Consider the following 165,542-nt stretch of genomic DNA (forward strand, 5'->3'; position numbering starts at 1 on the left):
GAACCGCCGGCTTTTTTGGAGGGAAAAAGCGAAATGTCGATTCTTTTAGGAGTAATCGCATGCGGACTGCTCTCGGTGATTTACGCCGTATGGACAACCCGGTCGGTGCTCGCTGCCGATCAGGGCAATGCCCGCATGCAGGAGATTGCCGGGTATATTCGTGAAGGAGCGCAAGCCTATCTGGCGCGCCAATATAGAACCATCGCCATCGTCGGGATCATCGTATTCATCGCGGCCTGGCTCCTCTTGTCGGCCGAAGCCGCTTTCGGCTTCCTGATCGGCGCAATCCTCTCAGGCGCCGCAGGTTTCATCGGCATGCATGTCTCCGTGCGCGCCAATGTCCGCACCGCGCAAGCCTCGTCGCAGAGCCTGTCCGCAGGCCTCGATATCGCCTTCAAGTCGGGTGCCATCACCGGCATGCTGGTTGCGGGTCTCGCCTTGCTCGGCGTCTCCATCTACTTCTACGTCCTGACCGGTATCCTCGGTCATGAAGCCGGTTCGCGTGACGTGATCGATGCGCTCGTCGCCCTTGGTTTCGGCGCCTCGCTGATCTCGATCTTCGCCCGTCTCGGCGGCGGCATCTTCACTAAGGGTGCCGATGTCGGCGGCGACCTCGTCGGCAAGGTCGAGGCCGGCATTCCCGAAGACGATCCGCGCAATCCCGCGACCATCGCCGACAATGTCGGCGACAATGTCGGCGATTGCGCCGGCATGGCGGCCGACCTGTTTGAAACCTACGCTGTGTCCGTTGTCGCTACCATGGTCCTGGCCGCGATCTTCTTCGCCGGCACGCCGATCCTCGGTTCTGCCATGATCTATCCGCTGGCGATCTGCGGCGCCTGCATCATCACCTCGATCATCGGCACCTTCTTCGTGAAACTCGGTGTCAATGGTTCGATCATGGGCGCTCTCTACAAGGGCCTGATCGCCACGGGCGTGCTGTCGATCATCGGTCTCGGTGCAGCCACTTCGCTGACCATCGGCTGGGGTTCGGTCGGCACCGTCGCCGGCTTCGATGTCACCGGCGGGAAGCTGTTCGCCTGCGGCATCGTTGGTCTCATCGTCACGGCGCTGATCGTCGTCATTACCGAATACTATACCGGCACGAACAAGCGGCCGGTCAATTCCATCGCTCAGGCGTCCGTCACCGGTCACGGCACCAATGTCATCCAAGGTCTTGCCGTCTCGCTGGAATCGACGGCGCTGCCGGCGATCGTCATCGTTGGCGGCATCATCGCCACCTACCAACTCGGCGGCCTGTTCGGCACGGGTATTGCGGTCACCGCCATGCTCGGCCTTGCCGGCATGATCGTCGCTCTCGATGCTTTCGGTCCCGTCACGGACAATGCCGGCGGCATTGCGGAAATGTCGCATCTTCCGCCGGAGGTGCGCAAATCCACCGACGCACTGGACGCGGTCGGCAATACCACCAAGGCCGTCACGAAGGGTTACGCCATCGGCTCGGCCGGCCTCGGTGCGCTCGTGCTGTTCGCGGCCTATTCGAACGACCTGCAATATTTCGCGGCTCACGGTGACAAATACCCGTACTTCGCCAATATCGGCACGATCTCGTTCGAGCTTTCGAACCCTTACGTCGTTGCCGGTCTGCTGTTCGGCGGCCTCATTCCCTATCTCTTCGGCGGTATCGCCATGACCGCCGTCGGTCGTGCCGCAGGGGCGATCGTGGAGGAGGTTCGCAAGCAGTTTCGCGAAAAGCCCGGCATCATGCAGGGCACCGAGCGTCCCGATTACGGCCGCGCCGTCGATTTGCTGACCAAGGCCGCCATACGCGAGATGATCATCCCGTCGCTGCTGCCGGTTCTGGCGCCGGTCGTCGTCTATTTCGGTGTCCTGCTGCTGTCCGGCTCGAAGGCCTCAGCTTTTGCTGCGCTTGGCGCTTCCTTGCTCGGCGTGATCATCAACGGCCTCTTCGTCGCCATTTCGATGACGTCGGGCGGCGGTGCTTGGGACAATGCCAAGAAGAGCTTCGAGGACGGTTTCGTCGACAAGGACGGCACGCGTCATATGAAGGGCTCGGAAGCCCACAAGGCTTCAGTCACGGGTGACACCGTCGGCGATCCCTACAAGGACACGGCAGGCCCGGCAGTCAATCCGGCGATCAAGATCACGAATATCGTGGCCCTGCTTCTGCTTGCTATTCTCGCCGGCTAGAGCCGTTTCGCTTTTCTTCGAATCGCGAAAATGCTCTATCTCTCTGTTTTTACGCAATTCCGGACGGAAAACCGCTACGCACTTTTCCTGGAATTGCTCTAAGCAAACGGAATGCAAAAGAAAACCCGCGAGACGCCATGCCTCGCGGGTTTTTCGTTGAAACGGTATCCCGGCTTATTGGCCTGGGTTGAGGTTGTTGAGGAAGTTCCTTGCCCCGTTGACGCCGCTGCCGCTGCCCTGGAGGATCTGCTGCAGGAAGGTGATGTCGCGGCCGCCGGTCGGGGTCGTGCGGCTGATCATGTCGAAGACCCTGCCGTCCTTAAGCGTATAGTTGGCTTCCTGCTTCACCACGCCGTCCTTGTCGAAATAGATCGCCAGAATGTTCTGGTCGACCAGCTTCGGCTTCATGAAGGCGGCGGCACGCGTGCGCTTCTGGGAGATATAATAGAAGACTTCGCCGTCAAAGGTCGCTGTGGTCGAGGGCGTACCGAGCGAAAGCAGAACCTGCTCGCGGCTCGAACCGACCGGCGCAAGCGCCAGCGACTGCGGATCGAAGATGTAGCCGTTGTTCATGACCTCGCTGGTCTTGCAACCGGAAAGGCCCATGGTCGCAATCACCAGGGCGATGGCGGCAGTGCTGCTGAAAGTAATGTCAGACTTGAAATACCGTCTGGTCAACGACATCTCATCTCCCCTAATGAATCAATCCGATGGCCGGACGGCCGGTATGACCTTGCTGTACACATCATTGTGTCCTTTCCGCGATGGCAAAAGGCACAATCATGTTGTTCGGCACTCTTCGTCACCGATCATGCACAACGTGACGACGGTAAGGGCTGGAGCCTCGAAGCGGGCACAAACGGCATTGCAATTCGCGCCTGCTTCGGTAAACCAGCTTTTGCGTGGATGCAACAAGGCCAAGCAAAAACGGGGCGCTCCGAGGGAGCCAATTCCGGGAATTTTCATGATTTTTGGGCTCTTCCGCAAAAGAAATCACAATCAGATCATCGTCGTCAGGCAGTATGAAATCTTGACCTCCATGGCGCGGCAGCCGGTTTTCTATACCGAATACGACGTGCCAGATACGGTGATGGGGCGTTTCGAGTTACTGTCTGTCATGATGATCCTGTTCTTCCGCCGCACGCGGTCTTCGGCAACAAGCGGTCAGGAACTGGCGCAGGAAATTGTGGATGCTTTCTTCGAGGATATCGATTATTCGATCCGCGAGCTTGGTATAGGCGACAATAGCGTGCCAAAGCGCATGAAGAAGCTGGCCGGCATGTTCTATGGACGCCTCGAAAGCTATGCGAGCGCGATGGATGTCGATGATGGCGCCGCGCTCGCCGTGGCGTTACAGCGCAACATCTATCCCAAGGCGAATGAGGCCACGGCTTCCATGAGTGCATTGGCCGATTGGATGATGATCGCGGAAGCGCATCTGGCGACCGTCACGGAAGATCAGATCGCCACGGGCTCGGCGACGCTGCCGGTGCCAGACAAAGTCGGTCAACAGGCCGGTTAGGAGATAAAAATGAAAAGACACGACTCCGATGAAACGCCGTTTTCCTATCCCGTGAAGGTAGGGCATATCTCGGCCAATCCGGTGGATGTGCACATCGAGGCTGATGACCGCGAACTGGTTGGGCTCGCGGCCCTTTGGAATGTTCTCTCGGTCAGCAAGCTCGAAGCCGATCTCAAGATTTCGCGCTGGAAGCGTGACGGCGTGCGGATCAAGGGCAACGTGAAGGCAAAGATCGTTCAGGCTTGCGTTGTCACACTCGAGCCGGTCGAATCTGATATCGATGAGGACTTCGAGCACATTTTCGTGCCCGAGGATTCCAAACTGGCGCGCGCGCCTTCTGGGGATGCCGGAGAAATGATACTTGATCCCGATGGTCCGGATCTTCCAGAGACCTTCACCGGCGATACGATAGACGCTGGTGCGGCCGTTGCGGAATTTGCCGCCCTGGCCATCGACCCCTATCCGCGCAAGCCTGGCGTTGAGTTCGAAGCGCATATTGAAGATACCGGTGAAGACGACAGAAAGCCTTCGCCCTTTGCCGTTCTGAAAGATTGGAAAAAGGAATAGGCCCCGGTGCCGTTCGAGCACAATTCAGTTGTCACCGGGGGAGAAAACGGTATTTTGACGCCAAATTCGCCCGTCGCGGCGGAGAAAAAGGACTAGGGACGCGTGATCAGAATTTCTCTTGACCTAATGGGTGGCGACTTCGGCCCTGAGGTTGTTGTTCCCGGCGCGGCCAAGGCGCTGGATAGGCATCCCGATATCACGTTCGTGATGTACGGACAGAAGGAACGCTGCGAGGCGGTCCTCGCCAAATATCCCAAGCTTCGCGAGAAATCGGTCTTTCACGAATGCGAAGTTGCCATCAGTATGGATGAGAAGCCGAGCCAAGCGCTTCGCCGCGGCCGCTACGTTTCCAGCATGTGGCGCTCGATCGAGGCAGTGAAGACGGGCGGCGCCGATGTCGTCGTATCCGCCGGCAACACCGGCGCGCTGATGGCGATGGCGAAATTCTGCCTCCGCACCATGGCCAATATTGAACGCCCGGCAATTGCGGCGATCTGGCCGACGCTGCGCGGCGAAAGCATCGTGCTCGATGTCGGCGCCACGATCGGCGCCGACGCCCAGCAATTGCTCGATTTCGCCCTGATGGGCGGCGCCATGGCACGCGCGCTCTTTGAGATTGAACGGCCGACGGTTGGCCTGCTGAATGTCGGCGTCGAGGAAATCAAGGGTCAGGAAGAGGTCAAGGATGCCGGGCGCCTGATCCGCGAGGCCAATCTCGAATCGCTTGAATATTACGGTTTCGTCGAAGGCGACGATATCGGCAAAGGCACCGTCGATGTCGTCGTCACGGAAGGGTTTTCCGGCAATATCGCGCTGAAGGCGGCCGAAGGCACGGCAAAGCAGATCGGCGCCTATCTGCGCGCCGCGATGTCGCGCACGCTGCTTGCACGTATCGGCTATGTATTAGCCAAGGGCGCCTTCGACCTGCTGCGCGAGAAGCTCGATCCCAGCAAGGTCAATGGCGGCGTATTCCTCGGCCTCAACGGTATCGTCATCAAGAGCCATGGCGGAGCCAATGCAGAAGCCTTCGCAGCCGCCATTGATGTCGGCTATGATATGGCCAAGAATGGGCTCACGCAGAAAATCGAAAACGATTTGAAGAGATATCATGCCAAACGGCTGCCCCCTATCGGGCCGGAAGCGGCATGAGAGACGGGGTACAAGCAGAATGATCCGTTCAGTTGTTCGCGGTTTTGGGGCAGCGCTCCCCAAACGCGTCATGACCAATGCCGAGATGGAGCAGGTCGTCGATACCAGCGACGACTGGATCGTCCAGCGCTCGGGCATCCGTCAGCGCTATATCGCCGGCGAAGGTGAAACCACGGCTTCGCTCGGCGAGCAGGCGGCGCGTGCTGCCCTTGCCAATGCCGGCATGACGCCGGATGATCTCGATCTGATCATCGTTGCCACCTCGACGCCGGATAATACTTTTCCCGCGACGGCGGTGAATATCCAGAACCGGCTCGGCATGCATCATGGCTTTGCCTTCGATGTCCAGGCCGTCTGCACCGGCTTCGTCTATGCCGTAACCACGGCCGACGCCTATATTCGCGGCGGGCTTGCCAAGCGCGTGCTCGTCATCGGCGCCGAGACATTTTCGCGCATTCTCAATTGGACCGACCGCACGACCTGCGTTCTCTTCGGCGACGGTGCCGGTGCGCTGATCCTGGAAGCCGGCGAGGGGACTGGCGCCAATACCGATCGCGGCGTGCTGACGGCAAGCCTGCGCTCCGACGGTTCGCACAAGGACAAGCTCTATGTCGATGGCGGCCCGTCGACAACGGGAACGGTCGGCGTTCTCCATATGGCGGGTCGCGAAGTCTTTAAGCACGCCGTCGGCATGATCACCGACGTTATCCAGGCTGCATTCGATGCAACGGGCACCACGTCCGACGATCTCGATTGGCTCGTGCCGCATCAGGCCAATCGCCGCATCATCGATGGTTCCGCCAAGAAGCTCGGAATTGCTCCCGAGAAGGTTGTGGTCACCGTAGACCTTCACGGCAACACGTCGGCTGCATCCATCCCGCTTGCCCTTGCCGTGGCCGCTGGTGACGGACGGATCAAGAAAGGCGATCTGGTGATGCTGGAGGCCATGGGCGGCGGCTTCACCTGGGGCGCGGTCCTGCTGCGCTGGTAGCGCCGCATCTCTAAAAGCCGTTCCGAACAAGAGCTTGACCGTTCGGCGCAACGGCAATAGTCTCGCAAAACTTGAAGAAGATTACGCAGCAAAATGGGCGGGGAGCTATGACGGGCAAGACAGTGACGCGCGCAGACCTGGCGGAGTCGGTATTCCGGAAAGTCGGTCTCTCCAGAACGGAGTCGGCGGAACTCGTCGAGACTGTGATCGATGAAATTTGCAACGCCATCGTGCGTGGAGAAACGGTAAAGCTCTCCTCGTTCGCGACATTCCAGGTGCGCGACAAGAATGAGCGCATCGGCCGCAATCCGAAGACCGGCGAAGAAGTGCCGATTTCCCCGCGGCGTGTCATGACCTTCAAGGCGTCGAACGTTCTGAAGACCCGTATCCTGAAGGCCCATACGAGCCGCAAGGCAAAGACCAAGCCGGCAAATCCCGCCTCCTGATCCATCCTCGCGATTTCGATTTCGGCCGGCCACATGCCTTGTGACGCCGTCGTTTTAGGCCGATCTGCTTGCCGATTTGTCGCAAGCTTGTGTAGCGGCTGAATATCTGACTTGAATTTCCTCCGCCAAACCGTTGAAATATGGTGAGTCGTATCATCGAGCGATACGAATGCCGAAATCCGCTTATGTGTGATCCGGCTAAACGGCACCGCATGTGCAGTGTGGGAGTATGATGATGGACAAGAGCCCGGATGCGTTCCGCACGATCAGCGAAGTCGCGGAAGACCTTGATCTGCCGCAGCATGTCCTACGGTTCTGGGAAACTCGGTTTCCGCAGATAAAGCCGATGAAGCGGGGCGGCGGCAGGCGCTATTATCGCCCCGAGGATGTCGACCTTCTGAATGGCATCCGCCATCTGCTCTACGATCACGGCTATACGATCAAGGGCGTGCAGAAGCTCCTGAAGACCAATGGCAACAAGTTCGTCATCGCCGTCGGGCATGGCGATCTCGCCAGCGTGGAAGCGCTCGCCGCTGCGCAGGAGCCCGCCGTCGTCGAGCCCCGCGTTGCCTCTGCCAATTCCGAGGAAGATCAGATCGTCGGCCGCGCCAAGGCGCCGATCAGCCGCCGCTTCTTCAATTTCGTCAGCGGGGACGACGGCGTGCCGGATGTTTCCATCGGAAAATCGAGCGTCGGCAAGGAAGATCGCGCTTTGCTTCAGGAGACGCTTTACGATCTTCTGGAATGCAAGCGCCTTCTTGACCAGGTGCGATGAGGCTGGCAGCGGCGTTGGATTGCGACCAAAGCATAAGTACCTCGCAAACAACAGCCGAAAACTGTCGAGATAGCGTTGGTGCGCGTATTGGATGTACGCAAGCCGGACGTTTCGTTATTGCGACGGCTGAGTGACATTATTGTCACATGGTCCACGCTTCTGCGTTGTGAAAATTAGTTCGGCAGCCTTATTAACTTGATGAGTGGAAATCACAGGTCCAGTTTGACGGCGAAGCTTATGGCTTCGCCCTGTTTTGAGGGAACAGTCAGGCTATGGAGAGGCACGTTTTGTCTGCCGGGAGACTCCATCTCTGACGAATAGTCGAATGGAGATATCATGAACATCAAGAGCCTTCTTCTTGGCTCCGCCGCTGCTGTCGCCGCAGCAGGCGCTGGCCATGCCGCAGACGCCATTGTCGCCGCTCAACCCGAACCGCTTGAATATGTTCGCATCTGCGATGGATACGGCACAGGCTATTTCTATATTCCCGGCACGGAAACCTGCCTGAAGATCGGCGGCAAGGTTCGCACCGAGGGCGAGTGGTATGACGCCTATAATCCGCGCAGCAGGGTCGGCACCCTCTGGCACGAGCGTGTCGAGCTCAATGTCGATACCGCGACCGACACTGAATACGGTCCGCTGAAGACCAACACCATTTTCCGCTGGGAGTGGAACGATGGAGGCGCAACCAACTCCAAGTTGCTGTTCGCCAATATCAGCCTCGGCGGCTTCACCGTCGGTAAGCTCGACTCTCAATACAATCTTTACGCGGGCTATGCCGGCGACGTCATCAATGACGACGTGATCTATGACGGCCCGTACGAGCTCAATCAGTTGACCTATAAATACGAGCCAGACAATGGCTTCTCGGCTGTGATCTCTCTGGAAGATTCCAATTCCACCTCCGACGGTGAGGCCTCTTACGGTGCCGGCTGGTGGACGGATGACAAATCCAACCACTATGCTCCCGACGTCGTTGCCGGCCTTGGCTACAAGACGGGCAACTGGGGCATCAAGGTTGTCGGCGGCTATGACTCGATCGTCGAGGAAGGTGCCATCAAGGCTCGTCTTGACGCCAAATTCGGTGGCGTAGAAGCCTTCCTGATGGGGGGCTGGAATACGGACGGCGACAAGCTGAACAAATATGCCGGCACCAACCAGGATATCTCGGCCTGCACGAAATCGAACGGCACCGTCAATGCCGCCAAATGTGGCTGGGGTGACTGGGCAGTCTGGGGCGGCGTCGGCGTCCCGGTCAACGACAAGCTGAAGTGGAACCTGCAGCTTGCCTATACTGAGTCCAAGATGTTCGAGGCGACCACGAACCTCAAGATCTATCCGGTGAAGGATTTCCTGGTCGAGCCGGAACTCACCTATGTGCATTACGACTACATCAAGGATGACACGGTCGCCGGCATCCTTCGTTTCGAGCGGAACTTCTGATCGAAAACGTTCCCCGGCCTGGATAGTCTGCGGGCCTACTAATCGGATATGGGCCTCGTCATTCAGCGAGGCCTTTTCATTTTGTGCTAACCCGCTATCCCGCTGTTAAGCACGATACGATCTCTGCGTGCAGTTTTACCATCATTCGGCGGATTTTCATCTTATGCTTGGGAGGGTTGGCTTGCTAAAGCTTACCTTTGGCTGTATTTCCCTTTCCCTAGGGTTGTATCTAAAATTGCCGGAGGGAACATGCGCGTACGTGCCACAATGGCGGCGAGCCTCGTCGCTATATCAACCATTCTATCGAGCTGTCAGACACCGCAGGAATCGGCGATGAATGCGGAAATGACCTGCCAGTCGCAAGGGTTCCGTCCGGGGACGCAGCGTTACAATCGCTGTGTCGGCGCGACCTATCAATCCAATCGCGCCCAGGCGCAACAGGCTGAAAACCAGGCCGCCGCTCTGGCTGCCGCCGGCATCATCGGCGGCGTTCTCGTCGGCGCCGCCGTCAGCGACAATCACCACCATCGCGGCTATTACGGCCGTCCCTATTATCGCCGCTGCTATCGCTGCTGGTAAGTGTGATCTTTATCCGCGCCATTTCATGCTCCGTCAGCTCGCGCTGACGGAGTTTTCACGTCCGGGACACAGCGAGCCGTTAGAGCAGTTCCAGCAAAAGTGCGAAGCGATTTTGCGTCCGGAGCTGCGTAAAAACAAGAAGATAGAGCGTTTTCGCGATTCGAAGAAAGGCGGAAATGCCCTAGTCTGGCGGGCTCATTTCCTGGCGATTGACGAGCTTCACGCTTCGGTCCGGCTGGACGATGTAGGTTTCGAGCACATCCTGGCCCCACTGGTTGGTGAAATGGTGCTGGAATTGCGAGCCGGGGGGCGAAAGTGTCAGCTTTATATGCGGTTGGCCGCCGTAGGTGATGCTGCCTGGAATGGGCTGCACTGTTTCCGTTGTGTTGCACGCGGCAAGCAGCGGTGCGCATATGATGAGAGCTAAGAGGGGCTTCATTGCCTTGACTTTCCGCGCACCTCCCACCTTGCGCAATCTGTCGCGCAACAAAGGCGGAAGGGCATCTATGAGTGTGGCTTCAAATCACTATATAGACATAATGACGGCGTGCTCGGCAGCAAGGTTTGCATGCAGATTTACTTCGCAGCGCCGCCGAATTTCGAAGGAGTCGCATATGTTTACGATTGCCAGATCGATAACTGCCGCTGGCTTTGGTCTTTTACTGGCGGCCGGCGTCGTCATGCCGGCGAATGCCATCACCATGCCGGCCCTGACCGTTCCTGCAACCGAACAGCCTGAGATCATCCAGATTCGCGATCATGGCCACGGTCATGGGCATCACCATCACCATAATCGTTGGCGCAGCGGCCACCGGCTGCACGGCTCGGACAGCTATTATGACGACGATTCGGACAGCGGCGTGCTTTTCAAATCTTTCGTGACAGGCACTCTGTTCAACAGCCAGGGCTCGCAGAGCTATTACGGAAGCCATGCGCGTGGCTGCGCAAGCCGCTACCGCTCCTATCGCGCCTCGGATAACACTTATCAGCCGAGCCATGGGCCGAGGCAGCTGTGCCGCTGAACGGCAACTTTTTCTGAGCAGGCTGCTACTTTTCGCTTGCGTCGGCAAACGCTAAACTCTAAACGAAACAAGCCGTTTCGGCAGGTCGGGGCGTAGCGCAGCCCGGTAGCGCACTTGACTGGGGGTCAAGGGGTCGCTGGTTCGAGTCCAGTCGCCCCGACCATTTATCTCCTTGAACTCCCAATCGAATTTTTGAAGATCAGCTACACCAGGATGTCGCCTGGCCGGTCCAGCGGCGTGCGAGGCCTTCCGACACCATCTGGTCCCCGAGCGAGCGCCCCGCGCGCATGGCAATGCGCAGCTTGCCGCCATTCGGGTCGTCGCGGCGGTTGCTGCCAGAAAGCACGAAGTTTCCATCGTTGAGAATGGCCTGCAGGCGAAGCTTTGCGGCCACGCCTCGCTGCTTTTCGCTGGGGCAGCGCGCGGTACCGGCATCCGGGACGTCGATATCGGCTAGCTGGATTCTGATGCCGTCCTGCCAGAAAGTATTGCCGTCAACGACGCAATTGGTCCCGGAGCCGGCGCCGCAAAGCACGAAGCGGCCGCCGGACTGGGCTCGCAAGCTGGGTATGGGCCGTTCGACCGGTATCTTGTTGACCGGCATCGCCACCGGAATGGCGGCGGGCGGCACTGGCAGGGAAGATTCGGCTCGAGGCTCGGGTGTGATCGCCGCCGTCTTTATCTGCGGCTTCGCAGCCGGCACCGGCGCGTCCCTAGCCATATGAGGCATGCCGGCAACTGCTCCGGCATGCGCCAGCATCGACGGCATATCCTTGCGATGCTGATAGGCGTAGAGGCCGGCTACCGTTGCCAGGCCGACAACGCCCCATAGCCACATCGAATTGCCCGCTTTGGACTGCGGCTTGCGCCGCGTGCGTCGTTTCGCTTTCGCCATGGTATCGTCCCTCAATTGCGAGGGGGATTATCGCCGCCATTTCTTACCGATCCGTTGGCTTCCGCGGAGATCATGAACTGTGATGGGCAAGGCTACTTCGCTGCCGCCGTTGGCGCCTTCAGTTTCACCGACATCGTCACCTGTCCAGTGACGGAAAGTCTCGTGCCGCGATTGTCGAGATTGTTGACCGCGCTATTGCTCGACAGAGCACTGATCTCGCAGGCATCCGCAATGGTGTCGAGCAGCGTGGCGCAGCTACCGGCGGCAATCTTGTAGAAGGATTTCAAGGCCTTCTCCTGCTGCTCCTCGCTGTCTCCATCCGCCACTGGATAGGAAATCGATATCCCGGATTGAACGGAAATATATCCTTCGGGCGGCTGGCGAGGATTGCGTAGCGGAAGGTTCGAGAAGTTCTGTGCGACGGCGGGCAGGGCCATCGTTGCCAGCGTCAAGCCGAGAGCGGTCTGAATCAGAAATTTGGTCATCATTGTGCCTCCGTTTTTTCCGCTTGTCGCATAGGCAGATAAAGGCTCGGTGATGCCATAACTTAAAATTGTACCTTCGCTCGATTTTCCGTAAAATTTGCGAATCAGAAATACTTCGCGCCAAAATGCTTCCTTGCCAACCCAATATGCAAGGCGCATAGTCCAGCCTTATCGTCGGAAATAAAACGGGTGCCGGCGAAGTACTGCGTGCTTCTGCCCGAACGGACAACGAGACACGCAAATGCTGGACACACCTATACATCCACGAGATCTGCCGCTGTTTTCAGACGATCTGGACCGTCTCGAGAAGATACTGGAAACCGTCTGCAAGGACCGTGGCATGAACCCTCGCAGCCTTGAGGCAGAGCGCCTCGGCGCTCTGATCATCCAGCTCTATCGCCAGGGCGTGAAGGATGACGCAAAGCTGCTCTCCCTAGCGCGGGCTTATTTCTGACACAGCTGCGGTTTTTGTGGCCGAAAATCTAATCGATTTAAGCTGATTTCACATAGCTGCAATGATGCATTGTGCCTGTTCTAAGCGGACAAGGTTCCTTATATTTGTTGCATTGCACAAAGAGATTCGATTTCTCGATATCACTGATTCTCGAAAGGAACAGTGCGCGCCAGCCGGTAGCGGGATAATACCGATCGCGGCTGACGTGGATGGAAAGGTCCATGATGAATTTTAAAGTTCCGAGCCGGCTTCGCCGCTTGCTTGTCGATTCCGCTGAGCTGCCGCGGCTCCAGTTTCCGATGACGCAGCCGCAATCTCAGCCGGCACGCCGTCGTGTTTCCACGCGTCCTTCCGCCCAGCGGCTGACCGAAGTTTTGTGGTTCGGCCGCAATCCCGGCAATCTGCGCATGCTCGAATATGTGCCGCCTGGTGTGAAGGGACCGATGCCGCTCGTTGTTGTTCTGCACGGCTGCCATCAGAATGCAGAGGATTTCGATCGCGCGAGCGGCTGGACGGCACTTGCCCGTCAGCATGGGTTTGCGGTGCTTTTTGCGGAGCAAAAGGCTTCGAACAATCCCAATCTCTGTTTCAACTGGTTTCGCCCGAGCTTGGTCACGCGCGATCGCGGTGAACTCGGCTCTATCAAAGAAATGATCGATTTCAGCCGCCGTCTGCATGCGATCGACGACAGCAGGGTTTTCGTCATGGGCCTCTCGGCTGGGGGCGCTATGGCCGCCGCATTGCTCGCGACCTATCCGGAGCTGTTTGCCGCGGGCGCCATCATCGGCGGTCTGCCTTTCGGCGCTGCCCGGGACGCCATGTCGGCGCTCGACGTCATGAAGCGCGGCTCAAGCCGCCCGGCCGAAAAATGGGCCGAGCTTGTGCGCGAAGTGTCGCCCGATGCCGCTCGCTTTCCGGTCGTTTCCATCTGGCATGGCGACGCCGACGAGGTGGTAGCCTTCGCAAATGCGGAGGCATCCGTTGCGCAATGGCTTGCCGCACGCGAGCGTCCGCGCACCAAGGGTCGGCTGCGTCTCTTCGAGGGCGGTGAACGGCGCGAGTGGCGCGACGACTACGGTCATCTGATTTTGGAACTGGTGACGCTGACCGATTTCGGGCATGGCCTGCCCGTCGGCTCGATCGTCGAAGGTTGGGAACCGGCCAACGATACTGAACGTTACATCTTGCCGGCTGTGCTGTCGGCGCCTGAAGAGTTTGTCAAAAGCTGGAAGCTTGGAGCCTGAGGCAGATAAGCGAAATCGTGCAGCTGTCTTAGGTCCGGAGTTGCTAGAAACAAAGAGATGAAGCGGTTCGGAGCCTGCATGAAAAGCTGATCCGCTCTGAGGTGGCAACCCTGCCTCAGCCCTCAATCGTCATTGGTGGCATTCAGGTTCTCAGGCCGAATGCCATCATCGTCGGACCAGTGCTTGAAGCGAATGCCGGGACCGCCCGGGCCGTCGCTGCCACCAGCGAGAAAAATCACGCCATGGTTCTCGAGAACGGAGCGGATTGCCGCAAGCGCTCTCATGTCCGCCGAACTGCCCTCTGTTTCCAAGGCTTCGATCGTCGAAGCCGGCAGTTTGCTCTCGCTGGCAAGCGTCTCCACCGTCAGTCCGAGCATGGCGCGCGCGCCGCGCAATTGTGCTGAAGTAATCATGAGTTAAGTCTATCGCATCGGCTCGAAAAGCGGAACCGATTTCACACGAAAATCCGATGCGAGTTTAGAGGGCCGACGCGCTTTTCTTCCGGCCTTTGATTGCATCGCTGAAGTGGGAACTTGCCAGTTCCAGCGGGGCGGGGAAGGGTTGGCCGAGCAGGTCGTAATAGATCTTCTCGGTCGCATGGGCCATGCCGGCAAGTGTATAGCCATCCTTGCGGCGACGAGCTTCAGCGGTGAAACTTGCAAGCCGTGCCGGGTCAGCAAGCCTCGCCATCGCGGCCGCCAATGCTTCAGGATCATCGCTGTTTGGCACGATATAACCGTTTCTGCCATGTTCCAGCACCGTGCGTGCGCCCCCGACATCGGCGAGCAGCAGCGGCTTGCCTGCTGCAGCCGCTTCCAGCATCACATAGGACATAGCTTCGTAGCGGCTGGGCATGACGACGACATCGACGGCGTCTATGGCGGTCACGCCACGCACGCTGCCATCGATGCGGGCGCGATCTTCAAGCCCGGCTGCCCTGATCATTTCTCTTGTTGTATCGGCGAGCTCGCCGATCCCGATCATCAGCAGATGTGCTTGCGGTAAGTGGGGTGCTATCCGCGCAAAAGCTTCGACCAGGCGCTCCGGCGCCTTCTGTCGTGTCATCCGTCCGACAAAGCCGAAGAGCAGGGCGTCCTGTGGAATGCCATAGCGTCTGCGGATGGCCGTCCGCTGGCCGATGGGCCGCGCGTTTACGCCGTTGACGACGACGCGCAGTCGTTTTTCCGGGATGCCGAGCGACAGGGCATGATCATATTCATCCTGGGAAACGCAGATCAGCCGGTCCGTCAAAAAAGCCCCGAGAAGACGCTCGATGCCGCCATAGATCAGGCGGCCTTTCGAACCCAGCGTGGGGTCCATGGTACGAAAGGCATGCGGTGTGTAAAGAACAGGCACATGCTGCCCCGGCAGCCGCAAGCGCGTGAGAGCGCCGGCCTTCGAGCTGTGACCGTGGATCAGATCGAACGGCCCGTGAATGGTGGCGAGCTTGCGGAGCTGCCACCATGCCGTCAGGTCCCAGGGGCCTGGAGCGCGCCGCATGGCAAGCGGAATGACATTGTCCAGGCCCATATTTTCCAGCTCAGCGACGAAGGCGGGCTCGGCGCGCACCGGGGAATAGATGGCGGTCACGAAATGGCCGCGATGCTGCATGGCCCGGCACAGATCGAGAAAATGTCGCCCGGAGCCGCCGCCGCTCGGTTCGAGAACCTGCAACAACGACAGGCGTTTGACGTTGGTGCGAATGTTCACCGCGCAGCTTCCCTTCTGCTCAAGTCACGCTGATATTTCTGCTCCAGGGCGCCGCAGCCCCAGACGATGCCGATCAGCATGTAAAGATGGCGCCAATGATCGGTATCGATGACGTTGCCGATGCCGACATGGCCGAGAATGACGATCCAGCCGATCATCAGGTAGGGCTGCCAGGGACGCTCCCTCAGCAGGTTGCGGAAGCCGATATAGATGGTCCAGCAGATCATGCTGATCCAGGTCACGAAACCGAGCCAGCCATAGGTGGTCAGTGTTTTCAGCCAAGTATTGTGCTCGTCTTCGCGGAAGATCTGGCCGAAGACCAGCGGACCGATGCCGAAAGGCCGTTCCATGGACATTTGGAAGCCGATGCTGTGGCGCTCGAAACGGCCGAGGTGCCCGCCGTCATAGCTCTGCACCAGCTGCAGGCGCGTCGAAAACAGGTCGCTGACCTGCGGAAATTGCAGCGCGACGACGAGCAGCACAATCATTAGGATTATGGCCGCCAGCGACATCACCAGAATGCGCAGCCGGAAGGTATTGCTGCGGTGCTTCAGCAACATGCAGAAGATCAGCATCACCGAGGTGAAAGCGAAAAGGGCCCAAGCTGCGCGCGAGAAGGACAGGAAAATGCCGAAGGCGAGGACGAACAGGCAGATGCCCTTGATCGGCGCCTTTTTCAGGTCGCCGATCAGCAGGCCGTGCATGAGATAGAGGCTCGGCGCCACAAGATAGGGGCCGAAGACGTTCGGATCCTGGAATGCACCCATGGCGCGGTCGTAGCGCGTGAAGATGTCGAAGCCCGGCACGGCATGGAAGTAGCCGAGGATGCCGAGACTTGCGGTGATCAGCGCTGCCACGACCCAGGTATTGAAGATCAGCTTCAGCCGCTTTTGGTTGTCTTCGGCAATGGCGGCATAGAAGACGGCGCTCAGCGCCAGAAAGGTCGAGACCGCGATATAGATCGGGCCATCGAGATGGTTGCCGGCGGCGAGGTCATGCATCTGCGTGATCGAGAGCATCCCGCCGACATTGAATGTCAGGAACAGGGCCAGAAGCGGCGCGACGCTGCGCGAGATTTTCAGCCCGAGAATGAACCATGTGCCGATCAAAAAGGCGAGCCACAGCTCGTAGGGTGCGGGCTCCGCGATAACGAAACCCGACAGGAATACGCCCACGGCAACGCTCGCCGTACCGACCAGCCGCAATGCGGCAAGCTGCGGCTGCGCGACGCGGGGTGATGGCAGATCGATCGCGCTCAATATGCATTTTCCGTATTGAGCAGACGGAATGGCGTCAGGAACAGGATTTTCAGATCGAACAGCAGCGACCAGTTCTCGATATAATAGAGATCGTAGGCCGTACGGAACTTGATCTTGTCGTCGCTGTCGATCTCGCCACGCCAGCCGTTGATCTGCGCCCAGCCGGTCACGCCCGGCTTTACGCGATGGCGCGCGAAGTAACCTTCGACGACGTCGGCATAGGTGCGGTTATGGCTGGCGGCAAGCACGGCATGCGGCCGCGGGCCGACGAGCGAGAGGCTTCCGAGCAGCACGTTGAAGAGCTGCGGCAACTCGTCGATCGACGTCTTGCGGATGAAGCGGCCGACGGGGGTCACGCGCGGGTCGTTCTTGGTTACGGCATTGCGAGCCGACGGATCGCTCATATGCGTGTACATCGAGCGAAACTTGAACACGTTGATGATCTCGTTGTTGAACCCGTGGCGCTTCTGCATGAAGAACACCGGCCCCCTCGAGGTCGCCTTCACGGCAATCGCAGCCCCCAACATGATCGGCCAGAGAAGGGCAAGCGCGACCACGCTGAAGAAGATGTCGAAGATGCGCTTGGCAACGCCATCCCAGTCCCGGATCGGCTTGTTGAAGATGTCGAGCATCGGCACGGCGCCGACATGCGAATAGGCGCGGGGGCGGAAGCGCAGCTTGTTGGCATGCGCCGCCAGTCTGATGTCGACGGGCAGTACCCAAAGCATTTTCAGCAATTGCAGAATGCGGTCTTCGGCGCTGATTGGCAACGCGATGATTAGCATGTCGATGCGCACGAGCCGCGCAAACTCGACCAATTCCGCCACCGTGCCGAGTTTCGGATAGCCGGCCACCATGATGGGAGAACGCTTTTCGCCACGATCGTCGAAGATGCCGCAGATACGGATATCGTTGTCTGGCTGATGTTCGAGGGCGCGAATGAGTTCCTTTGCCGGTTCGCCGCCGCCGACGATGACGGCGCGCCGTTCCATGACGCCGTTGCGGGCCCAGTGGCGAATGCCATAGGCGAAAAGCAGGCGTGCCACGAGAAGGAAGCCGGCGCCGGCTGCGAACCACAGACCGAGGAGGGGGAGAGAATAGATATTATTGATGTCGAACGGGAGCAGGGCGATGACCATGACCGCGAAGGCCGCCGCCCAAGCTCCGAGAATCCTGTGCAGGTAATGGTGAGGCGAGCGCAGAACCGGGATCTGATAGGCGTCTGCAATCTGCAGGAAGGCAATGGCGAGGCCGCAGAGCGCGAGCGTCACCACGCCCTTTGATACGAAGGGATGATCGTCCGATGTGCCGAAAAGGAGAATTGCAAGCCCGAATGCGAGCAGCGATAGAAATTCGAACAACCGGTATTGTCCGACGATGATGGACGGAGACTGGTTGGTTTCGCGAAACTGTTCGGCGATCTGCCGCGCATAGATATTCATTCCGCCGGGACGATCGCCCGGCGTCTCGCCGGCACCGCGCGTGCGGATTTCCGAAACCTGCTTGCGAAGATTGTCCAAGCTGAGCTGCTCGGATTTTTCGGTAGTGTTCATGACAGCTTATCCGATCGTTATCGGACAAGGCCTACCAGATATCAGCTAAGAAACACTTACAACACTTGGCTGTATTCTAACCGTCGCTATCCAGGCCAAGTATATTTTGATACAGGTGCAAAGTATCCCGTGCCATGGCTGATGCGGAAAAAATCGATCGGATCGTCCCGATATCGGGCATGTTGCGAGCGCCCCATAGCGGTTCTGTGATCGCTTCAGCCATGATGCGCGAGAGGTCGTCGGCATCTTCCGGTTTGGCGAGTGCGGGATTGTTATCGCCAAGCGCTTCCGCAACGCCGCCAACCCGCGAAGCAATCACGGCCTTCCCGGCGGCGAGTGCTTCCAGAACGATATAAGGCATGGCTTCCGCGCGCGAGGGAACCACGACATTCTGGGACACCGCAAAGGCTTCCTGCACGCGCATGGCCGGCAACATTCCAATCCGGTGACCAAGCCCCCGCTCGACCATCATCCGGTGATATTTGTCTCTGTCCGGCCCGTCGCCGATCATCAGAGCGGAAAGCGGCCTGCCGATCCGCCGTTCCGTTTTCGCAAAGGCGTCAACGAATAGATCGGGACCTTTGAGGTCCCGCAGCATGCCGATATAGACGAAGTGCACGGAGTCCGATCGTGTCGGTATGATGCGGAAATCTCTTTCGCTGATGCCGTTATAGATCATAACCGAGCGGGTGCGCGGTTTGCCGATCTTTGCTTCATAGGTGCGGCGTTCGAAATCGCAAATGAAGATCAGCCCATCGGTCAAAAATTCCAGCATCCGTTCCAGACTATGGACAAGTATTCCCTGGAAGGAGTGACGGGGAAAATGCAGGCTTCCGCCATGCGCGGTGTAAAGGCGGGCTACGCGATACCTGTTGACCCGCAGGACCGAGCCGAGAACGCGCGCAAGCAGGCCGCCCTTGGCGCCGTGCCCGTGCAGCACATCCGGCCGCAAACTCTTGATTTCCTTGTAGCTGCTCCAAAGTGTCGCAGCATCCGTGAGGGTAATTTGCCGCCGGATCGGCAGGCGAATGATGCCGAGAGCGAGGAAGGGTGCTATGTCGTCGAACAGGCGATCCTCATGCTCGCCGCCCGTCAAGCTGTCGCAAAGTATGCCGACCTCGTGCCCCGCCTTGCTCTGTTCCTCAGCCAGATCTCGGACATGGCGGAAGACCCCGCCGACCGGCGACCTAAAGCAATGAAGGATTCGAAGTGGCCGGGTCATGAGCGGTCGCGGTTAGAACAACCGCTCTCTGACATAGATGGTGTCGCCCGCCAGCACCGGATCGGAAATGCCGACCCGTCCAGTCATGACATGACCGTTGATCTTGCGGGTGACATCCGCGTTGGATTGGTTGGCCCGGCTGGTGAACCCGCCTGCGACCGCGATGGCATTCTGGATGGTCATACCCGGAACGTAAGAATATTGGCCCGGCTGGCCGACTTCACCCATGATGTAGACGGAGCGATAGCGGTCGATGTCGATGGTGACGTCGGGATCGCGAATATACCCCTGGCGAAGCTTCTGAGCGATCTGGCCGGAGAGCTGTTGCAAGGTCCGGCCGCGGGCAGCGACCTGGCCGATCAGCGGGAAGGCGATATAGCCGGCTTGGTCGACAGTATAGGTGTTGGTCAGGCCGGCTTGGTCGAACACGGTAACCCGCAGCCGATCGCCGCTGTCAAGCGCATAGGGCTGGATCGTGGCCTCATTGAAGGCCTTGGGAGCCGGTTGATAGGTGTTGCAGCCGGTGAGCGCGGCGCTCACGGCAGCCATGCCGAGTGCAAGGACAATCTTTGGCTTTGCGAAGGGCATTTCGCGCTCATTAGAAAGGGAAGGACACTGTCGTCGTTATCGATCCGTTAGGGTTAACGGTCGGTAAAGAGCAAATGAAAATCCGGGAAAAAATTAGCGGCATCAAAAATAATGACGGCGAAATACTATTAACGCTTGGGTTACTATAGTCGTTTACGATTAATTCCGGCTTTCTATTACGGAGTTTTGCATATGTCCGGTGTCAACAGCACCCAGCAGGATGTGGACATCGATCTCGCTCAGCTCTTTCGCGCTGTGTGGCAGCGGCGGGTGCGTGTCATCGCCATCACGCTGGCTGGTGCGTGCGCGGCATTTGCGATTGCCAAGGTCATGGCGCCGGAATACCGCAGCGAAGCCCGCATCCTCATCGAGCAGCGTGCGCCGGCCTTCGCAACGACGACGTCTGGCAATGATGCCGGTGCCGGACCTTTGCTGGACGAGCTGAACATTGCCAGCCAGGTGCAGATCCTGCAGTCGGCAGATCTAGTGAAGCAGGTCATTACCAATCTGAAGCTCTACGATCGTCCCGAATTCGCCGCAGGCAACAATAGCTCCGCGATCTCGGATATCCTGATAAAGCTGCATCTGAGACAACCGGCGGCAGATAAGGCACCGGAAGAGCGGATGCTGGACGCCTTCAACAGCCGCCTGCAGGTCTATCAGATCAACAGCTCGCGCGTGATCGGCATCAGCTTCACGTCCCGAAATCCGGATCTTGCCGCCAGCGTGCCGAATGCCATGGCCCAGGTCTATCTGTCGATGCAGAGCGGAGCCAAGCTCGATTCCAACAGCGAGGCAACGCGCTGGCTGGAGCCGGAGATCGCCAAACTGCGCGACAAGGTCAGCGAGGCCGAAAAGAAGGTTGCCGATTATCGTTCCGCCAACGGTCTTCTCCAGACCAGTCAGAATAGCAATTTCGCCACGCAGCAGCTCGCGGATATTTCGACGCAGCTGGCACAGGTGCGTGGCGATAAGGCCAATGCCGAGGCGCGAGCGCAAGCGGTGCGCAGCGCGCTGTCCAGCGGCCGCTCCACCGACACGCTTGCCGATGTCGCGGGATCGCAGACAATTCAGCGGCTGAAGGCGACCCAGTCGAACCTGGAGTCGCAGATCTCCGATCTCTCCACGACGCTGATGGATGGACATCCACGGCTGAAGAGCCTGCGGGCGCAGCTCGCCGATATCCGTCAGCAGATCGAGCGCGAGACGCAGAGGATTCTGGCAAGCATCGAGAATGAAGCGAAGGTGGCGCAACTGCGCGAGCAGCAGCTCCTCGCCCAATCCAACACGCTGAAGGCCGACAGTGCCCGGGCAGGGGAGGACGAAGTCGGCCTCAACGCCCTGGAACGCGAAGCTACGGCCGAACGGCAATTGCTCGAGACCTATCTCGCCCGTTATCGCGAGGCGGCCTCTCGCGTCGACAAGAATTCCAGCCCTGCCGATGCGCGCATCGTTTCCACGGCGGTTGAGCCGGTCGATCCGTCTTTCCCGAAGGTCGGCCCGATCGTCGTCGTCGCAACTCTTGCCACCTTTCTCCTGACGGCCATCGTCATCATGCTTTCGGAGCTGTTCAGCGGCCGCGCGTTGCGGCCTGTCGGTTCTGCCCGCAAAGAAGATGCCGCCGTGCTGGAGATAGCGAAGCGTGCTCAAACCGTCCCCGCGCCGGCTCCGGTTCGGCCAGTCACGCGAGCAAGCAGTGTCGAGGCGCCCACAAGCATGCTCTCGGTCCCAGCAGAAGAGATCCCGGTTCAGGTTGCGAACACCGCAGTTGCTCCGGAGGCGGCAATTGCCTTGGGTACCGCAATCGCTCTGGATCACGAGCCGAAGCAGGCTGTCCAGGCTGCGGATGAAGAGGAAGATTTCTCCATTCAATCCGTCGCCGACTATCTGATCGACAGCGGCTCGCGACTTGCCATCGCGATATCACCGACCGGTGATAATGGTTCGACAGCGACCGTGATGCTGGCGCGGACCATCGCCGATGCGGGTTGCCGCATCGTGCTGGTCGACATGACCGGCACAGGATGCCCCTCGAAGCTGATGGCCGAGCACGACGAACTTCCCGGTGTAACCGATCTGCTATGCAGCGAAGCGGCCTTTGGCGATACGATCCATCCGGATCGCCTGTCGGACGCCCATATCGTGCCCCAGGGCATGAGCGATCTTGCGCGCGCCATGCGGGGTGCCGACCGCCTGTCACTGATCCTCGATGCCCTGAACTCGGCCTATGACATCGTTCTGGTGGAGTGCGGGGCGGCCGAGGTCTCCGGCGTCGCGCGGCTGACGCGCAGCAAGGAGACGGAAATCGTCCTCTCTATGCCGGAGCCGGATGAAAGCCAGTTCATCGCAGCCATGACGGAATTCCAAAAGGCCGGCTACGAACACATCATCCTGATGTCCGGCTGGCGCGAAGAGCATGATCCGGATACGCGCCGGGACGCCGCCTGATCAATCTGCGTCGCCGCCATCATCCGCTGGCGCGCCAGCTGCATGTCTCGCCCGCAGCCGCTGGATAAGGGAATAGAGCTTTCTATTGGACTTGATCGCCACTTTCGTGCGCGTCATGCTCCGGCTCGCCATTGCCGTGAGGCGTCCCACGCCTGAAATCGGCAGGAAAAGATCATGCTGCACAGTTTCCATTGGGCACCAGGAGCGCTTGTAGGTCTGGTTGCCGATGCCGAAATCGAAGAGTGCAACGCCCTCGCGATGCAGTCGCTCGATCATCAACCAGAATAGCAATTCGCCGGGGCTTGCGTCAGCAACCACAGCCTCGTCGATGGAAGCAAACTGGCAGATGACGTGGTCTCCCTTGCGGGAGAGGGCGGCGACGGCTGGAATATGGCCCTCGTGCTCGCCTTTCAGCCGGAGCGCATGCATCTGAAGTGTCGCACCGATGCCATCGTCGTTGCGTCGGTGTAACATGGCGTGCAGCGCAGCCTTGATCCGGGCGTCCTTGAAAGCGTCAGGCAAGCCGGCATCCTTGAAGCGGGTCGCCTTCTGTTGGAAGAAAAGATCGAGAAGCGCATCTTGCTGGTCGGGACTGGCAATCAGATATTCGTAACCGCCCTTGGCGTCGAGAAGCCGGCTCTGATGCTTGAACTTCTTGCGCCGGCGCTTGGCGTTCACCTGCTTCAGGCTTGCTTCGAAACTGCCGAGGAAGGGCAGCTGAAAAGCTCGGTTCTGGTTTTCGATCGCCGTCAGCGAGGCGAGGGGGCTTGGGCGCCCCCGCCATTCCAGCGGGATATTGCGCAGGATAGCGACGTCTACCTTACCCCCCAGAGCCGCGGATATGGCGTTCACTTGAACGGGGGTCAGTGGACCGTTCATCAGGAACTTAGTCGAAAACAGGCCGGTATTGATATTGTTGTGGTGGCCTCCGATGAACTCGGCTCGTCTTATCCCGTGACTGCGGATAATCTCGAGCGGCAGGATGAAGGCGACGTGATTTCGGATGGAGCCCCTGACGATGGCGAGAGGGCGCTTGAGGTTCTCCGCCCATGCTGCACACCAGTCATAGCTCTGATGCAGCGAGTTGAGGTCGTCCTGTTCCAGCGCGCGCCATTCGGCTTCAAGCTGTGCCATACTGTCGAAGATGTCGACCTGCAGATGAACGGTGGGCGCAGGCTCCATCTCGATCGACGCAATCTGCTCACCGGCACCGGCAGCGGCGGCGATGCTGGCAATATCTCGCGTCTGGGTCTGCATCCGATCTTCTCCGCTCCGGCGGTATTCGGACGCAGTCTGGCGGCCAACGGCTTATTTTTGGCTTAATATGGGATATTCGCGCGGGATAAGGCACGGATCAAGGTTAGCCTAATGTAAATCGCGTCGGGGCGAGCGCTATTGCGGGCGTGGCCCGGCCATCCACTTGATGATGCCCATTGCCGGCAGCACCCAGATGATGCCGCTGAGAAAGAAATACAGGAAATGTACCCAGCCGGGTTGATCTGCAAGCGTTCGCACTGCAACGATCATGGCGACGATCGCATAGATTGCAACCAGCAGCACGAGCAGGATCATGCCAATGAATTTGCGCAGGCGAAGGGGCACGGGGTTTTCTCCTCATTATGACAGCATGCCGCGACGGCATGCCGCAAACTCCCGGGACTTGTTTTGCACGCCCCTATCGGGCAAATCAACAGCCTGATCGAAGGGAGAAGCCATGGCTGCCACTAATTTCACGACCGAACAGGCAATTTTGAAGGAAGTGGCCCGTCAGGACCGTAATCGCCGCGCCATCCGCATCTGGCTCGCCTGCGTGCTTCTGGTTCTCTTCGCTCTCGTGCTGGTGGGTGGTGCGACGCGCCTCACCAATTCCGGCCTGTCGATCACGCAATGGCAGCCAATCCACGGTGTCATCCCGCCGCTGAATGCGCAGGAATGGCAGGAGGAATTCGATCTCTACAAGCGCATCCCGCAATTCCAGATCCTGAACAAGGATATGACGGTCGAGGAGTTCAAGAGCATCTTTTGGTGGGAGTGGGCGCATCGCCTGCTGGCGCGCACCATCGGCGTCATTTTCGGCCTGCCGCTGCTGTTCTTCGTCCTGACCGGCCGCGTCGAGCGCAAGCTCTGGCTGCCGCTTGCCGGCATTTTCGTGCTGGGCGGCCTTCAAGGTGCGATTGGCTGGTGGATGGTCTCCTCGGGGCTGGAAGCACGCACCGACGTCAGCCAGTACCGGCTCGCTACCCATCTCGTCACCGCCTGTCTGATCTTTGCCGCCTGCATGTGGTTCATGCGCGCCCTGTCGCCGCATTCGAACGAGCCGCCGCCAACTCGCCATTCGGCAAAGCTCGCCGGTTTGATCGCCTTCATGGCCTTGTTTCAGATCTATCTTGGCGCGCTCGTCGCCGGTCTCGATGCAGGCCTCAGCTACAATACCTGGCCGCTGATGGATGGGGCCGTCGTGCCCGGCGATCTCTTCATACAGTCACCGGGCTGGATCAATTTCTTCGAGAACCCGAAGATGGTCCAGTTCGTTCACCGTCTCGGTGCCTATGCGCTCTTCGTGGTGGTCGCCATCAATATGATCATCTCGCTGCGCGCGGCGCCGCAAACGACGCATGCGCGCCGGTCCGTCGTTCTCTTCGTGCTTGTGCTGATCCAGGCGATCCTCGGCATTTCGACGCTGCTGCTGCATGTGCCGCTGCATTTGGCCCTGGCGCATCAGGCCGGCGCCCTGATCGTCTTCGGCTTCGCGATTGCCAACTGGCGCGGTTTCTATGGTGAACTGCCGCGCCAGACCTCGATCGTCGTGAGAGATTGAGGCGCTTTGCGCCTCAAATCCCTTTAGCGTGCGGAAGCGACACTTGCCGCCGAAGACATCCGCGAGACGACTTTCAGCCGCTTGATTTCGCCACGCCGGAAGGCGGCGAGGAAGCGATTGTAATCCTTGAAGACCACGCAGCCGTTCGATTCGGCACGGCCGCCTCTGAGCATGTATGTGTGAGCCAGCAGGCCGTCGCGGCCGTAAACGCGAGCGCCGCCTGAGGGTGTCAGGCGCAGTGCCTGCACGCCGTGAAACAGGCTTTCCCGGTAGGTAAGGTTATAAGTTTCCGGCGGCGTCGGGCCGGTGTTTTTGCGATCGACATAGCGAGGATTGTCACGCATGTGGCCGAGGCCGGAATGGGCTTCGAGGCGCTCGCCGCTCGGCAGGTAAACTGTCTTCGCCTCGATATCGTAGATCGCCGTGCCTGGTCCGGGGCTGATGGCGGCAAACGGATTAATGAACGGCTTCGTCTTGCGAACCGAGCTGTCATCCGGATCGGCATAAGCCATCATGCGCGATGGCGGCTGTGCGGTCGTTTCGTTGTCCGTTGCCCTGGCGATGGCGCTTGTGGCGCTGGCGCGTTGCACGGGTGTTTCGCGGGCAGGGCGCGTCATGGGAATGACGTTCAGCACGGCTTCCGCCACCGCAATGTCGGCGTCTTTCGCAGGCACCGGCTTTGCTTCCGCTATGGCGGGCAGGCTGACCTCAGGAGCGGCGGAAGCAACCGCCGCCGGCTCCTCCGTGGTTTTCAGCGGGCCTGCGGCCGGCATCAAGGCGGCTGCATATTTTGCCTGACTCAGCGATTGCACTGCGGTTGCGAAATTGATCGCGATCACCTTGCGCAGATGGTCAATCGTCTCAGGCGAAGCCGCGGCTACTTCGAGACGGCCGCTCTTGATGCTTGCGGCCGCAATCTGAGCCTGCTTCATATCCGACGTCTGCTGTGCGAGTGCGTATGCGAGTTGCGCACGAACCGCATCCGTCCCGCCAGCTTTCGTTTGAAACTCTGTAGCCGCGACGTTGCCGAAGCGGCTTTGCCCATGCAGCGAAGTGGTTTGGCTCGCATAGCGGGCAGGGTGGGCCACGTGGCTTTGCGGAACGATGAAGGCCGATGCTCGCGGCGCCAAGAAGCTGTCGGTCGATGCCGCCGCACCGGGAAGCGACAGCACCATCGATTGCGTCGTCATCAGCGTCGCAGTGACCCAGGCGAACGCCGCGACTGCGACGCCGGTGGCCAGGGTGCCGGGACGGATGCTGAGGGATTTTTTCGATCGCGAGGCGTAGCCGGAGCGCGAATTGAAGTTACCGAACGTTTCGGTCACAAACGCCATGATACTCGTTATCCAAACTACACAGACACTGAACCGGCTCAAGAACGCACACGTGCCCTAACGCGAAAATCGCGTTCGGTCGCCAACTTGCCGGCTGTCTGGAAGCATGCCGAATTATGGTAACCAATTCCTTTACGATGGCTCATTCTTGGATATTCATTGAAAAAAGGGATAGTTTTTACGTCCCGCCTATTCGGGCAAGCAAAGCCGTTAAAGAGCAAATCTGGCCGACAATTGGTCGCAAGCCCAACGGTTGTTCACTTTTCCGTGTAGGTTCCGCTAATTTAGGGCAACGGCAAAAATAAGGCCGAGTACGGCAGCGGAGCCTAAATTGCGCAAAACTGCTTTTGACGTGAAAAGGCCCGGCCTGAATAAACAGGCCGGGCCTATCGAATTTCAATCCGCGTTGGACTGAGCTACGCGCTCAGCATCAGATCCATGTTCTGTACGGCTGCACCCGATGCGCCCTTGCCGAGATTGTCGAGCAGGGCAACGAGATTGACCTGCGCTCCACCCGGCGTGCCGAAGACGAAGAGCTTCATCGTGTCCTTGCCGGCGAGCTCGACGGCGTTGATGCGGGGCAGGGCGCGGCTCTCATCGAGCGAAACGACCTGAACGATATCCTGACCGGCGTAATGCTCGACGAGTGCGGCATGAATGCTTTCCAGCGTCGCGCCTTCCGCAAGATCGCCGAGATGCAGCGGCACCTGCACGATCATGCCCTGAGGGAAGCGGCCGACGGAGGGCGAGAAGATCGGCGCTCGCTCCAGCAGGCCGTGGGTCGTCATCTCGGGCACATGCTTGTGGGTCAGCGGCAGGCCGTAGAGGAAATGCGGCGCGGTGATCGCATCCGGATGATCGGAATTTTCCATCTGGGCGATCATCTGCTTGCCTCCGCCGGTGTAGCCGGACACTGCATTCACCGTCACGGGATAGTCCGTCGGAAGAATGCCGGCGGCGCGTAGCGGCCGGATGACGCCGATCGCACCCGTCGGATAGCAGCCGGGATTGGCGACGAAACGCGCCGCTTTGATCCGGTTGCCCTGATTGCCGTCCATTTCGGCAAAGCCGTAGGCCCAGTCGGGGTGGATGCGGAAAGCCGTCGAGGTGTCGATGACGCGGACATTGTTGTTGCCCGCCACCATCTTCACCGCTTCCTTCGACGCATCGTCGGGCAGGCAGAGGATGGCAATATCGGCGCTATTCAGCATGTCCTCGCGCATGGCGGCATTGCGGCGTTCGGCTTCGGGAATGGACAGCAGCTCGACATCGCGGCGGTCGGCCATGCGCGTGCGGATCTGCAAGCCCGTGGTTCCGTGTTCGCCATCGATGAAGATCTTCGGTGCCATCTTATTCCTGCTCTTTCAATAGGTTGAGAGTGTTTCCGGACTCAGTTTGCCATACAGTTGATTCAATTTCATAACGGTCGTTGCCGAAGCGACAGGGTGATTTTCGAAAACCGTCGCCCCTACCTGAAATCATGTCTCAGCGACCGCTTGCACGTCGTTCGGCGTGGAGACCGAGCATATACATCGCCACGGTCGCTCCCGCAATGGCGGTGATGTCGGCGTGGTCGTAGGCAGGCGACACTTCGACGACATCGGCACCCCTGATATCGAGTTGATGCAGGCGCTGCAGCACCGACAGGATCTTGGCGCTGGAAGGGCCTCCGGCGACCGGCGTTCCCGTGCCCGGAGCAAACGCCGGATCGAGGCAATCTATATCGAAGGTCAGGTAAGTCGGCGCGCCTTTGGTATGCGAGATGATCGTCGAAGCGATGTCGCCGGCGCTCATGTCCTCAACCTGATGGCCATAGAGGATCTGGATACCAAAATCGTCAGGCGCATGCGTGCGGATGCCGATCTGGATGGAGCGGTCGGGGTCGATCAGCCCGTCGCGCACCGCTCGTGCGACGAAGGATCCGTGGTCGATACGCCTGCCGTCGTCGTACCAGGTATCCTGATGAGCATCGAACTGCACCAGTGCAAGCGGCCCGTGCTTGGCGGCATGCGCCTTCAACAGCGGCCATGTGACGAAATGATCGCCGCCGAGCGTCAGCAGGAAGGCACCGCTGTCGAGGATCGTCGCCGCCTGTCTTTCGATTGCAGCGGGCGTATCCTGATGATTGCCGTAATCGAGCAGACAGTCGCCATAATCGATGACGGCCATCTCGGCGAAGAGATCGCGGTTGAATGGATATTGCGGATCGTTGTCGAAGATCGCCGAGGCACGCCTGATCGCCTGCGGCCCGAAGCGCGTTCCCGGCCGGTTCGAGGTGGCGGCATCGAAGGGGATGCCCCAGACCACGGCATCGGCGCCTGCAAGCGATTTGGTGAAGCGGCGGCGCATGAAGGAGAGCGCGCCGGCAAAGGTCGGATCGCTGGCAGCCGAGGTCAGACTTGCCGCGGTGAAGGCATGGTCAATCGACGTGCTCGGCAAGGGCCTCTCCTTTATTTGCATGAAAGTCGTAGGCCCGTTCTATCCTGCCTATGCGTACCTTGTATTCTTCGTACCAGCGCTCGCGACCGAGTTTCTGTGCGGCCAGATGCGACACGACGTTCTTCCACGCGAGGATGCTTTCCTCGTCACGCCAGAAGGAGTTGGTGATGCCGAAGCCGCCAGGCTCCCTGACGCTCTCAATCCCAAGAAAGCCATCCTGTGCCCTTGCCAGTTCTTCCATGCGGTCGCCCATAGAACCATAGCCGTTATCGCCTTCGGTGCGGAGCGACGCGAATGTGACGATATAATAGGGCGGCTCGGGAGTGGCCGCGAAACGCGATGAAGTACTCTTGCTCATGGTGTTTCTCCGGAGAGCGGTCAAATCTCGAAATTCGGGCTGGAATCGTAAACTAAGATCCGACGACTATTTGCCCGATCGAGCGGTGCATTGATACGCCTTTTTTACGCAGGCGATCTGCGGCGTCGAGCAATTGGCCTGCCCATCGGTCACGACGCAATAGGAGCAGCTGTCGTTGAACTCGCGACAGTCCGCGTTTGCCTGGAGAAAATCCTTCATGCTTTGCATCTCCGCGGCCTTGTCGGCTGGGGGAATTGGCTGGGCGTCGTCGCACAGAGCCGATGATGCCATGCCGATCAAGAATGGAAGCGAAAAGATGAGGCTGCGCATTAAACTCCCCCGATGCTTGCAAGAGGACTTTGCCATAAAAAGCATTCCCTGCCTCGGCAAATCTGCATCATTTCAATGCTGCAAAGAAAAAGGCCGGGGAAACCCCGGCCTTTCCAATAATCCGATCTCGGATAAGCGATTAACGCTTGGAGAACTGGAAGGAACGACGTGCCTTTGCACGGCCGTACTTCTTGCGTTCGACGACGCGGCTGTCGCGGGTCAGGAAGCCACCCTTCTTCAGCACCGAGCGCAGGCCCGGTTCGAAGTAGGTGATCGCCTTGGACAGGCCATGACGAACGGCACCGGCCTGGCCGGAGAGGCCGCCGCCGGCAACGGTTGCGATGATGTCGAACTGGCCATCACGGGCAGCAGCGACGATCGGCTGACGCAGGATCATCTGCAGAACCGGGCGGGCAAAGTAAGCCGTGTAGTCCTTGCCGTTGACGATGATCTTGCCGGAGCCGGCCTTGACCCAAACGCGGGCGACGGCGTCCTTGCGCTTGCCGGTCGCGTAGGAGCGGCCGAGCGAGTCAACCTTGCGGACGTGAACCGGAGCAGCAGCTGCTTCCGAAGTCGTGCCGAGGTCCTTCAGGGAGGAGAGGTCAGCCATTATCAGGCGCTCCTTACGTTCTTCTTGTTCAGCTTGGCGACGTCGAGGACGACCGGCTGCTGAGCTTCGTGGGGATGGTTGGAGCCGGCGTAGACGCGCAGGTTCTTCATCTGGCGACGGCCGAGCGGGCCGCGGGGAACCATGCGCTCGACGGCCTTCTCAACGACGCGCTCCGGGAAGCGACCTTCGATGATCTGGCGAGCCGTACGCTCCTTGATGCCGCCGGCATAACCGGTGTGCCAGTAGTAAACCTTATCTTCGTACTTCTTGCCGGTGAAGACGACCTTGTCGGCATTGATAACGATGACGTTGTCGCCGTCGTCGACGTGCGGCGTGAAGGTAGCCTTATGCTTGCCGCGCAGACGCATTGCGATGATAGAAGCGAGACGGCCAACGACAAGCCCTTCGGCGTCGATGAGAACCCACTTCTTCTCCACCTCTGCAGGCTTCTGGGAGAAGGTTGCCATGTTGCATACTCTCTTTTAGGACCCTTGGCCCGAAGGCGTCTGGGCGTTTCTTGTTGCTTGATTTGGCTCGCATGGAGGCGCGCCAAAAAGAAAGCAGCCCGGAAAGGCTGCGATCTGAGGCGGCTTATAGATCGATTAAGAGCCAGGGTCAATATCGCATGATTGGCGGGCTGTAAAAATTATAAAGTAAAATCAATATGCTGCTTGTGTGGTAAAATAAAACCACATAATTTATGGTCAGCCCAGCCGTAAAACCAGCACTCCGCCAGCAATAATGGCGCCGGCAATATAGCGCCAGATGCTGGACCGTTCCTTCAAAATGACAACGGATATCACCAAAGCGAAGAGGATCGAAGTCTCGCGCAAGGCGGCGACCATGGCGACCGGCGCCTTGGTCATCGCCCACAACGCCAACCCGTAGGAAGCGATCGAGCCGCCTCCGCCAATAAGCCCGCGCCACCAATTATAGCGGACATGGGCGGCGACGGCATTGAGGCCGCGTTGCGATATTGCCCAGGCGAATAGGAGGATGGGCGGCAAGAGCGCCATCCATAGGGTATAGGATACCGAATTGCCCGACGCCCGCGCACCGATGCCGTCGACATAGGTGTAGGTCGCGATAACAACGGCATTGGCAAGGGCCAGGACGATCGCCCGACGGCTGCCCTTTCGGGCCTCGAAGGCAAGCGTCAATATGCCGGCGCAGATGGTCATGGTTCCGATCAATGCGCCGCCCGAAAGAGTTTCCTTCAGGATGAAACTGCTTGTCGAGGCGATGATGAGGGGTGCTACACCGCGCATCAGCGGATAGACAAGCCCGATGTCGCCGGCACGATAGGCTGCCGCCACAAGCTGGAAATAGGCAAATTGCAGGATGGCCGAAGCGCCGATGAAAGGCCAGGCGGCGGAGGCCGGCAAAGGCAGAAATGGCAACAGAGGAAGGGCCGCAGCCGCGCCGCCTGCCGAGACCAGTGCCGCATCGAGCGATTTATCGGTTCCCGCCTTGATGATCGCGTTCCACGTCGCATGCAGCAGGGCGCCGAAGAGGACGAGCGCGATAACGTCGAGAGACACGGAAAACCTCGCGATTTGGCAGGTGCATGGCAGCGCTTGGCATTTTGTGGGAATGCGGCCCCCATATGATCCGCAATACATCGAAAAGCAACGAAATATCGGCAACTTTGAAGGCTTGTTCCACCTGTGGTGATCGATAGCCGGCATCGAGAGTCGCGTTCTCGTTGCGTTCTTTATTGTTCGCGTTGGTATTATAAATAACTAATTTATTAGAGTATGAAGCGCGAACAAATATCGCATGTCCTGTGAACGCGGGAGTAGCATTAGACACTTCTTACTTAAAAACGACAGAGCGCGTCGGACGGTCGCACCGCTACTTATCGTCAGGAATAATGGTGTTCGCCATAAACTTGTTGTTTTGGCGCTAGTGCAACCGTAAATGCTGCATGGGGAAGGGTGGATAATTCTACAGCAGTTGAAAAATATTACAGTTCACAGCTGCCGCCGCCTATCAGAGGCGATAAAAATCGTCTATATCCAAGTATAGGATCGAGAAGCGGACAATTTTTTACATATCTCATTGCGAGAGTTCGACAATTATTCTGTCGAGAACTTATGAAGTAGGTAGATGTTCCATGTTCGCAATCGGTTCTCATGTGAATTCATTATTCATGCGTATTTTCTAAATTACATGTGAATAAATAGAGAACAAAGATTGCATTTCATGAGAACGCAACTTTCCGGGCGCACAAAAGTGACTAAAAGCGCTTTGAAGAATGACCTCCGGACAGCCTCACGGAAAATACAAGGATGCCAATAGTGCCGAAGGTGCACAGTGCCGATTGCAATCATAGATTGTGATCGGTGGTCATCGCGACGAGCGCATGAATCGTCCACCACATCCTGTTCGGGCGTACTTCGATCAGCGCCGGAAAATCAAATCGTCGTCATCCAGATCGGTCGTCGGCCGGCATATATAAACCGGGCACGAGGCTCGATCTTTGGTGGGCAGATAGTCCTGATAGGCATAAAAGCCCTGGTCGCACGCTCCGCTGTCGGCGACATAGCGATCATAGAGCGTCATTTTCTGCGTTCTCTTTGCAGGATAGCGCATAATGACCGCGCGCTCCCGGTTGATGACAGCCCTCGCTTCGGCGCAGGTCATGGACATGGAATTGTAGCGCGAGATAGCCAGGGCCGGCGTTGCGACCGATGTAATGAGCAGGCCGAGCAGGATGATTTTTTTCATCTGAGTAATCCTCCCTGAAGTTGCTATAATATACTATACACGGAGACCGCCATTGCGGTTTCCGTATTTATGGCAAAACGCAAGTGTGATCGGAGCGGGAGGCTTCGTGATGAACCACGACAGTTATGACGATTCCTATATAGCCGATATCCTCTTGTCCGTGAGGACCATCGCGCTCGTCGGCGCTTCGCCCAATCCCGCGCGCCCGAGCAACGGCGTGATGGCCTATCTTTTGAACAGGGGCTATCGCGTCATCCCCGTCAATCCTGGGCAGTCCGGCAAGGAAATTCTGGGGCAGTGGGTCTATGCGCGTCTGGCCGATATCCCCGAGCCCGTGGATATGGTCGATGTTTTTCGGGCGCCCGAATATCTCCGATCGGTGGTCGAGGAGACGATCATGATCGAGCCGCGGCCGCCGGTCATCTGGGGGCAGCTCGGCGTGCGTGACGACGCCGCCGCGGCACGAGCGGAGGCGGCGGGTGTAAGGGTCGTGATGGATCGTTGCCCGGCCATCGAATATCCGCGCCTGGTCGCCTGATCGAGATCATAGGGATCGACGGCATCCGGCCGTTTATCGCGCGATCTCACCGAAAGATGGCAAGTTTTTTCCGCGAGCCGAAAAGCACGGCAAAGTTCGCGGTTAACTTTCATATGTCAGGCGTTATGCTTTTCCCGTTACGAACAAAATCCGGCGGGAGGAAACATATGCCAGCAAACAACCCAGGTTTCGACACGCTTGCAATCCATGCCGGCGCGCAGCCGGATCCGGCGACAGGCGCGCGAGCGACGCCGATCTACCAGACGACATCCTTCGTTTTTCAGGATGCGGATCATGCGGCCGCTCTCTTCGGATTGCAGCAGTTCGGCAATATCTATACCCGCATCATGAACCCGACCCAGGCCGTGCTGGAAGAGCGGGTGGCTGCCCTCGAAGGTGGCACTGCGGCTCTCGCCGTCGCCTCCGGTCATGCAGCGCAGCTCCTCATCTTCCATGCCATCATGCAGCCGGGCGACAATTTCGTCGCGGCCAAACGGCTTTATGGTGGTTCGGTCAATCAGTTCGGGCAATCCTTCAAGAATTTCGACTGGCGGGTCCGCTGGGCCGATTCCGCCGATCCTGCGACCTTCGAAGCGCAGATCGACAGCCGTACGCGCGCCATCTTCATCGAAAGCCTCGCCAATCCGGGCGGTACCTTCGTTGATATCGCGGCCATCGCGGCCATCGCGCACAAGCATGGCCTGCCGCTGATCGTCGACAATACTCTCGCAAGCCCCTATCTCATCCGGCCGCTGGAGCATGGCGCCGATATCGTCGTGCATTCGCTGACGAAGTTCCTCGGTGGCCATGGCAATTCCATGGGTGGCATTATCGTCGATGGCGGCACTTTCGACTGGTCCGCCTCGGGTAATTATCCAATGCTGTCTTCACCGCGGCCGGAATATAACGGCATCGTGCTGCACGCGACCTTCGGCAATTTCGCTTTCGCCATTGCCTGCCGCGTGCTGGGCCTGCGCGATCTCGGACCGGCCATCTCGCCATTCAATGCCTTTCTGATCCTGACGGGCATCGAGACGCTGCCGCTGCGGATGCAGCGCCATTCCGACAATGCGGCTGCCGTTGCGCGTTGGCTGAAGGGGCAGGAAAAGGTGGCATGGGTCAATTATGCCGGCCTTGAGGACGATCCCAACCACGCGCTGCAGCAGCGTTATTCGCCGAAGGGCGCAGGCTCCGTCTTCACCTTTGGTCTGAAGGGGGGATATGAAGCCGGCAAGGGGCTGGTCGAGGGCCTGCAGCTATTCTCGCATCTTGCCAATATCGGCGACACGCGCTCGCTCGTCATCCACCCTGCTTCGACGACGCACAAGCAGCTGAGCGACGAACAGAAGGTCGCAGCCGGCGCCGGCCCGGATGTGGTGCGCCTCTCCATCGGCATCGAGGACGTCAAGGATATCATCGCCGATCTGGAGCAGGCGCTGGCGAAAGTCTGATGCGGTTCCTCCCATACCTTTGACAATTTTTTATCAGGTTGCATTGAATCGACCGCCGAAAACCTGAAAATAGGACGCTCGCAGATATGGCCTCGACAGTTCTTACGGGCCTCTGCAAATTTGACCCTATAGGATGCCGGTTACGAAGCGATTCAGCCGGGTTTCAGGACGATAGAGCGTCTTGACCAAGATCGCCGCGAAAACGGCGGTAAGCACCCCGCCGATGACGTCACTGATATAATGCGTGCCGACGTAGACACGGGAGAAGGATACGAGGATTGCGCCGATTAGGAAGAAGAGACTCCGCCCTGGCATGCGTTGAAGCGTAAATGCGGCAAAGATTGCGAACGCGGCCGTCGCGTGGTCAGAGGGAAAGGACGGGTCATTGCTGCGATCTACAAGTAGCTTGGTGACCCCGGCATCATACGGGCGAACACGGCTGACAAAAAGCAGGATGACCTGGTTGATACCGAGACCGACGACGAAGGTCAGGCCCGCAGCAACGAGTGCGTGTCGGGTTTCCGATCGACGTTCTCTGGCCCACCATTGGATAGCGACAAGAGCGATCAACAAGGGAACGCCGTATGCCGAAATTAGGATCATCAGGCGGTCGACCGTCGGGTTTCCGGCCATGCCATTGATCCACGCTGTTATAACGGCATCTAGTTCATACATGCTGGCTCCTTCTGGACCGTGATTACGATTTGGCACGATTGAGATGGTCGAGCCAGATTAACGAAGCGCACTAGGGCATTGTTTTCTGACGTTTCCCTGAAAGATGGGGCCTTGATATCGGGCGGCAGGTCAGGATGATGTGCGTTTCGGGTTCGCATGTCCTTGAGCTCGCGGAGAGCCATACGAGGCAATCAACAGGAGGCATTCGTGACGACCTATCTGGCAGTGGACATCGCCGGCGTCGAACCGGAAACGGGCGCGCCCGCAGCCGATCGCCTCATTTCGGGAGCCCCGACCTTCCGAACCTGGAGCCTGGATGAGCCTGATGGCGGCCTTTATGCCGGTATCTGGGAAGCAACCCCAGGCAAATGGAGGATCGCCTATGACGAATGGGAATATTTCCATATCCTCTCCGGCTATTCCATTGTGACGAGTGAGGATGGCGAGACCTTCCATCTGCGCGCAGGCGACCGCCTTATCTTGAGGCCGGGCTTCAAGGGGACCTGGGAAGTTATTGAAACGACTCGCAAGGATTACGTGATCCGTCTCTGACGATGTTCTTGAATCAGAACATGAAGTTCGCGTTCATGCGCCCTTTGGCACAGCTCGTTTGACGCCGTTCCGCAATGGCGGCGATGATTGCCGGAGGTTGTGTCACTACCGCTTCATTAAACTGTCATCAAACTGAAACAATGCGTCTTTAGAGCCAAGTCTGTCGCCGGGAGACTTTAGGCGGGGAGGTTCGTTTACCATGGGCAACCTCACGCCGATCTTCTGCTCGCCATCCTTTCATTCACTTGAGGAAGTGAGTCTACTATGCTTAACCTGAAACTCCGTTCGCTTTGCCTGACTGCAGGCCTCATCGCGGCTATGTCCGCTTCGGCCTCCGCTGCCGACATCACGGGCGCTGGCTCGAGCTTCATTGCACCGGTTCTGTCCAAGTGGGCCGAAGGCTACAAGGCTGCGACGAACAACGTCGTCAACTACCAGTCGGTCGGTTCGGGCGCCGGCATCAAGCAGCTCCTCGACAAGACCATCGTATTCGGCGCTTCGGACAAGCCGATGAGCGACGCCGACCTCGAGAAGAATGGCATTGCCCAGTTCCCGATGATCTCCGGCGGCATCGTCGTTTCCTATAACGTCGAAGGCGTAAAGCCAGGCGAACTCGTTCTTGACGGCAAGACGCTGGCCGACATCTTCCTCGGCAAGATTGCCAAGTGGGACGATGCAGCCATCAAGGCTCTCAACCCGGACGTGAAGCTGCCTTCCACGGCGATCTCGGTCGTTTACCGCGCCGACAGCTCGGGCACGACCTTCAACTTCACCGACTACCTGGCGAAGGTTTCGCCGGAGTGGAAGGAAAAGGTTGGTTCGAACACGGCTGTTGAATGGCCGGTCGGCTTCGGCGCCAAGGGCTCGGAAGGCGTTTCCACCACCGTCAATCAGACGGCTGGCTCGATCTCTTACGTTGAATATTCCTACGTCGTCGCCAACCACATCGGCTTCGCGAAGATGAAGAATGCTGCCGGCAAGGTTATCGAGCCGAGCCTGGAAACCTTCAAGGCTGCCGCTTCCAACGCCGATTGGGCCAAGGCCAAGAACTTCAACCTGATCATCACCAATCAGCCGGGCGAAAAGAGCTGGCCGATTGCCGCTTCGACCTGGGTTCTGCTCTACAAGAAGCCGGCTGATGCTGCTAAGAACGAAGAAGCACTGAAGTTCTTCAAGTGGTCCTATGAGCATGGCCAGAAGGACGCGACCGCGCTGTCTTATCTTGCGGTTCCGGACAATGTTGTCGAGATCGTCGAGAAGGCTTGGAAGACGGACTTCGGCACGAAGTAATTTGTGCTAGGCGAAAAAGTTGCGGCGGACAGGGTATTTCCCTGTCCGCCTTTCGTGACAGGACAAGGGGAAATCGATGGCTGACGCGACTCAGATGGCTGGCTTCCAGGCTGTGAATACCTCCGCCGCGACCAGAAAATTCCGGATACAGGATCGGATTTTCTATTTGATGACGCTTGGCTCGGCTATTCTTGTCGTGCTTCTGCTGCTGGCAATCCTCGTGGTTCTTGTCATCGATGCCTTACCCACATTTCAGACCTTTGGCTTGTCGTTCCTTTGGGGCACCAAGTGGAGCGCGCCGGCCGATATTTATGGCGCCGTCCCTGCCGTGGTCGGCACACTCGTAAGTTCGTTCATCGCCATGTTGATTGCCGTTCCCCTGGGCATCGGCATCGCCATCTTCCTCACGGAACTTTGCCCCGGCAGCCTGCGCCGTCCCATCAGCACGGCCATCGAGCTTCTGGCGGGCGTTCCCTCCATCATCTATGGCATCGTCGGCCTGTTCATTCTCGTGCCGCTGATGCAGAACAATATCCTGCCTTTCCTTATGGCGACTGTCGGCCAGGTGCCGGTGATCGGCCTGCTGTTCCAGCCGCCGGCGCCAGGCGTCGGCCTACTGACGGCAAGCCTCGTACTGGCCGTCATGATCCTGCCGTTCATCACCGCGATCTCCCGCGACGTGTTCAGCACCGTGCCGCCGATGCTGCGCGAATCCGCCTACGGCATGGGGATGACCACATGGGAAGTGGCTCGCCACATCCTGATTCCCTATACACGCCGCGGCCTCGTCGGCGGCATCATGCTCGGCCTCGGCCGCGCGCTCGGCGAAACCATGGCCGTTACCTTCGTTATCGGCTCGGTGAGCCGTCTGCAATCGTCGATTATCTCGCCGTCCACCACCATTTCCGCCCAGATCGCGAACAATTTCGGCGATGCCGACGGTCTGCAATTGTCGAGCCTGATTGCGCTCGGCCTGCTCCTGTTCGTCCTTTCCTTCTGCGTACTTGCGCTGGCGAGATGGATGATCGGCCGCGGCGACTCGCACTGAGGAAAAAACCCATGGACAATGCAATTCGTCAGAACCTCGTGTCGAGGCGTTATGGGAAGAACCGGGTGATGATGGTCTTGTGCCTCATCGCGGCCGTCCTCGGCATCTTCTTTCTCAGCGTGATCCTTGCGACCCTGCTTTATCGCGGCATATCGGCGCTCAGCCTCGACGTGTTCACCATGTCGATCCCAGCCCAGGGCTCGCGCGGCGGTCTGATCAACGCGATCTACGGCACCGTGCTGGTCACGGGTCTCGCGATCGTGATCGCCGCGCCGATCGGCATTCTTGCCGCCACCTATCTTGTGGAATATGCCAACGGCAGCAAACTTGCCGAGGCTGCCAAGTTCCTCAACGACATCTTGCTGTCCGCGCCCTCGATCATCATCGGCGTGTTCGTCTACGGCGCGGTGGTCGTGCCTATGCATGGCAACTCCGCTATCGCGGGCATCCTTGCGCTGGCGCTGATCGCGCTTCCGGTCGTCAACCGCACGACACAGGACATGCTGTTGCTGGTGCCAAACGCGCTTCGTGAGGCGACTGCAGCGCTCGGCGCTCCGCGCTGGAAATCCATGATGATGGTGGTTTACCGTTCCGCCTGGACCGGAATCCTCACCGGCATCCTGCTGGCCATCGCCCGTATCAGCGGCGAAACCGCGCCATTGCTCTTTACGGCCGGTTACAGCAAATTCATGAATACAGACCTGACCGGTCCGATCGCCACGTTGCCGGTTGCGATCAATACGCTCGCCGCCGATGCCGGTGAGGATCTCAAACAACTGGCCTGGGCCGGCGCGCTGATTATCACCGTTGCCATCCTTGCGCTTAACATCCTTGCCCGTGTCTTGAGTGGGCGCCGCCAGTGACGCAGCCGCTGAACGATAGGAATGAGACCATGAACATGAGCGACAGCAATTTCCAGAGCGTCAACGCACAGCCGGGGAAGGATGCTGCTTCCCATTCGGATCTCGGCCTGGCGAAGCTTGAGGTGAAGAACCTCGATTTCACCTATCAGAACGGCCATCGCGTTCTGAAGAGCGTGAATATGAACATCCGCAAGAATGCGGTCACCGCCTTTATCGGCCCTTCGGGCTGCGGCAAGTCCACGTTGCTGCGCACCTTCAACCGCATGTACGATCTCTATCCCGGGCAAACGGTTGCGGGCGAGATTCTGCTGGATGGCCGCAATATCCTCACCAAGGACGTCGATCTGAACGATCTGCGCGCCAAGGTCGGCATGGTGTTCCAGAAGCCGACGCCGTTCCCCATGTCGATCTATGAGAACGTCGCTTTCGGCATCCGCCTCTATGAGAAGGTCTCCAAGTCGGAAATGGACGCCCGCGTCGAAGCGGCGCTGACGGAAACGGCGCTGTGGAGCGAAGTCAAGGACAAGCTGCACCAGAGCGGACTTGGCCTTTCCGGCGGGCAGCAGCAGCGCCTCTGCATCGCCCGCGCCATCGCCATTCGTCCCGAAGTCCTGCTGCTCGATGAACCGACCTCGGCTCTGGACCCGATCTCGACCGCTAAGGTCGAAGAACTCGTGTCGCAGCTGAAGGGCGACTTCACCATCGTTATCGTCACGCACAACATGCAGCAGGCAAGCCGTATCTCCGACAGCACTGCCTTCATGTATCTTGGTGAGTTGATCGAATACGGCCAGACCGAGCAGATCTTCCAGGCGCCGAAGGTCAAGCGCACGGAAGATTACATCACCGGTCGCTACGGCTGATACAGCTGGACATTGCTGCCAAATTTGCGAAAGCGCGCTATTCAGGCGCGCTTTTTGCGTTGGGGAATGGCCGTCGTGTTGGGCGGCCATGGGGTCAAACCAAAGCCGATAGAATGGGATGCGCCGAACAAGCGGTCACATCCTCGCGAGTGTACCCATGCGCCGCAAGGCGTGGATCTGGTCGTCGAGGGTCGGCACGAGTTCGCCTTCGTACGCCGCAAATGCGGCTTCGGGCTCCCTGGCAGTCTCAGTTTCGTTGAAGACGATGGTGCAGTTGCGGCCTGCGCGCTTGGCGGCGTAAAGCGCATGGTCTGCGAAAGAGACTAGCCGGTCCCAGCTGACGGTGTCGCGCGGCATGATCGCGACGCCGATGCTGACTGTTGCCGGCACCAGCGTGCGGCCGGCAAGCAACGGCACGCGGCAGAAATCGGCGCGGATGGCTTCCGCCAACGCTTCGGCCTGCGATTGCTCGTCTATCGGAACGAAGGCGACGAATTCCTCCCCGCCCATTCTGCCGAATGCGCCGGTGCGAGGCACGAACTGACGGGCAATGCGGGCAAATTCGACGAGCACCGCATCGCCCGCCTGATGGCCATGGCGATCGTTGATCTTCTTGAAATGATCGAGATCGAACAGCAGGGCGGCAAGTTTTTGCGGTTGTTGCTGGCCTTTGCCAACGAGAATCTCGTAACTTTCCTGAAGCCCGCGCCGGTTCAGAACTCCCGTTAGAGTATCGGTGATGGATATCGCCCGCCAGCGGCGCTCGGCGCGTTCCATGAGAAGCTTGCCGTTGAGAACGATGGCGATGATGACGAGCAGCCCGTAGCCAAGCGCCATGTAGCCGCGATAGATCATGGCCTCTTCCAGTGAAGGGGCAGCAAGCACCATCCACAGAGCCGAACCGAAACAGAAGCAGGCGAGCGCCACGAAGACGATGCCGAGTTGCCCGCGCGCCGGCTCCCGTCGGCCCTCGCCTGGATGCACGGCAAAAGCTAGCAAGGTCGCGCCGACTGCGCCCGCGAGATCATAGACGATGACGCGATTGGCGAAATCGCCGGTGACCCAGGGAAGGCTGACGCCGATCAGCCAGATGGCCGGCGGCAGGAATGCGGACCATTCCAGCCGGCGCCTGTCCAAGACGCGGAATCCGACGATCCAGGCGCTCTCACCGAGCAGGGCCACGGCATTGCCGATCTGGATCGACCATATATCGGGGATGAGACCTCGAGCAGCCACCAACGCGAATCCTATGGCGCTGACGGTGAAACCCAGTGCCCAGATCAAATAGGCTGGGGATTTACGATCATGCCGCCAGGCGAGAAGGAGAACGGTCGCCAGCGTTATGGCTTCCGAGCACCAGATGGTCAGGCCTGTGGTCATATTCAGCACGATCGGACGTCTCCGCTGTTTTGGGGCCGTCGGCGCAAGCAGCACGACGATTTCCGCGATCGTTTCATCCTTGCCCAATAAGATGGCAAGTTCCTTAAGTGCCTTGGTAAATTTTGCCTGTGCTGAAGATATGCGTCGGTGCGATCCGGGCCTTCATGCTTCCTTCACCTTGCGATCTGGAAATATGGTGAGTAGCAGCCTGCGTGTCGCTGCAGCACCTTGGCATTCGAGGAGCCGCGGTTAGAAATGCTTTGTGAACGCTTCGCGGGTCATTAGAGCTTTTTGACGTTATGCTTTCGGGCGTCTTGAAGTGAAGGGCAGGGACACTCTATGTAGGAGTAAAGGATTTTTACTCCGATTCCCGGCGTTTCCGTCGCCGGGACAAGTTTGATAAAGGACGCACATGAGAAATCCAGTCGATACAGCTATGGCTCTGGTGCCGATGGTTGTCGAGCAGACCAACCGCGGGGAACGGTCTTATGACATTTATTCCCGCCTGCTGAAGGAACGCATCATTTTCCTGACCGGACCGGTCGAAGACCATATGGCGACGCTGGTGTGCGCACAGCTTCTCTTCCTTGAGGCCGAAAACCCGAAGAAAGAAATCGCCCTTTATATCAATTCGCCGGGCGGCGTCGTCACTGCCGGCATGGCAATCTACGATACGATGCAGTTCATCAAGCCGGCCGTTTCGACGCTCTGCATCGGCCAGGCTGCCTCGATGGGATCGCTGCTTCTGGCCGCCGGTGACAAGGACATGCGTTTCGCAACGCCGAATTCCCGGATCATGGTTCACCAGCCTTCGGGCGGTTTCCAGGGCCAGGCTTCGGACATCGAACGCCACGCACGCGACATCATCAAGATGAAGCGCCGTCTCAATGAGGTTTACGTCAAGCATTGCGGCCGGACCTACGAAGAGGTCGAGCAGACGCTCGATCGCGACCATTTCATGTCCTCTGACGAGGCCAAGGAATGGGGTCTGATCGACAAGGTGCTGACGTCGCGTACCGAAATAGAAGGTGAAACCGCCTCGTGATTATCCACTAGGCGGTGACTTCTACGCCACAGTTCTATCCCATTTGTGATCGAATAGGGGTTTAATGTGGAGCAGAACGCGGTAATAGTACGCATTAATGCTATGTAGCGTTTTTATGACATAGCATTCGGCATTCGAAGGGGGATCGTTGCCACGCAGTTCCGGTTTGGTTGCCTGGCCTGCGTTCAGTACCCTGAAGGGCGCCGCGATCTGCAAACGAGGGGCAGGTCCGGCGGGCGCATAGAGTGGACCGCGATTTCAAGCTGGAAATTTGCGGCGTGCTGGAAGGAAAGTGATATGAGCAAAGTCAGCGGCAGCAACGGCGGCGACTCAAAGAACACGCTTTATTGTTCGTTCTGCGGTAAGAGCCAGCATGAAGTCCGGAAGTTGATTGCCGGACCGACCGTATTCATCTGCGACGAGTGCGTCGAGCTATGCATGGACATCATCCGCGAGGAAAACAAATCCTCGATGGTGAAGTCTCGTGATGGTGTTCCGACCCCGCAGGACATCATCAAGGTTCTTGACGAATACGTCATCGGCCAGCGGCAGGCGAAGAAGATCCTCTCCGTAGCCGTTCACAACCATTACAAGCGGCTCGCTCACGCATCGAAGAACGGTGACGTCGAGCTGGCGAAGTCGAACATCATGCTCGTCGGCCCGACCGGCTGCGGCAAGACCTATCTTGCCCAGACGCTCGCCCGCATCATCGACGTGCCCTTCACCATGGCCGATGCGACGACGCTGACCGAAGCAGGCTATGTCGGCGAAGACGTCGAAAACATCATCCTGAAGCTGCTGCAGGCTGCCGACTACAACGTCGAGCGCGCACAGCGCGGTATCGTCTACATCGACGAAGTCGACAAGATTTCCCGCAAGTCGGACAATCCGTCGATCACGCGCGACGTCTCGGGCGAGGGCGTGCAGCAGGCGCTTCTGAAGATTATGGAAGGCACGGTGGCTTCGGTTCCCCCGCAGGGCGGCCGCAAGCATCCGCAGCAGGAATTCCTGCAGGTGGACACGACCAACATCCTCTTCATCTGCGGCGGTGCGTTTGCCGGCCTCGACAAGATCATCTCCGCCCGCGGCGAGAAGACCTCGATCGGCTTCGGCGCGACCGTCAAGGCACCGGATGACCGCCGCGTCGGCGAAGTGCTGCGCGAGCTGGAGCCGGAAGATCTGGTGAAGTTCGGTCTCATCCCGGAATTCATCGGCCGTCTGCCCGTTCTGGCGACGCTGGAAGATCTGGACGCGGATGCGCTGATCCAGATCCTGTCCGAGCCGAAGAACGCGCTGGTGAAGCAGTATCAGCGCCTGTTCGAGATGGAAGATGTCGAGCTGACCTTCCACGAGGACGCGCTGCGCGAAATCGCCCGCAGGGCGATCGTCCGCAAGACGGGTGCCCGTGGTCTGCGTTCCATCATGGAGAAGATCCTCCTCGATACCATGTTCGAGCTACCGGCGCTGGAAGGCGTGCGCGAAGTGGTCATTTCCGAGGAAGTGGTTCGCGGCTCGGCCCGCCCGCTCTACATCTATGCCGACCGGCAGGAGGAGAAGGCCAACGCAACGGCCTGATCCATCATCCGTGATCACGAATCGGGGGCTCGTCATTGACGGGCCCCTTTCTGTTTGAAAAATCGCACGGTTTGCTGATAAAGTCTTGGATAAGCTTAAGGGAATGCCGTCGGAACCGGTTGTGAAGAGCCCCTGCTGCAGCCATGATGGCATGATTCTGGAGCACGAGGCGGACAGGGCGTAGGCCCGGCGTTTTTCTTCGGATCTTAACGTCGCCGGCAGCGTTCGAGTTGTCGGGCTTTGGTGTTTTGTTGTTGCGTTCCTCCTTGCGGATATGCGGGATCGTTGCCTTCTGGCGGGCGTTTCCTGTGACTTGAAATAGGCAGTGTGAAGCTCCACTTGTTTACCAAGTGAGAGAGCCGGCTAACTCCCCCAAGCCGGCAGAGAGCCCGGGAACGGGACGACGGAAAGGAAATGACATGAGTAAGAAAACGTCTGCGGCACACGACAGCATTGCCTATCCGGTATTGCCGTTGCGCGACATCGTGGTCTTCCCCCACATGATCGTGCCTCTGTTCGTCGGACGGGAGAAATCCATTCGCGCGCTGGAAGAGGTCATGGGTTCGGACAAGCAGATCATGCTCGTCACCCAGATCAATGCCAGCGATGACGATCCCGCGCCGGACGCCATCCACAAGGTCGGTACCGTTGCAAATGTCCTGCAGCTGCTGAAACTGCCCGACGGCACCGTCAAGGTGCTGGTGGAAGGCCGTGCGCGCGCAGAAATCGACGAATATACCGGCCGTGAAGACTTCTACGAAGCCCTTGGCCATGTCCTGCATGAGCCGGAAGAAGACCAGGTCGAGCTCGAAGCTTTGAGCCGCTCCGTCGTTTCCGAATTCGAGAGCTATGTGAAGCTCAACAAGAAGATTTCGCCGGAAGTGGTCGGTGCAGCCAGCCAGATCGATGATTATTCGAAGCTGGCGGACACCGTTGCATCGCATCTTTCGATCAAGATCACCGAAAAGCAGGAAATGCTGGAAACCACCAGCGTCAAGGCTCGCCTGGAAAAGGCGCTCGGCTTCATGGAAGGCGAGATTTCGGTTCTGCAGGTCGAGAAGCGCATCCGCTCGCGCGTCAAGCGCCAGATGGAGAAGACGCAGCGCGAATACTATCTGAACGAGCAGATGAAGGCGATCCAGAAGGAGCTCGGCGACGGCGAAGAAGGCCGTGACGAGATGGCCGAACTGGAAGAGCGCATCTCCAAGACCAAGCTGTCGAAGGAAGCCAAGGAAAAGGCCGATGCCGAGCTGAAGAAGCTCAGGCAGATGAGCCCGATGTCGGCTGAAGCGACTGTTGTGCGCAACTATCTCGACTGGCTGCTGGGCATCCCCTGGCACAAGAAGTCGAAGATCAAGACCGACCTGAACAATGCCGAGAAGATCCTCGAAGCGGATCATTTCGGCCTGGAAAAGGTCAAGGAACGCATCGTCGAATATCTGGCCGTCCAGGCTCGCGCGACGAAGATCAAAGGCCCGATCCTGTGCCTCGTCGGCCCTCCGGGCGTCGGCAAGACCTCGCTCGCCCAGTCGATCGCCAAGGCGACCGGCCGTGAGTATGTCCGCATGGCGCTTGGCGGCGTTCGCGACGAAGCCGAGATCCGCGGTCACCGCCGCACCTATATCGGCTCGATGCCCGGCAAGGTCATCCAGTCGATGAAGAAGGCGAAGAAGTCCAACCCGCTGTTCCTGCTCGACGAGATCGACAAGCTCGGCCAGGACTATCGCGGCGATCCGTCTTCGGCTCTGCTTGAAGTGCTGGATCCGGCGCAGAACTCGACCTTCATGGATCACTACCTGGAAGTCGAATATGACCTGTCGGATGTGATGTTCATCACGACGGCGAATACGCTGAATATCCCTGCGCCCTTGATGGACCGCATGGAAGTCATCCGTATCGCCGGCTATACCGAAGATGAAAAGCGCGAGATCGCCAAGCGGCACCTGCTGCCGAAGGCCATCAAGGAACATGCGTTGCAGCCGGAGGAATTCTCGGTCACCGACGGTGCCCTGATGGCGATTAGCCAGCAGTACACCCGCGAAGCCGGTGTTCGTAACTTCGAGCGCGAATTGATGAAGCTTGCCCGCAAGGCGGTCACCGAGATCATCAAGGGCAAGGTGAAGTCGGTTGCCGTTACGGCGGAGAATATTTCCGACTATCTCGGCGTGCCGCGCTTCCGCCATGGCGAAGCCGAGCGCGACGATCAGGTCGGTGTTGTCACCGGTCTTGCCTGGACTGAAGTCGGCGGCGAGCTGCTGACGATCGAAGGCGTGATGATGCCGGGCAAGGGCCGCATGACGGTCACCGGCAACCTGAAGGAAGTCATGAAGGAATCGATCTCGGCGGCGGCCTCCTACGTCCGCTCGCGCGCTGTCGATTTCGGCATCGAGCCGCCTCGCTTCGATAAGAGCGACATCCACGTGCACGTGCCGGAAGGTGCGACGCCGAAGGATGGTCCGTCGGCCGGTGTCGCCATGGCAACCGCAATCGTCTCGATCATGACCGGCATCCCGGTTTCCAAGGATGTTGCCATGACGGGTGAAATCACGCTGCGCGGCCGTGTGCTGCCGATCGGCGGCCTGAAGGAAAAGCTGCTCGCAGCACTGCGCGGCGGCATCAAGAAGGTGCTGATCCCGGAAGAAAACGCCAAGGATCTGGCGGAGATTCCGGACAACGTGAAGAACAGCATGGAAATCATCCCCGTGTCGCGCATGGGCGAGGTGATCAAGCACGCGCTTGTTCGCCGTCCTGAGCCGATCGAGTGGGATGGCACCGTGGAAACGCCTGTGATCGCAACGGTCGAAGGCGTCGACGAAGTGGGTTCTACCATCGCTCATTGAGCCCCTTCGCCTCAATTCTGTCGAATTGACATAAATGGACGAAAAGACCGGCATTTTTGCCGGTCTTTTTTGTGAAAAGCGTATGCCAACGCTTGCTTTTCCTTGATTTGCAGGGCTTTTGGGGTTGCGGCGGGTAAGAGCATTCCTATTTGCACCCCGCTTACTGATAAGTCGTTTCATACCAGAGAAAGGGGTGGAAACATGAACAAGAATGAGCTCGTGTCCGCAGTGGCCGAGAAGGCCGGTATCACGAAGGCTGACGCTGCTTCCGCTGTCGACGCTGTTTTTGATACTGTCCAGGCCGAACTGAAGAAGGGCGGCGACATTCGCCTTGCTGGTTTCGGCAGCTTCACCGTTTCTCACCGTGCAGCCACCAAGGGCCGTAACCCGTCCACCGGCGCCGAGGTCGATATTCCTGCTCGTAACGTACCGAAGTTCACGCCCGGCAAGGGCCTGAAGGACTCGGTCAACAGCTAATTCGTTTCACCCGCTGCGAGGCTTTAGCCTCGCGGGGTGGACAAGATTGGGGCCCGCAAAAGCGGGCCCTTTTTTATGGGTGATTTCCGATCCGCAATCACCATCCCGCATCGGGCCGGATGAACACCGATGTGTTCATGCGGGGCTCCAATGGGAGCTATCGGGCGCTGTCGATGATCTGGCCACCATCGGGCGTCAGACTTGAGCCCGTGATGAATCTCGAATCGCTGCTGGCAAGGAACAGGACAACGGGTGCGGCATCGTCTTCGGGCGAGCCAAAGCGGCCAAGGGCATTCGTTGGTGGAGGAATGTCGGGTCCTGCGCCCCAAGTGTTGGCTACGGGCAGGAGGTTATTGACGGTGATATTGTCCGGACCCCATTCGCGGGCAGCGGACCTCGTAAGAGCACGTACGGCCTCCTTGGCGAGGTTGTATGGCCCGTAAGGGGACATGCCGAGAATGCCTGCCAGAGACGCAAAGTTGATCACACGGCCTTCTCCGCTGGCTTTCAGGTATGGATAGCAGGCCTGCATGGTTCGCAGATATGCAATCGGGCCCATATCGAAGTTGCGTTGCAATTGTTCTACGGAGAGATCGAGGATCGAGGAGTGAACGACCGTCGGGTCGAATGCGACATTCACCAGAATATCGATCCCTCCGAATGTCCGCACCACCTTTGCCACTGCCTCGGTGATCTGCTCGCCGTAACTGAGGTCACAGACCAGGCCGAGCGCGGTTCCTCCCTTGGATTGGATGTGAGCGACGACCGCATTCACGTTGGCTGGGGTGAGCGACAATACCGCGACCTTCGCGCCTTCCGCCGCAAAGAGTTCCGCCGTGGCACGTCCGATGCCCCTGCCGGCAACGGCGACGATAGCCACTTTTCCAGTTAGCTTTCCCATTTGATGTCCTTTCGGTTTGAGCAATCAGAGCGCCTGCGCAAGGGCGTATGGCGAGGGAGTTTCGCGTCCCGCGTTCTGCGTGGCGAAGGAGGCCGCGAGCAATGCCAATCCCACTGCAGCCGGCAGAGCGCCTGAGGGTTTTCGGACGCCTATGTGGGCAAGTCCGGAAAGCAGGAGGTGAAACAACATGCCCGCATAGGCCAGATCGCTGATGGCGACGTTGAACCGCGATAGAATAGCGGCGATGGCAGCGAGCTTCACGAAAGTCAGAAGGTGGACGAGATAGCCGGGGTAGCCGTACCCGAGGATCGTTTGCCGTACCCACTCGGTTTTGACGACGTAGGTCACGGCAGAGGCCAGATACAGCAGGACAAGCAGGGCTGTCGCGGCCCAGTAAACATAGAATTCAGACATGGGATATCCGTTGCCGCCGGATGGCTCCGGCAGCTTGTTCCGTTCAAGATTTTCGATGTCCGGAATAGCGATCCGCCATTTCTCCGGTATGCGGATTGAAAATGTGGTATTAAATGAATCTATACAAGTAGGATGAATTTGGCGTGGTAAGTATGGAAAACCAGACTAATGAGCCAGGCATCAATATGCATGAGGGGATGCGCCGCGCATTCGCGCTGCTCTCGGGGAAATGGAAGCTGGAAATCATGTGGCTTCTCAACCACCGGATCTATCGATTTAACGAGCTGCGTAAGGCGATTCCGGGCATCACCCAGCACATGCTGACCGCGCAATTGCGGGAGCTGGAGGCGGATGGCCTTGTCTCGCGCACAGTCTTCGCCGAAGTTCCGCCTCGCGTAGAGTATGAGATCACTGCGAAGGCAAGCGGGCTTGGACCGACCATGGAAGCCTTGATGGCATGGTGGAACGAGTACGGGGAAAGCATACCCGAGAGAACGACAACTCGCGGCCGAAAACAGACCACGAGAAAATAGATGCCTGCTCCAAACCGCGGAGCCGGCGTCGGATGACTGCTTGAGGTGCGAGGCAGCGCCACGACCACAGCTTCGGCTGATGAGCTTTGCTACCGAAGTGCAGAGTCAGAGCAGCGTCCGGCCGCCATTGATCGCGAGTTTCTGGCCGGTGATGAAATCTGCCTTGCTCGAGGCGAGGAAGACGACGGCATCGGCGATATCTTCCGGCCTGCCGAAATGGGCAAGGGGCGTCTGTGCGAGATAGCCGTCCTTTACCTGCTGCGAGGCACCGGCATGACGCTCGACCGGAATCCAGCCAGGCGCGATGAGATTGACGGTAATGCCTTCTGGCGCGAGCTCTCTCGCCCAAGAGCGCGTCATCGAGAGCATAGCGCCCTTGGCAGCGGCATAATTGCCGAAATTCGGATTGCCGAGCTCAGCGACTTCGGAGCCGATATTGATAACGCGGCCGGATTTGCGCGCCCGCCAATCGGGGAGCACGGCTTGGAGCAGCTCCAGAGGTGCCTTGACGAAGAACTCGAGCTGATCGAGATAGGTCCGCCAGGATTGCTCCATGAGCGGCATTTCCGGCTGAGGGCCGGTCGCATTGTTGACGATGAGATCGACCGGTCCGAGCGATGCTATGATTTTTTCCAGACCGTCCACAAGCTGGTCCTTGTCGATCACGCTGAATTTTGCGGCATAAGCCTGCCCACCATGCTGCCGAATGGTATCGACGATCTTCTCGGCCCCCTGAGTGTCGCTCGCATAATTGACGGCGACGGCCCAGCCAGCCTCAGCGAGCTGCAAGGCGATTACGGCGCCAAGGCCGCGCGATGCCCCCGTTACCAGCGCTACCTTCATTCTCTTCCTCCTCCTCGGTTTCGAACTGATCTTCGAATAGCCGGAACGGGGTCCCGGCTATTCATGCCAAAATGGCCTTACCAGCGATGATGAACGTGCGGTGCAATCAGTCGCTCGTAGATTTCGCGCGTTGCCGCCATGACATCGGCCGAAAGCGGAGGGAGGTCGGCCGCGGCGGCATTGGCCTTGGCCTGCTCGGCATTGCGCGCACCCGGAATGACGACGGTGACGGCGTCATTCATCAGGATCCAGCGGAGTGCAAAGGCAGCCATGCTGGCGCCGGCCGGAACCAGCTTGCGCACTTCTTCCACGGCCTGCAGACCAACTTCGAACGGCACGCCCGCAAAGGTTTCGCCGACATCGAAGGCCTCGCCATGACGGTTGAAATTACGATGGTCGTCGCTGGCAAATTGCGTGTCGCGGGTGATCTTGCCGGAGAGCAGGCCGGAGGCGAGGGGAACGCGGGCGATGACGGCGACGTTCTTGCGCTTAGCTTCCTTGAAGAACAGATGGTCGGGACGCTGGCGGAAGATGTTGTAGATGATCTGGATGCTGAGCACGCCCGGATATTCGATCGCCTTCAGCGCTTCCTCGACCTTCTCGACGCTGACACCGTATCCCTTGATCTTGCCGGCCTTCTGCAACTCGTCGAGACCGGCAAAAACCTCCGGACGATAGAGGACTTCGGTCGGCGGGCAGTGAAGCTGCACGAGATCAAGGCTCTCGACGCCGAGGTTCTTCAGGCTGCGATCGATGAAGCCCTCAAGGTTGGCCTTGGTATAGCCGTCGGCGACATGCGGGTTCAGCCGGCGGCCGGCCTTGGTCGCCACCATCGGGCGCTCGCCGCCACGCGCCTTCAGCACATCGGCGATGATCTTTTCCGAGCGGCCGTCGCCATAGACGTCGGCGGTGTCGATGAAGGTCATGCCGGCATCGAGAGCGGCATTTAACGCCGCGCGACCGTCGGCCTCGCTGACATCGCCCCATGCGCCGCCGATCTGCCAGGCCCCGAAACCGACATCGGTCACGATAAAGGGCGTCCGTCCAAAGGCATGATGTCTCATGAAAAGTCTCCTCTCTTTTATTCGTAAGATGATAGCGCAGTAGCAGCCGTCCGACAGGGCCACAAGCGCACATTGGCGATCGAGGATCGCAATCGCGTGACTGAGAAACATGGCAGGCGCTGGCCGGCTTACGAAACCGTTGGATGAAGCCGCCGGTGCGGTATTCACAGCGCCTTCGTTTCCTTAAAAGGAGAGATCGGATTTCTGACCGCTATCGGAGCCCATGCCCTCTTTCAGCTTCATTCACGCCGCCGATCTGCATCTTGGCAGTCCGTTTCAGGGGCTGGCCTTGAAGGATGCCGCCGTCGCGGCGATCTTCGTCGAAGCGAGCCGCAAGGCGTTCTCGATGTTGGTGAGCTTGGCGATCGAAAAGCGCGTCGATTTCTTCGTCATTGCCGGCGACGTCTACGATGGTGACTGGAAGGACAACAAGATTGGCCTGTTCTTCAATCGCGAAATGGCGCGGCTGGAGCGGGCGGGTATCCCGGTCTATTTGCTGCGCGGCAATCACGATGCGGCAAGCGTCATCACCAAGACCATCACTCTGCCATCAAACGTCCATGAATTTCCGACCGGCAAGCCAGGCAGTGTCAGGCTGGAAGCACTGAAGGTGGCGCTGCACGGCCAGGGCTTTGCCGAACGCTCTGCCAATGACAATCTGGCGATCACATATCCGGCACCCGTCTCCGGCTGGTTCAACATCGGCATTCTGCATACCTCGCTCACCGGCCGCGAGCCGCATGCGCCCTATGCGCCGTGTTCCGTCGATGATCTGCGCTCGCGCGGCTATGATTACTGGGCGCTCGGCCATGTGCATGACTTTGAAGTGGTGGCGCAGGACCCGCTCGTCATTTTTCCCGGCAATCTGCAGGGCCGCAATATTCGCGAGCGCGGCGCCAAGGGCGCGGTGCTGGTGACAGTCGAAGACGGGCGGATCGATCATGAGCGTCTGATCGTCGATGAGGCGCGCTTTGCGCAAGTCGATATCGTCGTTGAACCGGAGGACGATCAGGCGGCGATCCTGCGTCATGTGGAGCAGGCGGTGCAGCCGATTGCCGATGAGATGGCGAGTCGCATGACCGCGCTGCGTGTGCGGCTTTCCGGCGTAACGCCGCTGCAGGGTGCGATCGCTGCCAACCGCCAGCAATGGCGCGACGAGGTGGAAGCCGCCTGTCATCGCGTGCATGAGGATATCTGGCTGGAAAAGCTGGAACTGCGGCTTGAGCCGCCGCCGGAAAGATCGGCGGAGGCGGACGGTGCGCTCGATCTGCGCCAGCTTTTGGCGGAGCACGCTGGCGATGCGGATATTGCGGCGGAGGCGGCCCGGTTGATCGATGAGATCGCCATGCGCCTGCCGGGCGGCCTCGGTGCTACCGATACCCCGCTTGATGACAGCAGCGAAACCCTCATCGAAGAGGCGCGGCAATTGCTGCTGGCGCGCGGGCAGGGGGCTGCCTGATGCGCTTCACCCGGCTCGATATCCTCCGTTACGGCGCGTTGACCGACCGCGTCATTGATTTTCGCGCCGATGCACGGCTGCATGTGATCTACGGTCCGAACGAGGCGGGTAAATCCTCGGCTTTAAGCGCGATCTCAGATCTTCTCTTCGGTTTCCCGGCCGCTGCCGAGCAAAGCTTCCTGCATGAGCCGAATACCCTGCGGATCGGCGCCGATCTCAGCGCGCGCGATGGCGCACGCTTAAGTTTTCGCCGCCGCCGTGGCCGCAAGGGAACGCTTCTCGCGCCCGATGACAAGGAGACGGCGCTGGCCGACGATGCGCTTGCGCCCTTCCTCGGCAATCTGAGCCGTGATGTCTTCGAGCGCGCCTTCGGCCTCGATTCACAGCGGCTGCGGCAGGGTGCGACTGCCATGCTGCGCAGCGGCGGCGAGATCGGCAGCCTGCTGTTTTCTGCAGCTTCCGGGCTTACCGGTCTGTCGCGCTTGCGCCAGTCGCTGGAAGCGGAGGCTGACGGCATCTATGCAGCCCGACGTTCGAAGGACCGCGGCTTCTACCAGGCTCTCGATCGCTATGAGGATGCCCGTAAGGCTGAGCGGGACAACGAGCTGAAATCCGGCGACTGGAAGAAGCTTCTTGCCGAGGCGTCCGAATTGGAAGCGGAGCTGGAGCGCCTGCAGGCGGAGCGCCGCGGCACGCGCGAGGCGCTGGACCGGCTGAAGCGGCTGAAGACTCTGCAGCCGTTGCTTGCCGAGATCGATGCGGAAGCCCTTGCACTCGACGGTCTTTCCGATCTCGCCGCCATACCGAACGGTTTCGCCGACCGGCTTGAACAGAAGCTGCGCGATAAACAGACGGGCGAAGAGGAACTGCGCCGTGCTCAACAAGCCGTTGTGCGTGCCGAGGAAGACCTCGCGCGTGTTCACGTCGATGAAGCGCTGCTCCAGATGTCGGGCGATATCACCCAGCTCTTTGCAGATACCGGCAACTACCGTGCTCAACGGCAGGACCTGCCGCGCGTCGATCAGGAACTCGCTGGCTACGACACGACGCTATCCCAGCTTGCGCGCCGTCTCGGTCTTGCCGAGGCCGAACTGGAGCGGCAGCAGCCGAGTGACATCGACCGCGCGCGCCTGTCCGAACTGGTGGACGAAGGCCGGCAGCTCGCGCGGCAGATGCAGTCCCTTGCCGAGCAAGCTGACAGCGAGCGCAGGCAGCTTACCGCGCTGGAGAGGGACAGCCTTAACGGACGACTGATCGATCCGAGACCTTATATTGACCAGCTTGAGGCTTTGGGCAGCGATCTCTCCGCCTTGGCTCGCCTTGATGGGCTGGAAACCCAGATACGCCGCACCGAGGCCGATCTTCACGAGGCGGCCGGACGGCTGCAGCCGCCGATCGGTGACATCGATGTATTGTTTTCTGTGCCGCTTCCGGAAGCGACGGAGATTACGGGACATCGCGATGCGATCGACGCCGCTCGATCGAAGGTGCGCGATGCCACCAGCAAGCTGCAGACTTATGATGAGCAGCTGGCGGAGATAGAGCGAATCCTCGCGGATGCCGAGCGCACCGGGCCGGTTGTTACGCGCGAACAGATCGTCGCCGAGCGCGAAAGCCGTGATGCCCAATGGTCCTCCATCCAGAAAAAATGGAAGGGCGGTGCGGCCCCGGAAGCGAAGATTCTAGCGGGATTGACCGTCAGTGTGGCCGAGGCGGACCGTCTGGCCGATGCCGCCCTGAGCGATGCGGATCGTGTCGCGCGCCACGCCGACTATCGTTTGCGGCAGGCGCGTCTGCTGCGGGAGCGGGAAGAGGCTTCTGGACGGCTGAAGAGCTGCGAGAAATCGCTGAAGGATGCCCAGGCAGCCTTCGCGGCGCTTTTTGAACCCTGTGGCGTCGATGCCCTCGATCCATCGACGATGCTGGAATGGCGCCGCGGAGTGGAGCTGCTGCGACGCGAGCGCAAGGCTTTGCGGGATTTAGTCGATCAACGGGATGAGAATGCACTGGCGGAAGGGCGGGTCTTGCCCGCCCTGCAGGATATCGTCGAGGCGACCGGCTACAAGAGCGGTCGCCTTCCGCCGGCCGCGATTGCGGAAGGCTTGCGCAAGCATCTGCGCCTTCTTTCGGAGCGCTGGAGCGAAAGCCGCACGCGGGAAGGCGAGATCGGGGCCGCGCGTGACCGGCTGGCTCGCTTCGACGATCAGCAACAGCTCTTGGAACGTCAGCAGGTCGCTTGGCACGGCGCCTTCGCCAAGGCCGTCGAACTGCTTCGGCTGCCGTCCGACACGACCCTGGAGATGGCGAATGTTGCCCTGAAAGCATGGCAGGAACTGCCCGACGTCCTGGCGGAGCGGGAGAACCGTCTACGCCGGGTTACCGGCATGCGCCGCGACATGGCCGATTTCGAGCGGCGGCTGGCGACGCTTGCCGCCAACAGCGGCTATGAGCTGGACCATCTGCCGCCGGATGCCTCTGCCGAGGCGCTGCATACCCGTGTCAACGCCATGCGCGGAGAGCTGAAAAAGCGCGACGGCCTCGAAGAGGAGCGGCAGCGCTGGCAGGGCATGGTAACACGCCAGGAGGCAGCGCTCGCCGCCGTTGCCGTCGAACTCGACCAGCTAACCGCGGATCTTCGCGGTGTCGACGATCTGCCTGCACTGCTCTTGCGGCTGCGCGAACGTGCGCGTCTCGCCGCACGGCTTGCCGAAAGCCGCGATCGATTCCGCCAGCAGGCTGACGGCAAGGCCGAAGACGAGCTTCGCGCCGAGCTCGCCGGCTTTGAGCGGGTTGCAGCCGATCTTGAAATTGAGCGGTTGACCGAGGAGGATCAGCGGCAGTTCGCCATGCATGGTGAGCTTTCGGCCCGGCTGGCTGAGAACCGCCGCCAACGACAGGCCCTGGAAACCGGCGTCAGCGCAGAATACGCGGTTTTCGAGAGGCTTGCGGCTGAGCAGGAGGCAAAAGACCTTGCGCGGCAATGGGTTGTCCTCAAGATCGCAGCGCGAATGCTGGCCGGCTCGATGGAAGCCTATCGCGAAAAGCAGGCCGATCCCGTCATCAGACGGGCGGGCGAGTTGTTCTCGCAGCTGACCGGCGGTCGTTTCTCCCGTCTTGTCGAAGCGCATGATGAAAGCGACACGCTACAATTGCTGGCCGAGCGTGCGGCAGGCGAGCGTGTGCCGCTTGACGGCTTGAGCGAGGGAACTGGCGATCAGCTTTATCTCGCGCTGCGGCTGGCATTCCTCGAAGATTATTCCGCTCGCAACGAGCCTGCGCCGCTAATCGTCGACGATATTTTCCAGACGTTCGACGACGAGCGCGTCAGCGCCGGTCTACAGGTGCTGGCTGCGACGGCCGATCGTTTCCAGACGATCCTGTTTACCCATGAGAAGAGCGTAGTCGAGCTCGCTAAGAGCGAGATCGGTCGGGGTCTCGATCTGATCCAGCTTTGACGAGGAACGGTCCCGGATCGGGCTATAGCTGTTCCAGCAAAAGTGCGAAGCGGTTTTACGTCCGGAACTGCGTAAAAACAAGAAGATAGAGCGTTTTCGCGATTCGAAGAAAAGCGGAAATGCTCTAAGACATCGACGGGATATGCAGGCGCGTAGGCACCACGATCTTGGGGTCTGATTTATCGCGGCCATAGGCCGGATTGAGTGCGCGATCGATGAAGCCCTGTGTGGCGTGCAGCCGGCGCAGGTTCTGCTTCTCCTGCTCGAAGCGCTTCTTTCGTTCGCCGGATTTGTCCGAGCCGCGCGACAGCGATTCATGGTGATAAAGGCAGGCAAAGGGCGTCCAGATAACGCGATATCCTGCCTTGTGCGCCCGCAGACAATAATCCACATCATTATAGGCGACCGCGAAATTCTCCTCGTCGAACAGGCCGATGTTGCGAAGGCAGTCACCCGAGATCAGCATCACGGCGCCAGTCACGCAGGTCATCGTATTGCGCACATGCAGCCGGTTCATCGGTCCGCCGAACTCCTTCGGCTTGTTCAAGTACCAGTGACCGGCAAGTCCGCCGAAGCCTATTACCACACCGGCATGCTGCATCTTGTCGTTCGAGAAGAGCAGTTTGGCGCCGACGATGCCGGCTCCGTCATAGGCAAGACAGGAAACCATCTCCTTCAGCCAGCCTGGTTCGATGACTTCGACGTCATTGTTGAGGATGAGGCAATGCTCGCCCGTCGCAGCGTTCAGGCCGCGATTGACCGAGCGTGAGAAATTGAAGGTTTCCCGATTGATGACGGCCGAAAAGCGAGGCTGGGTTTTGCGATAGTGCTCATAGAGATCGAGGACGGCTTGATCGGTGGAGCCATTGTCGACGACTAGGATTTCAAGATTGGGATAGTCTGTCTTTTCGAAGAGATCGCCGAGAATGCGCGAGATCAGATCGAAATTGTCCTTGCTCGGAATGATAACAGAGATTTTCGGCCATTCGTGGGGTGCATCGAAGACGACCCGATGCAAGGTCTTGGTGAGAGCGCCGTCAACAGAGACTGTCTGCCGCTGTCGTGCGAACCGTTCGGTCAGGGCCTTTCTGGCGTTGGCGGTTGCGGCATCCATGAATTTGCGTGAATAGGTCTTGCCGTTGCGGCGCCACCAGTACGCGGGATAGGGCAGGTGGAGAATGCTTTCTTCCGGGACGCCCTCCATGTAGCGCAGCAGCAGATCGTAATCCTGCGAGCCGTCGTAGCCGGTACGGAGATAACCGATTTCGCGAAGGCGGCTATGGCGATAGATGGAGAAGTGATTGATGTAATTGACGCCCGTCAACAGTACGGAATCATAGGCCGGTTTCAGCATGACGCCGATCGGCCTCAGGGTGTCGTCGACCACAAGTTCGTCCGTATAGAGAAAATTGGCATCCGGATTTTGCTCGAGCGTATGCCGGACGAGCTTGAAGGCATGCGGTGCAATGACATCGTCATGATCCAGAAAGGCGATCCATTGCCCCTTTGCATGGGACAGGCCGGCATTGGTCGCAGCAGCGATGCCGCCGTTGCGCTCGTTCAGCACGAGACGGACATTGTCCTTTGATTGCTGGCTCTGATACCACTGCCGCGTTTCCGGAGATGTCGAGCCATCATCGCTCAGGATGAGCTCGGCTCCCATTTCCCCCTGTGCTTCGAAGGATTTGACGAGATCATCCAGATAGCGCGGCGGAGCATTATAGACTGGTACTACTACACTGAGCCAGGTTCCCGCCGTCGCCGGTACCGATGTTGTCTCCAGTTCTGCGGCAAGCCTATAGCTCGCCTCGGCATATTGTATCGTCAGACTAGGAGCGCGTTGCCGCAAGCGCAGTCTGGGCAATTTCAGCCAATGCTGGGGCAGTCTGCCGAGATCGATACGTTTGGTTTGTCCCTCGCATCGGAGAAGCGTTGCAATATATCTTTCGGCTGCTTTTTCGGATGCAAAAGCCCTGGCGGCAAATTTGAACGATGTCGGAAAACTGGCTGGATCGGCACGCAGGGCGCAGATCGAGCCAACCGAGCCGATATCCGCGGTGATGACGAAGCAGTTTCCTTCCGGGAGGGAAACCGTATCCTTCTCGCGGAAACCATAACCGCGATTGATATAGAGTTTCGGATCTATGGGCTCGCTGGTCGCGGCCACATGGATGACGACCAGCTTCTTTCGCAAGGGCGAGAACCTGATCTCGAAAGCCGGATCATCCCCCAGGGATTTCCATAGGCCGAGATGGGCTTCAGCGGATATTTCCCGTTCAAGATCGGCGTTTGGTATGATTTTGAGTGTCATCGAAATATTGGTTTCATCCACATGCTGGAAGGAACATCGCCTGCCAAGTTCAATCTCTAGTCTGCGCCGCTGAGAGGCTCAAAACGAATGCCGGGAAATGTCGGGCTCGCGTGCTGCCGCATTTTCTCGATCGAGTATCGCGTAGCATCGCGGGCAGAGAGCCGGCGAGCGTGGTCGCCAACGAGCAGATCGATGGCAGCCATCCACTCTTCGGTGGTGTTGCCAATGTGAAGCTCGCCAGGGACGGCACATCGTTCGAAGGTGGGGCACCGGGAAAAGATGGCAGCCGCCTGAAGGCGGCTGATGTCGATCCGCTTGGTGTCGGAGCGACTCGCATTGGTCTTTCCCGACAGGAGAGGCGCCAAAGCGATGTCGGCTTGGTGATGCGTTGTCTTGGCGAGATAGGCTGGCCAGGGCAATGGCGGGATGATGGTTATTTTCGCCGGGTCGATCCCCTGCTGGCTCCAGCGTCGGGCGAGGGAGCCGGCGGCAAAAACCTCAAAATGAAGGTTGCCGTGTTTTTCCATTGCGGCCTTGATAATCGGCATCAGGAACTCGTGTTCCCGGCGATGCACGCCGGTGGCATGATAAACCATCTTCAGCGGCCGGACGCTTTCATTCCGGCTATTGATTGCGATGTCAGGCGCATCCGCCGGAAGGGGACGCAGAATCTCGATTCTATGGCTTTTCATCGCGAGCGCATTTGCCAGGGCATCGGTGGAGGTCCACACGTGAGTGAGCAGCCTGTTGATCCTTGGCAGCGGGCGGACCGCCAGTTTGATCAGCCTGAATTTATAGAGCCACCCTGCTTCGTTCCCGGCGACAACAGCCGGAATATCGTCGTCGACGAAATAAGCTACCCCGGCGAGGGTATCTCGCCGTTCCTCCAACCAGCGCAATTGCGACCGCTTGATGTAGCGGCAGATGATGACGAAGAGCCCATCGCTATCGATAGCATCAAGCGGATCGTCGAGATCCTTCGTGATGACCTCGATATGGCCAAGTGTTTTGGCGCGCTCGTCGAGATAATAGCTGAAGCTCGGATTGGGGTCGCGCGATAAGATGAGCAGGCGCCTTGCAACGCGCTCGCCATTCTGTGGCGGCGTTCCGAAGGGTCTCGGTCTTGGGAGCAGTTGGTAGAGGAGGTCGCGTAAAACTTGCATGAGTTTCCGCGCGACTATGCCAGACGATTTCGAAGATTGGCGAGAATGCCGAAAACCGCACCCCAGGCAAGAAGCGTCGCACCAAAGATGCCTGCGATCCAGAGCGCCCGCTGCGGGTACTCGGCTTCATCGGGCAGGCTGGGCGCCAGGAAGGTATCGAGGTAAAGAAGCTGCTGCTTGCTGACGAACTTGACCTGCTCCAGCGTCTTCATGCTCGTGGCGAATTGCTGCTCGGCAAGGCTCTGTTCCAGTTCGCGCTGTGACATATCGACGGAAACATCCGCAAGATTCTGTTCGGATTTGTTCTGCCCGGCGACTTGGCTGTTCAGCTGATCGATCTGCTTCTGCCTGCTGTCGATCTCGCGTTTGAGCACGCGCATTTGCGGGGCATCGGCGGAGACCGTTCCAAGAAGCGCATCATATTTCTGCTGAAGATCTATTCTTTCCTTCTGAACGGACGAGATCAGGTTCGTGATAACGGTCGACGATCCCTCGACGCTGAGGACGCCGGTCTGGTTGCGCGCAATCAAAAGCTTGTCCCGCGCTTTCTGCAGCTGATCCTTTGCATTGTCCAGGTTCGCCTGAGCGGTCGCTATGACGTCCCGCCAGATACGGGTGTTGACATCGTTGACCACGACTTCGGACGCCGCCACGACCTGATGTAGCACCTTCTGGGCATCGGCTGCCGTGAAAGCGCGCGCTTTGACCGTCACGATACCGCTATTCGCATCGATCTTGACCGAGACCATGTCTTCCCAATAATCGAGCAGCTTTTCAGAACTCGCGTCTTTTTTCAGGCGCGCGATCCGGTCGATCGAGTCGTTCCCATAGATCTTTTGAAAATCGACCTTTTCCTCAAGGGCGGCAACCATGTCCTTGCTCTTGATGAAATTGGTGACGATCAGGGTATTTTGCACGATCTGTGCCGGCGGCAAACCGGTCACCTTGGTGATCTGATTGCCCCCGAGTGCTGGCGTAGACGTGCGGACAGTAAAACGCGTTTCGGATTGATACTGATCGGATGCGACGCAGGTGAAGTAATAGACCGAAGCAATATTGGGGATGACAAGCAGCAGAACGGTCGATGCCAGGATGGCCTTGCTGATGACCTGCTGCATCGGGCGAGGCCGCAGGCCAACGGCCTTGAACAGCTGGCTTCGTCTCGATGTCGAGAAACGCAATTTCCGCGCTGCTACCGACAGATTCGCGGCCACATTGCGGCTATGCTCCGTCGCGCTGAGCTGAAGCGCTTTTGGCGCGTTTTCGGTATCATGAGCCATATTTGGGCCTTGCCGTCGATCCCTGGTCTTCTAGCGGTTCAATCTATAATAGGATTCTATAGCCTGCTCTACCTTATCGAAGGCGATAAGTCTGCCGTCGACAAGTACCATCCCTCTGTCGCAATGCGTATTGATCATGCTCATGCTGTGCGAGATCATGATGATGTCGGAATTCTTGCGCCTGTTCTCGAATGCGACGCGGCAGCGTTCCTGGAAGCGTGCATCACCAACAGCAAGAACTTCGTCGACCAGATAGCACTCGAACTCGATCGCCATCGAGAGGCCGAATGCCAATCGTGCGCCCATGCCCGAGGAGTAGGTGCGCACGGGTGCATCGATATAATCGCCGAGTTCGGCGAATTCTTCGACAAAGCGGGAAACACGCCGCACGTCCTCGCCATAGGCGCGCGCGACGAAATGAACATTGGCTCGCCCCGTCATGAGAGGATTGAAGCCGCTGCTCAAGCCCAGAGGCCAAGACACCCGTACATTCTTGCTGATCCTGCCGGAGTTCGGCAGCATGGTGCCGGCGATCATGCGCATTGTCGTCGATTTCCCCGCGCCGTTTACGCCGAGCAAGCCATAGGAATAGCCGGACTCGAACTCGCAGCTCACCCGATCGAGAATGACCTTCTTGCCGCTTTGCGTCTTGAAGAATTTCGAGACGTTCTTGAAGCTGATCATTCTGCTTCTCCCCTCATATCCGGTGATCCTCTACGGATGCCCAGATAAGGGAAAGCGTCGCCCAGGTGACAATAAGTGCAAGCAATATGATCAATGGCGTACTGACGCGACGTGGAAATATCGACTCGTCCGGCAGCACGGGTTTAACGAAGACGGCAAGGTACAGTGTCTTTCGCAGAGCTTCGGCAAGCACGGCGTCATAATTCTTCTGCGAGCTTTCATAGAGTTTTTCCGCGATCATGCGATCGGTTTCCAGCCTGGAATACTCCAGCAAGGATTTTGCAAGGCTGGCATTCTCGGGCCCCGTCAGCGCCGATTTCATCTTCTCGATCTGCGTATCGAGGCTCTCTCTGGCGAGATTGAGCTGCTGATAGGTCGGAGAATTCTGGGCGTTGGATTGCCGCATGACGAAGAGGCGCGTTTCGAATTCAAGCTTCTGGGCCAGCAGACCCGTTAGAATCGCGCCGCTGTTCTTGGCCTGTGTCTGCGGGCTAAGAAGGCCGGATGCGTTTTGAAACTGATTGAGGGCGATCAACGTGTCGCCATAGGCTTTGCCGCTCTTCTGGACGTCGGCCTTCATGCTTTGCACGATGTCGTTGCGCGCCCTTTCCGAAAGCTCGTTGATGAGCTTTTCGCTTTCCTCGATAATCGCGTCTGCAAGCTTGACGGAATCGTCCGGGGAGAAGGTTCTGACCTTCAGCGTTATGATGCCGGAAGTCACATCGATATAAGCGGTGACGTGATCGTTCCAGTATTTCAGAAACTCTTCGTCGGATCGAGATGAACCAAATCGCGACATGAAATCCGCATCCTGCCGGATAAACATGGAGCGATAGTCGATCTTCTTTCCGATTCGATTGAGGATTTCGGTGGAGTGAATGAAGCTGGTGACGACATAGGCATCTTGTGACGCCGAGCGCATGTTGAGAGCGCTGGTGGCTCCGCCGGGATCACTGGCATCGCTGGTATCGCCTGTTCCCGACACGGCCCGCACGGCGAAACGCGCTTCCGCTACATATTGATCCGAAGCAATGAAGGCATAATAGACCGAGCTTGCCAGGAAAGGCAGGATGACGAGCAGGATAAAGCTGATAAGCCTCAGGGGCGGCTTGCCCCCCGACCGTGTTTCGGGCTCGTTGCCATCATGCACCGGTATATATTCGATCTCCTCGAGATCTGTGCGCGCACGCTGCGCCGGCAGCTTGCGCCGAAACAGCGAAGGCAGGATTTGCCGGCTCGTTCTTACCCGCGGAGAGTCCTGAACTATCGCGTCTTCAATGATTGGCTTCGGCATGTCGGCTTGCAATCGTTTCTGGCAATTGAGGCGCGGTCGGTTTCATCGCCTGACGCACATAGTGATCGAAAATCAAATCTTCTTCGAGCATGAGCTCCGCAATATGCAATGAACGCAACCGTGCCGCAACGTCCTCGAGGGTGCTGTGTCTGGGTGGCAACGGAAAATCACCAACCGAAATCCCGATGAGCTCGCTGACCGCCTGCTGAAAATAAAGGCTGTCCGTATCGAAACCGACAACGGCAAAACGTGAGAGAAGGTCGATCGCAGTGGCGACGTCGCTGCGCGTCACCGTCTGTTCCGGTATGGTCGTGGCCAATTGCCGGGTGACCGGGGATACCAGAACGTTTCTGACGCTTTGAGGGGCCTTCTTCAGAGCTGCCTTGAGAGAGGCTTCGTTTTCAAGGCTTACCTCGGCAAAATGCTCCGCAGCAGGTGCCAGGATGATCTTGTCGCGATCGCCGAAGAAGGAAATCTGAGTTTTCGCCATTCGTTTCAGAAGGAATATCCGCAGCGCAAGTTCGTAATAGGGATCGGTCAGCAGAACGATGGCCTTGAATCCCTTGTCGAGGAATTCTTCATAATTGCGCATCAACAGCCGGCCGCTAAGATAGATCGACTGGATGGCGTTCAAATGAAAGGCTTGGAGGGTCGTTTCGTGACCGAAGCGCTCGACGGAGGAAAGCTCATATTGAAAGTTGCGGCCACAATAGTAGTCGAATTTGACCATTGGCAGCAGCTGCGTCTCAAGCCTTACAATCTTTAACGGAATCGTGCTCGATACCTGCGGCCGGCGGTAGATCAGCAGCCCCGACTTGGCGTCATGGATCATCAGCGATGTGCGCTCAGCCAGATCGGGAATGGTCGTCGTATCGAGCTTGAACCCGACATGGCCGTTTTCATGCCGCCCTGCATCGATGACCGCCTGCTTAATTTGATCGCAAGGCAATATCATCAACTCGCTGTTGGCATCGGATATCCTAATATATGCCTTCTCAGAAAAACCGTCGGGGACCAGATAGCCCTCAAGCAAATCACCTCGATCATATTCGATACTAAAGAGCATGGATGTTTTCCGGCGCTTCCATGTATTGCATGGCTGTAGTCGTTCAACCATCGAAACGCTTTAAATTAATTACAAATCGGTAATGCGTCCCACTCGTCGATATCATCGATATGGATTCTCATAGCGTCCAGGCTGTCACACGTCGCATTCAATGGAAAAATACTGGTGTAATACTTTAGATTCTGTCTGAAATTGGACATCCTAAACATCTCTAATCTTGAGCGTAGACATCCCACAATCAGTTCATTCTTCCGGGATTGTAATCATGAAGCGCTCGGCATGTTCCCACACTACTACGTTGATTTCTTGTTCGGCAATCAGCAACCAATCGATGTCCTTGGACCATAGAAATACAACCGTTTCGAAAATTGCTGAAAGCACATATGTGACGCCTTCAGTAAAGGAATAGCTGTCGCCAAATACAGCGACCCGCCGCTTGTCCGGTGCGTTTTCGTTTTGCAGCTTATAATAAGTACCATTGAAGCGACCCGTACGCTCAGGCTTTTCATTATATTCTTTTCTAACGCCGTTCTGATCGAGACGTAAGGTATCCTCGGTAATCGATGTGTTGAAGAAATGCACCAATAGATCTCGGGGTCTATTGCATCGTGTAACCGCAAGTTTAAGTTGCTTAAGAGGGGGCGTGTGGCCGATTTCCTCAAGTAGTGCCTGCATGGCAATGCAGCATCCGAAGACACTCCAATGTGAATCGTGACGCGAATAGACTGGCGCGATCGCTTCCGCTTGGCGCAATTCCTGTTCTGGGTAGAGCAAGCTCGCATCCTGCCTCAGGCTTGCGAGCAGCCGGCGCATCGGCCGCGCTGCGCCTACTAGTCCAGACTCGATTCCCGGCCAGCGCTTGTGAGAAAGCAATACCTGCTTCTCGGGGATAACAAAATTGACGAGTTGCACTCCTTCGTGTTCCGCTCGCTTTCGACGCATCTTAAAAAGCTTTTCCCATTTCCTTGCCCAACCTAGGTCGAGCCGCGCCTTCCCGAGAAACTGCTTTTCCCATTCGTTTGCACCGTCGCCAATAAACAGGTAGCTGTCGGCGCCAACGATTGCGACATTATTGGCGGTTGCAACTCCATAGTTCAGGATATCAACTGGATTCTCTTTGCGATTTGCTTCGATATAGGTTTCGCAATATGCGATGCTTGCTAGGTCAAGGAACGTAGACTCATCCAGATCCGGCAATACGGAGGCGGCATTGAGATCAAGCTGTGGCAGAAGGGCGCTGATAGCATTTTGATGAGCCGGTTTGCCCTGCTCGTACTGATCGAATATTTCGAGGGGACTTTTCGAGGCTTTCTTTTGTGAACGCTTTGAAAAACCAAGCATTAATATGCACCCTTTATTTTCATCGGCATCCCGCCGAGCTGGAGAGTTACGGGATCGTTCCGCTGTCCTACCACAGCTCCCAAGCCGTCTCTCGCCCCTGAAGTATATTTTTGCGGCAATTTGCAAGCGACGATAGACAATCGAAGATTGTTGGAATGTCTCGCTGACGGCAGAAACTTAGCAAGCTCCGATTGTTGTGGTTTGTCGTCTTCTGCGTGAGTTGCCGGTCTGAACTCAGTTCTTTTATAGGCAAGATGCATCCTATGGAAAGCGGCATAAATGCGATTCAGCGAAACTTCAATGTTATCCATGAGGTGACCCCTCTGCTAATGCCGTTGCTTAACGGGTCCTGTTTGCTTTTCAGAAAATTTTAATTTTAAATCTTCAAAAATACTCGCCCAAATTGCTTCAAGTCTCCTTGACCCCTATAAATCGGAGCTGGTCGGGCGATTCTTGAGGGCCGGGTGTGTTCATATGGGCGCATCTGATTTTTTTGGTTGCATTTCCGCTATTTGGGCTTGTTGACGCGTGCCCGTTATGCTTTTCAAGGCGTCGATAGATTTGATGCATTCCATGTCGATGTATGCCATCAGGTAATCACGGCAGCTAGTTGTTTGAGGTTTTCAATTGTTTCGTATTGGCGCCGTGATTTGTTGCGTGGTTCTTGCGGGGTGCAATTCCGTCTCAAGTGAAGGACCTTTGGCTGGCGCCATTGTAAAGGACGCCGGCCAATCCAGCGCCGAACTGGGTCGCAGAAATGCTGCGGTGTTCGATATCGTTGACATCGACAGCCGCAGCGCGCGTCTGGTTTCCGATTATGTTTCATCCACACTCAATCGCCGTTTTGGTATGGGTGGTGGTATTGGCGCCGTCGTTATCGGTGTCGGCGATGCATTGAAGATCACGATTTTCGAAGCTGGCGCCGATGGCCTGTTTTCGACGGCGCAATCAAAGCAGGTATCGCTCGATGTCGTCGTGCAGCCGGATGGCACGGCAGCAATTCCTTATGCCGGCTCGGTTCGATTTGCGGGCAAGACGCTTGATCAGGCTCGCAAGGCAATCCTGGCGGCGCTGGCGACCAAGGCCGTCGAGCCGGATGTTATCGTAACGAGCATGGGCACGCCGTCGCGTACCGTCACGGTTTCGGGCGCCGTTGGCCGTCCCTCCATGGTTCCGCTCGATCTGACCAAGGAAAAGATTACCGAAGTCATCGCCAAGGCCGGGGGGCCTTCAACGCAACCTTATGAAACCTATGTAACGCTGGTTCGCGGCAGCCGGACGGGAACGGTTCTGCTGAAGTCCATCATTGAGCACCCGTCGGAAGATATCTATGTCCAGCCGGGCGATCAGATATTCCTCGTCCGCGATCCGAGGACCTTCACTCTGCTTGGATCTGTCCGCGGAGACGGCCGCCTCGAATTTGGAGCAAACGATCTGAACCTGCTTGAGGCCGTTGCGCTGGGTCACGGCGCGATCGACGATTCGAGCAATGCGAAAGGCTTCTTCCTGTTCCGCTACGAGGAGCCTGAAATCGCCAAAGCTCTGCTCGGCCCTGCTCGTTTCGAGGGTTTGCTGCGTAAGGGAATGGTTCCGGATGCCAAGGGACGCTATCCGATCGTCTATCGCTTCGACATGTCCAATCCCGATAGCCTGATCGTAGGGCAGACTTTCCCGGTAAAAAGCCGCGACGTCATCTATGTATCGCGTCATCCTTCCGTCGACATCAGGAAGTTCTTGAATCTTATCGGCACGCCGCTTGGTATTGCATCCCAGGGAGCGGCAACGGCAGCAAATCTAGGGCAATAGTCGCGAGAAACGGAACGACGATGGCTTGACTTAGCCTATTCGCTGATCGATGCCGACATCTGTATGATTTTGACGGATCGTGCCTTGTCGATAACGGAAATTCATCGCGAACTGATTTAGTGAAAGAACTGCAACCACCGCAAGCAAGAATTGCGATTTCTGGCTTGAATTGAAAGCTTAACTGATCGCATATTGCATCGGTTGGTGCGCTGCCGCATACATGCTGCGCGCGCAAATTGTTGTCGTTGAAAAACGCGGGCAATACTAGCGTGAGTAGTTAATATTGGTCAGTTTGGTGCATTTCTTCGAATATTGCTGAGAGATCATGACAGTTGAGATTATCGGACGCGCAAGCATTGCCCCTGGGGCGGGTTCTATCGATGAACTGCAGCTCGTACTAAAGGAGGGGCGTTGCACCGTAAGCCGTATACCTGAGGAGCGCTGGGATCTTGCGCGCTTTTGGCATCCGGCTGTGGGCATCCAGGGAAAAACTTACAGTTTTGCAGCCGGCGTCTTCGAGAATGTCTACGCCTTTGATCCTGCGGTTTTCGGCCTTTCCCAGCGTGAAGCGATGCAGATGGATCCGCAGCAGCGCATCCTTCTCAATGTTGTCTGGCGAGCTTTGGAAGATGCAAACCTGCCGATCGATGGGTTCGAAGGCCAGCGCGTGGGCGTCTATGTCGGCGCATCCTCTCTTGAGTATGGCAATCTGACGCTGGAAGACCCCGCCTCGGGTAGCCCGTATTTCATGACTGGAAACACGCTTTCCATCGTTTCCAACCGCATCTCGCACATATTCGGATTGCGCGGACCGAGCATGACGATCGACACGGCTTGTTCGTCGTCGCTGGTAGCGCTCGACCAGGCGGTGAAGGCCCTCGAAAACGGAGAGATCGATACCGCGATCGTCGGGGGCATCAATATTCTGCTCAACCCCATGTCCTTCGTGGGCTTCGCGCAGGCGCGCATGCTGTCGCCGGAAGGGCTCTGCCGCGCCTATGACGACAACGGTCGCGGTTACGTTCGCGCAGAAGGTGGTGCGGCGATCGTATTGCGCCGGACGGACGTTGCGCTACGCGAGAAGGACCGCAGCTATGCCAGGATACATGCCGTAGGCGTCAATTCTTCGGGACGCACCAACGGCATCTCCATGCCGTCGCGCGAGGCGCAAGCCGCCTTGCTTCAGTCGATCTATGAAGGGCGCAATATCGACGTCAATCGCATCGCCTTCATCGAAGGGCATGGAACGGGAACGAAGGTCGGCGATCCTGCCGAAATCTGGGCGATCGGCGAAGTCATAGGGCGCAATCGGCGCGCGCCTGTGCCGATCGGCTCGATCAAGACGAATATTGGCCATACCGAACCGGCATCCGGCCTTTTCGGGCTGTTGAAGGCCGTGATTGCGCTCGAAAATAATTTCTTACCGGCCTCATTGCATTTCGACCACCCGAATGAGTCTATCGACTTCGAGGGCCTGAACGTTCGGGTCAATACATCAACGATCGAGCTTCTTCCGGCCAAGCAGGCACGCTTTGCCGGGATCAATTCCTTCGGCTTCGGCGGAACGAACGCTCACGTCGTCATCAGTGACCCCGATCCGATCGCACCGCCCGAACCGTCAATCCGAGGCGAGGGGGTCGTTTTCGCCGTCAGCGCTCACACGGCCTCGGCTCTTTCGGCGCTGCTCGAAGACTACAGGACCCGTCTTGAAACTGCCGAGCCCAAGGAAGCGCGTCAGATCGTTGCTTCTGCCGCTGCCAATCGCGAACCCATGCGTCATCGTTTCGCAGCCCGCGCAAAAGACAGTGCAGCCGTGCTTGCTGCGATCGATGCGCATCTTGCAGGGAGAAATTCGGCTGGCGAGGCTGGCGAAGCTCCGGCTCAAGCCACCAAGATCGCCTTCGTCTTTTCCGGCAACGGCGCGCAATGGGCGGGAATGGGCATCGGCGCCTATCAGGAAAACCGCCATTTCCGGCAATGCTTTCAGTCCTTCAGCGCTCTCTTTGAATATTATCTCGGCGAGAAGCTGACCGATGTTCTGGTCGCCTCTGATCTTGCCGTCCGCCTGGCAGATACCAAGATCGCGCAGCCGCTGCTATTCGCGATCCAGGCCTCCCTCTCGGATTGTCTCTGGTCGATGGGCGTCAAGCCGGATGCGGTCTTCGGCCACTCGGTCGGCGAAATCGCGGCCGCCTACGCAGCCAAGGTGCTGACTGCTGCCGAGGCGGTTGCAATCGTCGCGAAGCGTTCGCTGCATCAGGATCTTCTTGCCGGTGAGGGTAAGATGGCCGCCGTTGTGCTTGGCGAGGATGCAGCGCTGGCTTTTGCGAAAGCCAGGGGCCTGGACAATATATGTATCGCGGCCGTCAACGCGCCGAATTCGGTAACGATCTCCGGTCCTGCCGATGAGATAGAGGCCTACAGGGACGCCGCGCGTAAATCTCAGATCGTCGCGCATATTCTCGATATCAACTATCCATTCCACCATCCCATTATCGACCGTGCTAGGGAGGCGTTTTTCGCAGACCTGCCTGATCTCGCGCCGGATAGCGGCACTGGGACCTTCATCTCGACGGTAACAGGCGAACTGCGCGATGGGCGCCTGCTGGATACACAATATTGGTGGCGCAATGTTCGCGATCCCGTGCTTTTCAAGGCTGGCTGTCAGGTCGCCCTGGCAATGGGCTGCAACCTCTTTATAGAAATTTCACCGCGCCCGATCCTGTCGAACTATGTCGCGGAGATCGCAAAACAGGCATCGGTTCAGGCAATCGCAATACCGACTTTGTTGCGCGAGGCCCCCATTGATGGCCATGATCCGGTCTCACAGTCATTTGCACGGGCGGTTGCCAATGGTGCGCCTGCGCTACGCACGCGCAACAGCGCCACGCGCAACGCCTTCGTCAAGCTGCCGCCCCTGCCTTTCGAGCCGGTGGAGCTTCGTGCTCATGCGACGACGGACGAGATCGATATTTTCGGTCGCGACCGCAAAAGCCCGTATACGTTGCTTGGCTGGCGCGCCGATCTCAATGGTACGAATTGGAAGAACCATCTCGACGCCCGCCTTTTTCCAGACCTCGCCGAACATGTGGTGGATGGCAAGGCAATCCTGCCCGGCAGCGGCTTTATCGAAATCGCGGTAACGGCTGCGCAGCGTTATTACGGGACTGATGAAGTCGAAATCGGCAATCTCGAAATCTTCCGGCCGCTCGAATTGTCTCAGGACCGGATGGTCGAATTGTCCACCATTCTGTCACCCGAGACGGGAGATCTCGAAATCCGGTCGCGCGAGCGCCTCAGCCATGACGAATGGACAGTGCATGCGGTCGGACGTTGCCGCAAGCCGCTGGCAGCTGAGATGGATAGCAAGGCCGCCGCGCGATCGAGCGGGGACCGTAAATCCGTATTGACGTCCGAGGTGGCCTACGAAACCGCGGAACGTTTCGGATTGCATTACGGCCCACATTTCCAACTTCTGTCGAAAGCCGTGGCGTCTGGTCATCATGCGATCGAAGTGGACCTGAAGACGGCTGCCTCACCGTCTCATCCCTTCGCCAGCTATAATCTCAACCCTATGTCGGTCGACGCGGCCTTTCACGGTCTCGTCGCATTGTTCGATCAATTTTCCGGCGACGAAACCGGCGCTCCCTATATTCCCGTTCACTTTGGCACCGTGAGAGCTTTCGGCAAGGAAAGATCGATCGTCAAAGCCTTCATTGAGATCGAGCGTTTCAGCGCGAATTCGATCAAGGCCCGTTTCACCTTGTTCGATGCGAAGGGTAGCGCGGTTGCCGTTCTTGACGATTGTCGTTTCCGGCGCACACAGCTGCGCCGCAGGGCAACGCTCGATTCCGTTGCATTTCATTATGAGAGCGTACCTTCGGCTCTTTTCGCTGGCGCGCACAAATCGGGCGCTAACGTAGGGCAGATTCCGTCGTACGGCAGTTCCGGCGAGAGCCATGCGCTCAACAATGCAAGCCTTCTTCTTGAAGCCGCAGTCTATCGCGCCTGCTACGATATCGCACTAAAGGTTGCGGACCGTAACGGCGCCGTCGCATTTTCCGGCCTTCCCGGCGATGCCGAATTCCGGTCTTTCCTCGTCAATTGCCTCTACATTCTGGAGGATGCCGGCATCGCGGAGACGGGAGGCGGCAAGTGGCACGTTCCCCTGGAGCCGACACTGCCGCCTGTGGCTGAGCTGCTGCAGGAAATCTATCGTGAGGACGCTGGGCGCGTGGCCGAAAGTGTTCTCGTTGGCGATGCCTATCGCGAGACGCTCGAACATCTGGCGACGATACGGCCGCACGTGTTGGAGCGTGAGCCTGTTGCCCAGGGGGCAAACATTCCGGGTGGAGCGATTCTGGAGCATGTCCTTGTTCATTCGCCCTTGAGCGAACGGCGGCTTGCGATGCTTGCGGAAGCATTGACATCCGCCATCGAGGCTGATGCCGGCGCGATCGCACACGTTTTGGAAGTCGGCTCGGTTTCGGCCGCTTTCAGCCGAAAACTGGCGACGATCACCGCAGCAGCGGGCGCATGTCTGGTGATTGCCGAGCCGCGTGAGCAGGCGCGCCGAGCACTGGAGATCGCATTCGAACGCGATGCGCATGTCATCGTCACCGATCCGGCCAAACAGACGGATCGCTATGTCGCGGACCTCGTGGTCGCCTCCGGCGATCAGAGCCAGTACCTGATGCTCCACAATGACGATATCAAGCGGGCTGTCCGGACGGTTGCTGCCTGCGGCGCGCGGTTGTTGTTGGTCGATCGTGCGCCGAGCGCTTTCAATGATTTCGTCTTCGGCCTCTCCGAAGGCTGGTTTGCCGATAGCCCGTCGCCGGAATTCCCTGTTGGGCGGCTCGGCACGCCGCAGCAGATCGCCGAGCTCGTGGGGAGCTTGGGCTTTGCCAAGCCTCTGATCCATGAGCAGGTATTCCCCGAGGGAGCGTTGATAGCGGTATCGGCTGTATCTGAACGGCAACTGGAAACAGCTGCCATCGTAGAGACCGCCGAGCCAATCCTGATCTTGTCGGAGCAGGGCAAGAAGGGTCTTGGCAAGCTGGGTGAGAATGCAAAGGTCATCGATCTCAGTGCGTTGTCGCCAGATATTGCCGGCTCTCTCGATCCGGTCAACCGGAGAACCAGCCGGATCGTGTATCTTGCCGGCGTGAAACGCGGCGATGCGGCGGAACTTTCACTATCACGTCTCTCGATCTTCACCGAACTGGCGAACCTGCTGTCGCAGCACGGCGATGGAGCACGGCCTCGACTGGTGATCTTGGCGCCGGGCGGTTCTCCGCTGTCGGCTCGCCCCGTCGATGACGCGAATGCCGGTCTGTGGGCTTTGGGCCGCGTTCTTCAAAACGAATATGATGCCTTTGACGTCCATCTGCTGGATGCCGAGGCGGATGACGGGCGAGTGTTTTCCGCAGTTGATACCCTTATGACGGCGGACACGGATAACAGGGAATGGTTCATGGATCGCGCGACCGGAAAGGTCCGGGAGATCAGAGCTGCCGCAGGTCCCTTTGATGCCGTCGAAGCAAGCCGCCGGGATTTTGCCGCGGCGATGATCCGGCAACATGTGGGCGGTCGTCTGGATAGCGTCGTCTGGGAGGAAGTAGGCCTTCCTGTGCCTGACGAGAGGGAGATTGTCGTCGCCGTCGAAGCGACCGGCCTCAATTTCCGCGACGTCATGTGGGCTATGGGGCTCTTGCCGGAGGAGGCGCTGGAAGACGGCTTTGCCGGTGCCACTATTGGCATGGAATTCGCTGGGCGAATTCTTGCCGTTGGCGATGCCGTCGACGATCTCAAGCCGGGTGACAAGGTGATGGGGATCGGGCCTGCTGCGTTCTCGACCCATGTCCGTGTTCACCGCGATGGAGTGACGAAGCTCCCCGAACGGATGGACACCGTTGCGGCTGCAACCGTGCCTGTAGCTTTTCTGACCGCCTATTATGCGATGGTCGAGCTTGGGCGCATTCAGCCGGGTGAAACCATACTGATTCATGGAGCTGCCGGCGGCGTCGGTCTGGCGGCGCTCCAGATTGCCAAGCTTAAGGGTGCCAGGGTGATCGCCACCGCCGGCACGGTCGAGAAGCGTGGCTTCCTCGAAATGCTCGGCGCCGATCATGTGCTTGATTCCCGCTCTCTGGATTTCGTTTCCGGCGTGCGGCGGCTTACGGATGGCGAGGGTGTCGATCTTGTCCTCAATTCGCTCTTTTCCGAAGCGATGGAGCGAAGCATCGAGCTGGTCAAGCCATTTGGCCGCTTCCTGGAGCTCGGCAAGCGCGACTATTATTCCGACCGTAAGATCGGTCTGCGTCCGTTCCGGCGCAATGTCAGCTATTTCGGTATCGATGCGGATCAGCTTCTGGTCAACGTACCCGATCTCACTCGGCGCATCTTCAGGGAGATCGGTCAGCTTTTCGCTGAGGAAAAGCTGACGCCGCTGCCATATCGTGCCTTCGCTTATGACGAGATCGGCAATGCCTTCCGGCTGATGCAGAATGCCGGCCATATCGGCAAAATCGTGGTGCGGCCGCCGGTCGCGGGTGTTGACAGTGTCTTGCGCGCACCCGTGAAATCCCTGCGTGTCGATGGCAAGGGTGTTTTCCTGATCGCGGGCGGTATTGGCGGCTTCGGGCTGTCCGCCGCCGATTGGCTCGTTTCGAAGGGCGCGCGCCGCATAGCGCTATGCTCACGTCGCGGCATTGCCGACGCTGAAACGAAGCAGGCGATAGCAGATTGGACAAAGCGGGGTGTCGTTACGACGCTGCATGCCTGCGATATCACCGATGCCGCCGCGGTCGAGACGCTGCTTGCCTCGCTTCGCACCGAAGGGGCATTGAAAGGCGTCATTCACGCAGCCATGGTCCTGGACGACGCACTCCTTGCCAACCTGACGCCGGAACGCAATCGCCCCGTTCTCGAGGTAAAGATCCGTGGCGCGGAAAATCTGGATCGTCTGACGCGAGATGACAGGCTGGAACTCTTCCTGCTGTTCTCCTCGGCAACGACCATGCTCGGCAATCCCGGTCAGGCTAACTATGTGATGGCCAATGGCTATCTGGAGGGCCTGGCGCGCTCACGTCGGGCCGCAGGTAGGCCCGCACTCGCCGTCGGCTTCGGCGCGATCGCCGACAAGGGCTTCCTTGCTCGCAACATCGAGGTCAATGATCTGCTCTCCAAGCGTATCGGAAAGGCGGCGTTGAAGGCACGCGACGCGCTGGAACAGGTCGAGCGTTATATGCTCGCGGACAGAGGGGATGTCGATGCGGCGACGGTCATGATCGCCGAGATCGATTGGAATGCCGCTCGTCTGCTGCCGATTGCCGGACGTTCTCTGTTCGAGCCGCTGATGCGCCATGCAGGCAGCCATCAGGCCCTCAACGACGGAGATAGCATCGATCTCAGGGACCTGATCAGCGGGAAATCGGAAGAAGAGGCTCAGGCCGCTCTGCATGCGCTTGTCGCGGCAGAGATTGCCGCTATCCTGCGCGTGACCGAAGACACGGTGACGCCCGACAAGGTTTTGAAGGATATCGGCCTCGATAGCCTGATGGCTATGGAGCTCGGCATGAGCTTCCAGCAGAAAACCGGCTTCGATATTCCTTTGAGCGGCGTAGGCGAGGGGACGACGGTGGGCGATGTCGTCAGTCGTTTGCGTGATCGGGTCATGAATCGCAACGGCGATAATGCTGCTAGTGACATGGCCGGAGACGAGGTGGTCGAGCGCCTGGCGCGCAGCCATGCCGCAGAACACGAAAAAAGGGCTGTGCAGTGACCTATGATGGCGAACAGGCGGAGCAGAAGAAAAGCAAGCTGCTTGAGCAGATGCGCCGTGTCGGCGAATCCTCCGGCCGCAATCGGACCGAAAGGCTGAACCGGCAGCCACAGTCACAACCGCGTCAGGCGACCCGTTTCGAGGATCTGCCTGAATATAAGCGTGTCGCAACGCAGCGCATGGCAGGTGAGCTGCTCGGCGTCGCCAATCCATTCTATCGGTCGCATGATGCCGCCGCCGGCGCGACGACGCGCATTGGCGGGCGCGAATTTGTCAATTTTGCCTCCTATGATTATCTGGCGACCAATACGGACCCGCATGTCGCCAAGCGCGCCAAGGAGGCGATCGACCGCTTCGGAATCTCGGCGTCGGCCAGTCGTCTCGTCGCAGGCGAGCGACCCGATCATGTGGAACTCGAGCGCAGGCTTGCCAAGGTCTATGGCGTCGATGCCGCCGTCTGCTTCGTCAGCGGCTATCTGACCAATGTTGCCGCGATCGGCTGTCTGATGGGGCCACAGGATCTCGTGATCCACGATGAATTCATTCACAACAGCGCGCTTGCAGGCATCAAGCTTTCCGGTGCCGCCCGCCGGCTGTTCCAGCATAATGATGTCGATAGCCTCGAGAATATCCTGAAGACGCTGTCGTCGGATTTCCGGCGCATTCTGGTCATCGTCGAAGGCATCTATTCGATGGATGGTGATATCGCCAACCTGCCCGCGCTGCTGGAGCTCAAGGCGCGCTATGGTTTCTGGCTGATGGTCGACGAGGCGCATGCGCTCGGCATTCTCGGCAGGACGGGCCGCGGCACATTCGAGCACTTCGATCTTGATCCGCGTGATGTCGATATCTGGATGGGCACGCTCTCGAAGACGACGTCGAGCTGCGGCGGCTATATTGCCGGCACGCGTGCGCTTGCCGATATTCTGAAGGCGGAAGCAGGCGGTTTCGTCTATAGCGTCGGCCTTTCGCCCGTTCTAGCCGCCGCCGCCATCGCTGGCCTCGATATCCTCAAGTCTGAACCGGAGCGAACCGAGCGGCTTAGGCGCAACGGCCATCTGTTTCTCGACGAGGCAAAGGCGGCTGGCCTCGATACCGGCCTCAGCGTGGGGCACTCGGTCGTGCCCGTGATCGTCGGCGATTCGCTTCGGGCGGCGCAGCTTTCCAACGACTTGCACGCCCAAGGCATCAATGTGCTGCCCATCATCCATCCGGCGGTGCCCGAGGGCATGGCACGCCTTCGTTTCTTCATCACCTGCAATCATACCGAGGAGCAAATCCGGCGTGCGGTCAGGCTGACAGCGGAAAAACTCAAGAGCTTGAAGGACCGCAATTTCGGTCTTGCCTCGCTGGATATGGAGAAGATGATGCAACTGCTGCCCATGGCTCAAACTCCAGGCGGCTCTTAAGTTTCGGGGCGATCGTCTCATGCACGTTATCGTCACGGGAGGTTCAAGCGGAATTGGTCTGGCGATAGCGAAGCTTTATGCGACCCAAGGGGCTCGGGTTTCGCTTCTTGCTCGCGATACCGGGCGCCTCGAAGAGGCGCGCGTCGAAATCGCGATGCTTCCCGGTGTCGACAGTGCCTTTATCCGGACGGCTTCCGTTGATGTGGCCTCTGCCGAACAGACTACCGAGGTGGTAAGGCTTTGCGAGGCGTCCTTCGGCCCTTGCGATATTCTTGTCGCTTCCGCGGGTATCGTCGAGCCCCGTACCTTCGATGCAATGCCCGCGTCGGTTTTCGATCAGCAGATCTCCATCAATCTCCTCGGGACGGCCAACGTGGTCCGTGCCGTCTACGTCGGCATGAAAAGCCGGCGCGGCGGCCGGATCATGATGATTTCTTCGGGTGCCGCCTTGATCGGTATCTTTGGCTATAGCGCTTATTGCGCATCCAAATCGGCGCTGGCGGGCTTTGCCGAGGCTTTGAGCGCGGAAGCCGGCGCTTGGGGCGTGCAGATTTCGATCTGCTTCCCGCCCGATACGATGACGCCGCAATATGCCCGGGAAATCGCGTTAAGGCCGCGCGAAGCGGAGATTTTGATGGGGGCCGTCAAGCCGTGGAGTGCGGAGGAGGTCGCAGCAAGAATCGTCCGTGGGATGGATCGCGGCAGGCAGAAGATTCACTTCGGGTTTTCGCTGACGGCGCTGGCTTACTTCGGACCCCTGATAAAACCATTGCTGTTATGGTGGTTTTCACGCAAGGCGCGAAAAATATTTGGTGACGAGGCGGATAGCGGTCTTGCCGATACCGGCAAGCAGAGCTTTGATCGCGATAAGTAATACAAAACAGGCGCAGGAGTTGCACCGCCAGCGAAACACGTGCAAGAGAAGGTAAGTCAGGGGTATTGGCGGCCCGTTCCTCGCTGGTATGGAAATGCTGCCGAGGCAGCGGGCATTTGGATGGCGCAGTCTTGAAGCTTCACGATTTTCCAGTTCTTTTGACGCTTGCCTGCTTCGCGTTTTCCTGCGTCATCGTCTTTCTGACCGATCCGTTGGCGATGCCGGCGGCCATCAACGCCGAGAACCGTACGAAAAGAAGCTGGCGGCGAGTAGCCTGCGACTGGGCGGCAAGAATTCCGGTTATCATCCTGATCTATGCGGCTTTCTTCGCCATTTCCTGGCGCCCGATCTACAGCACTCAGGCCGTCATCAGTTTCTTCGTCATCTTCACCGGCATATCGAGGGCGAAATTCGAGTTCATCCGCGAGCCTCTGGTATTTTCGGACATCGCGCTCGTCGTGGATGTCTTCAAATACAAGGAGATCTTCTACGCGACATCGCTGAACATCGTCTTCTGGATCATCGCTTTTGCCTACGTCTTCGGCCTCAGCGGTCTTTACATGTATCTGGAGCCTGCGGTTCTGCCGGACAACCACGGCGTGCTTTGGATCCTGCTGATGCTGGCTGCAGCCTTTACGCCATGGATCGCTTTGTTCAGCCGGGTCGTCAGCGAACCGGTCTGCCGTCTTACGCAGAAATTTCTCGGCAAGGTTGACGTCAAGAGCGATACGGTGCGATTCGGCACCTTTGCCTCCGTCGTTTTTCATTTCGTCATCTGGGTCGGTGTCCGGCGCGAGGCAATCGTTTCGGAATTGTCCGAGCGCTTCATGTCCGCGCTGCAGGAGCTTTGGGAACATGGCGAAGACGAACCGCTCATCGTCGTCTGGCAATCCGAATCCTTCATCGATCTCAGACATTTCGGCGTCGACAATATCAAGCTTCCCAATCTCGACCGTCTGAGGGAGCAGGCTGCGCAATGGGGCCGCATGACCAGCGTCTTCGAGGGTGGCTATACGCTACGAACCGAGTTTGCTGTCTTGAGCGGGCTACTGCCCGAAAATGTGCATATCGACGCCAGCTACCCCTATCTGCGCGCCAGCCATTACAAGGATGTCGTCTGGCCGGCGCGGCTGAAAAAGGCCGGCTGGAAGACGCAGTTCATCCATCCCTACGACAAGACGTTTTTCCTGCGTCACAAGGCGTTGCCGCAGCTTGGCTTCGACCGGATGATGATGCTGGACGAGTTCGATCACAATCCCGAGCGCGATGGCCCTTATGTCAGCGACCTTTCGCTGACAAAAAGCGTGATTCGGACGATCGATGATGACGGCACGAGTAAGAACTTCCTCTTTGTCGCGTCCATGGCGAATCACGGCCCCTGGGAGCCGGGCCGTTGCGGCGACCTCGTCAATCCGGTGGACATCTACGGCGAACTCCTGATGCGCGCCGATCACGCGCTCGGCAATCTCGCCCATCACCTCGATAGGCTGGATCGCCCGGTTTGGCTGCTTTTCTATGGCGATCATGCACCCCTGCTGAAGGCCTTTGCCGATCCGTTCCCGGATCCGCGCACCGATTATGTCATCGTTCCGCTTGGCCGCGCGCGCGCTCATTCGCAAAAGCCGCAGCCGCCGCAGGAAGAGGCGCCCTGGAATCTGATCGGCACATTGCTGCGCTATGCCGGCCTTGCCACCGAGGTTGCGGAATGATGCCCAGCGGGGAAGGGGCCGCGCGACCGCGCGTCTTCCTCTTCCTGCAGGGGCCATCCTCGCCTTTGTTCGTCGAGACTGCCAGGATATTGGAGAAGGCCGGCGGCCGCTGCATCCGCATCAACCTGAATGCCGGGGACTGGATTTCGTGGCGCCGCCGCAACGCGTTCAACTATCGCGGCGACTTTGCCGGATGGCGAGCCTATGTCAGGCTTCGAATCGAAGCCGAGAATGTTACGGATCTGATCCTGCATGGTGAAGAGCGGCCCTATCACCGGGTCGCGATCGAGGAGGCGCGCCGCGCCGGCGTTGCCGTCAATGTCGTGGAAATGGGTTATTTGCGGCCGGACTGGGTGACCCTCGAGCGAGACGGCCTCTCTTCCAATTCGCACTTTCCCACCAATCCGGTCCATATTCTGAAGGCATCGTCCAATCTGCCGGAGCCGGATTGGACACGTCGTTACAACCAGACTTTCCTGGCGGAAGCGCTTTACGATCTCGCCTACTATCTGCCGACCGTCTTTCTGTGGTTCCTCTATCCCGGCTATCGCCGGCACGGGCTCTACCATCCCTTGATGGAATATGCCGGATGGCTGCAAAAACTGCCGGCAAGCGGCAGAAGGACACGGGAAGCGCAGGGTGTGATCGAGGAACTGATTGCAGACGGTAAACGATTCTTCGTCTATCCTCTGCAGCTTCAGACCGATTTTCAGCTCCGCGCGCATTCGCCTTTTCATCAGCAGCAGGATGCGATCCGGCTGATTCTCCGTTCTTTTGCGGAGCATGCAGCGCCGGATATGCATCTCGTCCTCAAGCTGCATCCGCTCGACAACGGGCTCGTGGACTGGCGGGCCTATGTCGAGCATATCGGCGCCTCATGCGGATTGTCGCCGCGCATTCATCTGATCGATGGCGGCAGTCTCGACCGGCTGATTGTCGCCAGCCAGGGCATGGTAACGGTCAACTCGACTGCGGCCCTTTCGGCGCTGCAGGCGGGAAAGCCGGTCAAAGCGCTGGGAACCGCGATCTACGATATCGATGGACTGAGTGACCAGGGGAACCTGGATCAATTCTGGCTGGAGCCGACGCCGCCGTCACCGGAACTGCGCGATGCATTCTTTCGCCTGCTGGCCGCGGCGGTACAGGTACGCGGCAACTTTTGCTCGCGCGAGGGCGCTCGCGCCGCCGCCGCGCAGATTGCCGAGAGACTGTTATCGCGAACGGTCAATTTGCCCGACGCCTACATCGACCCGCCGCCAAGGCAGCGGCCGATAAAGTTTCATGTGCCGTAATGAAGATGCAATGGGATGAAAGAAGAATGCCGCCGCGAGGGGTCGTCAGGCTGAAATTGACAATACGACCGCTTACATGTGGACTGATAGAGAACCCGGCGCGGCGATTCGACGTTGGGAGTGAATTTCAAGAACGGTTTGCCGGGAGCAAACGTCATGGATGACAGCAAGATGGAACGATTCATGTTGAAGGAGCTGCTGATAATCATAGCAGCCCTCGTGCTTGTTTCCGTGGTGCTTCTCGGCGTGATTATTCTCGGCAATTACTGAGTGACTGTAGTCGGACGTGCAGGGGCGCCCGTCCAGAAGACGCAATCGATGCGTCTCGCACATGAACCAATAATTTAATCTGTATGGGAGTGGTGGGCGATGAGAGACTCGAACTCCCGACATCCTCGGTGTAAACGAGGCGCTCTACCAACTGAGCTAATCGCCCTTCTGCGAAGCGGGTCATTGGCCCGCCGCGTTCGGTGGCCGTGATCTATGCGGAACGAGGAAAAACCGCAAGAGTGTTTATGAAGATTTTTTGATTTTTTTGATTTTTGCACATTCCTGGCCGCACCCGTCAACATATGCGTCGTTCGACGTCCACCAGGTTATTCCAATGCATATCAGGCTCTCATGAAATGCGTGAGGTGGGAACCTGCCATGTGAAATCGAGAGGACCGAAAATTGCAGGAGTGCTTGTCCAAAACAATTCGCATTCTGTCATCGATTTGTATTCAAACCTGCTTGACACCCAAACACGAACCCCGTAGTTAGCCGCTCATCGAACGGCGAGGGCCGCTTTGATGGGTGCGGAAGCATCTGGAATGCTTGAAATGTAATGCGGGTGTAGCTCAGTCGGTTAGAGTGCCGGCCTGTCACGCCGGAGGTCGCGGGTTCGAGCCCCGTCACTCGCGCCATTTCAAGGCAAATTTCGGATCCGTACTGGCTGAAAGGCCAAACAATGCGCGGGTGTAGCTCAGTCGGTTAGAGTGCCGGCCTGTCACGCCGGAGGTCGCGGGTTCGAGCCCCGTCACTCGCGCCATTCTCTCCAAGCCATTACAATCAAACGTCAATTTATTGCGATTGCGAACGAGCCTTTTCGCGTTTGCGCCAATTTGTCGCGTTGTCGTCGCAACACATTGATATCTACCGCCCGACAGGACCCTGAACGACAGATTCAAAAGGCTTGCGCGCGCGCTCCGCCTGCGCTAACCACGGCTCTGTTGCAACGCTCTTTCGCTTGCTGGGCATTTGCTCAGATGCGCCGCCCCGGCGCTGACCGCAAGCAGGGATGGACATGATGACTGGACTGCTCAGTTCCTATATTCCGATAGCGATTTTCATTGGTATTGCCCTGGTGATTGGCCTGGCGCTGTTGATCACGCCGTTTGCCGTCGCCTTCAAGGCGCCTGACTCGGAAAAGCTGTCGGCTTACGAATGCGGCTTCAATGCATTCGACGACGCCCGCATGAAGTTCGATATCCGCTTCTACCTGGTATCGATTCTCTTCATCATCTTCGATCTGGAAGTCGCCTTCCTCTTTCCGTGGGCTGTATCCTTTGGTGCGATCGGCTGGTTCGGGTTCTGGTCGATGATGGTGTTCCTCGCGGTGCTGACCATCGGCTTTATCTATGAATGGAAGAAGGGAGCCCTGGAATGGGAGTAGCTCCAAGCAACACGACGCTCGTTGCGCCGCAGCCGAAGGGGATCATCGATCCCGCGACCGGCCGGCCCGTCGGCAGCAATGATCCGTTCTTCGGCGAGATCAACAATGAGCTCGCCGACAAGGGTTTTCTGGTTACCTCTACTGATGAGCTGATCAACTGGGCCCGTACCGGCTCGCTGATGTGGATGACTTTCGGTCTCGCCTGCTGCGCCGTCGAGATGATGCAGGTTTCGATGCCGCGTTACGACGTCGAGCGCTTCGGCTTTGCGCCGCGCGCTTCGCCCCGCCAGTCTGACGTCATGATCGTTGCCGGCACGCTCACCAACAAGATGGCGCCCGCTCTGCGCAAGGTCTACGACCAGATGCCCGAGCCGCGTTACGTCATTTCGATGGGCTCCTGTGCCAACGGCGGCGGCTACTATCACTATTCCTATTCCGTCGTTCGCGGGTGCGACCGTGTCGTTCCGATCGACATTTATATTCCGGGCTGTCCTCCCACGGCGGAAGCGCTGCTCTACGGCGTGCTCCTGCTGCAGAAGAAGATCCGGCGCACCGGCACGATCGAACGGTAAGGCAGGGGACAAGGTATTATGAGTGAAGCCCTGAACGAGCTTGCCGCCTACCTCACGGAAGTCCGCAGCGCCTTGATCTCGTCGAGCGAGATCAAATATGGCGAGCTGACCGTGACGACGACGACCGAAAACGTTATCGCCCTGCTGACCTTCCTGCGTGACGACGCCAAGTGCGGCTTCGTCAATATGACGGATATTTGCGGCGTCGACTGGCCGCAGCGTGTCGAGCGTTTCGACGTGGTATACCATCTGCTGTCGCCCAAGAAGAACCTGCGCATTCGCGTCAAGGTTCCCGTCGGCGAAGATCAGCCTGTTCCCTCCGCCTGCGGTATCTATCCCGGCGCCGATTGGTTCGAGCGCGAAACCTGGGACATGTACGGCGTTCTCTTCACCGGCCATCCGGATCTGCGCCGTATTCTGACCGACTACGGTTTTGAAGGTCACCCGCTGCGCAAGGACTTCCCGACGACCGGTTTCGTCGAAGTCCGCTACGATGATGCCGCCAAGCGCGTCGTCTACGAGCCGGTGGAGCTGAAGCAGGAATTCCGCAACTTCGACTTTTTGTCTCCTTGGGAAGGCACGGACTACGTGCTGCCTGGCGATGAAAAGGCGAAGGCATAATTTGGGAGCGTGTGGTGGGCTTCAGCCCGCCATTCTCTGAATATCTGACAACGCGAGCATCGCCGCCATGACAGAACATAACGTTCGCAACTTCAACATCAATTTCGGTCCGCAGCATCCGGCTGCGCACGGCGTTTTGCGTCTTGTCCTCGAATTGGACGGCGAAATTGTGGAACGCGTCGATCCCCATATCGGCCTGCTGCATCGCGGCACGGAAAAGCTGATCGAGACGAAGACCTATCTTCAGGCCGTTCCTTATTTCGACCGCCTCGACTATGTCGCGCCGATGAACCAGGAGCATGCCTATGCCTTGGCCGTCGAAAAGCTGCTCGGCATCGATATCCCGATCCGCGGCCAGCTGATCCGCGTCCTTTATTCGGAAATCGGGCGTATCTTGTCGCATCTTCTGAATGTCACGACGCAGGCTATGGACGTCGGCGCGCTGACGCCGCCGCTCTGGGGCTTCGAAGAGCGCGAAAAGCTGATGGTGTTTTACGAGCGCGCCTCCGGTTCGCGCATGCATGCCGCCTACATCCGTCCGGGCGGCGTTCACCAGGATCTGCCTGAAAAGCTCGTGCAGGATATCGGCGACTGGTGCGACCCTTTCCTGAAGGCGCTCGACGATATCGATGATCTGCTGACTGGCAACCGCATCTTCAAGCAGCGTAACGTCGATATCGGCGTAGTCTCGCTGGAAGACTGTTGGGCCTGGGGCTTCTCCGGCGTCATGGTCCGCGGCTCCGGCGCTGCCTGGGACTTGCGCAAGGCTCAGCCTTACGAATGTTACTCCGATCTCGAATTCGATATTCCGATCGGCAAGAACGGCGACTGCTATGACCGCTACCTCATCCGCATGATCGAAATGCGCGAATCTGTCCGCATCATGAAGCAGTGCGTCAATCGTCTGCTCGGCGATGCCAGGACCGGACCGGTTTCATCGCTCGATGGTAAGGTGGTTCCGCCGAAGCGCGGTGAGATGAAGCGCTCCATGGAAGCGCTGATCCACCATTTCAAGCTTTACACCGAAGGCTATCACGTGCCGGCCGGCGAGGTTTATGCAGCCGTCGAAGCGCCGAAGGGCGAGTTCGGCGTCTATCTCGTCTCGGACGGCTCCAACAAGCCGTATCGCTGCAAGATCCGTGCGCCGGGCTATGCGCATCTGCAGGCCATGGACTTCATGTGCCGCGGCCACCAGCTCGCCGACGTCGCAGCCGTGCTCGGTTCACTCGATATCGTCTTTGGTGAGGTGGATCGCTGATGCGGGTCTGGCAGGTGATAGTTCCGGCGCTTCTGGTCGCTTGCGGTGCCTCGGCACAGCAGACCGGCAAGACGCTGAGCCTGCCGACGCTCAACATGCAGGGTTCGAATGCCACGAGCACGAATACTGCAAAAGGCGGAAATGAGGGTACGTCGGGCGGAGATTCGACCGTTGCGGACCTTCTTTCCCGTGGCTACCAGATCAAGGCCGCCGTGCCGAACGGCGGTAAGTTCGTTGTGTTTATGCAGAAAGACCAGTCGGCCTATGCCTGCGAATTCTCGTCTCTGACGAATACGCGGTGTGGGTCCTTAAACTGAGATAAGGCGTGAAAGATGTCCGTTCGTCGACTAGCCGAAGATCAATTCCAGCCTGCCGTCTTCGCTTTCAATGCGGAGAATTCGGTCTGGGCTGAAAAGACGATCCAGAAATATCCGGAGGGCCGCCAGCAGTCCGCGATTATCCCTCTGATGATGCGTGCGCAGGAGCAGGAAGGCTGGGTCACCAAGGCGGCCATCGAAACGATCGCCGACATGCTCGACATGGCCTATATCCGCGCGCTCGAAGTCGCGACCTTCTATACGCAGTTCCAGCTGCACCCGGTTGGCACGCGCGCTCACGTTCAGGTCTGCGGCACGACGCCGTGCATGCTGCGCGGCGCCGAGGGGCTGATCAAGGTCTGCAAGAGCCGGATCAACGATCACGCTTTCGAGCGCAATGCCGACGGCACGCTCTCCTGGGAAGAGGTCGAATGTCAGGGCGCCTGCGTCAACGCGCCGATGGTCGTGATCGGCAAGGATACCTATGAGGATCTGACGCCGGCACGTCTCGAAGAGATCATCGATGCATTCGCCGCAGGCAAGGGTCATGAGATTCAGACCGGCCCGCAGATAGATCGCGTTTTCTCCGCTCCGGAAGGCGGTTTGACGTCTCTGCTGTCGGATGAGGCTAAGGCAAAGAGCACGGCGAGCAAGGTGGCCAAGGCTACTGCTGATACCGTATCGATCCCGCCGTCCGAAGCCGCCCGTGCCAAGAGCACGGATGCGGAAACCAATAAGAGCCTGAAGACGCCGGCGACGGCGCCGAAGGAAGCGGCCAAGAACGCCAAGGCAGCGGAAACGCAGCCGCTTTCTGGGACTGCGGCTGCCGAGCCTGTCGCCGGAAAGCCGTCGCTCGACGACAAGAATCGTCCCGCCGGTATCGAAAGACCCGCGCAGCCGGACAATCTGCAGCTCATTTCAGGCGTTGGCCCGAAGATCGAAGGGACCTTGCATGAGCTTGGCATCTTTACCTTCGCGCAGATCGCAAGCTGGCACGAAGCCGAGCGCCATTGGGTCGACGGCTATCTGAATTTCAAGGGCCGGATCGATCGTGACGACTGGGTCAGGCAGGCTGAGGCACTCGCTAAGGGTGGCGAAGCGGAATATATCAAGGTCTTCGGCAAGAAGCCGCGGTAAGAGGTGAAGCATGTTACAGGATCAGGATCGCATCTTTACCAATATCTACGGCCTCAAGGATAAATCCCTGAAGGGCGCGATGTCGCGCGGCCATTGGGACGGCACGAAGCAAATCCTCGAAAAGGGTCGTGACTGGATCATCAACGAGATGAAGGCTTCCGGCCTTCGCGGCCGTGGCGGCGCAGGCTTCCCGACCGGGCTCAAGTGGTCCTTCATGCCGAAGGAAAGTGACGGCCGTCCGCATTATCTCGTCGTCAATGCCGATGAGTCGGAACCCGGCACCTGCAAGGACCGCGACATCATGCGCCACGATCCGCATACGCTGATCGAAGGCTGCGTCATTGCCGGTTTCGCCATGGGCGCGAATACCGCTTACATCTATGTCCGCGGCGAGTACATGCGCGAGCGCGAAGCCCTGCAGGCTGCGATCGATGAATGCTACGATGCCGGATTGTTGGGAAAAAACAATAAGCTCGGCTGGGATTTTGATGTTTTCGTTCATCACGGCGCCGGCGCTTACATCTGCGGCGAGGAAACCGCGCTGCTCGAAAGCCTGGAGGGCAAGAAGGGCCAGCCGCGTCTGAAGCCGCCGTTCCCGGCCAATATGGGTCTCTACGGCTGCCCGACGACGGTCAACAATGTCGAGTCGATCGCCGTTGCCCCGACGATCCTGCGCCGCGGCGCCGGCTGGTTCTCCTCCTTCGGCCGTCCGAACAATGTCGGCACGAAGCTGTTCATGCTCTCCGGTCACGTCAACCGTCCCTGCACGGTCGAGGAAACCATGGGCATCACCTTCCGTGAACTCGTCGACAAGCACGCCGGCGGCGTTCGCGGCGGCTGGGATAACCTGCTCGCCGTCATTCCCGGCGGCGCATCGTGCCCGGTCGTTCCGGCTGCTGACATCATCGACTGCCCGATGGATTTCGACGGCCTGCGCGAAGTCAAGTCGTCCTTCGGCACGGCTGCGGCGATCGTCATGGACAAGTCGACCGACATCATCAAGGCGATTGCCCGCATCTCGGCCTTCTTCAAGCATGAGAGCTGCGGCCAGTGCACGCCGTGCCGCGAGGGCACCGGCTGGATGTGGCGCGTTCTTGAGCGTATGGCTCGTGGCAACGCCCAGAAGCGCGAGATCGACATGCTGTTCCAGGTGACGAAGCAGATCGAAGGTCATACCATCTGTGCGCTCGGTGACGCAGCCGCATGGCCGGTTCAGGGGCTGATCCGCAACTTCCGTCCCGAAATCGAAAAGCGCATCGACCAGTACACTGCCAACGCGACGAGCCACGGCGCGGTTCTGGAAGCAGCCGAGTAAGGATCGAAGATGGCGAAGACCAACGATATCAGGCAGGAGAGCGGAGCGGCCGATAATGCATCGGCCGATCTTGGCCGCGCTGCTGCCGATATGTTTGGGAACGCGCCGATCGTGCCGATCCATCCACTGATGGCCCATCCGGCCGCAGCCATTGCGGCCGTCACAGCCATTGGTTTCGGCTTTACCTCGCAATTGGCGGGTGCATTCTTCGGTGCCTTCCAGGGCGCCGTTGAAGCGACTACCCGGCTGGCCGATGCCCTTGAAGAGGAAAAACGTCCGGCTGAGGTCGCTGCGAAGCCGGCGGGCGTGGACGGTGGGGCAGGGGACGCGAAACCTGTAAAGCCCGAGGCTGCAGCCAAGGAGGCTGCGGTCAAGGCTGTTGTACCGAAACCGGTTGCTGCGAAGCAGAAGCCGGCCGCGGTGAAGAATGCCGAGCCGAAGCCCGCGGTTGTTGCACCGAAGGCGGTCACGGCTCCTGCAAAGAAGACGGCGAAGGTTGAAGCCGCTGCGCCGCTCACCGTAAAGCCGGCTCCTGCACGCGGCCGCAAGGCAGCCGAGAAGGCTGACGACCTGAAGCGGATTTCCGGCGTCGGTCCGAAGCTGGAGCAGGTGCTGAACGGACGTGGCATCAAGCGCTTCGCCGATATCGCCGCCTGGAGCGATGCGGATATCGAGCGGATCGATGGCGAGCTCGGTTTCGAAGGTCGCATCCGGCGCGATGACTGGGTTGGCCAAGCGAAGGCGCTGCTGCCGAAGGGCCGGAGTTAAGGTTTTCCTCGGCTGGATCGCGGCCGGGGAGGGTGAATGAAGGTGATGGAGACGATGTGGGTGCCCCGCATGGCTCGATCGCAAAGCTGGTCTTGCGGGGACAAGGCTTGGCAAAGCTTATTGTGAGCAAGCCGGTGCTATCAGGCGTCTGAGCCGCCCCGATGGCACTCGGGTTTGCGATCATGAAATTGTCTGCGGCCAGGTTGGGCTGGAGACGTGACATAGGACTGAGTGGACGATGGCTAAACTGAAGATTGACGGTAAAGAGATCGAAGTTCCGGATCACTACACGCTTATCCAGGCGTGCGAGGAAGCCGGTGCCGAAGTCCCGCGCTTCTGCTTCCATGAACGACTGTCGGTGGCCGGCAATTGCCGCATGTGCCTCGTCGAGGTGAAGGGTGGCCCGCCGAAGCCGCAGGCGTCTTGCGCCATGGGCGTTCGCGATATCCGCGGCGGCCCGAACGGCGAGCTTCCGGAAGTCTTCACCAACACGCCGATGGTCAAGAAGGCCCGCGAAGGCGTGATGGAATTCCTGCTGATCAACCACCCGCTGGATTGCCCGATCTGCGACCAGGGTGGCGAATGCGACCTGCAGGACCAGGCCATGGCCTTCGGCATCGACAGTTCGCGCTATCAGGAAGACAAGCGCGCCGTCGAGGACAAGTATATCGGCCCGCTCGTCAAGACCGTGATGAACCGCTGCATCCACTGCACGCGCTGCGTCCGCTTCACGACGGAAGTTGCCGGCATTTCCGAACTCGGCCTCATCGGCCGCGGTGAAGACGCTGAAATCACCACCTATCTCGAGCAGGCGATGACCTCCGAGTTGCAGGGCAACGTCGTCGACCTTTGCCCGGTCGGCGCGCTGACCTCCAAGCCCTTCGCCTTCACGGCTCGTCCGTGGGAACTGAATAAGACCGAATCGATCGACGTCATGGACGCTCTCGGCTCGGCAATCCGCGTCGATACCCGCGGCCGCGAAGTCATGCGCGTGCTGCCCCGTGTCAATGAGCAGATCAACGAAGAGTGGATCTCCGACAAGACGCGCTTCATCTGGGACGGCCTGAAGACCCAGCGCCTCGACAAGCCCTATGTCCGCAAGGACGGCCGTCTGCAACCGGCAAGCTGGAGCGACGCTTTCGCTGCCATCAAGTCGGCCGTTTCCGCCACCAGCGGCGACAAGATCGGCGCGATCGCTGGCGATCTCGCCTCGGTCGAGGAAATGTACGCTCTTGGCGAGCTGCTGAAGTCGCTCGGATCGGAAAATCTCGACTGTCGCCAGGACGGGACGGCGCTTGATCCGTCGCTCGGCCGCGCAAGCTACATCTTCAACCCGAGCATCCAAGGCATCGAAGCCGCTGATGCGCTGCTGATCGTCGGCGCCAATCCGCGCTTCGAGGCTGCGGTGATGAATTCGCGCATCCGCAAGCGCTGGCGTCGCGGCAAGTTCCCGATCGGCGTGATCGGCGAAGCTGCAGACCTTCGCTACTCCTATGACTATCTCGGCGCCGGCCCGGACACGCTGGCAGATCTCGTCAGCGGCTCGCACAGCTTCGCCGACGTGCTGAAGAATGCTCAAAAGCCGATGATCATCATCGGCCAGGGCGCCCTGATCCGCGAAGACGGTGCCGAGGTTCTGGCAAATGCCGCCAAGCTCGCTGCCGCCGTCGGCGTCGTCAAGGAAGACTGGAATGGCTTTGCCGTGCTGCACACGGCAGCTGCGCGTGTCGGCGGCCTTGATCTCGGCTTCGTGTCGGGCGCAAAGGGCGTTAATGCCGCTACCATGCTGTCCTCGATGGACGTCCTCTTCCTGCTGGGCGCCGACGAGCTTGACTTCAGCCGTAAGGGCGCAAAATTCACGGTCTATATCGGTTCGCACGGCGATAACGGCGCTCAGAACGCCGATGTCATCCTTCCAGCTGCGGCTTACACCGAAAAGTCGGGCACCTGGGTCAACACGGAAGGCCGCGTCCAGATGGGCAACCGCGCCGGTTTCGCGCCGGGCGACGCCCGCGAAGATTGGGCGATCATCCGTGCCCTTTCCGACGTGCTCGGCAAGAAGCTTCCCTTTGATTCGCTGAGAGAATTACGCGCCAAGCTCTATGCAGCCTTCCCGCATTTCTCCGGTATCGACGAGATTGCTGAAGGCGATAGCGCCCAAATTGCCGCACTTGCGAAAAAAGCCGGCGCAATGGGCAAATCGGCATTTGCTTCGCCGATCAAAGACTTCTATTTGACGAACCCGATAACGCGCGCATCGGCTGTCATGGCCGAGTGCTCGGCATTGGCCCGCAACAATTTCCGCGTTGCGGCAGAGTAAGGGCAGAGGACTATGGATTCATTCGTTTCGACCTATCTCTGGCCGGCGCTGATCATGATTGGCCAGTCGCTGTTGCTCCTGGTCTGCCTGCTGATCTTCATCGCTTACATTCTGCTTGCCGACCGTAAGATCTGGGCTGCCGTCCAGCTGCGCCGTGGCCCCAACGTCGTCGGTCCTTTCGGCCTGTTCCAGTCCTTCGCCGACTTGCTGAAGTTCATGTTCAAGGAGCCGATCATCCCGGCCGGCGCCAACAAGACGGTGTTCCTGCTGGCTCCGTTGGTTTCCGTGGTGCTGGCGCTGTCGACCTGGGCCGTCGTGCCTGTCGCGCAGAACTGGGTCGTCGCTGATATCAACGTCGGCATCCTCTACATTCTGGCGATTTCGTCGCTCGAAGTTTACGGCATCATCATGGGCGGCTGGGCTTCGAACTCGAAGTACCCGTTCCTCGGCGCGCTCCGCTCGGCGGCGCAGATGGTGTCCTACGAAGTCTCGATCGGCCTCGTCATCGTCACCGTGCTGCTCTGCGTCGGTTCGCTGAACCTGACGGATATCGTGCTCTCGCAGCAGACCGGCCTCGGCACCAAGCTCGGCCTGCCGGCCTCGTTCCTCGACTGGCACTGGCTGTCGCTGTTCCCGATGTTCATCGTGTTCTTCATTTCGGCGCTGGCTGAAACGAACCGTCCGCCCTTCGACCTTCCGGAAGCGGAATCGGAGCTGGTTGCCGGCTTCATGGTCGAATACGGCTCCTCGCCCTACATGATGTTCATGCTCGGCGAATATGCCGCCGTCGTCCTCATGTGCTCGCTGACGACGATCCTGTTCCTCGGCGGCTGGTTGCCTCCGGTCGATATCTGGATCCTGAACTGGGTTCCGGGCATCATCTGGTTCTTGCTGAAGTCGTGCTTTGTGTTCTTCATGTTCGCGATGGTGAAGGCATTCGTGCCGCGCTACCGCTACGACCAGCTCATGCGCCTTGGCTGGAAGGTTTTCCTGCCGCTGTCGCTCGCCATGGTCGTTATCGTTGCATTCGTGCTGAAGCTGACGGGATGGGCATGATGATGTCGATCCTCGCTTCAAGCAGATCTGGAGGTTGAAGATGGCCGGAATTTCCAACGCCGTCAGCTCGCTGTTCCTCAAGGAATTTGTCGGCGCATTCTTTTTGTCGATGCGTTACTTCTTCAAGCAGAAGGCAACGATCAACTACCCGTTCGAAAAGGGGCCGGTCAGTCCGCGCTTCCGCGGCGAACATGCGCTGCGTCGTTATCCGAACGGCGAAGAGCGCTGCATCGCCTGCAAGCTCTGCGAGGCCATCTGTCCTGCCCAGGCCATCACCATCGAGGCCGGGCCGCGCCGCAACGACGGCACCCGCCGCACGGTGCGTTACGACATCGACATGGTGAAGTGCATCTATTGCGGCTTCTGCCAAGAGGCTTGCCCGGTCGACGCGATCGTCGAAGGGCCGAACTTCGAATTCGCCACCGAGACCCGCGAAGAGCTCTACTTCGACAAGGCGCGGCTTTTGGACAATGGCGACCGCTGGGAACGCGAAATCGCGCAGAATATCGCGATCGATTCGCCGTACCGCTGAGCGGAGTTTTGAATATGCCGTGACGGGCGGCCAAGCGTTGCCGTCGCGGTTGAATCTAGACCGGGGCTTTGCCGGACATGGGTCCGACCGAGCTCCATCGGGCAGGGGAAACACCTCGCTGCCCGGGGGAAGACGAAAAAGGCACCAACATGGGTCTGCAGGCTCTTTTTTTCTATATCTTCGCCTTTGTCGCTGTGGCGTCGGCGTTCATGGTTATATCGGCGCGGAATCCGGTCCATTCGGTCCTGTTCCTCATCCTGGTTTTCTTCAACGCGGCCGGCCTCTTCCTGCTGATGGGGGCTGAATTCCTGGCGATGATCCTGCTGGTCGTTTATGTCGGCGCCGTGGCGGTTCTGTTCCTCTTCGTCGTCATGATGCTCGATATCGATTTCTCCGAGCTCAGGGCCGGCATTCTGGAATATGCACCGATCGGCGCTTTGATCGGCGTCATCCTTGCGGCCGAGCTGATCGTCGTTATCGGCGGCAGCGTGATTTCGCCGACCATTGCCAAGACCGTCGCCATGCCGATCCCGGCCTTGACGCAGCGGACGAACACCGCCGCACTCGGCGACGTGCTCTATACCAACTACGTTTATTTCTTCGAGATCGCCGGCCTCGTTCTGCTGGTCGCGATGATCGGCGCAATCGTGCTGACGCTGAAGCATCGCACGCACATCAAGCGCCAGAACATTTCCCAACAGGTCGCCCGCACGCCCGCGACTGCCGTCGAGGTGGTCAAGGTCAAGCCGGGGCAGGGCGTCTGAGGCGAGGCACGAGGATCAAAGGAACAACAACATGGTCATCGGACTTTCCCATTACCTCACGGTCAGCGCCATCCTCTTCGTGCTCGGCGTTTTCGGTATCTTTCTGAACCGCAAGAACGTCATCATCATCCTGATGTCGGTCGAGCTCATATTGCTCGCCGTCAACATCAACATGGTCGCCTTTTCGTCGTTCCTCAACGACATCGTCGGCCAGGTTTTCGCTCTATTCATTTTGACCGTCGCCGCGGCGGAAGCCGCGATCGGTCTTGCAATTCTCGTCGTCTTCTATCGTAACCGCGGCTCCATCGCGGTCGAAGACGTCAACGTGATGAAGGGCTGATAAAGCTATGTTTTTATATAAGGCTATCGTCTTTCTTCCCCTGATTGGTGCGATCATAGCTGGCCTTTTCGGCCGTGCGATCGGCGCCAAGGCTTCGGAATATGTTACCACCGGCCTGATGATCGTCGCGGCCGTCCTCTCGTGGATCGTCTTCTTCACGGTGGCGCTCGGCCACACGGATGGCCCGATCAAGGTTGAAGTCCTGCGCTGGATCCAGTCCGGCGGCATCGACGTTTCCTGGGCGCTGCGCGTCGACACGCTGACCTCGGTGATGCTGATCGTCGTGAACTCGGTCTCGACCCTCGTTCACGTCTATTCGATCGGATACATGCATCACGATCCGCATCGTCCGCGCTTCTTCGCCTATCTCTCGCTCTTCACCTTCGCCATGCTGATGCTGGTGACCTCCGACAACCTCGCCCAGATGTTCTTCGGCTGGGAAGGCGTCGGTCTTGCCTCCTATCTGCTGATCGGCTTCTGGTTCAAGAAGCCGTCCGCCTCGGCTGCCGCGATGAAGGCCTTCATCGTCAACCGCGTTGGCGACTTCGGCTTCGTTCTCGGCATTGCCGGCGTCTTCGTCCTCTTCGGATCGATCAATTTCGATGTCATCTTCGGCAATGCCCAGAGCTTTGCTTCCGGGCAGGGCGGCCAGCCGACCGATATCGTGCTCAATTTCCTCGGCATGCATCTCGATCGCGGCCACGCGCTGACGGCCGTCTGCCTGCTGCTGTTCATGGGCGCAATGGGTAAATCGGCGCAGTTCCTGCTGCACACCTGGCTGCCGGACGCCATGGAAGGCCCGACGCCGGTTTCCGCACTCATCCATGCCGCCACCATGGTCACCGCCGGCGTATTCCTCGTCGCCCGCATGTCGCCGATCTTCGAACTGTCGCAGGACGCACTGACCTTCGTCACCATCATCGGCGCGATCACGGCCTTCTTCGCCGCCACCGTCGGCCTCGTGCAGAACGATATCAAGCGTGTCATCGCCTACTCGACCTGTTCGCAGCTTGGCTACATGTTCGTCGCCCTCGGCGTCGGTGCTTATGGCGCTGCAATCTTCCATCTCTTCACCCACGCCTTCTTCAAGGCTCTGCTCTTCCTTTGCGCCGGCTCGGTCATCCACGCCGTCGACGGTGAGCAGGACATGCGTCACATGGGTGGCCTGCGCCCACATATCCAGAAGACCTTCTGGATGATGGTCATCGGCACGCTGGCAATCACCGGCGTCGGCATCCCGCTGACCCATATCGGTTTCGCCGGCTTCCTCTCGAAGGATGCGATCATCCTGGCGGCCTTCGCCTCGCACAACGCAGCTGCCGGCTTCGCCTTCACGCTGCTGGTCATCGCTGCGATGTTCACCAGCTTCTATTCCTGGCGCCTGATCTTCATGACCTTCTTCGGCAAGCCGCGCGCTTCGCACGAGGTCATGCACCACGTGCATGAATCGCCGAACGTCATGCTGATCCCGCTTTATCTGCTGGCGATCGGCGCTGTCGCCGCGGGCATGTATTTCAACGCTGACTTCGTCGGCCACGCCTACGAGGAATTCTGGAAGCATGCACTGTTCACGCTCCCGGACAACAAGATCCTCGAGGAAATGGAACATGCGCCTGTCTGGGTTGAGCTCAGCCCCTTCATTGCCATGCTCCTCGGTCTCGTCACCGCCTGGTACTTCTACATCAGGTCGCCGGAAACGCCGCGTCGCCTCGCTCAGCAGCAGCGCGTCCTTTACGAGTTCCTGCTGAACAAGTGGTACTTCGACGAACTCTATGACTTCCTCTTCGTCCGCTCCGCCAAGGCGCTTGGCCGCTTCCTCTGGAAGAAGGGCGATATCGGGGTCATCGACACCATCGGCCCGAACGGCATTGCCGCCCGCGTCGTCGACGTCACCAACCGTGTCGTGCGCCTGCAGACCGGCTACCTCTATCACTATGCCTTCGCGATGCTGCTCGGTATCGCAGCCCTCGTTACCTGGATGATGCTCGGGAGTTCCCTCTGATGACCGATTGGCCCATTCTTTCAACGGTCACCTTCCTGCCGCTGGTGGGCGTCCTCCTTCTCCTGTTCACGCAGGAGAACGGCGCCAATGGCCGCCGGAATGTCCTGAATATCTCCCTGGCGACGACCATCGTCACCTTCATCGTGTCGCTGTTCGTCTGGATGTGGTTCGACAACGCCAATCCGGGCTTCCAGCTCGTCGAAAAGCATGAGTGGCTGACGGGCGGCATCAGCTATCACATGGGCGTCGATGGCATCTCCATGCTGTTCGTCATCCTGTCGACCTTCCTGATGCCCTTCTGCGTGCTGGCAAGCTGGCTCTCGGTCGAAAAGCGCCTGAAGGACTACATGATCGCCTTCCTCGTTCTCGAGACGATGATGATCGGCGTGTTCGTGTCGCTGGATATCGTGCTGTTTTACGTCTTCTTCGAAGCCGGCCTCATCCCGATGTTCCTGATCATCGGCGTCTGGGGCGGCAAGGATCGCGTCTACGCCAGCTACAAGTTCTTCCTCTACACGCTGCTCGGCTCGGTGCTTATGTTGCTCGCTATCATGGCGATGTACTGGCAGGCCGGTACGACCGACATTCCGACGCTGCTTGCTTACAAGTTCCCGCCGCAGCTGCAGACTTGGCTATGGCTCGCCTTCTTCGCCTCCTTCGCGGTGAAGATGCCGATGTGGCCTGTTCATACCTGGCTTCCCGACGCGCACGTTCAGGCGCCGACGGCAGGCTCAGTCATCCTGGCAGGCGTGCTCCTGAAGCTCGGCGGCTACGGCCTCATCCGCTTCTCGCTCGGCATGTTCCCGAACGCTTCGGAATATTTCGCGCCGCTCGTTTTTGCCCTTTCGGTCATCGCCATCATCTACACCTCGCTGGTCGCGATGATGCAGGACGACATCAAGAAGCTGATCGCCTATTCGTCGGTCGCCCACATGGGCTACGTGACGATGGGTATCTTCGCGGCCAACCAGCAGGGCGTGCAGGGCGCGATTTTCCAGATGCTGTCGCACGGCATCGTCTCGGGCGCGCTCTTCCTCTGCGTCGGCGTGATCTATGACCGCACCCATACCCGCGAAATCGCGGCTTACGGCGGTCTGGTCAACAACATGCCGAAATATGCCGTCGCCATGATGGTCTTCACCATGGCGAACGTTGGTCTGCCCGGTACCTCCGGCTTCATCGGCGAATTCCTGACCCTGATCGGCGTCTTCCGCGCCAATACCTGGGTTGCGCTCTTTGCCGCGACCGGTGTGATCCTGTCGGCCGCCTACGCGCTCTGGCTCTACCGCCGCGTGATTTTCGGTGCGCTGGAGAAGGAAAACCTGAAGAAGCTTCTGGATCTGTCGCCGCGTGAACAGCTGATCCTCTATCCGCTGATCGCGCTGACGATCCTATTCGGTGTCTATCCGGCTCCGATCTTCGATGCCACGGCGGCTTCGGTGGATCTGCTGGTGAACAATTATACCGCTGCCCTGCACGCTGCGCAGAATGTTGCGCTGTCGATGAATTGATGACGGGACTTATTCGACATGACTGCTGACACAATTCTTGCAAGCCTGCATCTTTCCATTCCGGAGCTCATCCTCGCGGTCGGTGCGCTTGTGCTGCTCATGATCGGCGTCTTCTCGGGCGAACGGTCGGGACCCACGGTCACCGGTCTTGCCATCGCGGTCCTCGCGGTGGCAGGTCTCTGGATCATCTTCGTGCCGGGCGAGGGGCTGGCCTATGGCGGCGCCTACCTTGCCGACGGCTTCTCCCGCTTCATGAAGATCGTCGCGCTGGTCGGCTCGATCGTCGCCATGTTCCTCAGCATTGGCCAGGCGCGCGAGCAGCAGCTCGATCGCTTCGAGTTCCCGGTGCTCCTTTTGCTCGCGACCCTCGGCATCCTGCTGATGATCTCGGCGCATGACCTGATCTCGCTCTACCTGTCGCTGGAACTGCAGTCGCTGGCCCTTTACGTCGTTGCCGCCATCAACCGCGACAGCCTGAAGTCGACCGAAGCCGGCCTGAAGTACTTCGTCCTCGGTGCGCTGTCCTCCGGTATGCTGCTCTACGGCATGTCGCTGGTTTACGGCTTCACCGGTCACACGAGCTTCGATGCGATCGCGACCGCACTCAACGCCGAAACCCGTTCGCTCGGCCTCGTCTTCGGTCTGGTCTTCGTGCTTGCAGGCCTCGCCTTCAAGATCTCCGCCGTGCCGTTCCACATGTGGACGCCCGATGTCTATGAAGGTGCGCCGACCCCGGTCACAGCCTTCTTCGCGGCTGCGCCGAAGGTTGCCGCCATGGCGATCCTGACCCGTATCGTAGTCACGGCATTCCATCCGGTCCTGGCCGATTGGCAGCAGATCATCGTCTTCATCTCGATCGCTTCGATGCTGCTCGGCTCGTTCGCGGCGATCGGTCAGCGCAATTTCAAGCGACTGATGGCCTATTCCTCGATCGGTCACATGGGCTATGCGCTTGTCGGCCTCGCCGCCGGCACTAAGACCGGCGTCTCCGGTGTCATGCTCTACATGGTCATCTACATGGTCATGACGCTCGGCTCCTTCGCCATCATCATGGCGATGCGCCGCAAGGATGGCCGTCAGGTCGAAAACATCGACGATCTCGCCGGCCTTTCGACGACCAATCCCTTCATGGCGGTCGTCCTGACGGCGCTGATGTTCTCGCTGGCGGGCATTCCGCCGCTCGCAGGCTTCTTCGGAAAGTATTTCGTCTTCGTTGCTGCCATCCAGGCGCATCTCTATGCGCTCGCCATCATCGGCGTTCTGGCTTCGGTCGTCGGCGCTTACTACTATCTGCGCGTCATCAAGGTGATGTGGTTCGATGAAGCCAAGGATGAATTCGCACGTACCGCTGGTTCGCTGCGCCTCGTCTTCGGTCTCTCCGGCCTGTTCGTCATTGCCTATGTCTTCTTCGGCGGTGTAATCGGCGGAGCTGCCGATCTCGCTGCTGCGACGCTGTTTTGATGGCGTCTGACATGAATAGCCGGAAGTCGCTCGCCGACTTCCGGCATGATGCCCTTCAGGAAACCTCGTCCACAAACAGCGTCTGTCTCGAACGGGCGCGCGCAGGCGACCCTGGAAACCTTTGGGTCACCGCTGAGCGACAGACGGGGGGACGCGGCCGCCGCGGTCGCCCCTGGGTGTCGGAAGCCGGCAATCTCTACGCATCTCTCCTTCTGATCGATCCCGCTCCCATGGACCGCCTTGGCTCTCTGCCACTTGCGGTGGCGCTCGCCGTGCATCAGGCGGTACGCGGCGTGCTGCCGCTCGCCGCCGAGCCGGTCGAGATCAAATGGCCGAACGATATCCTGATCGGCCGCAAGAAGGCCTGCGGCATCCTGATCGAGGGCGAAGCGCTGCCGGACGGCCGGTATGCGCTCGTCATCGGCATCGGCATCAACATTGCCGTGATGCCTGACAATCCGATCTATCCCGTCACATGCCTGAGGCAGCAGGGCTCGATGGTGTCGCCGGAGGAGTTGTTTGCCCATCTTTATGCCGCGATGTCGGAGGCGCTCGACGTCTGGAGCCGCGGCAAGGGCGTTCGGGAAATCACCGCGCGCTGGCGTGAATTTGCGTGCGGCATCGGGGAAAAGATCACGGTAAACTTGCCGGATCGCTCGATTTTGGGCCATTTCTCGGGCATCGATGATAATGGCTTGTTGATGCTCGAAACCGAGGACGGCAGGATCATGCCGATCGCGGCGGGCGATGTTTTCTTTAGATAATGGTTGGGGATCAGATGGCGAAGCAAGACGAATTGGTGTTTCTGCCCCTCGGCGGCGTCGGCGAAATCGGCATGAATCTCGCGCTCTACGGCTATGGTCCGGCGGAGCAGCGCCAGTGGATCATGGTCGATTGCGGCGTCACTTTCCCGGGGCCGGATCTGCCGGGTGTCGATCTCGTCTTGCCGGATATCCGTTTCCTCGCCAAGGAACGCAAGAACCTCAAGGGCATCATCATCACCCACGCGCACGAGGATCACTACGGCGCGCTGAATGATCTTTGGCCCGGGCTGAACGTTCCGATCTACGCCTCGGCTTTTACCGCCGGCCTTCTCGAAGCCAAGCGCGATTACGAGAAATCGATGGGCGAGATCCCGGTGACGCTGTTCAAGGCCGGCGACCGCATCAATGTCGGCCCGTTCGAGATCGAAGGCGTGGCCGTCAACCACTCGATCCCCGAGCCGATGTCGTTGATGATCCGCACGCCGCTCGGCAATGTCGTCCATACCGGTGACTGGAAGATCGATCACGAGCCGTCGCTTGGGCCGCTGACCGACGAGACCCGCTTCCGCCAGCTCGGCGAGGAGGGTGTGCTGGCGTTGATGTGCGATTCCACCAATGCCCTGCGCGATGGCGTTTCGCCTTCGGAAAAGGACGTCTCGGAAAGCCTGCGCAAGATCATCGAGGATGCAGAGGGCAGGGTGGCGATCACCACCTTCTCGTCGAATGTCGGTCGTATCCGCACCATTGCCGAAGCTGCCGAAGCTGCCGGCCGGGAAATACTTCTGCTTGGCAGTTCGCTGAAACGCGTCGTCGACGTCGCTCGCGATATCGGCATCATGGAAGGCATCAAGCCGTTTATCGCCGAAGACGAATATGGCTATATCCCGCGCGACAAGGTCGTGGTGATCCTGACCGGCAGCCAGGGCGAGCCGCGCGCAGCGCTTGCCAAGCTCTCCCGGGACGAGATGCGCAACGTCGCATTGGCGGCTGGCGATATCGTCGTCTTTTCCTCGCGCGCCATTCCCGGTAATGAGAAGGCCATTCAGGATATCAAGAACGGCCTGATCGAACAGGGCGTACATGTGGTGACGGATGCCGAGGCGCTCGTGCACGTTTCCGGCCATCCCCGGCGCAACGAATTGCAGAAGATGTATGAATGGACGCGCCCGAAGGTCGTCATCCCCGTGCATGGCGAGGCGACGCATCTGACCGCCCATAAGGAGTTGGCCGAACAGAGCGGCATTGCCACCGTGCCGCGCGTGCGCAATGGCGATGTCGTGCGCCTTGCGCCCGGTCCGGTCGAGGTGATCGGCGAGGCCCCGCATGGGCGCATCTTCAAGGACGGTATTCTGATCGGCGATTTCGACGAGATGGGCATCGGCGAGCGCAAGAAGCTTTCCTATGTCGGCCATGTCTCCGTCAATGTCGTGCTCGATGCCCGTTACGACATCGTCGGCGACCCCGACCTCGTGCCGATCGGCCTGCCGGCCTATGATGATGAAGGTGAGGAGATGGAGGACACGCTCTTCGACGCCATCGTCAGCGCCATTGAAAGCATTCCGCGCGCTCGCCGCAAGGATTTGAATATGCTGCAGGAGGCGGTACGCCGCGCGGTGCGCGCCGCCGCCAATCAGGGCTGGGGCAAGAAGCCGATGGTGACCGTGTTCGTGACGCGCACCGGCGGCTGAGTTCAGCGGCCGATCGGGGAGGAGAGTACCGTGCTGGGACGGATCAATCACATCGCGATAGCCGTGCCGGATATTGCGGCGGCTTCCAAGGCCTATCGTGAAACGCTCGGTGCTACAGTATCCCAGCCGCAGACACTACCGGAACACGGCGTTACCGTCGTTTTCGTAGAGCTGCCGAATACCAAGGTCGAACTGCTCGAGCCGCTGGGCGAAGCCTCGCCCATCGCTGCCTTCCTGGCCAAGAACCCGGATGGCGGCATGCACCACATTTGTTACGAGGTCGCCGACATCCTTGTGGCTCGCGATAAACTTGTTGCGTCGGGAGCACGCGTGCTCGGCAATGGCGAGCCGAAGATCGGCGCGCATGGCAAGCCCGTGCTCTTCCTGCATCCGAAGGATTTCTTCGGCACGCTTATCGAGCTTGAGCAGGGGTGACACTGGAGCGGGATGATTTTTGGCGGAACTGGCCCAGAGCATGTCGCGCAAAAGTGTGTAGCGGTTTTGCGACAACGACATGCGCAAAATCAAAGACTAAAGCGTGGGAAGCGAATCTGAAAGATCGCGACGCGCTTTAGAATCTCAATCCGCTTTAAGTGCGCTGATCTGCGCTTTGAAAGACAACTGTTTTGCCCCTATAAGCAGTTTGGAAGAGGAGGAGACGAGCGGGCTCGTCTCGAAGGGAGCATAATGGCACAGCAGATCATCGCCAGTTTCGCCGTTTATTTCGTCATCTGGTGGATTACGCTTTTTGCCGTCCTGCCGTTCGGTCTGCGCACCCAGGCCGAAGACGAGCATGTGATTCTAGGTACGGTCGAAAGTGCGCCGACGAAATTCCGCGCTTGGCGAGTGGTTCTCATCACGACGCTGGTGTCAGCTCTCCTGTATGGCACCTGGTATGTTGCATCGCATTATTTCGGGCTGAGCATAGATTCCATTCCAAGGTTCGTGCCGAACTACAATTGATGGAAAGGGCGCGGTAAAACACGGATCAATCATTTGAGCCCTCTCTTTGCTTGCGCCTCGCAATCGCCATCAATTCGTCACACGTCTGTCATGTGCATGGCGCATCAAATCCCGGACGACATTTGAGTTGTTCTGCCGAAAGGCTGAAGACACTTTCTCGCAATTGGACTGATCTGCAGTAGATCGAGCTGAGAAAGCAAAAAAAAACAAGGCTAAAAGCCTTGTTTTAAAGTATCGCGTGATCCTTATCCGTTACCGGGGCAGCGAACGAGCGCGCCTAAGATCTGATCCTCCCAAGACTTGACCGCGAAACGACAAGAATTTAGCCTTCCTGCCTCTTTTGTGAGCTAAAATTAGCTCAAACATTGAGCTTTGTCATCCTTTTTTTTGCTTTTTTGCTACACTCGCGCAGAATTTTTCTGTTGATGGATTTTCGCCGTAAATCCTTATAAATGTGCGCTTTTTCGAAACAGCCGAAATAGGCGCTTTCCCCTGGATTTCCGGGCTTTTACCAAAATCTTGTGTTGAAGAATGCGGGTTTCCTTCCTACGCCGAAGCAGTTATGAACTGCCTCCAGTACATAATTTGCTAACGATTCCGCCGCGAGCGGAACGTCAAACCATCTGGAACAAGCGTCATGCGTCTGTCTCGTTACTTCATGCCCATCCTGAAGGAAAATCCCAAGGAGGCTGAAATCGTTTCCCATCGGCTTATGCTGCGCACCGGCATGATCCGGCAGCAGTCGCAGGGTATCTATTCCTGGCTGCCGCTGGGCAAGCGCGTACTGGACAAGGTCAATAAGATCATCCGCGAGGAACAGAACCGTTCCGGCGCCATCGAGCTGTTGATGCCGACACTGCAGTCGGCCGAGCTCTGGCAGGAAAGCGGCCGTTATGACGCCTACGGCAAGGAGATGCTGCGCATCAAGGACCGGCAGGATCGGCCCATGCTTTATGGTCCGACCAACGAGGAGATGGTCACCGACATTTTCCGGTCTTACATCAAGTCCTACAAGGACTTGCCGCTGAATCTCTATCACATCCAGCTGAAGTTCCGTGACGAAATCCGTCCGCGTTTCGGCACGATGCGCTCGCGCGAATTCATGATGAAGGATGCCTATTCCTTCGATCTGACGCAGGAAGGCGCCGTGCAATCTTATAACAAGATGTTCGCCGCTTATCTGCGCACCTTCAATCGCCTCGGCCTGAGAGCAATCCCGATGCGCGCGGATACCGGTCCTATCGGCGGCAATCTCAGTCACGAATTCATCATTCTTGCCGATACCGGCGAGTCCGAAGTTTTCTGCCACAAGGATTTCGTCAATTTCGACATTCCGGGCGAAGACACGAATTTCGATGATGCCGTCGGCCTGAAGGGGATTTTCGACAAGTGGACTTCGGTCTATGCCGCCACCTCCGAAATGCATGATGAAGCCGCCTTCAATGCCATTCCGGAAGGCGATCGCCTCTCTGCGCGCGGCATCGAGGTCGGCCATATCTTCTATTTTGGCACCAAGTATTCCGAGCCGATGGGCGCGAAGGTGCAGGGTCCCGATGGCAAGGAACATGCTGTCCACATGGGATCTTACGGTATCGGCCCGACACGCCTTGTTCCCGCCATCATCGAAGCATCGCATGATGAGAACGGAATCATCTGGCCGGCCTCGGTCGCGCCGTTCGATGTCGTGGTGATCAACATGAAGGCTGGGGACCAGGCCTGTGACGAAGCTTGCGAAACGGTCTATGCCGCGCTGTCGAAGGCCGGCAAGGACGTGCTGTACGACGATCGCGACGAGCGCGCCGGAACGAAGTTCGCCACGGCCGATCTGATCGGTGTGCCCGTGCAGATCATCGTCGGCCCGCGTTCGATCGCGAGCGGCGAAGTGGAAGTGAAGGACCGCAAGACCGGCGCTCGCGAGACGATGACGGTCGAAGCAGCGATCAATCGGCTGGCAGGCTGATTGACGATACAAAGGATGAAAGGCGAATGGCGGTGAGCGCGGCAGTGGAACAGCAGGAAAATTCGTTCAAGGCCGGCCCATCGTCTCGCCCGTTCTCCGGTTTCGAACGGCTCGTCGCCTGGCGCTATCTGCGCTCCCGGCGCAAGGAAGCCTCGATTTCGGTGATTGCCGGCTTCTCGTTGGTCGGCATCATGCTCGGTGTCGCTGCCCTGATTATCGTCATGGCCGTGATGAACGGTTTCCGTGCCGAGCTCTTCAAGCAGATTCTCGGCTTCAACGGTCATGTCGTCGTGCAGCCGATTGATTCGCCGTTGAACGACTATGCTGATCTGGCAAAGAAGTTTTCTGCCGTTCCCGGCGTCACCATGGCCCTGCCGCTCGTCGAGGGCGAAACACTTGCTTCCGGCCGCGGCGGCTCCGGCACTGGTGCGCTGGTCCGCGGCATCCGTTCGGAAGATCTGACCAAGCTCAAATCGGTCTCCGATCACGTCGTTTCCGGCGACATTGTCGGCTTTGCTTCCGGACAGGGCGTTCTTGTCGGTAGCCGGTTAGCTCGGCAACTGGGATTGACCGTCGGCGATCAGATCACCCTTACGGCACCGGACGGCGACGTCACGCCCTTCGGCGTCAACCCGCGCGTCAAGGCATACACGATCTCCGGTATCTTCGAAGTCGGCATGTCGGAATATGATTCTTCCGTCGTCTTCATGCCGCTGGAGGAGGCACAGGTCTTTTTCAATGCCGAGGGCATTGTCGAGAAGATCGAGCTCTTCATCACCAATCCCGATGACGTCGATCAATTGCGGCCAAAGATCGAAGAGGCGGCGGGGCGGCAGATTTTCCTGACGGACTGGCGGCAGGTCAACGCCACTTTCTTCTCAGCCCTCCAGGTCGAGCGCAACACGATGTTCATGATCCTGACGCTGATCGTTCTCGTCGCCGCGCTGAATATCATTTCCGGCCTGATCATGCTGGTGAAGGACAAGGGCAGCGACATCGCCATCCTGCGCACGATGGGTGCGACGTCGGGCGCGATCATGCGCATCTTCTTCATGACGGGGGCGGCGATCGGCGTCGTTGGAACGTTCGCCGGCGTCATACTCGGTGTCCTGGTCTGCCTCAATATCGAGTCCATCCGCCAGTTCTTCTCCTGGATTTCCGGCACCGTGATTTTCAATCCCGAGGTCTATTTCCTCAGCAAATTGCCGGCGCAGATGAATCTCAGCGAGACCATCTCCGTCATCGTGATGGCACTCACCCTGTCCTTCCTTGCCACCATCTTTCCGGCCTGGCGGGCCTCGCGGCTCGATCCGGTGCAGGCGCTGCGCTACGAATAAGGATATTTCATTTGATGAAACGCAACGTCGTTCTCCAGCTCTCTGGCGTGGAGCGTCATTACGGGCAGGGCGAGACGCGGCTGTCGATCTTGAAGGGGGCGGATTTCACGCTGCACAGCGGCGAGATTGTTGCGCTCGTCGCGCCGTCAGGCACGGGTAAATCGACGCTTCTGCATGTGGCTGGGCTGCTTGAGCATCCGGATGGCGGCGAGGTGCTCGTCAACGGTCAGGCCTGTGAGGACTTGTCTGACGATAGACGTACCGCCGTGCGCCGCAGCGAGATCGGCTTCGTCTATCAGTTCCATCACCTGCTTCCGGAATTCTCGGCGCTTGAGAACATCATGATGCCGCAGCTCATTTCCGGCCTCTCTCGCAAGGATGCGAGCGAACGCGCCGCCCAGCTTCTCGACTATATGCGCATCGGCCACCGCGGTGATCATCGCCCCGCCGAATTGTCCGGCGGCGAGCAGCAGCGTGTCGCAATCGCCCGTGCGGTTGCCAATGCACCGCTGGTGCTTCTGGCTGACGAGCCGACAGGCAATCTCGACCCGGCAACGGCGCATTACGTCTTTGACGCGCTGGAGGCGCTGGTGCGCCAATCCGGTCTTGCGGCGCTGATCGCCACGCACAATCACGAGCTGGCAGCCCGCATGGATCGTCGCGTGACACTGAGCGAAGGCAAGGTTGTAGAGGTCTGATCCCTTTACGGGATGATCAGGCCGCCGCGATAATCCAGTTCGTAAGCCCTGCGTTCGCTCACGACGATAGCTTCGTAGCCGCTGAAATGGTGGCAGTCGCCGATGTTTTCATCGATGTAAAGCCCATAGGCATGCTCGAACTCGAAACCGCCGAGAAAGCGCCTTTCGTCAAGATAGAGCCGCAGCAAGGCCGCCTTGATCACCATGCCGGCGCGCGTTCCGTCGATCAGGTCGTGTTCGACGATATGGCCGAAATAGTTCATGGCCCATACCGGCTCGCCGTCATGCCATACGAGCTCCTGTCCGGCGAAGTCAGTGCCGCCGAAGTAGCTGTCGAGATAGCGCCAGCGGCCGCTCGCATAGCCAATGTCATGCGAGCCGCTACGGCAGGATGGCAGCCTCTCGCCGTCACCGACATAGGTTTCGGCTTTGGCGACGACAATAAAATCGTTCAGCTCGGCAAGATCCGGCATGACCCTCTCCAATTTTGGTGAGCGGCCAAGATGCCATTCAATGCGAGATTTGTAAAGAACAAAAAGAGAACATTTGCTAGCGATGGCTGCTTTCGCAGGCCTTCTGGCCGATATCATCCTGCCAGTCCTGGATGCTGACGGTCTTGGCATCGACCTTCAGTATCTTGTCGTCCTTGGTCACCTTGCCGGTCAGAACGTTGTAATCGCAGCTATAGCTGTTAGCGGGTTCGAGGTTGTCACGAAAATCGTAGCTATAGCCGGCAACCAAAAATGCGCTGTTGCGATAGGCAAGCGTCAAAGTCTGATGCCATCGGTCGCGCCCGATCGCATCGTTCTGCGAGGTGACCGCGATTGAACCGTTCGGCAGTGCGGCGATCGATGGTTCCTGACCGTAGATACCGCCGGGCTCAGCGCGGCCCCATACCTTATCAGGGGCGGCCGCGGCCAGTTTGAGCAGCTCATGTTCCTTGTCGCGGAGATAGATATAGATCCCGATCTCATAATCGGCCTGGTCATTCGGCGGCATCGTCACCAGTAATGCAAGGTCCGGCTTGCTGTCCTTGTTCCAATCGCCGATCGCCGCGTCGATGATGCGGTCGGGCGCGATGGTGTCTTCGGCGCGAGCCGCGATTGCGGTCAAAAGAAGAATGAGAGCGAAGCCAAGTGACTTCATCGTGATTCCCCGGTTTGCCTCTGCATAGCGCCCGGCCGCGCCGGCGTCCATTGCAGGCTGAAAAGTGGTCTGATGAAATTTACTGATGCATCTATTGACTCTCGAACAAAAATGGAACAAAAAGAAAACATAACGAGTAAGGAGCGCCTAAATGACCGACATTATTCGAGACGTTGCAGCATTCACTTCCATCGTCATGTTCGTCGCCAGCTTTTCCCTCATCATGATGGCGATGTAAGTTTTATCCCCGTTTACACATGCTGTTCCCATATTTGATGGGAGCAACTTCTGGACTTTATGGTCCGCAATGCCGAAAATGTCGCTGATTCATTCAGGCGTGCGGAAGGGTATGAAATGGCGGATGCGGGTGGCAGCGGCGCGGCAGTGCCGGTCGGCGAAATGCCGGAATTTGTGCACCTCAGGGTTCATTCCGCCTATTCTCTGCTAGAGGGCGCATTGCCGCTCAAGAAGATATTGGCCAAGGCTGCCGGGGACAGTCAGCCGGCCATTGCGATCACCGATACCAACAATCTGTTCGTCGCCCTGGAATTCTCGCAGAAGGCGATGGATGAGGGCCTGCAGCCGATCATTGGCTGTCAGGTATCGATCGATATGGAGGATGGCGGCGAGAGCGAAAAGCGCGGCCCGCAGCAAGCTTTGGCGAAGATGCCATCCATCGTGCTGCTTGCCGCGACCGAGCGGGGATATGAGCGCCTCGTCGATCTCGTCAGCCGCGCCTATCTCGGCGGCGAGGGCAACAGTGCCGTTCACATCGCAGCCTCATGGCTGGATGAGATCGGTACGGGAGGGTTGATAGCGCTCACCGGTTCGCTCACCGGCCCGGTCGATATGGCTTTGAAAGAAGGGCACGCCGCACAGGCGCTCTCCCGGTTGTTGAGGCTGAAGCAGCTGTTCGATGACAGGCTCTATGTCGAATTGCAGCGCCACGGCACCTATGATCGTCGTCACGAGCAGAAGATGATCAAGCTGGCTTACGAGCACGAGATCCCGCTCGTTGCCACCAACGAAGCCTTTTTTCCGACGCGGGACGATTACGATGCGCATGACGCCTTGATGGCAGTGGCCCACAACGCCATCGTCTCGGACGATACACGATTTCGCCTGACGCCGGATCACTATCTGAAGAGCCGCGCAGACATGGCAAAGCTTTTCGCCAACTTGCCGGAAGCGCTTGAGAACACGGTCGAGATCGCTCGCCGCTGCTCCTTCGTGTTGAAGACCCGCTCGCCGATCCTGCCGCGCTTTACCGGGGCGACTGACGACCCTGAAGAGGCCGGGCGCGCCGAGGCGGCAGAGCTGCGCGCTCAGGCGGTCGAGGGCCTTGAGCAGCGCATAACCTCGCTCGGCATGGCGCCGGGTTACGAGGAGAAGGATTATCGCGATCGGCTGGAATTCGAACTGAGCGTCATCGAGCGCATGAAGTTTCCCGGCTACTTTCTGATCGTTGCCGACTTCATCAAATGGGCCAAGCGCCACGATATCCCTGTCGGCCCCGGTCGCGGTTCCGGTGCAGGCTCGCTCGTCGCCTATGCGCTGACGATCACTGACGTCGATCCGCTGCGCTTCTCGCTGCTATTCGAGCGCTTCCTCAATCCGGAACGCGTCTCCATGCCGGACTTCGATATCGACTTCTGCCAGGACCGGCGTGAAGAGGTGATTCGCTACGTGCAGGCCAAATACGGCCGCGAGCAGGTGGCGCAGATCATCACCTTTGGTTCGCTGCAGGCGCGTGCGGCCTTGCGCGACGTTGGCCGCGTGCTCGAAATGCCCTATGGCCAGGTCGACAAGATCTGCAAGCTGGTGCCGAACAATCCCGCCAATCCAACCCCCCTCAGCAAGGCGATCGAGGAGGAGCCGCGCTTGCAGGAGGAGGCGGACAAGGAGCCAGTCGTCGCGCGTCTTCTCGATATCGCCCAGAAGATCGAAGGCCTCTATCGCCACGCATCGACCCATGCCGCCGGTATCGTCATCGGCGACCGCCCGCTGTCGAAGCTGGTACCGATGTATCGCGACCCGCGCTCCGATATGCCGGTCACTCAGTTCAACATGAAATGGGTAGAACAGGCCGGTCTGGTGAAGTTCGACTTCCTTGGCCTGAAGACCCTTACGGTTCTAAAGACGGCGGTCGATTTCGTCGCCAAGCGCGGCATTTCGATCGATCTTGCCAGCATCCCGCTCGATGACAAGAAGACCTACGACATGCTCTCGCGCGGCGAGACGGTCGGCGTGTTTCAGGTGGAAAGTGCGGGCATGCGCAAGGCGCTGATCGGCATGCGCCCGGACTGCATCGAGGATATCATCGCGCTCGTGGCGCTTTATCGTCCGGGCCCGATGGAGAACATCCCGGTCTACAATGCCCGCAAGCACGGCGAGGAAGAGATCGAATCGATCCACCCGAAGATCGACTATCTCCTGAAGGAAACTCAGGGCGTTATCGTCTACCAGGAGCAGGTGATGCAGGTCGCCCAGGTGCTCTCGGGCTATTCGCTCGGCGAAGCCGATCTTCTGCGCCGCGCCATGGGTAAGAAGATCAAGGCGGAGATGGACCAGCAGCGCGAGCGCTTCGTCGACGGTGCCATCAAGAACGGCGTGTCGAAGGGGCAGGCCGATGTCATCTTCGATCTGCTCGCCAAGTTCGCCAATTACGGCTTCAACAAGTCGCACGCCGCCGCCTACGCCATCGTCTCCTACCAGACCGCCTATATGAAGGCGCATTATCCGGTGGAATTCCTGGCCGCGTCGATGACGCTCGATATGTCCAATACCGAAAAGGTCAACGACTTCCGTCAGGATGCCAAGCGGCTGGGCATCGAGGTTATCGCGCCCTCCGTGCAGACCTCGTTTCGCCATTTCGAGACGGGCGACAACCGCATCTATTATGCGCTGGCGGCCATCAAGGGCGTCGGTGAATCCGCCGTCGACCATATCGTCGAGGTGCGCGGCGATCAGCCCTTTGCCGGCATCGAGGATTTCTGCCTGCGCATCGATCCCAAACAGATCAACCGCCGCGTTCTCGAGAGCCTGATCTGCGCCGGCGCTTTCGACTGCTTCGAGATCGACCGTGCCCAATTGATCGCCGGCCTGGACCGCGTCATGGGCTATGCCCAGGTGGCACAGGAAAATAAGCGCAGCGGCCAGCATGACATGTTCGGAAGTGCCGCCTCCGGCCCGGAAAAGATCGTGTTCCCGCCCTACACGCCCTGGCTCGCCTCGGAACGTCTGCTGCGCGAATTCCAGGTGCTCGGCTTCTATCTGACGGCACATCCGCTGGATACTTACAAGAGCGTGCTCGATAAGATGCGGGTGCAGCCCTTTGCCGATTTTTCCGCGGCGGTGAAGCAGGGCGCCAGCAACGGGCGTCTCGCCGGCACTGTCATCTCGAAGCAGGAGCGCAAGACGCGCACCGGCAACAAGATGGGCATCTTCGTCTTCTCTGATGCTTCAGGCCAGTTCGAAGCTGTGCTTTTCTCGGAGACGCTCAACCAATATCGCGACGTTCTCGAAGTCGGCAAATCCTTCGTCATTACCGCCCAGGCGGACGAGCGCCCCGAAGGTATCAGCTTGCGGCTGCAGACGGCACAGTCGCTGGAAGAGAAGTCGCTGCAGATGCAGAAGGCGCTGCGCGTCTATGTCCGCGATTCCGGCCCGCTGAAAGCCGTTGCCGCGCATCTGAATACGAAAGGCGACGGCCTCGTTTCCTTTATCGTCATCAAGGAAGAGGGCTTGCGCGAGGTCGAGGTGGCGCTGCCGGAGAAATATCGCATCACGCCTGAAATCGCCGCCGCATTGCGCACGGCGCCGGGCGTGATCGACGTGGAGCTGGTCTGAAGCAATTCCAGGAAAAGTGTATAGCGGCTTTCAGTCCGGAATTGCGTAAAAACAAAAAGGCTCTAGCCCTTCTTACCCAGCGCGCCGTTGTTGGTAACGGTGATGAAATCGGTCTCGTTGCCGGTTTCCGGTCCGACGCCGGTATCGGAAATCGTCAGCGACGATCCCGCTGTCAGCAGATCCTCGATGCGGTGACGGATATCGTCAGGGATGGTGATGCGATTGAGCGCCTGTCCGGCTGCGTCGAACGATTGCGATTGTTCCTCGCTGGTGATGCCGTAGCGCTTCTTCGTCTGCTTGCTCAGATCTTCCTCGAGCGTCATGCCGAACCAATCGGCCTTGCCGCTGATCCGGTCAATCGCGTTGGCGGTGAAGAAATGCACGCCGAGCGCCTCCTGCGGCTCGGCAATGATGGCCGGTCCTTCGAAGAGCGGTTTGAAGTTCTGGCGGACCATGATCGCGCCGTTCGGCGGTTCGCCTTTGCCGGCTGCGGCATAGGCTGCCTTCATCAGCGCGGGGCTGACGAGGCCGCCCGTCGTCTTGATGTCATGCGCCTTCTTGAAGTCCTCGATCGCCTGCACTGTCGCCGGCCCGAGCATGCCGTCGGGCGTTCCGGTGATGAAGCCCATCCCGTTCAGGATGTCCTGAAGGTCGCGGACGTTTTCGCGCAAGCCCCGCCGGGTGATGAGGATGCTGAGCGGTGCGGGATCGGCCGGTGGCGCCAAAGTCTCCCGCGCCTTCGGTATCTGGATCGACGTCACGTCGTTCGTCGCGACCTGCAGCTGTTGTGCCTGCGGCAGGAAGCTTGCGGTCATCGGACGGAGTTCGATGCCCGAAAATAGTGCCGGCGGTGGAGCTGGCAGCGGCTGGAACAGCATCGCGTTTTCAAACGGCTGCGGCACCAGCGGCTGATCGGCGATGACGACATGTACGCCGCGCTCGGTCATTTGATAAAGCGTCTTGGCAAAGGCCTTCGGCATGCGCACGCAGCCATGGGATGCCGGATAATTCGGGACGGAATTGGATTCGTGCAGCGCGATCCCCGACCAGGTCAGCCTCTGCATGAAAGGCATAGGCGAGGCCGAATAGAGATTGGATTCGTGATACACCTTCTTCTCCAGAATGGAGAAGATACCGCTGGGGGTCGTGTGGCCGCGCTTGCCGGTGGAAACCTTCGAAGTCGCGATTACCTTATCACCGTCATAGACCGCGAGCGACTGCCTGTCCTTCGACACCACGACCTGCAGGGTGCGGGTATCCGGCGCAGCAAAGAGGGGATGGGAAAGGGCGGTGGCTGACACCAGCGCGAGCCCCAGCAATAAAAATGGCTTCATAGACACAACCAAAACGCAATACTCGTTGTACCTGAGGTTAGACTTGGAAGTTTAAGGAAGACTTGCCGAAGACTCATGCCTTTCTGCGTCCATGAAAGCGGGAGTTCGCCGAACGCCCAATGCGGCATCGCCGAAGCGGAGCGTTCAAACTCTGCTTCGGCGATGATTGAAATCTTGAACTGACAGGAATCAGTGGACGCTAGAGGCCACCCAGTTGTGCCAGTCTTGCTCGCTGCCGTGGAAAGCGTTGAGGTCGATCTTGCCTTCGACGCCGTGGGATACACCGGAGCCGGAATATTGCCAGAACAGCCATTTACGGCCCGGATAGACCTTGGACGGATGTTGAGCCACGGCGCGCAGCCAGAAGGGATAGTTGAGCAGTTCGCCACTCAGATTGTCGCGATAGAAGTCCGGAGCCGTGTAGACGATCGGACGCTGGCCGTAATGCTTTTCGAGCTTGTCCATGAAGACCTGCATCTTGGCGAGAACCTGCTCGCGCGAAGGCCGCCGCTTGCAACTTGACTCACCGTTCCATTCCACGTCGATGACCGGCGGCAGGGCTCCGGCTTCCTTCGGCACGTTGCGAATGAACCAGTCGGCCTGCTCTCCGGCAGTCCGGCACCAGTAGAAGAAATGATAGGCGCCATGTTTCAGACCGGCCTGCTGGGCAGCCCGCCAGTTCTTCTTGAACATGGGATCGATATGGTCGCCGCCGTCCGTTGCCTTGATGTAGACGAAGTTCGCACCCTGCGTGCGCAGCGTATCCCAGTCGATCTCGCCCTGCCAGCGAGAGACGTCGACGCCATGGACAGCGAGCTTCCGGGGCGAGGTTGATGTACCGAAGTTGATCGGCTTGGCATCGCGGAAGCGATGGCTGTAGATCTGCATCGGCTGCTGCCGCAGGGCGCGGGGCACCGGATTCGATGGCGAGAGCATGGCGAGCGGTCGTTGCAGCGGGACTGGCGCTTCATCGTCGCCGCTCTGGTCGGAGGGCATAAGGCCCTCAGGCCGGAGATTCGTCGGCATCGCGACTGCGAGCGCCTGCTGCCGCTCGACGCGCGAAACGGTTTCGCCGATTTCGACCGAAGGCACGACCCGACCGGTCTTTGTGATGGAACCGGTCAATTCTTTCGAAGGCGGGGCGGCTTGCGCGGCTTCGCGCTCACCTCGGGCGGCGCAGCCTGAAATCGTCAGGCAGGCGAGAAGAATGGTCGATACAGCCGATAGACGCATAGGAACCCGTACGCAAAACACTGGAGGCGACGAGTTCACGCCGCCGGAAAGTTACAGAATCCAAGTCCTAATGGAAATTTACCAAAAAAGTTTGAATCCGAGCTTTCTCGCGCTAAAGAATCGCGCGCGTCGTTCAATTATTTGCGGCGCAGCCAAAAATCACCATCTGGTGACTTATGCTAAATAATTGTTATTTTTGGTTTTTGTCGCCGAACGTGTAGCCGGTTTCGACTGTCTTATTGCCGAATTTTTCTCGGAGCTTGTCCATGGCTGCTTCCGCAGCGGCCCGTCGCATGGCCTGAACGTCGATAAGATCGGGCGGATCTGCGCGCCCGGCATCGCCAAGATCGGTAACCCCGATGCCAATGAGACGGAATTTCGTGCCGTCGGTTTCAGATTCGAGCAGCCGCAGTCCGGTGCGGAAAATCCGGTCCGCGAGTTGGGTTGGGTCCTCCAGCCGACGATTGCGCGTGCGGATCTTGAAGTCCGCGGTCTTCAGTTTCAGCACGACGGTCTGGCCGGCAATGCCGCTGCGCTTCAGACGCCGGGAAACCTTCTCGGAGAGATCGCGCAAGATCGGCACGAGATCTTCATGGCGCCAGATGTCTTCGAAGAAGGTGGTTTCGGAAGACACGCTCTTCGCCGCTTCATTGGGATGCACGGTTCGGTCGTCGATCCCGCGCGAGAGACGGAAAAGCCGCTGGCCGATGACGCCATAACGGCGCATGAGGTCACCTTCCTCCATGGCCTGTAACTGGCCGATGGTGCGAATGCCGTCGCTTTCGAGCGTAGCGGCAAAGGCCTTGCCTACTCCCCAGATGGTGGTGACCGATCGTGGCTCCAGGAAGGAGAGCGCCTCTTCCTTGCCAATGACGGAGAAGCCTCGCGGCTTCTGCAGGTCGGAGGCAACCTTGGCGAGGAATTTGCAGTAGGAAAGGCCGACGGAGATGGTGATGCCGACTTCCTGCTCCACGCGCTTGACGAACTTGGCGAGGATGCGCGCCGGCGGATCGTGATGCAGCCGCTGCGTGCCCTCTAGCTCGAGAAAGGCCTCGTCGATCGAAAGCGGCTGCACCAGCGGTGTCAGGTCCTGCATCATCGCACGGACCTCGCGGCCGACGCGCACGTATTTCTCCATGTTCGGCCGGATGACGACGGCCTGCGGGCACGCTTCCAGCGCCTTGAACATCGGCATGGCGGAGCGCACCCCATGGATGCGGGCGATATAGCAGGCGGTGGAGACGACGCCGCGCTTGCCGCCGCCGATGATGACGGGCTTATCGGCCAACTCCGGATTGTCACGTTTCTCGATGGAGGCATAAAAGGCATCGCAATCGATATGCGCCAGCGTCAGTGCGTAGAGTTCCCGGTGGTAAACGAGGCGAGGGCTTCCGCAGCTCCGGCAGCGCGTGCGCGTCGCCGATTGCTCGCTCAAGCAATCGCGACAGAAGCCGGAGATCTTGTCGGGCGCATGGGTCATCGAGTGAGAACAAAAATTGAACATCGCCACTTTATGATCTAAGCTCGCAAGTCTCAAGCTGGAAAACTGCCGGGGAGGCGCGAGTGCAGAACTTAATCGTGCAGGCATTGACGCCGGATCGCTGGGGCGATTTCGAGACACTGTTTGGACCAAGCGGTGCCTGCTATGGCTGTTGGTGCACTCATTTCCGTGTCGCGACATCGCAGCGCAAGACGATGGATGCGGCAGCAAAGAAGCAGTTGATCCAGGAGCGAATCTCGGCTGGGCCGCCGCCCGGTCTTCTAGGCTACATTGACGGGCAACCGATCGCCTGGGTGCAGGTTGGTCCGCGTGCAGAGCTGCCGCAATGGAACTCGCCGAAAACGGTGTCTCGTCCGCTCGATCCAGCCGATGCGGAAGACAGCACTGTTTGGGCGGTAAGTTGCTTCTTCATAAATTCGAAGGATCGCGGCAAGGGGTATAGCCATCGCATGCTGTCGGAGGCCGTGAATTTCGCCCGTGCTTCCGGCGCGCGACTGCTGGAGGGCTGCCCGATCGAGCGTACGAAGCAGTCGAAATCGGTCGGTCTCTATGTCGGCTCGCAGCGCATATTCGAGGCCGCCGGATTTTCTGAAGTTGCGAAGCGAAAGGACGGCAGGCCTCTGATGCGTCTCGCTCTTTGAGGGTAGGTTGAATGACGTCAGCGTGTGATGTGAGCCTGGATCAGCGGTGCTGCCTGGCCCCATTCATTGGCTTGCGGAATGCCTGCGGCGACAGCGGGCGCCATGCGGTGAACGATGGAGGCCGGTTTCAGATTGATGAGGAGGCATCCCGGAACATATTCGCTGACCGAATGCAGGTTGTGGGCCATGTCATCGACGAAGGCGACGGGCATTTCGCGCTGTCGATGCAGCGAGCGTACGATCGGCCCCTTCGGCTGCAGCGACGCGAGCAACGGATAGTCAAGCTCAAGCCTGTCGAGGAGCCGCCGCCTCTGCTCCCAGAACTGCGGCGGCATGGCTGTCAGGAAGACGATATCGGCATCTTTCGAAAACGTGGCGAGCGTGTCCACCACGCGATCGAAAGGCGTCTGCCATTGCTCCTGCACCTCGAAGAACGCCTCGATCAGCCGGCGGACATCCTTTTCTTCCAGCACGGAGCCATTGGCCTTGGAAACGATGTTGCCCGTCAGCCGGAAGGAGCGCGGCAGGAATTCATGGCCTTCGGCGTCGATGAAGGCCAGGAAAGGCGCAAAGAAATGCAGAACAACGTCATCGACATCGCAGACGATCAATGGCCGTTCTTGCAGCCGGATGTGCGATACGTCGAATTCGATCGGGGCATCCATGATCAGTATTCTCCAGAGGCAAGGCCGGGCGGCGAAAAATGCGCCGACGCGGCGGCGACGGCCTCCGGTGGAATGCCGCTGGCCTCGCAGAAGGCCAATAATGTCGGTTCGTGGTTCATGAGGAAATCGAGCATGCCAGCAAGAAAGGCGGGCTCGTTGATGGCGTTGCGCACCTGCGCCGGCTCCACGCCGGTGAGCGCCAGGAAGCGGCCAAACATATCGGGTTCATTGGCGAGCCAGCCGAGTACGGCAACAGCAGTCTCTTGCGGGTTGGCCGCGCTCTTCTTCGGGTTCTTGAAGTTACTTTGCATTTTGAGGGGTGAGTTACCTATTTTTCAACCAAATGCCGGTAATTTGCGATTCAACTATTTCTGGAATCGGTTCCTCGCGACCCTATATTTCGAGAGAATGGATGCAATACCGGATGCAGGGGCAGCGTTCCATGGCTAAGCAGGTAATGATTGTAGAAGACAATGAGCTGAATATGAAGCTCTTTCGCGACCTGATCGAAGCCTCCGGCTATACAACGATCCAGACCCGCAATGGCATGGAAGCGCTCGATCTCGCGCGCAAGCACCGTCCGGATCTGATTCTCATGGATATTCAGCTGCCGGAGGTCTCCGGTCTGGAGGTCACCAAGTGGCTGAAGGAAGACGACGACCTGCACATGATCCCCGTGATCGCAGTCACGGCCTTCGCCATGAAGGGCGATGAGGAGCGCATTCGCCAGGGTGGCTGCGAGGCCTATGTCTCGAAGCCGATTTCAGTGCCGAAATTCATTGAAACCATTAAAACCTATCTGGGCGACGCCTGATGATGGGGAGCAGCTGATGACCGCACGCATCCTGGTAGTCGACGATATTCCGGCCAACGTAAAGCTTCTGGAAGCGCGGCTGCTTGCCGAATATTTCGAAGTGCTGACGGCTGAGGACGGCTTGAAGGCGCTCGCCATTTGCGCGAGCACGCAGGTCGATCTGATTCTTCTCGATATTATGATGCCCGGCATGGACGGCTTCGAAGTGTGCGAGCGCCTGAAATCCGATCCCCGAACTGCGCATATCCCGGTCGTCATGGTGACGGCGCTCGATCAGCCTGCCGACCGCGTGCGCGGTCTGAAGGCCGGTGCCGACGATTTCCTGACGAAGCCGGTCAATGACCTTCAGCTGATTTCGCGCGTCAAGAGCCTGCTTCGCCTCAAGACATTGAGTGATGAGCTGCATATGCGCAACGAGACCGCGCGCAACTTCGGCATCGGCGATCTGATGCGCTCCGGAGAAGGCCGTTCCGAGGAAGCCGGCCAGGTGCTGCTGGTCGATGGCCGCGCCAATTCGCAGGAGCGGATTATCCGAACGCTGAAGCCGATTGCCCAGGTCATTGCGATGTCCGATCCGCAGGCGGCTTTGTTCGAAGCGGCCGAACGGCCGTTCGAGCTGGTCATCGTCAATTCTAATTTCGACGATTACGATCCGCTGCGGCTTTGCTCGCAGCTGCGCTCGCTGGAGCGTACGCGCTTCCTGCCAGTGCTGCTGGTGACGGAGCAAGGGGCCGATGACATGATCGTCCGCGCGCTGGATCTCGGCGTCAATGATTATATCGTCCGACCGATCGAGCCGAATGAGCTCGTGGCCCGCTGCCTCACTCAAATACGCCGCAAGCGCTATAACGACCGTCTGCGTGCCAGCGTACAGCAGACGATCGAGCTTGCCGTCACCGACGCGCTCACCGGCCTGCACAACAGACGCTACCTCGACAATCACTTAAAGGTGCTTTTTGATCGATCCCTGGCACGGGGCAGGCCGCTTTCGATTCTGATCACCGACATAGACCGCTTCAAGACCGTAAACGACACCCATGGTCACGATGCCGGCGACGAAGTTCTCAAGGAGTTTGCCGCACGGATCCGCTCAACGGTGCGCGGCGCCGATCTTGCCTGTCGTTACGGAGGTGAGGAATTCGTGGTCGTCATGCCGGATACGCCCGCCGATATCGCCGCAGGCGTCGCAGAACGTCTACGTGCTGCGGTAGAAAATATGCCTGTAAAACTACGCGACACTGGTGTCGCGCTTAACATTACCGCATCCTTCGGAATTTCGTGCCGTTTGGAGACGATCGATACCCCGGAGCAGTTGATGAAACAGGCGGATCTTGCGCTTTACGAAGCCAAAAGGGCAGGCCGCAACAGGGTCGTAGCTTCAGCCGCATAGGGGTAAACGGCCGAAAGTGGCAGTTACCCGTCAATACTGAGGTAGCTTTCAGGTTTTTGAACCGCGATTCAATTCTTTCCGTTCTTTATCTCACCTCCACAGCCACTTGAGTTCTGGTTCAAAGAAAATAAGAATACTTATACTTTCGATTTTGGAATAAGTTCTCGATTTCTGCCCAAGGCCGAAATATTCATATTATATTACTATATGTTTTTATCTTGTTCGTGGCTTGGTGATCAGGTGGGAGCTGGAAGGCGGGGGCTTGATTGAAACTAAATTGAATATTCAATTTTACTTTAGTATCTGTAGTGTATCTTTTCCGTCGAGAGAGGAGATCTCCCTTTATTCTTGGTAATTTCTTGACCATTTTTTGTTAATGCTGTCGGGCATTCTTTTCCATCAAAGTCATGAATTTTAACCATCCGGGCAGACAGGTATTTTTATCATTAAGAATTTGTTGATTTCCTTTTGATTTCGCGCGAGTTTAGTCCCGTATACAGACAACCGATTAGGGCATCCGAGATACCCCATGATGCTCAGGTCCGCCGCATCTCCTGGGTCGTGGGGTCGGTCGGCTGGCAGGCAGAAGATAACGGTTCCTCGTGCCGTTTTGCAGGCTAGCCGGCCCCCATTCAAAACGCCGCTCTTCATTTCTGAAGGGCGGCGTTTTTCTTTTGCGATGCTGGCAAGGCATTGTTCGGCTGAGGCGTTTCCAACCGCTGTTGCAAAATCGGACGGCGATCGAGATGAGGTTTATAAAACAAAAAAGGCGCCAACCCGAAGGTCGCGCCTTTTGTAACCTGAAGTTTAGGAAACTTACTTGATCTTCGTTTCCTTGAACTCGACATGCTTTTTAGCAACCGGGTCGTACTTCGTCTTCGTCATTTTGTCTGTCATCGTACGGCTGTTCTTCGTCGTGACGTAGAAGAAACCGGTGTCGGCCGTCGACAGCAGCTTGATCTTGATGGTGGTAGCCTTGGCCATGGTCGTCCTGCCTTTAATAAAAATGAACGCCGTGGACGGCCTGTGCGGAGGTCCACGGCGAATTCTGGCGCGAAAATACAAATCGCGCCCGAAAAGTCAACCTCTGTTGCCCATGAAAAGCAGTCGTATCCCCGAAAGCAGGACATAAAGGCCGAAGAAAAACGCCACGGCCCAGGCAAAGCCGCTGGGATTGGCGAGATCCATGGCCGTGCCGACCGTCGGCGGCCCGAGGACCATGCCTACGGCGTAACAGAAAACGAAGGCCGCATTGGCGGCGACGAGATCGACGCCGGTCAATCGCGTGCCGAGGTGACTGAGGCCGACCGTATACATGCCGGAAACGCAGCCACCCCAGAAGAGCAGGATGATGGCAAGAATGATCCAGTTCGATGACAGCGACGGTAGCAGGAGCGCGCCCACAAACCCGATCGTGGCCATGATCGACAGCAGCGGCCGCTTGTCCCGCATGCGGTCGGCAAGCAGCCCGAGCGGGATCTGGAACACGAAGTTGCCCACACCCATGACGGTCAGCAGCAGTGCCGCCTGTGATTCGTTGAAACCGAGGCGGGTCGCATAGCTGGTGAAGAGCGATCCGCCGCCGACGGTAACCGCGCCAAACACGAAGACCGCGGCCGTCGCCGTCGGCACGAGGAAGATGTAGCGCACGAAATGCAGTTCCGGCTTCTCGTCGACGATCGGGCTCTCGTTTCGCGCAATGAAGATCGGGATGGCAGCGGCCAGGATGATGCAGGCGCCGATGAGGAAGGGCATCAGGCCTTCGCTGCCGACGACGGAAAAGACGAGGGGGCCGGCGGCAAATCCCAGAGAGAAGACGGTGGAATAGAGACCGAGCACGAATCCGCGTTTGGAAGGCGGCGAAGCGGCGTTGATCCAGAATTCCGACAGGATGAAGAGCGTTGTCGTTGCCCCATGGAAGACGATACGCAGCGGAAACCACAGAAGCAGATTTTCTGCATAGTAGAAGCCGAGCGAGCTCAGAGCCGATAGGAAAACCGCCCAGATCATTGTTTGCACGACGCCGAAGCGATGCGCGAGCTTGGTCGTGACGACCGCTGCCAGCATCGAGGCGACGCCCATCATGGCCGTGTTGAGGCCGATGAGGCTCGAGGGAACACCGCGCTTTTCGAGAATGATGCTCAGAAGCGGCAGTCCCAGCCCGATGGCGATGCCAACGGCGGATACGGAGGTAATGGCTGCGACGAGCGAAGGCCAGTGAATTTCTTCGACGTGGCCGGCCTTGTCGTTCGTCGGTTCAAGCATACAAAAATCCCTGGGGCATGAGGCGTGCGAATCGATCGCAATGTGGAGCACAGGAAGCCACGGCTCGGCCAAATTCAGGTGACGGGTCGGCTTTCATGTGATCGATCACACCCTCCGGAGTAGTCCCTATGACGCGCGGCATGTTCAGACAAGAAATGCTGCTCATGTCAAGCGGTTGCCGGTAAAGCAGTTCGCCTGAAGCACGATTAAGCGACAAAACCTCTGCAGTTTGCGATATAGAAGCGCAATGCGCGGAAGCAATCTCCGCCAACGATAGAGACCGGCGGCATGAACCGGATAGCATGGTCACGACCGGCCGTTTCCTTGATCCCATTCCTCTGGGGTGTCGTCATGGCCACCGAAGCCATGCATGCGCAGCGCCCATTGCAGGCCGATGACGCCACCTTTGATCGGCTGGATGATGGCAAGGGCCGCGATAATGGTGATGGGTGCCCAAATGGCTAGATGCGCCCAGAGCGGCAGCTTGAAGGTCATATCCGTCAGCATATAGCCGCCGACGATCAGGTGGCCGAGAACCAGGATCACCAGATAGGGCGGCAGGTCGTCGGCTCGCTGATGAGAGATATTTTCATCACAGACCGCGCATCGGTCGACTGGCTTCAGAAAGGCGCGAAAGAGCTTGCCGGTGCCGCAGCGCGGGCAGCGGTTCAGCATGCCACGCAGGATCGAGCGTCCGAGCGGACGTTCGCTTTCGTCTGAGCCACCGAAGCGGATGGGGGAGTCGGATGGGCTGCCCGTCATGAATGCGCTTCCTCCGTGCCGACAGCCGTTCTTTACCTGCGGCCGCGCGGCGGTCTCGTGCCCGGCGCCTTGCGGGCCGGGTTCTTGTTGCGGCGGGCGGCCTTATGAAAGGAACGCACCGCCGTCGGCATCGGCTTGCCATCGCTCAGCATTTCGAAGCGCAGCGCTCCGGCAAGCGGTACGGCTTCTGCCAGTCTTACCGTCACATCGTCGCCGAGACGATATCCGAGCCCCGTTCTTTCGCCCGTCAGCGCCTGATGCGCCTCGTCATAGATGAAGTAGTCGGTGCCGAGCGTAGATATAGGGATGAAACCGTCGGCGCCATAGTCCGGCAGGGTGACAAAAAGTCCCGACTTGGTGACGCCGCCGACGCGCGCCTCGAACTCCGCGCCGACACGGCCGGCGAGGTGGTGGGCGATCAGCCGGTCCACTGTCTCGCGCTCCGCGGCCATGGCGCGGCGCTCGAAGGTCGAGATCTCGGCTGCGATATCGTCGAGCGAGCCTTCTTCGTCCGGCGTGATCGCACCTTCGCCGAGGCCGAGCGAGCCGACGAGCGCGCGATGCACGATCAAGTCGGCATAGCGGCGGATGGGCGAGGTGAAGTGGGCGTATTTCATCAGATTGAGGCCGAAATGCCCGATATTGTCGGGGCTGTAGATCGCTTGGCTCTGCGAGCGCAGCACCATCTCGTTGACCATGGTCTGATGCGCCGTGCCCTCGGCTTTCGCCAGAATGCCGTTGAAGCTGTTGGCGCGCACATTGCCGCCCTTGGCAAGCGAAATGCCGAGCGTCGCCAGGAATTCGCGTAGGATTTCCTGCTTGGCGAGCGTCGGGCCATCGTGAATACGGTAGATCAACACCTGCTTGCGCTTTTCCAACGTCTCGGCCGCAGCGACGTTCGCCTGGATCATCATTTCTTCGATGAGCTTGTGCGCATCGAGGCGCGGCGGCACGAAGACACGATCGACGGTGCCATCCGGCTTCAGCAGGATCTTGCGCTCGGGCATGTCGAGTTCGAGCGGCTGGCGCCGGTCGCGGCCCTTTTTCAAAATCTCATAGGCGTGCCAGAGCGGCTTGAGGATCGGCTCCAGCATCGGTCCGGTCTTGTCGTCGGGCTGGCCATCGATCGCAGCCTGCGCCTGCTGGTAGGAAAGCTTGGCAGCGCTCTTCATCATAACACGATGGAAGGTGTGGCCGGCCTTCCGCCCTTCCTTGGAGAAGATCATCCGCACCGCAAGGGCAGGTCGGTCGACGCCTTCCTTTAGCGAGCAGAGATCGTTGGAAATGCGCTCGGGCAGCATCGGCACGACGCGATCAGGGAAATAGACCGAATTGCCGCGCTTCAGCGCCTCGCGGTCGAGCGGCGAGTTCGGACGCACATACCAGGAGACGTCGGCGATGGCGACGGTGACGATCACGCCGTCCGAATTGTCGGGCGAGGGGTCCATTTCCGCATAGACGGCGTCGTCATGGTCCTTGGCGTCGGCCGGGTCGATGGTGATCAGCGGCAGGCTGCGCCAATCCTCGCGATGGGACATGGTGGCGGGCTTGGCGGCATCGGCTTCCGCAATGACTGCGGCGGGGAAGACATGCGGAATTCCATGTGCGTGAATGGCGATCATCGAGATCGCCTTTTCCGAGGCGACGGAGCCGACGACAGACAGAACCTTGGCGCGTGGCAGGCCGAAGCGGCCGAGACGCGCCACTTCGACTTCGACCAGATCGCCGTCCTTGGCGCCGCCGGTATAATCGGGGTCGATGACCATTTCCTCGCCGCGCCGTTCGATCGGCATCAGCCGCCCACCGCCGCCCGGCGTTTCGCGGAAGACGCCCATGGAGGCGCCCTGCCGCTTGTCGATGACCTTGATGATGCGAGCCGTATAGGCTGGGCCGCTGCGATCGACGGCCGAAAAGATCTTCGCAAGAATGCGGTCGCCCATGCCGGCGACCGGCGCCTTGCCCTTACCGTTGCGGCCGGCAGGCGAGGAAGACTGCTTGATCATGACTGCTGGCGCGACGCCATTTTCCTCGGCCCATTCGGCGGGGCGGCCGATCAGCATGCCATCCTTGTCACGGGTGGTGATATCCAGCACGGCAATCGGCGGCAGGGCGCCGGGGCGGATGAGCGATTTGCGGCTCTTCTGCACCATGCCTTCTTCTTCAAGCTCGCGCAGCAGTTCCTTCAGCGCGACGCGGCTCTCGCCCTTCAGGCCAAAGGCCTTGGCGAGCTCGCGCTTGGAAGCTTGTTGCGGATGATCGGCGATGAAGCGCAGGATGACCTCGCGCGGCGGCAGCTCGCCGTGGATAATTGCCATCATCGGCTCAGCGTTCTCGCCCCGCTTGGTCGCGCGACCAGACTTGCCGGGGCGTCGCTCCGACGATGAAATCCTGCCGCGCGGTTCTCTGCTCACTCTGCACTCTTCTTTTTCGCTGCCGTCTTGGCCGCAGGCTTCTTTGCAGCAGCTTTCGGCTTGGCAGTCGTTTTCGTGGCTTTTGCGCCGGCTGCCGCGGCCTTTGCCTTGGCGGGCGTCTTCTTGGTGGTGCCGCCGCTCTTGCCGGCCTTGGCTGCGATCAGAGCCAGGGCTTCCTCGACGGTGATCGCCTGCGGGTCCGTGCCCTTCGGCAACGTCGCATTGACCTTGCCCCAATTGACGTAGGGGCCATACTTGCCGTCGCGAACCGTGATCGACCCGCCGCCATCCGGATGCGCGCCGAGATCCTTCAACGCTGCGGGCGTCCCGCCGCGCGCTCCACCGCCTGCCTTGCTCTGCTTTTCGGCAAGAACGGTGACGGCGCGGTTCAGACCAACGGTGAACACATCCTCGACGCTTTCGAGGTTGGCGTAGCTGCCGTCGTGCAACAGGAACGGTCCATAGCGGCCGATGCCGGAAGAAATCATCTTGCCGGTCTCGGGGTGCTTGCCGATGTCGCGTGGCAGCGAGATCAGCGCCATCGCCTTTTCATAATCGATATCCTCCGGCTTCCAGCCGCGGGGCAGCGATGCACGCTTGGCATCCTTGCCGTCGCCGCGCTGGATATAGGGACCGAAGCGGCCCGAACGCAGCGTCAGCTCTTCACCGGTCACCGGATCGGTGCCAAGCGCTTTCGGCTCGTTCAATCCGTTGGATTCGGCCTCTGCGCCGCCTTCCGACGAAAGCTGGCGGGTATAATTGCATTCCGGATAATTCGAGCAGCCGACGAAGGCGCCGTATTTGCCGAGCTTCAGCGAGAGGTTACCCGTGCCGCATACTTGGCAGATGCGCGGATCGCTGCCGTCTTCGCGCTTCGGGAAGACAAGCGGTGCCAGCGCATCGTTCAGAGCATCTAGAACATTGGTGACGCGCAGTTCCTTCGTGTCTTCGATCTGGGCGAAGAAATCGCGCCAGAAATCGCGAAGCACATCCTTCCAGTTCAGCTCGCCGGCGGAGATGCGGTCAAGCTTCTCCTCCAGATCGGCCGTGAAGTCGTATTCGACATATTTGGTGAAAAAGCTTTCGAGGAAGGCTGTGACCAACCGTCCCTTGGCCTGCGGCACAAGCTTGCGCTTGTCGATGGTCACGTAATCGCGGTCGCGCAGCGTTGCGAGCGTCGCCGCATAGGTGGAGGGGCGGCCGATGCCGAGCTCTTCCATCTTCTTGATCAGCGACGCCTCAGAATAGCGCGGCGGCGGTTCGGTGAAATGTTGGGTCGAGTTGATCTTCTGCTTGGCGAGATTTTCGCGTGCGTTGATCTCGGGCAAGCGGCCGCCTTCTTCGCTGTCGTCGCTCTGCTCGCCGTCTTCCTTCTGGTCTGTATAGGCGGCGATGAAGCCGTCGAAACGGATGACGGAGCCGACGGCGCGCAGGCCCGCCTTTTTGCCGGCGTTATCTGCCAGGATCTCGACCGTCGTACGCTCGATTTCCGCCGATGCCATCTGGCTGGCGATACCGCGCTTCCAGATCAGATCGTAAAGCCTGAGCTGATCGTCATCGAGGAATTTGCGGATACGGTCCGGCACGCGGTCGAAATCGGTCGGGCGGATCGCTTCGTGTGCTTCCTGGGCATTCTTTGCCTTGGTGGAATAGAAGCGTGCCTTTTCCGGCAGGTAGCGTTCGCCGAACTGGTTGGCGATGGCGTGGCGTGCCGCATCGATCGCTTCCGGCGCCATCTGAACGCCGTCGGTACGCATATAGGTGATGAGACCGACGGTTTCGCCGCCGATATCGACGCCTTCATAGAGCTTCTGCGCCACTTGCATGGTGCGCGAAGCCGAGAAGCCGAGCTTCGAGGAGGCAGCCTGCTGCAGCGTCGAAGTGGTGAAGGGCGGGCTCGGATTGCGCTTGACCGGCTTCGCCTCGACCGTGTCGACGACATAGGAGGCGCCTTCGAGCAGCGCCTTTAGCTTGCCGGCCTCTTCGCCATTGCCGATCGCACGCGGCTGCAGGCGCTTGCCGTCGGCGGATACGAGGCGGGCTTCGAATTCGTCGCCGCGCGGCGTCTTCAGGATTGCCGAGAGATTCCAGTATTCTTCGGAGATGAAGCGCTCGATCTCGGACTCGCGATCGCAGACGAGGCGAAGGGCCACGGACTGTACGCGGCCGGCCGAGCGCGCGCCCGGCAGCTTACGCCACAGAACCGGCGACAGGTTGAAGCCGACGAGGTAGTCAAGCGCGCGGCGGGCAAGATAGGCATCCACCAGCGGCACGTCGATGTCGCGCGGCTCGGCCATTGCGTCGAGCACCGCCTTTTTGGTGATGGCGTTGAAGACGACGCGCTTCACCGGCTTGCCGTTGATGACGCGCTTCTTGTTCAGCACGTCGAGTACATGCCAGGAAATGGCTTCACCCTCGCGATCCGGGTCGGTCGCGAGAATCAGGCCGTCGGAGGTTTTCAGCGCGTCGGCTATGTCCTTGATGCGCTTTTGCGAGGCACCATCGACTTCCCACAGCATTTCGAAATCCTGGTCCGGCAGCACCGAACCGTCTTTGGCGGGCAGGTCACGCACATGGCCGAAGGATGCAAGAACCTTATATCCGGGTCCCAGATATTTATTGATTGTCTTGGCCTTGGCAGGCGATTCCACCACTACAACGTTCATCATCAAGTCTCTGAATAAGAGGTCGCGCCGGTATAAGACGCGGGAGATACCGGGTTTTTCCGTCTTCCCGGCCTTCCGACATGGACAGGGAAATCGTCGCGGTCAAGAGGCTACTGCATAATTCCTTAAATCGGAATCGATTGAAGCATAAAATTATGCAGCACCTCTAACGTGTTACAGCGACCTTTGCGCGTCATATGTGACGAGCGGCGCTGGAATGCGATTTTTGTGCTTGGCGCGACGATGCGATGCTTAGAATCGGTACGCGTATCACAGTTTTCAATCCAGCATGGAGATCGACACCAGTCCGCCGGGATGCCGATGCAGCCGGCCGGCCATGTCCAGTTCGAGAAGAACGGAGTGAACGGCCGATATCGGCAGGCCGGTATGGCGGACGATATCGTCGATCTCGACCGGCGTCGGCCCTAGCGCCTCGACGATATGGTCGCGCTCTGCATCATCGGGCGGCGTGGCGAGCGGCTTGCTTCTTTCGATGGGTGCCGTTGCGGGGCGCGGGCGAAAGAGATCCGGCTCGGCGAGCGGCCGCAGCGCTTCGACGACATCGTCCGGTGTCGTGACGATCATCGCGCCGTCTTTCAGCAGGCCGTTCGTTCCTTCGCAGCGCGGATCGAGCGGCGAGCCGGGAACCGCAAAGACGAGCCGGCCAAATTCTCCTGCAAGTCGCGCTGTTATCAGCGAGCCGGAGCGCGTTGCCGCCTCGACGACCACGACACCGAGCGATATGCCCGCAATAAGTCGATTGCGGCGCGGGAAATCGCGTGCGCGGGGCTCCCAGCCGAAAGGCATCTCGCTGACGGCAAGCCCGTTGCCATCCCAGATGTCATTGAGCAGGCCGATATTCTCGGGCGGGTAGGGCTGGTCGAGCCCGCCTGCCATGGCGGCGATCGTACCGGTGGCGAGGCTGGCGCGGTGCGCTGCCGTGTCGATGCCACGTGCCAGACCGGAAACCACCGCATAACCGGCCTCGCCGCAGATGCGTGCAATCATGGCGGTGAATTTGGCGCCGCTGATCGAGGCATTTCGCGAGCCGACCATGCCGATGGCCGGCCTCGTCGCTACGGATATGTTGCCTTTGACGGCAAGCAGCGGCGGCGCGCCATCGATCTCGCGAAGGGCAGGGGGATAATCCGGCTCGCCGATGCCGACGAAACGTGCGCCGAAGTGATGTGCCGATTCCAGCTCCCGCAGGGCATCCCGCTCATCGGCAATGCGGATCGCGCGCGTCGAGCCGCCGCGCTGCGAAAGCTCCGGCAATGCGGCCAGAGCGGCTTCAGCCGAACCATAGTGATTGATGAGGTCGCGGAAGGTGGACGGTCCGACATTGTCGGAGCGGATGAGCCTGAGCCAGGCGATCCTTTGTTTTTCGGTCAGCGCAACTCCGGTCCGTCTTGCGCTGCCTGTGTCCATTATCCCTTTGCTCCGATCTTACCTTCCGTTCCCGCGGTCAGCCGGGCAATATTGGCCCTATGCTTGTACCAGGAGATGACGGTCATCAGCGCCATGACGGCGGCGATCTTATCGGCCCCCAATATCCACAATACAACCGGGATGACAAGAGTTGCAACCAGTGCGGAAAGCGAGGAGTAGCGGGTGGTAAAGGCGATCGCCAGCCAGACGATGGCGAAGATCAGGGCCATCAACGGTGCAAGCCCGAGCAGGATGCCGAGATAGGTAGCGACACCCTTGCCGCCCTTGAAGCCGATCCAGACCGGGAAGATGTGACCGATGAAGGCGGCAAAGCCGGCAAGAACGCCGGCATCCTCGCCAAAGAAATGCGCGGTGATCAGCACGGCGGCCGTACCCTTGAAGGCATCGAGCAGCAGGGTTGCGGCTGCAAGCCCCTTGTTGCCGGTGCGCAGCACGTTGGTCGCGCCGATATTGCCCGAACCGATGTTGCGCACGTCGCCGAGCCCGGCCATGCGGGTCAGCAGGAGGCCGAAGGGAATGGAGCCGAGCAGATAGCCGATGACAAGCGCGGCCAGCGCGGTCTGCAGGGTAAGCTGCCAAGTCCAGAAATCAGCCATCGCGTCTTATTCTCCGTAAACCCTGGCGATTGCCTTAGAGACTGTGAACCAGCTTGCCGGCGACATAGGTTGCAACCGCCCGGCCGCTCATTCTCGCGTCTTCGAAGGGCGTATTCTTCGAGCGCGACAAAAGCATGTCTTTTGCGACAAGCCAAGGCTCGTCGAGATCGACGAGAGCGATATCCGCTTTGGCGCCGGGCTTCAGTGTGCCGGCGGGCAGCCCGAAGATCTGCGCCGGCCGTGTCGACAGCGCATCGACAAGCCGCATCAGGCTGACTTGGCCACTATGATAGAGCCGGAGCGCTGCCGGAAGCAGCGTTTCCAGCCCGACCGCACCGTCCTCTGCCTCGCCGAACGGCAGGCGTTTCGTATCAACATCTTGCGGATCATGCGAGGAGACGATGATGTCGATCGTGCCGTCGGCAAGGGCCTCGATCATGCCTGTCCGGTCATCCTCTGAGCGCAGCGGCGGGTAGAGCTTGAAGAAGGTCCGGTACTCGCCGATGTCGTTCTCGTTGAGCGCCAGATTGTTGATGGAGATGCCGCAGGTGACCTTAGCGCCACGCGAGCGGGCGAGGCGGATTGCCTCCGCCGATTCCGGCACCGAGATCATAGCAGCGTGATAATGGCTGCGTGTCAGCGTCGCGACGCGGAGGTCGCGCTCGAGCGGGATCAGTTCAGCTTCCTTCGGAATGCCGGAGAGGCCAAGCCAGCTTGCGAGCAGTCCTTCATGCATGACGCCGTTTGCGCCGAGGTATTTATCCCGCGTCTCGCAGGAAATGACAGCGCCGAATTCGCGCGCATAGGTCATTACACGGCGCAGGACCTGACTATCGTGAAGGCTGGAATGCGCGTCGGTAAACACGACGGCTCCGGCTTCGCGCAGCAGGCCGATTTCCGTCATCTCCTCGCCGGCAAGTCCCTTGGTGAGAGCCGCTGCCGGATAGACGTTGACGACGGCCGTGTCGCGGGCCGTCTTACGGACGAATTCGACCAGCGCGATATCGTCGATGACCGGGTCCGTGTTCGGCATCATGATGAAGGAAGTGACGCCGCCGGCCGCAGCCGCACGGCTCGCAGAGGCGATCGTTTCGCGATGTTCGCCGCCAGGCTCGCCGACATGGACGCGCGCATCGACCAGGCCGGGAATGGCGACAAGCCCATTGCAGTCGCGAACGGACGCGCCTTTGGGAACGCCGTGGCTCTTCGCATCCTTGCCGGAGGCTACGATCACACCGTCTTCGACGACGATCGTGCCGACCTCGTCGAGATCGCGGGAGGGATCGATGATGCGGACGTTCTGGAAGACGATCGAGTTGCTCATGCGCCTGCTCCCTCCGTGCGAGGTCCCTGGTTCTGTGAAACGAGCAGGGTTTCCATCACGGCCATGCGGACGGCGACGCCCATCTCCACCTGTTCGGCGATGACGCTTTGCGGGCCGTCGGCCACCTCTGAGGCGATTTCCACCCCGCGGTTCATCGGCCCCGGGTGCATGACCAAAGCATCCTCCTTGGCGACCTTCAGGGTCTCGGCGTCGAGCCCGTAGAAGTGATAATACTCCCGCACCGAAGGCACGAAGGCGCCGGACATGCGCTCGCGCTGCAGCCGCAGCATCATCACAACGTCGGCATCCTTCAGCCCTTCTTTCATCGAATGGAAGACTTCGACGCCCATATCGGCGATGCCGGCCGGCAGTAGCGTGGCGGGTGCGACCACGCGGACGCGTGCACCCATGGCGTTGAGAAGCAGGATATTGGAGCGGGCCACGCGCGAATGCAGCACGTCGCCGCAGATGGCGACGATGATGCGCGAAAGCTTGCCCTTGGCGCGGCGGATCGTCAGCGCGTCGAGCAGGGCCTGGGTCGGATGCTCGTGCTGGCCGTCGCCGGCGTTGACGACGGAGCAGGAGACCTTCTGCGCCAGGAGCGCGGCAGCGCCCGCGCTCGAATGGCGGATGACAAGCACATCAGGCCGCATGGCATTCAGCGTCATCGCCGTATCGATCAGCGTCTCGCCCTTTTTGACAGAGGAGTTGCCGACCGACATGTTCATCACATCGGCGCCCAGCCGTTTTCCGGCAAGCTCGAAGGAGGATTGCGTGCGCGTCGATGCTTCGAAGAAGAGATTGATCTGCGTCAGGCCGCGAAGCGTCGACGTCTTTTTCTCGCGTTGGCGGCTGATCTTGACCGCCTCGTCGGCCTTGTCGAGAAGATAGGTGATATCCTGCTCGGTGAGGCCCTTGATGCCAATGAGGTGGCGGTGGGGAAAGAAGACCATGAACCTGCCTCCGGATTTCGTCAGGCGGTCTATAAAGAGGGAGCGCCGATGGGGCAAGCGGGGGTATGTGCCGAGGCCGTTTGTTCCCCATGCAATTTCGCCCGAATCCCGCTACAGGAGCGATGCCGGTGGGAGACGTAACTTCCAGTTTCCCTTTGCAACCCACTTGTTCTACAAGCGATTCATGACCCAAGCGACCCGGACTGACGACCCCTTTGCCGACCTGAACCAGCCGAGCCTCTGGACCGGCATCAATGCCTATCGTTCCGATCCGCTGATCGTCGATCTCACCTCCGGCCTGCCGCGTTCGATACGGGAAGAGCTGGAGCAGCATGGTCGTTTCGTCACCTCGCATGAGGCGCAGGAACTGGCGCGCATGGCGAACCAAGGCGTGCCGCAGCTGCGCACCCACGGCCCGCGCGGCGAGCGTCTCGATGTCGTCGAGTTTCACCCCGCCTGGCACGCGCTGATGCGTCGCTCCATGGCGATGGGCCTGCATTCCTCGATCTGGGATGCGCAGGCTGACCCTGAAGCGAAGGGTCATTCGCATAAGGTGCGCGCCGCCCGTTTCTATCTGACGGCGCAGCTCGAATGCGGCCACCTCTGCCCCCTCACGATGACCAGCGCCTCCGTCGCCGCCATGATGGCTTCCCCGGCCGTGCAGAAGGATTGGGCACCGAAGATTCTCTCGCGTAAGTACGATTCGTCCAACAAGCCCGCCATGCAGAAGAGTGCCGTCACTATCGGCATGGGCATGACGGAAAAGCAGGGCGGCACGGATGTGCGCGCCAACCGGACGAGTGCCGATAAGGTCAGCGAAGGCATCTACAGGCTTTCGGGCCACAAGTGGTTCATGTCGGCGCCGATGAGCGATGCCTTCATCATGCTTGCGCAAACCAAGGACGGCATGGGCTGCTTCCTGGTACCGAGGCTGCTCGAGGATGGCTCGGCCAACGGCCTGCACTTCCAGCGACTGAAGGACAAGCTCGGCAATCGCTCGAACGCTTCGTCCGAAGTCGAGTTCACCGATACGTTCGGCTTCCTGCTCGGGGCGCCGGATGCCGGCATCCGCACGATCCTCGATATGGTGACGCTGACGCGGCTCGACTGCGCGCTGGCCTCCGCCGGCATCATGCGCGCCTCGCTCGCAGAAGCCGTGCACCATGCGCGCGGCCGCAGCGTCTTCGGCAAGATGCTGGTCAACCAGCCGATCATGACGCGCGTGCTCGCCGATATGGCGCTCGATGTCGCAGCTGCGACCGCGCTTGCCTTCCGCCTGGCCGAAGCCTTCGACAAGGCAAGCGGCAGCAGCGAGGATGCGGCCTATGCCCGCGTCATGACGCCGGTTGCCAAGTACTGGTGCTGCAAGATCGCGCCGGCGCTGATCTATGAGGCCATGGAGTGCATCGGCGGCAGCGGCTACATCGAAGAGCGCCCGATTGCCCGCCACTACCGCGAAGCCCCCGTCAATGCGATCTGGGAAGGTTCCGGCAACGTCATGGCGCTTGATGTGCTCCGCGTATTGAACCGGGGCAAGGACCTGTTCGAGACCGTCTTTGCCGGTCTCGCCCGCGATCTCGGCCCTGCCGGCAAGAAGACCATCGATGTCCTGCGTGCCGCCATGGCGCTTTGCGAGCAGGACGAGGGCGCCGCCCGCCTGCTGGTCGAACAGATGGCGCTCGCGGCCGGTGCTGCCGAGCTTTATCGCCTCGGAGCCGGCAAGATCGCCGATGCCTTCATCGAAACCCGGCTGGCCGGGGGCTGGCGGGCGACCTACGGGATGCTCGATTCGCGCTTCGATGCCAGCTACATCGTCGATCTGCTGTATCCACCGGCGACATAAGCAATAGTGTCCATTCGAACCGTTCGACCCGAGGATATCGATCAGCTCTATGCCATCTCGCTCCTGACCGGCGACGCCGGCAAGGATGCGACGCCGCTTTATCGCGATGGCCGCCTGATGGGACACATCTATTCCGCGCCCTATGCGGCACTTCATCCCGAGCTGGTGTTCGTCGCCGAAGATGATAAGGGCATCTTCGGTTATATTGCCGGTGTGTTCGATACGATTGCCTTCGACGAGCGGCTGGAGCACGAATGGTGGCCGCATCTGCGTCAGATCTACGCCGATCCGCAAGGCGACCCGGCGCTATGGTCCGCCGATCAGAAGCGGATAACGGCGATCCATCATCCAAAGCGGACGCCGGCGCCGCTTGTCGAAAAATTCCCCGCCCACATTCATATGAATCTTTTGCCGCGAGCGCAGGGCAGGGGTATCGGCACCGTCTTGCTCGATCGGTGGATCGCAAATGCCCGGGCCAACGGTGTCAAGGGCATTCATCTTGGGGCCAATAGCAGTAATCGCGGCGGCATCCGATTCTGGTCTTCGCGCGGTTTCATGCCCGTGAAACTTCCACCGGCTCTGGCGTCCGAAACGACAGTGTGGTTTGGTCAGTTTCTCTAATCTGTGGATTCGCGCGTTTTGACGGACAGAGGCCTGACGGCTTTGTTGTTTAGGGCGACTTGGCTTGTTATTCACCGCTCGGTGACAGATTGGAGTCGAGTCGATGGCCCCCGCAAACGCTGCCGTTAAAATCCCTTTGGAAATGCCTGTCGTGGAAAAGCGCGTGCGCAATCGCGCCGCGACTGAGCAGGCAATTCTGGATGCCGCCAAACGCCTTCTGGCGGAGGAAGGGTTCCAGAATTTCGGTATCAATGCGGTTGCGCGCGGCGCCGGCTGCGACAAGCAGCTGATCTATCGCTATTACGGCGGCCTCGACGGCCTCGTGGAAGCCATCGGCACCGATCTCGGCAGCTGGGTGACGGATCGCATTCCGGACGATACCGGCGGCATGTTCCTTCTGACCTATGGGGATCTGATGGAGCGGCTTTCGATGCTATTTCTCGATGCCTTGCGGGCCGATCCGCTGATGCGCCGCATCGTCGCCTGGGAGGTCTCGGAAAATAGCGAGCAGGTTCGCCGCCTGTCGGAAGCACGTTCGAAGGCGCTCGCCGGCTGGATCGAGCGCATGCGCGGCTCGCTGGTGCCGCCCAAGGGCGTCGATGCCCAGGCGGTCAACGCCATGATCTTTGCCGCCATCCAGCACATCGTGCTGGCGTCAGCCGTCAGCGACCAATGCGCCGGCCTCGCATTGAAAAACGGCAAGGATTGGGAGAAGGCGGCAACGGCCTTGAAGCGGATCGTGCGCGGCGTCTACGGTTGATATCGACCACGGGCAGCGGATATCCACAGGCTCGCCCCGCCATTAACCTTAACAAATGGTTTACGTTGCGCCGTAGCGGTTAACTCGTCACTGTCGGAAGATGATTAGTTAACCATCAAGCGTGCAGCCATGGGGTTGAAACCCACTAAATTCGTGTTTCTCGTGACGGCGGTGATGTTCTTCGCCGTGCTCGCACTAGATATCACGCTGCCCGCGATGGTCTTGAGCGCCATGGCGCTGTCGAACTGGCTCGTCCTTTCGGCTGGCACGACGCAATTTCAGCGTCGAAGAGGTACCGCATGAAGTGGTTGTTGATTTGCTGGGCCGGACCGGTCTCGTTTCTCGGGGCGTGGTATTATCTGTCGTACTACGACATGAGCTTTGGCATCTTCATGCTGACGCGGCAGGCGCATGATCTGGTGTTCGACATTTACGGCAAGATCCTCGGCATTCCGCCGGAAACGATCCCGCCGCTGGTCGCGCGGGCGATCGCTTTCGACAGCGTCCTTGTGTTCGCGATTTTCGGCTTCCGCCGCCGCGCTGCCATCATGGAATGGTGGAGGCGCCGTCAGGCATCGAGGTCGGGCAAGGTCGCTCTTCCGAGTGCCGATAGCCTATCCAACGCTCCCTGAAGAATGAAGCTTGCTGCTGCCGAGTCGATCCGCTCGGCGCGCTTGGCCCGCGAGACGTCCATTTCCAGAAGCGCCCGCTCGGCGGCAACGGTCGAGAGCCGCTCGTCCCAGAACACGAAGGGTAGGGCGGTCTTTTCCGCCATGCTGCGCACGAAGGCGCGCGTTGCCTGCACGCGCGGTCCGGCAGAACCATCCATATTCATCGGAAGCCCTATGACGAAGGCTGCGACCTTTTCCTTCTCGGCGAAAGCAAGCAATGTTTGGGCATCCTGGGTGAATTTCACGCGCTTGAGGACCGGGCGAGGCGTAGCAAAGCGCCGCCCGAGATCGGACATCGCAAGCCCGATCGTCTTCGTGCCGAGATCGAGACCGGCGATCGGCTGGCCGGGCAGGAGCATCACGGCTAGGTCTTCGATGGTCAGCGTCGTCATCAGGGTCTCGCTCTCGTCAAAACAAATTGAAGTCCTAACCGCTTTTCTTTGCTGCGGTTTGGGATATCTCCTAGAGCATTTCCAGCAAAAGCGCACAGCGGTTTTGCCTGCGGAAATGCGGAAGAGCCAATAGAAGGAGTGTTTCCATCGGAAATGCTCCAGACACCAGCCTTTCATTTCAAATCAAGTCATAAGGAGAAATCCAATGAAGATCACCTGGCTCGGCCATGCCGCTTTTCGTATCGAAACGGCCAATGCAAAAATACTGATCGATCCATTTCTGTCTTACAATTCTTCCTTTGCGGCCGCCGGTCTCAACATCAAGGACGTTGCGCAAGGCGTCACCCATATCCTGCTGACGCATGGACATGCAGACCACGTCGGCGACACGGTTCAGATCGCCAAGGATACCGGCGCCATCGTTCTCGCCAATGCTGACCTCGCTTCCTGGCTCGGCACCAAGGGCGTCGAGAAGCTGGAAATGGGCAATACCGGCGGCACAGTCGGCCTCGGTGGCTTCTCGGCCACCTTTACAAATGCACTGCATTCCTCCGCCCAGATCACCGAGGACGGCGTTTCTCACGCGCTCGGCAACCCGAACGGCCTGATGCTGCATTTCGACGACGAGCCGACGCTGTTCCACATGGGCGATACGGATATCTTCTCGGATATGGCTCTCATCAACGAGCTGCATCAGCCCGATATCGGCATCGTGCCGATCGGCGACCGCTTCACCATGGGTGGTGCGGTGGCGGCACTCGCCTGCCAGCGCTTCTTCAACTTCAAGACCGCAATTCCCTGCCACTACGGCACCTTCCCGATCATCGATCCGACGCCCGAAAAGTTCATCGCCGGCATGGAAGGTTCGAAGACCGCGGTTGCCGCACCGAAGGCGGGCGAGAGCGTTTCTGCCTGACGATACCCGTTGCGTATGGCGGGCATGGCCTTTATAGCGTGAAGCAAATCCACTTTTGGTGGATAATCTTGCTATCCGGAGAATGCCATGTCCGTCGATCTCGCTACTGTCAAACGCGTCGCCCATCTCGCCCGCATCGCCGTCAATGAAGACGAAGCGCAGCGGATGATGGGCGAGCTTAACGGCATTCTGGGCTTCGTCGAACAGCTTTCCGAAGTGAATGTCGATGGCGTCGAAGCCATGACCTCGGTAACCCCGATGGCGATGAAGAAGCGCACCGACGAAGTAACGGACGGCAACAAGGCCGCCGACATCGTCGCCAATGCGCCGAATACCGATCAGAATTTCTTCCTGGTGCCCAAAGTCGTCGAATAACGGTTCCTTCGAGCCTTTCCGACCCGTTGCCCAATTCCAGATCTGAAGCGAAACAAAATGAGCGAACTGACCAGCCTGACCATTGCCGAAGCCCGCGACAAGCTGCGCGCCAAGCAGATTACTGCCACTGAACTGACCGAGGCCTATATCTCGGCGATCGATGCGGCCAACGGTCAGATCAATGCCTATATCGCTGTTACGCCCGACAAGGCGCGCGAGATGGCCAAGGCCTCGGACGCCCGTCTCGCTGCCGGCAACGCCGGCGCGCTCGAAGGTATCCCGCTTGGCATCAAGGATCTGTTCGGCACCGAAGGCATCCATACCCAGGCCTGCAGCCACATTCTCGACGGCTTCAAGCCGCGCTACGAATCGACGGTCACGCAGAACCTCTGGAATGACGGCGCCGTCATGCTGGGCAAGCTCAACATGGATGAGTTCGCCATGGGCTCCTCCAACGAGAGCTCCTACTACGGCCCGGTCATCAACCCATGGCGTGCCGAGGGTTCGAACCAGCAGCTGGTTCCGGGCGGCTCGTCCGGCGGTTCGGCTGCAGCCGTTGCCGCGCATCTCTGCGCCGGCGCGACCGCGACCGATACCGGCGGCTCCATCCGCCAGCCGGCCGCCTTCACCGGCACCGTCGGCATCAAGCCCACCTATGGCCGCTGCTCGCGCTGGGGCATCGTCGCCTTCGCCTCGTCGCTCGACCAGGCCGGCCCGATTGCCCGCGATGTGCGCGATGCCGCCATTTTGCTGAAGTCGATGGCAAGCGTCGACGCCAAGGATACGACCTCCGTCGATCTGCCGGTGCCGGACTACGAAGCCTCGCTCGGCCAGTCGCTGAAGGGCATGAAGATCGGCATCCCCAACGAATACCGCGTCGACGGTATGCCGGAAGAGATCGAAACGCTCTGGCAGCAGGGCATCGCCTGGCTGAAGGATGCCGGCGCCGAGATCGTCAACATCTCCCTGCCGCATACGAAATATGCGTTGCCGGCCTATTACATCGTCGCGCCCGCCGAGGCTTCGTCGAACCTCGCCCGCTACGACGGCGTCCGCTACGGCCTGCGCGTCGACGGCAAGGACATCGTCGACATGTATGAAAAGACGCGCGCTGCCGGTTTCGGTCAGGAAGTGAAGCGCCGCATCATGATCGGCACCTACGTTCTGTCGGCCGGTTACTACGACGCCTATTACCTGCGCGCGCAGAAGGTCCGTACGCTGATCAAGCGTGACTTCGAGCTGGCCTTCAATGCCGGCGTCGACGCGATCTTGACTCCGGCCACGCCGTCCTCGGCCTTCGGCATCGCCGACGAGGATCTCGCTTCCGATCCGGTGAAGATGTACCTGAACGACATCTTCACGGTAACGGTCAACATGGCTGGCCTGCCTGGTATCGCCGTTCCCGCCGGCCTCGACCCCAAGGGCCTGCCGCTCGGCCTGCAGCTCATCGGCAAGCCGTTCGAAGAAGAAACCCTCTTCAAAACAGCCCACGTCATCGAACAGGCCGCTGGCAAGTTCACGCCGGCGAAGTGGTGGTAAGCGCAGCCCTCGGACGAGGGGGCTTGATGAACGATCTCGTCAAGTTTTGCGGAGTTTAAAGCCAATAGAAAAAGGGTCGTCCGGAAATCCGGACGGCCCTTTTTCATGTGCCAATATTCCGCCCGCGCGCCATCACACTTTGGACCGAAATACGATCATAAATTGCAGCCGGCCGCTTGGTCTCGTCCTCTGCAACCGAATCGGAAGGTCTCTTCATGCTCAAGCAAGTCACGGCGATCCTGCTCCTCAGCGCGCCCTTTCCAGCGATTGCGCTGGCGGCCGACAACGGGGCCATTCGATCCATCACCTTGTCCTCGGGCGGTCTGGCCCAGATTTCCAGATCGGCCGATATCAATAGCGACGGTGTGATCCGGATCGAGGTACCGCTCGATCAGGTCGATGATATCCTGAAGAGCCTTGTGGTGAATGGGTCGGCGGGTTCGGTGGCCGGCATGTCGCTAGCCGGCCCACAGCCATTGCAGGAGACCTTCAAGGGCCTGCCGTTCACGCCCGAAGCGCTTTCGTCCATGCCGTTGCTTCTGACATCGATGCAGGGCGCCAGGGTATCCGTCACCAGCGGCGGAAAGACCGTCGAGGGAAATATTCTCGGTATCGAGACGAGAAAGTCCGGCGATAAAGCAGCGGCTTACCTGCTCACCGTTATCGATAGGGATGGCGCAGTGGAGACGCTGGCACTGGGCGAGGACGCATCCGTCCGGCTTGAGGATGCCGAACTGAGAGCGAAGATCGCCAAAGTTGCGGCAGCCATCGCCCACGGCAAGAACGATCGCACCCGCACCATCGATATCAAGCTGAACGGAGTGAAGGACGGCAGCGCCGTCGGCCTGACTTATGTCGTGCCGTCTCCGATCTGGAAAACGGCTTACAAGGTCGTGATCGACGAAAAAAATAGGGCGCGTCTGCAGGCATGGACGGTGCTGGAGAATGCCAGCGGCGAAGACTGGAAAGGCGTGAAACTGACACTGACCTCGGCCGAACCGGTAACGCTGAAGCAGGGGCTGCACCAGCTCTATTGGCGTGAGCGGCAGGAGGTGCCGGTCAACACGGCGTCGAATAATGTTCCTGATCCCGATAGCGGCGACCTATCCAACAGGCAGCGTCTGGCATCGAGCACCGCAGCGCCTGCACCCGCCGGAGCAATGCGGCCCGCGGCCAAAAGAATTGCCGATGCGCCGGCCTATGAAGCCGACGAACAGGCGCAGCCGGCAGAACCAATGCAGGTTGCCGTCGGAAACCCGACCACGGCGACCGAAAGCGATATTTCCGCCACCTTCGAACTACCGGGAACTTATGATCTGGCCAATGGCGATACCTTGTCGGTGCCGATCATGGATGCGGACGTGGAAGCCGACATGGTGGACATGTATCGGGCCGGCAGCGCCTATCGCAATCCCATTGCCGCCGTAATGCTCAGGAACACCACCGGCGTCAGCATGCCGGCGGGAATTCTGACGCTCTATGACGGCAAGACAGGCTATATCGGCGATTCTCAGCTATCGGCGCTGCCGAAGGACGACACGCGCCTCGCCAGCTTCGCGACCGATCGTAAGGTAACGATCAGCGAGCAGCAGACGCCGACAGAGGAGATTGCCTCGCTGAAGGTTGCCGATGGCGTGATGAATGCCACCGTCAAATATCGTCAGACGACGACATATACCGTATCGGGCGCGCTTGACGGCGAACGGACTGTTGTCATCGAGCATCCGATCAAGGACGGCTGGTCATTCTCCTCGGCTGAAAGCTTCGGCAAGACGGCAACGCATCAGCGTCTCAAGGCGGTCGTGCCGGCAGGCATGGAGAAAGTGCTGACGGCGGTCGACGAGCAGCTTCAGAGCAACAGCTATGCTTTGGCCGATGCCGAACCGGACATGCTGCTGGGATGGTCGGCTTCGGCACATGACAAGGCACTTACGGATAAGCTGACAAACCTCGCAGATGCGCGCAAAAGGCAGGTTGCCGTCCAGAACGATCTGGAGCGCCTCGACAGCGAAATCGAGAAGACCACCAGCGAACAAGAACGGATAAGACAGAATCTCGGTGCCGTACCTGACAATAGCGATCTGAAGAAACGCTATTTGAAGGCTCTGGCAAATAGCGAGGATCAAATCGCTGCCCTCAACGAAAGGCGCGATGCGGTGCAGGCAGAAAGCGATCGCCGCGGTGATGACGTGGCGGAGATCATCCGCACCTTCTGATCGCCCAGCGCTTTCTTTTCCGAATGGTATCGCCCGACGAGAGCCGCCTCATTCGGCGGCTCTCGTGTCCGGCTTATCGATTGTTCAACTGCGCCCTCACCAGCTGCAATCCCTTTTCGCTGATGCGATAGGGATGGCCGTCCTTGGATTTGATGGCCTTGAGGCGCTTCAGCCGGCGAAAGAGGTCGAGGTCGAAATCAGGGTAGACCCAGCCATCTCGCGTAAAGCAGTAGACTGTCTCGATCTTCTTACTGTCGCTGCGTTCGATTTCGATGCGCCCGCCCTGGGCGAGCAGGTGAAGAATGCGCTGTTCCGCGCGGGAAATGTCCATTGTTGTCAGAATCCGTATAGCGCCAAAGGGCGCACAAAAACGATCCGAGCCTTCCCTTGGGGAAGTCGGGGCTTCGTTTTTCAGGCCCGGCACGCAAGAAGACTTGCGAGCGGGGCCTCTACCGGGACTGACAAAAGTTAGACATCAAAACTCCGTTGATGTTTCTCTCTAAAGCAGGTTGCGCCACGTCGTCAAGTTCAACCCATTCGATGCGTTTTGCTTCGTAGCTGTGTGCCAATCTCGCCGCTGGCAAATGCTTTCTATGGGTGCTTTACTATCTCCAAATAGCGGGGGCTCGATGATCCATATTCGTAATGCCCATGAAGGTGAAACGGCGGTGCTTGCAAGCATCGGCCTGCGCTCCTGGCAGAAGGCGATGAGCGCGATCGGCGGCACGGGCGAGCTGCTGGAGAGTGCCAGCGAAGCCTTTGAAAATTTCACCCGCAATCTCTGGCTGACGATATCAGTCATAGAGCTCAACGGCGAGGCTGTGGGATGGGCGGCGCGCGAGGCGCTGGACGAGGCGATTTCCGATTTCTGGATCGATCCGGATTTCGTCAGACGCGGCCTCGGCACGGCGCTTTTGGCGCGGATCGAAGCGGATGTGCGCGGGCAGGGACTGGAGAAGGTTTCATTGCAGAGCCACGCAGGCAACACCGATGCCATAGCCTTCTTCAGGGCACGCGGCTATGAAATCCGCTGGCTGTCGATCGTCTATTCCCCCAAGCTCGACAGCGACGTGCCGACGGTCGGGCTTTCGAAATCGCTGGTCGATGACAGCGACGGTGCCTATGGCCCGGGCATATAGCCAGCGGTCGATGCCGAAAGCCTTGCGCCGTCACGCCAATTGCTCTACCTCACCAAAGCAGAAAACAGCATTATACAAGAGCTTCCCATGACCATTGTCGACGTCCGTACGCCTGATCCGAAACGCTTCATTCCCGGTGCCACCGGTGATTGGGAAGTCGTTATCGGGATGGAAGTCCACGCCCAGGTGCTGAGCAAGTCCAAGCTCTTCTCCGGCGCCTCGACGGAGTTTGGCAAGCCGCAGAATTCCAACGTGTCGCTGGTCGATGCCGCCATGCCAGGCATGCTGCCCGTCATCAACGAGGAATGCGTGAAGCAGGCCGTGCGCACCGGTCTCGGCCTGAAGGCGCAGATCAACAAACGCTCGATCTTCGACCGCAAGAACTACTTCTATCCCGATCTGCCGCAGGGCTATCAGATCTCACAGTTCAAGGATCCGATCATCGGCGAGGGCAAGATCGTCATCTCACTTGGGCCGGATCGCCAGGGCCAGTTCGAGGACATCGAGATCGGCATCGAGCGTCTGCATCTGGAACAGGATGCAGGCAAGTCGATGCACGACCAGCATGCGACGATGTCCTATGTTGATCTCAACCGCTCCGGCGTGGCACTCATGGAAATCGTCTCCAAGCCGGATATCCGCTCGTCTGACGAGGCGAAGGCCTATATGACGAAGCTGCGCTCGATCGTCCGCTATCTCGGCACCTGCGACGGCAACATGGACGAAGGCTCCATGCGCGCCGATGTCAACGTCTCCGTCCGCCGTCCGGGCGGCGAGTTCGGCACGCGCTGCGAAATCAAGAACGTCAACTCCATCCGCTTCATCGGTCAGGCGATCGAATATGAAGCGCGCCGGCAGATCGGCATTCTGGAAGACGGCGGCACCATCGATCAGGAAACCCGCCTGTTCGATCCGAACAAGGGCGAGACGCGGTCGCTGCGCACGAAGGAAGATGCGCACGACTATCGCTATTTTCCCGATCCGGATCTCCTGCCGCTCGAATTCGACGATGCCTTCGTCGCGGAGCTTGCCGAGCATCTGCCTGAGCTGCCAGACGACAAGAAGGAACGTTTCGTCCGCGAACTCGGCCTCTCGATCTACGACGCCTCCGTGCTTGTCTCGGAAAAGGCGATCGCCGATTATTTCGAAGCTGTTGCTGCCGGTCGCGATGGCAAGATGGCTGCCAACTGGGTCATCAACGACCTCCTGGGCGCTCTGAACCGAATCGGCAAAGACATTGAAGAGACTCCGGTTTCGCCCGCTCAGCTCGGCGCGATCATCGACCTCATCAAGGCCGAAACGATCTCCGGCAAGATCGCCAAGGATCTGTTCGAAATCGTGCTCACCGAGGGCGGCGATCCTGCCGAGATCGTCGAAGCCCGCGGCATGAAGCAGGTCACGGATACCGGCGCGATCGAAAAGGCTGTCGACGAGATCATCGCCGCCAATCCGGATCAGGTTGCCAAGGTCAAGGCTAAGCCGACGCTCGCCGGCTGGTTCGTCGGCCAGGTGATGAAGTCGACGGGCGGCAAGGCCAACCCACAGGCGGTGCAGGCGCTGGTCAAGGCCAAGCTCGGCATCGAAGAGGAATAATCGGTGTTCTTCGTCCGCACCGCCAGCGAGCAGGACCTGGAAAAGGTCCGCGCTCTGCTCGGCGAAACATGGCATGCGACCTATGACCGGATCTACGGGCCGGAAAAGGTCAGCGAGCTGCATGCCTCCTGGCACTCGCCGGCCTCGCTGAAGGCGCGGCTGGCGAACAAGAATTCGGAATTCCTTGTGGCCGATGACGGCAAGACAATCGGTGGCATGGGCTATGCCGCCATGTCCAAGGAGATGACGAAAACCGTCATGCTCCACATGCTTTATGTCAGTCCAAAGCATCAGCGCGAGGGTATCGGCCGCGATATTTTCGCTGAGCTGGAGACCTGTTTCCCGGATGCGGAGATCATGCGCCTCGAAGTCGATCCGCAGAACGAGCCTGCGATCGCCTTTTATCATGCCCATGGCTTTGTTGAGGTCGGTCGGACGGAAAACTGCGGCAATGGGCAGTCCGGCATTCCAGCGCTGATCTTCGAGAAGCCGTTGACGGCCCATTGAAAGAATAGACGAGACCGCTCATGGAAGCCGCCCGCCTGCTAATCCGCGAAGCGAAAGAAGCCGACCTTCGCGCGCTGATCGGTCTATTTGCCGCCGACGCCGTGGGTGGCCATGGCGATACGACCGACGCCTCCGCCTATGACGATTACCTCCGAGCGTTTTGCACCATCGCGGCGTCGCCTGAGCAGACGCTGTATGTCGCCGAACGCGACGGCGAAGTGGTCGGGACGTTCCAGACGATGATCACGGCGACGCTGACCGGGCGAGGTAGTTCCGCCATGATCATCGAAGCGGTCCAGACGCGAGCCGATATGCGCGGGCAGGGGATCGGCGCCGCCATGATCAATTTCTGCATCGACGAGGCAAAAAGCCGCGGCATGCGGATGATTCAGTTGACATCGAATAATGCCCGCAAGGACGCGCACCGCTTCTATGAGAGACTGGGTTTCAAGCCCACGCATTTAGGCTTCAAGATGCTATTGAAATGAAGCTTTTTGCCCGCTGGAATCACTGGACAAGCAGGCCTAGGGGCGGCATAAGCAAACTATCGAATTCTGGTATCGCTCGCCGCTTAGCGGGTATCGAGGAAAAGACATGTGGAATTTCATCGTACAGACATTTACTTGGTGGAACGGTCAGACCATGGGCACGCGCTTCGCGACCTGGCGTTTTGGCAAGCGTGTCGGTGAGGATGAATTCGGTAACGTCTATTACGAAGGCGGCATGTCTTCCTACGGCCTCCCGAAGCGCTGGGTGATCTACAAGGGCTATGCCGAAGCTTCTGCCATTCCTCCGGGCTGGCACGGCTGGATGCATCATCGCACCGACGTTCCGCCGACCAAGGAAAACTATGTCACCAAGGAATGGCAGAAGGAACATCGCGCCAATCCAACCGGCTCGCCGCAGGCTTACCGCCCGCCGGGCTCTCTCGCCGTTGCCGGCGAGCGTCCACGCGTGACTGGCGATTACGACGCCTGGACCCCGGGCAATTAAGCGAGAAGCCGGCTCGTCCTTTGGCCACAATTGGGCTTTAGGCGCGACATATGCCGGCTTTTGCTCGGCGCCTTGACCGAGACCAAGCGGAGAGTGGCGGATATGATGGTTTTCACGCGGAGCGCTTCTTTGCGTGCAATGGCCGTGGCCGGCGTTGCTCTCGTCGCCGGCATCTTGGCAGCTTCCACCGCCGAGGCCGCCCGCATCGCAAATCCGGTCGCCGTTTTCTCCGGCCTCGACAAAATCACCGGACGCATCACCACGTTCGATGTCTATGTCAACGAAACCGTGCAGTTCGGCGCGCTGCAGGTGACGCCGCGCGCCTGCTATTCGCGAGACGATACCGAGCAGCAGAAGGTAGACGGTTTCGTCGAAGTCGACGAGATCACCCTCGATCGCCGTATCCGCCGTATCTTCACCGGCTGGATGTTTGCCGACAGCCCCGGCCTCAACGCCGTCGAGCATCCGATCTATGACGTCTGGCTGAAAGAGTGCAAGCAAAAGTCCGACGTGCCGGCGCCGGATACCGCCGGCACCCGCGCGAAGTAATCGACCTGAAGACGTAGATTACGGGATAGGACAGCCCGCAGAAGCCTTGCTCCTGCGGGCATGGTTTTAGCTTTACTCGGCAGCGGCGGCGGCTTCACCTATCGCCTGACGATCGGCAATCTCCGACAAGTCGAGAATGATCCTCACGCCGTCTTTGACCTTGTGACGAAACAAGTCGTTGCGGTCCGGATGGGTTCTCAACTTGCCTCCGTCACGGAGGGCCTGAAGCCGCGAGCGCGAGATCGACAACTCCGATGCAAGCAGCCGATCAAGACGCAGGTTCACCGGGAACTCGGCTGATATCTCGATATCAAGCAAAGTCCAGTTGCGTGCCGCACGTATCGCCTCCTTCCGGATGATAACGTCGGGCGGCTCGTCGATACGTTTTGCTTTCCGCTTCAATCCATCAAGCTCGAACTCTTGCGCTCGTACCCACTCCGGATCGCTGCCTTGTAGCGCCTCGAGCGTGGATGGGCCAAGGTCTTGAACGGTCCGGCGTTCGAAGAGTGTCCGGTTCCAGGTCTTGTCGCAATCGATGCATTTATAGACGAGCCAGGCATCGAGCCGCTTGCCATTGGCGTTGAGCCTTACCTTACCGCTCGATCTGAAGGGTTTCTGGCATCCGCAGCCGCTGCAGGCGATCCATGGCTGAGGCGATGTTTTAGGCGTAAGGGTCCAACGGACCTGAAGAATCTTGCACATGCCGTCTTGGTCTTCCGTATGGAAGTCCACCAAGCTGGCGGTGAGACAAGCCCGTCGGGGCACGGTATGGCGATATTGCGGGACGGCTGAAGAGCTGAGACAGCGGCGGCTGTATTAGGCGCGTTTTGACAATGCCAAACCGGTCTCAGGCCATCACCCGATGGACGTGAACATGCATCGGACGGCATCTTGCCGCCCTGAAGCACGGGGTGATTTGGATGAGACCGGTATTTACGACGGCAAAGTGGAACCTCTACGCACCAAAGCTCTTCTCGAGCAGGGATAGCAGACTACAATTAGAATTTGAAGATACAACGAACTTCAGGCCTGGATTGCTTCACGCGTCGGTATCCCCTTTCCGGCGGAACAGACCCAGGATCTTGCGGCCGGCCGCGACGACACCCGCCAGCACGACGATGAGGCCCTTCTTCAATGCCAGAAGGGCGACGCCAAAACTCTTGAAGAAGCCGAGAACGACTGCAAGCAGGCCGAGCTTTGCCGCAACCTTCACGCCCGCGCCGGCAGCGATCATGCCCGCCATGCTATAGGCGGCGATCTTGTCCCCATTGGCAAAGTCGGCATAACGCTTGCCGCTGTCATATTGCACGGTGTTGATGACATTGGGGATGGCGGCATTGATTTCCTGCAGCTGATCCAGTCCGGCGACGAAATCGAGCTCGGTGACGCCCTCTCGCCCCAGCACACGTACGGAATAGTTAAGCGTGTGGCCGGCACTGGGATCCTTGCCGAAAATCAGATCGCGCGCCCAGTGCAGGGCATGGGTCGCCTTATCGTAATGTGGCGGTTCTGCCCAGCCGACCAACGTGATCGGATCGAAGCCCTGCCGTTCGCGTTCAGGATTCGCTTCCTTGATCGCGTCCTGGATCTTTTTCAGCAGGTCGTCGTAATCGGTCGACGCGGCATCCTCGTCGGAGACATAGCCACTGCCGTCATAGTCGATGACGGAACCCCAGGAATGCGGGTCGGTGGGCGGGTATTTCGCCGGGAAGATCATGCCGAGCGGATTGCCGACCGAACTTTCCGGATTGCCCCAGAGCTCGACCAGCACCTTCTTTGAATCCTGTGGATTGAGATAATAGAACTGGTCAGAGACATTCAGCGTGGCATTAGCGGTGGGGATCTTGATCGCGCCCTGCTGGAAATCCAGCGTTTTCAGCACGGTGCCTTCATCGCCTGCAGGCGGCTCAGCTCCGAACATATCGTGGAATGATTTGGCGTTGGCCTGCGTTATAATCGTCAACGCGGCGAGAAAGGCAATTGCAATTTGATTCTTCACTATTCTACCCTCGGCTGTTGTGCCGAACTTAGGGCAGTCCGTTTCGGAATCAATTCATTTCGGGCAGATTTCCACCGTCGGAGAAGGTGAGATTGGGCGATTCCATCGCCTCCTCCAGCATCTTCGCATAGGCATCCTTCGGCACGTCGATGGCGCCGAATGTCTTCAAATGCTCGGTGGTGAATTGCGTGTCGAGCAAGGTGAAGCCGCGTTCGCGCAGGCGCTCCACCAGATAGACAAGACAGATCTTGGAAGCATCCGTGCGGCGCGAAAACATGCTTTCGCCAAAGAAGGCGGACCCCAGTGAGACGCCATAGAGCCCGCCGACCAGCCGATCGCCTTCCCAGGCTTCGACGGAATGGGCATGGCCGATGTGGTGCAGGGTGGCGTAGAGCGAGCGGATCGTCTCGTTGATCCAGGTGCTGGGGCGATCGCTCGTCTGTTCGCCGCAGGCCGCGATGACCGCCTCAAAATCGCTATCGAAACGGATGTCGAAGGGGTGTTGACGGATTTTCTTGGCGAGGCTCTTGGAGACGTGAAACGTATCGAGAGGGATGATGCCCCGCAGCTCCGGCTCGACCCAGAAGATTTCCGGGTCATCAGCCGATTCGGCCATCGGGAAAAGCCCGATGGAATAGGCGCGCAACAGGATCTCCGGGGTAATGCCGGGATGTCTGCCGCGCGCTCCGGGCATTGGTTAGGCCGATGTGTTTGCCAGGTAGTTTTCCAACCAGTGGATATCGTAATCGCCGTTGGCGATATCCTGGTTGGAAACCAGATCCTGGAAGAGCGGCAGGGTGGTCTTGATGCCATCCACCACGAATTCGTCCAGCGCGCGGCGCAGGCGCATCATGCATTCGACGCGGGTGCGCCCGTGCACGATCAGCTTGCCGATCAGGCTGTCGTAGTAGGGGGGGATCCTGTAGCCCTGATAGGCGCCGGAATCGATACGAACGCCGAGGCCGCCGGGCGCATGGAAATGCGTGATCGTGCCGGGCGAGGGGACGAAGGTACGCGCGTCCTCGGCATTGATGCGGCATTCGATGGCATGGCCTTGGAAATGCACCTCATCCTGCGTGACCGAAAGACCACCGCCGGAAGCGACGCGGATCTGCTCGTGCACGAGGTCGATGCCCGTGATCGCTTCCGTGACCGGATGTTCCACCTGCAGGCGTGTGTTCATTTCGATGAAATAGAACTCGCCGTTCTCATAAAGGAACTCGATGGTGCCGGCGCCGCGATATTTCAGCTTCTTCATCGCGTCGGCGCAGATCTGGCCGATCTTCATGCGCTGTTCGACGTTGAGCGCCGGGGAGTTGGCTTCTTCCCAGACCTTCTGGTGGCGGCGCTGCAGTGAGCAATCGCGTTCACCGAGATGGATGGCGTTGCCTTCACCGTCACCGAAAACCTGGATTTCGATGTGGCGCGGCTTGCCGAGGTACTTCTCCATATAGACGGATTCGTTGCCGAAAGCGGCTGCAGCTTCCGTGCGGGCCGTCGACCAAGCCTCGATCAGGTCCTCTTCCGTGCGGGCAACCTTCATGCCGCGGCCGCCACCGCCGGCGGTTGCCTTGATAAGCACCGGATAGCCGATCTCGCGCGCCGTCTTCAGCGCATCCGCCTCGGTCTTCACTTCGCCGTCGGAGCCGGGGACAACCGGAATGCTGAGCTGTTGCGCCGTGGTTTTGGCAGTGATCTTGTCGCCCATGATGCGGATATGCTCCGCCGTCGGACCGATGAATGTAATGCCGTGTGCATCGAGAATATCGGCGAACTTGGCATTTTCCGAAAGGAAGCCATAGCCGGGATGCACTGCGTCCGCGCCGGTGATTTCACAGGCGGCAACAATCTGGTGGATGTTGAGATAGCTGTCGCGCGACGGCGGCGGGCCGATGCAAACGCTTTCATCCGCCAGGCGCACATGCATCGCGTCGCCGTCAGCGGTCGAATGCACCGCAACGGTCGCAATGCCAAGCTCCTTGCAGGCGCGCAGCACGCGCAGAGCGATCTCTCCGCGATTGGCTATGAGAATCTTCGAAATAATGGGCATGGGCCGACCTTACTCGATGACGACCAGGGCTTCGCCGTACTCGACCGGACGACCGTCCTGAACGAGAATTTCGGTCACCGTTCCGGACTTCGGCGCGGGAATCTGGTTCATCGTCTTCATGGCTTCGATGATGAGCAACGTCTGCCCTTCCTTGACGGCCGCGCCGACCTGGATGAAGGCAGCAGAGCCCGGTGCCGGCGCCAGGTAGGCAGTGCCGACCATGGGTGCGCTGACGACGTTGTCGGGATTACGGGCGTTGGTTGCCGGAGCAGCGGCGGCCGGTGCTGCTGCAGCGGCGGCGGGAGCGGCATAGGCGACCGGGGCGGCAATCGGCGCCTGAACATATTGCGTCGCGCCGGCGCGCGATACGCGGATGCGCAAATCTTCCTGTTCGACTTCGATCTCGGTCAGATCCGTGTCGTTGAGAATATTGGCGAGATCGCGAATCAGCGCCTGGTCGATACCCGATTTCTTTTCAGCCATTGGATTTCTTGCCCTGTATTTTTGTTATTGGGTGATGGATTTCAGCGCTTGAAGCGCCAGGATGTAGCTATGAGGTCCGAAACCGCAGATCATGCCCTTTGCAGCGGGCGCGATCATCGATTTGTGCCGGAATTCTTCGCGTGCGTGGATATTGGAGATATGCACCTCCACGACGGGAATGGAGATGGCGCGGATCGCATCGTGTAAAGCGATCGACGTGTGACCATAGGCACCGGGATTGATCGCGACACCGGCGGCCTTGTCGCCGGCTTCATGGATCCAGTCCACCAGCACGCCTTCGTGATTGCTCTGCCGGAAATCGACAACGAAGCCCAGGCTTTCACCGACGGACTTGCAGTCGGCTTCGATATCCTTGAGCGTCTTGCCGCCATAGATGCCCGGCTCGCGCTTGCCGAGAGCATTTAAATTGGGTCCGTTAAGGACGAAAATAGTTTGCGCCATCAGTGGTTCCGTCAAAGTGCAGCGCAACCTATAGACTCCCGAGGCCCTATAGGAAAGCCCCGGTGCGAAGGTTGCGTGCCTCTAGATGTGGAAACGCCGCGATTTTGGCATTTTTGCGCCGCTCAGCAGCTCGTCTTGCCGCAACTGCGAACGTTGGCGATCTTCTCCTTGATGGCATCGAGGCCAACCGCGCCGGAAATCATCTCGTTGCCGATGACGTAGGCCGGTGTGCCGTTGACGCCGAGATCGGTAGCAAGCTGGTAGGTGGCCTTGATCATGGCGGTATTCGGCGCTTTTGCCATTTCGGCACGGATGGCCGCTTCGCTGACGCCAAGCGAGGTGGCGACATCGATGGCGGTATCTTCGGAAGCGCGGCCGTCGCTGCCCAGCAGCTTGTGATGGAATTCGGCATATTTTTCCGGCGCGAGCAGGCGGAACGCGCTGGAAACCCGGGAGGCGGCTACCGAATCCTGGCCAAGGATCGGGAACTCCTTCAGCACGAAGCGAACATTCTTGTCCTGCTGCAGGAGCTTGTCCATGTCGCCAAGCGCATGCCGGCAATAGGTGCAGTTATAGTCGAAGAACTCGACAACGGTGATATCGCCCTTCGGATTGCCGATGGCGACATCATCCTTGGAATTGAAGATCGCGTCCTTGTTCTGCGTGATCACCTGCGACGACTGGGCGATCCGGGCTTCGTCCTGCTTCTTTTCGAGCGCGGCCTGCGCATCCAGCAGCACCTCCGGATGCTCGACGAGATACTCCTTGATGAAATCCCCGATTTCCTTCTTCTGCTGGTCGTCCAGCGCCGCGGCCGGCTGGATTGTGGCGAAGGACGCTGTCAGGGCAATCGCCGAAACCGTCAGCAGGCTTTTGAGAGAAAAGGTCATTGGGTCCTCGTTTGGATCTGATCGGAGACGTCATTCTTAGATGCGCCATAGCATCGTCGGGTTAACATCCGCAAATAGGCATCGACAATTTACGGTGCGTCCTTATTTCCAGAAACAGGAATTTTCACGACAAAGCCGCAATCGCAGGATTGTGAACGAGCCGATATTGCGGCAAATGTCGCTTGCCTATCCGATCCGAGAGAGAATTGACCTTGTTTTCCCTATCCAAGCGTAGCGATGTCGAACCCTTCCATGCCATGGACGTACTGGCGGAAGCGACGCGAAGACGCCAAGCCGGACACGCGGTCATTTCCATGGCTGTCGGACAGCCGTCTCATCCCGCACCCCAGGCGGCGTTGGAGGCTGCGCGTGCGGCTCTCGGCCATGGCCGCATCGGTTATACGGATGCGCTCGGCACTCTAGCCCTGCGGCAGGCACTCTCCACCCATTACCAGGCACACCACGGCCTTAGCATCGATCCGAAGCGTATTGCGATCACGACCGGATCGTCGGCTGGCTTCAACCTTGCCTTTCTGACCTTGTTCGATGCCGGCGACAGCGTCGCCATCGCCCGGCCGGGCTATCCAGCCTATCGCAATATCCTTGCCGCACTCGGCCTCGATGTCGTCGAAGTGCCGGTCACCGAGGAGACGCAATTTACGCTCACGCCCGAGAGCCTGGAGGCAGCACAAGCGGCAAGCGGCAAGCGACTGAAGGGCGTGCTGCTGGCAAGCCCCGCCAATCCCACAGGTACTGTGACGGGCAGGGCGGCGCTGAAGGCGCTGGCGGATTATTGCGCCGATCGCTCCATCGCCTTCATCTCCGACGAAATCTACCACGGCCTGACCTTCGTCGGCGAGGAGACGAGCGCGCTGGAGCTGACGGACGAGGCGATCGTCATCAATTCCTTCTCGAAATATTATTGCATGACCGGCTGGCGCATCGGCTGGATGGTCTTGCCGGAGCGGCTGGTCCGCCCGGTCGAACGTGTGGCCCAGAGCCTTTATATCTCCGCGCCGGAATTGTCGCAGATCGCCGCCGAGGCGGCGCTCGGCGCAGGTGCCGAATTGGATGTCTATCGCGAGAGCTATGGCCGCAACCGCGATTTCCTCATGCGCCGGCTGCCGGAAATCGGCTTTCGCATTGCCTCGCCTATGGATGGCGCTTTCTACGCCTATGTCGATGTCAGCCGCTTCACGAACGACAGCATGGTGTTCGCGCAAAAGATGCTGGCGGAAATCAATGTCGCCGCCACGCCCGGCCTCGATTTCGATCCCGTGGAAGGACATCGCGCGATGCGTTTCTCCTATGCCGGCTCGAATGCCGAGATCGAGGAAGCCACCGAACGCATGGCGGCTTGGCTGAAATAGAATCCGCAATCAATAGCTTGTGCGAGCTTGCGAAAGTGTTTTCGCGAGTCGAAGAGCCGTATGCTTTGGCCCCGACCTGTTCAGTGCTTGGGCATGAATGGCGAATAAATCGTGCGACGGAAACGAAAAATCCGGCCGCGTCGCCACGGCCGGATTTTTGTCAAATTATTCTCAGTCGGTCTTCTTAAAAGAAGCCGCGGCGCTGCCACCAGCCGGCCTTCTTTGGCTTGGCCGACTCTCCGTCGCTCTCGCTGCCTTCGTTGGTGCGGGTGGACTTTACCACTGGAGCAGAGGAGGAAACGTTCGATTCGCGATTGGCACGGGCCGGCTTGGCTGCATCCTCAGTCGCTTCGGGCGTTATCGCTTCCGCCGAATTGTCCAAAGCTTCGGTGGTCTCGGCGACCGCTTCGATTTCGACATCCACTGCCGGCGCTTCGTCGACCACGGGCGTCTCGACGGGCGATGCCTCGATGGCCTTTGCCTTGCGACGACCGCGGCCCTTGGCGGGCTTGACGTCTTCGGTGACGGCGGCGGCGGTTTCGACCGCTGCCATGGCGGGCTGCGCCTCGACGGCAGCTTCGCCTTCGGCGACCGCGATCTCGGCCACCGTTACGGTTGCTTCGTCGCCGTCTTCGGCATCATTCTCATCAGCTTCGCCGGAACCGGTTTCCTCGCCTGCAGCGGTCTGTTCGTTGCCTTCGTTTTCACGATTACGCCGGCCACCACGCTTGCCGCGGCGGCGGCGCTTGCGCTTCTGCTGCGCGTCATCGTCGCCGCCAGCGGATGCGGCATTATCTGCGCCGGCATCATCCTCGTCATCGTCGCCTTCGTCTCCATCATCGGCGATATCGGCCGTGGAGCCATCTTCGGAAGCAGGAGCGGCTTGGTTATCATTGCCGCGGCCACGACGCCGACGACGGCGCTTGCGCTTGCGGTTGCCATCATTGCTTTCAGAGCGAGCGGCAGGCTGCTGCTCGGCGCTTGCAGCCTTTTCTTCCAACTCTTCGTCTTCATCCTCATCGGCTTCGATGACGATATCGTCGTCATCATCGTCCGGGATGGCTGCGAAGTTGAACAGGCTTTCGATCTTCACCGGATTGGCGACCGGCTCGCCACGGTCGATCGCGAAGTGCTGCGTGCCAACGGCGTTGTCAGCATCGATGAGGATGGCGACGCCGAAGCGGCTTTCGTAATCGATGATCGTCTGGCGCTTATGGTTGAGCAGATAGAGCGCAATGTCCGGCGTCGTGCGCACGGTGATGTCGTGCGTCGTGTTCTTGAGCAGATATTCCTCGATGCCGCGCAGGACATGCAGGGCAACGGAAGACTGCGAGCGGACGTGACCCGTGCCGCCGCAATGCGAGCAGATCTGCGTCGTGCTTTCGAGAACCGAAGCGCGGATGCGCTGGCGCGACATTTCCAGAAGGCCGAAATGCGAGATGCGGCCGACCTGGATGCGGGCGCGGTCGTTCTTCAGGCATTCCTTCAGCTTCTTCTCGACGGCGCGGTTGTTGCGCTTTTCTTCCATGTCGATGAAGTCGATGACGATCAGGCCGGCAAGGTCGCGCAGGCGAAGCTGGCGAGCAACTTCGTCGGCTGCTTCGAGGTTCGTCTGGAGCGCGGTGTCCTCGATCGAATGTTCGCGGGTCGAGCGGCCGGAGTTGACGTCGATCGAAACCAGCGCTTCCGTCTGGTTCATGATCAGGTAGCCGCCAGACTTCAGCGTGACCTGTGGCTGCAGCATGCGGTCGAGCTGCGCTTCGATGCCGGAGCGCGAGAAGATCGGATGGATGTCGCGATACGGCTGAACCACCTTGGCGTGGCTCGGCATCAGCATCTTCATGAAGTCTTTCGCTTCACGATAGCCTTCCTCGCCGGAGACGATGATCTCGCTGATATCCTTGTTGTAGAGGTCGCGGATCGAGCGCTTGATCAGGCTGCCTTCTTCGTAGACGAGGCAAGGAGCGGTCGATGCCAGCGTCAGCGTGCGGACGTTTTCCCACAGGCGCATCAGATATTCGAAATCGCGCTTGACCTCGACCTTGGTGCGGTTGGCACCGGCAGTACGCAGGATGACGCCCATACCCTGCGGCACTTCGAGCATCTTGGCGATTTCCTTCAGGCGCTTGCGGTCCTGCGGATTGGTGATCTTGCGGGAGATGCCGCCGCCGCGCGCCGTGTTCGGCATGAGAACCGAATAGCGGCCTGCGAGCGAAAGATAGGTGGTGAGCGCCGCACCCTTGTTGCCGCGCTCTTCCTTCGCCACCTGAACCAGTAGAATCTGGCGGCGCTTGATGACTTCCTGGATACGGTATTGCTTGCGCGGCTTGCGCTGGGCGCGATCGGGAACTTCTTCCATCGCGTCTTCGGCGCCGACGGATTCGATCACTTCCTCTTCATGGTCATGATCGTCATCATCGTCGTCGTCATCGCGGCGACGCTTGGAGGTCGCGACGTCTTCCGAGATCGAATCGGTTTCAACCATCGCCGCCATTTCGCCCGACGGTCCTTCTTCGTCCTCGCTCGGCGCATCGACTGCGTCCGTCGCTTCAGGAGCGGGGGCTTCTTCAGCTGCGGCCTTCTTGCGGCTGCGGCGCGGCTTAGCCTTCTTGGCAGGCGCCGCCTTTTCGGTGGCTTCGATAGCCTCCGAGGCAGGAGCCTCTTCCGCGATTGCGGCCGGCACTGCGGCCTCTTCGCCCTGCGCCGGGACAATGCCGATATCGGGTTGTTCCTGCTGCGAAAGATCGAGCGCTGTTTCGACATGCTCGACGTCGTCGTCGCGGCGATGCTCTTCGGCCTCAGCCTTTAGAAGCGCCTGCCGGTCGGCCAGCGGGATCTGGTAGTAATCGGGATGGATTTCCGCAAAGGCCAGGAAGCCGTGCCGGTTGCCGCCGTAATCAACGAAAGCGGCCTGAAGCGAGGGCTCGACCCTCGTTACCTTTGCAAGATAGATGTTGCCGCGAATTTGCTTCTTGTGCTGGGACTCGAAGTCAAACTCTTCTATGCGGTTCCCGCGAACGACAACGACGCGCGTCTCTTCCTCGTGAGACGCATCGATAAGCATTTTGTCTGCCATGAAAGCTGTGCTCCTCGGCGCAGACAGTCGGATGGGGGCCTGCCTGTCACTGGGATAGGCCGGATGTGATCCGCAATTGTTGCACCGGATAATGAAAGTCGCGATTGGTTCGGCGATGACAGCATCCAGACGGCAGCCGGGGCATCATATCCCTGGGGTCTGTTGACTTTCTGAAAAAGCTGCTGCGGTAACATCCGTAACCAAGCGAGATCGACTATGCCTTAGACCCACAAATGGGTCCGATGAAGGTGCTCTCTAAAGAGCGTTTGGTGGCTCTCCACCGATGAATTTCCCGTTTGAAGCCGGAAATTCAGATATCCACTGTTTCGAGCAGAAGTACTGCAGACGGCGGATGAATGCCGCTTATTGGCGCCTGGTACTCGAGGCGGCTGCCTTTGCGACGACTCTATCCCGTCAACACTTCTACCCTAATATGCGTTGTATGTTTTATCTGTCACAATAGCAAGGGAAAAGCCAAGTATGCCATAATATTGATGGATTCGTCGGATGATGAGGACGAGGGAGGATGTCTTGTCGATTCGTCTCCCGGCGCATCACCGATGCAGCCATCAGGTCAAACCTGGTTCCCGTTATTGGCACTTCAAAAACAACGCCGAAACCAATATGGGGCGCGTTGGGCACTTGGTAAAGGGATTGCGGCATGTGGCGGAGAGTGGCGTGAGGGCTTTGCGATTTGCGGCAGCGGCCTTTGCTCTGGTAATTCTCGTTTCGGTTTCTGCATTTGCGCCCGCAGTGGCGGCGGATGCTTCCGTGCTTGCCTATGGCGCCCGCATTGCCGGCGATGATGCCCGCACGCGTATCGTCATCGATATGGACCGGGCTCCCACTTTCACGGTTCACTACCTTGACAATCCCGTCCGTGTCGTCGTCGATCTCCCATCAACTGCATTCGGCTTCCCCGCCGGCAGTCTGAAGCCGACCGGCCTCTTCAAGGATATTCGCTACGGCACGATGGATGCGGACAGCGCCCGTATCGTGCTGACGGCAAAGAAACCGGTTAAGCTGGTCGCGGCCAAGGTTCAGGCCGATGAGAGCGGCAAGGGGCAGCGCCTCGTGCTGGATGCCGAGATGCTGCCTGCCGAACAATTTGCCGAGCTTGTAAATAAGCAGAGCTGGACGAGCGACGATACCGCCAAGGACGTCGGTCCGGTCGAGCCGGCGCAGAAGGCCGATCCGAATGTGTTCCTCGTTGCGGTCGATGCCGGTCACGGCGGTATCGACGCGGGCGCGACCGGCACGGACGGCGTCACGCAGGAAAAGGACATCACGCTCGCATTTGCGAAGATGTTTGCCGACAAGCTGAATGCGCAGCCCGGCATCAAGGCCTTCCTCACGCGCGACAAGGATCAATATCTCTCGCTGTCCGAACGCGTGACGATAGCCCGGCAGAATCGTGCCTCGCTCTTCATCTCGCTGCATGCCGATACGCTGAAGCAGAAGGATATCCGCGGCGCGACCGTCTACACTATCTCGGACAAGGCGTCGGACCGTCTTGCCGGCGAGGTAGCCGATCGTGAAAACAATTCCGATCAGATCGCCGGTGCCGAAACACAGGCGCAGCCCGCCGCCGTCAATGATATTCTGATGGATCTGACACGCCGCGAGACGCAAGCCTTTTCCATTTCGCTGGCGCAGGACGTGCTGTCTTCGTTCAACGGGCAGATCGCCATGATCAACAATCCGCATCGCCATGCGGGTTTCCAGGTCCTGACTGCGCCCGACGTGCCCTCGATCCTGCTCGAGCTCGGTTTTCTCTCCAACAAGGAGGATGAAAAGCTGCTGCTCGATGCCAATTGGCGTGAGAAGGTCGCCGATCGTCTGACGGAGGCGGTGAAGCAGTATCGCGTGGCCATCATCGCCAATGGCGGCTGATGGCTTCGGATGGGACGATCCGTCGTGGCTTCCATGTAACAGCGATGTACTTTAGGACTGGATGAAATTGGAATGCTGGCGTCGGGCCCTATTTTGCTCACATTCCCGCCGTTACAGCGAAGTATCATTTGCTCGCGTATGAAGCACGGCTTTGTCCCATTGCCGTCTTGCATTCACGCCGCGAGCGTGCAAAACGCCCGTGATTATGCGATGATCTCGCGCACGTGCCGCCTGAAGAACAAGCACCGGTAGTATCAGATGATCAGACTGATTGGATATTTCTTTGGCCTAGGCTGCCTCCTGTTTCTGGGTGTGGCGGCTGCGGCTGCCATCTATCTGAGCGTGGTCTCGAAGGAACTGCCCGATTACGAGGTGCTTGCCAAATATGCGCCGCCGGTCACGACGCGCATCCACGCCGGCAACGGCGCGCTGATGAAGGAATATTCGCGAGAGAACCGGCTTTTCGTGCCGATCCAAGCCATTCCCGATCGCGTCAAGGCGGCTTTCCTTTCGGCGGAAGACAAGAATTTCTACAACCATCCCGGCGTCGATGTCGGCGGTCTTATCCGCGCCGTGGCCGTGAATCTGCAGAATATCGGCTCCGGCCGCCGCTTCGTCGGCGCGTCCACCATTACGCAGCAGGTCGCTAAGAACTTCCTACTGTCCGCCGATCAGACGTTCGACCGCAAGATCAAGGAAGCGATTCTCTCCTTCCGCATCGAGCAGGCCTACAGCAAGGACAAGATCCTCGAGCTTTACCTGAACGAAATCTATTTCGGCCTGAATTCCTACGGCATCGCCGGCGCTGCGCTCACCTATTTCGACAAGTCGGTCAACGAACTGACCATCGCAGAATCGGCCTATCTGGCATCGCTCCCGAAGGGTCCGTCGAACTATAATCCCTTCCGCCGTGCCGAAGCAGCGCTCACCCGCCGCAACTGGGTGATCGATCGCATGGTCGAGAACGGCTATGTCAGCCAGAGCGACGGCGAAGAGGCAAAGAAGCAGCCGCTTGGCGTCGTGCCACCGAAGAGCGGCCCGTCGCTCTTCGCGTCCGACTATTTTGCCGAGGAAGTTCGCCGCCAGTTGATCGATCAATATGGCGAGAAGACCCTCTACGAAGGTGGCCTTTCCGTTCGTACGTCGCTCGACCCGCAGATGCAGCTCGAAGCTCGCAAGGCCCTTCAGGATGGTCTGATAGATTATGACGAGCGCCGCGGCTATCGCGGCCCGCTCAAGCAGATTGCTACCTCACAGGATTGGGGCGTCGAGCTCGCGAAGGTTCCAAGCCTGAGCGACGTGCCGGAATGGCGGGTCGCCGTCGTCCTTTCCGTATCGGATCAAGGCGTTGATATCGGCCTGCAGCCGCGCGTCGATGCCGCCGGCAAGGTATCGACGGAGCGGACACGCGGCACGATCTCCCCCGCCGACATGCGCTGGGCCTATCGCTCGGCCGGCGGCAAGTCGGCCAAATCGCCGAGCGGCGTTTTGAGCCCTGGTGATGTGATTTACGTGCAGAAGACCGGCAATGCCGATTCGAGCAGCTATCGCCTGCGTCAGCCGCCGAAGGTGCAGGGCGGTCTCGTTGCCATGGACCCGCATACCGGCCGCGTACTCGCCATGGTCGGCGGCTTTTCCTACGGGCAGTCCGAATTCAACCGCGCCACCCAGGCCAAGCGGCAGCCCGGTTCGTCGTTCAAGCCTTTCGTCTACGCGGCCGCCATGGATAATGGCTATACACCGGCCTCCGTCATTCTGGACGACCCGCTGCAGATCACGCTGAGCAATGGCGATGTCTGGAAGCCGACGAACTACGAAGGCGAGGGCGGTGGTGTCCATACGCTTCGTTTCGCCATCGAACACTCGCGTAACCTGATGACGGTGCGTCTCGCCTCCGATATGGGCATGCCTCTGGTTGCAGAATATGCCGAGCGCTTCGGTATCTACGACCATATGAACCCCGTGCTCGCCATGTCGCTCGGCGCCGGCGAAACGACGGTGCTGCGCATGGTTTCTGCCTATTCGGTCATGGCCAACGGCGGTAAGCAGATCAAGCCGACGCTCATCGACCGCATCCAGGACCGTTACGGCAAGACCATCTTCAAGCATGAGGAACGCGTCTGCGACAGTTGCAATGTCGGCGCCTGGCAGAATCAGGACGAGCCCGTCATCGCCGACAATCGCGAGCAGGTGCTCGATCCTATGACCGCCTATCAGGTCACGTCGATGATGCAGGGCGTCATCATCCGTGGTACGGCCGCCGGCAAGATCAAGCTTAATACCGATGTCGCCGGCAAGACCGGCACCACCAATGATGAGAAGGATGCCTGGTTCGTCGGCTACACGCCGAGCCTCGTCGCCGGCCTTTACATCGGCTACGATACGCCAGCTACGCTCGGCCGCGGTGGCACTGGCGGCGCCCTTGCCGCGCCGATCTTCAACGAGTTCATGCAGGCCGCCACGAAGGATGAGGCGCCTGAGAAGTTCCAGGTTCCGGCCGGCATGACGATGGTTGCGGTCAACCGCGCGACCGGCATGGCCGCACAGCCCGGCGAGCCGAATGCCATCATGGAAGCCTTCAAGCCCGGCACCGGCCCGGCTACCAGCCTGCAGGTCATCGGCGGCGGCGATGCCGCGGCGCAGGTGGCGCCTGAGGAAATCCTCAGGACTTCGCCGCAGGCGAACCAGGCGGTTACCTCCGGATCCGGCGGTCTCTTCTGATCCGACCCTATTTGTCTGATCGACATGCCGCGGGGCTTTACACCAGCGGCATGTATATCTATGTCACCAGCACTCTTTGAATTGGATGACCGCTTGTCTTGAGCGGTGAAATGAAGAAGTGGGACTATGCGAGCCGAAATCGAGAAAGTAGTCGATGAAACCAAGCAGGCTATCACCCTGCTGAGGAGGCATCTTTGACTGGGACCAGGCGGTAAGACGACTGGACTGGTTGAATAACAAGTCAGAGGATCCGACCCTCTGGAACGACGCTTCTGAGGCGCAGAAGCTGATGCGCGAGCGCCAGCAGCTTGACGACGGCATCAGTGGCGTGCGCGCGCTGGAGCAGCAGCTTGCCGACAATGTCGAACTGATCGAGCTGGGCGAAGAAGAGGGCGACGCCGATGTCGTCCGCGAGGCTGAAGAAGCGCTCAAGGGCTTGAAGGCGGAAGCCGCGCGCCGGCAGGTGGAAGCCATGCTGTCGGGCGAGGCTGACTCGAATGACACCTACCTCGAAGTCCACTCCGGCGCCGGCGGCACCGAGAGCCAGGACTGGGCCAACATGCTTCTGCGCATGTATACCCGCTGGGCCGAACGCCAGCGCTTCAAGGTGGAGCTGCTGGAAGTCCATGACGGCGAAGAAGCCGGCATCAAGTCAGCAACGCTGCTCGTCAAGGGCCACAATGCCTATGGCTGGCTGAAGACCGAATCCGGCGTGCATCGCCTCGTGCGCATCTCGCCCTATGACAGCAACGCGCGCCGCCACACGTCATTCTCGTCGATCTGGGTCTACCCAGTCGTCGACGACTCGATCCAGATCGAGATCAATGAAAGCGACTGCCGCATCGATACCTACCGCTCGTCGGGCGCCGGCGGTCAGCACGTCAACACGACCGATTCGGCCGTGCGTATCACGCACATCCCGACCGGGATTGTCGTGCAGTGCCAGCAGGAACGCTCGCAGCACAAGAACCGCGCCAAGGCGTGGGACATGCTGCGCGCCCGCATGTACGAGGCCGAATTGATGAAGCGGGAAGAGGCTGCCAATGCCGAAGCCGCTTCCAAGACGGATATCGGCTGGGGTCACCAGATCCGTTCCTACGTCCTGCAGCCTTACCAGCTGGTGAAGGATCTGCGCACCGGCGTTGCCAGCACGGCGCCGAGCGACGTTCTGGACGGTGATCTCAATGAATTCATGGAAGCAGCCCTAGCGCATCGCATCAGCGGTGCTGCCGATGCCGTCGTCGACGACGTCGAATAAGGTCGCATCCGTTCATGCATAGAAAAAGCCCCGGAGACGGGGCTTTTTTCATGGTGCATTCTGCCCGGCTGCATCCGGCCTCTTGGGCCTGATGCAGATAGCTCGGTCAATCCGAAAACTGTTCCGCCAGGATCCTGTCCGACCATGACCTGTCCGGATCGGAGAGGATGCGAGCCGTCGTATCCTCGCTCTGGCGGATCTGAATGCCGAGAACCGATTTGACTTCGGTATTGTCGGCTGCGGCATTGACGGGGCGCTTCTCCGCCTCAAGCACGGTGATGTCGACCGTCACTCTGTTGGGAAGGAGCGCGCCGCGCCAGCGGCGGGGGCGGAAGGCGCTGACAGGCGTCATGGCAAGCAGCGGCGCTTCGAGCGGCAGGATCGGGCCATGGGCGGAAAGATTGTAAGCGGTGGAGCCCGCCGGCGTCGTCACCATCAGCCCGTCGCAGATCAGTTCCGGCAGGCGGACCCGCCCGTCGATCTCCACCTTAAGCTTTGCAGTCTGATAGGATTGACGAAACAGCGACACTTCATTGATGGCGAGTGCGACGCAGGAGCTGCCGTCGGCATTGCGTGTGGTCATCTGCAGGGGGTGAAACGCGTTTTCGACGGCTGCGTCAATACGCTCGGCCAAGCCATCCGTGCGGTAGTCGTTCATCAGAAAGCCGATGGAGCCGCGATTCATGCCATAGACGCGTTTGCCGGTATTCATCGTCTTATGCAGCGTCTGCAGCATGAAACCATCGCCGCCGAGAGCCACGACAATATCCGCATCTTCCTGTGATGTCTGGCCGTAAAGGCCAATAAGCTCTTCCTGCGCCGATTGAGCCTCTGGCGCGGTGGAGGCGAGAAAACAAACGGATTGAAGATTGCGCGACATGCAATGTCCTCTGAATAGCGATTCTTCGTAATGTTATTCCCTTGTCGCGACAAGACGTTTCGCGCGAACTGGTGAATCGGTCGATCCCCAGCTTTGACGCCGATCGACCGATTTTCCCTTTACAGGATTTCAAAATCTGTTACTTGGCATGCCCATACGCCCTTGTAGCTCAGTTGGTAGAGCACCTGATTTGTAATCAGGGGGTCGCGGGTTCGAACCCTGCCGGGGGCACCATTTTTTCCTGGATATTGTCGATCGTTTTATCTCCGGTATGGAAAACCGGCGGCGGCGATATAATATGTCGTGGTGCGCGAGTTCGGAACACGCGTAGCAGTCATCAATCCTATATTCGTGTGCCTGGAACCCTATGCCCAGCAAGCCCAAGAAGCCTAAACTCGAACACTCCGAGCTTTCGGGTGAATTCACCGATGATGGCGTGACCGTCCTGGTCGATATCTTTCGCCCGGCTGGCACCAATGCCGACTGGCGGATGGAGGTCATCACGCCGGAAGAGGATCTGATCGAATGGGAAGAGCCCTTCGCGACCGACCGCGAGGCATTCGACGAGTTCCTTGCGACGATTGCACGCGATGGCATCAGGTCGTTTTTCGACGAAGCGGACCCTGCGATACACTGATCACCTGTCCGCGCATTGGCGCCGCTAGGTGCGCGGAAAGAGCAGCCTCGGGAAGGGGTTTCGCCGTCGCATGAAGGCGGTCGCCAACATCAGAAATGTGGCTATGTTTGCGATACGGAGGGCCGCGGCCGGCCTCTGCTTATTTGCGTACCAGCAGCAACGGCTCGCCTTCCTCTTCTTCGGACTTCTGGAAACTGCCGTCGGGCTTCATATCGAAGGAGAGCGAGGAGCCGTCACTGCCCAGCATGACAAGCCCGAACCCTTCCGTCGCCCAGAGTGAGAGCTTGAGGTCACCGACTTCGCTGGCGCAATCACCGCTCGGCGACATCTTGGAGGTGCCGTCCTGATCCTTGTCGGTTGTGAGCGTGATATCACAGATGGGCTTGCCGTCCGGCGTCTGGATGCGCCACGCGCCGGCAAGGCTTTCGGTAGTCGGCACGTGATCGACATCGCCGAGCGCCGGCAGCAGCCAGGTCCGATCGCCGCCTTCGCTTTCCCACGGCGAGCCTTCCTCCTGCTGGAAGCGCATGAGCGGCCTGCCCCCACCGTCCGCGATCGCCAGCGCGCCATCATCGGTGAAATTCCAGATCTTGGCCGCGGTAAGGGCGGGGAGCGGCGTCGCGCACGCATCCGCCCCCGTAATCTCGTAGCCGCCGGACACCGTATTCGTCCCGAAGGTGAGGCGGCAGCCCTTAGCGCCGCTTTCCGGCGCAACCAGCCAGACGCCTGCTTGCGCCTGGATCATTTCGTCATCGGCGGCGCGCGCCGGCTGGACTATGGTCAAAGCGAGGGCGGCGGCAACCGCCGCGGGACCAAGAAGACGGATCAAAGCAAATTCTCCCAACGTGCTGCGGCCGCCAAGGGCGCCACTATGATTTGAGATAGGACCGCGTCGCATATAGCGCGATCGCGGCAGCATTCGAGACATTGAGCGACTTGATGGCGCCCGGCATATCGAGCCGCGCGAGCGCATTCACCGTCTCTCGTGTCTTCTGGCGCAGGCCCTTGCCCTCGGAGCCGAGCACGAGGGCGATCTTGTCGCCACTGAAGGTACTTTCGAGCGGTGCCGGACCTTCCGAATCAAGCCCGATGGTCGTGAAGCCGAGCCGGTGCAGCTCGCCAAGCGCATCGGCGAGATTGGTGATCTGTATATAAGGTATGAGTTCCAGCGCGCCCGAGGCCGATTTTGCCATCACGCCTGATTCGGTCGGGCTGTGGCGCTGTGTCGTGATGACGGCACCCGCATCGAAAGCGACGGCCGAGCGCATGATGGCGCCGACATTGTGCGGGTCCGTCACCTGATCGAGGACCAGTAGCAACGGGCTGTCCTTCAATGCCTCGAGCCGGCGCACGGGCAGGGGGCGCGTTTCCAGCATGACGCCTTGGTGAATCGCTTCCGGGCCGAGCACCTTATCGATGTCCTGCGGCGAGACGATCTCGACGGGAATGCCGAGCGCGTCGGCGGGGCCGATTTCCAGCCGCACCAGCGCATTCTGCGTCGTCGACAGCTTGATGTTCTTACGCTCGGGATTGGCAAGCGCGGCGCGGACCGTATGGAGGCCATAGAGAAAGACCTGGTCGGGTGCGAGCGCCGGCGGCTTCCAATCGTCCGCACCAGTCTTCTTGCGCTTCTGCGGCGTCGGCGTCGGGATTTCGCCGCGCTCGCGCTTGGCATCGCGATGCGCGCGACGCAGGGTGGCGTAATGCGTGTCCTTGGCCGACTTGTCGTCGGAGGTGCTGTCTGGGCCGGCGCGGTCGGAAATTTTATCTTTGCTCATGCGGCTTTATAACCAGCGCGTCCGCAAGCGCCTAGCCTCTTTCAGTGCCGGGCTTTTCCCACAGGCTGAAATTTTTTTGTCATTTTTGGTAATTCCTTGTGTTGACAGACGGAAGTGGTCCGGCCATATACGCGGCGCAGATCACGGCGGCGACGCCACGGTCTGACAAGCTTGGTCGCAAGATCCAGTCGGAATACTGGAGGGATGCCCGAGTGGTTAAAGGGGACGGACTGTAAATCCGTTGGCTCAGCCTACGTTGGTTCAAATCCAACTCCCTCCACCATTCCGTGCCGGATCTTGACCATCCCGCGGGTATAGCTCAATGGTAGAGCAGCAGCCTTCCAAGCTGAATACGCGGGTTCGATTCCCGCTACCCGCTCCAAGAATTTCAATTTGTTAGCATCTTTAACGTTCCGTGTTACGGCGAAGAGCGTGACGTGCCTTGGATGGTTGCTGGTCCTGATCGCTGCTGCGGTCAGCGTGCCTCACCGGTGCGTATTAGTTTCCGTCTTTGCGTATTTGACATGAAGGGTTGCTTATATTTGCGCGAGCGATACATATTGCTCAGGCAACCGAAACGGGAGAGCGCAAATGGGTATCTTCGACAAGATCAAGGGTGCAATCTGGGGAGAGGCAAAGGCTGCCGAGGCTGCTCCGGCACCGTCGACCACCGCCGCAACTGACAATCCGGCGCCTGCGCCGACGCCGTCTCCTTCAGCGACGACGGCGGCAACATCGCCTGCGACCAGCGCGCCGTCCGCGCCGGTGGATATCGCTTCTATCCTCGATGCAGCGGTCAAGAAAAGCGGCCAGAAGCTGGACTGGAAACATTCGATCGTCGATCTGATGAAGGCGCTTGGCATGGATGCGAGCCTTTCCGAACGCAAGGAACTGGCGCAGGAGCTCGGCTATACCGGCGATACGGGCGATTCCGCCAAGATGAACATCTTCCTCCATAAGGCTCTTCTGAAGAAGCTTTCGGACAATGGCGGCAAGGTGCCGGCTGATCTGCTCGACTGATCGCTGCAAAGCTTCGGCGTCTCCGATCGGCTGCGTCGAAGGATGCATCGTGACAAGCGACGATTGATTGTGGTTTGATAATTCTGCGCCCTTTCCTGTCGGGAGAGGGCGCTTTGCGTTCGAGATCGGACGAATGCCTCCCCCTCTATCGGCACTGGAATTCTTCGCCGTGCCTTCCTATCTAAGCGCCTGAACCGGCAAATGCTTTTTTGTCTTTCCGGATCGGCCGGCGGACCTTACGCGGCGAAGGAATGTTGATGGCTTGAGATCATGCGCCATCTGCTCGCCTTTGCCGAAAATAGGGCCTGCAATTAAGTCTTGCGCAAATGCGATGAAAGCCTTAAACGGCGGCACTAAACCGGTTCGCCGGGGTCACTCATTACGTTCACAGGAAGCATTCAAATGGCAAAGAGTAAGTTTGAGCGCAATAAGCCGCACGTTAACATCGGC

Annotated in this window: 145 protein-coding genes, 7 tRNA genes and 1 pseudogene; 89 read left to right on the forward strand and 64 right to left on the reverse strand. The window is 59.2% G+C overall.

The features are described from left to right. Positions 1-33: 33 nt before the first annotated feature. Positions 34-2,172, forward strand: coding sequence for a sodium-translocating pyrophosphatase (locus AC13RE_RS09870; protein ID WP_488562794.1), 2,139 nt, complete (start codon positions 34-36; stop codon positions 2,170-2,172). A gap of 174 nt (positions 2,173-2,346) precedes the next feature. On the opposite strand, the gene AC13RE_RS09875 is transcribed toward AC13RE_RS09870, so the two are convergent. Beyond that, positions 2,347-2,856, reverse strand: a complete 510-nt coding sequence (locus AC13RE_RS09875; RefSeq protein ID WP_015339434.1) for an outer membrane protein assembly factor BamE — start codon at positions 2,854-2,856, stop codon at positions 2,347-2,349. Between the two features lie 222 nt (positions 2,857-3,078). Between AC13RE_RS09875 and AC13RE_RS09880 the strand changes: the two are divergent. From AC13RE_RS09880 to AC13RE_RS09915, 8 genes and pseudogenes are all read left to right on the forward strand, one after another. After that, a pseudogene (locus AC13RE_RS09880) lies at positions 3,079-3,694 on the forward strand (ubiquinol-cytochrome C chaperone family protein). Positions 3,695-3,703: 9 nt separating this feature from the next. After that, entirely contained in the window at positions 3,704-4,261 is a 558-nt protein-coding gene (locus AC13RE_RS09885) for a YceD family protein (protein WP_132716302.1), read from the forward strand. A gap of 102 nt (positions 4,262-4,363) precedes the next feature. Beyond that, positions 4,364-5,410, forward strand: a complete 1,047-nt coding sequence (gene plsX, locus AC13RE_RS09890; protein ID WP_310229372.1) for a phosphate acyltransferase PlsX — start codon at positions 4,364-4,366, stop codon at positions 5,408-5,410. Between the two features lie 19 nt (positions 5,411-5,429). Next, positions 5,430-6,401, forward strand: coding sequence for a beta-ketoacyl-ACP synthase III (locus AC13RE_RS09895; RefSeq protein ID WP_488562795.1), 972 nt, complete (start codon positions 5,430-5,432; stop codon positions 6,399-6,401). Between the two features lie 107 nt (positions 6,402-6,508). Continuing rightward, on the forward strand, positions 6,509-6,847 hold the full coding sequence (locus AC13RE_RS09900; protein ID WP_041677339.1) for an integration host factor subunit alpha: 339 nt from the start codon (positions 6,509-6,511) through the stop codon (positions 6,845-6,847). Between the two features lie 229 nt (positions 6,848-7,076). Continuing rightward, positions 7,077-7,622 carry a MerR family transcriptional regulator gene (locus AC13RE_RS09905; RefSeq protein WP_488562796.1) on the forward strand — a complete coding sequence of 182 codons (546 nt, stop codon included), beginning with the start codon at positions 7,077-7,079 and terminating at the stop codon, positions 7,620-7,622. 336 nt (positions 7,623-7,958) lie between these two features. Continuing rightward, on the forward strand, positions 7,959-9,065 hold the full coding sequence (locus tag AC13RE_RS09910) for a porin (protein WP_488562797.1): 1,107 nt from the start codon (positions 7,959-7,961) through the stop codon (positions 9,063-9,065). Positions 9,066-9,314: 249 nt separating this feature from the next. After that, entirely contained in the window at positions 9,315-9,644 is a 330-nt protein-coding gene (locus tag AC13RE_RS09915; protein WP_132716304.1) for a hypothetical protein, read from the forward strand. A gap of 181 nt (positions 9,645-9,825) precedes the next feature. Here AC13RE_RS09915 and AC13RE_RS09920 read toward each other — a convergent pair whose 3' ends face one another. Further along, complete coding sequence (locus tag AC13RE_RS09920) at positions 9,826-10,083, reverse strand: hypothetical protein (protein ID WP_488562798.1); 258 nt, start codon at positions 10,081-10,083, stop codon at positions 9,826-9,828. A gap of 175 nt (positions 10,084-10,258) precedes the next feature. Here AC13RE_RS09920 and AC13RE_RS09925 point away from each other — a divergent pair, with 175 nt between their 5' ends. Both AC13RE_RS09925 and AC13RE_RS09930 read left to right on the forward strand, forming a co-directional pair. Then, complete coding sequence (locus tag AC13RE_RS09925) at positions 10,259-10,666, forward strand: BA14K family protein (RefSeq protein ID WP_488483414.1); 408 nt, start codon at positions 10,259-10,261, stop codon at positions 10,664-10,666. Positions 10,667-10,752: 86 nt separating this feature from the next. Beyond that, a tRNA-Pro gene (locus AC13RE_RS09930) sits at positions 10,753-10,829 on the forward strand. 36 nt (positions 10,830-10,865) lie between these two features. Here the strand turns inward: AC13RE_RS09930 and AC13RE_RS09935 are convergent. Both AC13RE_RS09935 and AC13RE_RS09940 read right to left on the reverse strand, forming a co-directional pair. Beyond that, positions 10,866-11,561 carry a thermonuclease family protein gene (locus AC13RE_RS09935; RefSeq protein ID WP_112337573.1) on the reverse strand — a complete coding sequence of 232 codons (696 nt, stop codon included), beginning with the start codon at positions 11,559-11,561 and terminating at the stop codon, positions 10,866-10,868. 92 nt (positions 11,562-11,653) lie between these two features. After that, positions 11,654-12,049, reverse strand: coding sequence for a hypothetical protein (locus tag AC13RE_RS09940; RefSeq protein WP_488562799.1), 396 nt, complete (start codon positions 12,047-12,049; stop codon positions 11,654-11,656). A 238-nt stretch (positions 12,050-12,287) separates the two neighbouring features. Between AC13RE_RS09940 and AC13RE_RS09945 the strand changes: the two genes are divergently transcribed. Both AC13RE_RS09945 and AC13RE_RS09950 read left to right on the forward strand, forming a co-directional pair. Beyond that, positions 12,288-12,500, forward strand: coding sequence for a hypothetical protein (locus AC13RE_RS09945; protein WP_132716309.1), 213 nt, complete (start codon positions 12,288-12,290; stop codon positions 12,498-12,500). 221 nt (positions 12,501-12,721) lie between these two features. Continuing rightward, positions 12,722-13,744 (forward strand): extracellular catalytic domain type 1 short-chain-length polyhydroxyalkanoate depolymerase, encoded by a 1,023-nt coding sequence (locus AC13RE_RS09950; protein ID WP_488562800.1) that lies wholly within the window; start codon positions 12,722-12,724, stop codon positions 13,742-13,744. A gap of 122 nt (positions 13,745-13,866) precedes the next feature. Here the strand turns inward: AC13RE_RS09950 and AC13RE_RS09955 are convergent, their stop codons facing one another. From AC13RE_RS09955 to AC13RE_RS09980, 6 genes are all read right to left on the reverse strand, one after another. Next, positions 13,867-14,157: a helix-turn-helix domain-containing protein gene (locus AC13RE_RS09955; RefSeq protein ID WP_015339449.1), complete on the reverse strand. Its 291-nt coding sequence runs from the start codon at positions 14,155-14,157 to the stop codon at positions 13,867-13,869. 64 nt (positions 14,158-14,221) lie between these two features. Then, on the reverse strand, positions 14,222-15,454 hold the full coding sequence (locus AC13RE_RS09960; protein ID WP_488562801.1) for a glycosyltransferase: 1,233 nt from the start codon (positions 15,452-15,454) through the stop codon (positions 14,222-14,224). Then, on the reverse strand, positions 15,451-16,713 hold the full coding sequence (locus AC13RE_RS09965; protein WP_488562802.1) for an O-antigen ligase family protein: 1,263 nt from the start codon (positions 16,711-16,713) through the stop codon (positions 15,451-15,453). Before AC13RE_RS09965 ends, AC13RE_RS09960 begins: the two co-directional genes overlap by 4 nt. After that, complete coding sequence (locus AC13RE_RS09970; RefSeq protein WP_488562803.1) at positions 16,710-18,266, reverse strand: undecaprenyl-phosphate glucose phosphotransferase; 1,557 nt, start codon at positions 18,264-18,266, stop codon at positions 16,710-16,712. Before AC13RE_RS09970 ends, AC13RE_RS09965 begins: the two co-directional genes overlap by 4 nt. Before the next feature lie 76 nt (positions 18,267-18,342). Then, positions 18,343-19,488 (reverse strand): glycosyltransferase family 4 protein, encoded by a 1,146-nt coding sequence (locus tag AC13RE_RS09975; RefSeq protein WP_488562804.1) that lies wholly within the window; start codon positions 19,486-19,488, stop codon positions 18,343-18,345. Between the two features lie 12 nt (positions 19,489-19,500). Further along, complete coding sequence (locus tag AC13RE_RS09980) at positions 19,501-20,076, reverse strand: polysaccharide biosynthesis/export family protein (RefSeq protein WP_132716315.1); 576 nt, start codon at positions 20,074-20,076, stop codon at positions 19,501-19,503. A gap of 192 nt (positions 20,077-20,268) precedes the next feature. Between AC13RE_RS09980 and AC13RE_RS09985 the strand changes: the two genes are divergently transcribed. Continuing rightward, a complete protein-coding gene (locus AC13RE_RS09985; protein WP_488562805.1) occupies positions 20,269-22,524 on the forward strand; it encodes a GumC family protein in 2,256 nt (751 codons plus the stop codon). On the opposite strand, the gene AC13RE_RS09990 is transcribed toward AC13RE_RS09985, so the two are convergent. Beyond that, positions 22,525-23,781: a GNAT family N-acetyltransferase gene (locus AC13RE_RS09990; RefSeq protein WP_488562806.1), complete on the reverse strand. Its 1,257-nt coding sequence runs from the start codon at positions 23,779-23,781 to the stop codon at positions 22,525-22,527. It lies immediately after the preceding gene. A 135-nt stretch (positions 23,782-23,916) separates the two neighbouring features. After that, positions 23,917-24,126, reverse strand: a complete 210-nt coding sequence (locus AC13RE_RS09995; RefSeq protein WP_015339457.1) for a DUF2842 domain-containing protein — start codon at positions 24,124-24,126, stop codon at positions 23,917-23,919. 112 nt (positions 24,127-24,238) lie between these two features. Between AC13RE_RS09995 and AC13RE_RS10000 the strand changes: the two genes are divergently transcribed. Beyond that, on the forward strand, positions 24,239-25,342 hold the full coding sequence (locus AC13RE_RS10000) for a COX15/CtaA family protein (RefSeq protein WP_488562807.1): 1,104 nt from the start codon (positions 24,239-24,241) through the stop codon (positions 25,340-25,342). A 23-nt stretch (positions 25,343-25,365) separates the two neighbouring features. On the opposite strand, the gene AC13RE_RS10005 is transcribed toward AC13RE_RS10000, so the two are convergent. From AC13RE_RS10005 to AC13RE_RS10045, 9 genes are all read right to left on the reverse strand, one after another. Next, positions 25,366-26,676: a DUF2778 domain-containing protein gene (locus AC13RE_RS10005; RefSeq protein ID WP_488562808.1), complete on the reverse strand. Its 1,311-nt coding sequence runs from the start codon at positions 26,674-26,676 to the stop codon at positions 25,366-25,368. A gap of 416 nt (positions 26,677-27,092) precedes the next feature. Beyond that, on the reverse strand, positions 27,093-28,025 hold the full coding sequence (gene argC, locus AC13RE_RS10010) for an N-acetyl-gamma-glutamyl-phosphate reductase (RefSeq protein ID WP_488562809.1): 933 nt from the start codon (positions 28,023-28,025) through the stop codon (positions 27,093-27,095). A 136-nt stretch (positions 28,026-28,161) separates the two neighbouring features. After that, positions 28,162-29,115 carry an agmatinase gene (gene speB / locus AC13RE_RS10015; protein WP_488562810.1) on the reverse strand — a complete coding sequence of 318 codons (954 nt, stop codon included), beginning with the start codon at positions 29,113-29,115 and terminating at the stop codon, positions 28,162-28,164. Then, a complete protein-coding gene (locus AC13RE_RS10020) occupies positions 29,096-29,473 on the reverse strand; it encodes an antibiotic biosynthesis monooxygenase family protein (RefSeq protein WP_132716322.1) in 378 nt (125 codons plus the stop codon). Before AC13RE_RS10020 ends, speB begins: the two co-directional genes overlap by 20 nt. 66 nt (positions 29,474-29,539) lie before the next feature. Then, positions 29,540-29,803 carry a hypothetical protein gene (locus AC13RE_RS10025; protein ID WP_132716704.1) on the reverse strand — a complete coding sequence of 88 codons (264 nt, stop codon included), beginning with the start codon at positions 29,801-29,803 and terminating at the stop codon, positions 29,540-29,542. A gap of 139 nt (positions 29,804-29,942) precedes the next feature. Continuing rightward, positions 29,943-30,413: a 30S ribosomal protein S9 gene (gene rpsI / locus AC13RE_RS10030; RefSeq protein WP_075852256.1), complete on the reverse strand. Its 471-nt coding sequence runs from the start codon at positions 30,411-30,413 to the stop codon at positions 29,943-29,945. A gap of 2 nt (positions 30,414-30,415) precedes the next feature. After that, the gene (gene rplM, locus AC13RE_RS10035; protein ID WP_004122374.1) at positions 30,416-30,880 is read right to left on the reverse strand and encodes a 50S ribosomal protein L13; all 465 of its coding nucleotides are present in this window, start codon (positions 30,878-30,880) and stop codon (positions 30,416-30,418) included. 237 nt (positions 30,881-31,117) lie between these two features. Further along, on the reverse strand, positions 31,118-31,954 hold the full coding sequence (locus AC13RE_RS10040) for a DMT family transporter (RefSeq protein WP_132716323.1): 837 nt from the start codon (positions 31,952-31,954) through the stop codon (positions 31,118-31,120). Positions 31,955-32,816: 862 nt separating this feature from the next. After that, positions 32,817-33,143, reverse strand: coding sequence for a hypothetical protein (locus AC13RE_RS10045; protein WP_132716324.1), 327 nt, complete (start codon positions 33,141-33,143; stop codon positions 32,817-32,819). Between the two features lie 109 nt (positions 33,144-33,252). Between AC13RE_RS10045 and AC13RE_RS10050 the strand changes: the two genes are divergently transcribed. Both AC13RE_RS10050 and AC13RE_RS10055 read left to right on the forward strand, forming a co-directional pair. Next, the gene (locus AC13RE_RS10050; RefSeq protein ID WP_112337558.1) at positions 33,253-33,681 is read left to right on the forward strand and encodes a CoA-binding protein; all 429 of its coding nucleotides are present in this window, start codon (positions 33,253-33,255) and stop codon (positions 33,679-33,681) included. A gap of 167 nt (positions 33,682-33,848) precedes the next feature. Next, positions 33,849-35,132, forward strand: coding sequence for an O-acetylhomoserine aminocarboxypropyltransferase (locus AC13RE_RS10055; protein WP_132716325.1), 1,284 nt, complete (start codon positions 33,849-33,851; stop codon positions 35,130-35,132). Between the two features lie 126 nt (positions 35,133-35,258). On the opposite strand, the gene AC13RE_RS10060 is transcribed toward AC13RE_RS10055, so the two are convergent. Then, positions 35,259-35,807: a phosphatase PAP2 family protein gene (locus AC13RE_RS10060; RefSeq protein ID WP_488562811.1), complete on the reverse strand. Its 549-nt coding sequence runs from the start codon at positions 35,805-35,807 to the stop codon at positions 35,259-35,261. 207 nt (positions 35,808-36,014) lie between these two features. On the opposite strand from AC13RE_RS10060, the gene AC13RE_RS10065 reads away from it, so the two are divergent. From AC13RE_RS10065 to pstB, 5 genes are all read left to right on the forward strand, one after another. Next, positions 36,015-36,359 carry a cupin domain-containing protein gene (locus tag AC13RE_RS10065; protein ID WP_488562812.1) on the forward strand — a complete coding sequence of 115 codons (345 nt, stop codon included), beginning with the start codon at positions 36,015-36,017 and terminating at the stop codon, positions 36,357-36,359. A gap of 264 nt (positions 36,360-36,623) precedes the next feature. After that, entirely contained in the window at positions 36,624-37,649 is a 1,026-nt protein-coding gene (pstS, locus tag AC13RE_RS10070; RefSeq protein WP_132716328.1) for a phosphate ABC transporter substrate-binding protein PstS, read from the forward strand. A gap of 76 nt (positions 37,650-37,725) precedes the next feature. Continuing rightward, positions 37,726-38,697 carry a phosphate ABC transporter permease subunit PstC gene (gene pstC / locus AC13RE_RS10075; RefSeq protein WP_113229636.1) on the forward strand — a complete coding sequence of 324 codons (972 nt, stop codon included), beginning with the start codon at positions 37,726-37,728 and terminating at the stop codon, positions 38,695-38,697. 11 nt (positions 38,698-38,708) lie between these two features. Then, positions 38,709-39,560: a phosphate ABC transporter permease PstA gene (gene pstA / locus AC13RE_RS10080; RefSeq protein WP_488483397.1), complete on the forward strand. Its 852-nt coding sequence runs from the start codon at positions 38,709-38,711 to the stop codon at positions 39,558-39,560. A gap of 29 nt (positions 39,561-39,589) precedes the next feature. Next, positions 39,590-40,423, forward strand: a complete 834-nt coding sequence (gene pstB / locus AC13RE_RS10085) for a phosphate ABC transporter ATP-binding protein PstB (protein WP_132716705.1) — start codon at positions 39,590-39,592, stop codon at positions 40,421-40,423. A 135-nt stretch (positions 40,424-40,558) separates the two neighbouring features. Here pstB and AC13RE_RS10090 read toward each other — a convergent pair whose 3' ends face one another. Then, a complete protein-coding gene (locus AC13RE_RS10090) occupies positions 40,559-41,812 on the reverse strand; it encodes a GGDEF domain-containing protein (RefSeq protein ID WP_488562813.1) in 1,254 nt (417 codons plus the stop codon). Positions 41,813-42,215: 403 nt separating this feature from the next. On the opposite strand from AC13RE_RS10090, the gene clpP reads away from it, so the two are divergent. From clpP to hupB, 4 genes are all read left to right on the forward strand, one after another. Further along, complete coding sequence (gene clpP / locus AC13RE_RS10095) at positions 42,216-42,848, forward strand: ATP-dependent Clp endopeptidase proteolytic subunit ClpP (RefSeq protein WP_015339477.1); 633 nt, start codon at positions 42,216-42,218, stop codon at positions 42,846-42,848. 297 nt (positions 42,849-43,145) lie between these two features. Then, the gene (gene clpX / locus AC13RE_RS10100; RefSeq protein ID WP_015339478.1) at positions 43,146-44,423 is read left to right on the forward strand and encodes an ATP-dependent Clp protease ATP-binding subunit ClpX; all 1,278 of its coding nucleotides are present in this window, start codon (positions 43,146-43,148) and stop codon (positions 44,421-44,423) included. 419 nt (positions 44,424-44,842) lie between these two features. Beyond that, on the forward strand, positions 44,843-47,263 hold the full coding sequence (gene lon / locus AC13RE_RS10105; protein ID WP_132716332.1) for an endopeptidase La: 2,421 nt from the start codon (positions 44,843-44,845) through the stop codon (positions 47,261-47,263). A gap of 201 nt (positions 47,264-47,464) precedes the next feature. Continuing rightward, positions 47,465-47,740: a DNA-binding protein HupB gene (hupB, locus tag AC13RE_RS10110; protein WP_015339480.1), complete on the forward strand. Its 276-nt coding sequence runs from the start codon at positions 47,465-47,467 to the stop codon at positions 47,738-47,740. 157 nt (positions 47,741-47,897) lie between these two features. On the opposite strand, the gene AC13RE_RS10115 is transcribed toward hupB, so the two are convergent. Continuing rightward, positions 47,898-48,641 (reverse strand): SDR family NAD(P)-dependent oxidoreductase, encoded by a 744-nt coding sequence (locus AC13RE_RS10115; RefSeq protein WP_488562814.1) that lies wholly within the window; start codon positions 48,639-48,641, stop codon positions 47,898-47,900. Between the two features lie 24 nt (positions 48,642-48,665). Continuing rightward, a complete protein-coding gene (locus tag AC13RE_RS10120; protein WP_488562815.1) occupies positions 48,666-49,055 on the reverse strand; it encodes a DoxX family protein in 390 nt (129 codons plus the stop codon). A 152-nt stretch (positions 49,056-49,207) separates the two neighbouring features. Here AC13RE_RS10120 and AC13RE_RS10125 point away from each other — a divergent pair, with 152 nt between their 5' ends. Continuing rightward, complete coding sequence (locus AC13RE_RS10125; protein ID WP_488562816.1) at positions 49,208-49,588, forward strand: winged helix-turn-helix transcriptional regulator; 381 nt, start codon at positions 49,208-49,210, stop codon at positions 49,586-49,588. A 105-nt stretch (positions 49,589-49,693) separates the two neighbouring features. On the opposite strand, the gene AC13RE_RS10130 is transcribed toward AC13RE_RS10125, so the two are convergent. Beyond that, a complete protein-coding gene (locus AC13RE_RS10130) occupies positions 49,694-50,431 on the reverse strand; it encodes an SDR family oxidoreductase (protein WP_488562817.1) in 738 nt (245 codons plus the stop codon). A gap of 77 nt (positions 50,432-50,508) precedes the next feature. After that, positions 50,509-51,495 carry an aldo/keto reductase gene (locus tag AC13RE_RS10135; protein WP_488562818.1) on the reverse strand — a complete coding sequence of 329 codons (987 nt, stop codon included), beginning with the start codon at positions 51,493-51,495 and terminating at the stop codon, positions 50,509-50,511. A 223-nt stretch (positions 51,496-51,718) separates the two neighbouring features. Between AC13RE_RS10135 and AC13RE_RS10140 the strand changes: the two genes are divergently transcribed. Then, complete coding sequence (locus AC13RE_RS10140) at positions 51,719-52,954, forward strand: metallophosphoesterase family protein (protein WP_488562819.1); 1,236 nt, start codon at positions 51,719-51,721, stop codon at positions 52,952-52,954. Then, positions 52,954-56,409: an ATP-binding protein gene (locus AC13RE_RS10145; RefSeq protein ID WP_488562820.1), complete on the forward strand. Its 3,456-nt coding sequence runs from the start codon at positions 52,954-52,956 to the stop codon at positions 56,407-56,409. The genes AC13RE_RS10140 and AC13RE_RS10145 overlap by 1 nt, the downstream gene beginning before the upstream one ends. 124 nt (positions 56,410-56,533) lie before the next feature. On the opposite strand, the gene AC13RE_RS10150 is transcribed toward AC13RE_RS10145, so the two are convergent. Next, entirely contained in the window at positions 56,534-58,720 is a 2,187-nt protein-coding gene (locus AC13RE_RS10150; protein WP_488562821.1) for a glycosyltransferase family 2 protein, read from the reverse strand. 110 nt (positions 58,721-58,830) lie between these two features. Here AC13RE_RS10150 and AC13RE_RS10155 point away from each other — a divergent pair, with 110 nt between their 5' ends. Continuing rightward, positions 58,831-59,781 carry a hypothetical protein gene (locus AC13RE_RS10155; protein ID WP_488562822.1) on the forward strand — a complete coding sequence of 317 codons (951 nt, stop codon included), beginning with the start codon at positions 58,831-58,833 and terminating at the stop codon, positions 59,779-59,781. A gap of 116 nt (positions 59,782-59,897) precedes the next feature. Here AC13RE_RS10155 and AC13RE_RS10160 read toward each other — a convergent pair whose 3' ends face one another. From AC13RE_RS10160 to AC13RE_RS10185, 6 genes are all read right to left on the reverse strand, one after another. Beyond that, positions 59,898-61,163: a KpsE/RkpR family capsule polysaccharide export protein gene (locus tag AC13RE_RS10160; RefSeq protein ID WP_488562823.1), complete on the reverse strand. Its 1,266-nt coding sequence runs from the start codon at positions 61,161-61,163 to the stop codon at positions 59,898-59,900. 30 nt (positions 61,164-61,193) lie between these two features. After that, positions 61,194-61,847, reverse strand: a complete 654-nt coding sequence (locus AC13RE_RS10165) for an ABC transporter ATP-binding protein (protein WP_106997543.1) — start codon at positions 61,845-61,847, stop codon at positions 61,194-61,196. Between the two features lie 13 nt (positions 61,848-61,860). Further along, on the reverse strand, positions 61,861-63,141 hold the full coding sequence (locus AC13RE_RS10170) for a KpsE/RkpR family capsule polysaccharide export protein (RefSeq protein ID WP_488562824.1): 1,281 nt from the start codon (positions 63,139-63,141) through the stop codon (positions 61,861-61,863). Beyond that, complete coding sequence (locus AC13RE_RS10175; RefSeq protein ID WP_488562825.1) at positions 63,122-64,207, reverse strand: hypothetical protein; 1,086 nt, start codon at positions 64,205-64,207, stop codon at positions 63,122-63,124. The genes AC13RE_RS10170 and AC13RE_RS10175 overlap by 20 nt, the downstream gene beginning before the upstream one ends. A gap of 243 nt (positions 64,208-64,450) precedes the next feature. Further along, the gene (locus tag AC13RE_RS10180; protein ID WP_488562826.1) at positions 64,451-65,548 is read right to left on the reverse strand and encodes an alginate O-acetyltransferase AlgX-related protein; all 1,098 of its coding nucleotides are present in this window, start codon (positions 65,546-65,548) and stop codon (positions 64,451-64,453) included. Beyond that, positions 65,548-65,859: a hypothetical protein gene (locus AC13RE_RS10185; protein WP_488562827.1), complete on the reverse strand. Its 312-nt coding sequence runs from the start codon at positions 65,857-65,859 to the stop codon at positions 65,548-65,550. The genes AC13RE_RS10180 and AC13RE_RS10185 overlap by 1 nt, the downstream gene beginning before the upstream one ends. 316 nt (positions 65,860-66,175) lie before the next feature. On the opposite strand from AC13RE_RS10185, the gene AC13RE_RS10190 reads away from it, so the two are divergent. The 6 genes from AC13RE_RS10190 to AC13RE_RS10215 all read left to right on the forward strand — a co-directional run bounded on the left by AC13RE_RS10190 (position 66,176) and on the right by AC13RE_RS10215 (position 80,424). Next, positions 66,176-67,354 (forward strand): polysaccharide biosynthesis/export family protein, encoded by a 1,179-nt coding sequence (locus AC13RE_RS10190; RefSeq protein ID WP_488562828.1) that lies wholly within the window; start codon positions 66,176-66,178, stop codon positions 67,352-67,354. Positions 67,355-67,679: 325 nt separating this feature from the next. Further along, on the forward strand, positions 67,680-75,140 hold the full coding sequence (locus AC13RE_RS10195) for a type I polyketide synthase (RefSeq protein WP_488562829.1): 7,461 nt from the start codon (positions 67,680-67,682) through the stop codon (positions 75,138-75,140). A 50-nt stretch (positions 75,141-75,190) separates the two neighbouring features. After that, a complete protein-coding gene (locus tag AC13RE_RS10200) occupies positions 75,191-76,549 on the forward strand; it encodes an aminotransferase class I/II-fold pyridoxal phosphate-dependent enzyme (protein WP_488562884.1) in 1,359 nt (452 codons plus the stop codon). Between the two features lie 19 nt (positions 76,550-76,568). Beyond that, the gene (locus AC13RE_RS10205; RefSeq protein WP_488562830.1) at positions 76,569-77,423 is read left to right on the forward strand and encodes an SDR family oxidoreductase; all 855 of its coding nucleotides are present in this window, start codon (positions 76,569-76,571) and stop codon (positions 77,421-77,423) included. A 131-nt stretch (positions 77,424-77,554) separates the two neighbouring features. Continuing rightward, on the forward strand, positions 77,555-79,132 hold the full coding sequence (locus tag AC13RE_RS10210; protein WP_488483386.1) for an LTA synthase family protein: 1,578 nt from the start codon (positions 77,555-77,557) through the stop codon (positions 79,130-79,132). After that, positions 79,129-80,424, forward strand: a complete 1,296-nt coding sequence (locus tag AC13RE_RS10215) for a capsule polysaccharide biogenesis protein (RefSeq protein ID WP_488562831.1) — start codon at positions 79,129-79,131, stop codon at positions 80,422-80,424. The genes AC13RE_RS10210 and AC13RE_RS10215 overlap by 4 nt, the downstream gene beginning before the upstream one ends. A gap of 360 nt (positions 80,425-80,784) precedes the next feature. Here AC13RE_RS10215 and AC13RE_RS10220 read toward each other — a convergent pair. Further along, positions 80,785-80,860, reverse strand: a tRNA-Val gene (locus AC13RE_RS10220). A 392-nt stretch (positions 80,861-81,252) separates the two neighbouring features. Between AC13RE_RS10220 and AC13RE_RS10225 the strand changes: the two genes are divergently transcribed. The 25 genes from AC13RE_RS10225 to AC13RE_RS10345 all read left to right on the forward strand — a co-directional run bounded on the left by AC13RE_RS10225 (position 81,253) and on the right by AC13RE_RS10345 (position 105,462). After that, positions 81,253-81,329: transfer RNA gene (locus AC13RE_RS10225), tRNA-Asp, on the forward strand. Between the two features lie 48 nt (positions 81,330-81,377). Next, positions 81,378-81,454, forward strand: a tRNA-Asp gene (locus AC13RE_RS10230). 258 nt (positions 81,455-81,712) lie between these two features. Beyond that, a complete protein-coding gene (locus AC13RE_RS10235; protein ID WP_034489570.1) occupies positions 81,713-82,078 on the forward strand; it encodes an NADH-quinone oxidoreductase subunit A in 366 nt (121 codons plus the stop codon). Beyond that, positions 82,069-82,650, forward strand: a complete 582-nt coding sequence (locus tag AC13RE_RS10240; RefSeq protein WP_015339504.1) for a NuoB/complex I 20 kDa subunit family protein — start codon at positions 82,069-82,071, stop codon at positions 82,648-82,650. The genes AC13RE_RS10235 and AC13RE_RS10240 overlap by 10 nt, the downstream gene beginning before the upstream one ends. Before the next feature lie 18 nt (positions 82,651-82,668). Further along, positions 82,669-83,271, forward strand: coding sequence for an NADH-quinone oxidoreductase subunit C (locus tag AC13RE_RS10245; RefSeq protein ID WP_015339505.1), 603 nt, complete (start codon positions 82,669-82,671; stop codon positions 83,269-83,271). Positions 83,272-83,338: 67 nt separating this feature from the next. Beyond that, the gene (locus AC13RE_RS10250; protein ID WP_112398588.1) at positions 83,339-84,529 is read left to right on the forward strand and encodes an NADH-quinone oxidoreductase subunit D; all 1,191 of its coding nucleotides are present in this window, start codon (positions 83,339-83,341) and stop codon (positions 84,527-84,529) included. Next, a complete protein-coding gene (locus AC13RE_RS10255) occupies positions 84,529-84,846 on the forward strand; it encodes a hypothetical protein (RefSeq protein WP_488562832.1) in 318 nt (105 codons plus the stop codon). The genes AC13RE_RS10250 and AC13RE_RS10255 overlap by 1 nt, the downstream gene beginning before the upstream one ends. A gap of 15 nt (positions 84,847-84,861) precedes the next feature. Then, positions 84,862-85,983, forward strand: a complete 1,122-nt coding sequence (locus AC13RE_RS10260; protein ID WP_488562833.1) for an NADH-quinone oxidoreductase subunit E — start codon at positions 84,862-84,864, stop codon at positions 85,981-85,983. Positions 85,984-85,993: 10 nt separating this feature from the next. Then, positions 85,994-87,298, forward strand: a complete 1,305-nt coding sequence (gene nuoF, locus AC13RE_RS10265) for an NADH-quinone oxidoreductase subunit NuoF (RefSeq protein WP_015339509.1) — start codon at positions 85,994-85,996, stop codon at positions 87,296-87,298. A gap of 9 nt (positions 87,299-87,307) precedes the next feature. After that, the gene (locus tag AC13RE_RS10270; RefSeq protein ID WP_488562834.1) at positions 87,308-88,066 is read left to right on the forward strand and encodes an NADH-quinone oxidoreductase subunit E; all 759 of its coding nucleotides are present in this window, start codon (positions 87,308-87,310) and stop codon (positions 88,064-88,066) included. Positions 88,067-88,304: 238 nt separating this feature from the next. After that, positions 88,305-90,386, forward strand: coding sequence for an NADH-quinone oxidoreductase subunit NuoG (gene nuoG / locus AC13RE_RS10275; RefSeq protein WP_488562835.1), 2,082 nt, complete (start codon positions 88,305-88,307; stop codon positions 90,384-90,386). Positions 90,387-90,398: 12 nt separating this feature from the next. Continuing rightward, on the forward strand, positions 90,399-91,442 hold the full coding sequence (gene nuoH, locus AC13RE_RS10280) for an NADH-quinone oxidoreductase subunit NuoH (protein ID WP_047627053.1): 1,044 nt from the start codon (positions 90,399-90,401) through the stop codon (positions 91,440-91,442). A 40-nt stretch (positions 91,443-91,482) separates the two neighbouring features. Next, entirely contained in the window at positions 91,483-91,974 is a 492-nt protein-coding gene (gene nuoI / locus AC13RE_RS10285; protein ID WP_113233043.1) for an NADH-quinone oxidoreductase subunit NuoI, read from the forward strand. 149 nt (positions 91,975-92,123) lie between these two features. Continuing rightward, complete coding sequence (locus AC13RE_RS10290) at positions 92,124-92,738, forward strand: NADH-quinone oxidoreductase subunit J (RefSeq protein ID WP_015339514.1); 615 nt, start codon at positions 92,124-92,126, stop codon at positions 92,736-92,738. A 31-nt stretch (positions 92,739-92,769) separates the two neighbouring features. Continuing rightward, entirely contained in the window at positions 92,770-93,078 is a 309-nt protein-coding gene (nuoK, locus tag AC13RE_RS10295; protein ID WP_007689961.1) for an NADH-quinone oxidoreductase subunit NuoK, read from the forward strand. A 7-nt stretch (positions 93,079-93,085) separates the two neighbouring features. Continuing rightward, positions 93,086-95,080, forward strand: coding sequence for an NADH-quinone oxidoreductase subunit L (gene nuoL / locus AC13RE_RS10300; protein ID WP_488562836.1), 1,995 nt, complete (start codon positions 93,086-93,088; stop codon positions 95,078-95,080). After that, positions 95,080-96,591, forward strand: a complete 1,512-nt coding sequence (locus AC13RE_RS10305; RefSeq protein WP_488562837.1) for an NADH-quinone oxidoreductase subunit M — start codon at positions 95,080-95,082, stop codon at positions 96,589-96,591. Before nuoL ends, AC13RE_RS10305 begins: the two co-directional genes overlap by 1 nt. An 18-nt stretch (positions 96,592-96,609) precedes the next feature. After that, complete coding sequence (gene nuoN, locus AC13RE_RS10310; protein ID WP_488562838.1) at positions 96,610-98,052, forward strand: NADH-quinone oxidoreductase subunit NuoN; 1,443 nt, start codon at positions 96,610-96,612, stop codon at positions 98,050-98,052. Beyond that, positions 98,052-98,816, forward strand: coding sequence for a biotin--[acetyl-CoA-carboxylase] ligase (locus AC13RE_RS10315; protein ID WP_488562839.1), 765 nt, complete (start codon positions 98,052-98,054; stop codon positions 98,814-98,816). The genes nuoN and AC13RE_RS10315 overlap by 1 nt, the downstream gene beginning before the upstream one ends. A 14-nt stretch (positions 98,817-98,830) precedes the next feature. After that, a complete protein-coding gene (locus tag AC13RE_RS10320; protein ID WP_488562840.1) occupies positions 98,831-100,504 on the forward strand; it encodes a ribonuclease J in 1,674 nt (557 codons plus the stop codon). Between the two features lie 30 nt (positions 100,505-100,534). After that, entirely contained in the window at positions 100,535-100,939 is a 405-nt protein-coding gene (gene mce, locus AC13RE_RS10325) for a methylmalonyl-CoA epimerase (RefSeq protein WP_488562841.1), read from the forward strand. Between the two features lie 252 nt (positions 100,940-101,191). Then, entirely contained in the window at positions 101,192-101,467 is a 276-nt protein-coding gene (locus AC13RE_RS10330; protein WP_132716361.1) for a DUF1467 family protein, read from the forward strand. 637 nt (positions 101,468-102,104) lie between these two features. After that, a complete protein-coding gene (proS, locus tag AC13RE_RS10335) occupies positions 102,105-103,427 on the forward strand; it encodes a proline--tRNA ligase (RefSeq protein ID WP_488562842.1) in 1,323 nt (440 codons plus the stop codon). A gap of 26 nt (positions 103,428-103,453) precedes the next feature. Continuing rightward, the gene (locus AC13RE_RS10340; RefSeq protein WP_132716363.1) at positions 103,454-104,764 is read left to right on the forward strand and encodes a lipoprotein-releasing ABC transporter permease subunit; all 1,311 of its coding nucleotides are present in this window, start codon (positions 103,454-103,456) and stop codon (positions 104,762-104,764) included. Positions 104,765-104,778: 14 nt separating this feature from the next. Continuing rightward, on the forward strand, positions 104,779-105,462 hold the full coding sequence (locus tag AC13RE_RS10345) for an ABC transporter ATP-binding protein (protein WP_112337514.1): 684 nt from the start codon (positions 104,779-104,781) through the stop codon (positions 105,460-105,462). A gap of 5 nt (positions 105,463-105,467) precedes the next feature. On the opposite strand, the gene AC13RE_RS10350 is transcribed toward AC13RE_RS10345, so the two are convergent. Next, on the reverse strand, positions 105,468-105,935 hold the full coding sequence (locus AC13RE_RS10350; protein WP_112410592.1) for a DUF5680 domain-containing protein: 468 nt from the start codon (positions 105,933-105,935) through the stop codon (positions 105,468-105,470). A 76-nt stretch (positions 105,936-106,011) separates the two neighbouring features. After that, complete coding sequence (locus tag AC13RE_RS10355; protein WP_488562843.1) at positions 106,012-106,608, reverse strand: hypothetical protein; 597 nt, start codon at positions 106,606-106,608, stop codon at positions 106,012-106,014. A gap of 354 nt (positions 106,609-106,962) precedes the next feature. On the opposite strand from AC13RE_RS10355, the gene dnaE reads away from it, so the two are divergent. Further along, positions 106,963-110,457 (forward strand): DNA polymerase III subunit alpha, encoded by a 3,495-nt coding sequence (dnaE, locus tag AC13RE_RS10360; RefSeq protein ID WP_488562844.1) that lies wholly within the window; start codon positions 106,963-106,965, stop codon positions 110,455-110,457. A 62-nt stretch (positions 110,458-110,519) separates the two neighbouring features. Here the strand turns inward: dnaE and AC13RE_RS10365 are convergent, their stop codons facing one another. The 3 genes from AC13RE_RS10365 to AC13RE_RS10375 form a co-directional block, all read right to left on the reverse strand. Then, entirely contained in the window at positions 110,520-111,791 is a 1,272-nt protein-coding gene (locus tag AC13RE_RS10365; protein WP_488562845.1) for a L,D-transpeptidase family protein, read from the reverse strand. A 189-nt stretch (positions 111,792-111,980) separates the two neighbouring features. Further along, a complete protein-coding gene (locus AC13RE_RS10370; protein ID WP_488562846.1) occupies positions 111,981-113,024 on the reverse strand; it encodes a glycoside hydrolase family 25 protein in 1,044 nt (347 codons plus the stop codon). Between the two features lie 190 nt (positions 113,025-113,214). Next, the gene (locus AC13RE_RS10375; RefSeq protein ID WP_488562847.1) at positions 113,215-114,504 is read right to left on the reverse strand and encodes a DNA polymerase IV; all 1,290 of its coding nucleotides are present in this window, start codon (positions 114,502-114,504) and stop codon (positions 113,215-113,217) included. A gap of 83 nt (positions 114,505-114,587) precedes the next feature. Here AC13RE_RS10375 and AC13RE_RS10380 point away from each other — a divergent pair, with 83 nt between their 5' ends. Then, positions 114,588-115,166 (forward strand): GNAT family N-acetyltransferase, encoded by a 579-nt coding sequence (locus tag AC13RE_RS10380; protein WP_488483371.1) that lies wholly within the window; start codon positions 114,588-114,590, stop codon positions 115,164-115,166. A gap of 17 nt (positions 115,167-115,183) precedes the next feature. Here AC13RE_RS10380 and AC13RE_RS10385 read toward each other — a convergent pair whose 3' ends face one another. Both AC13RE_RS10385 and AC13RE_RS10390 read right to left on the reverse strand, forming a co-directional pair. Beyond that, entirely contained in the window at positions 115,184-115,831 is a 648-nt protein-coding gene (locus AC13RE_RS10385; protein ID WP_488562848.1) for a hypothetical protein, read from the reverse strand. A gap of 2 nt (positions 115,832-115,833) precedes the next feature. Continuing rightward, positions 115,834-116,142, reverse strand: coding sequence for a DUF3572 domain-containing protein (locus tag AC13RE_RS10390; protein WP_488562849.1), 309 nt, complete (start codon positions 116,140-116,142; stop codon positions 115,834-115,836). Between the two features lie 131 nt (positions 116,143-116,273). Here AC13RE_RS10390 and AC13RE_RS10395 point away from each other — a divergent pair, with 131 nt between their 5' ends. Next, on the forward strand, positions 116,274-116,645 hold the full coding sequence (locus AC13RE_RS10395; protein WP_041677854.1) for a response regulator: 372 nt from the start codon (positions 116,274-116,276) through the stop codon (positions 116,643-116,645). Positions 116,646-116,661: 16 nt separating this feature from the next. After that, positions 116,662-118,035, forward strand: a complete 1,374-nt coding sequence (locus AC13RE_RS10400) for a PleD family two-component system response regulator (protein ID WP_132716373.1) — start codon at positions 116,662-116,664, stop codon at positions 118,033-118,035. Positions 118,036-118,851: 816 nt separating this feature from the next. Here AC13RE_RS10400 and rpmG read toward each other — a convergent pair. The 9 genes from rpmG to AC13RE_RS10445 form a co-directional block, all read right to left on the reverse strand. After that, on the reverse strand, positions 118,852-119,019 hold the full coding sequence (gene rpmG / locus AC13RE_RS10405; RefSeq protein WP_003547442.1) for a 50S ribosomal protein L33: 168 nt from the start codon (positions 119,017-119,019) through the stop codon (positions 118,852-118,854). A gap of 96 nt (positions 119,020-119,115) precedes the next feature. After that, entirely contained in the window at positions 119,116-120,300 is a 1,185-nt protein-coding gene (locus tag AC13RE_RS10410) for an MFS transporter (protein ID WP_015339542.1), read from the reverse strand. Between the two features lie 306 nt (positions 120,301-120,606). Continuing rightward, a complete protein-coding gene (locus AC13RE_RS10415; RefSeq protein WP_015339543.1) occupies positions 120,607-121,062 on the reverse strand; it encodes a DUF983 domain-containing protein in 456 nt (151 codons plus the stop codon). A gap of 32 nt (positions 121,063-121,094) precedes the next feature. After that, the gene (rnr, locus tag AC13RE_RS10420) at positions 121,095-123,473 is read right to left on the reverse strand and encodes a ribonuclease R (RefSeq protein ID WP_488562850.1); all 2,379 of its coding nucleotides are present in this window, start codon (positions 123,471-123,473) and stop codon (positions 121,095-121,097) included. Next, complete coding sequence (gene topA, locus AC13RE_RS10425) at positions 123,470-126,139, reverse strand: type I DNA topoisomerase (RefSeq protein ID WP_488562885.1); 2,670 nt, start codon at positions 126,137-126,139, stop codon at positions 123,470-123,472. The genes rnr and topA overlap by 4 nt, the downstream gene beginning before the upstream one ends. A gap of 279 nt (positions 126,140-126,418) precedes the next feature. Then, positions 126,419-127,567 (reverse strand): DNA-processing protein DprA, encoded by a 1,149-nt coding sequence (dprA, locus tag AC13RE_RS10430; RefSeq protein ID WP_488562851.1) that lies wholly within the window; start codon positions 127,565-127,567, stop codon positions 126,419-126,421. Next, positions 127,567-128,184 carry a glycerol-3-phosphate 1-O-acyltransferase PlsY gene (plsY, locus tag AC13RE_RS10435; RefSeq protein WP_112414706.1) on the reverse strand — a complete coding sequence of 206 codons (618 nt, stop codon included), beginning with the start codon at positions 128,182-128,184 and terminating at the stop codon, positions 127,567-127,569. The genes dprA and plsY overlap by 1 nt, the downstream gene beginning before the upstream one ends. A 34-nt stretch (positions 128,185-128,218) precedes the next feature. Next, positions 128,219-129,508, reverse strand: a complete 1,290-nt coding sequence (locus AC13RE_RS10440) for a dihydroorotase (protein WP_488562852.1) — start codon at positions 129,506-129,508, stop codon at positions 128,219-128,221. Next, positions 129,505-130,461, reverse strand: a complete 957-nt coding sequence (locus AC13RE_RS10445) for an aspartate carbamoyltransferase catalytic subunit (RefSeq protein ID WP_015339549.1) — start codon at positions 130,459-130,461, stop codon at positions 129,505-129,507. Before AC13RE_RS10445 ends, AC13RE_RS10440 begins: the two co-directional genes overlap by 4 nt. Positions 130,462-130,645: 184 nt before the next feature. Here AC13RE_RS10445 and AC13RE_RS10450 point away from each other — a divergent pair, with 184 nt between their 5' ends. The 5 genes from AC13RE_RS10450 (at position 130,646) to AC13RE_RS10470 (ending at position 134,317) form a co-directional block, all read left to right on the forward strand. Further along, positions 130,646-132,304 (forward strand): acyl-CoA dehydrogenase family protein, encoded by a 1,659-nt coding sequence (locus tag AC13RE_RS10450; RefSeq protein WP_488562853.1) that lies wholly within the window; start codon positions 130,646-130,648, stop codon positions 132,302-132,304. Between the two features lie 3 nt (positions 132,305-132,307). Continuing rightward, positions 132,308-132,925, forward strand: coding sequence for a GNAT family N-acetyltransferase (locus AC13RE_RS10455; protein WP_488562886.1), 618 nt, complete (start codon positions 132,308-132,310; stop codon positions 132,923-132,925). Between the two features lie 103 nt (positions 132,926-133,028). Next, complete coding sequence (locus tag AC13RE_RS10460) at positions 133,029-133,685, forward strand: TetR/AcrR family transcriptional regulator (protein WP_488483364.1); 657 nt, start codon at positions 133,029-133,031, stop codon at positions 133,683-133,685. A gap of 129 nt (positions 133,686-133,814) precedes the next feature. Further along, positions 133,815-133,988, forward strand: coding sequence for a hypothetical protein (locus tag AC13RE_RS10465; RefSeq protein ID WP_165915188.1), 174 nt, complete (start codon positions 133,815-133,817; stop codon positions 133,986-133,988). Continuing rightward, complete coding sequence (locus AC13RE_RS10470; protein ID WP_488562854.1) at positions 133,985-134,317, forward strand: DUF6105 family protein; 333 nt, start codon at positions 133,985-133,987, stop codon at positions 134,315-134,317. Before AC13RE_RS10465 ends, AC13RE_RS10470 begins: the two co-directional genes overlap by 4 nt. Here AC13RE_RS10470 and ruvX read toward each other — a convergent pair. Further along, on the reverse strand, positions 134,254-134,748 hold the full coding sequence (gene ruvX, locus AC13RE_RS10475; RefSeq protein ID WP_041677359.1) for a Holliday junction resolvase RuvX: 495 nt from the start codon (positions 134,746-134,748) through the stop codon (positions 134,254-134,256). The genes AC13RE_RS10470 and ruvX overlap by 64 nt on opposite strands. Positions 134,749-134,953: 205 nt before the next feature. Between ruvX and AC13RE_RS10480 the strand changes: the two genes are divergently transcribed. The 4 genes from AC13RE_RS10480 to AC13RE_RS10495 all read left to right on the forward strand — a co-directional run bounded on the left by AC13RE_RS10480 (position 134,954) and on the right by AC13RE_RS10495 (position 139,794). Next, positions 134,954-135,664 (forward strand): metal-dependent hydrolase, encoded by a 711-nt coding sequence (locus AC13RE_RS10480; protein ID WP_132716386.1) that lies wholly within the window; start codon positions 134,954-134,956, stop codon positions 135,662-135,664. 87 nt (positions 135,665-135,751) lie between these two features. Next, positions 135,752-136,039 carry an Asp-tRNA(Asn)/Glu-tRNA(Gln) amidotransferase subunit GatC gene (gatC, locus tag AC13RE_RS10485; protein ID WP_015339557.1) on the forward strand — a complete coding sequence of 96 codons (288 nt, stop codon included), beginning with the start codon at positions 135,752-135,754 and terminating at the stop codon, positions 136,037-136,039. A gap of 57 nt (positions 136,040-136,096) precedes the next feature. Then, positions 136,097-137,578 (forward strand): Asp-tRNA(Asn)/Glu-tRNA(Gln) amidotransferase subunit GatA, encoded by a 1,482-nt coding sequence (gatA, locus tag AC13RE_RS10490; protein WP_075852316.1) that lies wholly within the window; start codon positions 136,097-136,099, stop codon positions 137,576-137,578. A 215-nt stretch (positions 137,579-137,793) separates the two neighbouring features. After that, positions 137,794-139,794, forward strand: a complete 2,001-nt coding sequence (locus tag AC13RE_RS10495) for a DUF4139 domain-containing protein (protein ID WP_488562855.1) — start codon at positions 137,794-137,796, stop codon at positions 139,792-139,794. 73 nt (positions 139,795-139,867) lie between these two features. Here AC13RE_RS10495 and AC13RE_RS10500 read toward each other — a convergent pair whose 3' ends face one another. Continuing rightward, complete coding sequence (locus tag AC13RE_RS10500; protein ID WP_488562856.1) at positions 139,868-140,125, reverse strand: YjhX family toxin; 258 nt, start codon at positions 140,123-140,125, stop codon at positions 139,868-139,870. 298 nt (positions 140,126-140,423) lie between these two features. Here AC13RE_RS10500 and AC13RE_RS10505 point away from each other — a divergent pair, with 298 nt between their 5' ends. From AC13RE_RS10505 to AC13RE_RS10530, 6 genes are all read left to right on the forward strand, one after another. Next, positions 140,424-140,933: a GNAT family N-acetyltransferase gene (locus AC13RE_RS10505; protein ID WP_015339561.1), complete on the forward strand. Its 510-nt coding sequence runs from the start codon at positions 140,424-140,426 to the stop codon at positions 140,931-140,933. 87 nt (positions 140,934-141,020) lie between these two features. Next, complete coding sequence (gatB, locus tag AC13RE_RS10510) at positions 141,021-142,526, forward strand: Asp-tRNA(Asn)/Glu-tRNA(Gln) amidotransferase subunit GatB (protein ID WP_488562857.1); 1,506 nt, start codon at positions 141,021-141,023, stop codon at positions 142,524-142,526. A 3-nt stretch (positions 142,527-142,529) separates the two neighbouring features. Beyond that, a complete protein-coding gene (locus tag AC13RE_RS10515) occupies positions 142,530-143,033 on the forward strand; it encodes a GNAT family N-acetyltransferase (protein ID WP_488562858.1) in 504 nt (167 codons plus the stop codon). 20 nt (positions 143,034-143,053) lie between these two features. Beyond that, entirely contained in the window at positions 143,054-143,521 is a 468-nt protein-coding gene (locus AC13RE_RS10520; protein WP_488562859.1) for a GNAT family N-acetyltransferase, read from the forward strand. Positions 143,522-143,627: 106 nt separating this feature from the next. Continuing rightward, positions 143,628-144,026, forward strand: coding sequence for an NADH:ubiquinone oxidoreductase subunit NDUFA12 (locus AC13RE_RS10525; protein WP_015339565.1), 399 nt, complete (start codon positions 143,628-143,630; stop codon positions 144,024-144,026). A 102-nt stretch (positions 144,027-144,128) separates the two neighbouring features. Then, entirely contained in the window at positions 144,129-144,575 is a 447-nt protein-coding gene (locus AC13RE_RS10530) for a DUF2155 domain-containing protein (RefSeq protein ID WP_132716393.1), read from the forward strand. Between the two features lie 72 nt (positions 144,576-144,647). On the opposite strand, the gene AC13RE_RS10535 is transcribed toward AC13RE_RS10530, so the two are convergent. The 7 genes from AC13RE_RS10535 to AC13RE_RS10565 form a co-directional block, all read right to left on the reverse strand. Beyond that, complete coding sequence (locus AC13RE_RS10535; RefSeq protein ID WP_488562860.1) at positions 144,648-145,277, reverse strand: DUF1062 domain-containing protein; 630 nt, start codon at positions 145,275-145,277, stop codon at positions 144,648-144,650. Between the two features lie 337 nt (positions 145,278-145,614). Then, positions 145,615-146,574, reverse strand: coding sequence for a DUF2167 domain-containing protein (locus tag AC13RE_RS10540; RefSeq protein ID WP_488562861.1), 960 nt, complete (start codon positions 146,572-146,574; stop codon positions 145,615-145,617). 49 nt (positions 146,575-146,623) lie between these two features. Then, positions 146,624-147,268, reverse strand: coding sequence for a leucyl/phenylalanyl-tRNA--protein transferase (gene aat, locus AC13RE_RS10545; RefSeq protein ID WP_488562862.1), 645 nt, complete (start codon positions 147,266-147,268; stop codon positions 146,624-146,626). Between the two features lie 3 nt (positions 147,269-147,271). Then, a complete protein-coding gene (accC, locus tag AC13RE_RS10550; RefSeq protein ID WP_488562863.1) occupies positions 147,272-148,624 on the reverse strand; it encodes an acetyl-CoA carboxylase biotin carboxylase subunit in 1,353 nt (450 codons plus the stop codon). 9 nt (positions 148,625-148,633) lie between these two features. Beyond that, positions 148,634-149,107 (reverse strand): acetyl-CoA carboxylase biotin carboxyl carrier protein, encoded by a 474-nt coding sequence (gene accB / locus AC13RE_RS10555; RefSeq protein WP_488483351.1) that lies wholly within the window; start codon positions 149,105-149,107, stop codon positions 148,634-148,636. A 24-nt stretch (positions 149,108-149,131) separates the two neighbouring features. Further along, positions 149,132-149,569, reverse strand: a complete 438-nt coding sequence (aroQ, locus tag AC13RE_RS10560) for a type II 3-dehydroquinate dehydratase (RefSeq protein ID WP_132716398.1) — start codon at positions 149,567-149,569, stop codon at positions 149,132-149,134. 122 nt (positions 149,570-149,691) lie between these two features. Next, positions 149,692-150,459, reverse strand: coding sequence for a DsbA family protein (locus tag AC13RE_RS10565; protein WP_112337484.1), 768 nt, complete (start codon positions 150,457-150,459; stop codon positions 149,692-149,694). Between the two features lie 212 nt (positions 150,460-150,671). Here AC13RE_RS10565 and AC13RE_RS10570 point away from each other — a divergent pair, with 212 nt between their 5' ends. Continuing rightward, positions 150,672-151,829: a pyridoxal phosphate-dependent aminotransferase gene (locus tag AC13RE_RS10570; RefSeq protein WP_488562887.1), complete on the forward strand. Its 1,158-nt coding sequence runs from the start codon at positions 150,672-150,674 to the stop codon at positions 151,827-151,829. 184 nt (positions 151,830-152,013) lie between these two features. Here the strand turns inward: AC13RE_RS10570 and AC13RE_RS10575 are convergent, their stop codons facing one another. Next, positions 152,014-154,905: an Rne/Rng family ribonuclease gene (locus tag AC13RE_RS10575; RefSeq protein WP_488562864.1), complete on the reverse strand. Its 2,892-nt coding sequence runs from the start codon at positions 154,903-154,905 to the stop codon at positions 152,014-152,016. Positions 154,906-155,547: 642 nt separating this feature from the next. Here AC13RE_RS10575 and AC13RE_RS10580 point away from each other — a divergent pair. From AC13RE_RS10580 to prfB, 3 genes are all read left to right on the forward strand, one after another. Next, entirely contained in the window at positions 155,548-156,798 is a 1,251-nt protein-coding gene (locus AC13RE_RS10580) for an N-acetylmuramoyl-L-alanine amidase (RefSeq protein WP_488562888.1), read from the forward strand. 258 nt (positions 156,799-157,056) lie between these two features. Further along, positions 157,057-159,519, forward strand: coding sequence for a penicillin-binding protein 1A (locus AC13RE_RS10585; RefSeq protein WP_488562865.1), 2,463 nt, complete (start codon positions 157,057-157,059; stop codon positions 159,517-159,519). Positions 159,520-159,645: 126 nt separating this feature from the next. Then, a protein-coding gene (gene prfB / locus AC13RE_RS10590; RefSeq protein ID WP_132716403.1) for a peptide chain release factor 2 occupies positions 159,646-160,777 on the forward strand; the annotation gives its coding sequence in 2 pieces (ribosomal slippage) (positions 159,646-159,714 and positions 159,716-160,777; 1,131 coding nt in all). A 106-nt stretch (positions 160,778-160,883) separates the two neighbouring features. Here the strand turns inward: prfB and AC13RE_RS10595 are convergent. After that, on the reverse strand, positions 160,884-161,657 hold the full coding sequence (locus AC13RE_RS10595; RefSeq protein WP_488562866.1) for an NAD kinase: 774 nt from the start codon (positions 161,655-161,657) through the stop codon (positions 160,884-160,886). A 158-nt stretch (positions 161,658-161,815) separates the two neighbouring features. Between AC13RE_RS10595 and AC13RE_RS10600 the strand changes: the two genes are divergently transcribed. After that, positions 161,816-161,891 (forward strand) — tRNA-Thr (locus AC13RE_RS10600). Between the two features lie 133 nt (positions 161,892-162,024). Further along, on the forward strand, positions 162,025-162,294 hold the full coding sequence (locus tag AC13RE_RS10605; protein ID WP_015339580.1) for a hypothetical protein: 270 nt from the start codon (positions 162,025-162,027) through the stop codon (positions 162,292-162,294). Positions 162,295-162,433: 139 nt separating this feature from the next. Here the strand turns inward: AC13RE_RS10605 and AC13RE_RS10610 are convergent, their stop codons facing one another. Both AC13RE_RS10610 and rlmB read right to left on the reverse strand, forming a co-directional pair. Further along, the gene (locus AC13RE_RS10610; protein WP_488562867.1) at positions 162,434-163,123 is read right to left on the reverse strand and encodes an AprI/Inh family metalloprotease inhibitor; all 690 of its coding nucleotides are present in this window, start codon (positions 163,121-163,123) and stop codon (positions 162,434-162,436) included. A 40-nt stretch (positions 163,124-163,163) separates the two neighbouring features. Next, on the reverse strand, positions 163,164-164,072 hold the full coding sequence (gene rlmB, locus AC13RE_RS10615; protein ID WP_488562868.1) for a 23S rRNA (guanosine(2251)-2'-O)-methyltransferase RlmB: 909 nt from the start codon (positions 164,070-164,072) through the stop codon (positions 163,164-163,166). Positions 164,073-164,270: 198 nt separating this feature from the next. On the opposite strand from rlmB, the gene AC13RE_RS10620 reads away from it, so the two are divergent. From AC13RE_RS10620 to AC13RE_RS10630, 3 genes are all read left to right on the forward strand, one after another. Beyond that, positions 164,271-164,355: transfer RNA gene (locus AC13RE_RS10620), tRNA-Tyr, on the forward strand. Between the two features lie 25 nt (positions 164,356-164,380). After that, positions 164,381-164,454 (forward strand) — tRNA-Gly (locus AC13RE_RS10625). Between the two features lie 209 nt (positions 164,455-164,663). Then, positions 164,664-165,092: a DUF3597 domain-containing protein gene (locus AC13RE_RS10630; protein ID WP_488562869.1), complete on the forward strand. Its 429-nt coding sequence runs from the start codon at positions 164,664-164,666 to the stop codon at positions 165,090-165,092. The last annotated feature ends 450 nt before the right edge of the window (positions 165,093-165,542 follow it).

Source organism: Martinezella sp. CNPSo 3959, from assembly GCF_057784355.1.

Bases quoted from the DNA above. Each gene is read 5' to 3' on its own strand.
- AC13RE_RS09940 (WP_488562799.1), bottom strand. From the start codon at position 12,049: ATGATGACCAAATTTCTGATTCAGACCGCTCTCGGCTTGACGCTGGCA.
- AC13RE_RS09925 (WP_488483414.1), top strand. From the start codon at position 10,259: ATGTTTACGATTGCCAGATCGATAACTGCCGCTGGCTTTGGTCTTTTA.
- AC13RE_RS10260 (WP_488562833.1), top strand. From the start codon at position 84,862: ATGTCCGTTCGTCGACTAGCCGAAGATCAATTCCAGCCTGCCGTCTTC.
- AC13RE_RS09945 (WP_132716309.1), top strand. From the start codon at position 12,288: ATGCTGGACACACCTATACATCCACGAGATCTGCCGCTGTTTTCAGAC.
- AC13RE_RS09975 (WP_488562804.1), bottom strand. From the start codon at position 19,488: ATGACCCGGCCACTTCGAATCCTTCATTGCTTTAGGTCGCCGGTCGGC.
- topA (WP_488562885.1), bottom strand. From the start codon at position 126,139: ATGAACGTTGTAGTGGTGGAATCGCCTGCCAAGGCCAAGACAATCAAT.
- AC13RE_RS10410 (WP_015339542.1), bottom strand. From the start codon at position 120,300: ATGCTTGAACCGACGAACGACAAGGCCGGCCACGTCGAAGAAATTCAC.
- AC13RE_RS10205 (WP_488562830.1), top strand. From the start codon at position 76,569: ATGCACGTTATCGTCACGGGAGGTTCAAGCGGAATTGGTCTGGCGATA.
- lon (WP_132716332.1), top strand. From the start codon at position 44,843: ATGAGTAAGAAAACGTCTGCGGCACACGACAGCATTGCCTATCCGGTA.
- AC13RE_RS10450 (WP_488562853.1), top strand. From the start codon at position 130,646: ATGACCCAAGCGACCCGGACTGACGACCCCTTTGCCGACCTGAACCAG.
- nuoH (WP_047627053.1), top strand. From the start codon at position 90,399: ATGGATTCATTCGTTTCGACCTATCTCTGGCCGGCGCTGATCATGATT.
- rplM (WP_004122374.1), bottom strand. From the start codon at position 30,880: ATGGCAACCTTCTCCCAGAAGCCTGCAGAGGTGGAGAAGAAGTGGGTT.
- nuoN (WP_488562838.1), top strand. From the start codon at position 96,610: ATGACTGCTGACACAATTCTTGCAAGCCTGCATCTTTCCATTCCGGAG.
- AC13RE_RS10290 (WP_015339514.1), top strand. From the start codon at position 92,124: ATGGGTCTGCAGGCTCTTTTTTTCTATATCTTCGCCTTTGTCGCTGTG.
- AC13RE_RS09935 (WP_112337573.1), bottom strand. From the start codon at position 11,561: ATGGCGAAAGCGAAACGACGCACGCGGCGCAAGCCGCAGTCCAAAGCG.
- dnaE (WP_488562844.1), top strand. From the start codon at position 106,963: ATGGCGGATGCGGGTGGCAGCGGCGCGGCAGTGCCGGTCGGCGAAATG.
- AC13RE_RS10390 (WP_488562849.1), bottom strand. From the start codon at position 116,142: ATGCAAAGTAACTTCAAGAACCCGAAGAAGAGCGCGGCCAACCCGCAA.
- AC13RE_RS09970 (WP_488562803.1), bottom strand. From the start codon at position 18,266: ATGAACACTACCGAAAAATCCGAGCAGCTCAGCTTGGACAATCTTCGC.
- AC13RE_RS10115 (WP_488562814.1), bottom strand. From the start codon at position 48,641: ATGGGAAAGCTAACTGGAAAAGTGGCTATCGTCGCCGTTGCCGGCAGG.
- AC13RE_RS09955 (WP_015339449.1), bottom strand. From the start codon at position 14,157: ATGATTACTTCAGCACAATTGCGCGGCGCGCGCGCCATGCTCGGACTG.
- AC13RE_RS10440 (WP_488562852.1), bottom strand. From the start codon at position 129,508: ATGAGCAACTCGATCGTCTTCCAGAACGTCCGCATCATCGATCCCTCC.
- plsY (WP_112414706.1), bottom strand. From the start codon at position 128,184: ATGGCTGATTTCTGGACTTGGCAGCTTACCCTGCAGACCGCGCTGGCC.
- AC13RE_RS10375 (WP_488562847.1), bottom strand. From the start codon at position 114,504: ATGACCCATGCGCCCGACAAGATCTCCGGCTTCTGTCGCGATTGCTTG.
- AC13RE_RS10000 (WP_488562807.1), top strand. From the start codon at position 24,239: ATGGCTGCCACTAATTTCACGACCGAACAGGCAATTTTGAAGGAAGTG.
- AC13RE_RS10595 (WP_488562866.1), bottom strand. From the start codon at position 161,657: ATGTCGCGCAATCTTCAATCCGTTTGTTTTCTCGCCTCCACCGCGCCA.
- aat (WP_488562862.1), bottom strand. From the start codon at position 147,268: ATGCCCGGAGCGCGCGGCAGACATCCCGGCATTACCCCGGAGATCCTG.
- AC13RE_RS10330 (WP_132716361.1), top strand. From the start codon at position 101,192: ATGGCACAGCAGATCATCGCCAGTTTCGCCGTTTATTTCGTCATCTGG.
- pstS (WP_132716328.1), top strand. From the start codon at position 36,624: ATGCTTAACCTGAAACTCCGTTCGCTTTGCCTGACTGCAGGCCTCATC.
- AC13RE_RS10340 (WP_132716363.1), top strand. From the start codon at position 103,454: ATGGCGGTGAGCGCGGCAGTGGAACAGCAGGAAAATTCGTTCAAGGCC.
- AC13RE_RS10385 (WP_488562848.1), bottom strand. From the start codon at position 115,831: ATGGATGCCCCGATCGAATTCGACGTATCGCACATCCGGCTGCAAGAA.
- AC13RE_RS09900 (WP_041677339.1), top strand. From the start codon at position 6,509: ATGACGGGCAAGACAGTGACGCGCGCAGACCTGGCGGAGTCGGTATTC.
- AC13RE_RS10215 (WP_488562831.1), top strand. From the start codon at position 79,129: ATGATGCCCAGCGGGGAAGGGGCCGCGCGACCGCGCGTCTTCCTCTTC.
- AC13RE_RS10050 (WP_112337558.1), top strand. From the start codon at position 33,253: ATGAACCACGACAGTTATGACGATTCCTATATAGCCGATATCCTCTTG.
- AC13RE_RS10270 (WP_488562834.1), top strand. From the start codon at position 87,308: ATGGCGAAGACCAACGATATCAGGCAGGAGAGCGGAGCGGCCGATAAT.
- AC13RE_RS10200 (WP_488562884.1), top strand. From the start codon at position 75,191: ATGCGCCGTGTCGGCGAATCCTCCGGCCGCAATCGGACCGAAAGGCTG.
- AC13RE_RS10245 (WP_015339505.1), top strand. From the start codon at position 82,669: ATGAGTGAAGCCCTGAACGAGCTTGCCGCCTACCTCACGGAAGTCCGC.
- AC13RE_RS09985 (WP_488562805.1), top strand. From the start codon at position 20,269: ATGTCCGGTGTCAACAGCACCCAGCAGGATGTGGACATCGATCTCGCT.
- AC13RE_RS09920 (WP_488562798.1), bottom strand. From the start codon at position 10,083: ATGAAGCCCCTCTTAGCTCTCATCATATGCGCACCGCTGCTTGCCGCG.
- AC13RE_RS09875 (WP_015339434.1), bottom strand. From the start codon at position 2,856: ATGTCGTTGACCAGACGGTATTTCAAGTCTGACATTACTTTCAGCAGC.
- AC13RE_RS10135 (WP_488562818.1), bottom strand. From the start codon at position 51,495: ATGAGACATCATGCCTTTGGACGGACGCCCTTTATCGTGACCGATGTC.
- AC13RE_RS10535 (WP_488562860.1), bottom strand. From the start codon at position 145,277: ATGTGCAAGATTCTTCAGGTCCGTTGGACCCTTACGCCTAAAACATCG.
- AC13RE_RS10350 (WP_112410592.1), bottom strand. From the start codon at position 105,935: ATGCCGGATCTTGCCGAGCTGAACGATTTTATTGTCGTCGCCAAAGCC.
- dprA (WP_488562851.1), bottom strand. From the start codon at position 127,567: ATGGACACAGGCAGCGCAAGACGGACCGGAGTTGCGCTGACCGAAAAA.
- AC13RE_RS10520 (WP_488562859.1), top strand. From the start codon at position 143,054: ATGGAAGCCGCCCGCCTGCTAATCCGCGAAGCGAAAGAAGCCGACCTT.
- AC13RE_RS10395 (WP_041677854.1), top strand. From the start codon at position 116,274: ATGGCTAAGCAGGTAATGATTGTAGAAGACAATGAGCTGAATATGAAG.
- clpP (WP_015339477.1), top strand. From the start codon at position 42,216: ATGAGAAATCCAGTCGATACAGCTATGGCTCTGGTGCCGATGGTTGTC.
- rpmG (WP_003547442.1), bottom strand. From the start codon at position 119,019: ATGGCCAAGGCTACCACCATCAAGATCAAGCTGCTGTCGACGGCCGAC.
- AC13RE_RS09910 (WP_488562797.1), top strand. From the start codon at position 7,959: ATGAACATCAAGAGCCTTCTTCTTGGCTCCGCCGCTGCTGTCGCCGCA.
- rpsI (WP_075852256.1), bottom strand. From the start codon at position 30,413: ATGGCTGACCTCTCCTCCCTGAAGGACCTCGGCACGACTTCGGAAGCA.
- AC13RE_RS10575 (WP_488562864.1), bottom strand. From the start codon at position 154,905: ATGGCAGACAAAATGCTTATCGATGCGTCTCACGAGGAAGAGACGCGC.
- AC13RE_RS10315 (WP_488562839.1), top strand. From the start codon at position 98,052: ATGGCGTCTGACATGAATAGCCGGAAGTCGCTCGCCGACTTCCGGCAT.
- rlmB (WP_488562868.1), bottom strand. From the start codon at position 164,072: ATGAGCAAAGATAAAATTTCCGACCGCGCCGGCCCAGACAGCACCTCC.
- accB (WP_488483351.1), bottom strand. From the start codon at position 149,107: ATGGCTGAAAAGAAATCGGGTATCGACCAGGCGCTGATTCGCGATCTC.
- hupB (WP_015339480.1), top strand. From the start codon at position 47,465: ATGAACAAGAATGAGCTCGTGTCCGCAGTGGCCGAGAAGGCCGGTATC.
- argC (WP_488562809.1), bottom strand. From the start codon at position 28,025: ATGGCACCGAAGATCTTCATCGATGGCGAACACGGAACCACGGGCTTG.
- AC13RE_RS10180 (WP_488562826.1), bottom strand. From the start codon at position 65,548: ATGCTTGGTTTTTCAAAGCGTTCACAAAAGAAAGCCTCGAAAAGTCCC.
- AC13RE_RS10525 (WP_015339565.1), top strand. From the start codon at position 143,628: ATGTGGAATTTCATCGTACAGACATTTACTTGGTGGAACGGTCAGACC.
- AC13RE_RS10250 (WP_112398588.1), top strand. From the start codon at position 83,339: ATGACAGAACATAACGTTCGCAACTTCAACATCAATTTCGGTCCGCAG.
- ruvX (WP_041677359.1), bottom strand. From the start codon at position 134,748: ATGACGACGCTGACCATCGAAGACCTAGCCGTGATGCTCCTGCCCGGC.
- pstB (WP_132716705.1), top strand. From the start codon at position 39,590: ATGAACATGAGCGACAGCAATTTCCAGAGCGTCAACGCACAGCCGGGG.
- AC13RE_RS09895 (WP_488562795.1), top strand. From the start codon at position 5,430: ATGATCCGTTCAGTTGTTCGCGGTTTTGGGGCAGCGCTCCCCAAACGC.
- AC13RE_RS10305 (WP_488562837.1), top strand. From the start codon at position 95,080: ATGACCGATTGGCCCATTCTTTCAACGGTCACCTTCCTGCCGCTGGTG.
- AC13RE_RS10140 (WP_488562819.1), top strand. From the start codon at position 51,719: ATGCCCTCTTTCAGCTTCATTCACGCCGCCGATCTGCATCTTGGCAGT.
- AC13RE_RS09870 (WP_488562794.1), top strand. From the start codon at position 34: ATGTCGATTCTTTTAGGAGTAATCGCATGCGGACTGCTCTCGGTGATT.
- AC13RE_RS10235 (WP_034489570.1), top strand. From the start codon at position 81,713: ATGACTGGACTGCTCAGTTCCTATATTCCGATAGCGATTTTCATTGGT.
- AC13RE_RS10470 (WP_488562854.1), top strand. From the start codon at position 133,985: ATGAAGTGGTTGTTGATTTGCTGGGCCGGACCGGTCTCGTTTCTCGGG.
- AC13RE_RS10145 (WP_488562820.1), top strand. From the start codon at position 52,954: ATGCGCTTCACCCGGCTCGATATCCTCCGTTACGGCGCGTTGACCGAC.
- AC13RE_RS10415 (WP_015339543.1), bottom strand. From the start codon at position 121,062: ATGACGGGCAGCCCATCCGACTCCCCCATCCGCTTCGGTGGCTCAGAC.
- AC13RE_RS10365 (WP_488562845.1), bottom strand. From the start codon at position 111,791: ATGAAGCCATTTTTATTGCTGGGGCTCGCGCTGGTGTCAGCCACCGCC.
- clpX (WP_015339478.1), top strand. From the start codon at position 43,146: ATGAGCAAAGTCAGCGGCAGCAACGGCGGCGACTCAAAGAACACGCTT.
- accC (WP_488562863.1), bottom strand. From the start codon at position 148,624: ATGCCCATTATTTCGAAGATTCTCATAGCCAATCGCGGAGAGATCGCT.
- AC13RE_RS10165 (WP_106997543.1), bottom strand. From the start codon at position 61,847: ATGATCAGCTTCAAGAACGTCTCGAAATTCTTCAAGACGCAAAGCGGC.
- AC13RE_RS10255 (WP_488562832.1), top strand. From the start codon at position 84,529: ATGCGGGTCTGGCAGGTGATAGTTCCGGCGCTTCTGGTCGCTTGCGGT.
- AC13RE_RS10480 (WP_132716386.1), top strand. From the start codon at position 134,954: ATGAAGATCACCTGGCTCGGCCATGCCGCTTTTCGTATCGAAACGGCC.
- AC13RE_RS10345 (WP_112337514.1), top strand. From the start codon at position 104,779: ATGAAACGCAACGTCGTTCTCCAGCTCTCTGGCGTGGAGCGTCATTAC.
- AC13RE_RS10025 (WP_132716704.1), bottom strand. From the start codon at position 29,803: ATGCGCAGCCTCATCTTTTCGCTTCCATTCTTGATCGGCATGGCATCA.
- AC13RE_RS10175 (WP_488562825.1), bottom strand. From the start codon at position 64,207: ATGCTCTTTAGTATCGAATATGATCGAGGTGATTTGCTTGAGGGCTAT.
- AC13RE_RS09950 (WP_488562800.1), top strand. From the start codon at position 12,722: ATGATGAATTTTAAAGTTCCGAGCCGGCTTCGCCGCTTGCTTGTCGAT.
- nuoL (WP_488562836.1), top strand. From the start codon at position 93,086: ATGTTTTTATATAAGGCTATCGTCTTTCTTCCCCTGATTGGTGCGATC.
- AC13RE_RS09990 (WP_488562806.1), bottom strand. From the start codon at position 23,781: ATGCAGACCCAGACGCGAGATATTGCCAGCATCGCCGCCGCTGCCGGT.
- nuoF (WP_015339509.1), top strand. From the start codon at position 85,994: ATGTTACAGGATCAGGATCGCATCTTTACCAATATCTACGGCCTCAAG.
- AC13RE_RS10160 (WP_488562823.1), bottom strand. From the start codon at position 61,163: ATGGCTCATGATACCGAAAACGCGCCAAAAGCGCTTCAGCTCAGCGCG.
- AC13RE_RS10055 (WP_132716325.1), top strand. From the start codon at position 33,849: ATGCCAGCAAACAACCCAGGTTTCGACACGCTTGCAATCCATGCCGGC.
- AC13RE_RS10130 (WP_488562817.1), bottom strand. From the start codon at position 50,431: ATGAAGGTAGCGCTGGTAACGGGGGCATCGCGCGGCCTTGGCGCCGTA.
- AC13RE_RS10500 (WP_488562856.1), bottom strand. From the start codon at position 140,125: ATGGACATTTCCCGCGCGGAACAGCGCATTCTTCACCTGCTCGCCCAG.
- AC13RE_RS10320 (WP_488562840.1), top strand. From the start codon at position 98,831: ATGGCGAAGCAAGACGAATTGGTGTTTCTGCCCCTCGGCGGCGTCGGC.
- AC13RE_RS10605 (WP_015339580.1), top strand. From the start codon at position 162,025: ATGCCCAGCAAGCCCAAGAAGCCTAAACTCGAACACTCCGAGCTTTCG.
- AC13RE_RS10565 (WP_112337484.1), bottom strand. From the start codon at position 150,459: ATGACCTTTTCTCTCAAAAGCCTGCTGACGGTTTCGGCGATTGCCCTG.
- AC13RE_RS10585 (WP_488562865.1), top strand. From the start codon at position 157,057: ATGATCAGACTGATTGGATATTTCTTTGGCCTAGGCTGCCTCCTGTTT.
- AC13RE_RS10170 (WP_488562824.1), bottom strand. From the start codon at position 63,141: ATGCCGAAGCCAATCATTGAAGACGCGATAGTTCAGGACTCTCCGCGG.
- gatB (WP_488562857.1), top strand. From the start codon at position 141,021: ATGACCATTGTCGACGTCCGTACGCCTGATCCGAAACGCTTCATTCCC.
- AC13RE_RS10060 (WP_488562811.1), bottom strand. From the start codon at position 35,807: ATGTATGAACTAGATGCCGTTATAACAGCGTGGATCAATGGCATGGCC.
- AC13RE_RS10505 (WP_015339561.1), top strand. From the start codon at position 140,424: ATGATCCATATTCGTAATGCCCATGAAGGTGAAACGGCGGTGCTTGCA.
- AC13RE_RS09915 (WP_132716304.1), top strand. From the start codon at position 9,315: ATGCGCGTACGTGCCACAATGGCGGCGAGCCTCGTCGCTATATCAACC.
- AC13RE_RS10355 (WP_488562843.1), bottom strand. From the start codon at position 106,608: ATGAAGTCACTTGGCTTCGCTCTCATTCTTCTTTTGACCGCAATCGCG.
- AC13RE_RS10020 (WP_132716322.1), bottom strand. From the start codon at position 29,473: ATGAGCAAGAGTACTTCATCGCGTTTCGCGGCCACTCCCGAGCCGCCC.
- AC13RE_RS10125 (WP_488562816.1), top strand. From the start codon at position 49,208: ATGGAAAACCAGACTAATGAGCCAGGCATCAATATGCATGAGGGGATG.
- AC13RE_RS10460 (WP_488483364.1), top strand. From the start codon at position 133,029: ATGGCCCCCGCAAACGCTGCCGTTAAAATCCCTTTGGAAATGCCTGTC.
- AC13RE_RS10045 (WP_132716324.1), bottom strand. From the start codon at position 33,143: ATGAAAAAAATCATCCTGCTCGGCCTGCTCATTACATCGGTCGCAACG.
- AC13RE_RS10150 (WP_488562821.1), bottom strand. From the start codon at position 58,720: ATGACACTCAAAATCATACCAAACGCCGATCTTGAACGGGAAATATCC.
- AC13RE_RS10195 (WP_488562829.1), top strand. From the start codon at position 67,680: ATGACAGTTGAGATTATCGGACGCGCAAGCATTGCCCCTGGGGCGGGT.
- AC13RE_RS10370 (WP_488562846.1), bottom strand. From the start codon at position 113,024: ATGCGTCTATCGGCTGTATCGACCATTCTTCTCGCCTGCCTGACGATT.
- gatA (WP_075852316.1), top strand. From the start codon at position 136,097: ATGAGCGAACTGACCAGCCTGACCATTGCCGAAGCCCGCGACAAGCTG.
- AC13RE_RS10400 (WP_132716373.1), top strand. From the start codon at position 116,662: ATGACCGCACGCATCCTGGTAGTCGACGATATTCCGGCCAACGTAAAG.
- AC13RE_RS10185 (WP_488562827.1), bottom strand. From the start codon at position 65,859: ATGGATAACATTGAAGTTTCGCTGAATCGCATTTATGCCGCTTTCCAT.
- AC13RE_RS09905 (WP_488562796.1), top strand. From the start codon at position 7,077: ATGATGATGGACAAGAGCCCGGATGCGTTCCGCACGATCAGCGAAGTC.
- proS (WP_488562842.1), top strand. From the start codon at position 102,105: ATGCGTCTGTCTCGTTACTTCATGCCCATCCTGAAGGAAAATCCCAAG.
- AC13RE_RS10630 (WP_488562869.1), top strand. From the start codon at position 164,664: ATGGGTATCTTCGACAAGATCAAGGGTGCAATCTGGGGAGAGGCAAAG.
- nuoK (WP_007689961.1), top strand. From the start codon at position 92,770: ATGGTCATCGGACTTTCCCATTACCTCACGGTCAGCGCCATCCTCTTC.
- AC13RE_RS09980 (WP_132716315.1), bottom strand. From the start codon at position 20,076: ATGCCCTTCGCAAAGCCAAAGATTGTCCTTGCACTCGGCATGGCTGCC.
- AC13RE_RS10005 (WP_488562808.1), bottom strand. From the start codon at position 26,676: ATGGCGTTTGTGACCGAAACGTTCGGTAACTTCAATTCGCGCTCCGGC.
- AC13RE_RS10465 (WP_165915188.1), top strand. From the start codon at position 133,815: ATGGGGTTGAAACCCACTAAATTCGTGTTTCTCGTGACGGCGGTGATG.
- nuoI (WP_113233043.1), top strand. From the start codon at position 91,483: ATGGCCGGAATTTCCAACGCCGTCAGCTCGCTGTTCCTCAAGGAATTT.
- aroQ (WP_132716398.1), bottom strand. From the start codon at position 149,569: ATGGCGCAAACTATTTTCGTCCTTAACGGACCCAATTTAAATGCTCTC.
- AC13RE_RS10530 (WP_132716393.1), top strand. From the start codon at position 144,129: ATGATGGTTTTCACGCGGAGCGCTTCTTTGCGTGCAATGGCCGTGGCC.
- AC13RE_RS10445 (WP_015339549.1), bottom strand. From the start codon at position 130,461: ATGGTCTTCTTTCCCCACCGCCACCTCATTGGCATCAAGGGCCTCACC.
- pstA (WP_488483397.1), top strand. From the start codon at position 38,709: ATGGACAATGCAATTCGTCAGAACCTCGTGTCGAGGCGTTATGGGAAG.
- gatC (WP_015339557.1), top strand. From the start codon at position 135,752: ATGTCCGTCGATCTCGCTACTGTCAAACGCGTCGCCCATCTCGCCCGC.
- AC13RE_RS09885 (WP_132716302.1), top strand. From the start codon at position 3,704: ATGAAAAGACACGACTCCGATGAAACGCCGTTTTCCTATCCCGTGAAG.
- AC13RE_RS10240 (WP_015339504.1), top strand. From the start codon at position 82,069: ATGGGAGTAGCTCCAAGCAACACGACGCTCGTTGCGCCGCAGCCGAAG.
- pstC (WP_113229636.1), top strand. From the start codon at position 37,726: ATGGCTGACGCGACTCAGATGGCTGGCTTCCAGGCTGTGAATACCTCC.
- AC13RE_RS10495 (WP_488562855.1), top strand. From the start codon at position 137,794: ATGCTCAAGCAAGTCACGGCGATCCTGCTCCTCAGCGCGCCCTTTCCA.
- AC13RE_RS10120 (WP_488562815.1), bottom strand. From the start codon at position 49,055: ATGTCTGAATTCTATGTTTACTGGGCCGCGACAGCCCTGCTTGTCCTG.
- nuoG (WP_488562835.1), top strand. From the start codon at position 88,305: ATGGCTAAACTGAAGATTGACGGTAAAGAGATCGAAGTTCCGGATCAC.